We start from the raw sequence: 193087 nt of genomic DNA, 5'->3' as shown, positions 1-193087 counted from the left end.
CGACCGGCTCCTCCACCGCGTCGGCGGAGGAGCCGGTCGCCGGTGCCCGGCGGGCCGTCGTGAGGCCGCCGGCGAACCGCGACGTAGCGCCGAAACCGAGGATTGATCGGGATTTCGGTCCTGTCGCGAAAGCCGCCCGTCCGGGCCGGCCACGGTGGATAATCACTGATCAGCTCCACTCTGTGAGACTGATCCCCGGTTAATGAGCGGAATGCCGTTATCTATCGCTAAGCTGCGGTTCGTCTGTTATGGGTGGGGGCCCAGACAACTGAGGAGACCGTTATGTACGGCACGCCATCGGCCTGGCGAGTCCCCGGATACACCGAGATCCGCGAGTTGGGCGCCGGTGCGGCCGGGCGTGTGGTGATGGCTCGGCACGACGCCGACGACATCATGGTCGCGATCAAGTATCTGTCCGACGAGCTCAGGAGCGACGTCGGGTTCGTGGCGCGCTTCCGGCACGAGGCGAGGCTGCTCAACGCCCTGAGCAGCCCGCACTCCGTCCGGCTGTACGACTACGTGGAAACCGGCGACGGCGCGGCCATCGTCATGGAGCTGATCAACGGCGTCCCCCTGCGCGCGCTGCTGCGCTCCGAGGGGCCGACCGGTCCCGAGGCGGCGCTGCTCGTGCTCAAGGGCTCGCTCCTGGGGCTCGCCTCCGCGCACTCGGCGGGCGTGGTACATCGCGACTTCAAGCCGGAGAACGTGATGGTGGAGGCCGACGGGAGGAGCAAGCTCGTCGACTTCGGCATCGCGGTCCGTTCCGGCGACGGCGACCTCCCGGCGGGCACGCCGCCCTACATGGCCCCCGAGCAGTGGGTGGGCGGGCCCGCGGGACCCGCCACCGACGTCTACGCCGCCACCGTCGTGTTCTTCGAATGCCTGACCGGCACCCGGCCCTTCCGCGCCACGAACGTCGCCGCGCTGGCCCGCCAGCACCAGATCATGCCGCCGCCGGTCGAGGAGGTGCCCTCCGCCCTGCAGGGACTGGTCGAACGCGGCTTGGCCAAGCACCCCGCCGACCGGCCGCCGACCGCGAGCGCGTTCCTCACCGAACTCGAAGCGGTGGCCGCCGACGCCTACGGCCCCGACTGGCAGGACCGCGGCCGGCGTCGCCTGGCCGCGGTCGCCGGACTGCTCGCCGGGATGTTCCCGATGGAGGCGCCCGTTCCCGGGGCCGACACCTCGCTGGCCATGACCGAGCTCGACGGCGGCGACCTCGACGGGACGAGAACCTCTTCGGTCGGCAGGCTGGGCATCAAGATCCTCGTCGGTGTCGGCTGCATCGCGGTGATCGGCGGGCTGACCGCGGTGCTGGTCGGCTCCGGCGACCCCACGGAGATCCAGTCGCAGGGTGCCGTCACCTCGCACAGCCCCTCCCCCTCCGACCCGCTGGAGACGCTCGCCCCCGAGGACGACCCCGACGAGCTCGACGAGCCTGTGGAGGATTCTCCGTCCGCGGGCACCCCCACCCCGACGCCGACGCCGACGCCGAGCACCACGACCACCTCCGGTCCTCCGCCCGTGGCACCCACCGCGACGTCGGCGGCCGCGACGCCCACAGCGTCGGCGAGGCCCACCACGAGGCCCACCACCCGGCCGACGAGGACCCCGACGCGGCGGCCGTCCACGGAGCCCACCCCGGAGGAGAGCACCACCCTGGACGGCGGCCCCCGCGACCCGGACCGGCCCACCACCGCGCCGCCGTCGGCCACCCCGACCCGGCCGACGACCGCCCCCACCCAGCCCACGGCCCAGCCGACCCGGACATCCCCTACGCGAACGCCGTCGGGACCGCCCCCGGAGCCCACTCCCACCCGCACGGACCCCTCCTCACCGGGCACCGAGCCGCCTCCCACCCTCTCCAGCTCGCCTTTGCCGCCGGTCGAGACGGCCCCCGCGGCGTTCCTCGCACTGGGCCTGGTGACGAGCGGTGTCGTACCGTTCACACTGGCCGTCAAGCGCGGCATGGCAGGACGGCACCGGAGACGCCGGTAGACCGGTAGACAGGGGAACGATCGCGATCATGAATATCACCCCATGAGCACCGATCGCGGAGACATCGCCGGGTTCCGGCTGACCGGCCGTACCCGGGCGGACGACCTGGGAGTCTGGTCGTCGGCCGTCGCGCCCGACGGACGACCGGCCGGCGCGCTCAGATTCGACCCGCGGCTGGTCGCCGATCCCGCGGCGCGCGAGCGGCTGGTCGCGGCCGTGCTCGCCGATCGCGGGCTCGCGCGAGGCGGCGTGACCGGGCTGGTCCCGGTCGCCGACCTCATCACGGCGAGGGACGAGGTCTGGCTGATCACCTCGAAACCGGTCGATCCGACGGTGGGCGACCTGCTCTCTGCCGGGCCGGCCTTCTCGCCCGGATCGTCCCGGCCCGACGCGGGCAGCGCGGCCACCGTCCTGGTGGAGACCGCGCAGACGCTGCTGGCCGTGCACGCCGCCGGGCTCGCCCACGGACAGGTTCACCCGGGCACCGTGGTGATCGCCTCGGACGGGTCGGCGCTGCTCACCGGGCGAGGGCTGGCCGACGCCCTTCTCGGCCGCCCCTCCGCACCGGAACGTGACGTGGCGGCCTGGGCGTCGCTCGCCCGAGGGCTCGCCGCGACCTGGGCCTCGGCCGATCGCGGTGCCGCGGCCCTGCTGGAGAGGGCGGCGGCCACGGCCTCCACCAGGGGGCTCGCCCCCGCGCGGGACGCGCTGCTCGCCGGGCGCGACGTGCTGCCGTCCGGGTTCACCACCCGTGACAGGCTCGTGGAGACCCTGCACCTGTGGCCGGCGCACGAGGCACCCGCTCCGGGCGGTCCCGCGGCCCCCGTACGGCCGGCCCCGGACGAGGGGGAGATCGCGACCCTGCTGCACGTCCCGAGGGCCGATGAGCCGCGCGCCCGGGAGACCGGCGAGTGGGCCCCCGGGGGCGACCGGCGGGGGGCCGAGGAGGTGGTCATGAGGTTCGGTCCCGGGGTGCCCTCCGAGACCACGGCAGCCCAGCTCTGGCGGGCCGGAAGGGACCAGCAGCAGACCGAACCGCCCTCCGGCAGGCTCGACGCGGGTGCGGCCCCCCGTGCGCGTCGAAGACGCGGCCGTACGATCCTCGCCTCGGTGATCCTCGCGCTGATGGTCGTGGGCGCGCTGGCACTCTGGCTGTTCCGGGGTTCGGCGACGCCTTTGGAGGTGACGAAGGTGGACGTCAGCGCCCCGAAGAAGACGCAGGGGTGCGACACCACGGTAAAGATCACCGGCGTGCTGTCCACCAACGGCGCGGGCGGCGAGGTGCGCTACCAGTGGAAGCGGAGCGATCGTAAGAAGCCGATCGCGCAGACCGACCAGATCCCGTCCGGGACGACCTCGCACGAGGTGAGCCTGGAGTGGACGGTCAAGGGTGAGGGAAGTTTCAAGGGAACCGCCACCCTGGTGCTGCTCTCCCCGGTACCCGAGGGGAAGAAGATCCAGGACAAGGCTACCTTCGCCTACAAATGTTCATGATTGATCACCAAGGTCCACAATGCGACACAAAGCCGTTCTTACTACTCTGGCGGCCATGACCACGCAGACCCCCTCCGGCTGGTACCCCGATCCCTACGGCTCACCGTTGTTGCGGTGGTGGGACGGCAACCAGTGGACCGACGCCACCCACCAGGCGGACGCTCCCGCCGGACAGGGCACGGCGGAGGGGCCGCGGACCGGCCCCTCCCTCCAGCAGCACCCGGCGGGACCCGACTCCCGGCAGGCGGGCCCGCCTCCCGCGCGGGAAGGGGCGCACGGGGGTGGTCCCACCGGCCAGTGGACCCAGCAGGCCGGCCCCGGGGCGGCGGGCACGGGACAGCCACTGTGGGGCGGCGGGTCGCCGAACGGCGACACGGCGCAGATGCCCATGCCGCCGCACGGCGGCTACCCGTCCGGGCCTCCGCCGCGCAAGAGCAGCCCTCTCCCGTGGATCCTGGGAGGCGGAGGCGCGCTGATCCTCGTGATCGTGATCGTGGTCGCCGCGATGTACCTGATGAACCCCGACGGCACGAACACCGCGGGCAGGTCTCCCGCGCCCCGGACACCACCCCCCACGGCGAGCCTGGAGCCCACCGAGCCGACTCCCGAGGCGACGCCCGCGCCCTCGGGAAGCGCGCCGCCCCAGGCGGTGGACGGGCGCGTCACGGACCCGGTGACCGGCCTGTCGTTCGAGATGCCCGAGGGGCCCTGGGAGGTGCCTCCCACCGTCGGCGGCGGGCTCGGGTTCGTCTGGAACAGCGCGGCCATCGCCGTCGCCCAGGAGAACTTCGACGGCAGGGGCGGCGACTGGCTCGGCAACGTGCTCACCGGCGAGCTTCCCGACCAGTACGGCTACCAGGGCGTCGGCAGCCTGCGTTCGGCCGCCGCGACCCTGCTGCAGGTCGTGGAGCCCGCCTTCTACAGCCCTCCGCACAAGCGGAACATCGTCGAGGACAAGGCCGTCAAGGTGAGCGGCAAGGACGCCTGGCTGCTCGTCTTCGACCTGGACTTCTCCGAGCAGTCCGAGGTCAACGGCTGGAAGTGGAAGCGGGAGCGGGCCGCGTTCTTGATCGTTGACCGTGGCGAGAACACCCGTCCGGCGCTGGCCTACGTCTCCATACCGGACAATCTAGACATATCTGCAGTAGACAAGGTGATCAAGTCATTCAAGCTGCCCTGAAGTGAGTACTACCCTGAGGGCTATGAGTGACCTGCTGGTCTGGATCGACTGTGAGATGACCGGGCTCGACCTTGGCCGTGACGCGCTTGTCGAGGTGGCCTGCGTGGTCACCGACGGCGAGCTGAACCAGCTTGACGAGGGGGTGGACGTGGTCATCAAACCCCCGCCCGAGTCCCTTGAGCAGATGTCGGAGGTGGTGCGGGAGATGCACACCGCCTCCGGCCTGCTGGAGGCGCTGGAGGGCGGCGTCACGCTGGCCGAGGCCGAGTCCATGGTGCTCGAATACATCAGGGGCCACATCCGGGAGCCGAAGAAGGCCCCGCTGTGCGGCAACTCCATCTCCACGGACCGTTCCTTCCTCGCCCGCGACATGCCCGCCGTGGACGGGTTCCTGCACTACCGGATGATCGACGTCTCCTCGGTGAAGGAGCTGGCCCGCCGCTGGTACCCCCGGGTCTACTTCGCCTCGCCGGAGAAGCAGGGCGGCCACCGGGCGCTCGCCGACATCGTCGAGAGCATCCGGGAGCTGCGTTACTACCGCGCGGCGGTCTTCGTGTCCCAGCCTGGCCCCGATTCCGCCACCGCGAGGGAGTTGGCCGAGAGCGTGTCCACGCGTCGGCCTTGAACGTTTCACGAGAAACCCGGTACGAAACGACTCCCAAAGACCGCTACACTTTTCATGTGCTGCTGCGGCGGCGATGGTGGGCGTAGCTCAGTTGGCAGAGCGCTAGGTTGTGGTCCTAGATGTCGGGGGTTCAAGTCCCCTCGCTCACCCCACTGGAACGGCCGGTCCTTAAGGACCGGCCGTTCCGCATTTCCGGCACTATTACCCACCAAAAGTGGATATTGCAGGTTATGCTCGCTGCTATCGCAACGCCGTTAGGACCGGGGGTTTCGGCGACCTGACCGTGTTTCAGCCACGGAGGCCGGATGAGAGTCGACGATGCCCCGTTCGACGCGGAGCCCAGAGCCGTTACGGATCTGAGCAGGCGTGAGACCGAGGTCATGGAATTGATCGCGATGGGGCGCTCCAACGGGCAGATCGCCCAGCACCTGTTCCTGAGCGAGAAGACCGTGAAGAACCACGTGAACCGGATATACGCCAAGCTCGGCGTCGACTCGCGGGTCACCGCGATCGACCTGTGGCTGGAACGGGCCGCGCACGAGGAGCCGCAGCGCCACTAGCGCCCGCCGGCCCGGGACCGTCAGGTCCGTGCTAGGCGGTGAGCCGCAGGCAGCGGGACGCCTCCAGGGCCCGGGCGATGGCGGACGTGCCCTCCCCCAGCTCCGCCGAGGTGATCGAGAGCGCCGGACGCAACCGTACCGACCGCTCTCCGCAGGGCAGGACGAGCACGCCCTCCTCCTCCCGCAGGCGGGCCACCAGGAGATCGCGTTCCACGGCGTCCGGCAGGTCGAAGGCGCACATCAGGCCGCGTCCACGCGCGTTCTCCGCCAGGTCGGGGAAGCGCTCCTGGATCTCCAGCAACCCCGCGAGGAGCTCGGCGCCGAGCCTTCCCGCACGCGGGATCAGGCCGTCACGCTCCACGATCTCCAGTATCCGGCGGGAGCGGACCATGTCGACCAGCCCACCGCCCCAGGTGGAGTTGATCCTGCCGCTGACCTGGAACACGTTGCCCGGCACCGTGTCGACCCTGCGGCCCGCCATGATCCCGCCCACCTGGACCTTCTTGGCGAAGGCCACGACGTCGGGACGCAGGCCCAGCTGCTGGTACGCCCAGGGGGTCCCGGTGGTCCCCGCGCCGGTCTGCACCTCGTCCAGGACGAAGAGGGCGTCGTGCTCGTGGCAGAGCCGTTCCATGGCGAGCAGGAACTCCGCCCGCATGTGGTTGTCGCCGCCCTCTCCCTGGATGGGCTCGGCGATGAAGCAGGCGATGTCGTGGGGGTGGCGTTCGAAGGCCGCCCGCGCCGCGGCCAGGGACCGTTCCTCGGCCGCCTCGACGTCGCCGAGGTGGATCGCGGGCACCTCGATCCTGGGCCAGTCGAACTTCGGGAAGCGGTCGGTCTTGATCGGGTCGGTGTTCGTCAGCGAGAGGGTGTAGCCGCTGCGCCCGTGGAAGGCCCGGGTGAGGTGGAGGACCTTGGTGCCGAGTTCCGGCGAGTGTCCCCGCGAACTGTTGAGGCGGCTCTTCCAGTCGAAGGCGCACTTGAGCGCGTTCTCCACGGCGAGGGCGCCGCCTTCCACGAAGAACAGGTGCGGCAGTTCGGGATCACCGAGCACCCGGGCGAACGTCTCGGCGAAGTCGGCGAGGTGGGCGGTGTAGAGGTCGGAGTTGGCGGGCTTGTTCGCGGCGACCCTGCCGAGCAGAGCCAGAAACTCCGGATCGTCGTCGAACGGGTTCACCCCGAGCGGGGCCGAGGCGAAGAAGGAGTAGAAGTCGAGGTAGCTCCGGCCGGAGCCGGCGTCGACGAGCCGGGACCCCCGGCTCCGTTCCAGGTCCAGTACGAGCCGATAGCCGTCGACGAGCAGGTGACGGGCGAGACGGCCATGAACGTCCATGTCCCCTCCACGGTGATCCGAGAAGATGATCCCCCGCTGTTCGCACATCTACACGGAGACATTACGTGTCAAGGCCGGTTCTTGTGAAGATTTTCTTGCATACGCGTGGTCTGGGCGTGAATATCGGACCGCGCGGCCCGGCCTTCCCGCATGACCGTTCTCCTTCCCCGAGCCCGCCCCCGCCGAGACCATCAGCCGGTCAAATCGGCCTGTCGTGCGACAAGGCAGTGGGAAGGATCACGTCGCCGCGTAGACCACCAGCGAGACCGCCACGTACTGCGCCAGGTAGGCGGCGACGGTGAAGGCGTGGAAGACCTCGTGGAAGCCGAACCAGCCGGGAGAGGGGTCGGGCCTGCGCATGCCGTACACGATCCCGCCCGCCGTGTAGAGCACCCCGCCCAGAAAGAGCAGGGCCACCGCGACCGTCCCCGCACCCTCCACGAGCTGGGGCAGCACGAAGACGGCCGTCCAGCCGAGGCCGATGTAGAGCGCGGTCGAGAGCCACCGGGGAGCGCCGGTCCACAGCACCCGGAAGAGGACCCCGGCGATCGCGCCGGTCCAGATCACGCCGAGCACCACCGCGCCCGCCACACCGTCCAGGGCGAGCAGCGCGAACGGGGTGTAGGTGCCCGCGATGATCAGGTAGATGTTGGCGTGATCGAGGCGCCGCAGCACCTCCTCCAGGCCCGGGGAGAGCTTCCCCCGGTGATAGGTGGCCGAGATGCCGAAAAGCAGGCCGGAGGTGATCGCGTAGACGACGGCGGCGAGCCTCGCCTCCAGGGTGGGGCCCAGCGCGACGAGGACGAAGCCCGCGACGAGCGCCACGGGCAGCGTCCCGGCGTGCAACCAGCCGCGCAGGCGCGGCTTGACGGACTCTGTGAGCGTTTCCGTGAGGGACGTGGCCATGAACCTACGGTAGCGTAAGTTACGCGTTCGTAGGTTGTGATCCGTCCTACACGGCGTCGACTCGGCGAGAGCCTCGGCCAGAACAAGGCGCCGCACGCCGGACCGTGCAGACGGTGATCCGCCCCACCCGGACGCCGACCGGTCGCCACTGCGCATATGGTTTCCCCTCGGGTTCGCATCAGGAACCCACGGATTCGCATCAGGGAAAAGAGGACCGCACCGATGGGCAGGCGGGAAGCGCGGGAGCCGATGCCGGGACGGTATCCGGTGACCTTCGGCGAGGTCGATCTCCTGCAGGACCTCGACAGGCCCTCCGGCTGGGTGGTCTCCAAGGACGGTGTGCCGCAGTCGTACGTCGACCTCGACGACGCCACCTACCTCGACTTCGAGTACGTCCGGCTGATGGCCGACGTCGTCGACCTCCTCCGCGAGGGTCCGCTGGACGCCGTGCACGTGGGCGGCTGCGCCTGCACCCTGCCCCGCTACGTCGCGGCGACCCGCCCGGGGTCCCGGCAGATCGTCGCCGAGCCGGACGAAGGGCTCGTCCAGCTCGTCAGGGACCAGCTCCGGCTGAAGTCGGTGCCCCGGCTCAAGGTCAGGATCCTCGACGGCCGCACCGCCACCGCCGGACTCGGCGACGCCTCCGCCGACCTGCTCGTGCTGGACGCCTTCAGCGGCGCCACGATGCCGATCGAGCTCGCCACCTCCGAGTACATGGGCGACGTCGCCCGCGTCCTGCGCACGGACGGCACCGTGCTGATCAACGTCGCGGACGGCAAGGGACTCGCCTTCGTCCGCCGGGTGCTCGCCACCGTCCGCGGTACCTTCCCCCAGGTCGTACTGCTCGCCGAACCCGGCGTCATGCGGGGACGGCGCTTCGGCAACCTCATCGTCGCCGCCTCCCGCCTGCCCCTGCCCGTCTCGGGTCTCACCCGCAGGGCCGCGGGCGGCCTCACCCAGGCCCGCTGCGTGTACGGCGACGACATCGTCAACTTCATCGCCGGAGCCCGGCCCCTGCACGACGGCGACGCCGTGGTCATCCCCGTCCCCCCGCCCGCGGTCTTCGGCTGACCCGGCCTCCCGGCCTGTTCCGCCCCTCTCCCTCCGGCGCACCGGTCCGGCTGTCCGTCCGGCCTGCCACCCCAGCCCGACGCACGGGCCGAACGCGTCGCCCCTGCCCCCCGTTCCGCGCCTCAGTCCGGGACGGGAACCCAGGCGCTGACCAGGGTGCCCTCGCCGGGCGTCGAGGAGACGTCGAGGCCGCCGCCGAGCGCGGCCATCCGGTCGGCGAGCGCGCCCAGGCCCCCGTGGCCGGACCCGTCCCGCTCGAAACCCCTGCCGTCGTCGGAGACCGCGACCCGCAGGCGCCCGCCCGACCAGGCCAGCCGCGCCTCGATCCTGGAGGCGTCGGCGTGCTTGAGCGCGTTGGCGATGGCCTCGCTGGCCGTGAAGTACACGGCGCCCTCGATCTCGTCGGGAAAGCGCCGCGAGCGAAGCGCGGGATCGACCGTCACGGTCGTGGCCACCGGCAGCCGCGAACAGCGTTCCTCGACCGCCTCGGCCAGACCGCCCTGGCTGAGCACGGACGGGTGGATGCCCGCCGCCAGCTCCCTCAGGTCGGCGAGGGTCTGGCGAGCCTGCTCGCGCAGGAGCGTCAAGCTGTCGGGGCCGCCGCCGGTGGCGCGGGCCAGCTCCAGCCCCGCGATCAGCGCGACGAGCTGCTGCTGCGCCCCGTCGTGGATGTTGCGCTCGATCCGCCGCCGCTCGGCCTCCTGGGCGTTGACCAGGCGTGCCGCCAGGCCCGCGCTCTGGATCGCCAGCCCGATCGGCACCGCGAGCGAGCCGAGCAGCCTGCGGTCCTCGGCGTTGAGGCGCCCCACGACCTTGGGTCCGCAGGCGATCTGCCCCAGCCCCGCCGGGACGGTGAGCACGGCCTCACCGTCCTCCCTGCCCGCCACCACCCGCGTGCCGTCCGCGAGCGTCACGGCGGCCCAGCGCGTCTCCAGGCCCGCCCGTACGGCCTCCGCCAGCCTTCCCAGCTGCTCCACGGGCTCCACCTCCTCCAGGTCGGGCCCGAGCTCCGTCAGGAGCTCGTCCACCGTGGGCCTGAGATCGAAGATCAGGAAGACTCTGGAGCCCCTGATGCCCACCCGGATGTCGAGCAGGTTGTGGCGGAACACAGCCGTGGTGATCACTACGGGCAGGGCCGCCATCGCCGTCACGACGCCGAGCCAGCTCAGCGCGTGGCTTCCCTGCCCGACCCGCCCGACCTGCCCGAGGATCACCGTCAGCACGGAACCGCTCAGACCGGCCGCCACCCCCAGGGCCATCCAGCGGAGAAGGCGGCGCTCGGCGCGGGGTCCGCGCCGAGCGCGCAGGACGAGGGAGACCAGCACCGACAGTGACACGAGGAAGGCCGCGAGCTGCCCGAACCCGCCCACCAGCGCGGCGAGCAGCCCTGCCATGCCTTCGAGCCCCAGCGGGTTGCCGTACGCGAGGGGCGCGTAGACCTCGTCCGGGCTCAGCAGGATGCCCAGCCAGTGCAGGAAGATCGCCGCTGCGGCGATCCAGGCGACCGGGCGCCAGCGCGACGAGGGCAACCTGCCGTCGGGGAAGATCAGCGGGATGAAAACCCAGCTCAGACCGTAGAAGACGGGAAGCGCCGAGGTCAGCAGCACGGCGGCCACGGCGAGAGGGCCGCTCCCGTCCCCGTACGTCGTCAGGATGCCCACCCCGAGAAGGCCGAGGCCGAGGCAGCAGGCGGCGGCGAGCAGCAGCCAGCCGTAGGGGTTGTCGGGGCGCCTCAGCGCGATGAGCAGACCGACCGACGGCAGGGCCGCGCAGGCCACGAGGAACAACCACTCGGTGAACGGCACGGACATGCCGCCCGTCAGCAGGACGCCCGCGACGATCCCGGCCACCGACACCGCGGCCATCGACGTGGCGAGGACACGAGTCGGGGCGGTGGACGCCGACGGACCCGGCGACGACGCGGGTGCCGGGACGGTGTGGGAGGCCGTGGACGTCATGGCACGTAGGGTGACCTGCCACCGGCTCCGCCGTCCAGGGGGTTGTCCGCACATCCGGTGCGGTTCGCCGCACCCGCGAGACGGAGGACCACCGGGTGTCGTGAGCCGGGAGCGCTTTCTAGTTTCGGATGAGGGCCATCGGGGAGATGGCCGCAACGCCGGAGACCATCAGAAGGAGAACCTCATGCGGTTGCCGTTCCGATCGAAGCGCCTGCTCGCCGTCGCCGTCGCCGTCACGGCCGTTCCGGCGACGGCCCTGCCACTGGCCGTCCCCGCCTCAGCGGTCACGGAGGTGGTCACGGAGGTGGTCACCGGGGGAGCGGCCACCTCCGTGACCACCGCGGGGACGGTCGCGTCAGGAGCGGTCACGGCCGAGACGACCACGTCGGGAACGGTTACGGCCGGAGGCGTTCTCGCCGAGCCGGAGATCCCCGACAGCCCCGCCGGCCGGCAGTTGCGCTGGTTCCTCGGCGCGCCCGACCGGGCACCGCTCTCGGAGAGCGAGCTCGGGGTGCATCTCAACTCCGGCTACCTCTCGTCGCTCACGGTCAACGGCGTCAACGCCTTCCTGCAGGCGTCGAAGGGGTTCCGCCTGGAGAAGCTGACCAAGGAGACGCCGTCCGCGCTGGCCGGGACCGGGGCGATCGGCGAGCAGGCGTTCGTCCTGCAGCTCGGTGTGGACGGCGACGGGAAGATCAACCTGCTCGGGCTGACGCCTCCGGAGCCCTCCGTACCCGCCGCTCCCAAAAACTGGAAGCAGCTCGACGCCCGGCTCCGCGAGGTCGCACCGCGCGTGGGCTTCCTCTCCGCCGAGATCGACTCGCGGGGCAGGTGCGACGTCGCGCACGCCGTGGCGCCGGACACGGTCCGGCCGTTGGGCTCGATCTTCAAGCTGTACGTGCTGGGCGCCGTGGCCGAGAAGGTCCGCGACGGCAAGCTGAGCTGGAACACCAAGCTCACGATCAAGCCCGAGTGGAAGAGCCTGGGCGAGGACGGGCTGACGGGCCGTCCGGACGGCGGCACCACCACGGTGAAGGAGGCCGCCAAGCTGATGATCTCGATCAGCGACAACACCGCCACCGACATCCTGATCCACACGGTCGGCCGCAAGGCGGTGGAGGCGAAGGTACGGCAGTGGTCGAGCCACGCCACCCGGAACATCCCCCTCCTCACCACGCGCGAGGTCTTCCTACTCAAGGGCGTGAACCACCCGGCGCAGGCCCGCGCCTACCTGGCACTCGACACCGCGGGCAAGCGCGCCTACCTCAAGGACACGGTCGCCGGACAGTCGCTGTCGGACATCGTGCTCTGGCAGAAGCCCAGGGAGATCGACACTCTGGAGTGGTTCGGCTCGCCCCGCGACGTCTGCCGCGCCTACGCCGGGCTCCTCAAGCTGGGGGGCAAGCAGGTGAGCGCGGTGATGTCGGCCAACGACGTCGGGATCAAGCTCGACAGGAAGAAGTGGCCGGTGGTCTGGGCCAAGGGCGGTTCGGAGCCGGGGGTCCTCGACCTGTCGTACCTGGCACGCTCTGCCAACGGGAGGACCTATGTCGTGACCGCGCTGACCAGCGACCCCGCCGGCGCGCTGGACGAGCGGGTCGCGACCCCCGAACTGATCTCGCTGAGCCGGGGCGGCTTCGCGTTGGCCGACCCGGCAAGGAATAGTTGAAACATCAACCGAGTTGTCACCGGCGAACATCGCAGGAAGGAATCCGAGATGCCCGCCGTAACCGTTGAGAACCCGTTGACCCTGCCCCGCCTGCCGCAGCCGTTGAACGCGACCCGCGAGCGCCAGGTGCTGGCCGTCACCACCGCGCCGAGCGGATTCGAGGGAGAGGGATTCCCGGTCCGCAAGGCACTCGCGACGATCAAGTCCCAGTATCTCGACCCGTTCATCATGATGGACCAGATGGGCGAGGTCGACTACGCGCCGGGCGAGCCCAAGGGCACCCCCTGGCACCCGCACCGGGGCTTCGAGACCGTCACCTACATGATCGACGGCGTGATGGACCACGCCGACTCGCACGGCGGCGGCGGCACGATCTCCGACGGCGACACGCAGTGGATGACGGCCGGCGGTGGCATCCTGCACAAGGAGGCTCCCCCGGAGTGGCTGGTCGCCAAGGGCGGCCTGTTCCACGGGATCCAGCTCTGGGTCAACCTGCCGGGCAAGGAGAAGATGGTCGCGCCGAAGTATCAGGACATCGGCAGGACCAACGTCGTCCTTCTCAGCAGCCACGACGGCGGAGCACTGGTCCGCCTCATCGCGGGCGAGGTCGGCGAGTTCACCGGCCCCGGCTCCACCCGGACGCCGATCACCCTGCTGCACGCCTCCCTCAGCCCCGGTTCCCAGCTGACGCTCCCCTGGCGCAAGGATTTCAACGCGCTCGCGTACGTCCTGTCGGGACGCGGCACCGTCGGCGGCGACCGGCAGCCGATCGAGTCGGGTCAGCTGGCCGTCTTCGACGGCTTCGGCAACCTGCCCGGGCTGGGCACCGACGGCGAGTCCATCACGCTCTCGGCCGCCGGTACGCAGGAGAGCCGTAGCCCCAACCTGGAGGTCATCGTGCTCGGCGGCCGTCCGATCGGCGAGCCGGTGGCGCACTACGGGCCGTTCGTGATGAACACCCAGGCGGAGCTGGCCAAGGCGTTCGAGGACTACCAGGCGGGCCGCCTCGGCACCATCCCCGCCGGCCACGCCTGAGCGCGGTCCGGCACCGACCATCCGGTGCCGGGCTTAGCGCTCGACGAGGGTGACGCAGGCGACGCGAAGACCGGCCGCGCCGGCCTCAGGACCCGTGCTGCGGGTGGGCTCGGCGTGGATCACGAGCGACCTGGGGAGCCGCCCGGGGACGAGCGCCCAGTCCTGGGTGGCGGTGCCGGTGGCGACGCCCTGGGCGTCGGTGGTGAAGTCGAGCCAGACCTCGTTCTCGGCGCTCGCGTGGGTGTGGGAGTGCTGGTAGTGCGGCCCGGCGTCCTCCGGTTTGAAGCCGCACGGGTTGACGTGCAGGTGCGCCCCGTACGTGCGCCCGGGGAGCATGCCCTTCACGGTGACCGTGGCGGTGGCGAGCACCGCCCCGGACTCCACGTTGACCTGTGCCCAGGCTCCCGGCGGCACCAGCCGGGTGTCGTAGACGATGGCGGAGGCGCGCGGCGCCGGATCGGTGAACGTGCCGCCCCCGACGAGACGCATCTCGCGGGCGCCCGGGGTGGCCGACGCCACGGCCGGGCCGCGCCCGGCCGGATCGGCGGCCTGATCACCGCAGCCCGCGCAGAGCAGAGCCACGGCGGCGAGAACTCCCATGATGCGCATCCACGATCTCCTTGAGCGGCCGGAGAAGAGCAGAGCCCACCATATCGAGTAATCATATGATCACTCTTGGTATTGACCGCTCTCGGCCATGCCGCCGGGAAGCGCGAGACGTGATCGGCGCGGGAGCGGTTCAGGCGTTGGCCGAGGCGATCTCGTCGATGCGGGCGGCCAGGGTGAAGTCGAGTTCCGTCAGGCCGCCCGCGCTGTGTGTGCTGAGCGCCAGGTGGAGGGTGCGCCAGCGGATGTCGATGTCGGGGTGGTGGTCGAGCTTCTCGGCCTCCACCGCGATCTCGTCCACGATGCGGATCGCGGTCGGGAAGTCGGTGGCGTTGATCGTGCGGCGGATCTCGTCGCCCTCGCGCCGCCACTCGGGCAGGCCGGTCAGCCGAGCGTCCACCGTGGAGTCGTCAAGCAGGTTCATCCCCCCAGGAGATCATGTCTCCGGCGAGGACACCAAGCCTGGGCAGGCTTCCGGCGCGTCTGGCCATGGCCATGATGCCCTGGGCCATGGAGGTCGCGTGGCTGGCCTGGTCGAGGAGAGGCTCCAGCTCGGGCAGCAACTCGGGCAGCCCGGCGAGGCTCCACTCGTGCCAGCCCGACAGGCGGGTGCCCCCGCTGTCGGGGTCCTCGGCGCGGTAGGCGGCCAGGATCGGGCACTCGCGGTTGATGCGGAGCAGCCATCGCTCGATGTCGGCGTTGAACGCGGCGATCCGGGAGGGGGCGGCGTACAGCCAGCCGTCGTCGCCGATGCGGTCGGACTCGCCGTCGGCGACGGGGTAGGTGCGGACCACCGTGCCGTGCAGGAGCAGGCCGCTCGCCACCATGAGCTGACGGCCCTCGCACCAGTCGATCGCCCCGCGCAGGGGCGCCGGGACGGTGTCGACGATGACCGCGCGCTGGGAGCTGCTGGGCTGACGGGCGAAGCGTACGTGCACCTCGGCCCACATGTAGTAACTCGCCTCCCCCGCGCCGAAGAAGGGGAAGGGGAAATCCTGGTCGGGGTGGGCCATGTGTCGGGTTCTCCACGGGAGAAGGGGACAGGAGTCGTTCCGAATATGAACGACTCCCAACGACGCCTCCGGGATTACTCGCCGAGACCGTTTATTTGACCGGATCCGGTCATTTGACGGCGCCCGAGGTCAGACCCGACTGGATCTGGCGCTGGAAGATGATGTAAATGATCATGACGGGGATGATGGCCATGCTCAGCGCGGCGAACAGCCCCGGCCAGTCGGCCTCGTACCCGGCGCTGGTGGAGATGTTGGCGACGCCCTGGGTGATCAGCCACTTGTCCTCGACGTTGCCCGACAGCAGCACGATCGGCAGAAGATACTGGTTCCACTGGCCCAGGATGTTGAAGATCGTGATGCTGATCAGCCCCGGCCTCGCCATCGGCACCATGATCTGGAAGAACGTCCGGGTGTGCGAGCAGCCGTCCATCATCGCCGCCTCGGCCACCGAGGTGGGCAGCGTCTTGAAGAACGCCGACAGGAAGAAGACGGTGAACGGCAGCGAGTAGGCGATGTAGACGAGGATCAGCCCGAAGTGGGTGTCGATCAGGCCGAGGTTTCTCACCACGAAGAAGAGCGGGACCAGCGCGAGGAAGACCGGGAAGGTCATCCCCGAGACGAACAGGAAGTAGATGAACCTGTTGCCGGGGAAGGTGTAGCGCGCCAGCACGTACGCGGCCATCGAGCCGAGCAGCATGGTGCCCGCCGTGCTGCACGCCACCACGAAGACGGTGTTCAGCATGTACTGGCCGATGTGGGCCTTCTCCCAGGCCCGCCCCCAGGCGTCCCAGCCGAACGTGGCGGGGAGCGTGATCGCGTCCCCGAAGATCTCGGTGTTGGTCTTGAAGGAGGACAGGAACGTCCAGAGGATCGGGCCGACGATCAGGATCGCCCAGACCAGCAGCGCGACGTGGGAGAGCGCACCGAAGATCCCGAGTGGGTTTCTCACCCGGCGCCCGGCGCGCGCGGGGGCGGCGGGGCGGGTGGCGTCGGGCTTGCGAGCCGTGTCCGTGGGAGGCGCAGCCATCAGAACTCGATCCTCTCGCGCCGGGTCACGCGCAGGGTGAGGGCGGCGAACGTGATGGTCATGAAGAACAGCGCCACGCCCATCGCCGAGGCGTAGCCGAACTTGGAGAAGTTGAACGCCGTACGCCAGATCTCCAGCGGGAGCACCGTGGTGGAGTTGTCGGGCCCGCCGCGGTCGACCGAGAGGACCTGGACCAGGGCGAAGGCGTCGAACGCGGCGATGCCGAGATAGACCCAGGCGACCTGCATGGTGTCCCACAGCAGCGGGATCGTGATCCTGAAGAACAGGGTGAACCGGCCCGCGCCGTCGAGCGCGGCGGCCTCGAACACGTCCTTGGGGATGGAGGACATGCCGGCCGAGAACAGGACCACGTAGAAGCCGACGGCCTGCCAGACCATCACCGCGATGATCGACATCAGGGCGATGTCCGGGTCGATGAGCCAGCCGACCGGCTCGATGCCGACCTTGCCGAGCAGGCCGTTGATCACGCCGGTCCCGTCCGGGCGGTAGATCGCCTGGAAGAGCACGCCGACGATGGCGACGGCCAGGACCTGGGGCAGGAAGAAGATCACCCGATAGACCTTCGAACCCCAGATCCCGGTCATCCGCCCGTCCCGCTGCCCGCCGCTCAGGTTGAGCAGGAAGGCGAAGAACAGGGCGATCACGATCGTGACCAGCGGCATGACAAGCAGCAGAACACCGTGGTGCCGCACCGCGGCCCAGAAGACCTCGTCCTCGAAGAGCCTGGTGAAGTTCTCCAGGCCGATGAACTGAGGGTTCGCCGAGATGCCCTTCCAGTTGGTCATCGAGATCTGGAAAGCCTGGATGTACGGGCTGATCACGAAGACCACGTAGAGGAGGACCGGCGCGGCGAGAAAGCCGACGATGAACGGATACTTGCCCTGCCGCATCGGGAGCTACACCGTCCGTTCCTGCTTGGTGATGGACGAGTCGGCCTTGGTCTTGTCGGCGGCCTTCTGCACCTTCTCGCAGAACTCGTCGGCGGAGATGCGGCCGAACATCAGCGCGTTGGTCTGCTTGCGCAGCTCGGTCTCGAACTCCTTGTACCAGTTCTCGAAGCTGCTGAAGGTGACGATGTTCTGGCCGGCGGCGGTCTGCGCGGCGCTGAGGCTCGCGTTGCCCGGTGACAGTTCCAGGCCGTCGGCGGCCCCGGTCACGACGGTGATGTTGCCCGACTTCTCGGTGAAGCCGCGCGCACCCTCCTTGGAGAGCATGATGCGCAGATACTCCAGGCCGCCCTTGGGGTTCTTGCCCTTGGCGGGGACGATGTAGGCCTCGCCGGCCGCGGCGCGGATGGCCTCGAACGGCATCTTGTCGGCGGCGGTGACGCTGGGGGTGGGCGTCAGCGCGTACTTGAAGGTGTCGGGGGTCTGTTCCTTCTGCTCGTTCTCCAGCCAGGAGCCCGACGGGTACAGCGCGATCTTGCCCTGGTTCTGGCGGAGCTGCACCTCGGTGTGGATGAGGCCCTCGAAGGACTTGTCCATGTATTTGGCGATCTCGGCCCAGGCTGCGGCGGACTGCTTCATCGCGTCGCGCTGCCAGACACCGTCGGCGAGGTTGTCGACGTCGATGAGGATCTGGTTGCCCTCGATCTTCGCGGCGGAGATGAGGATCATCCAGTACATGTAGTAGGAGGCGTTCTTGCCCGCGTACGCGAAGGGGGTGATCCCCGCCGCCTTCGCCGTCTCGGCGAAGGTCTTGAACTCGTCGAAGGTCTTGGGCGGGGTCCAGCCGTTCTTCTCGAACAGCGCGGAGTCGTACCAGAGGCCGTACGCGGAGAAGACGTAGTTCATCAGGTAGGGCTTGCCGTCGATGAGGCCGGACTCGACGGTGCCCGGCGCGACCATGTCGCGCACCTTCTTGCTCGGGTCGTCGATGGAGGGGGCGTCCCACAGCTCGGTGAGCTCCAGGAGCTGGCCCTCCTGCTGCAGGGCGCCGTTGTCCATCAGGTCGGTGCCGGAGTTGGCGATCATGTCGGGGACGTCGCCGCCGGCGAACCTCGGCTGCAGGGTCTGGGCGATCTGCTGGGTGGCGACGTGCTTGATCTGGGCCTGCGGGAACGCCTTCTTGTACAGCGGCTCGTGGACCTCGGTGGCGTAGCTGTCGCCCAGGCCGCCCTTGAAGATGACGACCTCGAGCGGCGCGTCGGCGGCGACGCCGAACGGGTTCGCCGCGGAGACCGCGCCGCTCGCGGAGGGTGCCGCGGAGGCGGCGGGGGCCGGGCCGCCGCCGGTGGCGCAGGCGGTGAGCATCCCTGCGCCGGGGCCGGCGATCAGAGCGGTCATGCCGATCCGGCGGAGCATCTGCCGCCGGGTGATATCTCCGGGCGTACTGGCCGATGTGGACATGTAACCCTCCTGCACGGGGGATCAATTAGGAAAGTTTCCTAAACGTTTGCCCGAAGGTACGTATCCCTGGAGCCCACCGTCAAGGGCCCGCATCCGGTCTAGACCGAGCCGTGATGTCCTCGCGACCTATCCGGTAGCAACCAAACGCCAGGGAAGTGCTATCCGGCAACGAAACAGCACATAGCGGTCTAAATTCCTCTACCAACCGTTGACGCACGACCGCCGGAGAGGTAGAGGAACCCTGCTCGCCGACCGCCGACAGGCGGCAACCGGTCTAGACCAGATAATGAAGGTTTGCCGCCCGGTACCGCAACCCCCTACTTTTGACGACATGTTGCTGGCCGAGCAGCGCCGCCTGCTGTGTGAGTACGGCCATCGGGCCGCCACGACCGGACTGGTCGTCGGGACCGCGGGAAATCTCAGCGTCCGCGTGGGCGACCTGGTCGCCGTGACACCCGGCGGCGTCTCCCTCGACCGGCTGGAGCCCGAGGCCTGCCCGGTCGTCGACATCGAGGGACACCTCGTCGAGGGCGATCTGCGGCCGTCGTCGGAGACCCCCATGCACCTCGCGGTCTACGCGACCACCGGCGCCGGCGCCGTCGTGCACACCCACTCCGTCTTCGGCACCGTGGTCGCCACGACCATGAGCGAGCTGCCGCCGATCCACTACAACGTCCTGCTGCTCGGCGGGACCGTGCGGGTCGCCGAGTACGCCACCTACGGCACCCCCGAGCTCGCCGCCTCCGTCAGGGCCGCGCTCAAGGACAGGCGTGCCGCGTTGATGGCCAACCACGGCGGGGTCACGATCGGCGACGACCTGGACGGCGCCTTCGAGGCGACCAGGTTGCTGGAGTGGCTCTGCGAGGTCTACGTGCGGGCCAGGAGCGTCGGCGAGCCCCGCGTGCTCACCGAGGAGCAGCTCGCCTCGGTGGTCCGGCGCGCCCTCGACCCGCCCGCCTTTCCCCGCCGCGAGGACTGAGCGCGGCGCGACCACCTGCCCGTCCTGCACACCGCCGGACCACCCATCGCGAGGACTGACCCCATGCCCCTGCAGCTCACCGGCGCGCCGAGCGATCCGGACCTCATCCGCCTGCCCTGGGACGTCCCGCTGGAGCAGTGGCCCGAGCACCGCCTGGTCTCCCTGCCCCGGGGCATCTCCCGGCACGTGGTGCGCTTCGCCCGCCTGTCGGGCAAGGTGTACGCGATCAAGGAGATCAGCGAGTACTACGCCAAGCGCGAGTATCGCCTGCTGTGGGACCTGAGCCGGATGGACACCCCGTCCGTCGAGCCGGTCGCCGTGGTCACCGGGCGGACCGGCTCGGACGGCGAGCCGCTCGACTCCGCGCTCATCACCCAGCACCTGCAGTTCTCGCTGCCCTACCGCGCGGTCATGTCGGGGACGGTCCGCCCGGAGACGCTCAACCGGCTGCTCGACGCCCTCGCCGTGCTGCTCGTACGACTGCACCTCAGCGGCTTCTACTGGGGCGACTGCTCGCTGTCGAACGTCCTGTTCCGCCGGGACGCGGGCTCCTTCGCCGCCTATCTGGTCGACGCCGAGACGGGCGAGCTGCACCCCATGATCAGCGAGGGGCAGCGGCTGTACGACATCGAGGTGGCGCACACCAACATCTTCGGCGAGATGCTCGACCTGGAGGCGGGCGGGCTGCTGCACTCCTCCATCGACCCCGAGCAGGTCGCCGACTCGGTCTGCCGCCGCTACCACCGTCTGTGGGGCGAGCTCACCTCCGACGAGATCATCGAGGAGGTCGACTGGCACATGATCGACCAGCGGATCCGCCGGCTGAACTCCCTGGGGTTCGACGTCGCGGAGATGATGGTCCGCCGCAAGGCGGGCACCGGGCGGCTCATCGTCCGGCCCAAGGTCGTGGACGCCGGGCACCACCAGCGCAGGCTGTTGCGGCTCACCGGCCTGGACGTGGAGGAGAACCAGGCCAGACGCCTCCTCAACGACCTCGACTCCTTCCGCGTGTCACACGGCCTTCGCCACGAGGACGAGGCGATCGTGGCCCACCGCTGGCTCGCCGAGGTCTTCCAGCCCACGGTGCTGGCCGTCCCCCTCCAGATGCGGGGCAAGCTGGAGCCCGCGCAGTTCTTCCACGAGGTGCTCGACCACCGCTGGTACATGTCGGAGGAGGCCGGGACCGATGTCGGCCTGCCCGCCGCGGTGAATTCCTATGTGAAGAACATTCTCATTTTCAAGCCGGACGAAAAGGCACTCATCGCCGAGGACTAAAGGATTGATTTCCACCCGGGGTGCATAACTTCCCCTCGGGGTGGTGAATCCTCCCCCTTCTCCCATCAAAGCCCCAGCCGGAGAGAGTGGTTTCCGAGGCTTTTCCCTACGCTGACCGGGCGACGTTCGAAGTCGTCGGCAAGGGAGAGCACGTGCTCGGAATCGAAGACTGCCTCACCGAGGTAATGGCCATCCCCGGGGCCCTGGACGCGATTCTCATCGATCAGACCAGCGGAACCGCGGTGGCCGCCGGCGGTGCGAGCCGCCATGCCGACGTGGAGAGGTCGGCCGCGGGGCTGAGCGAGACCCTGCGCGCGACGCTCGACGGGCTCGCCGTCACCGTGCCCGGCGGCACGGTCCGGATCAACGACATGATCGTGACCACGGACGGCGGACACCATTTACTGAAACCGCTGGAAACGCCGTTCGACGGCCCGCTCGTCATTTACGTCAGGCTCGATCCGGAACGCTCGAACCTGGCACTGGCCCGCCACCGCCTCCAGGCCCTTTCCGGCCGTCTGATATCGACGTGAGCCCGTGCCCAGCGTCGAGAACATCCTCAGCGGACTCGCCGGCGACCACGCCACCGGATCCCTGCGACTCGGCAAGGCGGGGGTCATCTACCTCACCGACGGCCGGGTGACCTACGCCGAGAGCGCGTCCGCCCCTCGGCTGGAGGACCTGCTGGGTGCCCGCCGCGGCATATCCGCCCATGCCGTACGGCAGATCAGGCAGGCCACCACCCGCCGGCGACCGGACCCCGCGCTCCCTCCCGGGCCGCAGGAGTCGCGGGAGCCCCAGCCGACGGGGGGCGAGCGGCTGATCGCCCAGGGCCTGCTCACCAGGGGTGAGCTGGAGTTCTGCGTGCTCAGCACGGTGCTCGACGCCGCGTACTTCCTGCTGCGGGCCACCGGGCACCGGCCCAGGTTCCGGCGGGGGGAGCTGCACTGGCTCGGACCGCAGTGGTACTTCGACGCGACCGGCCTGCTCCGGGAGTGCGAGCGGAGGAAGGCGCAGTTGGAACAGATCTGGCCGTCCGCGGAGCTGGACACGCTCCCGGTCGTCCCGGTGGAGCGTATCGGCGCCCACCGGGTGGTGCTGAGCGCGCTCCAGTGGGAGGTGCTCGTCGGCGCCGACTCCGTCGCGACCCCGGCCGAGCTGGCGCGCAAACTGGGCCGTCCCGCGTACTCGGTGCTGCTCGCCGTACGACAGCTCGCCTCCTCCGGGCTGCTCCGCGTCCCGGAGCCCGGTCCGGCCGAGGCCCCCGCCGCCCCGGACCCGCTGCCCAGGCGGACGAAGGGCGCCACGGAGATCCCGGCGGCCGGGACGGGCTCCGTGGAGACGTCGGAGTGGATCCCCAGGGCGAACGGGGACCCGGCCGACGTCAACCTGCTCATCCGGCTCAGGAACGCATTGGAGGCAATGACTTGAGCCCGGTCACATGCCGATAAGGCTACGGACGCTGAAGTTGATCGGAAGGAGGATGCCGGTGGAACTGCGCGAGGAGATACGCCGTGAGATGGCGATGCTGCGAGAACGCGTACCCGACGTGGACGGGAGCATCGCGTGCAGTGTCGACGGCCTGACGATAGCCAGCGACCTGAGAAACGACGTCGAGCAGACGGGCGCGCTCTCCTCCGCGGTGCTCGCCCTGAGCCGCCGGATGACGGGCATCGCCGGCAAGGGCGCCTTCGAGGAGACGCTCATCTCCGGAACCAACGGCTACGCGGCGTTCTACGCCGCCGGACCCAAGATCGTTCTCACAGTCCTGGCACGCCCGGGGACCAATCTCGGGCTGCTCAGGCTGGAGGGCCGCAGAACGGCGGACCGACTCGCCGCCGTCAGCTCACGCACATCGATATCCCAGTGATCGGAGACAGTAATGGGCAACATGGACATCTCGCTCAAGGAGATGATGGCGATCGACGGTGCCATCGGCGCGGTCGTCGTCGACTACAACAGCGGGATGGCGCTCGGCGCGCTCGGCGGGTCCAAGGACCTCGACCTCCAGGTCGCGGCCGCGGGTAACACCGAGGTCGTCAGGGCGAAGATGCGGACCATGGAGTCGCTCGGTCTCAAGGACGGCATCGAGGACATCCTCATCACGCTCGGCACGCAGTATCACGTGATCCGCCCGATCTCGGGCCGGAGCGGTAAAGGGCTGTTCCTCTACCTGGCCCTCGACCGGAACCGGGCCAACCTCGCGCTCGCCCGGCACAGCCTGCGCGGCATCGAGGAGAAGCTCGAAGTCTGACCCTTTGGTTCGCGGTCCGCGCCCCGGCAGGCGCGGACCGCACCGGAACCCTCGGCGTTTCGAGGATGGTTCTTCCCGATGGCCGCGCCGCCGGGGACGGTGACGGCTCTTTTTGGCCGCCACACCGTCGGAGCCGGTGACGAGGACCGTCTCTGCCCGGTGGCCGCGCCGTCGGGGCCGGTGACGAGGACCGTCTCTGCCCGGCCGCCACACCGTCGGGGTCAGTTCTCCTCTGCGGCCACGCCGCCGGGGACGTACTCGGAGACATGCTCGACCATCACCTTGGGCTTGCCGAGCCAGGGTCGCGCCTCCGCGCTCACCAGCTGGGTCTGCAGGCCGATGCCCAGCTTCCTCGCCATCGCGAAGACGGTCGTCGGCGGCTGGGCCGGGTTGGTGTCCCTGCGGTTCCACGCGCCGGTGGAGAACGCGACCGGGTGGTTCTTGATCCCCGTGCCGCCGCCCCACTTGGTGACGACGTACTGGATGTCGATGTGGCCCATGCCACCGTTGCCGTCCACGCCGAGCGTGCCGGCGTTGAACGTGCCGCCGGTCAGGTCGGCGAAGGTCTTGGCGTCGATGTCGATCATGATGCCCTGGTTGGAGGGGTTACCCGGGCCGCGGTCGCCGACGAAGAACTTCGCCTTCTTGCCCTTGTAGAGGATGTATCCCTCGGTGAACAGGGGCCAGCTCGGGCTGGCGATCATGCCCTTCTGCATCGGCTTGCCGCTGGCGGGAAGTCCGGTGTCACCGGCCCGGCCCGAGGAGTCGTCCCAGAAGTAGGAGGCCGTGGTCGCGCCCTGGAGGAGAACGGCCTCGGTACCGGCGGGCGCGCCCGCCGCCGGGTCGTTCGCGAGGCGGGTGGAGGCGGGGGCCGCGGAGGCGGGGGCCGCGGAGGCAGGGAGCGCGAGGGCGACACCGCCGGAGACGAGGAGGCTCGCGGCGGTGAGGGCCGCGGCGAGGCCGCGCCCGAGGGAGGTGTTCCTGTACGGGGATCGCTCGCCCGGACAGGGCGTGTTCAGGTCGTTCTTGTGCATACCAAAGGAGGGGTGCATGGAGAAATGGCTCTTTCGCGAGGGAACGGGGCGGCCAGGTGCGAACACCGAAGGGGTGCACTGGCGGGGACGCGCTCATCGGAAAAGGTGGCGTAGCCGGATCAGCCGATCGCTACGCGGAGCACGGTCCTGAAGGTGCCACGATCAGGCGCGGCGGCGAGGTCGAGGGGACGGGGGGCGGCGTTGAAGTTCAGGTGGTCGGTGCCGACAGGGGGTCCACCGACGTGGTGACGCGGTGATCCATGAGGGGATCTCCTCTCCATCTCGTCTACCGGGTTAGCTGACGGGTTCGGGCGGTGGAGTTGCCCTACCGCCGCGCGTTCGCGGCGGATTCACCCCGGAAAATTGGTTCCCCGGCTCCGGAGCCCTGCGGGCCCTCGGGATTCGACGTCGGCCGGCCGCCTCCTCTTGTGAAGGGCAGGTCGCCAACCGATAACAGTGGACACTACCCACCAAACCGGACAAAGCAAAGCAAACACCATGAAAAACCCAGAAGATCTACCTACAAGCTTCAAGGAAGCCCCATCGATCGCCCCGCCAGGTCGGCACCCGCCCTACCAGCGAGAACGCCTTCCCCAACCCGGTATCCGCCGCGAGAACCCCCGCCCCGGACCCGTACGAGGGCCTTCCCGCCGGCGGCCGGCACCCCCGCCCGCGGGACGAAGCTCCTCCCCCGAGACCCACACAGGGCCTCCTCACCGGGGGTCGACAGCCCATCGCGGGACCCTCACCGAGACCCGCACGGGATCTCCCCCACCCAGCGGGTCATCCCCGTCCGGTCAGTCCCACCAGAACGACCAGGCGTTCCTGCCCTTGATCTGCTCGGCGTAGTCGACGAGGGTCCCCGCTCCCTGGATGATGCTGTCGGGGCAGAACGTCCAGTGTTCCGCCGCGACGTGCAGGGCGTGCTCGGAGGTCGTCGGCGGCGCGGCGACGCTGAGGTCGAGGGTGTTGAACCCCATTCCGACCACCCGCACCCCGAACCTCTCCTCCCAGCTCCGTACGACGGCCGCGAGCGGGACCATCCACTCGTTGTGGTTCAGGGCGCCCTGCCAGCCCATCACGGCCAGGGCGTCGGCCCCGCGCTCCACCGCGACGAGCCCGAGCGGGGTCCTGCGCTCGGCCACCAGCCCGGCGTACCAGTCGGCGACCACACCGGGATCGGCGGCGAGCCTTCCCGCCGGCGCCGGGCCCGGACACTCGGGACCGTAGGGATCGAGGAGTTCGAGCTGGTCCAGGGTCGCCCTCTCGATCCAGTCGGACCACACCTCGGCCATGAACGCGGCGGCGTTGTAGTTGTCGATCTGAGCGGCGGTGTCGGGGGCGATCTGACCCGCCGACCAGGGCTGGACGGAGTCCTCCAGCAGGACCGGCCACAGGCCCGACTGCTCGTGCTGAGCCCTCAACCGGGCCCAGTACTCACCGGAGACCGTCACCTCACTCAGCCAGAACGCCGGACGGCGACGGACCGCGAGCTGAGCGTAACCGGGGTCGGGCCACACCACGTCCCCCGGCGGCAACTCCACCGAGAGCCTCCTGCCCCCGCCTCCCCCGTCCCCCTCGCCTTCGTGGGCTCCTTCTCCCCCATCGGCGAACAACTGGCCCAGAACTGGCGGGAGTCTCTCACGCTCGCAATCGCTCATCTCTACCGATCCGATCCTGACCACGGATCAATTTTGGCCTGTCAACCACCCCGAGGGACAGTTCTGCCCTGGTCCAGGCAAAAATTATCGGTACAGAGAGGAACGAAGCCGAGCGGGTGCCACCCCTCCACGCCCGACGAATGCTCAACGAGGCCGTTCGGGGCCGCACGTCACGTCCGCGAGGGCGCCGTGAGTCTCGGGGGTAATGGACAGGCCCGCGAAGCCGGAGAGCTAGGGCTCGAAGAGCACCAGGGGATGGCGCCGCGTCATCTCCAGGACCACGCGGCACACCTCCCCCGCCCGTGGGAAGACCGCGTTCATCAGCACGAAGTCCTCCCCCACGGTGAGCGGCTCGGACCACGGTGAGGCGCCGTAGTTCTCGACGGTCAGGTCGGGGAAGAGCGCCGTCAACTCCTCGTAGAAGGCCGCCACCTCCGGGCGCGGCTCACCGGGCGCGGCTCCGCTCTCGCCCCAGGCGAGATATCGAAGAAGGGCCTCCCGCGCGGTGATCGGTCCGGCCGCGAACCAGACTCCGAGATCAAAGCTCACACCATGTCCTCGTCGTCCTCGTCGTCCTCGTCGTCCTCGTCGTCGCCTGCCCAGCCGTCGAATCCTACGTGCCCGGCGGACACCTGATATGCGCGAACCGTACGGAAAGATCGACGCCCGAGATGCGCGACCGGCGCGGAAGGATCGACGTCTGGAATGCGCGACCGGCGCGGAGGACGGACACCTTTATATACGCGGCCGACGAGGAGGGGGCGCGGTGGGCCAGGACAACGCGAAAAGGGGGCACGCGTGTCCATGAGCGAGGCTAAATGTCGGTGGCGGGCCGTACCCTGCCGGCGTGATCATTATCTCCGGCTGGATCCGTGTCGACCCCGATGCCCGTGACGACTACCTCAAGGGATGCGTGAGCGTGATCGAGCAGGCCCGCGCCGCGTCCGGCTGCCTCGACTTCACGCTCGGCGCCGACCTCGTCGACACCGGCCGGATCAACGTCTACGAGCGCTGGGAGTCGGAGGAGACCCTCGACGCCTTCCGGGGTTCCGGGCCGAGCGACGGCCAGGAGACGATGATCCGCGACGCCGAGGTGTCTCGCTACCAGATCTCCGGCGTCGGCCCCGCCTGAGCGGGAGGCGACAGATCTCCCCTCCACCGGGTAGGGGACGGCGACGCGGTTCAGGGTCCGGGGTCCGGCAGACTGGATATGACAGAAAGGGGTTCTCGTCATGACCGACAAGCCCATCCTGGAGCCCAGCCCCAGTCACCCGATCACGATCACGCCGAACCCGGCCCGGATCGTCGTCTCGGTGGCCGGCCGGGTGGTCGCCGACTCGCGGAGCGCGTTGACACTGCGGGAGGCGGCGTACCCGCCGGTGCAGTACATCCCGATCACCGACGTCGACCGCTCGCTGCTGGAGCGGACCGACACCGCCACCTACTGTCCTTTCAAGGGCGACGCGAGTTACTACACCGTCACGGTGGAGGGAAAGCAGGCGGTGGACGCGGTGTGGTTCTACGAGTCGCCGCATCCGGCCGTCGCCGAGATCAAGGACCATGTCGCCTTCTATCCCGACCGGGTCGACTCCATCGTCGAGGAACCGGCCGCCTGAGCGTCTCCCGGCGCGAGTGCGCCGGGAGACCCATCGATCAGAAGACTGCGTGCAGCCGAATCGCCTTCGAGATGCTCGCTCGACACCAGGCAGGACACAACCCAGATCGGGAACCAGACCTATTTGCGGTGAATGAGGAGGCGATGTGCCTCCTGCATTTCTTTCGGCAGATCGTATGGCGCGAACCATCTCGCCTCCAGGATCTCGAAGTCGTCGAGCTTGAGCGTGCCCCCGACGAACTCGGCCTCGTACGCCACCTCCAGGCGGAGCTTGTAGCCGCTCTTGAGCTGCACGAGCTCTCCGACGTTGACCTTCAGCCCGGTCTCCTCGCGCACCTCGCGGCGGACCGTGTCCTCGAAGGTCTCCGACCTGTTCGCGCACCCTGTGGGCAGCCCCCACTGCCTGCCCACCGGCCAGAAACGATGCTTCAGCAGGAGCACGTTGCCATCCGCGTCACGGACGATTCCGGTCACCCCGACCGTGAACTTGGCGTGCCGGAGCCAGAGGATGCGCCACTGGAGCGAACCGTTGACGAGCCTCCAGAGCCGGACGATCAGCTTCTTCACGGTAGTCCCATCTGCGGGTCGGCGCCTGTCTGAGGGCTGGACGCTATCGGGAAAAGACGACGCGGCGCCGTCGGTTGCCCCCGTCTCGTACGAGGCCGACGACGGTTCGATCGGGTTCGCCCCGCTGAACATCCGGCACCTGACCGGGAGGTCTCCGTCGTGGGCCGATAGTCCCCCGCCACGGACCGGGATCGCCGTTCGGCGAAACCGATCGACTCCCCAAGTTTGATCACGTTAGCGTGGCCGCATGCTCGAACCACGCACCGACCGTCTCCTGCTCCGCCAGTGGCGAGACTCCGACCTGGATCCCTGGGCCGCGATGAACGCCGACCCCGAGGTCAGGGAACACTTCCCGGACCTGCTGACACATGAGCAGAGTGCCGCCTTCCTCACCCGCATCCAGGAAGAAATCGGCAGGCGGGGCTACGGGTGGTGGGCGGTGGAGGTCGTGGCGACCGGTGAGTTCATCGGCTTCACCGGCCTGAATCCGGTCGAGGGCATGCCGTTCACCGGCGTGGAGATCGGCTGGCGGCTGGCGCGCTCGGCATGGGGCCACGGCTACGCCACCGAGGCCGCCCTGGCCTGCCTGACCTTCGGTTTCGAGACCCTCGAACTGCCGGAGATCGTCGCAATGGCGACCACCACCAACCTGCGGTCCCACGCGGTGATGCGCCGGATCGGCATGACCCGTGACCCCAACGCAGACTTCGATCACCCGAACGTGCCCGAGGGGCCGCTACGGCGGCATGCGCTGTACCGGATTCGCCGATGAGGCGCCGGAGATCGGCCGTCTGGCGAGGTTAACGCCGCTCACCGCGCGAGGTGCCGTGTTCGGCGCGCTCACCACCACGTCGGTGTGGGCCGACCCCGATACCTCACATGATTGCTCGGACTTCTTATCCCGGCTTGTCCCGAGACTGTTACTGGACGCACAGAACCCCCGACCGGTGACCGATCGGGGGTTGCGATGGCGACTCCTCGCCATTAAGGGATAACCAAGAACGGTTCAATCCCGGCTCAGATCAGACGGTCGAAGTCTCCCGCCTTGATGCCGTGCACGAAGGACCGCCACCCGGTAGAGGTGAAGAGCAGGTGAGGGCCGTGCGGGTCCTTGCTGTCGCGGACCGCGACCGCGCCAGGCAGGTTGGCGGCGACCTCGACACACTGACCGCCGTTGTCTCCGGAGAGCGACGACTTCCGCCATGCGGCGGAGCTCAGATCCATTTTCGCCTCACCTTCTTTAGAAGATGTCCGACCTTTCGGGGGTGATCAGGCCAGGCGGTCGAACTTCCCCGACTTGATACCGCCGACGAAGGACCGCCACTCACCGGGAGCGAAGAGCAGCTTGGCGCCGTCGGGGTCCTTACTATCGCGGACTGCGACCACACCAGGAAGGTTCGAGGCGACTTCGACGCACTGGCCACCATCGTCTGCGGAGAGCGACGACTTCCGCCATACCGCGACACTCAGGTCCATTCCTGCCTCGCTTCCTCGATCATTTTGAGGGACATGTGGTCAGGATAAGCCCATCCACGTATCGCTTCATAGCGATTCCATATCGAGGTTACGACGCTAGGGTCGGCCGAAACCTGTCCTTCCATTGCAGAGCCTGCATGAACCGCGTCCGGCTGATTGTCCGGAAGTTTCGCGATCATGAAAGGGCCCACCATTCCGGAGAGGCAGAGCCGATCGACGAGTTGGACGGAGACAGAGGGCTGCTGGGCGACCTCCAGCAAGTAGGTGAGCTGTTCCCGCATTACCTCCGGGCCGCCGACATTACGGCGCAGCACGCTTTCATCGATGAGAACGAGGAAAAGCGGCGGATTGTCCCCTTCGAGGATTTTCTTACGCCACATGCGTGCCTTGACCCGCTCCTCCAACTCCTCCGGGGTGATCCGAGGGGCATTCTTGAAGATCGCTCGGGCGTACGCCTCGGTCTGCAGGAGACCGGGGATGAGCAGCGGATCCCACGAGCGCAGGACGAGGGCGAACGGCTCGACCTCCTGAGCCCAGCTCATGAACCAGACCGGGCCGCCGTGATGGGCGACGATGTGTTCGCGCAGGTCCGTGAAGTACGTGCTGCCGTCTGAGCCGAAGAGGATGTCCAGGCGTTCGGCGTCGGACTTGGACGGGGTGCGGGCGGCGCTCTCCAGGCGGCTCACCTGAGTCTGGGTGCAGCCGAGACGTCTGCCCACGGCGGCCTGGGAGAGCTGGGCGGCCTCGCGCAGGCGGCGCATCTCGGCGCCGAAGCGCGCGCGGGGGGAGCCCGGGTCCGGGGGGATCTCGTCGCTCATCGCATTCCTCCTGAAATAGAGAAAAACGGATTTTTGGTTATAGCGGCGATTCCAGGCCCTGGCATGCGGAAACCCTCGCCAGACATTCCAGAGCATCCACCGGGGTGTCAATCCAGCCATGAATCCACCTGCCACGCGGGCAATCTAATCACACGTCCTCTCGATCCGACAGGACGAAAAAGAAAGCATCCTCATACTTTTAAATCAGGGACGAGAACGAGTTATGAATGATCAGAACGGCGACCTTTCGCGCCTCGGTCGTGTTCGCCGTACGCATCCGGAGGACAGAAGCGTCACGGCGATCGAGCGGCGTGCGCGATTCATTCATCTGACCCGGCTCAGCTGGGATCTGCACGGCCTCGGGGTGTGCACCTCTCTGGTCCTTCCGGTGGCCGGGCAGCCGATTCTGGAGATCCGGACGGGCACGGCACTGGTCAGGGTCACCGTCGTCCGGCGGCACTGCGGCTGGGCGTTCGTCTGGCGGCCCTGGTGGGCGCGGCTGTGGCAGCGCGGCGCATGGGTCTGGGCGGAGGCCGACAACGCGGCCGACATGATCATGTCGGCGGTGACCGCATGAGGTCCGAGCCGGAGGCGCCAGGGGAAGAGAGCGACCGTTCCGGGCATCGCGGTGAGGGGACCTCAACGATGTCATGCCGGGAAACGGGACGTCACGACGCGATGCCGTGGGCGGGTGGGCCGTACAGCGCGTGGCGACAGGTCTTTCCCGGCCGGGTGGCATCCGTGCCGGAGATTCGGGCCTGGGCGCGGGACCTGCTCGCCGGACGCGTCGCGGCCCCGGTGCTCGACGACGTGCTGCTCCTGCTGAGCGAGCTGGCGACGAACGCGGTGGCCCACTCCGACTCCGGGCGCACCACGGACGGCCGCCTCACCGTCTACCTGGCCCGTACCACCACGCTGGTCCACGTGGAGGTCACCGACGACGGCTCCGCCACGAGCGCGCCCGCCGTACGCGTGCCGGAGGCCGACGACGACGGCGGGCGAGGGCTGTGGCTCGTCGACCTGCTCGCCACCGAGTGGGGATCCCACCACGACGGCACGGGCAGGTCGGTCTGGTACCAGGTCACGGGGTAGTGCCCAGGGCGGCGCAGGTCAGGTCAGCACGTCGAACGGGTTGACGACGGACACCCACGTGCCGGATAAGTCGTTGTTTTCCGAATGGCCAGAGTTCAGCGGAAATCGACTGCCTGGGGAAAGTCCTGATTTCGCGGGAAGTCCACGTCGTCGTCCCAGTCGGGGGCCGCGAGAAGAAATCGCCTGAAGTCCGGAGCGTCCCCTTCGAGGTGGCGGCATTCGGCGATGTCGATGACGTCGACCACCTGCCCTCCGTGCCGAGTGCCCCTCTGAGGACCTTCGCTCACCGCACGACCTTTCTGAAGCGTTGTTTCGCCTCCTGAATCCGCCATCCGCTCACCTGCGTCTTCTGTCGAGCCTGTCCGGATACAGAGTAGTCACAGCATGGGATCACGTGGGCGGTCTTGGCAGCCCCGAGCTCGGTGTGGGTTATGAGGCTCCTACCTGCATGATCGGACGGGCGGCACGATCGGCAGCCTCTCTCATCTGATTCGGGAGGCCGCTCTCCAAGCCCTCCCGGACAGCACCGAGAAGATCAGTCGTCGATCTTGTCGGTGTTGCAACCCGCCGAATGATTTTGTGATAGTCGATCCATGGAATCGGCTGATGGCGGAAACCAGCAGGAGCTACTCGACGAGCAGATCATCTACTACCGGGCGATTGCCACAGAATACGAGCGTCATGCTCTCCCCTTTCCCGGAGCCTCTGAGCTGTCGGCGGCGCTTGATGCGTTCCGGCCGACCGGCAGCGTGCTCGAACTCGCCTGCGGCCCAGGCAGATGGACCGCCCAACTGCTCCAGCACGCCACCGATGTCACGGCCGTGGACGCGTCTCCGGAAATGCTCGCTCTCGCCTCGACGCGGGTGGGCGAGGACGAGCGGGTGCGCTTCGTGTCGGCCGACCTGTTCCGCTGGCAGCCGGACCGTCGTTACGACGTCGTCTTCTTCGGGTTCTGGCTGTCGCACGTTCCGCCAGAACGTTTCGCGTCCTTCTGGTCGCTGGTGGCCGACTGCCTAAAGCCGGAGGGGCGGGTGTTCTTCGTCGACGACGGCTACCGCACCGCCGACGAACTCATCGAGGGCGAGCAATCCGCGACCATACAACGCCGGCTCATGGACGGGACCGCTTACCGGATCGTCAAAGTCCCGCACCGCCCGTCGGACCTCGAACGGCAACTTGAGCAGATCGGATGGCGCATCAAGATTCACTCGACCTCTGGGCCGTTCTACTGGGGAGCAGGAAAGCGGTCCTGACCTCAAGAAACCGCCACCTTCGATGGGACGACCTCGGACCGCGTCTCATTCGATGACCATTGGCGAACCACAGGTCGGGATGTCGGCACTCGACTGGTCCAGAGGGAAGTCACACTCGGACGGGTAGCCGTCCGGCTCCAGGAGGTGGCTCACTGGAACCGGAGGGGGCGGTTCGAGCAGGTGGTCAGTTGGCCCAGGTGGCGTTTTTCAGGATGGTGGCGAGGCCGGGGGTGGCCCACTGGTCAATGACGAGGATCTTCGACTGGGGCAGATACCACTCGCGCTGCTTGAACGTCGACTTCTGCTCGCCGCCGCTGTAGGTCACGCACCGGCCCGGCCAGACCCGGTAGTGCGCCTTGTGAGCCACCCCGATGTTGCGGTAGCCGACCGCGATCGCCTTGCCGATGACCTGGCCGTACTTGGGGTTGGTCGCGCAGGGCACCACGTCGGAGGCCGGGTAGTACGGGCCCTGTGTGGGGTCGTATCGCCGGAAGCCTTCTCCCCCGGACTTGAGGGCCTTCGGTCCCATCACCCAGAAGCTGTCACATTTCGGCTGGAAGTAGCCGCCGTTGGGCCGCGCACAGGCACCGGTCACCACCCGGACCTGGTCCGCGGTCCCGTACACCCGCCAGGAGTTCGGGATCTCCAACGTCAAACCGCCGCGCAGCCGGAGCAGCGCGGTGGAGGAACTCGCGGACGCGGGGAGCTGGGCCGCCAGCACGGCGGCTCCGGCGACGGCGGCCAGCGTGATCGTTCTCTTCATCATGACGGCGATGCTATTGATCCCGACTTGCGGGGGATTTGCATATCTCTTGCGACGGGAATCTCGCGGCAGAGAGGCGGTGAGGCAGCAGCGTCTGCTCGCCACCGCCCCGCTCCCGGTCGGCGAGGACGACACCGCCGGGATCCTGCACCGTTCCCTCACCCTCGGCTGAGGGAACGGTGTGCGGGCGGCGGTCAAAAGGTGGGTACGCCGCAGGTTCGAACGCTCCGCGACCCGAGAGAACAGGTGCTCACGCGGGGTCCTTGCCGTCAGGCGGGGATGAGTAGGGTGCTCAGCAAGTCGTCCAGGCTGATCAGGCCGGCCAGGGCGCCGTCGGGGGTACGGACAAGCGCCAACTGTCTGTGGGCGACGCGCAGTGTGGTCACGGCCTCGGAAACCGAGACGGTGGAGGGCAGTTCGGGCAGGCGGTAGGCGAGATCGCCCGCGCGAGAGGTGGTCCCGCGACGGCGGGCCAGGTAGGCGTCGCGCACGTGTACGACGCCTACCGCCTCACCGGCGTCGTCCCGGACGATCAGGCGGGTGCGGCCGGTGCGGGCGCAGGTGTCGATCACCTCCTGGCAGGAGTCGTCGGCCGCGACCGCGATGATGCCGTCCGCGGGGGTGACCAGCGGGGCGATCTCGGCGACCGGAGCGCGCAGTGCCTGGGTGAGCACGGCGTGGTCGGTGGTCTCGATGAGACCCAGCCGTCGCGACTCCTCCACCAGACGTTGCAGCTGGGCAGGGGTGCGCGGGTTGGAGATCTCATCACGCGGCTCGACCCGGAACAGGCGCAGCAGGTGGTTGCTGACACCGTTGAGCGTGGTCAGGATCGGCCGTACCGCCACGGTGAAGCCGCGAAACGGCAGCGCCAGGATGGTGGCCGAGCGCTCGGGGTGGGCGATGGCCCACGACTTGGGAGCCATCTCGCCGATGACCATGTGCAGGAATGTCACGATCGCCAGCGCGATCACGAAGGCGACCGCGTGCGCGGCGGCCTCGGGCAGGCCCAGGTCGTGAAACAGCGGGGTCAGACTTCCCGCGATCAGCGGTTCGGAGACCACGCCGAGGCCCAGCGAGCACAACGTGATGCCCAGCTGCGCTCCGGCGAGCATCAGCGACAGCTCGCGGATGCCCTTGACCGCCGCGGCCGCGGCCTTGCTGCCGTGCGCGGCGGCTTTCTCCAGCCGGTGCCGTTTCGCGGCGACCAGTGCGAACTCGGAGGCGACGAAGAAGCCGTTGCCGATCAGCAGGGCGACGGTGAGGGCCAGGCCCAGGGGCAGGTTCACCTTTCCTCGCTCTCGTCGGACTGAAGCCGTCCGTGGGCCTGCTCACCTGCGGGGCCGAGGCGGCGCAGGGGGTGTAGCCGTACCCGTTCGGGAACGTGCCGGTCCAAGGTCAACACCTCGATCTCGACGTGGGTGGGCGCGTTATCGGCCGTGGAGGGCACCAACTCCACGGTGACCACGTCGCCGGGGACGGCGAAACGGCCCAGGCGATCCAGCACCAGACCGCCGACGGTGTCGTAGTCGTCCTCGTCGGGCAGCTCCAGCCCGGTCTTCAGGGCCACCTCGTCGATGCGCAGCTCCGCCTCGATCTCCCAGTCCTCGCCGGTGTGGAGCACGGCGGGGATGTCGAGGTCGTTTTCGTCGGCGATCTCCCCGACCAGCTCTTCCGCGACGTCCTCCCAGGTGACGAGCCCGCTCAGGCCGCCGTGCTCGTCCAGGACGCAGGCGACCTCCTGCCCGCGGGCGTGCATCTGCGCCACCAGGTCCGGCAGCGAGGTCGAGAACGGCACCACCAGCACGTCGCGGGCGATGTCGGCGACGTGCGTGCCCGCGGCCCGCTGCGGTGACAGCGCGGCCAGCTCGCGCAGGCTCACCATGCCGACCAGGTCGTCCACGCCGTCACCGCCGAGCACCGGGTAGTGGGTGTGTCCGTGGCGGGCGATGATCTCGTCCAGCTCAGGGACCAGCGCCGAGCCGCTGACGGCGATGACGTTCGCACGCGCGACCATGACCTCCTCGGCGGTGTGGTCGGAGAAGGCCAGCGCCCGCTCCAGTAGGTCGGCCTGCTCGCCGGGCAGGTGCCCGTGCGCCTCGGACTCGCCGATGATGTGCCCGAGCTCCTCCAGGGTGGCACCGTGGTGCAGTTCCTCGACCGGTTCGATGCCGACCGCCCGCAACAACCTGTTGGCGGTCGAGTCGAACAGTTTGATGATCGGCCCGGCGATCATCAGGTAGACGAGGGTGGAGGAGGCCAGCGCGCGGGCCAGCGGCTCGGGCCTGGCCAGCGCGAGGTTCTTGGGCGCGAGCTCACCCAGCACCATCTGGATGATCGTGGCGATGACGAAACCGATCACCAGGGCGACGGCGTCGACCGCGCCGCCCAGTCCTGCGGCCACCAGCGCGGGGGCGACCAGCTCGGCCAGCGCGGGTTTGGCGATGAAACCGACGACCAGCGCGGTGACGGTGATGCCGAGCTGGGCACCCGAGAGCATGAACGACAGCCGCTCCATGACCTTGATGGCCTTGGCCGCCTTCTTGTCGCCGGCGGCCGCCTGCTGGGACAGGGCCAGCCTGTCGGCGGTGACGTAGGCGAATTCCTGGGCGACGAAGTAACCGGTCGCCAGGGTCAGCACAAACACGGCCAGGAGGCCGAGGGCGATACTCACCGCGAACCCCTGTCCCGTGATCGACAATCTTCGTGGTGTCCCGCTCTATGGCATGAGTCCGACGACACGGACATCATCACCTGGCTCTCTCCTCGGTTCCAGTGAACCGTTTCGGCTGATCCGGACACCGTCGGCCCGGGTGGTCTCACCATGCTGTGGACCCCTGCGGGACAAAACGACGGCGACATGTTCGCCCAGGCCAACGTCTCACCTGCCGGCCGAGTGCCCGGTTGTGAGGCAGGTCATACCTCGATCGTCTCGCCGATCCCTGTTCGCACGTGTTTACGATCATCGTTGTCGTAGTCTCGCCCCCAGCAGGAGCTGACCACTTGCCAGACCGAGAACGGGTGCGTTCCTCCCTCGAAAACCCCCTCGTCGAACGTTTCGTCATCGCCGTCATCGTCTTCAACGCCATCACGATCGGCGCCGAGACCTCCCCCTTCCTCATCGAGCGGATCGGGGGTCTGCTGCACGTCGCCGACCGGATCGTGGTCGCGATCTTCGTCGTCGAACTCGCCGCCCGCCTGTACGCCTACCGTGGCGCGTTCTTCAAGGATCCCTGGAACTGGTTCGACACCGTCATTGTGGCCATCGCGCTGGTGCCCGCCTCCGGCCCGGCCTCGGTCCTGCGGGCGTTGCGCATCCTGCGCGCGCTGCGGCTGGTCGCGGCCGTTCCCAGCATGCGCAAGGTCGTCAACGCCCTGCTCGCCGCCACCCCCGGCATGGCCTCCATCGTCGGGCTGCTCGCCCTGGTGATGTACGTCTTCGCCGTCCTCGCCACCCAGTTGTTCGGCGAGGTGGCCCCCGACTACTTCGACGAACTGCCCACCTCGCTGTTCAGCCTGTTCCAGGTCATGACGGGCGAGGCCTGGCCCGACATCGCCGATCAGGTGATGGACGAAATCCCTTGGGCCTGGACTTTCTTCGTCATCTACATCCTGATGACGACCTTCGTGGTGCTCAACCTCTTCGTCGCCGTGGTGGTCAACGCGATGGACGACTACAACACCTCCGCCGAGGAGCAGCGGACCGAGGACAAGCTCAACACCGTGCTGAAGGAACTCTCCCGGCTGAACGCCACGGTCGAGGCGATGCGGGCCCCCGGCACAACCAACACTGCGGACGCGGCGGACACGGTGGACACAACGGACATGACACCCGCACCTCGGCAGGAATCGTGCACCTGTGACCTCCGCGCCAGGTGAGACACGTTTTTCTTACCTGCCGATTCGGCATGGGACATCGGGAACCCGGGCCACGGAGTGATCGTTTCCATCTCGACCGTCACACCAGACAGAGAGAGGAAACCGTGATCTTCAAACGGATGCTGGGGGCTTTCGGGGTCGGAGCTCCCTCGGTTGACACCGTGCTGGCCGCGCCGAGGGTGCGGCCCGGCGAGCTGCTGAGCGGCGAGGTGCGTGTCAAGGGCGGCGACTTCGACGCCGACATCGAGTACATCGCCCTCGGCCTGGTCACCAGGATGGAGTCTGAGCACGGCGAGGGTGAGCAGACGGGCCTGGTGGAGTTCTTCCGTACGCAGGTCAGCGGGCCGTTCCGGCTGCGCAGCGGCGAGGACAGGGTGGTGCCGTTCCAGCTGCCGGTGCCGTGGGAGGCTCCCGTCACCGAGGTGATGGGCCAGCGCCTGCACGGCATGGTCATGGGGGTGCGCACCGAGCTCGCGATCGCCGCGGCCGTCGACAAGGGCGACATGGACCCGGTCGAGATCGCACCGCTCGTCTCCCAGCAGGCCGTGCTCGACGCGTTCGTGCGGCTCGGCTTCCACTTCAAGAGCGCCGACATCGAGCACGGTCACCTCTACGGTGTCAGCCAGCAGCTGCCGTTCTACCAGGAGATCGAGTTCTACCCGCCGCCCGCGTACGCCGGGCAGATCAACGAGGTCGAGCTCACCTTCGTCGCCAGTCCCGTGGGCCTGGACGTCATCGTGGAGGCCGACAAGCGCTCCGGCGGCTACAGCTCCGGTGGGGACGCCTTCGGTCGCTGGCAGACCAGCCACGACGAGGCCCCGCACCGTGACTGGGCCGCCGAGATCAACGGCTGGCTCGCCGCTCTCGCCCAGAACGGGCACGGCGGCTTCCACGCCGGCGGCCACGACCCCTACGGCGGTCACGGCGGCGGACCCTACGGTGGTCACCACGACCCGTACGCCCACCAGGGCGGCGGCCACTACGGCGGTCACCATGGAGGCCATCACGGTGGCCACGGCAGCGGGCCTGGCTGGGGTGGCGTCGCCGCGGCCGGGGCGGCCGGTGTGGTCGGCGGCTTCGTCGCGGCCGAGATCGTCGACGAGATCTTCGAGGACGACGAGGGCGAGGACGAGTAGTGGGACCTCGGTGAGATCGACCCGTCGATCTCACCGAGGTCCCACCGGAGAGGCCACACCGCCGGGCCCGTCTCGCCAGCGCAGCGGGACGGGCCCGGCGCGGCTCCCCTCGGCTCAAGCGCCGACGATCGTGGCGGTGAGCGGGTCGGGCGAGGACGGACCCGCCGCGGTTCCTCTCGGTGCCTCTCGGCGCCCAGATGCCCAAGCGCTCGGGCGCTCAAGGGCTCGGGTACTCAAGGGCTCGGGTACTCAAGGGCTCGGGTCGAGTGCCCAAGCGCTCAGATGCTCGGGTGCTCAAGGGCCCAGGCGCTCAGATGTTCAGGCGTCCTGAGCACCGTGGACCGGCCTTCAACGACAGGCCGGTCCGGATCGTTCAGTGAGAGATCAGCGGATCTGGCGCTTGTCGTACGCCTTCACCGCGAGCACCACGCCACCGGCGGCGACCGCGATCTGGATGACCAGCTCGATCCAGTCGATCCCACGGGTGTCCGCCACTCCCAGCACCGTCGCGATCGCGGTGCCGATGAACGCGGAGATGATGCCGATCACGATGGTGAGCCAGATCGGGATGGACTGACGTCCCGGGACCACCAGCCTGCCAAGCGCTCCGATCACGACACCGATGATGAGAGCGGAGATGATGCCCGTCACTTCCATGCTGCACGCTCCTGGGAGGCGGTCGCCGACTCGCGTCGGTCGAAGGCTGTGAGTCGATCACTACGCCCAACGATCTCGCGCTCGTCGTGGTTCCCTCGGCCGCTCCCGCGTTCTTCATGGTTTCCCCGCTGCCTGTCGCAGGCATAGCGGCAGGCGTCGCCGGTCAGGGGGCCGTCACAGTGCCGATCAGGGTGCCGGTACGGGCTTTTTGAGCACCTCCGCCAGGAGTGAGAAGCTCTCGCCGCCCCGACCCGCGTCGATCGCCTGTCGGGCGACGGCGTGGGCGGCACTCATCACGCCGGTGTCGATGCCCCGGGCGCGGGCCGCGTGGACGACGTGTTCCATGGTGGCCGCGGCCGACACGATGGTGGACTCGTCGCCCGGGTGCTCACCGTTGTCGACCTGCTCGGCGAACTCGTCGATGATGTCGGGCAGCAGGGCGCCGATCCCCTTGGCGAGCGGGGCGAGGTCCCTGGCGGCGATGTTCTCCGCGGACGCCAGTGCGAAGGCGTGGACGAGACCGCTCATGGACGTCCAGAAGAGGTCGAGCAGGGCGAGGTCGTGCGCCGCCGCCCTTCCGGGATCCGCGCCCAGGTACGCGGAGGTTCCGCCCAGGCCTGCCAGCGTCCGCCGATGGGCGCGGTGGATCTCCTCAGGTCCGCTGTACAGGACGACGGCCGCCGGTCCGCCGATGGTCTGCGTCGGGGTCATGATGGCGCCGTCGAGATAGTCGACGCCGCGCTCGGCGGTCCACGTGGCCATCCGGCGCGCGTGCTCCGGGGTGTCGGCGGTGAGGTTGACCAGGGTGCGGCCCTTCAGCGCGTCGGCGGCCGGTTCGACGATCGCCCGTACGGCGTCGTAGTCGATCACACAGGCGATCGTGAGCGGGCTCGCCGCGACCGCGTCGGCGACCGTGTCGGCGTGGGTCGCGCCCCGGGCGACGAGGGCCTCGGCTTTCGCGGCCGTGCGGTTCCAGACGGTCGTGGGGTGGCCGTTGTCCAGGAAGGCTCCGGCCAGCGCCTGGCCCATCGGTCCCAGACCGAGGACCGTCACCGGTACGGGATGGTCGTGGGTCATCTTCTACTCCGATCCGAGGTCGTTCGATCCGGCGTCCGGGCCCCTCCTCGCGGGGTCCGTGCGGAGCAGGTCGATCAGGGCCGAGAGGTCGTCGCCGCCCCTGCCTGCGGCGACCCCCCGGTTGAGCAGCGCCCCCATGGGCTCCAGCAGTTCGGTGCCGACGCCCTGGTCCCTGCCGGTCTCCAGCAGGTTGACGAACCCCGTCGCCTGCATCTCCAGGTTCGAGGCGGTGGCGGAGTGGTCGTTCGTGTCGTACGCCTTCGCCATCTCGGGCAGGCCGGCGATCATGGCGTTGAGCCAGGAGACCACCATCGGCGTGAACTCCGTCGCCGGGACCTTCTCCGAGCCGGCCAGGGCGACGGCCTGGAGGAAGCCGCCGAACATCCCGTACATCGCGCTGAGCAGGGCGATGTCGTAGAGGGCCGCCCGGCCGGCGTCCTCGCCCAGGTAGCTGACGGTGCCCGTCGCCGACAGGGTCTCCTCGTGGGCGGCGAAGGCCCGGGGCGATCCGCTGCAGAGGACGAGCGATCCCGGACGCCCGATCATCGGGGGCACCGCCATGATGCCGCCGTCGAGGTAGTCGGTGCCTTGGGCGGAGGCCCAGCGGGCCAGTTCGCGCGCCTGGCGGGGGGTGCCGTTGGTGAGGTTCACCAGGGTCCGGCCCGCCAGGGCTTCGGACGCGGTGCCGGGGCCGGTGGAAGTGCCGGGGCCGCCGGTGGTTCCGGGGGTGTTCGCGAGGCCGGACGGGCCTGGGGCGTGTGGGATGTCCGCGCTGTCGGACGCGCCGGGCGCGGCCGGTGCGCCGAGGGTGGCGCGTACGGCGGCGTCGTCCAGCACGCAGACCACGACGAGCGGGCTCGCGGCGATCGCCTCGGCGGCGGTGGCCGCCTCGGTCGCGCCCCGCTCCACGAGCTCCCCGCCTTTTCCGGCCGTACGGTTCCAGACGGTCGTGGGATGGCCGTTGTCCAGGAAGGCTCCGGCGAGCGCCTTTCCCATCGCCCCCAGGCCGATGACTGTCACCGGCGGACGGCCGTCGATATTCATTTATCCCCCTGTTTCATACGGTGTCGGCATGCGAAGGTCCCAGGCCCGGATTTTCGTTGTGACCCCGGGGCTGGGACGTTTTGATGCTGTCGCGCCGCTGAAACTTCCTCAAGTACCTACTATTTTGTCAGGTACTAACCTTTTTGTAAGTATGGAGAGTGGGATGAAGAAACAGACCTATTCGTGCGGGCTCGACGCCGCCATCGACGTCGTGGGCGGCAAATGGAAGGCGCTGATCCTGTGGGCCCTCCACCACAACCCGCTCCGGTTCGGAGAGCTGAGGCGAAGCGTGTCGGGCATCAGCGAGAAGATGCTGATCCAGCAGCTGCGGGAGATGGAGTCGTACGGCCTGGTGCACCGGGAGGTATACCACCAGGTTCCGCCGAAGGTGGAGTACTCGCTCACCGAGTTCGGCCACTCGCTGAACACCGCGCTCATCCCGCTCGGCGACTGGGGCGAGTCGCACATGGAGACCATCGAGGCCCTCCCCCGCCCCTGACCGTTTCCGCCGTTCCGTCTCGCTGGCACGCTCGCCGGGAGAGCCCCGACCCGCACGGGACGGGAGCTCACCGGGAGAGCCCGTACGGGACAAGGATTCACCGCAGGAGCGGGACCCGCACGGGCGGGAACCCACCGGAAGACCCCGACGAAACGGGAGAGCCCGTACGGGACGAGGGCTCATCGCAGGAGCCGGGACCCGCACGGGCGAGAACTCACCGGGAGACTCCCGCCCCGGCCGGGACGGGACGCTCGGCGTGCGTGAGCAGGTCGCTGAGGACCTCGCCGAGGATCTCCACGCCGTTCCTGGTGAGCACCGACGCGGGGTGGAACTGCACCGAGACGAAGCCGGGGCCGCGCAACGCGTGGACCTCGTCGCTCGACGCCTCCCTGAACACCTCCACCGTGCCCTCGCGCTCCAGGCAGGGGAACCGGTCGGCGGAGCTGCGGGCCGCGAAGGTGTTGTAGAAGCCCACCAGCTCCGTCCGCCCCATGAACTCGATCTTCCGCTGCACCCCCTGGTTGGGGAACGGGTTCCGCCTGATCTCCAGCCCGAGCAGCGTGCTGAGCACCTGGTGGCCGAGGCAGACCGACATGAAGGGGATGCCCAGCTCAAGGAGGCGCAGCGTCGTCTCCCTGAGATGAGCGATCTTGGGATCGGCGTGGTCCCTGGGGTCCCCCGGACCGGGGCCGACGATGACCAGATCGTGCTCCTCCAGCCGGTAGTCCTCGTCGAACCGGCGCACGCTGACCTCGCACCCCAGCGCGGCGAGCTGGTGCCTCGCCATCGCGGTGAAGGTGTCCTCGGCGTCGATCACCAGCACCCTGCGGCCGACCAGTCTCGGCACCAGGTGCCTCCTGCTGTCCGGTCCCTCGAACCAGAACCCGGCGAGCGGCGCGTTCCGCTCGATCAGCGCCCGCCGCACCTTCGGGTGGACGCTCATGTCCACCACCGGGGCGGAGGCGCCGATGCCGCCGCCCGGCGCGTGGCGCAGCGCCTCCAGCAGCCCTGCCGCCTTCGTCCGGGTCTCCTCCGCCTCGGAGGCCGGGTCGGAGTCGCGGACCAGCGTGGCGCCGACGGAGATCCGCATCCGGCCCGACGCGTCGATGTCGGCGGTACGGATGACGATCGCGGAGTCCAGCGCCCGCGCGCCGGTCTCGTCCCGGCCGATCAGCGCGACCATGCCCGCGTAGTAGTCCCGGCCCTCCGGCTCGTAGCGGCTGATCACCCGGCAGGCGCTCTCCAGCGGGCCGCCCGTGACCGTGGGCGCGAACATGGTCTCGCGCAGGATGTCCCGCACGTCCAGCGAGCTGCGCCCCTCGATCAGATACTCGGTGTGCGCCAGGCGCGCCATCTGCTTGAGGTACGGACCCACCGTGCGGCCACCGAGGTCGCACACCCGGCCCATCATCTTCAGCTCCTCGTCGAGCACCATGTAGAGCTCGTTCGCCTCCTTGCTGTCGGACAGGAAGCCGAGCACCCCGCACACCTCGGGGCCGTCCGCGGGATACCGGTAGGTGCCGCTGATCGGATTCATCACCACGGTGCCCGCGTCGAGGGTGATGTGCCGCTCCGGCGAGGCGCCCACGAAGGTACGCCCGCCGGTGTGGATCACGAAGGTCCAGTGACAGCCGGGGTCCCTGCCGACCAGCCGCCGGAAGAACGCGAGCGCCGTGCGGGTCGACCAGTTGGTGATCTCGGCGGAGAACGACCGCTTGATGACGAAGTTCGCGCCGGTCCCCCGGCCGATCTCCTCCGACAGCACCCGGCGCACGGTGGCCGCGTACTCCTCGTCGTCGGAGTCGAAGTCTCCCTCGCCCAGCTCGATCGGCCCGTCGGGGAGCCGGTCGAGGATCTCGCTCATCGGCAGTACGGCCTGGTCGACGACGGTCATCGCGAGCAGCGGGGCCTCGTCGTCGGGGAACGCGTACCCGCGCTCGCCGATCTGCCGGTACGGCAGCATCGCGAGCACCTCGTGCCGGGCACCGGCGCCCCGGGCGTCGTCGTCGGCGTTCTCGGGGGGAAGCGGGATGTCCGCGATGCGGCTCACCTCGGTGGTCTCCCCGACGAGCAGGTCGAGCCGGTCCGCGCCGGTCGAGCCGGGACGGTGCAGCAGGGCGAACGGGGGTGCGTCCGGACCGAGGATCCGGTCGAGCAGGGTCGTCTCGTTCCTCGCGTCGGCTGTCGTTCCGGTCATCGCTCCGGCCTCCGTCCGGGTCGTCGGTGCGGCCCCTGTCCGGGAGGGCGGAACGGTCCCCGTCCCGGTCCCCGTGCCGGTCGTCGGCCCGGTCACCGTCCCGCTCCTTCCAGGGCCGCCTCGTGCAACGCCACCTCGTTCAACGCCACCTTGTCCGCGACCGCCTCGTCCAGCATCGCCAGCGCGGACCGGGTGGACAGCGTCACCGAGCACCGCGACGCCGCGTAGTCCAGCGCCTGCCGGTGGTACTCCCGCGAGAAGTCGGCCACCGCGTCCGCCACCACGAAGGTCTGGATGTCCTGGGAGAAGCCCTCGTGGGCGGTCATCAGGATTCCGACGTGGGCGTACACCCCGCAGATCACCAACTGGTCGCGACCCCGCTCGCGCAACAGGTCGAGCAGGCCGGTGCGGCAGAACGCGCTGGGCCGCCACTTGGTGAACACGACGTCGGGTCCGGCGGGGGCCACCCGGTCCAGGATCATCCGGTGCTCGGGGTCGGCGCTCATTCCCGAGCCCCAGAAGTCCTTGAGCAGGCCGCGCTGCTCGTCGGTCATCCCTCCCGGCTGCGCGGTGTAGACGACCGGCGCGCCGAGCGCGGCGAAGCGCGTCCGCAGGGCCACGACGTTCTCCACCAGGTCGGTCGTGGGGGCCTGGCCGCGCGGGAACGGGCTCAGGAAGTAGTTCTGCATGTCGTGGACGAGCAGCACCGCGCGATCGGGATCGACGGTCCAGCGCGCGATGTTCTCAGGCAGTTCGTCCTCGGTCGGCATGGGATAGGAGTCGATCGCCGGGATCGCCATGGTGTGCCTCCGTTCTTCGTGAAGTACCGGGTTCCGGCCTCGGTGGGCCGGGGTCGTGCTCATCGGGTTCGCCTCGGCGGACCGGGGCCGTACCGGCCGGGGTCGCCCGAGCGGGCCGGGGTCGTGCTCATCGGGTTCGCCTGGGCGGACCGAGGGCGTTCCCACCGGGTTCCGGCCTCGGTGGGCCGGGTCGTGCTCAGTTGCCGAGGGCGGCGCCGCCGTCGACCGTGAGGTCCTGCAGGGTGATGTGCGCGGCGCGGTCGGAGAGCAGGAAGAGCACCGCGTCGGCGACGTCGGCGGGCCGGGCCAGCCGTCCCATCGGGATGCCGACCCGGAAGGTCTCCGGCGCGCCCTCGATGGAGATCCGCAGCGCGTCGTCTCCGTTCCACAGCGAGGTCAGCATCGGTGTGTCGGTGGAGCCGGGGGCGACGACGTTGCACCGGATCCCGTGTTTGGCGAGTTCCAGCCCCAGGCACTTGGTGAAGCTGCTCGCCGCCGCCTTGGACGCCGCGTAGGCGGCCATGTTCCAGCGCGGGGTCCTCGCCGCGTTGGAGGCCAGCGTGACGATCGCCCCGGAGCCCCGGGGGATCATCCGGTTCGCCACCGCCCTGCTGACGTGGAACACACCGGTCGCGTTGACCGCGAACGTGGTGTCCCAGTCGTCGTCGCTGAGCGAGGCCCCCGCGCCGACGCGCAGCACCCCGGCGGCGTTGACCAGGTAGTCGATCGGTCCCAGGTCGCGTTCCGCCCGCTCCACCATGGCGTCCACCTCGGCGCTGGAGGCGACGTCCGCGACGAGGCCCAGGACGCGGTGCCCGGCCTCGGCGAGTTCCTTGACGAACGTGTTCAGTGCCTCGGCGTTCGCGTCCATCGCCGCGACGGCGACGCCCTCGGCGGCCAGCGCCCGCACCACCGCCTCGCCGATACCGCCTGCCGCCCCGGTGACCAGAGCTGTTTTATCGCGCATCGGTCGTGCCTCCTCATCTTCGTGCCGCACGGGTGAGCGTGGCGACCAGGTCGGGATCGACACCGAGACAGCGCACAGAGAAGGTTCCGAGTGCCTCAAGGTAGTCGGCTTCGAGTTCGTCCTCGTCGAGGCCGGTGGCCCTGCCGCCCTCCACCAGGGTCCGGCCCGCGACGATCACGGTGTCCACGTCCGCCGAGCCGCCGAGGGCGAGGAAGCTCTCCAGCGGGCGTGGATTGAGCAGGTAGCGCCAGTCGTCGGCGGGGACGAGCAGCAGGTCGGCCTGCTTGCCGGCCTCCACGCTGCCGATCTCCCCCGCCCAGTCCAGCCCTTGGGCCGCTATCCGGGTGGCCATCGCCAGCGCGTCGGTCGGAAGCACCTCGGTCGGGTCGGCGTACATCTCGTTGTAGATCTGCCAGGTGACCCGCATCGCCTCGGCCATGCCGCCGATCGGCAGCGCGGCGCCGTCGGTGGAGAGCGAGACGTCCAGCCCGGCGCGCCGGAACTCCGGGATCACCCGGGTCTCGGTGAGCGAGGACTCCCCGGCGGGGCCGTACTTCGCCGGCGAGTGGCTGATGTGCGCGTTCGCCGCGACGAGCATCTTGCGCTCGTCCTCGTCGGCGAACGCGCAGTGCACCGCCATGAACCGGTCGGAGAGCAGGCCGAGGTCGGCGAACCTGCGGACCGGGGTCGTGCCGTAGTAGCTCCGCATCACCTCTGCCTCGTTGCGCAGCGCGCCGACGTGCGTCGCGAACGGCACGTCGTACCTGGCGACGAGTTCGGCGAGACCGGCGCCGAGCTCGTCGGTCATGGTGACCCCGTAGACCGAGGTCGGCCTCGCCCGTACCAGCCCGCTCGTGTCCTGCTCGCAGGCGCGCAGCAGGTCCTCGATCCGCCGCAGCACCACGTCGGCGTCGCGGGTCCTGCGGAACCGCGACTCGCCGGGGGCGCACACCGCGTCGCTCGCCCAGGTGCTGACCGAGCATCGCATGCCGAGGTGGCGGGCGGCCGAGGCGAGTGCCTCCGGCCGGTTGAACGAGCCCACGTCCCCGAGGGTGGTCGCGCCGGAGCGCAGCTGGGTCCACATCGAGTAGCGGGCGATCGCCTCGGCCTCCTCGGGGGTGAGCCGGTCGATCTGGTCGTGGAAGGAGTCGAAGACCATCGAGATCTGCCGGAGGTCGCCGCCCAGCGCCATGAACACGGGCTTGTCGTCGCGGTCGGCGGCGGGTCGCAGCGCGCCCTTGAAGGGGAACCGCATCGCGAACAGGTCGTGCCAGTGCGCGTTGACGAAACCGGGCAGGATCATCTTCCCCCTGGCGTCGATCGTGCGCAGGTTCTCGCGGTGCCGGGGCTCCAGCGCGGCCTCGACCTCCTCGGTGCTCCCCGCGGCGACGATCCGCTCGCCCTCGACGAGCACGGAGCCGTCGGGGACGACGCTCGCCTCGGCGTCGGCCGGGTAGAGGCAGCCGCCCCTGATCAGCAGCGCGCTCATCGGGCGGCCTCTTTCGTCTTCACCTGCCCGGCCTCCCAGGCCGCGCGCAGGTGCCTCTGCCAGGCGTCGACGGTCGGCTCGGCGGCGAGCTCGCCGAACTCCACGGCGATGCCCTGCCGGCGCCACCGGGTGACGAGCCGCATCATCTCCAGGGATCCCAGTCCGAGGTAGACGAGATTGGCGTCGCCGGTGATCTCGCCGGGTTCGGTCCCGACGATCGTCGCGATGGCCCGCCGCAGGTCGTCGGTCGTGGGCGGTGCCGAGATGTCGCGTTGCATGGCTGGTTCACCTTTCCTGACGTGCGAGCGGGCGCACGAGGGTCTTCTCGTGGTCGGGGATGTCCCGGGGGTCGGGGGTGGACGGCGCGGGCGCCCAGTCGCGGGACAGGGCCGGGTCCTTCGCCGCGGCGGCGAGCACCTTCTTGTCGATCTTGCCGAGCGGGGTGAGCGGGAAGTCCTCGACGAACTCCACCCGGTCCGGCAGCTTGAACTCCGCCAGCCCGCGCTCGTGCAGCGCCCGCTTCAGCTCGGCCAGCGCCGGCTTCTCGCCCCGGTGGACGACGAACGCGTAGATCCGCTCGCCGAGGAACTCGTCGGGCACCGGTACGACCGCCGCCCTCGCGACCGAGGGGTGGGTGAGCAGATGACCCTCCACCTCTCCGGCCGAGATCTTGTCTCCGCCGCGGATCACGACGTCCTTCAGCCGCCCCTCGATGACGAGGTTCCCCTCGGGGGTGAGGCTGGCCAGGTCGCCGGTGCGGTAGAAGCCGTCCTCGGTGAAGGCCCGCCGGTTGTGCTCCTCGGCGCGGTAGTAGCCGCGCAGGGTGTACGGGCCGCGGGTGAGCAGCTCGCCGGTGACGCCCGGGGGCACCTCGGCGTCGTGCTCGTCGACGATCCGCACCTCGTCGGCCGGTGAGATCGGCCGCCCCTGGGTCTGTACGACGGACTCGGGGTCGTCGCCCTTCCTGGACATGGAGAGCAGTCCCTCGGCCATGCCGAACACCTGCTGGAGGCGGCAGCCCAGCTCGGGCTCGATCCGCGCGGCCAGTTCCGGCTGGAGCCTCGCCCCGCCGATCTGCAGCACGCGCAGGCTGGACAGGTCCGCCTCCCCCCACGCCGCCTCCTCCAGCCAGAGCTGCGCCACGGTGGGGACGACCGAGGTGACGGTGACCCGCTCCCGCTCGATCGCGCGGAAGCAGTCCTCGGCGACCGGGGTCTCGACGAGCACGACCGTGCCGCCCTGGCCGAGCGTGCCGACGACCCCCGGGCAGCCCCAGGTGAAGTTGAACTCCACCGGCAGCGCCGCCAGGTAGACGTCGTCCGCGCCGAGCTCGCAGACTTCGGCCACCGCTCCTGTCTGGTAGACGTAGTCGTCGTGCGTACGCGGGATCAGCTTGGGCAGCGCGGTCGTCCCGCCGGAGAGCAGGAAGAACGCCACGTCCGAGGGGTCGCTGTCGGGAAGCGGGACCGGGTCGGCGTCCACCCGCGCGAGCGGGATCACCGTCGCACCGGCCGTGCCGGTCTCGGCGCCGCTCCCCGCGTCGCTCTCCTCGCCGTTTTCCGCGTTCAGGACGAAGATCTGGCGCAGGCTCGCCACCTCGTCGGCCATCCGCAGGGCGAGCGCGGTGTGGTCGAACCCGCGATAGACGCCGGGGACGACGTATCCGGACGCGCCGGACAGCTCGCACAGGTGCCTGATCTCGTTCGCCCGGTGCGACGCGAGAGAGAAGACGGGTTTGGCGCCCGCCCTGAAGAGCGCGAAGGCCACGATGACGAACTCGGGCACGTTGGGCAGTTGCAGGACGATCCGGTCGCCGGGCTCGACCCCGAGGCGATGGAATCCCGCCGCCATCCGGTCGATCCGGTTCTCCAGGTCCCGGTAGGACAGGCGCAGATCTCCGGCGACCAGTGCCGTACGGTCTCCGAACGCGTGCGCCCAGGCCCTCGGGAGGTCGCCGAGGCGCTCTCCGCGCCAGAGGCCCTCACTCCGGTAAAGGGCGGCGAACTCCTCGGGCCACGGTGTGCATCCGTCAAGCATCTACCGGCCTCCGTTCTCCGGCTCGCGGTTCTCGGGCCCTTGGTCGCCGTCTCGCGGCTCGTGCCCCGGGCGTTTGTGGTCGTCGTGCTGGATCTCCTGGTCCTCGGGCTCGTGGTCGTCGTTCTGGAGCTCGTGGCTCTCGGCTCCGCGGCTCGCTGCCTCGTCGCTCTCAGACCCGTGGTCGCCGGGCTCGTACGGGGCGATGATCTCCAGGACCACGCATCCGGCCTCCATGCCGGGGGCGCTGCCGATGAGCAGCACGTGGTCTCCGGGGACGACCTGTCCGCTCGTCCACAGGTGCTCCAGGCCGATGAACGGGTCGGCGGCGCCGGCGTGCCCGATCCTCCGGGTGAAGTCCCACAGGCCCCGGTCCGCGTCGATCTCCAGGGGGTCGAGGAACATCGCCTCCAGGGAGTTCCGCGCGAAGGCGGTGTGGCAGACGCGGGTGACCTTCTCCATGGAGATCCCGGCCTCCTCCAGCGCCCGGTCGGCCGCCTCGGCGACGCACTCGCCGAAGTGCCCCATGGGGGGTGCGATGCCCGCCGCCCACTGCCTGCGCCAGTAGTCGCTGCGCTCCTCGAAGTTCAGCGAGCGGCCGATCGTGACGCCCGGCGGGAAGATGACCTCCCCGCCCCGGTGCAGTTCCTCCATCCCGGGGTTGGAGACCGTCCCGAAGGCGAGCACCCGGGCGAAGCCCCCGCGCCGCGAGACCACCGCGGCGGCGCCGCCGTCCGCGAGCAGGAACATCCTGGAGGCCCGCCACCGGTCCACCCCCGGGGCCGAGAAGTTGTCGCCCGCGGTCAGCAGCACCGCGTCCTTGCGGTCCCTGCCACGGTCGGCGATGAGCCGGTGCGCGGCCATCTCAAGGCTCGCGATCATGCCGAGGCAGCCCTGCCGGATCTCCAGGGCGGTGATCGGCCGGTCCAGCGTCCTGCGCAGCACGTAGTGCGGCGCCGACCAACCGTCCGGCCCTTGGTGGTAACTGTCGCTGTGCAGCAGCGCGCCGAAGTCGTCGGGGCCGTGGCCCGAGCGGCGCAGCGCGACCTGGGCCGCGCGGGCCGCCATCTCCGGTGCCGGCGTCTCGCCGGCCACCATCACGGCCTCCATCCCGGAGGCCTCGCGGTCGGCCCGGTCGTACCAGGACCTTCCGACCGCGTGCTCGGTGGTCACCACGGGGGGCAGGTACGTGCCCACCCCCGCGAGGTAGATGTCGTCGACCCTCATCGCGCGCTTCCCCCCACGGCGGAGAGCAGGTCGGCGGAGTCGTCAGCCAGGACGCCTCCCCCTGCGGCGGGGACCAGGCCCGCGTCCAGGCCGGCGTCGAGACCGGCGGAGGCGGCGAAGTCGGCCGCCAGGGCGCCTCTCCCGCCGGCGGGAACCAGGTAGCGCGCCACGCTGTCGAGCTTCTCGCAGGTCTCCTCGAACTCCCGCTCGGGAGTGGACTGCCCGACGATGCCGGCCCCGGCGCGCAGCCAGGTGCGGCCGTTCTGGCGGTAGGCGCTGCGCAGCACGAGCGCCGCGTCCATCTCGCCGTTGTGGTCGACGGTGAGCACGGCCCCGCTGTACAGACCCCGCGACTCGGGCTCGTGCCTGCGGATCGTGGTGTACGCGGCCTCCTTGGGCACGCCGGACGCGGTCACCGCGGGGAAGACCGCGCCGAAGGCGTCCCACGCCCGAAGGCCGGGGGCGAGCTTGCCGGACACCTGGGAGGCGAGGTGCTGGACGCTGCCGCGTTCGCGGATCGCCATGAACTCCGGCACCTCGACCGAGCCGGGCACGCAGACGTCGACGAGCTCGTCGGTGCCGACCTTCACCGAGATGGCGTGCTCGTAGATCTCCTTGGCGGAGGCGAGCAGGTCGGCGCGCAGGCTCTCGTTCTCCAGCAGGTCGGAGGTGAGCGCCCTCGTCCCGGCGAGCGGCTGGCTCACCACGCGGCCGTCCGCGGACACCTTGACCACGATCTCCGGGCTGAACCCCGTCGTCTCCACGCCACCGAGGTTGAGCAGGAACGACCGCGCGGGGTTGTTGCCCCGGCGTCCCGCGAGGTAGGTGGCGATCAGGTCGATGTCCTCGTCGACGTCGACGACCCGCGACAGGATGACCTTGTGCAGGTCGCCCCGGTTGATCTCCTCGACCGCGAGCCGCACCGCCGTCCGGTACGCGTCCTCGCCGCGTTCGCGCACGTCCAGCGGCTTCGGCTGCGCCTCGGAGGTGACCGCGGGGCCGGAGATCGTCTCCAGCAGCGCGGTCAGCGTCTCCTGGTCGGCGGCGCGCAGGTGGGCGTGGCCGTCCTCGATGCGGACCTCGGCCTTCGGCACCACGAGGTGCAGCAGCCGGTTGTCGCCGACGTGGTCGAGCCTGCCGTCCTTGGCGTAGGAGAGCTCGAAGGTCGCCCAGCCGTAGGCGCGCCAGGCGGGGACCTTCACGATGTCGAGCAGCCGGGCCACCTGGTGCAGCGGCCGGTCGCTCCAGGGCAGGACGACGTCGGGCTCGTTCTCCTGGGTCAGCCGGGCGCCGGTGCGGTCCAGCGTGACCTCGGCCCGCGCGCCTGCCGCGTAGGACCATTTGCCGCCGCTCTCGTACACGACGTACTCCGCGTACGGGCCGGAGGCGGCGAGCCTGGCCGCGACCCTCGGCGGCTCCTCTGAGAGGGGAACCTGCGTCTCGAAGTAGTGCAGCCACCTGTTGGAACTCATCTGCGGGCATCCTTTCCTGGCCGTGGGAAGCCGGCTCTTTTTGTTACCAGCAATTACGCTAAGCTGGTAACAAAATCAGGACAATGGGCCCGCGATAAGACATGCTTTTCAGGATGCGAAGACGGAATGGCGAGGAAGAAAACGGGAGAGACGAAACAGCGACCGGGAAAAGGGCGGGAGGACCGGAGAAACGCGAGGTCGCGGCCGGTTCAGACCCAGCCGGCCCTGATCGGTCAGAGGCCGGTCAGATCCAGCCGACGGACGGCGTCCACCCGGTTCCCCGCGTTCGGCTTGGTGACCGTCTTGCCGAGATGGTCGCGCACGGTCCCGACCCCGGCCGGTCGGAGGCCGGTCAGATCCAGCCGGCCTCGGTGGCGATACGGATGGCGTCCACCCGGTTCCTCGCGTTCAGCTTGGTGACCGTCTTGGTGAGATAGTTGCGCACGGTCCCGACGGACACGTGCATGATGGCCGCGATCTCCGGCGGCTCGGCGCCGCCCGCGGCCAGCCTCAGGACCTGGACCTCACGTCCGGACAGCGGGTTCTCCCCGACGTCCCACGCGGTCAGCGCGAGCTGCGGGTCGACGATGCGACGCCCCGCGGCCACCTCGCGGACCGCCTGGGCGAGGCGTTCCGAGGGCGTGTCCTTGAGCAGGAAGCCGGAGACCGAGACCGACAGGGCGCGGCGAAGGGTGCCGGGCCTTCCAAGGCCGGTCAGGATCAGCGTCCGGCAGGTGGGCAGCTTCGCGTGCAGCTCCTCCGCCGCGGAGAGACCGTCGAGCACGGGCAGGTCGACATCGATGATCGCGACATCGGGGCGCGTCTCGAGCGCGGTGGGCACGATCCTGTCCCCGCTGCCCACCTGGGCCACCACCGTGAGGTCGGGCTCGATGTCGAGGAGGGCCGCCAGCGCTCCGCGCACCATCGGTACGTCCTCGGCGAGGAGGATCTTCAGCACAGCGGCACTCCTGTCCGGACTTCGGCTTCAGGGCGAGAAACGACACCCGGACGCGACAGGGGCTCTCGATCTCGCGGGTGATCCCGCGATCGTCGTCACGGGGGGCTCGGTGACCAGTCTCTCGATCGACCTCGCGAGGCGACTCCCCTCCATGTACGCCTCACCACTGTTCGATCAAGCTTACTGGATCCACCGATCTTGATCCGAATAGTACCCAGTCAATTACGTTTGGCAATGCCAGCGGAATCTGACAGCTGCTTACTCTGACTTGTCAGTCAGAACGATCCGGCCGAATCACCCCCCGTCGCCGTCCGTTCCCTCCACATCCCTCGGCATGTCCCCGGACAGGGCATCGGACCCGTCCTCCCGCACGCCTCCGGGCATGTCCCTCGGCTTCTCCGCACGGAAGACGACGACCAGCCGGAACGTGCCGTCGACGACCTCGGCCGTCAGCCGCCCGCCGACGGCACGCAGCCGCTCCGTGAGGTCCCCCAGCCCGGAGCCGTCGCGGACGTCGGGAAGCGTCCCCGGCGGCACCCCGTCGTTGGTCACGCACAGCCGCGTCCCGGCCTCGTCCACGGCCATCTCGACCACGCAGTGCCGCGCCCTGCTGTGCCGCAGCACGTTCGTGGCCGCCTCCCGCAAAACGACCGCGAGCACCGCGTCCAGATTCCCCGGGGCCACGTCCTCGGGGATCCTCACCTCGACGTCGATTCCGGCGGCGGCGAGTGTGGAGACCAACAGGTCCGACTCCGCGCCGAACGACATGTGCCGGTATCCACCGGCCACCGCCCGGACATCCGCGACCGCCCGCCGCGCGATCTCCAGCACCTCTGCCACCTCGCACTTCGCCCGCTCCGCCGACCCCGGCAGCAGCCGGTACGCCAGCTCGCTCTTGGCGATCATCACCGAGAGGTCGTTACCCAGCAGGTCGTGCAGATCCCGCGCCACCCGCAGCCGCTCCTGGGTCACCGCCATCCACGCCAGTTCCCTTCGCGCCCGGTCCACCCGCGCCACCAGGTCCGACAGCGAGCCGATGCCGAAGACCACCAGGCCGGTCAGCAGCGTGGAGATCACCAGGTACGCGGTCCACTCCACCGTGTCGCCCTGCAGCACGGACAGCAGCAGCACGCCGGCGCCGATCGCCGCGTACAGCACCCACCGCCAGAAGCTCGCCACCATCAGCAGCACCGCCCCCGCGAGGAAGCCGCCCATCGAACCCCACGGCGCGCCGATCCACAGCAGCGGCAGGAGCGTGGCGACGGTCTGCACCACCAGGGTCGCCCTCCTGAGCCACGCCGGCCACGAACGCGGCTCCCCCAGGGAGTCGACGATCTGCACGCCGACCAGCACGGCGACACAGGCGGTGAATCCCGCCAGTTCGAGCGGGCTCGTCGGCCGCGCCAGCACGTTGACCACGATGAGCAGGCCGTACCCCGACAGCACCAGCACGGCGATGAAGCGGGCCACCCGCAGATGCCACGCCCGCGCCGGGCCCCTGCCCGGTGGCCCGTCATCCCGCGCGTCCGGTCGCGCGGACTCGCCCTGCGGCGTGCCGGACATCCCCGGCGCCTGGGAAACCGCGGCCCTCGCGGTGACCGGCGCCACGGGGGCCTCCGCGGTCAGCCGGAACCACTCGTCGTCGACCGTGACCGACAGTCGTCCGCCCGCCGCCTCCAGCCGGCCCTTGAGATTCCCCAGCCCCGTACCGGCCTCGAACGAACGTGCCCTCGGCTCGGTACCGTCCTCGAACGAACGCGCCCCCAGCTCCGGCTCGACCCCGTCGTTGCAGACCCGAAGCCGCGCCCGGCCCTTCTCCACAGACGCCTCGATCTCACAGTGCTGCGCCTTGCTGTGCCGCAGCACGTTGGTGACCGCCTCCCGCAGCACGATCGCCAGCACCGTGTCCAGCGCCTCCGGCAGGCCCTCCTGTGAAACGTTCACCCGGGCCCGCATCTCGGCGACCGAAAGCATCGCCTTCGCCGACTCCGCCTCCGCCGTCAGCGACATGGGCAGATACCCGCCCGCGACCACCCGTACCTCCGCCAGCGCGCGGCGGGCGACCACCAGGACGTCGCGGAGTTCGCTGCGCGCCCGCTCGGCCGCCCCCGGCAGCAGCCGGTAGGCCAGTTCGCTCTTCAGTGTCATCGCCGAGACGTTGTAGCCCAGCAGGTCGTGCAGATCCCGCGCCACCCGCAGCCGTTCCCGCGCCACCGCCATCCGCGCGAACTCCCCCTGCGCCGCGTGGACCGCCCGCACCAGGGACGCCAGCGAGCTGACCCCGTACACCATCAGCCCGGTGAGCAGGGTGAAGTACACGCTGTAGACGACGTCCACCACCATCAGGTGCTGTTCCCTGAGCGCGAGCAGCACGCCGACACCGGCCGCGACGGCGAAGAAGAGTCCCCAGCGCCACGGCCCCGCCACCACCAGCAGCATGGACCCGGCGAGAAATCCCGCGATGGATCCCGCCTGCGGGCCGACCCATGTGAAAGGCAGAAAAGTAACAATGGCCTGTACCGAAAGTGTGAGAACACGGAGCGGTACGGGCCAGCTCAGAGCCTCCTGTGTCGAATGTGAAAGTTGCAGGAAAAGCGCGGCCAGCAGACAGCCGGCGAAGCCCGACAGTTCGGTGCTCGGCAGGCCACTTCCCCATACGAACATCAGTGCGTTGAACACGTAGCCGTACAGAACGGCGACGATGATCGCGCGTGCCACCCTGGGGGCGGCGAGTCCGCCCTCCCTGTGCCGCTTTCTCCGGGTTCTCCGAGATGAACCGGGCAGCGACCTGGCGAGTCCGCGCCAGCCCTGCGGGGAGTCGGCGTCAACCGTCATCGATCGTCTCCTTCGAAGCCCGACCGGTTTCCCGTCCCCACTCATCCCGAGACCCTGAAGCAATCTATATCAGCTAAATAAGCTTAGATAGACCTATTTGCGTAGCTCTGGGTGAATCGACAGGGACTAGCAGTGGAAAACCATGCGTTGTCGCCGTACCGCATGATTCAAGCACGTCCGGCGAGAGGGCGGTGCTCACCGGACTCTCGCCGTGCGTGCCCTCATCCCCTCCGCGAAACGACGGGAAAGGCGAACTATCGGATTACGAGAGTGCCGCCCTCGCCTGAACAACCCATTCGGCATCATTCGCCGCGTATCGCCCGGAAAGCCGACTCGGCTCGGGAACGAGACGGTGGCCGACGACGAACCCGCCGACACTCGACTCGACGCGCCAGTCGAGGCCGAAGACGCGTCCCGTCACCTCGATGTCGCCGCTGTCCAGCCTGCACGCCGCCAGCCCCATCGCCGTGCAGACCAGGGAGAGCGTCTGCGTCAGCGCCCCGACGTTCTTGAGGACCAGCGAGTAACTCAGCCCGTTGTACTTCCTCGACAGCCTGCGGAACCGCGCGGTGATGGTGATCAGTACGGGCGGCGTCGCGTCCAGGTTCGCCGCCACCTTGCCCGTCTCCAGCAACTCGTCCACGTCCGCCGGGTCGAACCCGATCGGCTCCAGCCGGTGCCGCAGCGGATCGTAGTGGTAGATGCCCCGGGGCACGTCGGCACACCTGTCCACCGTGGCGTAGAGCTCAAGCTCATAAGAGCTCCCGCTGCTCGGGTAGGGGCGATCGCTCGTCGCGGTCGTCGAGGACTCGTCGGGCGAGCCGACCAGCGAGCGGACCCGGGCCGTCCTGTACAGCAACTCCCCCAGCTCACCGGCCGTCAGCTGCCGCTCGCCGTAGTGCCGGGTGTGCCTGCTCGCCTCGACGACCGCGGTGAGCGGCGGATCCGCCGCGAGCAGCTCACCCCACTTCGGCCGGGGCAGCGCGACGGGAGCCGGCTCCGCGCCGACGGGGACCTCCGGAGGCCCCGGCTTCACGACGGGCTCGACGCTCCACTGATCCCCCATCGGGTACGTCGCCCCGAAGTCGTGATCGTGCCTGCCGAGGGTGGAACGGGTGTGGAACATGAGATCGACGGGAGTCCAGGCGACGAGGGCGGGGTCGACGTCCTCCTCGAACACCATCGGCTGGAAGGGGTCCTCCTCCACGGCCTGCACCACCATCCCCGCCGCCATCAGGTAGGCGACCACGGGCCAGGACTCCGGCCCGATCGCCGAGGGGGCGACCGGGCGGATCAGCGACCCGACACCGGCCATCGCGTCGGGCCGGTGCAGGATGACGCGGTGCAGCGAGAGCGGCGACTCGACGTGGTAGTTGTTGCCGTCGGTTCTGATCAGCGCGAACCTCGACAGGCGGATCGGGTGGAGCAGAGGGACCGCCGGCAGCCGGAACCGCGCCCGCTGGGTGAGCGGGATCACCGACAGCGTCGGCTGCTCGGGATCGAAGCCGAAGGAGCGCACCACCATGTGCTGGAGACCGTCGAGGATCGCCTCCAGCTCCCGCCGTTCGTCCTCCTCGCGGATGACGTTGTCGAGCAGGATGGGCCCCAGGCTCATCCGGCGCATCGCCTCCAGCACGGCGGGTCCGGGGGACGGCAGGATCACGTCCTCCCAGCGGCTGTGCACCACCACGCTTCCGCTGTGCGGCTCCGGTTCGATGTAGACGTCCTCCCGGAACGACCACTGGGGAAATATCTGGAGCGAACCGGCATCATTGCCTTGGCCGCCGACCATCCTGTTGACTCCTGATCCGTGTTGGGACGGGAAAATGGCTACATGAACAGGGGAATCGGGTTGAGATCCTCGTACGCCGTCGCCCTGTCAAGACGTCCGAGCCGGACGGGGACGTCGTACAACCGCCCGGGGCCGAACCTCGCCCAGAAATGCCGTAGACCGGGGACGACCACCTTGACGACCGGCATCCCGATGTCGGGACGCGTCTGGTCGAGGACGAGAACCTCCAGGCCCGCCCGCCCGGCCAGTGTGACGATGTGCTCGACGTCCTCCCGCAGGTCATCTCGGGGAATGTAGGCGTAGTCACTCAGCGCCCGCGGCCCCCGATCCCCGCCCGGACGCAGATAGGGCTGGTTCTCCGTCGTCGCCCTGAGCCACCAGTCCTGGATGTGATGATCTGTCTCACCGTATCCCGTCCCGTCGGCGCGTGCCCCGGCGACGGCAGGAAGCAGTTGCCCGAGTTCGGTCAGCGCGCGCCGCGCGGCGATCCGGGGGTCGAAGTGGGCACCGAACCCGAGCATGATGTCCTCGGCCGGCTTGTCGACGCGCCGCGAGATCGCCGCCATCACGGGGATGCCCAGATCCGAGGTGACGTCGAGGACCCAGAACTCCCTGCCGATGCCCTCGTAGCGCGAGCGCAGGTCGGCGATCCACGGGTCGCCGAACGAGTCGAGGTCCACGGCGGGCTGACGCGTGCGGTTGTACCACCAGATGGCCACCGCGTCGCGCTCGACCAGTTCGAGGAACCCCTGGACGATCGCGTCCTCCACACTGGAGCCCGCGGCGTTCCCGTTGGAGGTCGCGCGCAGCGAAGGATGACCGCCCCTGGTGAAGTAGAGCAGGTCGGTGGGGAGCAGGCGCTGCCGCTTCTCGGTGAGCGACCACACCGGGGTCCAGTCGACGACCTCCTCGTCGTCGAACGGCTCGGGGATGTGCTGGAAAGCCGAACTCTCGGCGTTCCAGCGGTGCCGGTCCTCGAACTGGCGCCGGTGGAAGTGCTGGCACTCGTCGGGGCGCACGGCCCGCTCACCCAGGCCGCGGAGGCTGCCGCGCACCGTCGGCTCGTCCCCGTGCCGCGATCCGCAGTGTCTCTCCACCGCCTCGCAGAGCGCGCCCACCCTCGCCTCGAGGTCGGTGCTCCCCTTGCCCCCGCTCTGCCGGCGCAGGCCGGCCCTCATCGCGGAGAGACTGTCGTCGGTGAGGGCGAGGTTCGGCCCGGAAAGGTAGCAGTGCAGGAAGGAGGGGCTGCGCGGGTCGCGCTGGATCACGTCCGTGATCCCGGTGAGGGGGTCGGCCAGATGGCGGTAGCGTTCCCAGACCAGTTCGGTCTCCAGCGCGCGATGCCCGTTGCCGCCCACCGCCGCCTTACTCCTGGACGCGACGGCGACGGGCCTGCCGACGCGTTCCGCGACCAGCCCGGGGTCTCCGCAGGAAGAGCACTGCGGGCGCCTCTCCACGGGGTGCCGCACCCCCTGCAGTGAGAAGGTGTCCAGCGTCCACACCGTGTCCTGGTGCTCGTCGCGCGATCCGGCCAGCCACTTGACCGCCTCCAGCGCCGCGAACCGTGCCCCGAGGGCGCGGGTGAGGGGCAGCGACGCCTCGGGCGGCCTGACGGCCCCCGTCTCCGGCGTGCTCCGCAGCCGTGTCTCCCCGCGCCGGTGCGCACGCAACCGCGTGGTCAGGCAGGACAGGCAGGGTCCCTCCCTCGGCCGGAAGATCGGGCCGATCCACAGGTCGGCGCCGACCGGCTTGACGAGCAGCCAGGGCCGCCCGTCCGCGAGTCTCCGTTCGTTGAACCGTTCGAGCTCAGGGTCGAGATAGTCGTCGCAGAGCACGAGGAACAGGGTCGCGGACCCGTCACCGTCCTCCTCGACGGTGACGTCCATCGACCGCAGCGCCTCGGCCGTGGGCCTGGTGTCGACTCCCCCCAGGGAGACGAGGTGGGCGGACGACTCCGCCAGCCCCGACGCGGCCCGGTCCGCGTCCAGCCGCCCGAGGTCCCAGTACGCCTCGGCGGCGGCGTCGGCCCTCGGGGAGGGCTCCGGGCGGCGAGGCCCGACGAGATTCGCCTCCGCCAGCCGGCCGAGGAGCCGGCCGAGCTGCGCGGCCGGGATCCCGGGCGCCACCCGCCTGCGCACCTCGGCCAGGCTGTGATTACCGTCCAGTAGCGGCGCGAGCGCCTGAATCTGCTCACCGGACAGGGCGACCGTCCCCCGTGCCGAGGTGAGATAGACCGCCTCCCCCGGAACCGTCACCGCCCGCAGGTGGCGCTTGAATCCGATCAGCGGTGAGTTCGCCCCGTTCTCAGTGAAGTGGTTCATCCGCAGTAGGTCCAAGCGGCAACGACGGGAGCGGGGTGGTCGAGGTCCTCGATGACGAGGTCTTCCAGGAGCGCGCGCTCCACGATCCCCGTACGCGGCCCGGCCGTCTCCTCGCCGCCGAGGAGGACGCCGAACCCCGCGAACGCGGTGCCTCCGAGGTCACCGGCGTGCCCGCCGGCGTTCTCGGACCCGGTCCAGGTCCTCATGAGGAACTCGGTGAAGCTCAGGTCCTGCTCGTTCACCCGGTCGGCCAGGGAAGCGTTCATGGTCGCCATCGCGGTCTCCTCGATCTGCGTGAGTTCGAATAAGGGAATTGTGCGCTCGACCTGGAGAGGGGAACAGTTTTCACGTCACCAAACGAACGTGAAAGTCTCACATCGCACTCGTGGCGCCGTGTGTAGGACTTCCCGCTCCCGTCGGTCTACGCTGACCGCATCCGGACCAGGAGACTGGAGGAGATCATGGAGCAGAAGCAAATCCGCCGGCCGCAGAAAAAGCTCATCCGGGTCCCCCGGCAGAAAAAGAAGCGCGCGGCCGACTCTCGCCACACCATCGACACCCGCACTCCCAGCGGGGTCTACCTGCCCTACTAGGGCACGGCCGCGCATATCCGGAAAACGAGCGACCTCTTGCCTCAAGAGCCATGCCAACCAAATGGCTTGACACTTTCCTACTAGGTTAGCTTAAGAGGAAAAATGTACCACGACCTGCAAATAAATCGACTGAGAGCGCTGGTCACCGTAGTCGATGTCGGCGGTTTCCGAAGGGCCGCCGAGGCCCTGCACATAACGCAGCCCGCCATCAGCCAGCAAATTCGCCAGCTCAGCGGCCTCATCAAGGGCCCCATATTCACCTCGACCGGCAGGAAACTGATGCTCAGCCCGCAGGGCGAGGAGCTCCTCGGCTACGCCCGCCGTCTCGTCGCACTCAACGACGAGGCGGTGGGCCGTTTCATCCCCCCTCCGGGAAACCAGCGGCTGTCCATCGGGATCGTCAACCAGCTCGCGGAGGCGCTTCCCGAGATCCTGCGGCTGCTCACCAAGGGCATGCCGCACACCCAGGTCAGCGTCCAGACGGGATTGAGCGAATCCCTGGAGAGCCGGGTGAGCACCGGCCAGCTGGATCTCGCGCTGCTCCTGCAGACGAGACCGCACCGGAGCGGCGCCACCAGCCAGGAGCTCGGCCACATGCGGATGGACTGGTTCGGGCGCCCGGCCCACGGTGAGGGCGCCGCGCTCCCGCTCACGCTCTTCACCGAGCCGTGCACGCTGCGCGGCCGCATCGTGGAGGCGCTCGACGAGTCGGCCGTCCCGTGGCGTGTCGGCTACGAGGGCGCCGAACTCGTCGGACTGCGCGCGGCCGCCAAGGCCGGCCTGGGCGTGGCGTGCCTCGTCGCCAACGGCGACGAGCTCTGGGGCCTGCCCAAGGCTGCCAGGCTCACCCTTCCCTCCCCGCCCGGCCCCCTGCCGGTGACCATGGCCCTGTCCACCGCCGCCGCGTCCTCGGGGTACGTCCCGATCGCCCGCAAGGCCTTCCAGCAGTCACTGCGCGACTACCCCTTCGCCGGCTGAGGCGACCGAACCCCTGCCCCCACCGAACCGGCCGGGCCCGTCGGACCCGATGACACCACCGAACCGACCAGGCCGACCGAGCCCCTCGCACCCACCGGCACCACCGAGCGGCCCTGAACCGGCCGGCCCTGCCCCCGGTCGACCGAATCGGCTGTTCCCGTCCCTGGCCGACCGACCGGCCGGCCCCGTCCCCGAAGGTTCCCACCGGGTGACTCATCCTGAAGATGCCGGATGAATCACCCCGATGGCGCCGGGTGGCCCCACCCCGGCGGCGTCTCCTCGCTGACCTCCTCGTCTCCTCCACCCGGGGCGAGGACCTCACCGCTCAGGAAGCCTCGATGATCCCCGCCGCGCGGGTGGTCCCGTCCGCCGGGTCGATCAGCAGGCAGGAGCCCGTCGTACGGGAGTGCGCGTAGGGATCGACCGCGAGGGGCTCGGTGGTGCGCAGCACGACACTCGCGATCTCGTTCACGGCGAGGCTGTCCGCGCCCGGGGCGCAGGTGAGCTCCCCGAGCGCGGCGGAGGGCACGATGTCCTCGACGACCGCCTGGACCGTCCTGGTGGTGTGCTTGACCAGCACCCGTTCCCCGACGCGCAGGGCGCGCTCGTGCAGGTGGCAGGTGGTCACCCGAAGCTCCCAGGTGAGGGCGGGCGCCGCGTCCTCCGGCACGATGAGGGAACCCCTTGAGACGTCGATGTCGTCACGCAGGCGCACGGCGACCGACTGCGGCGCCCACGCCGTGTCGACCGGCTCGCCGAGCACGTCGATCGCCTCCACCGTGGACGTCTGCCCGCCGGGGAGCACCGTGACCCGCTCGCCGACCCGCAGGACGCCGTTGGAGATCTGGCCGGCGTAGGCACGGCGGCCGTTCGCCCGGATCACGTACTGGACGGGAAGCCGGGCGGGCGTCCCCGAGGGGTCGGTGCCCACCCGCACGGTCTCCAGGAGCTCCATGATCGTGGGCCCGGTGTGCCAGTCCATGTTCGGCGAGGGGGTGACGATGTTGTCGCCGGTGAGCGCGGAGATCGGGATCGCGGTCACCTCGCCGATCCCGAGGCCGGAGGCGTACCGGGTGAACTCCTCGGCGATCGCCGCGAACACCTCCTCGTCCCAGCCGACGAGATCCATCTTGTTCACGGCCAGCACGACGTGGGGCACCCGCAGGAGCCCGGCGACGGCGGCGTGCCGCCTGGTCTGCGAGGCGACGCCGTTGCGGGCGTCGACGACGATGAGCACCAGCTCCGCGGTCGAGGCGCCGGTGACCATGTTGCGGGTGTACTGCACGTGTCCCGGCGTGTCGGCGAGGATGAAGCGCCTGCGCGCGGTGGCGAAGTAGCGGTACGCGACGTCGATGGTGATTCCCTGCTCGCGCTCGGCGCGCAGGCCGTCCGTGAGCAGGGCGAGGTCGGCGGTCTCCCGCCCCTGCTTGCGCGAGGCGCTCTCCACCGCCTCCAACTGGTCGGCGAGGATCGACTTGGAGTCGTACAGCAGCCGGCCCACGAGGGTGGACTTCCCGTCGTCCACGGATCCGGCGGTGGCGAAGCGAAGCAGTGTGGTGGTCATCAGAAGTACCCCTCCCGTTTGCGGTCCTCCATGGCGGCCTCGCTCAGCTTGTCGTCGGCGCGGGTGGCCCCTCGCTCGGTCAGCCGTGAGGAGCGGATCTCCTCGATGACCTCCTCCAGGGTGGCGGCGCCGGAGTCGACGGCGCCCGTGCACGACATGTCGCCGACCGTGCGGTACCGCACGAGACGCCGCTCCAGGCGTTCGTCCCTCCTCGGGCCGCCCCACGCGCCGGGGGCGAGCCACATGCCCCGGCGTGAGAAGACCTCGCGCTCGTGCGCGAAGTAGATCGGCGGCAGCTCGATGCCCTCGGAGAGGATGTACTGCCACACGTCCAGCTCGGTCCAGTTCGACAGCGGGAAGACGCGGACGTGCTCGCCGGGCGAGTGGCGGCCGTTGTAGAGGTTCCACAGCTCGGGCCGCTGCCGTCGCGGGTCCCAGCCGCCGAAGTCGTCGCGCAGCGAGAACACCCGCTCCTTGGCGCGGGCCTTCTCCTCGTCCCGCCGCCCGCCGCCGAAGACCGCGTCGAAGCGGTTCTTCTCGATGGCTTCGAGCAGCGGCACCGTCTGCAGCGGGTTGCGTGAGCCGTCGGGCCGTTCGGCCAGCTCACCCCGGTCGATGTAGTCCTGGACCGAGGCGACCTTCAGCCGCAGCCCGTACTCGGCGACGACGCGGTCCCGGTAGGCGATGACCTCGGGGAAGTTGTGGCCGGTGTCGACGTGCAGCAGCGGGAACGGCACCGGCGCGGGGGCGAACGCCTTGCGCGCCAGGTGGAGCATGACGATGGAGTCCTTGCCCCCGGAGAAGAGGATGACCGGCCGGTCGAACTCCCCGGCCGTCTCCCTGAAGATGTGGGCGGCCTCCGACTCCAGCGCGGCCAGGTGGGACAGCTGGTAGGTGTGGCCGACGGTCTCGTCGACGGCGATCGTTGTCATCGTGATGTCCTCTCTCCTGCGGCGGCCGCGACGGTCACGAGGGCGGCGGCTTCGACGTCCTCGAAGGTGCCGGTTCCGTTCGCGGTCTCGGCGGCTTCGACGGGCCGGGCGCCGTTGACGCCCGCAGCGCTTCCCGGGCTTCCGGGGCTTCCCACGGTTCCGGTGCCCGCGGTTCCTTCGGCGGCGGACGGCGTGGCCCGCGGGCGGCCCTCCGCCACCCAGTTCGCGACCGCCCTGGCCAGCACGGTCCTGGAGCGCCGGAACTCCTCGGCGTCGAGGTGCTCGTCCGGTGTGTGGTCGAGCGCGGCGTCCCCCGCGCCGTAGGCGACCATGGGCACTCCCCGCCAGGTGGTGGCGAGGGTGTTCATGTCACTGCTCCCCTTCTTCGCGAGGAACCTCGGGGCCACGCCCTCCTCCCTGAAGGCGCGCGAGAACGCCTTCACGAGCGGGCTGGTACGGGAGGTGATCACTCCTGGTGTGGCGCGGAGCACCTGTACGGCGACCGGCCCCGCGACCCGGTGGACGAGGTCGACGAGGTGTTCCAGGTCCAGGGTCGGCGGGACCCGCACGTCGATGACGGCCTCGCCCACCTGGACGTCCCCGCCGTTCCTGGCGTGGATGCCGAGCACGGCCACCAGTGCCTGCGGGTCGGCCGCGCCGATCTCGTCGCGGAGCCGGCTCAGCACGTCCACCAGCCGGTCGGCGGCGGTGGTGACCCCCTGCCCGGCGGTGTGCCCGACGCTGTGGCCGACCCGCAGCCGCACCTTGCACAGGCCGTAGTAGCCGATGGTGAGGGCCTTCTCGCCGCTGGGCTCGCCCACGATCACCGCGTCCGCCGGGTAGTGGTCCCTGGCGTGGAAGGCCCCCGCCGAGGTGACCTCCTCCTCGACCGCGCCGATGACGCGCACCTGCGCCCAGCTCGGCACGTCCATCTCCGCGAGGGTCTCCAGGTAGGCGACGAGGCTCGCCTTGGCGTCGACGCAGCCCCTGCCGCTGATCGTGAGCCCGTCCCAGCGCACCGGCCACCGGTGCGGCACGGTGTCGAGGTGTCCGAGCATGAGCAGCCGCCGGTCGCCCGAGCCGCGGGTGGCCACGAGGTTGCCGGCCGCGTCGATCTCCGCGTGGACGCCACGCTCGGCGCACCACTCCACCAGGTATTCGGCGAGTTCCCGCTCGTCGGCCGACACCGAGGAGATCTCCACGGTTCGCGACAGCAGCGACAGGTCGGGCGCGGGTGGCCGGACGCGCCAGAAGCGCGTCCCCGACGCGGGGGACAGGGTGTGCGGCCCGGTTATCGCGACGTCGGCGCTCCCGTCGAGGGCGATCTCCGCCGCGCGTACCTTCTGCCGCATCCTGCCGCGCGCGAACCGTTCCCCCTCGCCGCGTACCACGTCGACGAGGCGGCTCGCCCGGTCCTCGGGATCGGTGAGCAGGCCGGGTGTGCCGGTGACGAGGCGCAGGTGGTCGGCGTCGAGGGCGTTGGCCAGCTCGGCGGCGAGGACGTCGGCGTCGACGTTGAGCGCGGAACCGCCCGCGCCGTCGGCGACGGGCGGCGAGAGGCACACCACGTCGAACGCGTCGAGCAGCGCCTGGACGCGGTCCGCGGCCACGTCGGTCACGGTGCCGGCCCGGTGGTCGCGGACCACCGTCGTCCTGCCGTCCACCACGGCCCGCAGCGGCCGGTTGGCCAGGGCGCTCACCAGTGCCCCGTCCCGCGCGACCGAGGTGAAGACGGTGAGTCCGCGCGCGGTGAGCGCGTCGCGCACGCGCGGCAGCGTCACCCGCTCGTACGCGTCCACGATGTGCGGCATCTCCTCGGGAGGGCAGTAGCGCACCGCGCTGTCGCCTCGCAGGCTCAGCGTCCTGACGGGACGGCCGATGTCGGCGTAGTGCCGCGCGATGCCGGCCGCGCCGCCCGCGACGAGGAGCACGCGGGCGCCACGGCGGCGCAGCAGGGCCACCTCGTCGAAGAGCGCGTCGTGGCCGAGACTCGCGCTCCCTATCTTGACTACGTAGAGTGCCGCCTTGCGCGTGCTGGCGACGTGTCCGAGTACGGACATCTTTCGCTCCTCCTCAGCTTTCCGGCCCTTCAGCCGATGTCTTCGACCGGTGCTTCCGTCCGATGCCTTCGGCCGACTCTTCGGTCGGCGCCTCCGGCCGACGTCTTCCGTCGACGTGTCCTGTCGGCGTCTTCCATCGGCGTGTCCTGTCGGCGTGCTCCGTCGGCGTCTTCCGTCGACGTGTTCCGTCGGTGTGCTCCGTCGGCGTTCGGCCGGCGCCTTCAGCCGATGCCGCGGGTGTTGCCTCCGTCGGCCACGAAAACCGTGCCCGTGACGTACGAGGCCTGGTCGCTGGCGAGCATGGCGGCCAGCGCGCCGAAATCCGCCACGTTCCCGATCCTGCCGAGGGGGATCCGCTCGGCGACGCGGGCGATCTCCGTCTCCACGTCCGCGCCGAACTGCTCGTCGAGGATGGGGGTGCGGTGGAAACCCGGGGCGAGGATGTTGACTGTGACCCCGTTCGCGCCGAGCGCGTGCACCAGGCCCTTCATGTAGCCGAGCAGGCCCAGCCGGGCCACCGACGACAACCCGCTCTCGGGGTGGGGCTGGCGCACGGACTCGGAGGCGATCATCAGCATGCGCCCCCAGCCGCCCTCCTTGACGAAGGGCAGCGCCGCGAGGGTGATGCTCACGTGCGGCAGGAGGTTCCCGTCGATCGCCGCGCGGTAGTCGGCGACCTGGAAGCTGTCGACGGGTCCGAACGGGACCCCGCCGGTGTTGGTCACCACGACGTCGAGGCCGCCGAACGTGTCCGCGGTCCGCCGCACCCATTCGGCGGCGGCCCGCTCGTCGCACAGGTCCACCGGGGTGCTGAGCACCTCGCCCGTTCCCATCGCGTTGACCTCGACGTGGGCGAGGGCGAGCCTCGCGGGGTCACGACCGCAGATCGAGACGTTCGCTCCCTCCGCAGCGAGGGCCTTGGCGACGGCCAGCCCGAGCCCGCTGCTCGAAGCCGCCACCAGTGCCACGCGCCCTTTAAGCCGAAGGTCCATGAGATGGCTCCCTAATTCTCGTGCCTACCTGGTCGGCAGGATCGGGTACCCGTAGCGGGTGAGCAGCGGCAAGGCGGGCGCGGTCGCGGCGGCGATCTCCCGCGCGGACAGCCTGGTGCGCCAGCGCTCGTCGGAACGGATCACCGTGTCGCCCTTGGACAGCCGGTCGGGGTTGCCGGTCACCGTGTGGTTCTCCCCGAGCGAGACCAGGCCGGTCTCGTCGACCGGCGGCTCTCCCGCCAGCCCGGCGAAGCTCATGACCCGCGCCAGGACCTCTCGCGGCCGGGCGCAGAGGTCCTCGTGCACGACCCTCAGGTAGCGGTCGGGGGCGGCCGCTCCGACGAGTTCGGAGGCGGTGTTGAACGCGCTCCAGTACCCGCTGCTGCGGGCGGGGCTCATCGGGTCGATGTAGTCCTTGGCGTTCTTGTAGGAGAAGGCCGTCGCGCGGGGGTCGCGCACCATGTGCAGCACCCGGACGTCCAGGTCCGCGCGTCCCAGCAGCGCGGCGGCCTCGGCGGGATACTTCGAGCCGTCCACGATCAGGCGCTCGCCGCCTCGCTCCGCCAGCGTCCGGTAGATGGAGGCGGTGCGTCCGAGCGCCTCCTCGACCCCGGGCGCCGTCCTCGCCTTCCCTCTCGCCTCGGCGAGGCGGTCGCGGGTGTGGCGGGTGCGCAGCAGGGAGCGCTGCAGGATCGTCATCCGGCGCGCGGCGCCGATCCCCGCCACATCGCCGTCCCCGAGGACCGGGGACCAGACGTCGCACGCGGTGAGGTCCCTGCCGCAGCCGCAGGTGGAGTTCGTCCCGGCGTTCAGCACGCCGTTCTGCCACAGGTAGTGCAGCTCGCCGGCGTGCAGGACGCCGGGAAGCTCGCCGAGGACGTTGCCGAGCAGGGTGCTGCCGCTGCGCATCCACCCGGTGATGTACAGGATCCGCGGGTCACCCACGGCGACCACCCCACGAGAGCGTGATCAGGTGCTGCGGCAGGTGCACGGCGAGGCCGACGCGGCTGCTCGCCTCGACGAGGTCGGCGCCGTCGCTCCCGGCGCCGCGGCGCAGCGTGATGGAGGAGACGCCAGGCAGCAACAGGGTGAACGCGGCGCGGAAGTCTCCCATGAGCAGGGTGTCCTTCGGGATCATGCGTGTCCTCGACACGGTGATCCCGGCGACGGCGAGGCGGGCGAGCATGCCCGTCCGCACCATCTCCCAGTAGACGGCGGGGTGGGCGACGATGCCGTCGCACGAGCCTCCGGTCTCCTCGACCTCGGCGGCGGTCTGGGTGACCGCCTCCTCAAGGGCGAGGTCGGTCTCACGGTGGCGGGTGCCCGGCAGCCGGAGCAGCCCGGTGATCGCGCCGTCGCCGGTGCCGTGCAGCAGCGCCTCGTTCTCCGCCACCGACAGCCGGACGAGCACGCGGTAGTCGACGTACGGGGCGAGCAGGGCGGGCTTGTCGAGGATTCCCTCGGGGAGCGGAACGGAGACGGTGAGGTCGGTGAGCCGCGCCTCCTCCAGCCTCGGCGCGAAGGCCGCCTCGGGGGTGGCGGCGTAGGAGACGCCCGACTCGCTCACCGCTCCCCGAGGGGGCTCGTAGACGTAGGGCGCCGGGTCGCCGGCCACGGGCGCGGTCTTCAGCAGGTGGCGTACCGGATAGCGGGGACGGGAGGCGAAGAGCGGGAACGACGCGGGCAGGTGCGTGCCGAAGGACACCACCAGGTCCTCGCGCTCGTCGGTGTCGGCACGGTCGCGGGACACGCCCACGGCCGCCGCGAACTCCTCGCCGGGGGTGCGCGCCACGGTTCCGAGGTCGAATTCAAGATCGGATGGAGCCGGGTGGGCACCGTTGCCGTTGACGGCAGGACTCTCTGCGATTCCTCGCATTACCCCTCCTTCTGGAGCTGTTCCGGAGACGCCCTGCGTCGGTGCTCCGGACGTTCGCCTGGTGTGCCGGCGATGAGGAAAAAGCCGGAAATAATCATCACTAGCGAGCTTAATCATTCGACATGGACATTTTCGGCCCCTAGCCAAGAAGCGATGCTTATGAGGTAATAGCCCGATAGTTATGAGATCGTCCTATAAGCGAGCACATTCATTCCGAACAAAAGCGCTTATTAGATGTTTTATGCGGAATCGGGTTACGGTTTATGCGAGAAATAACTCACATCAACCGACAGGGATGAGCCCATGCAGAAAGTTCTGAACGGTCCGGAGTGCCCCGAGTGCTCGGCCGAGGTGCCGATCGACGGGGACGCCCGGGTGAGCGAGATCGTCGAGTGCCTGGACTGCCGGAGCGAGCTGGAGATCGCCTCCGTCCAGCCGCCGACGCTCATGCTCGCACCGGACGTCGAAGAAGACTGGGGCGAGTGACGCAGGGAGCTGTGCCGTGGATTCCGTAGCACCCCACCTCGCCGTCCTCGCCTCGCGAGTGCGGTTCGAGGAGAAGAACATCATGGCCGCGCTCGAACGGCGCGGCGCCAGGTTCGAACATCTGGATCCCAGGTCGCTGTTCGTCGCGAACGGCTCCCCCTGGAGCGGACCGAACCTCGTCCTCAACCGCGAGGTCGGGCACTTCCGCGCCCTGTACGCGGCGAGTGCCCTGGAGTCGGCGGGGGTGACGGTGCTCAACAGCGCCGCCGCCACGCATCTCAGCGGCGACAAGTGGCACACGTCGGCGGCCCTGCTGAAAAGCGGGCTGCCGACGCCCAGGACCGCGCTGGCGATGACGTCGGAGGCGGCGCTGGAGGCCCTGGACACGATCGGCTACCCGGCCGTGATCAAGCCACTCGTCGGCTCCTGGGGCCGGCTGGTGACCAGGGTCACCGACCGCGCCGTGGCGACGGCCGTGCTCGAACACGTCGCCGCACTGCCCTCGCCGCAGTCGCACGTGATCTACCTGCAGGAACAGGTGCCCAAGGCCGACCGCGACATCCGCGTCCTCGTCGTGGGCGGCGAGGCGCTCGGCGCGACCTACCGCAAGGGAGAGGAGTGGCGTACCAACGTGGCGAGGGGCGCGGTGAGCGAGTACTGCCCGCTCGGCCCCGACCACGTCAAGCTCGCGGTCGCCGCCGCGGAGGCGGTCGGCGCCGACATCGCGGGCGTCGACCTCATCGAGGACATGGACGGGCACCTCACCGTGCTCGAAGTCAACGACCGGGTGGAGTTCCGGGGCTTCCAGCAGGCCCACGGCTCCAGGGTCGACGTGGCGGACGCCATCGCGGCCCATCTCATCGCGAGGGGGGAGACATGACACGCGTCGCGGTCGTCGGGGCCGCCGGCTACATCGGCGGCGAGCTCCTGCGCATCCTGACCACCCATCCGAAGGTCGAGCTGGCCGCCGCCACCTCGCGGCGCCTGCAAGGCCGCCAGATCGACGGCGTCCACCCGAACCTGAGGGGAAGGACCCGGCTCACCTTCTGCCCCGAGGACCGGCTCGACCACTACGACGTGCTGTTCCTCGCCACCCCGCATCGGGAGACGATGCGCCGGATGCCGGAGTTCCTCGACATGGCCGACACGGTCATCGACCTGTCCGGCGACTTCCGGCTGCGGTCCACCGACACCTACGAGAGCTACTACGGGCTCCCGCACGAGGCCACCGACCTGCTCGGCACCTTCGTGCCCGGCATACCGGAGTTCCACCGGGACCGCCTGCGGACGGCCGACCGGATCAGCGTGCCCGGCTGCATGGCGAACGCCGGGATCCTCGCGCTCACCCCGCTGGCCGAGGCCGGGCTGATCAGGGACGAGATAACGGTCGACGCCAGGACCGGTTCCAGCGGTGCCGGAGCGACCGCGGGCTCGGAGAACCTGCACGCCGAACGCAGTGGCGCGCTCAGGGTCTTCGCCCCGACGCGACACCGGCACGAGGCGGAGATCTCCCAGGCGACCGGGCTCCCGGTCCGGATGACCGCGACCGGAGTGGAGGCCGTACGAGGAGTGCAGCTGGTCTGCAGGGCACGCCTCGCCGACGGCGTCACCGAGCGCGACATCCGCTCCGCCTACCGGGGACGCTACGGCGACGAGCCGTTCGTCCGGGTGGTCGCCCAGCGGCGCGGCCTGCACCGGTTCCCCGACGCGAAGATCCTGTCCGGTTCCAACTTCTGCGACGTCGGCTTCGCCCTGGACCCGGGGGCGTCCGACGTGACGGTGATCGCGGCCCTGGACAACCTGGTCAAGGGCGGTTCCGGGAACGCGGTGCAGTGCATGAACATCCGGCTCGGCCTGCCCGAGCCCCTCGGGCTCGACTTCACCGGCCTGCATCCGAACTGACCGAGGCGAAAGGAGTAGACATGAGCGGCGTCTCCACCCTGCCGGGTGCGATCCGAGCCGGGCAGAAGGCCGATCCGGCCGCGATGACCGGCCGGATCAGGGAACACATCGTGAACATGTGCGCGAGTCCCGAGGGCGGGCACCTGGGGGGTTCCATGTCCCTCGTCGAGGTCCTCGCCACCCTGTACTTCCGGATCATGCGAATCGACCCCCGGGATCCGGGCTCGCCCGACCGCGACATGCTGCTGCTGAGCAAGGGGCACGCGGGCATCGCCCTGTACGCGACCCTCTGCGAGGCCGGCTTCTTCCCCTCGGAGCGGCTCACCGACTACGCGCGGCCGGGCAGCGCCTTCATGGCCCACCCCCACGCCGAGGTCCCCGGCGTGGAGATGCCGTCCGGCTCCCTCGGTCACGGCCTCGCGCTGGGGGTCGGGGTGGCGCTCGCGGCCAGGCTCGACGGCTCCGACCGCCGGTGCTTCGTGGTCATGGGCGACGGCGAGCTCCAGGAGGGATCGGTCTGGGAGGCGGCGAGCGTGGCCGCGAGCCACGGGCTGGAGAACCTCACCGCCGTGGTCGACCGCAACCGCCTCCAGATCACCGGCGCGACGGATTTCGTCAACAACCTGGAACCCCTCGCCGACCGGTGGCGGGCCTTCGGCTGGCACGTCAGGGAGGCGGACGGCCACGACGTCGCCGCGCTGACCGAGGCGCTCACCGCGCCGCCCGAGCCGGGACGTCCCACCCTGATCATCGCCCACACCGTCAAAGGCAAGGGCCTGCCCTTCATCGAGGGCCAGGCACGCAGCCACTACGCCAAGCTGGGCGACCGCCAGCACCGCCGCGCGCTCTCCGCCCTGCGTGCCACCCCGGAAGGAGAACGGCGATGACCGCCACCACCCTCAAGACGCGCTCGTCCCGCGAGGTCTACCGCGACGTGCTCGTGGAACTCATGCCGGACGACGAGCGGCTGGTCTGCCTGGACAGCGACACCGGCCTGTTCGGCGGGGTCGACTTCGGCGAGGCGTCCGACAGGTACCTCAACCTGGGCATCGCCGAGCACACCCTCATGGGCGCCGCCGCCGGGCTCGCCAAGGAGGGACGCGTGCCCGTCGTGAACACGATGGCGGCGTTCGCCTCCACCCGGGCGCTGGAGGCCGTCAAGGTCGACATCGCGCTCAACAACCTGCCCGTCCGCATCGCCGCGACCCACTCCGGAGTGTCGGGCGGCCATCTCGGCCCCACCCACCACTCGCTGGAGGACCTGGCCGTGATGCGGAACCTGCCGAACATGACCGTCGTCGTCCCCGCGGACGAGGCCACCACGGACGAGCTGTTCCGCCAGGCCCTCGCCCTGCCGGGACCCGTCTACTTCCGGCTCGGCCGCAACGCCACCCCCGACCTCCCGGAAGGGCCGCCCGTGCGAATCGGGCAGGCCCAGATCCTGCGGGAGGGCGGCGACGTCACGCTCGCCGCCTGCGGCCCGTACCCGGTGCTCGCCGCCCTCGACGCCGCGGACCTGCTGGAGCGGGACGGCATCGCGGCGTCGGTGATCCACGTGCACACGGTCAAGCCGCTGGACACGGCGACGCTCGCCGCCGCGGCGAGCACGACCGGCGTCGTGGTCACGGTCGAGGAGCACTGGCGCGCCGGCGGCTTCGGCGCCGCCGTCGCCGAGAACCTCTCGGAGATCCTGCCGGTCAGGGTGTGCCGGGTGGCGATGCCCGACGCGTTCGTCCCGGTCGCCGGGAGCCAGAAGTACCTCCTGGAGCGGGGCGGCATCACGCCCCAGGCCGTGGCCGCGCGGGCCAGGACCGCCCTGGGCAGAACGAGGAGGAGCCGATGAAGGGCTTCCAGGACTTCCAGGACTTCCGGCGCTCCGGCCAGTGGCGCGACGAGACCGTCCTCGACGACCTACGGCGTTCCGTCGCGAACCACCCCGACAAGCCGGCGCTGGTCTGCTACCGGGACGGCGCCGCGGAGACGGTGACCTACGCCGAGCTCGCCCGGCGCGTCGACCGCCTCGCGGCGAGCCTGGTGCGGCTGGGCGTGGGACGCGGTGACGTGGTGACCCTGCAGCTGCCCAACTCCTGGCAGCTCGTCGCGTCGATCCTCGCCTGCGCGCGGATCGGCGCCGTGGCGGGCCCGGTCGTCCCCATCATGCGCAGGCGCGAGGTCGAGTTCATGACCCGGCTCACCGAGAGCCCGGTGTACATCGCGGCGACGGAGTTCCGCGGCTTCTCGTACGCGGACATGAGCGCCGAGGTCGCCCGCGCCGTCCCGAGCCTGCGCCACCGGGTGCTGCTCGGCGGCGGTGACGGTGTCCACGGCGGCGGCGGTGACGGCATCGGTGACGGCATCGGTGACGGTGGCGCTGACAACGGCGGCGGCGAGGGCGACGGCGGTAGGGGTGGGGCGCTGGACTTCGACCGCGACCTCCTCGGCCCCGAGCCCACCGCCGAGGAGATCGCGGCCCTCGACGCCCTCGAAGCCGGCCCGGACGACCCCGCCCAGGTCGTGTTCACCTCGGGCACGACCGGTGAGCCGAAAGGCGTCGTGCACAGCCACAACACCCTGTACTCGATGAACAGGGCACAGGCCGACGTGCTTCACCTCACCGGCGACGAGGTGACGGCGATGGGGTCCCCCACGACCCACCAGGCCGGCTACACCTGGAACTTCCTCATGCCGCTCATCCTCGGCGCGACGGCCGTGCAGGTGGACGCGTGGGACCCGGCCGTGATGCTGCGGATCCTGGAGGAGCGGAGGGTCACGTTCTTCATGGGCGCGCCCACGTTCCTCTCCGACCTCATCGAGGCGCAGCGCACCGGTCCGAGGGACCTGTCGGCGCTGCTCACGTTCGCCACCGGCAGCGCGCCGATCGCGCCGCTCCTGGTGGAGGACGCGCGGGAGGTCCTCGGCTGCCGGGTGTACGCCCTGTGGGGCATGAGCGAGAACGGCTGCGTGACGATCACCCGTCCCGAGGACCCGCCGATGCGCGCGGCCGAGAGCGACGGCACCCCCGTACCGGGGATGGAGGTCCGGATCGTCGGCCGAGGGGGCGAGCCGGTGGCCGCGGGACAGCCCGGCCTGCTCCAGGTCCGCGGCGCCGCCCAGTGCCTCGGCTACTTCCGCCGCCCCGAGGTGTACGCCGAGTCGCTCACCGAGGACGGCTGGTTCGACACCGGGGACCTGGCCCGCGAGGACGGCTACGGAGGCATCCGGATCACCGGCCGGGTCAAGGACGTCATCATGCGCGGCGCGGAGAACATCCCCGTCGTGGAGGTGGAGGCGGCCCTGCTGCGGCACCCCTCCGTCAAGGACGTCGCGGTCGTCGGCTACCCGGATCGGCGGCTGGGCGAGCGCGCCTGCGCGATCCTCGTCACGGCGGACTCCCCGGCGGCCTCCCCGCTCACCCTCGACGACATGCGCGGCCACCTCTCCGGCCTCGGCATGGCCAAGCAGTACTGGCCCGAGCGGCTGGAGATCGTGCCGTCGCTGCCGAGAACCCCCTCCGGGAAGATCCAGAAATTCGCCTTGCGCGACCGGCTCCGGGCTTAGGACACCACATGGACTTCGAATTCACCAGTGATCAGCAGGCGCTCGCCAAGCGGGTGCGGGAGTTCGCGGCCGACAGGATCGCCCCGTACCGCCGGGAGAGCGACGTGCGGCGCGAATACCGTCCGGGGCTCCTCGCCGAGTTGGGCGAGGAGGGTCTGTTCGCGCTCCGGATGCCCGAGGAGTACGGGGGGCTCGGGCTCGACGCGACGAGCGCGGGCATCGCCCTTGAGGAACTGGCGGCGGCGGACCTGTCCGTCTGCTATCCCGTGCTCAACGCCGCCCTCATCGGCGGTGTCCTCGCGGCGAACTGCGCTCCGGAGCAGCTGGCGGGCTGGCTTCCGCCGATCTCCCGTGGCGAGTCGATCGTCGCGCTCTGCCTCACCGAGCCCGGCCACGGCACCGACGCCGCGGGCATCGAGATGCGCGCGGAGCCCGACGGCGACGGATGGGTGCTGAACGGCGAGAAGACCTCCATCATGATCGCCGCCTACGCCACGCACGGCCTCGTCTTCGCGCGTACGGGGGAGGCCGGAGCGCACGGCATCACCGCCTTCTACATCCGGCTCGACCAGGCCGGGGTGAGCCGCGAGACCCTCCCCGACCTCGGCTGCCGGTCCGGCGGGCGCGGCAGGTTCGTCTTCGACGGCGTCCGCGTCGGCCCCGAGGACGTGGTCGGGCAGCCGGGACTCGGCTTCGCGGCGGTCATGCGCGGGTTCGGCGTCTCGCGGGCGTACATCTCGCTGATGGCGCTCGGGGTCGCCAAGGCCGCGCTCGACGAGGCCATCGCCCACGCGGGCGCCAGGGAGGCGTTCGGCCGGCCCATCGGCACCTTCCAGGCGGTCGCCTTCCCCCTGGTCGAGCACGCGACCATGCTGCACGCGGCGCGGCTGGTGTCCTTCGAGGCGCTGTGGCGCGCCGACAACGGCATGGACCCGCGGATCCCCTCCAACATGGCCAAGTGGTGGGCGCCGAAGGCGGCGATGGAGGCCGTCCACCAGTCCCTGCTGACCATGGGCCACCTCGGCTGGGCCGAGGACGGGCCGATCGCGCAGCGGCTCAGGGACGTCATCGGCCTCCAGCTCGCGGACGGCACCGCGGCGGCCACCAAGCTCGTCGTCGCGAGGAAGCTCCTCGGCCGGGAGAACGCGCCGTGACTCCCGGACGACACGACCGGTGGGGGCGGCCGGACCGCCCCCACCGGCATGATCGCGGGCGTCGCGGCGGGCCGGTGTCGTCCCACGGCTCCCGAGACGTGTTCCCGCTCCCGGCCCACGCCCGAGGTGACGCCGCCTGACCCGGACATGCCTGACCCGCGCGCGAGGTGACACCGTCGGAGTCGGACGCGAGGTGACATCGGCGGACTCGGACATGCCTGACCTGCGCGCGAGGTGACACCGCCTGACCTGGGCGTATCGCCGTTCCCGGCCCACGCGCGAGGTGACGCGCCGGGCGTACCCGGCAGGGGACCACGTGGTCCGCGCGGCTCAGCCGCTCTCGCTGTGGACCCGCTTCGTCTCGCGGTAGGTGCGCATCTTGGACCGCGTCCCGCACACCGCCATCGAGCACCAGCGGCTGCCCTTGTTTCGCGACCGGTCGTAGAAGATCCACTCGCATCGGTGCTCGCCGCACGCCTTGAGACGCTGCCAGGAGCCGTCGGCGACGGCGCCGGCGACGGCCGCGAGCACCCTGGCCAGGGCTCCGCGCACATCGGTGAGCGCGGGCCGCAGGCCGAGCTCCCCCGTCTCCCCTTCGAACCCCACGACGAGCGGGCAGTCACGCGCGATGTGCTCGATCGTGCGGCGAGCCTGGAGGTCGGGGGGGCCGCCGTTGTTCTCCCGCAGGAGCGCGCGCAACGCCTCCCGCAGGGTCACGGCGTCGCGGCGGTCGAGCTCGCCCGGCTCCACCCTCGGGTCACCGAGGCCGTTGCGCTCCAGCCAGATGGTGAGACCCTCCACGGTGGCCAGATAGTCAGGCCCGAACTCCACGTTCACGCTGTTGACGAACGCCTGCACCAGTGCGAGCGGGCCCGGTGCCACGGCCCTGTCTCCCGGTTGTCGCTTCATCCTGGCAATTTTACTATTGAACTACCTTTGCCGGTAGTGCGCTACCGATGATTTAACGGCGATCCGACAGGACTCACGACGCAGGATCCCCTCCTTTCCTCAACATGCGACGTTCGCATCCCGAAAAGGAGCTCTTATCACACCCCCGTTGCCCTACTCCTGTTACCGCCTTAGCGTAATTGCTGGTAACCGAGAAACGGCCAACCGCGAGTTCCGGAGCGCGAAGGGAAACGACGTGACAACCGAGGTCCACCCCGCCCGCATCGGCGGCGGGCAGATCACCGGCGACACGCGTCCCCCTGGAACGTCCCGAGGCCTCGGCACGGAAAGGACTCTCAGCGATGCGGTTCGATGACATCTGGATCTCCGGCACGGGCGGCACGCTCGGCGACCGGGTGCCCATAACCCGGGCCGTCGAGGACGGCTCGTACTCGGCCGAGGTCGCCGAGAGCACCGGAATGATCTCCGTCGCCCAGTCCTCGCAGGCTCCCCCCGAGATGGCCGTGACCGCCGGCAGGCAGGCGCTCAAGGAGGCCGCCGCCCACGGGACGGAGATCGGCCCCGACACCCTCTACCTGCACAGTCACAGCCACTTCCAGGGCATCGACATGTGGCCCGCGGCCTGCTGGATCGGCGGGGAGCTGCTGGGCACCCGGATGGCCGGGATGCCGATGACCGTCTCCGCGGCGTCGAACGGCTCCCTCGCCTGCCTGGAGATCGCGGCGAGCATGCTGGCGGGACGCCCCGAGCTCCCCTCCGCCCTCATCACGGTCGCGGACCGCTTCGCCCCTCCCACCGACCGCTGGTACCTCTCCCCCGGCATGGTCTTCGGTGACGGCGCCGCCTCGGCGGTGGTCACCCGGGGCCGCGGCCGGCTGAGGCTGCTGTCCTGCGCCTCGCAGACCGACACCGCCCTCGAAGGACTCTCGCGCGGCGACGAGCCGTTCCGTACGGCTCCCGAACCGCACCCCGACATGAGGCGCAGGACCCGGGAGTTCCTGACGCGCGGCGAGCTGTCGCTGCGCGACGTCCGCGCGAGGTCGGCGGCCGGGACCGCCGGCGTCGTCTCCACGGCACTGGCCGACGCCGGCCTGTCCATGGACGAGATCGACTGGCTCGTCACACCGTTCGTCGGGCGGACCCTGTTCAGGGAGAGCTTCGTACGACCCCTGAAGAGCATTCCCGGCAACACCCTGGCCGAACTCGGGCTCACGATCGGGCACCTCGGTCCCGCCGACCAGCTCTACGGCCTGCACCACCTGTTGAACGAGGACCTGCTGGAGCCGGGAGCACGGGTGCTCCTCATCGGCACCGGAATGGGATTCACCTTCTCCGCGGCGGTTCTCGCGGCGGACAACGCCTGACCACTCCACCGGAAGGAACCCCGCAATGACCATCACCCACACCCCCGACGTGCTGCCCTCCCTCATCGACTCCCTCGACTCCCGCGTCACCCCGGTCGACCGGCTCTTCTCACCCTCGGCGCTGCGGGAGGAGATCCCGGTCTCCTCCACCGCCAGGGAGACCGTCCTCGGCGGCCGGTACGGGGTCACCCAGGTGCTGAACGGCGAGGACGACCGGCTCGTCGTGGTCGCCGGCCCGTGCTCCATCCACGACCCCTGCGCCGCCCTGACCTACGCCGAGCGGCTCTCCGAGCTCGCGCGGCAGGTGTCCGGCTCGCTCGTGGTCGTCATGCGGGTCTACATGGAGAAACCGCGGACCCGCCTCGGCTGGAAGGGTCTCATCAGCGACCCCCACCTCGACGGTTCGCACGACCTCAACAGCGGGCTGCGCCTGGCGCGAGGGCTGATGCTGGACATCCTGGAGACCGGCCTGCCGATCGGCTGCGAGTTCCTCGACCCGCTCACCCCCCGCTACTTCGCCGACGCCGTGTCCTGGGGCTCGATCGGTGCCCGCACCGTCCAGAGCCAGGTGCACCGGCAGCTCACCAGCGGGCTCAGCATGCCCGTCGGCATCAAGAACGCGACGAGCGGCCACGTGGAGGACGCGGTCGACGCCATCGTCGCCGCCTCGAAGGGACACGTGTTCCCGGGCATCGACGACGACGGCGTCGTCTCGATCGTCTCCACCAGCGGAAACCCCGACTGCCACGTCGTCCTGCGCGGCGGCAGCACGGCCCCCAACTACAGCCCCTCCGACGTGGCCGGCGCCCTCGCACTGCTGAAGAAGGCGGGCCTGCCCCAGCGCCTCTTCATCGACGCCAGCCACGGCAACAGCGGCAAGGACCACATGCGGCAGCCCCTCGTCGCCGCGGACATCGCGCACCGTATCGCCGGCGGGGAGACCGGCATCGCCGGGATCATGCTGGAGAGCTTCCTCGCCGCGGGCCGGCAGGACCTGATCCTGGGCCGGACGGACGCCCTCGCGTACGGGCAGAGCGTGACCGACGCCTGTGTGGACTGGGACCAGACCACCCGCATGATCCACGGACTCGCCGAGGCCGTCGAGGCCGGGCGTGCCCTGCGGCGGGCCGGTGCCGAGGGCATCTCCTCGCAGGTCGAGCTCGCCCTCCCCACCCCGCTGCCGGCTCTCGCCTGAGACCTCCGACCCGCTATTTCGAGAGGAACGATTCTCATGGAAACGACCAACTCGTCGCTTCCCCTAGCCCGTCCCGCCGGTGACGGCCCGCCCGGGGTTCCGCACCGGCACTCCATCCCGGTCCCGGAGAAGGCCCTGCCACACCGGGAGACGTTCGCGGTCGCGGCCCTGGCGGGCCTGCTCCACCGCTACACCGCCGAGACCGACCTGCTGATCGGGCGGGCGGGGCGGGGTCCCGCCGAGACCGTCCGGGTGCGGGTGTCCGGCGACACGACCGCCGCGGAGCTGCTGGCCGCGATCGCGGCCGGCACCGCGGAGCCCGCCACCGGCGAGCCCTGCCACGCCGTCGTCTCCACCGGCGACGCCCTCGCGAACGGCGCCCCCGCGGGTGACGTCTCCGCGAACGGCCTCTCCGCCGGTGCCGTCTCCGCGAACGGTGAGCAGCCGGGTCCGCGCGCCGCGCTGACCGTGTTCACCCGGGACGCCGACGGCCTCGACCTCGTGATGTCGCGGGCGGAGTTCGACGCGGACGCCGCCGCCCAGTACGCGCTGCACCTGGGACGGGTCCTCGACGCCCTCGCCGCCGACCCTGCCGTCACGCTGCGGGACATCCCCCTGCTCACCGAGGAGGAGTCCCGGCGCATCCTCGTCGACTGGAACCAGACCGACGAGCCCGTACCCGCCCTCTTCTTCCACGAGGTCGTCGCGGACATCGCGCGCCGGACGCCCGACACGGTCGCGGTGGCCTGGCCCGGTGGCCGGCTCACTTTCCGCGAGCTCGACGACCAGGCCAACCAGCTCGCCCACCGGCTCGCCGCACAGGGGGTCCGCCCCCGCGACCGGGTCGGGGTCTGCTTCCCACGCGGCGCCGAGAGCCTGATCGCGCAGCTCGCCTGCTTCAAGACGGCGGCGGCGGCGATCCTGCTGGACCCCGAGTTCCCCGACGACCGCGTCCGCTTCATGATCGAGGACGCCTCGGCCGTGGTGGTGCTCACCATGAGGGCCCACGAGTTCAAGGTGTCGGGCATCTGCCCGGTGCTCTCGCTCGACGGCACCGACTGGCGCGACGAGCCCACCACCCCCGTCAGCGAGCCGGTGAAGGCATCAGACCTCATCCACATCTGCTACACCTCCGGCTCCACGGGCGTGCCCAAGGCCGTGATGGTGCCGCACGGCGCGGCCCGCAACCTCATCTACAGCATGCGCGTGATCTGCGGTATCACCGAGGAGTCCCGAGGCACGTGGCTGGCCGCCCCCGGCTACGGCATGGTGGAGGTCGAGTGCTTCTCGGTCCTGGCCGCGGGCGCCACGGTCCACATCCCCGAGCCGTCGGTCGTGACCTCGCCCGAGTGGCTGCGCGACTGGCTCGTCTCCGAGCGGATCACCCACACCCTGCTCATGAAGGCGATGGCCGAACGGCTGTGGACGCTTCACTGGCCCGCCGAGACCGAGCTGGTCAACATCAGGATCTGCGGCGAGCGCGTGCAGTCGTGGCCCTCCGCCGACCTTCCCTTCCACGTGTTCAACCTGTACGGCTCCGCGGAGGCGACGGTGGTGGCCACGTGCGACATCACCCAGCTCGGCGTGGACCTCGGTGAGGAGGGACGCGCCCACCGCCTGCCCCCGATCGGGCGGCCGACGCCCAACGTCAAGGCGTACGTGCTCGGCGAGAACCTCGAGGTCCTCCCGCCGGGAGTCGTCGGTGAGATCTTCGTGGCCGGAGAGAGCCTGTCGGAGGGATATCTGGGCCGGCCGGAGGCCACCGCGGAGAAGTGGCTCGCCAACCCGATGGCCCCGGTCCGCCACCCGGTGCTGTACCGGACGGGCGACGTGGCGCGCTACTGGACCGACGGAAGCATCGAGATCGTCGGCCGTACCGACAACCAGATCAAGGTCCGCGGCAACCGGGTGCACCTCGGCGAGATCGAGGCCGTCCTGGCCGCACAGCCGGGTGTCGGCCAGGCGGCGGTGCTGGCCAGGAAGGACGGTCAGGGAGACGTCCAGCTGGTCGCCTACATCGAGCCGCGCCCCGGGCCCGTCCCCGAGGTGCGGGACCTTCGAGCGGCGCTGCGCCAGACGCTTCCCTCGTTCATGGTGCCGGCGGCGTACGTGGTCGGCGGCCTCCCGACGACGACGAACGGCAAGATCGACCGGACCGCGCTCCCCGAGCCGCCCCGGTCCCGCCCGGACGTCGGCAGCCCCTACCAGGAGCCGCGCAACGACATCGAGCGGACCCTGCAGCAGATCTGGGCGAAGACGCTGGAGCTCGAAGGCATCGGCATCCTCGACAACTTCTTCGAGCTGGGCGGTGACTCCCTGCGCGCGGCCCGCCTGACCGACCGGATCCGCGAGGCCTTCGACGTCGACGCCGACATCGACGACCTGTTCGACGAGGCGAGCATCGAGCGGATGGCCTGCACCATCGCGGCGGCGCAGAAGGGCTGACCCCTGATTTTCATGGAACGGCGCCGACGAAGCCGCCGACTTCCGTGAAACTGCACCGCTGAAAAAGGACCGGCCCCGGCATTTGCCGGGGCCGGTCCTCGTGTCCAGGCCCCCGGAGCCCGCACATTCGTTCCGCCAACCTTTTTCTGCGACCCCGCTTATCGTTCACATCCTGAAAAGAATGCCTTATCGCAGAGCCGTTGTCCCGCCCTTAACGGCGACCTACCGTAATAGACAACAGTCACAAGAATGGCCGTAAAACCGGAGTCGAAACCCGTTTCCTATGCGGGAAAAACGTCGTCGGCGACAACGGCATAAAGGCATTTGATTCCGGAGGTGTCAAGCGCATGCAGGCCGTCGTCGTCTGGTGGGACCTACGGGAGTCGGACCAGACCGTCGAATCGCTCCGCGCGTTCCTGCGCGACGAGGCGGTGGACCGCTTCGCCGGGATTCCCGGGCTGCGCCTGAAGTTCTGGATCTCCGACCGGAGCAGCGACCGCTGGGGCGCCGTGCTGCTCTGGGAGTCGGCGGAGGCCGCGGCGGTCCCGCTGCCGGCCAGGGCCGCCGAACTGATCGGATTCCCGCCCGTCCAGCGCTCCGTCTTCGATGTGGAGGCCACCACCGAGGGCATCTTCGACGTCGCCGAACTGGCGGGCCGTGGCCTGGCCCTGGAGGGATGACGAGGACATGGCGAGGATTCTCATTGCCGGTGGTGGCATCGGCGGTCTCGCGGCGGCGTTGAGCGTCGCCGATCGGGGACACCGGGTGATCGTGCTGGAACGCCGGCCCACGTTCGCCGAACTGGGCGCCGGCATCCAGCTGGCACCGAACGCCTTCCACGCGCTCCGCCACCTCGGTGTCGGCGAGGCCGTGCGCGAGCGGGCGGTCTTCATCGACGAGTTGCGCTTCATGGACGGCACCACGGGCGAGCGGGTGGCCAGCATGCCGCTGACCGACGGCTACCGGCGCCGGTTCGGCGACCCGTACGCGGTGGTCCACCGGGGTGACCTGTACCAGTCGCTGCTCGACGCCTGCCGCGCGTCCGGCGACATCGAACTGCTCGGCAGCCGATGGGTCACCCGCTACGAACAGGACCCGACCGGTGTCACCGCCGTCACGGACACCGGAGAGCGCTTCACCGGCGCCGCCCTCATCGGGGCCGACGGCATCCGCTCGGCCGTCCGCCGTCAGCTCGTCGGGGACGGCAGGCCCCGGATCTCCGGGCACACCATCTACCGTTCGGTCATCCCCATGGAGAAGGTCCCCGCGGAGTTGCGCTGGAACACCGTCACCCTCTGGGCGGGTCCGAAGTGGCACTTCGTCCACTACCCGATCGGCGGCGGAAGGTTCCTGAACCTCGCCGCCACCCGGGACGACGGCGCCCGCGAGGAGCTGGCGGGCGAGCCCGCGGACAGGTCCCACGTGCTGGGCGAGTTCCCCGGCCTGAGCGAGACGGCCCGCGCCCTGCTGGAGCTGGGCGAGGAGTGGCGGACCTGGGTCCTGTGCGACCGCGACCCGGTCGACCGCTGGACGGACGGGCGGGTCGCCCTGCTCGGCGACGCCGCGCACCCGATGCTGCAGTACGCCGCCCAGGGCGCGTGCATGGCGCTTGAGGACGCGGTGGTGATCGGCAGGCTGCTCGACTGCGACGAGGACGCCTTCACCCAGCGCCTGGAGAAGTACAACGCCGAGCGCCGCGAACGCACGGCCAGAACCCAGCTGGTGGCCCGCGCGATGGGGGAACGCCTCTATCACCCGGCGGGCGCCGAGGCACGGGCGCGGAACGCGATGCTGTCCTCCCTCACGGTGGACGACCTGCACGACAAGGTGGCCTGGCTGCACGGCGCCCGCCACTTCGGATCCGGCCTGGACTTCGGCTCGGGCTCCGATCTCGGCTCCGGCTCCAGGGACCTCGGTGTGTCCGGGGAACACCTGGTGGCCGACGACCTCCTCGAACTCAGCCTCAGTGAAGGAGTGGCCCGGTGAGCAGGTTGCGTTGGCTGACCGCGGGAGAATCGCACGGACCCGCCCTCGTCGCGACCCTGGAAGGGCTGCCCGCCGGTGTGCCGGTCACCACCGGCATGCTGGCCGACGCGCTCGCCAGGCGGCGGCTGGGTTACGGCCGGGGCGCGCGGATGCGGTTCGAGATGGACGAGGTGACCATCCTCGGCGGCGTACGGCACGGGCTGACCCTGGGCTCGCCGGTCTCGATCGTGGTGGGCAACACCGAGTGGGCCAAGTGGGAGCAGGTCATGGCGGCCGACCCCGTCACCCCTGAGGTGCTGGAAGGGCTGGCGCGCAACGCCCCGCTGACCAGGCCCAGGCCCGGCCACGCCGACCTGGCGGGCATGCAGAAGTACGGTTTCGGCGAGGCCCGTCCGATCCTGGAGCGGGCGAGCGCGCGGGAGACGGCCGCGCGGGTGGCGCTGGGCGCGGTGGCCCGCTCCTACCTGCGGGAGACGGCCGGGATCGAGCTCGTCTCGCACGTGGTGGAACTCGCCTCGGCCAAGGCCCCCGACGGGGTCCTTCCCGTCCCCGCGGACGCCGGGAGGCTGGACGCCGACCCGGTGCGCTGCCTGGACGCCGACGCGAGCAAGGCGATGGTCGCCGAGATCGACCGGGCCCACCGGGACGGTGACACGCTCGGCGGCGTGGTCGAGGTCCTCGCCTACGGGGTCCCCGTGGGGCTCGGCTCCCACGTGCACTGGGACAGGCGCCTCGACGCGCGGCTGGCGTGCGCTCTGATGGGCATCCAGGCGATCAAGGGCGTCGAGGTCGGGGACGGCTTCGCGCTGGCCCGTACGCCGGGGTCGAGAGCACACGACGAGATCGTGCCGACCCCCGAGGGCGTGAGGCGCACCTCGGGCCGCTCAGGCGGGACCGAGGGCGGACTGAGCACCGGCGAGGCGCTGCGGGTGCGCGCGGCGATGAAGCCGATCGCGACCGTGCCACGGGCCCTCGCCACCGTGGACGTCACCACCGGCGCCCCGGCGCGGGCCCACCACCAGCGGTCGGACGTGTGCGCGGTCCCGGCCGCGGGGATCGTCGCCGAGGCGATGGTCGCGCTGGTCCTGGCGGACGCGGTGGCGGAGAAGTTCGCCGGGGACTCGGTGGCCGAAACCCGCCGTAACGTCCGCGGCTACCTCGACCACCTGCCCATCGGCTGACGGGCAGGTGGTCGCCCACCCGCGTCAACGCCCCCTGGCTTCCAAACCCGCCACGATTCGACGGCAGCACGGCCAACGCTCTACGTGGGACAGCCCGGTGACGTCGCCGCCCTTCGGGCGTTCTCCGTACTCTAGGACGTCTGTTCCTCTAGGATCTCTATTCGCATTTCTCGACCGGGCTGACGGAGATCACCCGGCTCAACGTCACGCGCCGTAGCCCCCTCTCCTTGATGATCAGCTCGCCATCGGCGCTCCCGATCAGTTCCCCGCAGAGTCTTCCCGCCGGGCCGACGACCTCGACCATCGATTTGGCGGCCTTGGCATCGGGCCCGAACCAGGTAAACCCCAGCGCGGTCACCAGCATGGCCAGCGCCAGAACGGTCAAGGCCGCCGCACCACGTATCCGCTGGCCGACGGCTCGCACCTCGTGCCGCGTCCACTCCTGGAGATCCTCGCCCGTCAGCAGGATCTCCGAACCGGGTGTCCCTGAGGCGGCCCTGATCGCGAGCATGGTCGCCGCGACCAGCGCCGCGAACGCGGCGGTCAACAGGATGGCGACCGTTACCTTGGCCCAGTCTTCCAGGCCGGTCACCGTGTCGCGGCCTTTGACCAGCAGCACGGCGCTCAGCAACGCGGTCAACCCGCTAAGCCCGATCCGCCAGCCCTCGGCCTGCTTCCGAACAATCGTGAGCTGCTCGAACCGTAGTGCCTGGGCGCGCTGCGCCCAGCGCTTCCGCTCGATGCTCATCCGATGTCAACCGACCAGTACGCCCCGCACCCGGTGTCCGGTACCTCGGGCGGCCGTTCCGGATGCGGATAACCGCATTCGCAGTAAACGGTGACCTTCGTGGCTCGCACCGGCGGCTTCCGCCGGAGGCCCCCCTTGGTCCCCTGTGGCGTCCCATGCGAGAACGTCGTCGAGGTCCGCGCCCCGCATCCTGGGCAGTTCCCCGTGACGACCAGCCCTTTGTCGATCTCCGCGACGGTGAAGGTGATCTGCCCGTCGAACTCGGCCTCCGTGAACGGGACAGGACGATGCTTAGCCATCAACGGACTCCTCGGGCAGGGTGAGCGAGAACAACGGCGCGTAGATCCTCAATCTGTCGGACAGCCACCCGACCGACTCTCCGGTCTCCTCCGCGACCCGCCGCAGATGCTCCTGATCGACGCGACCGCTCACCGCGGGCGCCTGCCCGTCCAGGTAGACGGTCAGCAACAGCAGGTCGTACCACCACACGATTCCTTCGGGGACGGCCTCGGCTGCGTAGTCGAGCCGCAGGCCGAGGGGGACCATCTTGCTGAGCCGCTGATGCGCATCGGTCAAGGTCATCCCGAGCCGCCCCGCGATCTGCACCAGCCGCAGCGCGTCGATCTCTGCCAGGTAGCCGATGTCGTCGAAGTACACCGTTTCCACATCGAGGATCGTGAGCATGTCGACGTCATACGGATCGGGATGCCAGTCGGCCAGTTCGGCGGACGCCTCCGGCTCGAGGTCGGGTATCGGGGCACCGAACTGGCGGTAGGGGGCCAGGAGTGCCAGGAACTCCCCGACGGTGACGCCGAGATCCATCGCACCGTTGACGATGTGCCCCGCGCTCAGGCTCCAGTCCGGCCGGGCCCAGCTCCAGAGCGGAGTGATTAGGTAGGCCGAGAGCACCCAGGGTTGCAGGTCGTCACAACTGCGATCCGCCTCGGGAAGGGGCACATCGGGATAGGCCTCGGAGAAGGCACGCCGCGCATCGCCGATCGACCCATAGATCATCGTGGCGAGACAGATGATATCGACATGGGTGATCTCCGTCTCCGGGGCGGTGAAAGGAACGAGATCCTTGATCGGGCCGACCGGGCCTCGCCGCCAGTACCGGCCGGACAGCGCCCCGGCCACCGCCAGGCACGGCTCCCGGAGAACGAAATCCTGTCGCCGGGTCGAACCGCGAACCACCCGCATCGTCGAGTTGATGAACCCGATCACGTCGGCGTCGAGTGTCAGGTCCACCTCGGCAGGAATCTCCGGGAGCCGGAGGAGTCCTCGCTCCTCCAGCGAGGCGAGTGCCGACCTGGCCTCCTGGACGCTCATTCCGGCCACTCCCGCGACGTTCATAAGCTTGATCGGGGTCAACCGGTCTCCGACGTACTGGAGGTGCCGCAGCGCCTCCGCCTCCACCCGCTCGCAGGTCTCCGGATAGCGGTCGCGGCCCGCCACCGTGACGCCGAGCGGTCCGAGCCGGTCGCACATCTGAAGGATCTGCGAGATGTCGCGCCCGAGTTCGCCCGCCGCATGCGCGATGTGGTCGGGCGAGAGCTCCCCCTCGATCCACGGCGCTCTGCCGTTGAGACGCCGCGAGACGAGCTTAGTCTCCGCCGTCGTGCATATCTCGTCACCCAACCTCGCCAGATCCAGTTCGGGCGCGGACCAGCCGGGGGGTGCGATCTCGGCGGCTCTCCGCAGAACCTCCTTCAACGGCTGGTCCAGGTGAGCGGACGCCCTCACGAGCCACCCGGCGACGATCGGCGCGCGGGAAAGGCCCAGCAGGGTCCATGCCGCCAACGCGCCGGCGAGCGGCGTGTCCTCCTCCTTGAACGTTCGGGACACAGGCGGACAGCAGCGAAGATGACGTAGGTCCAGACCGGTGATCGCGAACCTGCGCATTCGCCGCAGCAGATCCGACATCCGCTGTTTCGGATGCGCGGTCGCGAGAATGATCTCCTCCACGGGAACCGGGGTGTCGTAGGTGCTCCAGTTCAGCCTGCTCAGAAGGGCACCGTCGATGGGGCCCGCGACTGGAAACCCCTCGACGGACAGGGCGCTCGGGATGCGCCTGAAAGTACGCTGGCCGCCGACAAGGCGCTTCCAGACACCGGACCGCCAGGTCATGAACCAGCCCGCGTAGAAGGAGTACCAGTTCTTCGGGTCGAACAGTTCCCTGTCCTCGGGCACACAACCGACTTGTGCCGCCGGGACCGTCGTGCCCTGCCCCCAGCCGCCACCGGCCTGGATCTCGGTCCCGCTCCTCACCAGGTGATCGAAGACCCGCTGGGCCACCTCCGGCGTCGATTTCGTGACATCCCACAACCAGGACAGCGACAGTCCCGGCCAGTCCATGAGCATCGGCAGTGACTTGTCAATCCTCTCGTTGACCCACTGCTCGTGCCAGGTGCGGAGCTTCTTACGATCGACGGTGAACTGCGGGCGGTGCTCGTCACGAAGGTTGACGACGAGTCCGTATATCTCCTCGTTGGTCCGCAGGCCGTCGGCCGCGAGCCCGCCTTCGCCGGACACCCACCACAGGTCACGGTCGTATTCGAGCGACTCGGCGGACTCGTCCTGGTAACGGAGCTTCCTGGGTGACCACTCCTCAGGGGCCGAGTCATGCTCCGAGGCCACCACCCGATACTCAGCGATCCACAGCAGCCGGCGCAGCGTCTGCAGGACGGAGACCTTTTCCTCTTCCTCGTCGCCGGTCAGGTAGAGCCGGATCCGGGTGCCGCCGCCCAGCATCTCCTCCGACGGGGTCACCTGCATGAGGCTGCCGCTGCTGGCGATCTGAACAGTGAATCCCTCGGGGGAGGGAATACCCTGTTGATCCACCGGCCGGGTGACCAGCAGGATCTCATCCGCGATCATGAAATAGCTAAAGACGCCGACGCCGAACTGGCTGTTGGACACCATCCGCAGCGGCGGGTCAAGTTCCTGCCAGAGCGCGTGCTCGGCGCGGTACTCCTGTAGGTGGACGAAGCGCTCCCCTGCGTGGGCGAAGACCTGCTCCAGAACCTCCCGGCCCATGCCGACACCGTTGTCCTCACACTCGACGTACTCGCGGCCGTCCTCGAAGCCCTGCCGGAAGGTCACCGCTCCCTCCCACACCGCCGGTCGCCTACCGCGTCTACGCAGCCCCTCGAGCCGGGTGTCGCGGTATCTGCAGGCGTCCAGGGCGTTCTGGTAGAGCTCGCGGATGGCCAGCGACGGGTCATCGTAGAGCTGGCGACCCATCAGCAATTCCCGGATCTTGTCCTCGGAGAGCCTGAACCGGGTGAGCGGCACCTGGTAGACGGGAGCGCCGTCAGCGCTAGGCCGATCGGCCCGCACCCCCTCATGGGTGATCCGTACCGGAAGCGCGTCCTCGACCGGCCCCAGATGGCTCAGACAGCGGAGGCGCCCGAGGATGTGCTGGGCCGCGACGGCCACCGCCTCGAACGCGGCGTGCTGGGCCGGGTGCTCGCAGATCAGGCTGAGGTCGAGAGCGCTCTTGCGCCGCTGGATGCGGAGAAGCTCGGCGGCGTTTTTGACCGAGGTTAGTGGCAACTCCAGCCCGGTGCCGATGTGATCGGCGATCACCGTCGGCATTCGCCGGGGGTCTGCGGCCAGCGTCCCCGCTAGCCAGAGCACTCCGACATGCCCGCGCCAGCTCTCCGGCAGCAGCCCGATCCTGTCTTCGAGCTTCGGGTCGACCGGCGCTGCGGCGACCGCACGCATGAGGGTTTCCATCAGCCGTCGGCACTCGCGCAGGCTGAGCTCCGAGACGGCACTGGACAGCAGGGACGCTCCCCGCTCGATGAACCGCTCTGACCGATCGCACTTCCACAGGCCGTCCACCTCTGTGAGCCAGCGGTGGACCAGCCACATGACGAGCGTCTCCGCGGCCTCTTGTTGACCACGGCGCGCGAGCCCTTCCGCGCGCCGGATCACCTGCGGATACATCTCATGAGTGAGTTCGAGGTCGGTGCGCTCGCCAGTCTCATAGCTGCGCTTGAAATCGCCGGGCCGAATGCGGGCCGCCAGCCACACTCCCTCGGCGAGCACCGTTTCCCGCAGAAAAGGGGCGGCGATCAACGCCGCTGCTTCTTCGGGCCTAACCGGCACGTGTTCCCCGAAGAGCTGCGCGGTGAAGTCGATGACCCGCTCCGGATAGTTCGGGTCGAACCAGTGGTCCACCATTCCGGTCTTCTCACGGAGGTGGTCGGCGACCTCGAGATGTTTTCTGGCGCAGTCCTCCGCGAGGGCCGCCACCTTCTCCCGCAACGACTCGGAGGCATCGGCGGCCAGGTTCCAGAGTTCGTTGCCGGCCGCGGCGCGACGCCACGCCGAGACCAGTTGATCGCCCTCACAGATCACCGTGTCGGCCGAATGGCGCGCCATAACCTTCGGATAGGCGTTCGGAAGCTGGACGCGGTCGTCGCCGAGGCCGGTCGTCCGGCTCATCTCCTTTCTCACCTCGGCCAGCACCGCGCTGAGCGTCCGGGCCGGATTGCGCCGGTCGAGCACCTTGGCGAGTGTCCGGGTGAAGACGCTGCCATCCTCGCCGTAGCGGCAGAACTGTCCGGGCTCGCACCCCGCGACCATCACCTGGGAACCACCGGCCGGATAGTGCAAGACGCCGCCCCAGGCCCCCTCGGACGGCCGCCCGGCCGGGTCGTCACGACAGGCGTCGACGAAAAAGACGACCAGCTTGGCACGGCACTTGCTGAGGTCGGGAATCACCGGCACGAGACTCTCCGGGACGAGCACGCCGTTCTCCCGGTACGCGTCGCTGGGAACCAGGTAGTCGACGCCGTTGATGCTGATGCCGTGGCCGGAGAAGTAAAGGAGCAGAACGCTCCGCTCCGGAGCCCCGGCGCACGCCTTCCTGATGGCGGCGCGAATGCGGCTTCCGCTCGGGTCCTGTCCGTCGTTACCGATCGAATCGATCGAGTAGGCAGAAGAAGCCAGCGCCGAGTGCATTTTCTGGATATCGTTCCGCACCACCTGGGAAATGGACGAGAAAGTCGTGTCATCGCATTCCGGGACACCGATGAGCAGCGCTCGACGTTCGGTCATCGAACCATCGTAATCAGCCGATCCGCGATATCGGCCTGCTTTCGCCGACAACCGGGGCCGCGGAGCGCGGGCGCGACGACCGCGCCCTCGGCACGACCTTTCCCCATATCCAGAGTCGTTCCCGCGATCGTTTTCCGCGTGGGCGTCGTTCGAACGAACGCCGAGCCGGGACGGGAACAACCGATTGCGCGCCCAAGGTGGACGGCACGCCGCTCCCGGTGAGTACGCAGACGTTCAGAAGCCTGCGGCCGAGCGATGCCGTGCTCGACGACTCGGCAGACCTCGCCAGAACGGAGCCGCGGCGAGCATTGCGCGGATGGACGCCGCGGTCGCGGAACGGGCCATGAGGTAGTACCAGCTGTACCAGGAGTGTCCAGCTCGCGGGATCGAAGCGATGATCTCCCCCGCGACATGCTTCAGGGGTCGGTAAGTGACCCTCGAACAAGGAGTTCCGGTGTACAAGCCCTCCTCTCCCCGCTCCCGCCTCCTCGCCTGCGGGCTCGCCACGCTGATCGCCGTCGGCGCCGTCGCCGCGCCGGTCGCCGCCTCGGCCTCGACAAAGGCGTCGGCGACCGCCGGTTTCGACGACGGCGTGCAGAAGTCACTTGACGGGCTGATCGGCAAGGAGTTTCCCGGCGCGCTCGCCTCGGTACGTGACCGCGAGGGTCGCGTCACCCGCTACACCGCGGGCGTCGGGAACCTGAAGACCCGGGAGGAGGTGCCGGCCGACGGCCGGGTGCGCATCGGTAGCAACACCAAGCCGTTCGTCGCCACCGTCGTGCTGCAGCTCGTCGGCGAGGGCAGGATCAAGCTGGACGGGCCGATCGAGAAGTACCTGCCCGGGATGATCCGCGGCAAGGCCGGCGACGGACGTAAGATCACCGTCCGCCAGCTTCTCCAGCACACCAGCGGCCTGCCCAACTACACCCGCTACATGCACGGGGACTTTTCCAAGATCCAGCATCGCTATGTCGAGGCCAGGGACATGATCGACGTGGCGCTGCGCCACAAGGCGTCGTTCAGGCCGGGCAAGAGCTGGGAGTACAGCAACACCGGCTACCTGCTGCTCGGCCTGATCGTGCAGAAGGTCACCGGCCGGCCGATCGCCGAAGAAGTCACCAAGCGGGTCATCGACCGTGCCGGGTTGCGTGACACCTACTGGCCAGGCGTCGGCGACCAGACCGTCAAGGGCCCGCACCCCCGCGGTTACACGGTGAGCGGGCCCAAGGGCGAGTTCGTCGACGTCACCACGATGGACCCGTCCTGGGGCGGCGCGGCCGGCCAGCTCATCGGCACCCCGGACGACCTCAACACCTTCTTCCTCGCCCTCCTGGACGGCAAACTGCTCAAGTCCGCGCAACTGGCGGAGATGAAGAAGACGGTGAAGGCCCCTGGGCTCCCCGAGGGCTGGCGGTACGGGCTCGGCGTGGTCAAGATGAAGCTGAGCTGCGGCGACACCGGATGGGGCCACGGCGGCGACATCGACGGCTACGAGACCCGCAACGCCGCCACCACCGACGGCCGGGCGTCCGCGCTCGCGGTCACCGCCCTGCCCAGCAGCGAGGCCGGCCCCCTGAAGGTCATCAAGGCTCTCGACACCACCCTGTGCGGGTAACGGGCGGCCGCCCTCTCGCCTCCGCGCCGCCCTGACGGCACGCGGAGGCGTCGCCGTTCCGGTGACACAGGACGCGGAGGCGCCGGTGACACGGGTGACACGCAGGCCACGGGCGCGCTCGTCTGGACGTCAGCCGCGCTCGTAAGGGATCTTCTCGCCTGCCTCGATCGCGACCGGCAGCCGGTTCTCCTCCGGCGGCAGCGGGCAGGTGGCGAGGTCGGTGTAGGCGCACGGCAGGTTCGTGGCCCGGTTGAAGTCCACGGTCACCTGGTTGTCGGCATCGGGCACCCCGAGCTGCAGGACGCGGTTGGCGGCGTAGGTGGTCACGCCGGAGGTCGCATCGGTGAACAGGGCGATCAAGCTGCCCGGCGCGTGACCGTTGAACACCGTCAGGCTCAGCGTCTGCCCGTCGAGTTCGAACTCGACCCGCCCTGGCGCGTCGTAGACGTGCCTCAGCCCTTCCACCGCCGCCCCGACGTCCGTCGGCCGGGGCTCGTCGAACGGCAGGTAGCGGCCGACGACCAACCATCGCGGGTCCGGAGGGAACACCGGAGTGCCGGCGAACGCGACACGCAGCGGGTGATCCGGGTGTCTGGGCCTGACGATGTCATGCCCGCCCCGCTTGGCCACCTCGATCACCGCTTCACCCCAGGCGGCATTGATCGAAGCGCGTTCGGGGATGTGGCCGAACACGTACCGGCCACGCACAGGCGTGCCGTCCACGACCAGTTCCTCCGCGTCGCCGAGGGTCACAACTACGCCCTCGCCGCCGGTCGACCACTCTCCTGGGGCATCCGGTAGGCGCTGCGGTTCAGGCGTCAGCCAGTGCAGGTTCGTGACGGCGAGGAACCCGTGGGGATCGGCCAGCGCTCTCTCGTGCCGGTGGTGCCAGTCCTGCCATTCCTGGACGTACGCGGCCACGTCGATCACTTTGGCTGCCACGGCTGCTCCTCAAGATGCGCGAGATTTTTCATACTATTCCTACCTTTTAGATTGGTTTATGTCCAGCATTGATATTCGGACGCCCAGAACACACTCAATCATCAGGTCCATCCCCTCACGAGGCAACCACTGAACACTCGGGCCTCCGCGCCGTCCCGACAGCACGCGGAGGCGTCACCGTTCCGGTAAGTGGTGGCCTGTGACCGAGGGAGATACCGCTGGGGATCAGAATCCCTCGGTGGTCACCATGGGGCCGCCTGTCAGATAGTTGATCAGCGCGGTGCGAGTGGTGGACACGAATGCCTGGGGTATCCGGTCTGCCGGGTGCCAGGCGACGCGTGCGTGTTTGCGAGGTTCGGCGTTGACCGGGGTGCCGCTCCAGGTGTCCGCGACGAAGACAACGGTGACGAAGCCGTTCGGTGCCTCGACACCCCAGGAGCAGTGGATGAGACCGGCTACTCGCAGGTCGGCGGGGTCTACGACCAGTCCGGTCTCCTCTTTCAGCTCGCGGACCGCGGTTTGGGTGATCACTTCGCCCTTGCTCGCCTTGCCGACGGGAAGGTCCCAGTGGTTGGGGGCGAACTTCGCTCCGGCCGCTCGCTGTATGAGGAGGACTCGTTGCCGCGTTTGGTCGTGGACGATGACGGCGGCGACGAGGAGGGTGTGTGCTTCGAGCGCGGGGGGCAGGGCGGTGCCGGGCGTGGGCATGGACACGATCCTTTCACGTGGCGGTGGCCGCGTGCCGGATGCGCTGTTCCAGCAGGGCTGCGCCGGGGACGCCTCTGCGCTTGTACACGGCGAGGGTCGGTCGGATGCTCGCCAGGGCGGTTCTGCTCCGGCCTGACGCCATTCCTTCGGCGAGATCGAGTGCCTGGTTCCAGGCTCCGATCGCCTCGTCGGCTCTTACCTGAGCGGCAAGGCAGTCCCCGAGATCCATGTGGGTGAGCAGGTGGACGCGGGGAAAAGCGATGGGGTCCCAGGATGTGAAGGCCGCCCGGTGTCGGGCCTCGGTGCCCACATGGTCGCCGATTTCGGTGAGCGTCCTGGCGGTATGGGAGTCGACGGTGCCGGAGGCGGGTCCCATGAGGAGCGAGTACGAAGGCTGTGGATCGCCTGGTCGGGAGAGGGCGTCCTCGGCCGCGAGAAGCGCTCTCGCTGCTCCGACCTTCTCACCGAGAGCGGCGTGGGAACGGGCGTGCGTGATGTGCAGAAGCGCTTCGGTGGCACCGTCACAGCGACCTTCAGCGCGTTTGAGGGCGGCTTCGATGAGGTCCCGGCTGTGCTGATGTTCCTTCAGACTGAGCGCTTGGTGGGCGATCGCGCGCATCATCCAGGCGGCGTGGGCACCCGGGTCGGCCTCGACGGCGAGTTGGAAGCCGGTGAGGTAGTACCGCTGGGCCGCGCCTTCATGCCCGAGGTCGTGATGCTTCCAGCCAAGCAGCCAGGCGAGCTCGGCAGTGGCACCGAACGCGTCGCGACGTGTCGCTTCGTCGGCGAAGCGGCCGGACAGCATGGGGGCGACGGTATCGGCCAGGTAGGCGGCAACGGTAGTGAGGCCGTGGCCCCCGCCGAGGCGCTCATCGGCCGCGCCGAACGCTTTGGTGATCTGCCGGACGACGGCCACTTCTCTGGCACCGACTCGCGCGCTGCCGGTCCGTGCGCGCAGGAGCCTGCTCACCGCCTCTGAGTCGTAGCCGAGAGGCAGACTCACCTGGTACGTGGTGTAGACGGCGGTGGCGAGGAAGCTTCTGTTCTCGATATCGACCCGGCTGAGCATGCTCGCGGTTTCGACGGGGTGCGCGCCTTCCAGCATCGGCGACTCGTCGGTCTGGAAACCGAGCTGCAGCTTCGTCACCGGACGTCCGGCGCGGCGCGAGAGTGCCTCGACGAGGTAGCCGACAGTTCGTTCATTCGGTTCAACGCCCGCAACCCAATGCGCGATGGCGGACTTGTTCGTCCGCAGAACTTCTCCGTTCTCCGCAGCGACGCGCACAACGGCGCGCGCCACGCCCTCGTAGCTCAAGCCCGAAGCCGCGATCATCTCCCGCAGCAGGTCGTTGGGGGAACGCTGGCCGGAGTACCTCGCCATCGGAACTCCCTACGGATAAACCGATTAAACGTTCTGCGACGCCATTGACCATAGCCGCCTCGAGCCCAGACGGCCACTCTTAGTGGGAACCCGAACGCGGAGCGTGAAAAAACCTCTTTCCTGAGGTCCAGCACGGGTGCCGCTGCCTGTCCTCTCGAACGGAGAACGAAATGTCCACTGCCACCCACGACAAGATCAGCGTCGAGCTGCCCGAGGTGTTCGATCCGCGCTGGAACCGTATCCCCGGCATCACCGTGGACGGCCACCGTGTCACCCTCGACCCTGAGGAGTATTTCTTCAAGTTCACCAACCACACCTGGCTCGTCATCCCCTGGCAGCAGGTGCGGCGCGACATGCTCGACGCTCACGAGACCCCGAACACCTCGTTGGAGCAGCTCGCGCTGGACTACATCCGCGCCAACGCCACGCCGACCAGCGACGCAGCGACCGTCCTGCAGATCGGGTGGGAGGTGTACCGGTACGTGTTCCGCGCCGAGCATCTGGCCGATCTCGGTATGCCGGAGATCACCGAGAAGCATCTGATGATGCTCCGGCAGGCAGGCACGTTCATGGCGCTCAACAAGGTCGAGCTGACCGGCGAGATCTCCAACATCGGACCTGCCTGGTTCTTCAACTCCACCACCCGCGCGGTGTTCGACCTCACCGACGCCGAGGGTGACCTGCTGGACGAGGTCTACCACGGCGGCTGGTTCAACGAGACCCGCCGTCTGGAGCTCGTGCGCGCCCACACCGCTCTCGGCGGCCGTCTCGTCCATGGATGCCAGTCCGTCCCAAACCAGACCGGCGGCGCGGTCGTCCCTTACGGCGCTCCGCTGGAGAAGTTCCGCAGCGAGCTGGCCACGATGAAGGACAGCTGGATCGCGGCCGTCGAAGCCTGCCGCATCCCGACCACCGATCGATAAGGAAGGCCAGGACATTGGACACCATCGCGGTGAACGCTCTGCTCGCCCGACTGCTGGACAACCTCGGGCAAGGGCCGGCCGAACGCGAGGAGATCCGCGTCTGGGCACGTTCGGGCGTGGAACGGCTTCACCTGGCTGACGGCACCTCGGTGGTGTTCAAGTACGCCGAAGGCCCCTTCGCCGCCGAAGACCACGCCTTGGCGGTTGCCGAGACGGGCAGGTTGCCGGTCCCGGCCCGCCTGGCGGTCGACCGAACACCTGGATTGCTCGGAATGCTACTGACCGACCTCGGCACGGCCGGTCGGCAGGCAACCGACGCCGAAGGTGCTGCTCTGGCTGTTCGCGTTCATGCCATCTGCGACACCAAAGACTTGCCGACCATGGACGGAGTGTGCCTGGCCGCGATGCCCGAGCAGATCCGTGCACGCCTCGCTCACCTCGACGGCCCCGGACGTGACCTCGGCGCACTCACCGAGAGCGCTCGCGGCCTGGCGAAGGTCGCCGATGCCCGCTCCGTCGGAGCCGATCTTCCGCCGTTCGGGCTGTGCCACTCCGAATGGCATCCGACCTCCGTGCATCTCACGGAGACCGAGACGCACCTTCTGGACTTCGCGCGGGCGTTCCACGGTCCCGGGCTGCTCGACCTGGCGTCCTGGCACGGCACGATCGATGCTCCCGACACCGGCAAGCTCAACGAGCTCATCACCTCCTACGTCGCCGCCGACGGTCCCGAGGAAGCGGCGGCCTCAAGAGGCGGGTTGAGTTCCGCCCGCTGGGCGCTCGGCTGGCACCGGGTCTGGGTGGCCGACTGGTTCACCCACCAGCTCACGATCGGGTGGGCCGAAGGAGCCGAAGACGCATGGATCTCCGCGATCTCCCGCCACCTCAGCGAAGCCGCACTTCTCCTGCGAGCCTGACCGTCAGCGACCGGTTCGAGTGGACCCGAGGCGCAGGAATCGGCCCTCCACCCACGGTCTTCGGCGATCTGATAGGCAGGCGGGTTGTCGAACTCGGCTGCGGCAGCGGACACAACCTCGCCCACCTCACCATCCATCACCACGCCGAGGGGGTCGGCATCGACCACGACCCTCTCAAAATCCAGCGTGCCCGGACCCTCTACGCAGGTCTTCCCCGTCTCGCCTTCATCCGGACAGACGCAGCCACCTACCTCCGATCCCGCCCTCCCGAGTCCATCGACCTCTGCCTCTCGATCTTCGGCGTCTTCTCGTTTGTCGAACGCGCCGACCTACGCCCGCTCCTGACCGCGACCGTCCGCGCCCTTCGCCACGGCGGACGACTCGCCCTCACCCTGCGCGCGACCGACACCACGGACCTGGTCCTCATCTACACCAGGAGCTGACCAATGCACCTTCTGTGCGACATCGACGGCGTCCACATCCCCTTTCCCGGCCCCGCTGGGGAGATTCCCAACGGCTTCCGCACCCACCACGTCACCCCCACCGGCTACAGCGAGCCCGTCGCGATCTGGCTCAACCCCGCCACCGGCCACCTCATCCTCGACCTGACCACCCGCTACGCCCTCACCCCCGTGTGGTGCACCAGTTGGCGTGCAGACGCACCCCTCGTCGGCAGCCTTCTTGGCCTGCCGACCTGGGACCACATCGACCTGCCTCGCCTCCCGCTCACCACCAGCCACCCCAACGGCTACCTCTGGAAACGCGACACCATCACCCAAGTATTCACCGATCAGCCACTCGTCTGGATCGACGACGACTTCACACCCGCCGATCAGACCTGGGCCGGCGACCGCACCGCGACCGGAGTCCTCACGATCCTGATCCAGCCGAACCCCTACCTCGGGCTGACAGCTGCTGACCTCGAAGCGACCGGTCTTAACGAGATCGCAGAATGGCGCTCGCACGCACGCGCCGGAAAGTGCGTTCGCTATGGGGAAGCTATGCCTGGTGGCCCAGCCGACGTAGAGCCGCTGACATGACACTCCTCCTTCCGTTCATGACCCGCTGGCACGCCTCCGGTCCTCCACAGGACCTGCGGACCGCATCACCGGTCAGCCGCTACCAGGCACTCGCCGGAGTGCGGCGTCCGTGTCGGAAGGCTGTGTGACATGCCCGAACGCCTCAAACACGTAGGGAGGTGGAGCCGTGTACTGAACTTGACCTTGATGGGCGAGTTGGTACCCGATACCGCCACGTACCGCACGTGTGATCACCGGCCGCCAACCGGCGGCCGGAACACCCATCCTGGAAGTAGATCAGCGATGCACCGAGGAAAGTGGGGCTATGCCAGCCCTGAGGAATGGCTCCGAGTGCCGGGGCCGATGGTGTGGCGACGCACCTTCCCCGGCACCCGTCAGCAGGTGTCCGAGGCCCGCCACTTTGTCGAAGGACTCTTCGCCGGAACCCCGCGTAGCGACGATGCGGGGACGATCGCGGCGGAGTTGTGCAACAACGCCGTACTCCACACCGTCTCCGGACATGACGACGGCTGGTTCGGCGTCGAAGTCGTCCTGGACGACCTCGCGTACCTGGCCATCACCGATCTCGGCGGAGCCGGACGACCCGTCCTCACCTCCTCGGCGGGCGGGAAGCTCGTGGAGGGCGGGTTCGGGATCCTTCTCGTAGAGGCACTCGCTCTGACCATCGGCGTCCATGGAAGCCCGCAGCTCGGCCACACCGTGTGGGCCGACATCGACCTCACCCTCAAAACCGAGACCGCGCAGGAGGACCGGGTGGTCGCTATCGCCTAGGGGAGGCCCAGCCTGTTCATACCAGGCTGGCCCTCCTTCACCGAAGGATAAGGCCGATGCTTCACCCACCGAACCCCGTCCGCCGCACTCCCGCTGTAACACAGGAGAACGGCGGGCGGGGCTTGTCATCTCTGCAGCTGTTCCTTCTGGTCAGAAGCAAAACGGCGGCGTGATCACCGCGTGCGGCGCTGACAGGGCCGGTGGCGGCATGTGACACCCCTGGAGGGAAGCTACCCATCGGTGTCACGGTTGCACGCTGGGACGGTTGCCGCTTCAGCGAAACATGTCCTCTAGGCGTTCGGCGAACTGGATAGCCTCATCCCAGCCCTGGCGGACAAACGTTTCAAGTAGCGTTCTCACCGCGGTCATACACTTTGGACTGCTGACAATCAACTCGCGGTGATCAGCGAAGTAGCGTTGTATAAGCTGAAGCACCGCACTAAGGGCCAATGGTTCTCGCGCATAGTTGGCGTCACCTCCGGCAGCTCGGACTGCCCCCAGGAGCGCCCGCTCGGGTGCATGAATGCTGATGTGATCTAGCGTTTGAATAATATGATGAGTAACTTTGGGGTGGCGCACGAGACTGTAGCCCTCCAATAGCGGAAAAGCATGTTCGGCGAATGCTTTCTTTATCGATGTGGCCCGTTCTCCCCCAGTTTTATCACTATTGGTTGCGCCACTCGCGAAATAGATGTTCTGAACGACGCCATCGGCGACCTTAACTGCATTCGTCGCTCGCTCTGCATCTGGTGTGACTGCCGCATTCTCGTCGGCCCACGCCTCTCCAACTGCTTGCAGGGGAAGTTTAAGCAAGGCAAAAGCCCGCTGTTGCGATACCGAGGAGTTCGTATCCTCTATATTTAGGAAGCGCCGTAGCCAACTCGGCACCCGCTCCGCTCGGCGAGGATTTTCCAACGGAGAGGATAGCCAAGCCTGCAGCGTACCGTGGGCGTAAGGGGTCCCATATTGAGTAGCCATAATAACGAGCAGATTTACGACCACCTCAGCGCAGCCTTCATCGCTGATTTTTGCGTCACCGGTCGAGTCTGTCGCGAGAATTTCCCATTGAGACTTGGTGGCGATACGTCGAAGAATCTCATCAACTTCGAGGGGGAAATCATGGCGATACCTGCTGAGCAGTGAAATCAAAATCGCCTGCACCTGCGGATCCATTTCGGAGCAGAGTCTCGCCTCGAGATCCTCAAGTGCCGCCCTCTCCTCAAAAAGGAATGGAATTGCCTCCGCACTGAGCATCCTGTAGAGCGCATTGGGCGAGTTAAGGAAGGGGGTTACAGCTTCCGATAACTCGTTCTGATGCTCAGCTAACCATTCGGGTCTCCCCGCGAGAGTGGTGATGCCCTCAACGGCCTCTGCGGTGATCGTGGCGCTCCAGACGCGCCACCCAGATTCGACTTCGTCATGTTGTGGAGGACTTGTCGCAGATGGCAGCGCTGCTTGGAGAACAGCCAGGACATCGCACCCCAAAGGCTGCCCGGGCCGAGCGAGCACACTATGCGCAAGTTGCCGGGCCCCTTGGACCAGTAGGAAACGGTCTTCTTCTGTGGCTGTCTGAGATGCGTCAGTCTGGAGCTGCCGTCGCAGAGCCGCCCAACTTCCGGCAAGCTTCTCGTATCCCATCCGACGGATATCGGGGTCATGGTCGCTCGCTCTCTGGAGCGCTTCAGCAACATCGGCAGAAGAACTCCCACTTACGCTACCGTCGTCAGCTTTGTCATCCTGCGGCTCCTCTGCCATCCAGAACAGGGAGTCGTCCACAGGGTCACTGTCCGCACGACCATGATGGAGCCGCTGGTCATCTCGGTCGCTGTTGGCGAGCTCCTCAAGGTGCTGGAGCGCTTCAGGCTCGCTGATCTTCCTACGATCGAGTGGGCCTAGAAGCGCATCGCGTTGGCGGCGCTGCCATTCCTGCCTGCGGGGGTCGTCAACCTCGCTGGCTTCTGGGCTCGTGGCGTTGAGGATCGCTGCCTCGATCCGGCGGTGAATCGCAATGTCAAGTTCTGGAGATAGGCGTGCGGCTACGAGCCCAGCTGCGCCCCGCGTCTGGTCTCGTTCGAAGATGCCGGCTTCCAGCGTCGGAATAAGTAGGTGCGCGAGAGCCGAGGACTCGGCGTTGGCCGCCTGCATCAGGAGACGCTGCCAGACTTCGCCGTGCGACAAGGTGGAGATCAAGAGCTGAACAATCTGGCGAAGCTCCTGCTGGTCGGCGCTTCCGTTTTGTTCAGCGTTCGTCAACCCTGAGCTCACACGCTCAGCCTTCGCCTGAATCTCAACGATGACGGCGTCGACAGCCTTCTCCAGCTCGGAGTGCCCTCCCGCGTAGCGCAGAGTATTGCCATAGCGAATGCGCGGCCTTCGGCCAGTGTCAGTGCTGCGGTCGTACTGGAACATCCGCGGCACTTCCGCAATCCGTATTAGCAGCCGAACGGCAGCCTCAAGATCGGTAGATGCAACCTTGGGAAGGTTCTCGCAAACACTCCAGCGGAGATGATTCAGATCTTGCTGAAGATTGCTGGTGAGTCCAAGAATCTGACTATCTGTAATGCTGGTAACCTGCTGGCGATCTTCCTCATACTCCCAGGGCGCTGCCGCGATCTCAACAGCAATTTCTGCATTGCTCTTGGCGATATCCGGCAGGCACTGGATAAGCACTCTGGCCATATCGAAGCCCCAGGCTCGCAGCACTTCATGCGAAAATACGACGTGTACGATCGACTCACAAGCAGTTCCATCGAGGAGGATCGCGCGAGCGAGAGGCCACGATAGCATTTTTCCAATTCGTGCTCGGGAAGGATCGTTGACATCCTCCAAGGCAACAGCCATGCAGTCAACGACAACCTGCACCCAATTATCTCTTGCTTCTATGTTAGGCAGAGACATTTCGGAGCCAGCCGCACGCCTGAGCAGCTGAGCCGCGTCCAGCGCAAGGGAGACGTCATCAGTAGCACGAGCCGCACGCGCAAGGTCTTCAACAAATGGCGAGAATGCCCCAAATAGACTGGGCTGCAAATCCGAGTTGGCTATCGCAGCCGCGATCAAGAAAGCCATGCGGCAAGCGTTGGAGCTCGAGTTTTCGCGGGCTCCAACGGCAGGGGTACGGCGCAAGCATGCCTCCGCAAGGGAAGCCAATTCATTAGATGAAAGAAGCTCGCGGCTACATACGGTGGCCGCTGCAGCGGCGGCTAGGTGATGCCCTGATGTCTCCGCATTGAGCCTGAGGGCGAGCCGCCAGAATTCATGCCTTGTCGGGTCATTTCGCCAAGCGATAGCCAGCCGGTATTCCATACTGGGCCGCAGGAGTAGGGCCAGGTTGGGCTCAGCGTCCAACTCCTCTGCAAGACTCTCTGCGTGGGAGGTCTCGCCGAGCGCCAACATGCTGGCCGCAAAGTCGAAAAGCACTGGATGGCTGAATGCGATCGGCGGCTGCGGCTGGCCGATTGCCCGCGGCAAGTCACGGAGAACGCCATCGCTCACCAAACCCTGCAAAGCAGCGGCGTCGACGTCAGGCAGATGAGCGACCTGCTGTCGGCGATCAGCGATCATCTGGGCAACGATCTGTGTGAGTGCCGAAGCCCGTTCCCACGGATTCGTACCACCTTCGACTACCCGAACCCGCCAGTACTGGTCGAGCAAGTCAAGCCGGTTGCGAATGCTGCCGTGCTCGCGGAGGGCGCCGTCAGCCAGTAGTTGCGAGGCGATGTCCAAGTTGAACGGGTTACTCAAGAGCTGCTGCAACCTGCTTCCGGCGGCTCGGAGGAGGTCGGCAAGCGCGGGGCTCTCTTGCAGAAGGCTCTCTAGCTCCCCTGGTAGCAGGTCCTCGACCAGAAAGTGGCGGACGCTCTGAAGTGAGGAATCAAAATGAGCAGAGACGACGGGCGCGCCGCGGAACATCGCACGCCATTTACGGCCGTTGCGCAGGTCAAAACGCCTGACAGTGGCAACGATCTCCCAGCGGCTGCCTGCAAGCTGCTGGGCCAGCGTTGGTAGCCACTGAGAGGCATTCTCCCCACGGGTCTGGTCCAGGCCATCCAGCATTAATCTGCCGGGACGACTGCCCGGCCAGCCCAGCAAGATGTCCTTGATGTCGTGCTCAAGGTTCAGCTCCAGACGGGTCTGGCCAGCGGACGCTCGCAGCTGCTCAGCGCTCAGGAGGACGACGTCGTTTCCCTGATCGACCAGATGAGTGGCCAACTGACATAGCAGTGCCGTCTTGCCTGTACCAGGCTCACCTGTCAGCGCGAAGCTGCCCTCCGCAGCGTGCAGGATCGGCCCAACTTCTCGCTCAAGCGTCAGGTCTCCTTCGGGAGCCGTGAGAGTGAGCGCACTCCCGAGCACTGCGATGTTGTTTCTAGTGGTCTGCCGTAGGTCAGCGATGTCTCTCCGCAACCGGGTTACTGGCCTGAGGCGGAAGCGTCGTTCTTCAAGCTCGGCCACTAGCGAGTCGCGGTCAATCCATCTTTGGCTTTCCCCGAGTTCGTGGCCGATGGCGACCAGCGCCTCCCAGAGGTCACGCGCCTGGTCCTGGTCGACCAGCATGTCGTTGAGCATCACCTGAACCGTTTGGTATTCGAGGCCATCGTCGCGCAGGTTCAAGGCTCGAACGACGAGAGGGCTGAGGAGCCGCCGTAGGGCGGTGTCATCGGCTGGCCCGCCTTTGCGTTCCTCCCACAGCCGCCGCAGATGGGTGAGAAGCACGCCGAGGGCATCGCGCTCGGGTTTGTTGGTAGCGGCTTCCTCCAAGGGAACCGCCTCAGGATGGGTACGCAGGCGATCTATCACCCTAGCTAGGTAATCCCTGACGGTTACCGGCGCCTGCTCGTCACCAAGCAGCAGTACCCGGTCGATATTCCAGTCAAGGGACCGCAGCAAGTGCTGGTTCGGAGGTGAGCTAGGAACCTCATCGATCACGGCGTCTACAAGTTGCCGAAGTGCTTCAGCCAGCGCGCCGTCTTCAGCACTGGCGAGCTGAAGCCTCTTCTTTGCCTGGACCATCAGCCAGCCGCCCGCATCTGTGACGGCGCCGACGTCGTCAACGGGCCGGGCGGTCTGGCTGCCAACACCGACTACGCGGTGGCCGGAGGCCCAGCCAGGCAGTCGGTCCTCAGTCAGTAGGTGCGCCGCGAACCAGGCCAAGCAACGATCCTCATGACCGACACCCCCCGAGGTTCCGGCCCCACCCGTCGATGACCGCTTCACTGCTTCATACCTCCCGCTCCATCTGCCCTATTTTTGCGAAATCAGGTCGGCGGCGGAGGCGAGACGCGCAAGTAGGGACGAAGATCGGCCACGGACTGTGGCCGTAGCCGCCATGAGCCCCCCCGGAGACAGGGTGTCTTATGTCGACCGTCCGAAGCTTCTGCTTGCCGAAAGTAAGGCCCATGGAGATGGGCGATCAGAGGTCGCTAAAGCCCGATGGTGATCATGGCTGTTGTGGCAAGGCAGGGTGATCGTTCTTGCCGGGACGGCGGCGTTCAAGCCAGCATGGAGCCAACATCGGGAGGCAAACCCTGACGAATAGGACGCTCAAAACCCGAACAGCGCGTCCCCTGTGATCAGGGGACGCGCTGTTCGGATGTATTGTGCGCCGCCAGGGACTCGAACCCCGGACCCGCTGATTAAGAGTCAGCTGCTCTAACCAACTGAGCTAGCGGCGCTTGAAGCCCTTGAACAATAGCGCACATCGGGCGTGGCGTTGAAATCGTGACGGCCGCCGGCCGAGGGCGGACGGCGGCCGACGATGATCACCGGTTAAGGTAGAACAACATTCGGTCCTGTCCTGGGAGCACACATGTGGTTCGCCTCACCGAGCGACGCCGGAGAGCGGCTCGACGCCGCCGACTACCTCCCCGACGACTCCATCTCGACCTCGGTCTTCCTGGCGGGCGCACTCGGCAAACCACTGCTCACCGAGGGGCCCGCGGGGGTGGGCAAGACCCAGCTGGCCAAGGCCGTGGCGACGACGACCGGCGCCCGGCTCGTCAGGCTGCAGTGCTACGAAGGGCTGGACGAGGCCAGAGCGCTGTACGAGTGGAACTACAAGAAGCAACTGCTACGCATCCAGGCCGGTCAGGGTGAGGACTGGGACGCCACGCATGACGACATCTTCACCGAGGAGTTCCTGCTGGAGCGGCCGCTGCTCGCGGCGATCCGCTCGGAGACGCCGACGGTCCTGCTGATCGACGAGATCGACAAGGCCGACGTCGAGGTGGAGGGACTGCTGCTGGAGATCCTGTCCGACTACCAGGTGACGATCCCCGAACTCGGCACGATCACCGCCGTACGGAAGCCGTACGTGGTGCTGACCTCGAACGCGACCCGCGAGCTCTCCGAGGCGCTGAAGCGGCGCTGTCTCTATCTGCACCTGGAGTATCCGACGCCGGAACGCGAGCGCGACATCGTGCTGGCCCAGGTGCCCGCGATCGAGGCGAGCCTCGCCGAGCAGCTCGCCCGCACGGTCGCCACCCTGCGCGCCCTGGAGCTGAAGAAGTCGCCCTCGATCGCCGAGACGATCGACTGGGCCAACACCCTGCTCGCGCTGGGCAGGACCGAGCTGGACGAGGAGGCGATCGGGGCGACCCTCGGCGTCGTCCTCAAGCACGCCTCCGACCAGACGCGCGCCCGCAAAGAGCTCGCCCTGTGAAGGGCGCCGGGAACCGCATGGGGAGGGGCCGAGGGTGAGCCTGCTCGACCGGCATGTGGGGTTCGTGCACGCGCTGCGCGAGGCCGGGTTGCCGGTGTCGCCGGCCGAGGGGCTGGACGCGGCCAGGGCGCTGGAGGTGATCGACCTGACCGAACGGGAGTCGCTGCGGGCCGCGTACGCCGCGACGCTGGTCAAGCGGCCCTCGCACCGGCCGGGCTTCGACACGCTGTTCGACCTGTGGTTCCCCGCCTCGACGACCGGCTTGCAGGCGCCGCGCGAGGCCGAGCCCGGCCTGCCGGCCCCGGAGAGCGCCGAGGTTCCCGAGCTGCGCGACCGGCTGGCGGAGCTGCTGCTGGGCGCCGAGGGCATGAACGAGTTCGTACGCGCGATGGTGGAGCGTTTCGGCCGCGTGCCCGCCGGTCCCGGCAGGCAGAACTGGTTCTCCTACCCGGTGATGCGGGCGCTCTCCCCCGAGACGCTCATGGCGCGGCTGCTCGCCGAGGTCCTCGCGGGCCGGGAGCGCGGCGGGCTCGCCGAGAAGGTGGCCCGGCAGCGGATCACCGAGAACACCGAGCGCTTCAAGGAGGCCGTCTCAGGGGAGGTGCGCCGCCGGATCGCCGAGGACTCCGGGATCGAGCGGATCGCCCGCGCCTCCGTACGCCCTCCGCTCGAGCGGCTCGACTTCCTGCGGATCACCAAGGCCGACCTGGCGAGGCTCCGCCGGGAGGTGCATCCGCTCGCCCGCCGCCTCGCCGCCCGGCTCACGGTCAAGCACCGGCTCGGCCACCGTGGCCGCCTCGACTTCCGCAGGACCGTACGGGCCTCGCTGTCCAGCGGCGGGGTGCCGCTGACCACCTTCAACAGGCCGCGCCGGCCGCACAAGCCCGAGCTGGTCGTCCTCTGCGACACCAGCGACTCGGTCGCCTCCTTCGCGCACTTCACCCTGCTGCTCACGTACGCGCTGCGCGAGCAGTTCACCAAGGTGCGCGCGTTCGGGTTCGTGGACACCGTGGACGAGATCACCCGGTTCTTCGTGCCGGGCGCGGATGTGGTGGAGGCGATGACCCGGCTCACGCGGGAGGCCGACATGGTGCGGTTCGGCCGGACCGACTACGGCCACGCGCTGGAGGTGTTCGCCGAGCGATACGGCGACGCCGTCGGGCCGAAGACGTCCCTGCTGATCCTGGGTGACGCCCGGTCCAACTACCGGCCGCCCGCGCTGGAGACGCTGCGCCGCCTGGCCGACGGCGCCCGGCACTCCTACTGGCTCAATCCGGAGCCGACCAACCAGTGGGACAGCGGCGACTCGCTGGCGACGGCGTACGGCGGGATCGTGCCGATGCACGAGTGCCGGAACGTCGAGCAGCTCGCGGCCTTCATCGAGGACCTCGTCTGACGAACGGGCCGGGCACGCTGAAGACCTTGTGCGAAGAACGAACCGGACGCGCTGAGGACCTTGCGCGAAGAACGGGCCGGGCACGCTGAGGCCCCTGTCCGAAGAGGCCGGACGCACTCAGGACCTCGTCCGGAGAACGAGCCGGGCGCGCTCAGCTCATCCGGCGCAGCACCCGGGCCGCGGTCCTGGCCAGGACCTCGACCTGGGCCTCGTCGAAATCGGCCCGGGGACCCTGCAGGATCCAGCGCGAGACGAGGCGGGGCTTGAGAAGGGTGATCCCCTCCGCGGTGACCGACCGCCTGATCTCCCCGCCGTGCACGGCGATGAGGGGTTCGATGGTGACGGGGATGCCCGACTCGCGGGAGAGCACCTCGGCCAGCGAATCGGCGACCTCCACAAGCGCCTTGGCCACCTTCGTGCCGTACTTCTCACCCAGGAACAACCGCTCGCCGTAGCGGGCGATCTCGGTGTCGGGGTCCCACGCCTCGTTGTCCACCACCCAGACGCCACCGGGGCCGATGACGAGGTGGTCGACCGAGGCCTTTCCGGGGATCGCCCGGCCTTCGAGGATCTGGTAGCCCGCCCTGCGCAGCTTGCGGCGGAGCAGCCTGGCGGTGATGGTCTCGCCTCTGCGCTTGCCGCGCCAGACGGCGGTGGCGTCGTACTGCCTCCAGGTCCAGTACGTGTCCGCGCCCGCGACGAGCAGGCCGCCCAGCAGACCGAGGATCACCGGGGACAGGCCGAACCGGTAGGCGAGCGCGACGCCCACCACCAGGCCCGCCGCGGCCTTGACCGCGCGTACCTTCCTGCGGTGGACGACTTCCTTGATCCAGAACTGCTCGTACATGACCTGCGGCGACAGGCCGTGGACCTGGTCAACCGGCGTCACGTAGATAGATCCGCCCGGCATAGCGAACCCCCATGGCTGAAACGGTCGGCAAGGAGAAGGGTGGGGGGACCTGCCACATTGAAGATCCTTAGACTATGAAATACCCAACCGGGGGCTCCAGCCATCCCTGGGCCGCGAAGGTGACGCAAGTAACACGTATTCGCCAGTCACCGGCGACGTAACCGACCAGTCGGTATGCTTTCCCACACCACACCATGGGGGACGCATGACTCAGGACCAGGAGCCGGTACGACAACGCCTGCTCAGCGAGGCCACCCGCCTGTTCGCCGAGCAGGGCTTCGAGAGCACGTCGGTGCAGGAGGTCGTCTCGGCGGCCGGCGTCACCAAGGGCGCCATGTACCACTATTTCGACTCAAAGGATGACCTGCTCCACGAGATCTACGGGCGGGTGCTGCGCCTGCAGATGGAGCGTCTGACGCACTTCGCCGACGGCCCGGGGCCGGTGTCCGAGCGCCTGTACTCCGCCGCCGCGGACGTCGTGACGACCACGGTCGACAACCTGGACGACTTCAAGATCTTTTTCCGCTCGATGCACCTGCTCGCACCCGACACCAGCAAGGTCGTACGCGCCGAGCGGCGCCGCTATCACGAGCGCTTCCGCGACCTGGTCACCGAGGGGCAGCGCGAGGGCACCTTCAGGAGCGACATCCCCGCCGACATCGTCGTCGACTTCTTCTTCGGCTCCGTCCACCACCTGGGCACCTGGTACAGCGCGGAGGGCGCGCTCTCCGGCCCCGAGCTGGGGGCGCACTTCGCCGACCTGCTGCTCACCTCGCTGCGCCCGGATCGGCAGGCGCTCCCCGCCTGACCTCCGGTCAGACCGGCGCGGGCAGGTCCGCGAGAGCCGCCAGGGCGTCCCGGTGGGCACCGGGAGTGCCGAGCGCGACCTCGGTGGACTTGGCGCGCTTGAGATAGAGGTGCAGGGGGTGCTCCCAGGTCATCCCGATCCCGCCGTGCAGCTGCACGCTCTCCTCCGCGACCCGCACCGCCACCTCCGAGCACCACGACGCGGCCACCGCCACCGCCGGCTCGCGATCCCGGACCGCCTCCTGCCCACCGGACAGTCCCGGGTCCGTGGCGAGCAGGACGGCCGCGTTCCTCGCGGCGGCGCGGGCGCGCACCACGTCCAGCCAGAGATCGGCCATCCGGTGCTTGATCGCCTGGAAGGACCCCACCGGGCGGGCGAACTGCCGGCGCTCCTTGATGTAGGCGAGCGTCGTGCTCAGGCACCATTCGGCGACCCCGAGCTGCTCCGACGCGAGCAGCCCCGCGCCGAAGCCCAGCACCCGCCGCACGTCGAGCCGGCCGATCGCCTCACCGGCGGGAGTGTCGGAGAACGTGACGGTGGCGACCGGACGCGTCAGGTCGAGCGACGGCACCACCTCGATCCGGACATCCGCCGCCTCCACCTGGTAGAGCGCCGTTCCGACGGGCACGAGCAGCACGTCCGCCACCTCCGCGCCCGCCACCGCCCTCACCTCGCCGTTCAGGATCCCCCCGTCCGCGGTGACGGTCTCCGGCAGCGGCCGGTACGGCGAAGCCGCCAGCGACACCGCGAGCGCCGCCGTCGTCTCCCCCGAGGCGAGCTTCTGGATCAGATCCTCCTCGCCGACCTGCAGCAGGGCCTTGGTCGCGAGCACAGAACCGGTGAGGAACGGCAGCGGCGCCACCGCCCGCCCCAGCTCCTCCAGCACCACCGCGACCTCCCGCGCCGACGCCCCCGCCCCGCCGTAGATCTCGGGCACGAGCAGGCCCGCGACCCCGATCTCCCGCGACAGCGTCTTCCACAGGTCCATGTCGTACGGCGTCCCGGACTCGACCCGCCTCAACACGGCGGCGGCCCCGCAGCGGTCCGCGAGAAGATCCCGCACGGAGGCGCGCAGCTCCTCCTCGACCTCGGTGTACAGCAGCGTCACAGCTCACCACTCCTCATTCGCCACGCGGACCACTCGTACCTCGCGACCCGTTCCGCTCACCGCGCCGGGTTCACTCCCGTCACAACCGCTCACCGCTCCTCATGCACCACGCGACCCGCTCCGCTCACCGCGCCGAGCCCGTTCCCGTCATCGCGGAAGATCCTTCCAGGGCACGTCCTTGTCGACACGGGGCTCCGAGGGGAGGCCGAGCACGCGCTCGGCGATGATGTTGCGCAGGATCTCCGAGGTGCCGCCCTCGATGGAGTTGCCCTTGGCGCGGAGGTAGCGGTATCCGGGCCCCCTGCCGAAGAAGTCGACGGTGTCGGAGCGCCGGAAGGTCCAGTCGTCGTAGACCAGGCCCTCCTCGCCGCGCAGTTCCACGTCCAGCCCTGAGAGGGCCTGGTTGAGGTCGGCGAAGGCGAGCTTCATGCCGGAGCCCTCGGGCCCCGGCTGCCCGGCGGAGAGCTGTTCGCGCAGGCGCGTCCCGGCCAGGCGCGTCACCTCCGCCTCCACCCACAGTCGCAGCAGCCGCTGGTGCAGGTCGTGGGTGCGCAGCTCGGGCCGGGAGCGCCAGGTCTCGGTGACCAGGCCGACCATGCCGCCGCCCCGCCGGACCGGCGCGCCGCCGATCGCGACCCGCTCGTTCATCAGCGTGGTCTGCGCGACCCGCCAGCCGTCGCCGACCTCCCCCAGCCGCAGATCGTCACCGAGCCGTACGCCGGTGAGGAAGACCTCGTTGAACTCGGCCTCGCCGGTGATCTGCCGCAACGGCCTCACCTCGACCCCGGGGGCGTGCATGTCGCACACGAAGTACGTGAGTCCCCGGTGCTTGGGCACGTCCACGTCGGTCCTGGCGACCAGGATCGCCCACCGGGCGTGGTGGGCGCCGGAGGTCCACACCTTCTGCCCGTCCACCACCCACTCGTCGCCGTCCCGCACCGCGCGGGTGCCGAGCGTGGCCAGGTCGGAACCGGCACCGGGCTCGCTGAAGAGCTGGCACCAGATCTCCTCGCCCGTCCACAGCGGACGCAGGAACCGCGCGCGCTGCTCGTCGGTGCCGAACGTCAGGATCGTGGGCGCCGCCATCCCCAGCCCGATCGTCTGCACCCCGAGATCGAGCTGCGGTGTCCCCTCCAGTTCGCGCTCCACCACGTTCTGCAGCTCACGTGCGGCTCCGAGCCCGCCGAGCCCTTCGGGGAAGTGCACCCAGGCGAGTCCGGCGTCGAACCTGGCTCTCAGGAACTCCAGCCGATCCCCGGCGGGGTCGTGCCCGGCCAGGAACGCGGCGGCGCGCTCCCTCACCGCCTTCTCGTCCAGCGCCACGAACGGCTCCCTTCGTCGATCTCCGTCGACCCGCGTCAATCTTGGCCGACCCACGTCGGTTCGCGCATCCCACACCCGGCCGTTCCCGCACCCCACGCCCGGCCTTGGAACGCCTCGCACCGCCCGCCGATCCGCGTCGGTTCGTGCTCTCCCCAGCTCGGAGACACCACCCACCGCCCCTGGCGTGCGGGACGGCCGACGGGCGGCGCCGGTCACATGTGCTTCTTGAGCTCCCGGTAGGCGAGGGAGCGCTTGTGGACCTCGTCCGGGCCGTCGGCCAGCCTCAGCGAGCGCGCTCCGGCCCAGAGCGCGGCCAGCGGGAAGTCCTGACTCACGCCTCCGGCGCCGTGGGCCTGGACGGCCTTGTCCAGGATCCACTCCACATCGCGCGGTGTGGCGATCTTGATGGCCTGGATCTCCGCGTGGGCGCCCCGGTTGCCCACGGTGTCCATCAGCCAGGCGGTCTTCAGCACGAGGAGGCGGAGCTGCTCGATCCTCACCCGTGACTCGGCGATCCAGTCCTGGACGACACCCTGCTGGGCGATCGGCTTGCCGAACGTGCTCCGCGACAGGGTCCGGAGGCACATCATCTCGACGGCCCGCTCGGCCATCCCGATGAGCCGCATGCAGTGGTGGATACGGCCGGGTCCGAGGCGTGCCTGGGCGATCGCGAAGCCGCCGCCCTCCTCGCCGATCAGGTTGTCGACCGGCACCCTGGCGTCCTCGAACACGATCTCGGCGTGCCCGCCGTGGTCGGAGTCGGAGTAGCCGAAGACGTGCATGCCGCGCTTGATGTGCATGCCGGGCGTGTCGCGCGGCATCAGGATCATCGACTGCTGCCGGTGCGAGGACGCCTCGGGGTCGGTCTTGCCCATCACGATGAAGATCGCGCACTTGGGGTTCATCGCGCCGGAGGCGAACCACTTGCGGCCGTTGACGACGTACTCCGAGCCGTCCCGCACGATCGACAGCGCGATGTTGGTGGCGTCGGAGGAGGCGGTGTCGGGCTCGGTCATCGCGAACGCCGACCGGATCTCGCCGCGCAGCAGCGGCTCCAGCCACTCCTTGCGCTGCCACTCGTTGCCGAACATGGAGAGGACCTCCATGTTGCCGGTGTCGGGGGCGGCGCAGTTGGTCGCGGTGGGAGCGATCTTCGGCGAGCGGCCCATGATCTCGGCCAGCGGCGCGTACTGCAGGTTGGTCAGGCCCGCGCCGTGCTCACCGGGCAGGAAGAGGTTCCACAGGCCCCGCCTGCGCGCCTCCTCCTTGAGATCCTCCATCAGCGGCGGGCTGGCCCACCCGCTCTCGGCGGCCTGGGCCTCGAACGCCTCCTCCGCCGGATACACACACTCGTCCATGAAACCGAGCAGCCGTCCCCGCAGCTCCTCGGTCTTGGCGTCGAACGCGAAATCCATGGACCCTCCTCACAGTCTCCCGCGAGAGTACCGACCGGACGGTATGCCTGTCGACACACCCCCTACCCTTGAACCCCATGGACCCCGTCTTCTTCGCCACCCCCGAGGAGTTCCGCGCCTGGCTGGAGGCACACCACGAGACCGAGGCGGAACTGCTGGTGGGATTCCCCAAGAAGGGCTCAGGCCGCCCGGGGCTCACCTGGCCCCAGTCCGTCGAGCAGGCCCTGTGCTTCGGCTGGATCGACGGCGTACGCAAAGGCATCGACGCCGAGAGCTACAGCATCCGCTTCACCCCGCGCAAGGCGCGCAGTACGTGGAGCGCGGTCAACATCGCCAAGGTCGCCGAGCTGACCGAGCGCGGTCTTATGCGTCCGGCGGGGCTGCTCGCCTTCGAGCGGCGCACCGAGGACAACTCGGTGATCTACTCCCACGAGCAGGCCGAGACCGCCACGCTGGACGAGGAGCAGGAGCGCCGCTTCCGTGCGGAGAGCGCGGCGTGGGAGTGGTTCCAGAGCCGGCCGCCCGGTTACCGCAAGACCGCGCTGCACTGGGTGACCACCGCGAAGCGGCCCGAGACGAGGGAGAGACGTCTCACGCTGCTCATCGAGGATTGCGCGGCGGGCCGCAGGCTCGCACACCTTGAGCGCGGAGTGGTCCCCGGAAACACCCCTTAAGTGGACCTTCGGACAGGTCCACTGCGGGTTCTAGGGTCGTCCCCATGACCGCGAAGATGCCCGCGCCCGTCACCCTCGAAGGCGAGAACGTACGGCTGGAGCCGCTGACCGGCGACCACGTGCCCGACCTGTTCCTGGCCGGTGGCGGTGACGACGAGGTGTGGCGCTGGATGCCCGCCCCGACCCCGCGCACCGAGGCCGCACTGGCGGAGATCGCCGTGCGGCTGGCCGGGACGCCGGACCACGTGCCGTTCGCGGTGATCCTGCGGGAGACCGGCCGCGCGGTCGGCTGGACCACCTACATCGACACCCCCGGGTACGCCGACAGCATCGAGATCGGCTGGACCTGGTACGGCAGGTCGGTGTGGCGCTCCGCGGTGAACACCGAGTGCAAGGTGCTGCTGATCGACCACGCCTTCGACAAGCTGGGCGTGAACCGGGTGCAGCTCAAGACCGACAACCTGAACGTCCGCTCGCAGAACGCGATCATGCGCATCGGCGGCGTCCCCGAGGGCGTCCTGCGCCGCCAGCGTCGTCGCACCGACGGCACCTGGCGCGACACCGCCTATTTCAGCATCCTCGACGACGAGTGGCCCGCCCACCGCGCCCGCCTCACCGGCCTGCCCGGCTGAACCGTACCTCCGCGCCCGCCTCACCGGCCTGCCCCGCTGAACCGCGCCCCCGCGCCTATGCGGCTCCCTCACCGAGCATGCCGCGCAGGAACTCCCGCACCCCCAGCCGGAGGTCGTCCAGGGCCGGTTCGGCTCCGGCGCCGATGAGCACGTCGAACATCACCCCCTCGCCGAAGGCGACGAACTGGCGCCCGTGCCGTACCGGGTCGGACGACCCCGCGGCGGAGAGGATCGCGACCGCGAGGTCGCGGAAGCGCTCACCGGCCCTGTCGTAGATCGTGCGCAGCTCCGGTCTGCGGTTGGCCTCGAAGGCCAGCTCGTAGCGGGCGATCGTCTGCCGGCGGCCGACCGTCAGCTGTGTCCAGAGCGCCTGGGCCGTCATCTCGGCGAGGGCTTCGACCATGTCCGCCCCGGGGGGCGCGGGGGCCGCCGCGAACGCGGTGGACTCCAGCTGGGTGAGGCGCGCGAGGGTCAGCTCCAGGAGCGCGGACCGGGTGCGGGCCAGGTTGGAGGTCGATCCCGGCGGCAGTCCCGCCGCCTCGTCCACGGCTCGATGGGTCAGACCGCGCATTCCACGGTCGGCGAGCAGGTCGATGGCGGTATCGGCGACGAGCTCGGCACGCTGGGACTTCACCCCTCGATACTACATTTGTAGTCCAACTACAGGCGTAGTAATATTCACTACATTCGTAGTAAAGGAGAGGGTCATGGCGCGTGCGGCGGTCATCGGAGCGGGCATCGGCGGACTGGCGGCGGCGGTGGCGTTGCAGCGGCGGGGCTGGGACGTGACGGTGTTCGAGCGGGCGGCGGCCCTGGAGTCGGTCGGCTCGGGACTGGCCGTCGCCGCCAACGCGCTCAAGGCGCTCGACACGGTCGGGGCCGGTGACGAGATCCGCGAGCTGTCGGTGGTCCAGGGCAGCGGCGGCATCCGGCGCTCCGACGGCAGATGGCTGGTGAAGACGAGCGCGGAGGCCGCCTCCGCGCGCCACGGCGGCGACTCCGTGGTGCTGCTGCGCCGCGCGGACCTGATCGCCATGCTCTTCTCCCGCCTCACCCCCGGCACGGTTCGGCTGAACGCCAGGGTCTCGGGGATCGACGCGGAGAGCGGTGTGGTGACTCTCCCCGGCGAGCAGGTGGAGGCGGACCTGGTGGTGGCGGCCGACGGCATCAACTCCGCCGTCAGGCCGGCGCTGTTTCCCGGCCACCCGGCCCCTCGCTACGCGGGCGTCACCAGCTGGCGGGTGCTCATCCCCGCCGCGGGCGCCCCCGGTGAGGCGTACGAGAGCTGGGGGCGCGGCAGGGTCTTCGGCGTGATGCCACTGGCCGGCGGCACGTCCTACTGCTACGCCACCGACACCGTCCCCGCGGGCGGCGGCGGTGGAGACCAGCTGGCCGAGCTGCGACGCCTGTTCGGCGACTGGCACTCCCCTATCCCCGAGCTGCTCGCCGCGGCCTCATCGGAGAAGGTCCTGAGAAACGACATCCGCTACCTCGCCACCCCCCTGCCCGCCATGCACCGGGGCAGGGTCGCCCTGCTGGGCGACGCCGCGCACGCCATGACTCCCAACCTGGGTCAGGGCGCCTGCCAGGCGATCGAGGACGCGGTGGTGCTGGCCCACGTGGTCGGCGACGGCGAGGGGTTCACCGGCGGCACCGGAGCGAACGCCGTACCGGTGGGTGAGAGCCGCGCGACGACGGGCGGGAACGCCAGGGCGACGGGTAGGAGCCGTGGAGCGCACGACGGAGACACGGGGAACGACGGAGCGGCCGGCGGAAACGGTGAGGGTGACCTCTTGGCCGGTTACACCGCCGCACGGCTGGAGCGTACGTCCAAGATCGTGGCCCGGTCCGCCGCGATCTGCCGCGTCACCCGGATGCGCGGCCCGCTGGCCGTGCGGCTGCGCGACACGATGACGGCGCTCAGCTGGCGGCTCGCCCCCTCAAGCGTGAACGGCCCGATGGACGAGGTGTTCGGCTGGACACCGCCCTCCGCGTGACCGTTTCTCCCGGGAAAATCACCGGAGAACCTCCGGGACCCGCACGAACGCGAGAGAACCGCCCGGCGGAAACCGTGCGAACGCGAGAAAGCCGCCTGGCGGAAACCCGTACGGACGACGCCCGCTAAACGACGCCCGCCTTCTCGCGCACCGCGGCGGGAACCCCCCGGTCGGGGGAGAGCCGCCCCAGGGTGATCGTCCCCCAGACGAGCAGCGCGGCGGCGAGAAGGGCGGGGATCACGTTCAGCCAGCCGCTGGGCACCGCCTCGTCGAGCAGGAGCGCCCCCGCGAGGATGGAGACGATCGGGTCGACGATCTGGACCGCGGCGTAGGACATGCCGAAGTAGCCCACCTCGTAGGTCTTCTGCAGCAGCACGACCGCGCAGACGAGCAGCACGGGGATGGCGAGCGTGAACCAGTTGAGCAGCGTGCGCAGGTCACCGTCGAAGCCGCCGCCCACCACCCGTACGAAGGTGGAGACGCTCGCCGTCACGGCCCCCGCCGCGACCGACAGCACGAGCGCGTGGGCCTGGCCGGTCATCCTCCGCCCCACCAGATGGGTCACGAGCACGACCAGCCCGACGCAGCCGAGGAAACCCAGCGCCTCCGAGTTCGTCATGTGCGGTTTCACCGGGTGCACGGGGACCAGCAGCAGCAGCCCGAGCAGTCCGACGGCCACCGCGCCCGAACCGACGAGCTCCGCCCTGTGCGGGCGCCTGCCGTGCAGCATCGCCGCCAGCGGTACCGCGAACACCAGCGTCAGCACACTGATCGGCTGCACCATGATGAGCGGCGCGAAGCTGAGGGCGACGGCGTGCAGGGACGCCCCGGTGAAACCGACGATGCCGCCGATCCACCAGCGGGGCCGCCTCATCAGTCTCAGCGAGGCGCCCTCGGAGACCGCCTCGAACTGCTGGAGCGCGGCCCCCAGGGCGTAGCCCAGCGCCCCGACCAGGGCGATGGATATCCCGACCCAGGTCATCGCCACCCCACACAACGGACAAGGCATCCAGAAAGAAGCGAATCACGGGTCACCCCGCAAGCTTAGAGCGCCCGGCGAACGGGTAGGGAATTTCGCCGACTTGCACGAGATCCTGTCTGTGGTGGTCACTGACCGCTCGGCGGGCAGACGCAGAACAGGTGCCCCTCGGGGTCGGCGAGCACGACCCACTTTCCCTCGCCCGGCTGGAAGTCGGGGCGGGTGGCTCCGAGCTCCAGGTAGTCCCTGACGGCCTCCTCCAGGTCGGAGACGCGGACGTCCAGGTGGAACTGCTTGTCGGGACCGGGCCACGTGGACGGCTTGCGGTCGAGATTCTGCTGGAAGTGGATGCTCATCGTGTCGTCGCCGATGCCGGCGTAGGTGTCCTCCGCGTACCGAACCTCGTAACCGAAAACGGCCGCGTAGAACTCGGCGAGCCGCCTGGGCTCGGCACAGTCGATGGTCACGGCGATGAATTGCGCTTTTGCGGTCATGGAGCGATCGTCTCGCCCATACCTGTCAACCGCTGTCACGTTTGCCAGGACATCTCCATCCGTGTGGTGACCGCCGTGAGGGCACCTGATCCGTAAGCGGGGAACGCTGCGAGGAGGATCCGGTCCACAGGTGATGCCCGCCGTGACAGGCGCCCGGCCCGTGAGCGGTCGCCGCCGCGAGGGGCGCCTGTCCCACGGGTGAGACCCTCGCAAAGGGCATCTGTCCCACAGGGGAGCCCCTCGTAAAGGGCATCTGTCCCATGAGCAGTGACCTGTGTGAAGGGCAGCGGCCCATAAGCGGTGGCCGCCGCGCAGGGCACCTGACTAGGGTTACCCCGTGCTTCCGATCATTTCCCCGCCCCCCGCCCTCTAGCGGGCGGCCTTTCTCTCCTGACGACCGGACCCGAGTGGTCCGGTGGGTGCTTGCCGTCCGCATACGTGCGACCTGACGACGACCACCTCATCTGGAGAGATCTCCATGACGCATGTCTCCGTACGGCGGGGCCTGCTGTACGTGTCCATCGCGGCGACCGCCTGGGGCACCGGCGGCGCGGCCGGCGCGCTGCTCCACCAGACGGGCGGGCTCGGCCCCGTCGCCGTCTCCTTCTGGCGGTTCGCCGCCGGAGCGGCCGTGCTCCTGCTGGCCAGGTCCCTGTTCGGCCTCGGCAGGGCCGGGACCGCCGAAACGTCCACCACCATCCGGCGAAACCGTCCCACCCGATGGAACCGGACCCCCGGAAAAACCCAACGCACCGAACCGCTCGCCACCACCCCCCGGACCCGTCCCACCGAACCGCTCATCACCGACCGGCGAGGCCGTCCCACCCGATGCAACCCGGCCGCCGAGGAAACCCGACAGCCCCGACCACTCACCACCACCACCTGGAACCAGGCCGCCCAAGAAACCCGACGTACCGGACCGTTCTCCGTCCTTCGGCGGGCCCGTCACGCCCGGCGGGGCTCGATGCTCCGGCGGATCCTGGTCACCGGCGTGGCGATGGCCGTCTACCAGACGGCCTACTTCGCGGCGATCGCCGAATCGGGCCTGGCCGTGGCGACCGTGGTCACGATAGGCGCCACCCCCGTCCTGGTGGCCGCGGGCGGGTTTCTGCTGCTGGGCGAACGTCTGAGCGCCACGGGACTGGGCGCGGCCGTGATCGCCCTGACCGGCCTGGCCATGCTCACGCTCGACGGCGGGTCGGCGACGTTCTCCGCGGCCGGTATCGGCTGGGCGCTGCTGTCGGCGGCCGGGTACGCGGGGGTGACCCTGCTCAACCGGGCCTCCACCGACGAGCCGTACGTCACCGCGATGGGTGGCTTCGTCGTCGGCGGGCTCTGTCTGCTTCCCGTCGCGCTCGCCCAGGGTCTGCTGCCCTCGGGTGACCCACTCGCCTCCTGGGCGGTCGTCGTCTATCTGGGTACGGTCCCGACGGCCCTGGCCTACGGGCTCTTCTTCACCGGTCTCGTCGCGGTACGCGCCACGACGGCCGCCGTGATCTCCCTCGTGGAGCCGGTGGGCGCGGCGATCCTGGGGATCCTGCTGCTCGGCGAGCGGCTCACTCCGGCGGCGGTGTGCGGGAGCGCCCTGCTGCTCGGCGCGGTCGCCCTGCTCGCCCTGAAGGAGAGGGGTGATCGCGTCGGTGTAGCCGCGTAAAGGTCGGTGAGGGTCCCCGTACGAGGAATTCGTACGGGGACCCTCGCGGCGCCCCGGGCCGTCCCGACAGATCCGTGGGAGACCTCGCGACGCCCCAGGTCATCCTGACGAATCCGCATGGGCCCCTCGCGGGCCCCGGCCACCCGGCTCCTGGGCCGTCCCGTGGCATCCCGGCCCCTGGGTCCTGGGCCCTGGGTCACCCGGAAGGCTCGCCTTTTATTGGGGCGTATTGGCTAAAATCGCGTCCGACTTATCATGCTAAAGCGTGACAAGTCGCCGGTGCCCCGAAAGTTTGGCGGACGCACCGCGATCCTGAACGGCCGATCTTTGCACCACAATGTGCGAAGAGACGGAACGCGAGCCCGGAACCGGGCGTTGGAGGGAACGTGGCCTCGATTACCCAGCTCTTCCGGCGTTTCCTGGAACGCCCCGGCACCATCGACCTCTCGAAGTTCGAGCGGGTCGTCGCCGAGGCGGGGACCCGTGAGGAGCGGATCCGCGCGCTCGACGAGCTGCCCGCGCCCTCGGTCGACGACCTCCCCGAGTTCTGCGCGATCGTGCGGGAGGCCGCGCGCCGTACGCTCGACCTGCGCCCCTACGACGTGCAGCTGGTCGGCATGCTGGCGATGCTGTCGGGAAACGTCGCGGAGATGGCGACCGGCGAGGGCAAGACCCTGTCCGGTGCGATGGCCGCCGCCGGATACGCCCTGCAGGGCAAGCGCGTCCACGTCATCTCGGTCAACGACTACCTCGCCCAGCGTGACGCCGAGTGGATGGGCCCGCTGTACGAGGCGCTCGGCGTCTCCAGCGGCTGGATCGGGCAGAACTCCACGCCCGCCGAGCGCCGGGCGGCCTACGCGGCGGACGTGACGTACGGCTCGGTGAGCGAGATCGGTTTCGACGTGCTGCGCGACCGGCTGAGCACCTCCGTGGACGACCTGATCGTGCCCGCGCCGGCCGTGGCGGTGATCGACGAGGCCGACTCCGTGCTCGTCGACGAGGCCCGGGTGCCGCTGGTGCTCGCCGGTGCCGCCGACCCCGGCGACGCGGTTCCGGAGATGGCCGTGCTGGTCAGGCAGCTGGTCAAGGGCTACCACTACGAGCTCGACGACCAGGCGCGCAACGTCCACCTCACGAGCAAGGGCATCGACACCGTCGAGCAGGCGCTCGGCCTCGATCTCTACGACACCCCGGCCACGCTGACCGAGGTGAACCTCGCCCTGCACGCGCACGCCCTGCTGACCAAGGACGTCGACTACATCGTCCGCGACGGCAAGGTGCACCTCATCAACCCCTCGCGGGGCCGGGTCGCGCTGCTGCAGCGCTGGCCCGACGGACTGCAGGCGGCGGTGGAGGCCAAAGAGGCGCTCTCGCCCTCGGAGACCGGTGAGATCCTCGACTCGATCACCGTCCAGGCGCTGATCACCCGCTATCCGGAGAAGTGCGGCATGACCGGCACCGCGGTCGCGGTCGGCGACCAGCTGCGGGAGTTCTACGACCTCAAGGTGGCCGTGATCCCCTCCAACCGGCCGTGCGTGCGCACCGACGAGCCCGACCGGCTCTTCGAGTACCGGATGGAGAAGGACCTCGCGCTGGTCGAGGAGATCGTCGAGGTGCACGCCACCGGACGGCCCATCCTGATCGGCACCATGGACGTGGCCGAGTCCGAGCGCCTCGCGCTCACCCTGAGCGGGCGCGGGCTGGAGTGCGTGGTCCTCAACGCCAAGAACGACGCCGAGGAGGCGGCCATCATCTCCCGCGCCGGGGAGCGCGGCGCGCTCACCGTCTCCACCCAGATGGCCGGACGCGGCACCGACATCCGCCTCGGCGAGGGCGTCGACGAGCTCGGCGGCCTGTACGTCATCGGCTCGGGCCGCCACACCAGCAGCCGCCTGGACGACCAGCTCCGCGGGCGCGCGGGCCGCCAGGGCGACCCCGGCGGCTCGGTCTTCTACGTCAGCGGCGAGGACGAGCTGATCGCCCACTACGTCGCCGACGAGTACGCCAAGGGCGTGCCCGAGCACTCCCTGGTGGGCCACGCCCAGCGGGTCGCCGAGGGCGTCAACATGGAGATCCACCGCAACACCTGGCGCTACACCCGCCTGCTGGAGCGCCAGCGCGGCCAGCTGCTGGAGCGCCGCGACCGGGTCCTGCGCGAGCGGGTGGCCGGTGACGCCCTCGCCGCCGCGGCCCCCGAGCGGTGGGCGGAGCTTCGCGAGAGCGTCGAGGAGGACGTGCTGCACGAGGCGGCCCGCCAGATCGTGCTCTTCCACCTCGACCGCGGCTGGGCCGAGCACCTGGCCTACCTGGGAGAGCTGCGAGAGGGCATCCACCTGCGGGTCCTCGGGCGGCTCAACCCGATCGACGAGTTCCACAAGGACGCCGTCCCCGCCTACCAGCGGCTGCTGGCCGAGATCGAGTCACGCTCGGTCGAGACCTTCGAGACCGCGACGGTGACCGCCGACGGCCTGGACCTGGAGGGCGCGGGCCTCAAGCGTCCCACCGCCACCTGGACCTACCTCGTCCAGGACAACCCCTTCGGCACCGAGTGGGACCGCATCCTCAACCGCCTCACCACCAAGGTCCGCCACCGCTGACGCCTCTTCAAGGGGCGGCCTTCACACCACTGAGGGCCGCCCTTCAGACGCTGATCAGGTCGGGGTCCATATGCCCAGGGGAACCCGGGACCAGGGCGACCACCGACCGAAATCACCTCTCAGCGGGATCGGTAGGCGTCCGATCGGTGCTGGATGGTGATCACTTGGACCACGATCGTGCCGTCGTCGATCAGATAACGTCAGCCTCGGCTTCAGGTCCTGGACATCATGATGTGCGTTACGCATGCGGTAATGGTTTCACCGCACTCTCCCGGTTATCGTGACCTTCATGACCACCACCAGCGCGTCCCGGCCGGTAGGTGAGCTCCTGCGCCAGTGGCGGGAGCGCCGGCGTATGAGCCAGCTGGACCTCTCGATCCAGGCGGACATCTCCACCCGGCATCTGAGCTTCGTGGAGACCGGAAGGTCCAAACCGAGCAGGGACATGATCCTGCGCCTCGCGGAGGAGCTGGAACTCCCCCTTCGCGAGCGCAACCACCTGCTGCTCTCCGGCGGCTTCGCGCCGCTCTACTCGGAGACGCCGCTCACCTCGCCGCACATGGCGTCCGTACGGGAGGCGCTGGGGCAGGTGCTGAGCGGGCACGAACCGTACCCCGCGGTCGTCGTCGACCAGCACTGGAACCTCATCGACCGCAACGCCGCGACCGGGCTGCTGCTGCGCGGGGTCGCGCCGGAGCTGCTCGTCCCCCCGGTCAACGTGATGCGGCTGAGCCTGCACCCCAAGGGCATGGCTCAGCGGATCATCAACCTGGGCGAGTGGCGGGCCCACCTCCTGCACCGGCTCCGCCGCCAGATGAGCCTCACCGCCGACCCCGACCTCGCGGCGCTCTGGAAGGAGCTCGACGACTATCCCTGCGACCAGCCGGAGCCGGAGATAGACCGCCCCGGCCCCGGTGACATCGTGATCCCCCTGCGGCTGCGCCGCGGCTACCGGGAGCTCGCCTTCTTCAGCACCATGGCCACGTTCGGCACCCCGCTCGACATCACCGTCGCCGAGCTCGCCATCGAGGCGTACTTCCCCGCCAACCCCGAGACCGCCGCCTACCTGCAGCACCAGCACCACCCCGACTGACCGGGGGCGGGGGTGCGGCGTGCGCCCCACGCCGCACCCCCGCCGGCCGAGCCGGTCCCGGCCGAGGCGTCCGCTCTCGGCCGGTCCGGGTCCTGGAAGGTCTTCGCCGTGTCCTCAGCCGGGGATTCCGGCTCCGGACTCACTGGACTCGCCGACTTCGGCCTTCCCCGCCCGCGACGCCGCGATCCTGCCCAGGACGACGTCGATCACGAGGAACGCGAGCAGCGAGATGCCGAGCAGCGGGAGGAACACGCCCACCGCGATCGCCACGGCCGCCAGGGGCAGGGCGACGGCGAGGGGCAGCCGCCGCAGGCCGCCGCGCGCGTAGGGTGCGCCGAAACCGCGGGTCGGGCGGCGCAGCCACCACATGCGGTAGCCCCACACGATGACCGAGATCAGCGAGATCGCGAGCACGGCGAGGACGATCTGGTTGACCAGGCCGAACAGCACCCCCATGTGCACGTCGATGCCCCAGCGGGTCAGCTTGGCCCCGATGGGGAAGTCGGCGAAGCGCAGCTCGGCGCTCACCTGGCCGGTGGCGGCGTCGACCGCCACCTGGTCGTTGCGCTGCGGCCAGAGGCGGTCCGCCTCCTTGACGACGTACGGCTTGCCGGACTCGGCGGGCCAGACGATCTCCAGGGGTCCCGACAGGCCCTTGCCCGCCGCCGCCTGGACGACCTGGTCGGCGTCGGCTACCGGCGCGGCGCCCGCCTCCTGCCCGGCGGCGTGGCCGCCGTGGTCGCCGTGGCCGCCGGAGACGGGCAGCGACGGGGTGGACCAGCCGATCGAGGTCTGCAGCACGTCGATGTTGGCTCCCGCGTACTTCGACCAGGTCAGACCGGTCGCCGAGAGGGCGAGCAGGCCGATCAGCGCCCACGTGCCGACCGAGCCGTGCCAGGAGAGGGTCTTGCGCAGGCCGCGGGCGCCGCGTTCTGGAGCGACGACGCGCCGCAGCCGCTGTCCGGCGCGGCGACGGCGGGTGAGCCACAGCACCAGGCCGCCCACCCCGACCAGCCACAGCCAGCTGGCGGCCATCTCGCTGTATATACGTCCCGGCTCGCCCAGGTGCAGGTGACGGTGGAGCTGGGAGATCCAGGTTCGCACGGGCAGGGCGCCCGAGCTGCCGTAGCTCTCCAGCGCGCCGCGGACCTCGCCGTTGTACGGGTCGACGAAGACCGCGAGGCGGGTGCTCTCCGGAAGGCCGGGCACGTCGAGCAGCACCTGGGTCGTCGCGTCCGGCTCGTCATAGGTCCGTACGAGCGCGAGGGTCCCCTCGGGATGCGCCGCGGTGGCGGCGGTGACCTGCTGGGCGAGGGGCAGTCGCTGCTGCCCGGCCGGTACTGAGGTCGTCAGCTCCTTGGAGTGGACGATGTTCTCCAGCTGGAAGGAGGCGGCGTACAGCAGGCCGGTCGTCGCCGCCACCAGCAGGAAGGGGGCGACGAGGATTCCGGCGTAGAAGTGCAGGCGGAGCAGGAGCGAGCGCAGCGTCGCCCAGGTGGAGGGCACCCTGGCTGCGGGGGCCGGGGACGGACCGGCCGGGTCGGCCGGGTCGGCCGCGGGCGGGATGTCGACGTCGGATGTCATGGGGAGGTTCTCCGTTCGCAGGGAACGCGCGCACCGTCAGGTACGCGCCACCGCGGTGTGAGGTTCGGTTCGGCGTAGCGCGGGGCAGGCGGAATTCCGGCTCTCACCAGCGGGAGGGCATGGTGGGAGCCGGGCTCGCGGGCCCGTACGGCATGGGGGAGACAGGAACCTGCGGGTGCCGTCAGGCGCCGACGGGGCGGCGCTCGGGCTCACCGGCCGGGAAGGACGCGACGGCGCGACGATCCACGGTCGGGGAAGGTACGGCGCTCGGAGACGCGGGCCCGGCAGGGCACGGCGGCGTCCGGGCGCGACGGCCCGATGTCAGACGGCGTGCGAGGGAGCGGGCGGCCCGCGGCGCGAGACGGCGGCGGCGAGCAGCCGGGCGACCGGTGAGACCCGGTCGTCGGGCGCGGCGGAGAGGAGGGTGAGGCGGCAGGCGACGGGCGCGTGCCACCGCAGCAGGGTGAGGAGCGAGGCGAAGAGCAGGTAGAGGAGCGTGGTCAGACCGCGCTCCCCCCGCTCCAGCCAGTGGGCCGACAGCAGCGCCATCACGGCGTGCACCAGCACCATGAACAGGCCGGTGGACAGGCCACCGGCGCCGTGCTCATGCCCGGTCGACGGCGGCAGCGCACCGGAGGTGAACCACAGGTGCATGCCGTACTGGGCGGCGAAGCTCGCCCCCAGCAGCATGCCGAAACCACGCCGCCGCCGGGCGAGCACGAACGCGCCCGCCGCGGTCGGCAGCACCGCCCAGACCAGCACACCCGGCCCCACCGGACTGCCTCCGGCCAGCACGTGCATGACCAGCGACGCCGTCACGCACACGACCGCGAACACCGCGGCGCGAACAAGACGGAAGGCGTGCATGGGGCAATGGTGGCAGAGAATGACGGATTCGCCACCCCCTTGTTCCATGATTAAAAGTGTGGATTAATACCCCTCGGGCTGTGTGTCACGATTGAGCGGTCTGTGCTGTTCAGGGGTCGAAGCGGGCGCGGCCACCTCGGGCGCGCGGTCGGCCACCTCGACCTTCAGCTGCGCCGTCGAGCTCAGCAGGGTGCCCTCGGGCGCTCCCGCCGCGCTCTCGTCCACCACGACGACGCGCTCGCCCAGGTACAGGTAGGTGACGGGGTCGAAGATGTACTCGTGCCGCACCCCGCCGAGCCGGTTGACCATGGCCACCGCGACCCCCCTGCGTCCGGCGGCGTCCTCGGCCTCGTCGACGGTCTCGACGCCGGGGATCGTCCCCGCCGCCCTGAACAGCGCGGCTCGCTGGGCGGACGGCAGGTACGCCTGAGTGATCATCGAGCCGACGCTCCCCCACGCCTTGTAGTCGGCGAGGGGATCGCGTCCCAGGCCCCGGTAGAGGTGTTCGCGCATCCCCTCGGGATCGGTGGGCAACCGGCTCAGCGAGACGTAGTCGGTGCGCTGGTGGTCGGGACGGATGTCGTAACCGGTGAGCTTCGACGGCGCCCCGGCGCCTCCCCTCCGCCGTTCGGCCTCGGCGGGCAGCGGTTCCCCGGGGAACGGCCTCGGCTCCAGGTGCTCGCTCGTCATGACCCCGCCGTCCAGGGGGGAACCCGCGACGGGCAGCCACACCCTGAACCGGCTGCGGTCGAGGTAGCGGACGTCCTTCCCGCCCTCCTTGAGCCTGACCGGGAACATGACCTGCAACTCGTAGGCGAGGAACTGCCCCGGCTTCGGGCGCAGCTCGTCCCGCAGGCTCACGGTGTCGGCGGCCCGCTGGAGGACCGCCGACATCGCCACGGGCGCCATCTGGACGGTCCTCTCCCGCAGGAGGTACGAGTCGGCGCCGACGAAGCCGAGTCCCACCACCACCGCGGCCCCGGCCCCCACCGCGAGACTCGTCCTGAGGCTCAGCCCGAGGTTCCCGGTGAGGCTCGCCGGGCGGAGTGCCCTGCGTGCGGGCGGTGCCGTCGGCGCCGCGCCGAGGGCCGCGATCTCCGACAGCAGCCGCGACTCCTCGGCGCGCAACTCCGCCGGGCCCGGCCGGGGCACCTCGCAACGCAACCGGTTCACCTGGGTCATCTCATCCATGGAAGGTCTCCTCGCTGACGGACGTGGGATCGATCCCGCCGAGCTCCTCGCGCACCCTGCCTCTCGCCCGGTTGACCCGCGAACGGACCGTGCCCACCGGGACGCCCATCGCCCGGGCGGCCTCCGGGTAGGTGAGACCGCCCCAGGTCACCAGCAGCAGCGCGTCCCGATGGCCCGCGGGCAGCCGCGCCAGGGCGGCCGCCAGCCTGCGCCGCACGGCGTCGGCGCTCAGCCGCTCGTCGCTGCGCTCGGTGAACGGAACGGTCACCGGATCGACGCCGGTCCGTTCGAGAACGCGCAGCCGCCGCACCTCGACACGCTTGTGCCGTCTGATCAGGTTGGTCGCGATGCCGTACAGCCACGGGCGCGCGCCGGGCTGCGAGAGGTCGTAGCCCTCCCTCCCCCGGAACGCCGCCAGGAAGGTGTCCGCCACGACGTCCTCGGCCGCGTCCGCTCCCAGCCGCCGGGTGACGTAGCGCTTGATGTCGGGCGCGTGCCGGTGGAAGAGCGCGGCGAACACCTCCGGCTCCCGCAGGGACCGCCCGATGAGGGAGGCGTCGTCGGCCTCCGCCTCGTCGGCGGGAAAGGCGCCGCCCGCCCCCGTCCGGGTTCGGCTCGTTTCGCTCATATCCGGCCTCTCGGCTCTCGGTCAGGACACCCGTTGTTGCCCTCCCGCGTGCCTGCGGTTCCCGAAAAGCGCCATGGCGGTTCCGCTCACCCGCCACTCGGACGGACGCGCGTGCCCGTCACACCGGGGTGAACTCCAGGTAGGAGACGGCGGGCATCCCCGCATCACGCCAGGGTGAACTCCAGGTAGGAGACGGCGGGCATCGGCAGGGTGAACTCCAGCCGCAGGGTCCCGTCCTCCGCGCGGACGGTACGGGCGGGCTCCAGCTCGTCCAGGCCGTTCGCGGCGCGGAGCCGGTCCCACTGCCCGCCCTCCGGCCAGTCGGCGCCCCCGCCGATCTCCGCCCATACCGCCCGGATGTTGGAGTGCCGCTCGTCGATCCGGTGGTGGCCGACCGTGTACTCCCCCTCGGCGAGTCCCTCGACCGTGAGGGTGACCTCGCGTGACAGGATCGCCGCGCCGCCGGCCCTGTCCTGGTCGAGGGTGCCGTTCCACACCAGCACCCCGACGGCGCCGGTGGCCGAACGCGCCGCCCACACCTCGACTCCCGCGACGTCACCGGTGGCCGAGCAGGCGAGCTCGTCCTCGCCGAGGCGGTCGGCGAGGGTGAGCGCGAGGTAGCGGGGCTTGCGCAGGTTGCCGACCGTGAGCAGGCCGAACCCGCCGTGGAAGAGCGCCGGTGGGCGGCCCAGCTCCTCGAAGTGGTCCGAGGCCACCCAGTGGGAGAGCGCGTCCACCCGCCCGGCCGCCGACCTCATCCCGTGCAGCAGGAACGTCGCCCCGAACGGCCCGTCGCCGATACCGTGGAAGTGCGTGGGGGTGGGGCCCCACTCCGTCCACCAGATCGGCGTGCCCTCGCGGCCGTGCCGTTCCAGGACGGGCCGCCAGTCGAGCGGGGCGTTGCCGTAGGTGTGGGTGGAGACGAAGTCGAGCGCCGCACCCGAGGCGTCCACGTGGTCGATCAGCTCCTGGACCCAGCCGTTCGCCGCCGAGGACGGGCCGCCGACGCGGATGTCGGGGTGGACGTCCTTGACCGCCGCCGCCGACACGTCGTACAGCCGGAAGAACTCCTGTGGCGTGCCACTCCAGAAGACCTCCAGGTTCGCCTCGTTCCACACCTCGAAGGCCCAGTTGTCGACCACCTCGCGCAGGCCGTACCGTTCGACGAGGTGGCGGGTGAGGTCGCGGACCAGGTCGCCCCACCGGTCGTAGTCCCTGGGCGGCGAGATGATCGCCCCGTAGCCGAAGACCGTCTTCGACGGGTCGGAGGCGAGGTCGCGGGGCATGAACGACAGCTCCACGATCGGCCGCATGCCGAGCGCGGTGATCGTGTCGTAGACCTCGTCCACCCGGGTGAAGTCGTGCACGGGCCTGCCGTCCACCTCCCGGTAGACGCCGAGGTCGTCGCAGAGGATCGCGTGGGCGCGCACGGTCTCGACGCCGAGTTCCTCCCGCGTCGTCCGCAGCGCCTCGACCAGTTCGGGGCCGATCGGGCGGCCGCCCACGGTGTCGGCGGAGAGCATGTACGACAGGTGCTCGGAGCCGATCATGTACTTCCACGGCCTGGGCAGGAGCCGCGTGCTGGTCGAGGCGTCGACCCGCAGGACCGTCGCGCCCGGCGCGGCGAGCGGCGCGGCGAACACCGCCTCGGTGAAGGGGCCGGCCCGTTCCATCGTGGTGACGGCGGCGACTCTGTACCAGGCGGGCTCCCCGTGCGTGTCGACGTAGCGCGGATCCGGCACGGCCGGTACGTCGACGTCGGGCTGCTTGGTGGAGGTGTACGGCCCCGCCTCGGCGGGCGCGCGGTGGACGAGGTAGCCGATGGCCCCGGCCACCCGTTCCCAGGTCAGCGTGACCTGTCCGCCTCCGCTGTCGGCGCGCAGTCCCCGGGGGGCGGTGACCTCGACCCGTCCGGCCGCGGTCACCTCCCCCGACGCCCGGTAGATGCGGGCCTGCCAGTCTCGGCGTGCGGCGTCGGCCGTGCTCATGGATACGTCTCCCCGATGGTCGGTGTGGGTGGGGTGGGTGTGCGGCTCACGCGCGAGGAACAACGCGCGTGAGCGGCACGATTCACTTGGCGGGCACGACGGTCATCTGGGAGGCACGACGGCCCATTCCTCCTGCCGCAGGACGGGCGCGAGCTTCGCCGTGACGTCGCGGGTCGCGAAGTGGCGGCGCAGGCTGTCGTCGGCGAGCGCGTTGCCGAGCGCGATCATGATCATTCCCTGGTCGAGGGCGAGATACTGCTTGGCGACCTTGCCGCTGCGCACGGCGACCGCGTCGTAGAAGCCGCCCGGCCCGTAGGCGTCGAAGTTCGTCCTGAGCCTGGCGAGGTTGTCGAGGGCCGCGCCGGGCGTGTGGCGCAGCGCGAGGAACGACGCGTGCGGGGTGACCACGCCGTCGCCGTAGGACTCCGGCTCCGGCTGCCCCTCGCGGCACCCCTCGAACCCGTAGTCGACGGAGGTGCGCTCCTGGTCGGAGGTGTAGCCGGGGGTGTCCATGCCGATCGCGTCCACGCCGTACTCGCGGTAGCCTCCGGCGGGGTCGTTGGACGGGGAGAAGCCCCAGTAGCCGTACTTCGCCTCGTTCATGCCGTGCTCGATCTGGGCGGCGATGTAGACGGGCTGGTTGCGGCCCCAGCTCCTGGCGCCCCAGACGTCCTCCGGTACGAGCTGGGTCACCATCAGCTCCTCGAACATGCTGCCGCCCCAGGTGGGCACCAGGCGCATGCCCCGGTAGCCGTACGTGCCCTCGAAGACGTTGACGCCCATGTAGGTGCGCCAGGTGCCGACCGGCTTCTGCTCGGCCCACGACCAGTCGCAGGTGTCGGGGAAGGTTCGCCACATGCCGTAGTAGTGCTGGGGCGGGAGCTGGCCGAGGGCGATGCCGACGTAGCTCGCGATCCTCGCCTCGGTGAGCGCGCCGTAGTGGTGGCAGGTCGAGTGGACCGTGGTCCCCGAGTCGTTGTAGTCGCTCTCGACCGAGCAGCCGGTGGGCTTCTCCGGCCAGAACCCGCCGCGCAGCAGCCCGGTGCCCGCGTCCGGCCGGGCCTGCGGGTCGTAGTAGGACTCGAAGTCCATGCCGCCCAGCAGCGCCCCGGCCTGCTTGGAGACCTCGGGCACGGCACTGCGGATCATCATGAGGGCGGCCGCGAGCCAGCCGTTGTCGACGCTGGACAGGAACGGCTGTACGACGGAGCCGTCCTCGGGCCAGGTGCGCACGACCTGCAGCGTGCGCGGGTCGTACCAGTTGTAGAACTGCCCGGTGGGGGCGTGACGCTCCAGTTTCGCCGTCGAGGCGAGCGTCGCGGCGACGCGGCGCCGGGCCTCGTCCTTGGAGATGAGGCGGACCTCGCGGGCGGCCACCGTACTCCACAGGTAGGTGGCGATGTTGGTCGGCGAGGTCACCTTGGCGCGGGTGCCGGGGGCGAGTGAGCCGTCGATCTTGTCGGAGGGCAGGCCGGTCGCCGGGTCGGTCATCGCGACCATGGACTTCCAGGTGTCGGCGGCGTAGCGGCGCAGCACCTCCCGCTGCCGCCCCGCCGTCGAAGCCGTCGCGGGTGTCGACGTTGTCAAGGGGACATCGGGGGATACCAGGGGAGACTCGGAAGGGGAGACAGCGGGGGCGGGGGAAGGGGCGGCCGAGGCGGGAGAGGGGACTGCCGCGATCAGGGCGAGACAGGCCGCCAGGGCGGCCGCGTGACGACGACGCACGAGGGCTCCTTACGTGGATTACTTGAGTCCGGTGGAGGCGATGCCCTGGGTGAAGAAGCGCTGCAGGAAGACGAAGAGGACGAGGACCGGCAGCACGACGACCACCGCCCCGGCGATGAGCAGCCCGTACTGGGTCCCCTGGTAGCCGTTGAAGATCGCCAGTGCGACGGGCAGCGTGTACTTGTCCTCGCTCTGGGCCACCACCGCGGGCCAGAGGAAGTTGTTCCACGAGCCGAGGAACGTGATCAGGCCGAGCGTGGCGAGGGCGGGCCTGCACAGTGGCATCACGATCCTGAAGAAGATCCGGAACTCCTTGGCGCCGTCGACCCGCGCGGCGTGGATCAGCTCGTCGGGGATGTCCGCGATGAACTGGCGCATCAGGAAGATGCCCAGCGGGGTGACGAGGCCGGGCAGGATGATCCCGAGGAAGGTGTTCACCAGGCCGAGCTTCGCGATGAGCACGAACTGCGGGATCATCACCACGATGGCGGGCAGCGCCATCTGCGTCAGGACCAGCGCGAACAGCACGTTCTTGCCGCGGAAGGCCATCTTGGCGAAGGCGTATCCGACCATCGAGCAGAACAGCAGGTTGCCCGCGACGGTGGCGAGGGCCACCACCGCGCTGTTGAGGAACACCTGCGTGATGTTCATCTTCTCCAGCAGCTCGCCGTAGTTGCCGAGCGTCCACTGCGTCGGCAGGAACTCCGGCGGATCCCGCCTGATCTCGGTCTCCGGCTTGAACGAGGTGAGCAGCGTCCAGACGAACGGGAGCACGATGAGCACGAGCCCGGCGCTGAGCAGCGCGTACGTGGAGAAGCGGCGTTTCACCAGGGCCCCGCGCCCCGGCCTCCCGGAAGCCTGGCCTCTCGCGGGGGCCTTACGACCCGAAGCGGTTGTCATCTGGACCTCCCGACCCGGAACTGCAGGACGGCCAGCGCCACGATCACGGTGAACAGGACGCTCGCCGCCGCGGCGGCGTAGCCGTAGTTGCCCGAGCCGAACTGGTTGTAGATCGCGAGCGAGGCCGAGGTGGTCGCTCCCGCCGGGCCTCCCCGCGTCATCACCAGCGGCTCCTCCATGAACTGGGCGAACCCGATCGAGCTGTAGACGGTGCAGAACAGCAGCGCCGGACGGAGCATCGGCAGCGTGACGGAGCGGAAACGCTCCCAGCGACCGGCCCCGTCGACCTCCGCCGCCTCGTACAGCTCCCTGGGGATGCCCTGCAGGGCGGCCAGCAGGACGACCATGTCGAAGCCGAAGCTCCGCCAGGCGGTCATGACGATGATCACGGGAAGCGCCAGGTTCTCGTCGGCGAGCCAGCGGGGGCCGTCCACGCCCACCGCCGCGAGCACCTGATTGACCAGACCCGCGTCGGGTTCGAGCAGGAACCTCCAGGCCACCGCGACGCCGATGATGCTGGTGACGTACGGCAGGTAGTAGCCGAGCCGGAAGAACGCGGCCGGCAGCCGGGCGATCCCCGAGTTCAGCGCAACGGCCGCGCCCAGGCCCAGGGCGATGGTGAGCGGGAGCGCGGTCACCACGAAGATCAGCGTGTTCAACGCCGCCTGACGCATGAGCTCGTCGTCGAAGAGCCGCAGGTAGTTGTCGAGCCCGACGAGGTTCACCGCAAAGGGGTCGCGCACGTCGGTACTGCGCATGTCGGTGAAGCTCATGCCCAGCTCGACGAGGAGCGGACCCGCCCAGAACACCGCGAACATCACGACGAAGGGCGTCACGAAGATCCAGGCCAGACCGGTGCGGCGGAATCCGCCCCGAGGGCTCCACTGCCTGGCGGGGGCCGGTGCGGTGGACTCACGCGAGTCCACCCGCTCGCTGACCACCATGGTCAGACCCCGGTCCCGATGGTCTCGGCCTGCTCCTGGACGCGCTTGGCCGTCTCCTCGGCGCTCTGCTTGCCCAGGGCCATCTTCTCGACCTCGGTCTCCATCACCTTGGCCACCTGCTCCCAGGTCGGGACGGCGGGCACGGCCTTCGCGTCCTTGAGCTGCTCACCGAAGACGGTGACCCGCTCGTCGGCGGTGAGCGCCGGGTCCTGCCAGGCGGCCTCGACGCTGGGCAGCGCGTTGACCTTGGTGTACCAGGTGGCCTGGACCTTGGGGTCGACGAGCCAGCTCAGGAACTTCCAGGCCGCGTCGCGGTTCTTCGCGTCCTTGAAGACCACCATGTCGCTGCCGCCGACCAGGCTGGGACCTCCCGCGCTGCCCTTCGGGTAGGGCGCGACGGCGAACTTGTCCCCGAAGCCGTCGCCGCCCTCCTTCTCCAGGCCCGCGATCATCCACGGCCCCGAGTAGAAGGCGCCGACCTTCCCCTTGACGAACGTCTGCGGGAAGGCGCCGGTCGGCTGGTCGGTGCTGGAGAGCCCGCTCTCGAAGAACGAGCCGTACTGCTTGAGCGCCTTGACCATCTCGGGCGTGTCCAGCGTCCACTTCCCGTCGGAGACGATCTCGCCGCCCGCCTGCCACACCAGCGGCAGCACCTCCTGCCAGGAGCCCTGCCGGAAGTTCTGCTCCACGCCGAGCGAGGCGCCGCCCTTCTCCTTGAGCGCCTTCACGAAGGCGGTGGTCTCCTCCCAGGTGACGGGCGGCTTCACCGACGCCCTCGAAGCGAGGTCCTTGCGGTAGTACAGGGCGCGGGTCTCGACGTACCAGGGCACGCCGTACGCGGTCCCCTCCACCTCGACCGTGCCCCACGCGCCGGGGAAGAACGCCGACCTGTCGATCAGGTCGGCCGGGGTGGGGTCGAGGGCGCCGGTCTTCGCCATCTCGCCCATCCAGGTGCTGCCCAGCATGGTGACGTCGGGGGTGGCGTTCCCCGCGATGGCCGCGGTGATCTTGTCGTGGGCGACGTCCCAGCCGAGCGGGGTCACCTTGATCGTGATGCCGGGGTTCGCCGTCTCGAAGTCCTTGGCGAAGGCGCCCAGCGCCTCCCCCTCCGCCCCGATCGCCCAGACCGTGACCTCCCCGGTGGCCTTGCCGGTGTCGACCTCCCTCGCCTGTTCCGCGGCCCCGTCCCCGCTCCGGCCGCACCCGGCGAGCACCAGTCCCAGCGCGAGGATCCCGACGGCGTACTTCTTCACTTTTCCTCCAGGGGGTGAGGACCGCAGCTGGATCGGACGATCAGCTGGGTGGGGAGAATCTCGGACTTCGGGACGTTGCGAGTGCCCCTGATGAGTTCGTCCAGCGCGCGGGCGGCACTGGCGCCGAGCAGGCGCATGGGCTGGCGCACCGTGGTGAGGGCGGGCCTGGCGTGGCGGGCGGCCATGATGTCGTCCCAGCCGGTGACCGCCACGTCGCCCGGCACGTCGAGGCCGAGTTCCTCGGCCGCCAGGATGACGCCGAGGGCCACCTGGTCGTCGGCGCAGATCACCGCCTGCGGCCGGCCCGCTCCACCGGCTCTTCCCGCCTTCCCTGCTTTCCCGGCGAGCAGGGTCCGCCCCGCCTCGTACCCGCCCTCCACGGTGAACTCGCAGGGCAGCGGCTCGGGGGGCCGGATCCCGTGGTCGGACAGGACCCGTCTCACCCCGGTCCAGCGCTGGGTGACGTCGCCCCCGTCGTCGTCCCCGGCCATCGCGAAGGTGGAGTAACCGTGGCCGAGCAGGTGGGCGGTGAGCGCCTCGGCCGAGGAGGTGTTCTCGCTGCAGACCGCGTCGGCCCGCTCGACGGGGTCGCGTGCGAGCAGGACCAGCGGCGTCCTGCTCCTGACGATCTCGTCCACCACGGCGTCCTCTACGGTCCTGCCGAAGATCACCATGCCGTCCACCCTGCCGACCAGGTCCCTGACCAGGTCCTGTACGGCGGCCCGCCCGCGCGTGGACAGGATGAGCACGGAACGGCCGAGCTCGGAGGCCACCTCCTCGTAGCCGAGGAGGACTTCGGCGAAGTAGGGGCCCGACAGGTCGGGGAAGACGATCCCGTTGGCCGCGTGGCGGCCCTGGGCGAGGGAGACACCGAGGCGGCTCGGGGTGAAGCTGAGCTCCTCGACCGCCCTCAGCACCTTCTCGCGTGTTCCCGCCGAGACGGGTCCGGTGTTGCGCAGAGCCCGGGAGACCGTGGCGATGGAGACACCCGCCCGCTGCGCGACCTCGTAGATGGTCGCACCCTGACCTTCGTCGCTGTTTGCCACCTGTCGTCCGATCTCCCTGCCGAGTGGAAGCGCTTACACTCAACGACGACTGAAGGTGGAAGCGCTTACAGTGGATGCTCGGAGTCAACCACCGAACGTAATCACCGGTAAAGGTCTGTTACATCACCGTTACCAAATGAGTGCAGCGCCACATCGGGACCCGTGAGGTCCGGCCGGGAGGTTCACAGGATCCCGACCCGGGGCCTCGCAAGACCCGAACGAGAGCCTCATGAGGCTCTGCCCAGGAGTTCCACACCGATCTCACCTCGTCACCCCGGCGGAGCCGGCGACCGCGAATCCCACGTCACGGAACAGTGATCACGATCTTGCCGAGGAGATGTCCCTGCTCACTGAGACGATGCGCGTCGGCGATCCTTTCCAGCGGGAAGGTCCTCTCGATCGGCACACGCAGCGCGCCGCGCTCCAGTAAGGGGAGGACCTCGACGAAGACCTCCTCCAGGGGACTCCCGCCGACACCGCTGGAGAAGCGCACACCATACTCGGCGGCCCGTCCGTCGGCGATGGTGACCACCCTGTCCGGACCACCGGCCAGTTCTATCGACATGGCGAGCACGTCGCGGCCGGAGGCGTCGAGGACCGCGTCGACACCTTCCGGGGCCGCGGCGCGTACCCGCCCGGCCATGCCCTCGCCGTCCCCGCCGCCCTCTCCGCCCTCGCCATCCCCGTACTCGACCGGCCGCACGCCCAGGTCGCGCAGGAAATCGTGACGGGCCCGGCTCGCCGTGCCGACCACCCGCACCCCCCTGGTCCTGGCGATTTGCGCGGCGACCAACCCGACACCACCGGCGACCGCGTGGATCAGCAGCGTGTGCCCCTCCGTCACGTCGAGCTCCCGCAGAGTACGCCAGGCGGTTTCCACGGCGACCGGCAGCGCGGCGGCCTGCTCGAAGGAGAGCCAGGCGGGCATGGCCAGCAGGTTCCCGATGTCGGCCGGGACATGGGTGGCCGCGGCACCGGAGAGGACTCTGCCGAAGACGGCCTGACCCACACTCCAACCCCCGACACCTTTACCCGAACCGGCACCGGCACCGGCACCGGCACCGGCACCAAGAGCCTCGATCGTTCCGGCGAATTCGACACCGACACCGGTGGGCCCGCCCGGCCGCCGGCCACGGTCCATGAACCCGCTGCGGAGTTTCCAGTCGATGCCGTTGACACCGGTGGCCCGTACCGCGACCCGTACCTGACCTGGACCGGGATCGGGGAGGGGAACATCGTCGAGAGTGAGCACCTCGGGACCGCCGTAGCGGACATAGCGGATGGCCTGGGACATGGTTTTCTCCCTCTGAGCGCTTGTACGCCCGGTTGACGGCATGAACCGCCGGGCCCACGACCCCGGTGCGCCACGACGAGGGCACGGAAAGAAGTGGGGAGAGCGCCCGGCCGGTGAACCTCTCAGACCAGCAGCAGGGTCTTCCCCACGGTGTCGCGCGCCTCGATCGCGGCGTGCGCCTCGGCGGCCCGATCGAGGGGGAAGGTCTGTCCGATGACCGGCCTGATCCGGCCCGCCGCCGCCTCGGACAGCGCCAGCCCGGCCAGCCGTCTGCCTTCCTCCGGGGCGAACTGCACCTGCTCCATCCCGTGCACCCTCACCCCACGCCGTTCGGCCTCCCCGGGATCGATCTCCGCGAAGCTCCCGCCGGGCACGCCGTAGGTGAAGAACCTGCCGCCGCGCGCGGTGACCCCGAACGCGTCCTGGCCGATCCGGCCCCCGGCACCGTCGAAGACCACGTCCACCCCGGCACCGCCGGCCGCCCCAGGCAGCCTCCCGCCACCGGCCGCCTCCCGGACCCGCTCAAGCCACCCCGGCTCGGAGTAGTCGACCACGATGTCGGCTCCCAGTTCCCGAGCCAGGTCGAGTTTGTGCCCGCCCCTGGCGGTCGCGATCACGAAAGCACCGACCGCGTGGGCAAGCTGCACCAGCAGGGTGCCGAGCCCTCCGGCCGCCGCGGTGACCAGCACTCGCTCCCCGGGCTTGACCTCGGCCGCGCCGGCCAGGCTCAGCGCGGCCGGACCGATCTGGAGAAGCGCCGTCGCCTCCCGCACACCCAGCTCGTCCGGTACTGGGACCAGGGCCTCCAGCGGGACCACGACCCGCTCGGCGTACCCTCCGTCGCCGGTCATGGCGATGACGTCGCGGCCGACCCAGCCGGGATCAACCCCCTCCCCGACGGAGACCACTCGCCCGCCCACCCCGCCCCCCGGCACGTACGGTGGCTTCTGGCCGAAGAATTCGGTGCCCCAACCGGTGCGAAGCTGCGTCTCAAGGGACAGGACATCCACGACGGACACTCCGACCACGACCTGCCCGGCTCCGGCGACCGGCTCCGCTGCCCGGTCCACCACCAGCACCTCTGGTCCCCCGAACGCGGTCACCTGAACAATGCGCATATCGACCACTTTCTCTCGATCTCTTCGCGCACAGTCTCAAACCTAAAGTTTGCTTGACGTCAAGCGGCACGCACCGCACCCGGCACCGACACCGCCGACGGGCGGAAACTCCTCAACGTCATCGGTACCCAGACCATGCGGCTGTCCCGACCTCCTCGACGAAGTCCTGATCGGTTGCCCCGCACGGCGAAGCCGACGGACGCCCGACCCACAGCCGGAAGGGGCGCGACCAACGAACCGGGTCGCCAGGCGTGGCAGGTTTCGCGGCGCGGGCTTTCGCCACCGTGGAACATGGCGGACACTGAACGCATGTCGAGACGCGCACTGACCTGGTCAGGGGTGGCCGTGGCGCTGGTGGCGCTGGCCGCGCTGGGATGGTATTTCGTCGCGGTCGGCCTGGATCGCGCCGACAAGCTCGCCAGCGTTCTCGGGGCCTTTGTCGGACTGCTGGGACTGGGTCTCGCGATCTACGGCACTGTTTCCTCGCGCCCGGAAGCGGCCCAACCCGAACCGGGTGGCGTCCACAACGAGATCAGCGGCACCGTGCACGGCAGCGCGGTGCAGGCGAGGGATATCGAAGGCGGCATCACCTTCGGCTCCCCGAAACCGCTCAGAGCACAGGACACGGCGAAGACGGACATCCCCGATGCTTGATCCCGACGCCCCTTTCCCCCTTCCCCCACAGGGCGAGAAACTCGTCAGGGAAGCCTACCGACGTGACTTCCGGCAACGGGACGCGCTGATTCGCAATCATGACTCCTGGAAGTTCGAGCGGCGACAGCACTTCGAGGAGCAGGGCAGTCCAAGTCGTGACGCCTTTCGCCGAGGCGACTGGGACGAGGCGCTGCGGCTTCTCGACGAAAGACGGGACGACCTGCTCGCGCTCAGCCGGGAGGACGAACGTCGCGGCTCCTTCTTTCACCGGGTACGCGTGGTCGAGACACCGCTCACACCGTATATGCGATGGGAGTTGCACTCTCTGCGGATCCGCGCCGAGTGCGGTGAGAGGATCCGTGTGATCGGCGCGGAAAGGGTGCAGGCCCTGGAGAAGACCGATCCACTGCCGGAAGTGGTCATCCTCGGCGGCCGGACCCTCTACCACGTCCTCTACACCGCGACCGGCGTCCCGGACGGCGCGGTCCGCTACACCGATCCCGGCTTCATCGCAGGTTGGGAAAAATACATCCAAAGCCTCTATGAGGCCGGTGAAGATGTTGTTTCCTACTTCGACCGCGAGTTGGCCCATCTTCACTCGCCCCAGCCGAAGACGGAGTAGACGTCAGAAAGACCGGAGAGGGAGAAGAGCACTCCGGCGGTTCGCGTTCCGAGCTGTCAGGGTCCTCTCGTAATGTCGTACAAGCCAGAGACGTCAGTGGCGGAGTTCACTTCCACGACCACGGCAAACAGGGCCGAGGCGACTCCGCTCACCTCACCCCGCGGCAACTCCCCGCCGATGTGCGCGGGTTCGTCAATCGCACCGACGAGTTCCAAGATGCGCCCGACTGCCGCCCGCCCTGCGCATCGCCGCCGAACGCGCCGTCAGCAACCCGCATATGCGGCTGGACGACCTGATCGCCGACCTGCGTGACAGGTCCGCCCTGTGGGACGCCCTGAGCACGGGAGACGACGAAGAGGCCGGAGCCGTCCGTACGGTGTTCGCGTGGTCCTACCGCGCCCTGCCGGAGCAGGCCGCCCGGTTGTTTCGCATGCTGGGCCTGCATCCAGGCCCCGAGTTCGGTCTCCACGCCGCCGCGGCCCTCGCCGCCCTGTCTCCCGGCCGGACCCGGCAACTCCTTGACTCCCTGGTCGGCGCCCACCTCCTGGAGCAGACGGCACCGGACCGCTACCAGTTCCACGACCTGTTGCGTGCCTACGCCGCCGACCAGGTACAGCAGGAAGAACCTTCCGAGGAACGGGAGAACGCGCTACGGCGGGTGCTGGAGTGGTACCTGCACACCGCCGACGCCGCCCAGAGCTGGATCAATCCCGCCGAGGCCCGGGTGGAACTCACACCGCCGGCGGACGGTGTGCAGCCGTTGACCTTCCCCGACTACAACGCCGCCGTGGACTGGTCCGAGCGTGACCACACGAACCTCCTGCAGGCGACCAGGATCGCCGCCTCGACCGGACAGGACCGGCTCACCTGGCAGTTGTCGGCCGTCCTGTCGAACGCGCTGTCTCCTTCGGCGCCGGTCGCCGGCTGGCTGGCCGTGGGCCACCCCGCCCGCGTCGAGCACCACGGCCGAGTCGTACGTACCGGCCAGGTCCGCGATGTCGTGGGTGGCCACGATGAGGTGGGCGCGCTCCCCCGCCCGTGAGACGATCTCCCGGAACCGCTCGCGCTGGACCGGGTCCAGGCCGTCGTCTTCGCCTTCGAGCAGGGGCTCGTCCGCTTCGGCTGACCCGCTCGCCCCCCCGACTGCGACCCGGGTTCCTCTGACCCGCTCGCGCCCGACTGCGACCCGGGTTCCTCCGGCACCGGGCGAAGGCACCGAACCTCCTCGTCGACGCGACGACCAGCGGTCGGCCGCCGCGCCGTCGTACGCGACAAACCCGGCGACTTCGACGATCATCCCCGGGATACTGGCTGCCCATGGATGAGGTCGAAGTAGTCGTCGCCCATTCCGAGCGCGCGACCCTGCGCGTCGGGGACGTCTTCCTGAAGGTGGACGCCGATCAGGCGCGCATCGACGTCGAGGTCGAGGCGATCGCCCTGGCGCCGGTCCCGACCCCGGAGGTCCTGTGGCACAAGCCGCCGGTGCTCGCGATCACCGCGGTCCCGGGAACGGCCCTCGGTCGCCTCGGCGAGCCGTCGACCGCGTCCCCGGCGGCGTGGGCCGCGGCGGGCGCCGCCATCCGGAAGCTGCACGACGCGCCGTTGCCGCCCCGGCTCGGCCAGGCCGGCCGGGGCGTCGAGGAGTTGGCGGCGGATCTCGACCGCGAGTGCGCGTGGCTCGTGACGAACGGCGTCCTGCCCGCCGACCTGGTCACCCGCAACCGCCAGGTCGCCGAGGCCGCGCTCCGGCCGTGGACTCCGGTGTTCACGCACGGCGACCTGCAGATCGCTCACGTGTTCGTCGACGGCGACGAGATCACGGGCATCATCGACTGGTCCGAGGCGGGCCGAGGTGACGCCCTGTTCGACCTCGCCACCTTCACGCTCGGACACGAGGAGCACCTCGGCGACGTCGTCACCGGCTACGGCACCGACGTCGATCTCGACGTGATCCGCGCCTGGTGGTCGTTGCGGAGTCTGCTGGTGGTTCGCTGGCTGGGCGAGCATGGCTTCGACCCGTTCGCGCCGGGCTGTGAGGTCGACGTGCTGAGGTCCCGGCTGTGAGGCCGCACGGGCCCGAATGCCGTTGGACCTGGGCTTTCACGAGGCGGCCCGCGCGACGGCGTTCGGGAAGGCGCTGCTCGCGCACCTTCCGGATACCGGGACCGCCTTTAATCAATGATCGGCCGATCCTGTGCCTAACCGTCCGAAAGACCTGAATCAGCTCACGTCGCCGCCGGTGAACACGTACGACCAAGCACCCGATCGCTTTTCGCGCGCTCCGCGTCCGGTTCCGCGCCGGCCGTTTAGCTGTAACATGCCTTGTTACAGACAGGAGGGCCGATGGCCGCGAACAGCCGGCTGACGATCGCCGTACACGCGCTGACCTGGATCGCGCTCGCCCAGCGGCGCGGGCAGGAGTGGCTCACCTCGGAGCAGGTCGCCGCCAGCGTCAACACCAATGCGGTGATCATCCGACGCAGCCTCGGCGATCTGCGCCGGGCGGGCCTGGTGGAGGTCCGCCACGGGGCCGGGGCCGGCTGGAGCATGGCCCGCGCGCCCGAGGACATCACCCTGCTTCAGGTGTACGACGCCGTGGAGCGAGAACCGCTCTTCGCCATGCACCGCACCGAACCCAACCTGGAATGCCCGATCGGCAGGGGTATCCGGCCCGTGCTGGACGTGGTCTACGACCGGGCCGACCAGAGCCTGCGCCGCGAACTCGCTCTCACCTCGATCACCGACGTGCTGCGGGACTGCCTGTAGGCGCACCGACGCCCACCTTCGGGCAACACGCGCCTTCAGTAGTAACAATGTTTGTTCCATCAAAACGGAAGGAGCCTCACCGGTGGAGGACAGTCGATACCCGATCGTCGAGCTCAGGCAGTACACCCTGCACGAGGGTGAACGCGACGTACTGATCGACCTCTTCGAGCGGGAGTTCGTCGAGCCGCAGGAGGCGACGGGAATGACCGTCATCGGCCAGTTCCGCGACCTCGACGCTCCGAACCGATTCGTCTGGCTCCGCGGATTCCCCGACATGGAGCACCGCGCCCAGGCGTTGCGTTCCTTCTACGGCGGTCCGGTCTGGAAGGCGAACCGCGATCGGGCCAACGCGACGATGATCGACTCCGATGACGTGCTGCTGTTGCGCACCCGAGAGGACTTCCCGGCAGCGGCACGGCCTCCACTCGGCGATGCCACTCCGACGTCGATCGTCGTCGCGACGCTCTGTCACCGCGACCGGCCGTTCGACGACGCGTTCGCGGACTTCTTCGACCGCTCCGTACGACCGGTGCTGACCGAGATCGGAGCACGGCCGCTCGCCTGCCTGCGGACCGAGTACGCAGAGAACACCTTCCCCGCCCTGCCGGTCCGCACCGGGGAGAACGTCTTCGTGTGGTTCTCCCGGTTCGCCGGTCCCGACGATCTCGCCGATCACCAGGAGCGGCTGGCCGGCTCACGCACATGGCGCGATCGGGTGCTCCCGGAACTGTCGGAAACCCTCACCGGCGCTCCGCGGCGGCTCCGGTTGGCGCCCACGGCCAGGTCGTCGTTGCGCTGAGGCGTGCGGCCCCATATCTCGGGATGGAGCACGACCTCGGGATGGAGCACGCGAAACCGAAGGCGGAGTCAGAGCGTCAGTGCCAGCACCGCCCACGCCACGCCCGCCCCGGTCACCGCACCCACGAGGGTCTGGGCGGGCGTGTGGTGGGAGACCTTCACCCGAGCCCACCCGATCACGCCGACGAGGACGGCACCCACCGCGAGCGTCACCGCGGTGGGCAGCACATGTGCCAGCACGACCACCGCCCCGGCGGACACCCCCGTGTGAAAGGAGACCTTCCACGTCAAGGTGATCGCCCCCATGACCAGGATCCAGCCGAGCATCACCCCTGCCGTGGCCGTCACGATGAGCGGCGCGTCCAGCAGGACCAGCACCACCAGACCGACGACCACCGCGATCAGCCCGGTGAGCATCGGCCCCCTGCGAGAATTCCGGTCGACCAGATGCATCGAGTCCAGGCGGCCCCGCCGCACGCCGACCGCGATCACCCCAACGGGCACACCGGCACACAGCGCCGACGCGAGCAGACCCCACAGCGCGCCCACCCATCCGTGGGCGAGCAGACCGGCCACCGGCGGCAACGCGACCGCGACGTACTGGGGCGCGGCCAGCTCGGTCACCACCCACGCGAGACCGCCGCGCTCCGCCCCGGCACCCGCGCCCCGCTCAGGCACTCCCACACCGTCCACTCATGCGCCTGACAACAGTGGCCGGAACGGCGGTGGCCATCACGTCGCGGCCTCGTCGAGCAGGATCCGCGCCAGCTCTCGCGGCCGGGAGAACATCGGCCAATGACCGGTGTCCATCTTGACCAGCCGCCAGTGCTCACCGCTCAGCAGCTTGGCGACGTCGTCGCTCGGCTCGTCGCCGTCGAGCAGGCATTTGACGTACGTCGCCGGTAGCTCGCCGAGCGGGCGTGCCAGCACCGCCGGCTCGGTCAACGTGGCGCCCGGATGCGGCGTCGCGCCGCTCACGATCCGGGCGATCTGCTCGCCGGTGAGACCCTGGCCGTCGTAACCGGCCGCCGCAGGCGGCGCCCAGAAGCCGCCGGTCTCGGCGATCGAGGCCTCCACCATCGCCCGGCCGTACGGCCAGCCGGACACGAAGGACTCTCCGTCGGCCGGAACGTCGGAGTCGACGAAGACCACGCGGGCCAACCGGTCACCGATCCGCTCGGCGGCCTGACCGACCGGGATTCCCGAGTAGCTGTGCCCGACCAGGACGACGTCGCGCAGATCGCGGTGTTCGACCTCGTCGACGATGTCCTGAACGTGGGTCCGCTGCCCGGCGGGCACGCCCCGCTTGTCCGCGAGACCGGACAGTGTCAGCGGATGGGCGCCGTGCCCGGCCGCGCGCAGCTCGGGCACCACCTCGTCCCACGCCCACGACCCGAGCCACGCACCTGCGACCAGTACGAAATCCGCCATGGCGGCAACGTAGCGGAACAGACCGACAATCCCGGTCGCGACCGCGAGACCGTCGGCCCGCCGACGCGCCTGGTAGCGTTCGCGGACGGGGGTGTCCGCATGTCGTTCACCCGGACCGATCGGGTGGAGCAGGACGAACGATGAGCGCCGAGCCGACGCCGCGCGAGGCGACCGCCGTCGCCGTCGCCGTCGCCGAGCACATGGTCGCGATCCCGGCGGGAAACGTCTTCCTGCGGGACGAGGGCACGAAGGCGATCTGGAAGGTCGAGATCGGGGCCTTCGAGCTGGCCTCCTATCCGGTGACCCGCGAACTGTACCGCGCCGTCCTGGGCGAGGCGCCCGCGAGCCCGGCGGGGCCGCGGACGCCGGTGACCGAGGTCTCCTGGATGGACGCCGTCCGGTTCTGCGACCTGCTCTCGCGGGCGGAAGGGCTCGCCCCCTGCTACTCGATCGGCGACGACCCCGACGGCGAGGACGTGGTCTTCGACCGGGAAGCCGACGGCTACCGCCTCCCGACCGAGGCCGAGTGGGAGTACGCCTGCCGGGCCGGGACCACCGGCGTCCGCTACGGGGAGCTGGACGAGATCGCCTGGCACCGCGGCAACTCCGGCGGCGAGGTCCACGACGTCGCGACCAGGGCGCCGAACCCATGGGGGCTGTACGACATGATCGGCAACGTGTGGGAGTGGTGCTGGGACGTCTACGACCCCGAGGTCTACGGCCCGTACCGGGTCTTCAGGGGCGGAGGTGTGTCCGATCACCCCCGGGGATGCCGGGCGTCGTGCCGCCGCAAGAGCCACCCGACCCTCCGCATCGACGACCTGGGATTCCGGCTCGCCCGATCGCGGTAAGAAGACCGCCTGCCCTCGATGAGCCACGCTCGACGTCGCACTCTTCAGTTGAGAGGCGATTGTCCTACCGGCTTCCGGCTCTCACGCTTCCGCCCAAGCAGTATGCCAAACCCCACTGTTTTAACTTTGCGTGACGATAGATTCACTCTGTGATTACGAACTTCTATGTTGACGGGTTCAACCTGTTCTACGGCTGCCTTAAGGGGACTCCTTACAAGTGGTTGGACCTCGACGCTCTTTCCCGGCGACTCGCACCCACCCATCAGATCCACCGCATCCGCTACTTCACCGCCAAGGTTTCAGCCCGCCCCGATGACCCCGATGGCCCAAACAAACAGGATTTTTACCTCAGAGCCCTGTCTACCATTCCTCACCTCACCATCCATCTGGGACGGTTCCAGCGGAAAAAGACAAGAATGCGACTCGCCTATCCACCGGTAGTAGGCCCCACGACGGTGGAGGTCATCAAGACCGAGGAGAAGGGTTCGGACGTCAATCTTGCGACCTATCTGCTCGCGGACGCCTTCCGAGAGGATCGCCAGGTCGCCATCGTGATCAGCAACGACGCCGATCTGGCCGAGCCCATCCGACTGGTCTGCCACGAAGTCGGCCTTCGCGTGGGCGTGGTCAACCCCCATCGCATACGCGGACGGAGTCTCGACCTACAAGCCGCCGCCCCAACCTTCTTCCGAGAGATCCGGGAGACCGTCCTGGCCACCTGCCAGTTTCCGGAAAAGCTGGAGGACTCGCGAGGAGAGATCCGGCGGCCGACGACCTGGTGAGAAAATACAAGGCCCCGTCCAACGGACGGAGCCTGTTCCCACCGGCGCGTGTCCCGTGGGGCGATGCTCCAAGTGAAGCAGTCCACCTCCGTGTCTGTCAAACCACTCGGAGTAACAGGCCTGTCCGTCCGGCCACCATGTCCTACACGGGGTGCGCGAACTCCTGAGCAAGGCCAAGGAGGCGGGCGACCTCCGCCCTCCACCTCCAACGCATCGCCTACCCGGTGCTGTTCATGTGAGATCCGGTTCTGTCGGGGGCGATCTCTACGGTGTGCGGCATGACGACACAATCCCCCGTGAGCGGGGCCTGGTCGAGCGTGCGCGCGGCCATCGCCGCCGGTGACCCGGCCCTGGTCGCAGACGCCGTGTTGGCTCTGGACGAGGCCGGGTGCCGGGAGGTGGCTCGCGAGCTGCCCGACCATATCGGCGTCGCCAGGACAGCGGTCGAGGAACGCGACCAGCGCCGGGGGGTATGGAGCGGCGGCGAGGAATGGATCGAGCCCATGCGGGTCGCTGGCGCGGGCGTGTTCGGCGGGGTGGCCGCCGTCGCGACCTGGCTGTATCGGCGCGACTTCACCCGTTGGCGGCCACCGCTGGACTCCGGGCCGCTGCTGCGTGTGATCGCCGCGCGACCGCAGCAGTGGCAGGCCGGTCTCGCGGTGCGGCTGGCCCTGCGGCTGCGCGGCAACCGGACCCAGGCCAGGGACGACAGCATGCCGTTGGCCCTGGAGCTGCTGCGCCGTAGCGGTGCCGTCCCGCCCGAGCACGACCCGCTCACCGTCGCCTGGGTGTCCCAGCCGCCGGATCTGGAGCACGACCCGTTGGCCGAGCACCTGGTGCCCCGGTTGTGCGAGGCCGAGGGCGTGGGCCGGGCGCTGCGCGGAGACAGCGTCGATCCGCCCTCGTGGGATCCCGGCCTCCGCACCTGGCTGGGGGCGCTGCGCGCCGCGGTCACGGCCGGCCGACTCGCCCCCGATCCGCTGGTCGACGGCTGCCTGCGCCGGTTCCTGCGCGGTGGCAACGCCGCCGACCTGCGTTTCTTCGTTCGCCTGCACGAGATGCTCGACCCGGCGCCGAGCGCCGAGCGCACTCGCGACTACCTGCGACTGCTGCCCGCCGCGCCGGGGCCGGTGGCCGAGCTGGCGCTACGGCAGCTGCGCGGTGCGGGCGGACTGAGCGGCGAGGAGATCGACGAGGCGGTGTCGGCGCTGCTGTTCCGCCCCGAGGGCAAGCTCGTGCGGGCCGGACTGACCCTGCTCGACCAGGCCGCCCGCGACGTGGACGGCGACCTCGACCAGCTGGCCCCGGCGCTCGCCTCGGCATTCCTGTGCGAGCCCTACGAGGTGCGCGAGCGCGCGGTGCGCCTGGCCGTCAAGCACGCCCGGCGCTTCACGCCCGCCGGAGCCGAGGCCGTCCGCGAGGCGGCGAGCGTCCTGCCCGCCGAGCTGGCGGCGCGGCTCTCCCAGGCGTACGGGGTGGTGGCAGCCGAGCCGGAGGTGATCGACGACTTCGAGCCGGGGACGCTGCCGCCGTTCCAGCCGGTCGCCCGCGAGCCGTTCCCACCGGCCTTGGAGGACCTGACCGCCGCCTACGGCCAGGTGGGCGACGTCATCATCTTCGAACGGTGGCTCGACGGTTTCGTCCGCGACCCGTCCAGGCGACCGCGCCCCGGCCGGGGCCGCATCTACCAGCGGCGCCAATGGTGCCGGCTGGAGGAGTGGACGGAGGCGCTGCTGCGCGAGGCCGCCGACCCCGGACAGGAGCCGCCGACCCCCGAGCCCGAACAGGCTCCCGAGTACGCCAGGCACATCATCGGCGTGCGCATCGCCGAAGGCGACGAGGAGCGCGACATCGAGGTGGACTTCGGCCGGTTGCCCGCCGAGATGCGAGAGAACATCGCCGCGGCCCTCACCGAGAACGGCACTCCGCTGGGCAATCTTGAGCACTTCACCCAGGGCCCGCCGCTCGAAGCGGAGATCCTGAACGTGTGGATCATGTCGTCGGGCAGCTGGAGAAGACTCGATGAGCAGGAGAAGCAGGAAAAGGCGCCGCACGACCGTCTGCCTGACCCGCGTCACCTCTCGGCGCCGCACTACGCCATGCTGCTGCGCTGCGCCGAGGTCCACTCCGCGCTGAAAGCCGGGACGCTGCCTCCGTACCTGCTGGCCACCCCGACCCTGACCTCCGGTCACCTCGATCCCGCCGAGCTGGTGGCCCGCCTGGAGGGATACGAGCGGGCCGGCGCCCAGGTCCTGCCCGCCGACCTGGGGCAGGCGCTGCTGCGACTGCCGCGCGAGGCGTCCGCCGAGGTGGTCGACCGTGCCGGGAAGCTGACCTCCCAGGCGGGCGCCACGCTGGCGCGCTGGCTGACCGATCGGCCGGAGCCGCAACTGCGGGTGGACTGGGCACACGCCGGCGGCGCCTACACGCACGACCGGCAGAAGGGCGAGCACTCCCCCCGACTGAACCCCCGCATCCGCCTCGAACCGACGGGGCTCGCGCTGATCGACACGCTACTGTCCGACCCGCGTTCCTGGACGGACGAAGACGACGGCAAGTACATGGAGTTCTGGCGGCTGACGCTGCCCTCGGATCGGGAGACGGTGGCCATGCACCTGCTGCCGCACCTGCTCGACACCTGGGAGCGGCCGGGTTACTTCCATCAGTACGTGACCGCGCTGTTCTCCCAGGACGGGCCGGTGGGTGAGGCGACGGCGCTGCTGATCGCCGTCCAGTTGGCCCAGCAGGGCATGTTCGCATGGCCCGAACGCGGTCTGCGGTTGCTGCTGGACGCGGCCGCCGCCGACTGCCTGCCCACCGTGGAATGCGGCCGTCAGCTCGGGCTCTCCCTGCGCAGGGAGGTGACCACGATGAGCCCCGTGCGCTCGGCGCTGGAGGAATGCGCGAAACAGGGTGCGCACCGGCAGGTGTGGGAGATCATGACCGGGTTGCTGCCGGTCTACCTGCCAGGACCCGACGAGCGACCGTATTCCGGGCACACTCAGGCGCTCTCCCTCGCGATCGACGCCGCCCGCTGGGCCGGAGCGCGCGGTCCCGTCCCCGCGGTCGCCGAGGCGGCGGCCCGCAAGGGGACGAGCAACTTCGTACGCACCGCCCGTGCTCTGCACGAACAACTCCTCGGCCGACAGGAGCAGGCCGCGACACGGACACCCGCCTGAACAGGCGGAACCTCCTCGACCGGATGTCCCCCCTCCCCCGCTCCCGATGGCGCGGTAAGGACAGCCGCGGTTGTCTCGGACCGTGCTTTCCGTGGCTTGTAGCGTGCTGCCATGACGGAGCTTGAGGAACTTGCCGACAGACTGCGGCGGTTCGCGCACGACAGGGACTGGGAGCAGTTCCACACCCCGAAGAACCTGGCCATGGCCCTGGCCGGGGAGACCGGTGAACTCCTCGCGGAGTTGCAGTGGCTCACTCCCGAGGAGTCCGCGCGGACCATGGAGGATCCGGAGGCCGCCGGGCGCCTGCGCTCCGAACTCGCCGACGTCATGATCTACCTGGTCCGGCTCGCCGATGTGCTGAACGTCGATCTCGTCGAGGCCGCCCACGCCAAGCTCGACCAGAGCGACAAACGCTATGCCGTGGAGACCTACCGGGGGTCGGCCAGGAAGGCCCCGCCGCTCGCCTGATTTTGTCGGATGATCGCTGTAATGTGCCTGACGTAGTGATGCGGCCCGACGGGCTTCCGCTCATCATCTGATCGCGGACACGCCCCCACACCGCACGAGTCTCTCGTGCTGCCTGGGGGTAGGTCCGTGACGGCATTTCGGCATTCCGCCGAAAGTCTGGCCATGCTGGCGACCGACGCTTCGGTTCCGGAGCGGCGGTTGAGCGAGGTTATCGCCGAGCACCTCAGAAGGACCTCGCGCATCAACCCCTCCCCCGCCGAGCGTAGGTCCTGGGATCGGAGCCTTCCCGTCCTCGCCCGCGACCTGGTCGACGCCGGGCTCGGGGGTGTCGAGATGCTGGTCGAATACCAGCTGCCGCTGACCAGCCAGCGCGCCGACGTGGTTCTCGCGGGCGTCGACCGCCGTACGGGCGGTGACGCCTACCTGGTGGTGGAGCTGAAACAGTGGAGCCAGGCCGAGCTGCTGGACGACGATCCCAAGCTCGTGCTCGTCGAAGGCGTTCCCGGCGGCCCCAAGCTGCACCCGGTGCTGCAGGTTCAGGGTTACTGCGAATACATCACCGACTTCGTCGCCGCCCTGGCGGGCCGGGACGACGTGCTCAGAGGCGTGGCCTACCTGCACAACGCGGCCGACCCGGACGTCCAGGACCTCTACGCCGGGGTGCTCGACGAGCGGACCCGCATGTTCACCAAGAGCCGCCGCGGAGCCCTCCTCGACTACCTGCGCGAGCTGTTCGCCCCCGAAGCGGGTGCGGAAGCGGCCGACCGGTTCCTCACCAGCGCCGTCCGCCCTTCCAAGCAGCTTCTCAAACTCGCCGCCCAGGAGATCAAGGACCGCGAGCAGTTCGTCCTCCTCGCCGAGCAGCGGCTGGCGTACGAGATCGTGCTGAACTCCGTCGGCAGGGCACGCGGGGCGGACTCGAAGGAGGTCGTCGTCATCACCGGCGGCCCCGGAAGCGGCAAGAGCGTCATCGCGCTGTCCCTGCTGGGCGAGCTGTCACGGCAGGGTCGTGCGGTCCTGCACGCCACCGGGTCCCGCTCGTTCACCGAGACGCTGCGCAAGGTGCCGGGCAAGGGCTCCTCGAAGGTGAAGAGCCTCTTCAAGTACTTCAACGGCTTCACGAAGGCCGAGCGCAACGGACTCGACGTCCTCATCTGCGACGAGGCGCATCGGATCCGGGAGACGTCGCAGAACCGCTACACCCCGGCCCACCTGCGCAGCGACCGCCGCCAGGTCGACGAGCTGATCGACGCCGCGAGGGTCCCCGTCTTCCTGCTGGACGAGCACCAGGTCGTACGGCCCGGCGAGATGGGCACCGTGGCCGAGATCAGGGACCACGCGGAGGCGCGCGGGTTCCGGGTTCACGAGGTCTCCCTCGACGAGCAGTTCCGCTGCGGTGGCAGCCGCGCGTACGAGGAGTGGGTGCTGCGGCTGCTCGGCCTGCGGGAGGGCGGCCCCGCGCCGTGGCCCGGCGACGACCACTTCTCGGTCTCGGCGGCCGGGTCGCCGCAGGAGCTCGAGGCCCTGCTGCGCTCGAAGCTGGACAAGGGTTACTCGGCCCGGATGACGGCCGGGTTCTGCTGGCCGTGGAGCGATCCCCACCCGGACGGCACCCTCGTCCCCGACGTCCGGCTCGACGGCTGGTCCCGCCCGTGGAACGTCAAGGGTGACCGCGCGGTGGGTGACGCGCCCGCGAGCGCGCTGTGGGCGACCCAGGACGGCGGCTTCGAACAGGTCGGCTGCGTCTACACCGCCCAGGGCTTCGAATACGACTGGAACGGCGTGATCATCGGCCCCGACCTGGTCTACCGCGACGGCAGGCTCGTCACCGTCCGGGCGGCCAGTAGAGACCCGGAGCTCAAAAAGCGAGGGGTGACCGACGAGCAGGCCGACCGGCTGATCCGCAACACCTACAAGGTCCTGCTCACCCGCGGCATGATCGGCACCTGCGTCTATTCCACGGACGCGCGGACGCAGGAGTTCATGCGAGAGCTGCTCGGGACCTGAGGACCCGAAGAGCGCGCAGAGCACACTCTTCTCTCCATATCGACCTCGCGGCCCGACGGGCTTCCGGCGACGAATACGCTCCCACACTGTTCGACTGGGCCGGAGTGGTCATCGGGCCTGACCTGCTGGCGCGCGGCGGCCGACTCGTCACCGAGCGCACGGGCAGCGAGGACAAGGACCTGACGAAGTCGCCGGTCACCCACGAGCAGTTCGACCGTCTGATCCGCAACACCTACAAGGTGCTGCTCACCAGGGGCCTGGCGGGGTGGTCCTGTACTCGACGGATCCCGAGACCCAGGAGTTCCTCTCCGGACTCGCCAACGGTTCCGGCAGCGGACACGACGGTTCTGGGCGCCGAGCTCCTCGGGGGTGAGCGGACCGCCCGGCCTTTGTCAAAAATTCTGAGCGGCAATGTGGTGCGGCACGCCCCCGAAAGGTAGCGCGTTCAGTCGTCGAGAGACCGTGGCCGGACACGGCCATACATCAAGCCGAAATATCTACTACCTCCCATACCTCCTAAATAACTCAAATCACCCAAAAAGATCTATGTGATGATATTTCACATAGATCTTTCTTCTCAGAGGTCACACAGGTAAACCAGAGCGCCACTTGCCACGTCTGTTGACCATGAGGTCATTTATTGCCAAAGCGGTCACGCGACCACAACAATCGATTGGTCCAACCGAACCGTTCAATGCCACTCGGCTCAGTCGATGAGCAGAGCAGCCGAAGAACGTTCTGGCGTGACCTCGCTGATACCAAACGTGCATCAATCCGATAGCCGCCTTAAGGGAATGATCACGCACCTCCCAATCACTGCGGATAGCTCCCATGCGCTCCTATAACTGGTGGCAGAGGCGCCTTACCCGAGAGTTCTTCGGCCCCGAACAAAATGGCTACCCACTACTGTTCTTCGTCGATGACGAGAAAGCCGTGCAGCTACACGGTGACGCCAAGGCCACCGATTCCATCGATGACTTGTGCACTGCCGTCGCACAGGAGGCCCTCGACTGGCGTAGCAACGCGTACGGGCCGATCCTCCAGGAGTACTTCACCTGGAAACGATCCATACAAGAAGACCCTCCACCGTGCCTGCCGTTACTCGCGGTGTGCGTTCTGGCCGCCACCCGGATGCGTGGTGAAGGCAGAAGGGGTGCTCTCCACTACTACGCTCGCCTGGCCGATTTACTCCCTCCGCCAAGTTGGTCACACCAGACCAATCACGGGAAATATCTCCAGCGTGATTACGGAACGGTGAGATCCCTCTGGACGTATCTCCACAAGTGGCTGGAGGAACGCGAAGGAACACGGGGAGTGAGCACGTTGCGCACTTCCAAGGGGCAGAATCTCATTGGATACGCCCGCTCACAAGCCCTCGTCTGCGCCGCCGATCGCCAACGACTGGCTCCTTTCTTCGAAGGGTGCACGGTACGTGACGAGACCGCCCTCCTACGGGGGCTGCGGATGTGGAAAAACCGGTCGCGTCTCTCCGCCCGTCTTCGAGAGGCCCTGGACAAAGGCGACCTCGATGATTTCCTCGGCCCGCTACTGGTCGCCCTCGCCACATCCGATGATCGTCCTCTTTCGCTTCCAACCGGATTGCGCCGACTACCGTTGCGGATCACCGCAGCCGACGACCCACGGGACGGCTGGACACTGCGATGGCGTGCAGAACGCCTCGGCGGCATCAGCGGGGACGTGCTGACACATCCCGGTGGCCATCTCACGGTAACCGCGGAGGGCGAAGGATCTCTGTACACGCTCTCAGGCGACCTACCGGAAATCGGCCAGAGTCTTACCTCCGGGCTTGTCGCGCGTGGCGAGCATCTGGAAATCAGCCTTCCTTCCCAAAAGGAGCCAATCATCCTCCAGGAGGACCCTCTCGGCGGATGGACAGAGGTCGAAAAGGCGGCTCCTCGCCTGCCTTCACTTCTTCTCTTCGACGCGCGGGGCGAGGAGAAGGCCAGAGACCTTCTGAAAGAGGCGGGTCTCACCTGGGAGGACCGTGAGGAGAGTTCCGTAGACGGCTGGTTCGTGGCAGCCGACATCGAGTTCACCGAAGGTGCCGGAGCGGTGGTACGACGGCCTCGGCTCATGGGCGGACTGCGACTCCAGCACAACGGCGAGCGGCGACACTACCTCGTAGGAGGCGAGCCGGACCTGGTAGTGCCCGTGGGGATCGGCGACGTGCGGCTTGACGGCAAGCGGATCCCCTGCGATGACGAGCGAACGGAACTCAGAGGTCGAGGGCTCACCGCCGGCCGCCATGTGATCGACAGCGAAAGTGGACAGCTCACCTTCCACCTGCACGCCCCTCGACAGCAGCGCGTTCCCAAAAACCTGACTTCCCCCAAGGTGGATTCGGAGCACTCCCCGCTGAAAAGAGCCACGGTGATCGACGCTGAAGGCCACCACACCGACCTGGCCGCAGCGGAACCACCTGCCTGGTGGCACGCACGGCATACCGGACTGTCCGGTAGCCCTGCTGCGATAGAGATCCCCGACTCCGCTGTCTGGCTCGTGATCGACTGCCCAGACGGCACTATCAAAGCCCAGATGCTCCGTCCGGAAGAACCACGGATCGCCCAGGTCACCCCGGAGATGTGGAAGTTCTGGACAGTCATGTGCGTGATCGAACATCGACCATCTGAGAAACTCTGGACGCGATATCTGGACGAAGTATGGAAACTCCATAAGAGATATCTGGCGATGAATGGTTACGGCCATGGCTGACCGCCTGATCGAATTCGATCCGGACCTGTGCGTCTCCTGGCTCGCCGAGGTCGGCTCGGGGCCGCTGGACCGGCTCCGGCGTGACATCGCCTGGGCTGCCTGGGCCACCCCCGGTGATGCCTCCCGATGGATCGAGTTGCTGGAGGCCATGGGTTTTCTCCGCCTCGACCGGACCGCTCGCACCTGGCAGGCCCTGCCGTCGACCCTGACGCCCCTCCCCGGTGAGACCCAGGTGACGCTGCTCATCGGCGCCCGTCCCACCCTGGAGAACTGGACCGATCTCCCGGAACTGGTCGTGTGCCGACACCGACATGAGGCCCCGATCCAGCCTCCGTCGACCGTGTGGTTCCAAGGGCATGCGGAGCAGGCACAGAGCGCGCTCGGCGTCCACCTCACACAATGCGCCGCGGAGCGGATCGCTGACGAGCTACCCCCTCTAAAACTCGGACAGCCTGGATCCGGGCCTGCCCGTAACACCGAGTTAGCCGTTTTCGACAAGTCCTCCGGCCAGTTCAGGAAGTCGCGACCGAACCCGACTCCGTCTCCGGGGTTGTACAGATATCTCCTGCACGGACAGATCCCCCAGTACGTTCTCCGCCGCGACCGCCACTGGTATCCCGTCGGCAGGGACGACGGAATACATCTGTCCCTGTCACCCACCATTCACCCCCTCCGTTGGCAGGCTGATCAGGCCGAGGGCACCCGGCAGAACACGGGTCGGCTCATCGTTGATCATCGAACTCCGCTTCCCCGCCATCACAGGCAGGCAGCGGTCCTGTGCACGGGTCTGCCACCACTACAGGTGTCGACGGGCCTGGCCTATGACGGGGTGCCGCAACGGATCGCGGAGAAGATCGCCACATCGCTGTACCGGAAACTGGAGATTCAATGAGCGGGCTCGACGTGACGCGGACCTTCGATGCGCTGCGCGAGGCGTACCTGCGGTACTACGACACGGCGTTCCGGCTTCGGGATCCGCGACTGCAGGCGGAGCGACGAACGTTGCTGGACGCTCCGGGCGGGATGTACACCGAGCCCTATGTAGAGGTTCGTCCGGAATACACGACCACCGGCCGCTCTCTCGCCGATTCCGCGACGCTGGCCGGTGCCTCCCCGGAACTCGCCGACTTCGCCCAGTTGGGATTGCTCAGCCCAGGCCAGGAGCTGTACACCCATCAGGAGGAAGCACTGATCCACGCCCTGACCCCCGATCGGAACGTGGTCGTAACGGCAGGAACCGGATCGGGGAAGACCGAGGCGTTCCTGTTGCCGATCATCGCGGACCTGCTCGCGGAGTCACGGTCCTGGGGTGGCACGCCGGGGACGGTGAGAAACTGGTGGGATCATTCCGGCGCGTCGTACGTGCCGCACCGAGAGGGAGAACAGGGACGTCCTCGGGCCGTACGGGCCATGATCCTGTACCCGACGAACGCCCTTGTCGACGATCAGCTCGTGCGGTTGCGTCGGGCGCTGGACGGCGAGGCGGCACGGGCATGGCTCGACGCGAACCGGAACGGACACCGTTTCTACTTCGGACGGTACACCGGGGCGACTCCGTTGCTGGGCCGACCGGACCAGTCGGGCGCGGTCAAGCAACTACGGGACTTCCTCCGGGAGGCGCAGGACCGGAGCCGTCAGGCGGCGAAGGCCGACGGTGACACCCGGTATTTCGCGCCCCGGCCCGGTGGCGCCGAAATGCTGTCGCGCTGGGACATGTACCACGCCCCGCCGGATCTGCTCATCACCAACCATTCGATGCTGAACATCATGCTGCTGAGGGATCGCGACGAAGGGTTCTTCACGGAGACCAAGCGGTGGCTCACCGAGACACCGGGTGCCCGATTCACCCTGGTCGTCGATGAGTTGCACATCCACCGGGGTACGGCCGGCACGGAGGTCGCCTACCTCCTCCGGAATCTCCGGCAACGGCTGGGCATCATGGACCGTCCGGAACGGCTGCGGATCATCACCACATCGGCGTCGCTGGATTCCGAGCGGGATCGTTCCTTCCCCGAGCAGTTCTTCGCCGTCAGCCAGAAGTCGTTTCAGTTCATCCCGGGGAAGCTGGCGGTGGGCGGCGGCCGCACGGTCCCTCTGCGGGACGCCGCGATCGCCTCCACCGAGAAGATCCGCGCGCACCTGTTCTTCCGCAACGTCTCGGGCATGTGGGCGTGCTCGGATCCGGCATGTCCTCAGATCCCCGGCGGCGCGTACGAGGGACGGGGCATCGGCCGTATGTACGCCCGTCCACGGACATTCTGCGGGTGCGGCGCCCGCGTGCTGGAACTGCTCTTCTGCCGATCCTGCGGGGACGTCTTCCTCGGCGGGTACGCCCCCTGGGAAGCGTTCGACCGTCCGGCATTCGACTCGCATCTTCTTCCGGATACTCCGGACCTGTCGAGGATCCCGGACCTGGCCAGACCGGATCGTACGGCTCACAACTATGTCGTGTACTGGCCTCGAACTCGCCGACAGCAGTCGGGCGACAACGACAGCTTCCAGCGAGGAAAAGGCGCGGTGACCATGTCCTTCCGCCGCTCCATCCTCAACCCGCGGGCCGGCACGCTCACCAACCAGGAGGAGGGCGCGACCGGCTGGAGCTTCCACATCGAATCCAGCAAGAACCCAGAGACCGGTGTGTCTCGGGTCGACCTCGACAAACTCTCCCCCTTCCCGACCCGCTGCCCCTCGTGCGCCGCCGACTGGGAGCGCACCAGGAACAGCACCATCGGTGTTCTCCCCCTGACCCATCCTGACCGGCAACTGTCTCCCATCAGCGCCATGCGTACCGGGTTCGAGAAAGTGAACCAGGTTCTCTCAACGGAGCTCGCGACCCAGTTCGACGATGCCGCCGACCGCAAACTCATCGTTTTCTCCGACAGTCGGCAGAACGCCGCGAAACTTTCCGCGGGCCTCGCCCTGCGCCACTACCAGGACCTGGTGCGAATCTTCGCACTGCAGGGAACCGAGGAACAGAGCATCAGCGGCGACGACATCGCCCGTGCCAGGGCCTCGGGCAACCGGGCCGACCTCGATCGGCTCGCCGCGAAGGATCCGGACGCGCTGAAGGACCTGCGGCTGGCCTGGTTTGACGAGGACGAGGAAGCGGCCGCGATCGCCGCGGCCAAGCTCACGGCTCCACTCCGCCTCGACCTGCTCGCGAAGACCGTCATCCATCGACGACTGATGGCGCTCGGCGTCAACCCGGCCGGTCCCCGGCCCTCCGTGCAGCAGCCCGGCGGAGCCGACTGGCACACCCTCTACGACTGGACGGTCACGCCACCCAGGCTCATTCCCGCGCTCTCCGACGCACTGCTCGGTACCGTACAGAGCGCCGAAGGCGATCTGCTGGAGAACACCGTGGAGGCGCTGTTCTCCGGCTCGAACCGCGACTTCGAATCACTGGGGATGGGCTGGATCGACGCCGCCGATCAGCGGACCGACACGAAACTCTCCGGGCTCGGCCAGGGCAGCCTGCGGGTCCTCGCCGAACTGCGGCGCTTCCACAACCTCCGCGACCCTTATGTCTCAGGGGTCCCCAAGCGGCTGAACAGCTACTGGAAGAAGGTCGCCGAGCTTCACGGCCTCGACCCCCACGACGTACGCGACCAGGCGGAGACCTACTGGCGGGGGATCGTCACCGATTTCCTCCTCGATCCGGCGAAGGTCGCGATCCGCCCTGTGGGGGACCGCGCCTGGCACTGCGGGATGTGCGGCCGACAGCATCTCGCCCCAAGCACCGGCGTGTGCACGGGCTGCCGGGGGCCGCTCTTGGGAAAACCGGAGCCGCTGAGAGCAGCCGAAGACGACTACTACGCGTGGAAGGCAGCGACCGCGTCCGGAGCGTTCCGGCTTAACTGCGCGGAACTGACCGGGCAGACCGGCCGGGTGGAGGCACAGCGACGGCAGGCCCGATTCCAGCGGGTCTTCCTCGACGAGGAGGAGCGGCCCCTTGTTCACGAACTGGACCTGCTCTCGGTGACGACCACGATGGAGGCGGGAATCGACATCGGGCCGCTGTCCGCCGTGGTGATGGCGAACATGCCGCCCACCAGGTTCAACTATCAACAGCGGGTCGGCCGCGCGGGTCGTCGGTCATCGCCGGTCGCGGTGGCCCTCACCGTCTGCCGGGGACGGAGCCACGACGAGCACTACTTCCGCAACCCGGGAGCGGTGACCAACGATCCCGTTCCCCCGCCCTACCTGGCGTTGGACCGCTTGGAGATCCTGGAGCGGACCGTCGCGAGCGACACCCTCCGGATGGCGTTCGCGGCCACCGGCCTCGCCGCCGACCGCACCGGCGGTGTTCACGGCCAGTTCGGCAACGCGGTGGAGTGGCCCGAGGTCGAACCCGTCATCCGTCGGTGGTGCCGCGAGAACCCGAGCCTGATCGTTTCGAGCGCCGCTGCCTTCACCGCCTTCACGGCATTCACTCCTGAACGATTCGATGGGGAATGGGCGGAACGGCTCCTCGACCGGATCGGAGAGCTCGCCGCTCGTCCCGGCGAAAGCGAGGACCTCGGCGAACGCCTCGCGCATCTGGGGATACTCCCCATGTTCGGATTCCCCACCCGAGTGCGGCAGCTCTACCTGAAGGAACCCAGCCGCTCGTATCCTTGGCCGCCGGACGCCACCGTCGACCGGGATCTCGCACTCGCGGTGTCGTCCTTCGCCCCCGGAAGCGAGATCGTGAAGGACGGCGAGGTCTTCACAGTGGTGGGTGTCACCGACTTCGTCCCCAACTCCTACGGCAAGCCCAGGCCGATTCCCGAACCGCTCATGAACCAGCGGATGATCGGGCTGTGTTCGGCATGCAACCATCTGGGACCGGGGAAGGAGGGGCCGTGCCCACTGTGCGGCTCCGAGCGGTTCCGTGTCGTGGACCTGCGGGAGCCCGCGGGATTCCGGGCCAGCCCGCCCCGAGACTTCGACGGGAGCTTCTCCTGGTCGGCCCGGATGGTGACCGCCCGTGCCACCACCGATCTGACGGCCCTGCGTCATACGCCATGGCGCTTCGCGGAACTCTACGCGGGACCGGGGAAGCGCTACATCGTCAACGACAACGACAACGAGGGGTTCGCGTTCCGAAGGGCCTCCGGCGGTTGGGGTGGTTACGTCGTCCCGCAGGACGCCGACCCGACGGCGAAGGGCTTCGGAGAACCGGTACGGGCCGCGCTCGGTGCCGTACTCCCCACGGATTTCCTGTTCGTCGGGCCGCAGACGACCACGGACCCCGAGCAGGGGCTGCAACTCGGCCTCGACCTTCCCAGACCCCGCTTCCGCGCCGATCTTCACCAGGGGCGGCGCGCCGCCTGGTACTCGCTGGCGTTCCTGCTGCGCACCGCCGCCGCAGAGTTCCTCGATGTCGACCCGCGAGAACTCATCGCGGGCGTGCACCCGGGACCGCACCGTGATGGAACGGCGCTGTACGCCTTCCTCGCAGACGCGCTGGAGAACGGCGCGGGGTTCAGCACCCATCTCGGCGAGGTCGCCGAGGAGTTCACCGGGCACGTCGCCCGCTTCCTCGCGGATCTCACCGATCCCGCGCACGCCGACGCCTGTGAGACGTCGTGCTACGGCTGCCTGCGCGATTACGACAACATGGTGTTTCACCCCTTGCTGGACTGGCGGCTCGGCGCTGATCTGTTCACGGTGCTTTCCGGCGCTCCGCTCGCCCTGAGCGCCTCGTCGGCGAAACGCGAGCGGGTGTCGTTGGGAGGGCTGCAGGCGCTGTACGACGGAACCTTCCTGCTGCCTGACATGGGCGTCATGGGAATGAAGGCACGGCGCGCACCGTACGCCATCGTGGTCCGCCATCCCCTGGAGACATGTGAGGAGGACTTGACAAGCCCTCGCCTCGAAACCGCGCTCGAAGCGGCACTCGCCCATGCGGGTGATCCCTCACGGGTCATCGTCACGGACTGGTTCACCGCCGAACGCAGTCCTCTCCTCGTCGTCCAGCAGGTGAACTCCCGCCCCAAGCGAATCCGTGGCTGAACAGTGTCCAGTGGCCACCCACTCCTTAGTCCCTCAGAACCGGCGCTTTTTGAGGCGTCTGCCAAGCAGGTGACCGTTGCGCACCTCCTGCCCGGCCAAGATGTGCACTGTCAGCTGTGAGTTCCCGACCAGCGGCGCAAGGTTGAGGCCTGGCGCCGCATTCATCAACTGCAGATCACGTAGTTCACTCAAATGGGCCAAGGGTGAGAGATCCTGCAATTGAAGGCAGTTATAGAGACCAAGAAAATGTAGCTGCTTGAGGGCAGCGAGGGGGCGAAGGTCGTGCACTTGAATTTCACCTAGTTGCAGCGAGGTGAGCGAGACGCATCCCGAAATAAAAGAGATGTCCTCAAGCTCGATGGCGCCTAACAGAGAGAGCCACTTGAGGCTGAGTTGAGAGAGTGCCTCCAGATTCGCCAACTGCTCGTAGTTTTGCAGACTCAAGGCTTGAAGCATAGGAGCACGCTCGACGATTTCATGTATGGACTTCATTATCGGCGCGCCAGAGAGACCAAACCGAAGAAGGCGGTCGAGTGACGGCAGCATGTCCCATCTTGTCAATCGGGCGGCACCCCCGAGGTCTAAATGCGTCAGATTGGAGAGGTTGCGCAATGGGGTGAAGTCCGTCACATGCCACATTTCATTCAGATGCGCTCTTACCAAACCAGGAAGATCAGATAGAAAACCAATATCGTCTACCGACGAGCTGGTGATGCTTATCAACTCACTGAGCTCACGAACAGTCTGCAGAGCCGTCTTGGTCACCTCACAGTTCAGGTCGAGAAAATTGAGCGATTCACGATGGAATAACAGCGGACTCAGATCTTCGACCATAGGGATGGTAACGTAGATTCCCCTTTGCGGAGGGAGATGATGAAGGGCTTTGAGTTGCCCAACCGTATGCACTGTGAGGCCCCTTCCTTCTGTATTCACAGATGAGAGCACCCGTTTCCCATACAGCTCAGGCTCGAAGTAGCGCCAGCCGGCGACCAACTCTTGTTCGACTTCTCGTCGACCATCGGAGGCGTAGCGAGCCAGCACGTCGAGTGCCCGTGGGCCGTTGATCAGCCACGCTGTTCTGACGCAGGCGCGAGCGGCGGCCGAGGAAAGTCCACTGAGGTCGTCAGGTAGTCGGTCGAGGACAATCTGTCCCGCCATCGCCAGCGACCGTGCCGAAGCCACGTCGCGCGGCGGAATGAGGTCGCTCAAGCATCCGTCCACCGCCTCCCGCAGTTGTTCGGGCACCGACGGCAATGTCTCCAGGCATGCGCAAACAAGAACCTTGAGCCGCCGCGCATATCTGGGCTCGCTCGTCATACGGGATAGCAGCCCCTTGAGCAGTTCCTCCCTAAGCGGTCCGTTAGCGTGCCCAGCAGCCATCACCACGACCTCGCGCCACTGATCGCGGTGAGCGCTCAGCACCAGTGGCTCGACATCTCCCCCTTCGGCCGCCGCCCGTGCCGTCAGATATTCCTGCACGGTCCGGTGCACGAAGTCGATGCGCCCTTCCACTGGCTCGCGGATTACTCCGCTACGGTCGAGCAGGTAATCAAGAACCTGCGCACCGGTGGCTTGGACACGGGGCATGGCCGCCACAACCTTCTCCGCCCGATTCAGTGCGGCGGGTTTGGCCAACTCCACCCTGTTGGTCGTGGAAAGCAGCCAGGCCAACTCCTGTAAAATTTGGATCTTCTGGGCGCGATCCAGGTGAACCTCGCCGTAACTGGGGATGCTCCGTTCCGCATCGCGCCGTTCCAGCAGCATCTCTAGCGCCGCCGCATACAAACCCATTCGGTCCGGCGGCAACTGCGACGCACGGTCGAGGTTGAGCGCGCACAGCATGGAGGCGAGCAACGGCGTGGCTGCCAGCGCGCGCAGGTGAGCCGCACCGTCGAGGTGCGCCAGAAGCCTGGCCTGGACGACAGGTAGGTGTTCGGCTGGGCAGGGCAGGTCCGCGCTGTGTCTGATCGCCTCGTGCCAGTGCTCAATCAGCGCACGGGTGTCCGAGGGAGTCATCCGCTCCAAGAACGCGGGCGTAAACCCCTCTTCGTCCAGCCACGCCGAGCCGGCGGCTGATGGGCGGCTGGTGATCACCACCCGGATTGCGGGAAACTCTGTCAACAGTCCGCGCAACCACGGCTTGATCGCTTTGCGCTGGTTTCCGGCGAGTTCATCCACCCCGTCAATCAGCAACAACGCATGCCCTGACGCCAACTGTCGATGTACCCAGCCCGTCGGCATGAGTCCCACCAGCGCTCCGGCGTTCAGATCGAGAAACTGCTCAGGCCTGGGCAGGTCGCGGTCGGCGTAGCTCCGGAGCTTCACCAAGTACGGCACGCAGCCGTTCCACTCGGCCAGTTCCCCTTCGAACCCGCCTCTGGCTACCATGATCGCTAGCCAGCGCAACAGCGTGCTCTTGCCGCCGCCGGCTTCGCCCCTGAGCAACATCCTGCGTCCCTGTCCGAGCGCGCTCTCCACACGCATGGTCGCGGGCTCATCCGGCGCCTCGTGCCAGGATTCGTGAGCGGCTCTACTCCGCAGGGCCGAGACGGACAAACTGATGTATGCCACGCTCAGCGAGGTGCGCGGCCGGAACCGTTCGACCCGTATTCCCAGCAGCTCCAGGTTGTCGAGCGTCTGTGAGATGTGTTCCAGATAACGGCGCCGGAACTCGGTGTCCCAGTCTGTGCCTTCCGGAGCCTCCAGCGTGCGCAGCGGCAGTCGCTCGAGCACAGCGGCTATCTGCTCTCCTACGCCGGAAAGGCGCGCGAGCATCTCGGCGGCGGCACGTGGCTGAAACTCGGGTAAGTGGCGAACGACCCTGACCAGGCAATCGCAACATTCGTCGAGTACAGCCTCATAGAGCCGGAACGCCGCCTCGCCGAGGCCCTTCGGAGCGGCCAAGCTCTCTCGTACGGCTCGCGCCAACCGTACAGGGTCGGCATCAGCAGCCAGCATGGCGTGATCGGAAAGGTCCGCTCGGCGGAGCGTGTTGGTTACCTCAGCAACCACAACCAGGCGATCGTCATCGCCAAGGCCGGGGAACTCGTGCGCGCAGACCTTCAGTATGCGTGCGGTCACCGCGTCCGCAATGTCTTCTATCTGACGTTCAGCCTTACGGCGCACCAGTTGGTCAGGGAAGCGAGCCCGCATCAGCTCAACGAGGTCTTTGCGTCGGCTCTCCTCGGTTGATCGAGAGGTGAGCCAAGTGCGCAAGGCACGCTCACCGACCGCCTTACCCAACCCCAGGGCAGCTGTTTCCAAGGCCATCGGAACATTATCGCTGGAATTTAACCGCATTCCTGGCATTCAGGGAAATGTCTTACCGATACTACAAAAACGATCATCTTAGCCATATCGGAACTTTGTCCTATTGCGGTGCATCCAGGGCGTCTACCTGCTCGGTAGTGATGTGAGGTGATCTCAGCGGTTTTCGTTTCAGGCAGCTGTGTTCGGAACGAGAGGACGAATGCGGCGTTGACGATGTCGCCGATTCCGCTGAGGCTGGCGTGATGTGCCGGAGAGTGCGCCGACATTGTGTGAGCAAGGCGAAGCCGCGTTCTCCCAGGCAGCGTAAGCACGCAGGAGGGCGTTGCGAACGTGGGCGTCAGGGGCCGAGGAGCCGCCCCTCAGAGGGATGCCGTCGGCCCACCGGGGGCCGATGCGACACCGCTGGGTAGCCGACAGACACCGACAATGTCGTGCTCTTGAGGGTACGGAAGTGGCGTCGGAGCCCGATGAAATCGGGAGCCCTGTGCTTGCGCCTTCTCCCGTCAGGTCTCCGATGCTTTCAGAAATGTTCCGAGCCCGAATGTCGTCCATGTCGCTCGTGTCTCTGCCAGGGCTCCGCTTTCCGGCACGCGATCTCTATCTGGCGGACTCGAAATCCAACCGGAGATCTCAGCGAAGGGCTCGGATGATGCGCTGTCTCAGGATGGGGTCGCCGATGCTGTCGGGCTCGTGCCAGGCAGCGGCGGTGACCTCTTCGGTCTGGAGCGGGCCGATCGCGCTGGTGGTGTGGAAAAGGAAGCGGAAGTCGATGTGCCGGTGGTCCGGCTCGCCCTTGGCCGGGTTGGCGGGAATGGAGTGGATGTCGATCTGGAGGGGACGCCCCCCGGCCGGGGTGACGGCGGCGACGGGGATGCCGGTCTCCTCTTCGAGTTCGCGCAGGGCCGCGTCCAGGAGGGTGGTGTCGGATGCCTCCAGGTGACCGCCGGGCAGCAGCCAGCTGTCCAGGACGAGGTGGCGGATGTGCAGGATCCGCCCGTCGGGGCCGGCGAGGATCGCGGCGGCGGTCGCGTGGCCACGGAATTCCCTGCGGGTCGTGAGGTCCGCGCCGTCGTCGAGCAGTTCCAGGGCCGGGGTGAGGCTCTGCTTGTCCTCGGGGTACGCGTCGAGGTAGTCGCCGATGACGGCGCGGATGTGGTCTGCCGTGATGGCCAAGTCGATCACCTGTTGACGTAGGAGAGCCGGATCGCCGCGACAGCGGCGCGGTCGGCCGCGGAGACCTCATGCATACCGGGTGCGAGGTCTCCACGGGCGGGCTTTCCGATCCAGGCGAGCATCTTGGCTTGGGCCAGGAAGACGAACGGCGAAGGCTGTTCTCTCATCGGTGCGGTTGGATCGTTCCTTCCTGCTCTTCGGGAGGTGGGGGTGCCAGGGTGCACCAGACGATTTTGCCGCCGGGGGTGGGGCGGTAGTAGCCCCACTCGGTGGCGAGGAGATCGACGAGGTGCAGGCCGCGGCCGTTCTCGTCGTCGGGGCCGGGATCGCGGACGACCGGGGTGAGCGGACTGGCGTCCCAGACGCGGAGGACGACGGTCTCGCCCATCCGGTAGACGTCCATCCAGATCTGGTCCGGGTCGGCGTGCGGGATCGCCTTGGCGGCCTCGGGGCACGCGGTGTGCGCGGTGATCGCGTTGGAGATCAGCTCGGAGACGAGGAGCTGGGCGGTCTCGATCAGGTCGTCCCGGTGCCAGCTCTCCAGTACGCGCCGGACGTGGACCCGGGCGTAGTAGGGCGAGGTGGGGAAGACGGAGAGTTTGAGGTACTGCGTGCTGCTGGCGACATCGGTCATTTTCCACCGCTCCTGGTTCGTACGTCGGACATAGGACCGGCACCGTTCGCGCGGCCGGGGACGCCGCGCTCCCCCACGGGGGACGAGGGGGCACGGTGCCGGTCCTACGGGAGTACGGCCGGGGAGCGTCGCAGATGTATCGCCGGTCGTACCTCTGAGGCCGGGCGGGCACCCGGTACGGGGTGGGCCGCACCGAGAGGGAAGATTGTCCGCCTGGCCGTCTGGGGAAATCCTTCGTTTTGCCTTCCAGCAAGAACCCAACCTGGAAGGGTTGACTCTGTGAGCATGCAGCATCACGTTAAGTGAACGCAAGGGCTTCATTTGTATCTCACACATGATCCTGAAATGCACCGAATGCGAGAGAGGCAGGGAATGGGCGAAAAGGCACCCTCACCATCCAGCAAACGTCAACCTCCCACGGTGCGTCTGCGACGCCTGGCATCCGAACTACGTCGTCTCCGTCAGGCCGCCGGACTCTCCCAGGATGACGTTGCGGAGAAAACCCACGTCAACATCGTCACGCTCTACCGAATCGAGACCGCCCAGACCAAACCGCAGCTCAGAACGCTCATAGCCTTGCTCGACGTCTATGGCATCACCGACGAAACCCGCGCCAACCTGATCGCCCTACAGAAGGAGGCCAAGCAGCGTGGCTGGCTGCACGGTTTCGAAGCGAACCTTCTCGGCCAATACAGCGCCTACATCGGCTTGGAAGCCGAGGCACAGCAGACCATCAACTACGAATCGCTGTTCATCCCCGGACTCCTTCAGACCGAGGACTACGCGCGAGCGGTGATCCGAGGTGTGCGACCGACTGCTCCTGATGACGAAAACGAGCATCGGGTTACCGCACGGATGCAGCGACAGACACTCCTGGAAGGAGACACACCGATCCGACTATGGGCGATCCTGGACCAAGCCGCTCTGTACCGGAAGGTCGGCAGCGAAGCGATCATGCGCGATCAGATCGCACATCTCGCCCAACAGGCCAAGCGTCCGCACATCACCGTTCAGATCATCCCGTTCTCAGCCGGAGCCCACCCAGGGATGCCCGGCAGCTTCATCGTCCTGAAGTTCGGCCCGGATGCCCCCGATGTGATCCACATCGACAGCATGGCCGGCGACTTATTTCTTGAGAAAGAAACGGAAATTCAGAGGTATAACCAGATATGTGAGCACCTTCGCGCGATAGCGCTCAGCCCCACCGACACGGCTGCGCTACTCGCATCTCTACACAGAGATCACTAGCGAAAGGAACCGAGATGCAACCAGATCTGTCCGGTGCACGCTGGCGCAAGAGCACCCTCAGCGGCGACGGCCCGAGCTGCGTCGAAATGGCCTTCGTCGGCAACGACGTCGCCGTCCGCGACACCAAAGACCGCGATGGCGGCACCCTCGTCTTCAGCCGCACCGAGTGGAACGCCTTCATCGGCGGCATCAAGAACGGCAACCTCGACGCCCTCCCCTAACCCCCACCCGCCGAGGACACAGGATGCGGAAACCTGACCTCTCCCAAGCACGCTGGCGCAAGAGCAGCCTCAGCGGCGACGGCCCGAGCTGCGTCGAAATGGCCTTCGTCGGCAACGACGTCGCCGTCCGCGACACCAAGAACCGCGACGGCGGAACCCTCATCCTCCGCCGCAACGACTGGACCGTATTCATCAACGGCATCAAAAACGGCCACTTCGACGGTTTCGCCTGACTCCCTGGAGAACGTCGAACCCGGCAGGACACTCTCCGAGCGTCCTGCCGGGAAGCTTGGCAGACGAGCGAAACCTCCCTTTTGAAAACCCCCATCCGCACCCGAACTTCGCGGCTTATGGGAGCGCGACGGATCGAGCTGCTGAGGTTGAGTGGCTCGCGAAATCGTCTCGTGATCTGGGGTTCGCTCCACTGATCGTCCATGGCGATACGTGAGCGGTGATTTGCCCTGACGGGATGACGCTGTCGGCAGTGCAGCGCATCCTCGGTGGAACGATCGCGACCTGATCCTCTAGAGCAAGGACAGAAGAACCGAAATGGCGAACTTCCTTGGGCATCGCGCTGATGCTCCCGCTTCTCGCCACTGCGGGCTACGCACACGGCAACGCCGCTGACACGGGGGCGCCTCTACAACCCGCCCAGGCCAGTTTCCTGATGGACGTAAAGCTCGACGACGCGGTCATCGGGGTCGGTAAGGACGTGCCGACCGGGTGACAGCGTGACGGCATCGGCCGGGACGGTGAAGCCGAGCCGCAGACTCCCGGTGGCGGGGCGGCGGCTGGTGGCGGGGTAGAGCTCGAACACGGTGCCGTCGAGGGTGGCGGCGTAGTGCTCGGGGCCGGCGCCGTGCTGCTCCTTGACGAAGGTGAGGCCGAGCCTGGAGTAGAAGCCGTGGCAGGCGTCGAGCTGATCGGTGTAGATGACGATCAGACTGGCGTGAATCACGGAGTTCTCCTTGATAACCGCAGATAGGGCGCTCGTCCCGGCTGTAGCGGGCTGCTGCCGATCACAGTGGCCCTGGTTAGATCAATCGATCAATGAAAGGAAGGAGAGGAGATCATCGCCTCTCCGGCATCTCAGCGGTGTTGCGGGGCGGGTGCTTCACACCGGTTTGGTCTCGTCGATGGGTACCTCGTAGTGCACGGTCCATGGCTTGTCGTCTCCGTGGGTGCAGTGCAATGCGAGCCGCAAAGGGGCGCGGTCGTAGCGTTGATGCCAGTCTGCGGGGATGGCCCAGTGAGGGCTCACTGTGCGGTCCAGGGCGAGTTGGCGGCCGTCACCGAGCAGCAGCGAGAACGGGGCGGCGTTGCGTCCGTCTTCGGAGCCGCCGTCCACGCCGTGGACGAACCCGCACGGGCCCCAGACCTGAGCCTTGATCTGCTCCTGCGTAGGTCCGCCGGTGAGGACGGACTTGCGGTCGGGCCAGTCGTCTCGCACTGCCACCTTGATAGTCAGCTCGTCGAGTCCCGGCGGGCCGGTGAAACGAATTCTCAAAAATGCCCGCTCGCCGAGCGTGTCGCCGAGCCATTCGCGAGCACAGGTGACGTTGAAGGTGGGCGTCATTTCGGCGTGCCAGCGGCGGGCCTCGATCGCGGTAAGTGCCGCCGCGGCTTGCTTGGCGTGGAACGCGGTACGCCACGCTCCGAACGATCCGAAGAGAGCGATACCGGCGAAGATCGCCGCCCATATTTCAGCACTCACCCGTCCTCCTTGGTGATGCCGTAATCCCGCCTGGTCAGGTCATCCATCAGCCCTTCACAGGCAACGGTTGCGGTGGTACTTCAGGGACGCCGACGACTTGGAGCGCGCGGGCCGGGTGCGGGCGGTCCGGTCGATGGCCCGGCACCAGGACTCCAGGGCGCCGATACGGCCGTTGATCTCATGAATACTCATCAGGCACCTTCTGTAGCGTGAACATCCCGGCGTGCATGCGGACGGCGGGCAGCGCGGAGCTGAGCGTGAAGGCGTACCACGGCACATCGATCTCGGGACGGCGCAGCCCGAACAGCTCGGTCGCCACGCCCTGCTCGAACGGGTTCGAGCCGTTGTCGACGATCACGGTCACCCGGTGGGGCCGATGCGCCGTTGCCTGCGAGGATCCATGCGACATATGCGATTCCTAGCACTCGCACCGTACGGGCGCCAACCACCACGATGGCCCCATGAACGATGAACCAGTCCTCCTGCGGACCGCGCTGGCCGGCTTCGACCAGCTGTGGAGCCCGCGGATCGTCACCCGGGTGAACGACTACGACGTCCGGATCGCGAAGGTGTCCGGGGAGCACATCTGGCACGTCCACGAGAACACCGACGAGTTCTTCATGGTGCTCAACGGGGAGTTGTCCATCGCCCTGCGCGACGGCGACGGCGACGGCGACGCGGGCACCGGTCGGGGCGAACGGGTCGTCACGCTGCAGCGGGGGGCGGTGTTCGTCGTACCTCGCGGTGTCGAGCACCGGCCGTCGTCGGTCGGGGGCGCCTCGATCCTGATGTTCGAACCGACGGGCACTCCGACGGTCGGCGACCGGCACGACCCGGTCCCCGACCACGTCAACGCCACCATCGGCCACCTTCTCGGCTGAACCGAAGCAACCGGTCGCGGCCGGTCACGGTCGATCGCGTCCGGCCATCGTCGGTCGCGGCCAGTCCCCATCGCCCCGTGACCGGCGCCGGGCTCCCAAAAGCAGTGTTCCTACCGGAGGGACCGCTACGGCGGTGTTAACGTTCGCGTTCACATCCGGGCAACAGCATGATCGCGAAGCTCGGCGGCATGAGAAGCAGAAAATCGTTCGTCATCGCGATCGCGCTCGCCGCTCTCATCGGTTCCGGGGCCACCGGCGCGAGCGCCGACCGTGGGTACGGCGGCCGATCACCGGCGTGCGTGTCCCTGTCAGGACCGTCGGGGCCGTCCGAGCCTCCGCCGTTGAAGCCGACCACCGTCACCACCCTCGAGCAGGCATACCACTGCGTCTTCGCCAACTACTACAGCGGCCCGGTCCTGGATCCCCGCGCGCTGCTGGTGCCCGCGTTCACCGCGCTCACCCAGGAGTTGCAGCGCCGCGGACTCGACCGGCCGAACGCGACGATGCCCGCGCTCACCGGCGACAGGAACGCCGACTGGGCCGCGTTCCGCGCCGTCTACCAGAAGGTCGTCGGCACGTTGCCCGCCGACCCCGAGGTGCGGCAGGCGGTCGCGGAGGCGACGATGCGGGGGATGGTGCGAAGCCTCGACGACAACCACGCGAACTGGGACCGCCCGACCCCCGGCGGGCTGTCCCTCGGCGCCCGCCTCTCCGGCATCCGTCCCCCGGGGGTGATCGATCCGGCGGCCACCCCGCCGCTCTTCGTCACCGACGTACGCCAGGAAGGTCCGGCCGCGAAGGCGGGGATCCGGCCGGGCGACGAACTCGTCTCGGTCGACGGGGTGCCGCTCTTCGTCAACGGGGTGCTCTCCCAGGGAGTCCTCGACGGGCTCATCAGGCCCCCGGCGGGCAAGGCGGTCCGGCTCACCCTGCGCCGTCCCTCCACCGGCGGCACCGTCGACGTCTCGGTGACCCCCGCCCCCTCCTCCGGCTCCGAGCCGAAGGTCGAGTCCAAGCTGCTCTCCGGCTCCGTCGCCTACGTCGCGCTGCCGGGCTTCTTCCCCGGCGCGGCGGACAAGGTCCTTGAGGCCATCGCCTCCCTGCGCGAGAAGGCGACCCTGCGCGGGGTCGTGCTGGACCTGCGCGGCAACGGCGGCGGCAGCCCGCAGGAGGTCTCCAGGCTGCTCGGTGCCTGGACGCACGGCAAGGTCACCAGCTACTGGTGCGACGTGCACGGCCGCTGCACCGCCAACCGGAGCGACGACACCGTGCCGCTGCTGGGTCTGCCCCTCGTCGCGCTCACCGACCGCAACTGCGCCTCGGCGTGCGACTCCTTCACCAGCACGGTCAAGGATCTCCGTCTCGGCACCCTGGTCGGCACCCGCACCGCCGGCGCGGTGTCCGGTCCCGGAGCCGGTTATCTGCTCGACGACGGCAGCGTCCTCATCCTGCCCAAGAAGCACGAGATCGGAGCGAACCGGGAGGTCGTGAACACCATCGGTGTCGCCCCCGACCACCAGGCCCCGATGACCTCGGCGGACCTGTCCGCCGGACGTGACCCGGGCGTCACGAAGGCCCTCACCCTGCTGAAGTAGCCCTTCCCCGCTCACGGAGCCCGGCGACCGCCGGGCTCCTTCCTCTGTGTCGCGGGCGAGGAGGCTCACGCTCCCTCGCCGCGTGCGGGGAAGCTCGTGGTCGGCTGCTACGTGAGAAGAGTCGCGCTCGACCGCTGTGGAGCTCACAGTCTGCCGTTGCGGAGCTCACGGTCGGCCGCTGCGGACGAGGAGACTCATGTCAGCCCCTAAGGACGGGGAAGATCACGGTCAGTTCGAGGCCACCGCCGAGGTTGGGCCGGGCGGTGACGGTGGCGTGGTGGGCCTGGGCGATCGAGGCCACGATGGACAGGCCGAGACCGGCGCCGTCGGCGCTTCCGGTCCGGGAGTGCAGCCTGCGGAACGGCTGGAACAGCTCGTCGACCCGTTCTGCGGGCACCTTGGGACCCGTGTTGCGTACGGTCAGCACGCCGGTCACGGTGAGGCCGACGTGCACGGTCCCGCCGGGACGGTTGTGGCGGACCGCGTTCTGCAGCAGGTTGGTCAGGAGCCTGCCGAGCAGGATCGGGTCACCCGCGACGACGACCGGCCGGATCTCCGAGGTGATGACGATGCCGTCGACGCCGTCGACGGCCGTCTCCTCGACCGCCTGGCGGACCAGCGCGTCGAGGGCCACCGGCTCCATGCCGTCCGGGCCGTGTTCCGCTTGGGCGAGCAGGAGCAACGAGTCGATCAGCCGCTCGGTCCTGCGGTTCGCGGTGAGCAGCTTCTCCCGTACCGGGACCAGCCGGTCCGGCAGCGGGTCGTCCAGCCCGATCTGGATCGCGGCCCGCTGGACGGAGAGCGGGGTCCGCAGTTCGTGGGCGGCGTTGGCGATGAACCGGCGCTGGCTGTCGACCGACCGTTCCAGCCGTTCCAGCATCGCGTCGAAGGTCTCGGCGAGGTCGGTGAGCTCGTCACGGGGACCGGCGAGCCCGATCCGTTCGTGCAGGTTGGACAGGGAGAGACGGCGCGCGGTGGCGGTGATGTGCCGCAGCGGGCTCAGCACCCGTCCGGCCAGCCACCAGCCGGCGGCCACCGAGACGACGGTGAGCAGGGCGATCACGATCGCGCTCACCGTCCACTGATAGCGCAGCACCGCGCCGGACAGGGTGTTCACGACGTCGACGACCTCGGGGCGCGCCGGGAGGTCGGGCAGGTCCGGTGCCCTCGGCGCGGGCACCCCCGGGGGGAATCGTTCAAAGGGCGGAAAGTCCTCCTTGATGGATCTGACCCGGCTCTCCAGCGCGTTGCTGAGCAGCAGGTTCACCACGGTGAGCAGGATCGTCGAGGTGACCAGGAACAGGCCGGTGTACAGCAGGGTCAGACGCATCCGTACCGTGCCGAAGACCTTCCGGGCCGCGCGCCCGCTCACAGCGGACCCCCGGCACCGCGCGTCTCCGGACCGCACGCCGGACGCACCGCCCTTCTCCGACGGTGTGCCGGGCATGCCGTGCCTTTCCGACCGTACGCCGGGCATGCCGCGCGCCCCCGGTCGTGTACCGGGAGCGCCGGGTTCCTCCGGGGCGTACGCCGGGTCACAGCAGGTATCCGGCGCCCGGCACGGTGTGGATGCACGGCGGGTCGCCCAGCTTGGCGCGCAACCGGCTGATGATGACGCGTACCACGGTGGTGAACGGGTCGGCGTGCTCGTCCCACGCCGACTCCAGCAGCGCCTCGGCGCTGACCACGGTCCCGTTCGCCCGCATCAGCACCTCAAGCACCGCGTACTCCTTCAACGACAGCCTCAGGAAGCGTCCGTCCCGGGAGACCTGCATCCGCTGCGGGTCCAGCACGATCCCGTGGCGTTCCAGCACCGGTGGCAGCGCTGCCTGGCTACGCCGCCCCAGGGCACGTACCCGCGCCACCAGCTCGGTGTAGTCGAAGGGTTTGGGCAGGTAGTCGTCGGCGCCCAACCCCAGGCCCGCGACCCGCTCGGGGATCGACGCGGCCGCGGTCAGCATCAGGATGCGGGTGCGTGCCCCGGCCCGCACCAGGTCCCGGCAGATCACGTCGCCGGATATCCTGGGCAGGTCCCGGTCCAGCACGAGCACGTCGTAGTCGTTGACGGTGAGCCGCTCCATCGCGGCCTCGCCGTCGTACGCGACGTCGACCGCCATCGCGTGCCGCCGCAACCCCATGGCCACCAGGTCTGCCAGGTCCCGTTCGTCCTCCGCCACCAGTATTCGCATGATCGAAGTCGTATCCGATGACCGGTATCAGCGGCGTTAACGCCCGTGCCACACCGTCGCCGCCGGGGTGACGCGCGGGGGCACGGCTGCGTCGTCACCCGTCACCCGTCCCTCGGTACCCGGCAACCAGGCAACCAGGCAACCAGGCAACCAGGCAACCAGGCAACCAGGCAGGCCCTACCTCTCTCGGTCCCGAACATGAACTCGCCTCCGACGGGTTCTCTTCCTGGAGCAGGATCTTCGCCGCCCCCACCCCGGCGTCGCAGGCTTCCAGCAGCGACCGGCCCACCTCCGGCGCACCTGTGCCGGTGTCTCAGCCTTCCTTGTCGCGTTCCTCGTTGTCGCCGCGCCGTCGGAGCACGCGCTCGGTGATCCCGCCGGAGAGCCTGCCGGTCACCGATCTGGCTCGGTCGAAGGTCTCGTTACCGAGGCGCCTGGCGGTATTGACGCCCTCCGCTCCCGTCTCCAGCACCCTGTCTCTCGCCTCCGCGGCCGCGTCCCCCCACCGTCTCGCGTCCAATGACTGCCGCCCCCGCTCGATCCCGAGCCGCCCGTGGAAGTCGACGACGGCGATCGCGACGTGGTTGCTCGAATGCACCACGGCTGGAGAGGCGGTCGGGTGCAGCAGCACCTTCGTGTTGGCCGCGTCGGCAGCCGCGACGACGCGGGCCATCAGACGCTCGGTGCTCCGCGAGATGAGTTCCATCCGGTTCTGCCGGGCGACCCGGAGTGCGAGGCGATGCCGGTCCAGCTCGTCCGGAGACGCGTCGAGCACGCGGTCGAGTTCGAGCACGGCGATCGCGTCGTGCAGTTGGAGGCAACGAGCCAGAACGGCGAGCCACTCCCGAACCGCGACCTCCGCGTCCTTGGACGCCTTGGCGAGATCACCGATCTTGGTCTTGTTCTCCATCTTCTCTGCGAGCGCGTCGAGTCGGCGCAGCGCGTAGGCCTGGGTTCGCGCGATCGTCATCGACGTGGCCTGCACCTTCGACCACGTGATCTCGGAGACCCGGCCCACCTGCTCCCGGACGGTCATGGCCTCCTCGATGACGAAGCCCGCTCCGATCATGTCCGCCAGCACCACGTCCTTCTGGGCGCGGAGCACATCGTCGACTTTCTCGTCGATCGCGGCGAGATAGTCGGTGATCTCGTTCATGGCCTGCTGCATCGCGAGCTGCGCCATGAGCACCCCGACATTGGCCAGAAGCGCCGGGTTGGTCGGACGCAGTCCTGGCGTTTTCACGAATTCGAGGAGTCCCTTGATCTTGCTGTTCTCCGTCAACACGGCACGGTTGACACCCGGACTCGAACCTTTCATCAGCTTGTACTTCTTGAGAGCCTGCGCGGACTCCTTGGTCAACTTCACCCAGCGGCCCGAGTTGGCGGCGATCTCGGAACCCGCCTGCGCGACTCCGGCCGCGGCGCCGAGGGTGGATCGGAGCCTTGGCAGTCCGAGATCCTTCGACGGCAGTCCTTCGGAGGCGAGGAAGCGTTCGACGGCCGCCGGACTTCCGATGACCGCCAGGCCGTCGCCGTCGCTGATCAGCTGAATGTCGTCATCCATCATCGGCTCCTGAAGTGTCTCTGCGCTGTCAAGGGCGTGGGCGGTGTGCGCGGTGGTGGCCGGGTAGGGGTCGAAGTCTTCCGATGATGAAAGTTCTCACGCTGCTCACCTGGAAGGTCCCGACGCGCCTGACGCCATCTTCGCCCGCCTGACCTCACTACGCGTGCGAAATGAGCCTTATCTCATCCTCAACCGGCTTGGAGCGTCCCGACCCAGCCGAGTCTCCTGGCACATTCACGGGCACGGTGGATGCGTACCGGCCGGGCGAAGTCCACACCAGGAGGTCGGCCGGTTGTAGATGATAGGTGATACGAAAATCAGCAGCCTGAGCCCAGCACCTCCGAGGAAGGCGGACACTTTCGTATCCGCCTAGAAGAAAAGAGGAAACATGGCGAATCGAGAAAACGTTTCACCAAATCCGGCAGGCCTTTCCAGGCCGTGGACATTCTCAGAAGAGATGATCACTGAAGCCGCCATCATGAGCAAAACCTGCGAAGACATCCCTCACGCCCAACATCTTCTGCACATATTTTCCTCCAGACCGGACCACCTCTACCCTTTGGAGTATCTTGCCGGAGAGATGGAGGCCACGGAGGCCAACGTTCTAAAAACCATCCGTCGCATCGACCAGTTCTGTGACGCTTACGGCCGCGCATCTCTCATCAAGAAGTCGGACGAAGGCTATAAAATGGACAGAGAAACGGCGAAAGTTCTACTGGCAGCCTGGGAGTCCTGGTCCTAGAGCGCCGGTCATGTAACCCGGGGCTGGTTTTCGGTCACTCTTCCTGACCACGTGTTGGTCGGGGACAAGGGAGGCTCGTGGTTCACGCGTCCCGGTATCCGGTGTCCCTCTTCCCGTCCGGCAGGCGGAAAGGGCTCCTGCCTTTTCCGTACGGCGAACGATGTCGACGTCGCCGGGGCGTCATCGACCTTTTCCGTACGACGAAGGACGCCGATGTCGCGGAGGCGTCATCGATCGTCGAGAGCTTCGAGGATCGCGCGGACCTTACCGGCTTCCGCGTGCTGCGGACCGTACTTCCGCTCCAGGTCGCCCAGCAGGTCGCCCAGCGTGCGCCTGGCCTGGGTCCGGTGACCCGAACCGAGTTCCACCAGCCCGATCTGACGCCGGAGTTCGAAGATCCGCTCCTCGTCGGCACCGAACCGCCTCTCGTCGGCGAGGAGCTCGCGAAACTGCGTCAGGGCGAGGCTCATCTCCCCCACCGCCGCGTGGCAGTTCGCCTCCATCAACCGGCATCGCAGTGCGAGGTTGTTGCCGGGTCCCTCCACCTGGGCCACGTCGATCGCCAGCCGGCGGAACTCGGGCGCCGCCCGGCGGTAGTCCCCGCCGAGGAAGAGCGCCTCGGCGAGCTCGATCCGCAGGTCCACCACCTCGGAGCTGGCCGAGCCGAACGAACCCTCGGCGGGGCGCATCACCTCCGCGAGCACATCCGCCGCCTGGGTGAAACGGGACTCCACCTTGAGCTTCCTCGCGTCCCTGCGAGCGCGTTCAAGATCGTCCCCTCCGATCTGCGCCGATTCCGCGGCGAGCCTGATCCGCGGCGGCCGTACCGGATCGGCGGGCCGACGGTTCCGGTTCGCTCCCATGGGGGCGACGCGTCCGACGACCGCGGCGTACATGCGCACCGGGTGCGGCGCGTCCAGGTTCACGTAGCCGGGAAAGGGCGGCAGTTCGCGGCAGAAGTCCAGCAACCGCTCGTAGACCACCCCCGCGTTGGCCGGCCGTTCCTCGGGTGACTTGGCGAGCAGCCACAGGACGAGCCGCTCCAGACCTTCGGGGATGCCCTGCCTTCTGGCGCGCAGCGGCCGGGGCGGGACGTCCGTGTGGTTGCGCATCGAGGCGAGCGCGGTGGGGGCGGCGAACTGGTTCTCGCCCGCGAGCATCTCGTCCAGGATCACGCCGAGGGAGTAGAGATCACTCTGCGGACCGGCGATTCCGGTCATCGCCTGTTCCGGTGCCATGTAGGCCGGCGTGCCGAGTATCTCTCCTGTTCTGGTGAGCCGGGTCGTCTCCGTACCGGCCAGCGCGGCGGCGATCCCGAAGTCGAGCACCTTCACCGTGCCGTCGGGGCAGAGCACCAGGTTGGCGGGTTTGAGGTCGCGGTGCACCAGGGAGTTGGCGTGGGCCACGGCCAGCACCGAGCAGACCTGCGCGGCGATCGCCACCGCCCAGGCGACGGGCACCTGTGTCTCGTCGAGAAGCGAGGAGACGGGGGCGCCGTTGACGAGTTGCATGACGAGGTAGAGGTCGTCGTCGTGCGATCCGCAGTCGTAGACCGTGGGGACCCCCGGGTGCTCAAGTCGGGCGGTGATCCGTGACTCGCGCACGAAGCGTCTTGCGAGTTCCTCGTCCTCGCGGCCGTCGGGCAGCTTGTCGATCCTGATGAACTTGATGGCGATCGGCCGGTCGAGGCGGTTGTCGTAGCCGAACCACACCTCGCCCATTCCTCCCGAGCGACGCGAGAGAGGGTCCAGCTCGTAACGGGCTCCGATGATCGTCCGCCTGCTCACAACCGCCCGCCATCTGGATCAGGGGCTTCCTGTTTGTTTTCGACCGGTCCGGCGGCGATTTCGGATGACAGATTAAGCCCTTGCCGTCTATCCCTTAAGTCCGGAAACAGGCCTTCCTGATCATTTACCACGCCCGCCGACACCTCTCGCGGAGTTCATGCCTCAGCCGTTCACTGAAACAAACTTAGCCCCGTTTTCGGCACGTCTCTCAATGTCTAAGCAGACATAAACGACATTGACGGATATATGAGGATATTTTTTATCCAGAACTCTCTACACCGCTGCCGCCAACCCGACATCGCGGCAGCCCGGCGCCCCGGTCACCTGCGAGCCGCCGGTTCAGCCAGAGCCCGAATCGGCCTCGGGCGCGGGCCGTTGTCCCGGACACGGCGCCCCGATACCGATCTGCACCCGGTGCAGCTCACCGTTCCCGACTCGAACATCTACCGGAAGACAGGCAGCACGCCGGACGGTGTAGCCACCCGCGAATGCCGTCCATTCCTTGTCCGAGTCGCAGCGATCGACAATCACGTGGTCGCCCAGCGGCTCCGGCCTGCCCCATTTCATCCAGAACCGGCCCCGAAAATTCTCCGGAACGATCAGCTCGACAAGCTCGCCCCGCCGTACGAGCAGCCCTTGTTTCGCGAACAATCCCGTCTTCCCGTCAGGCAGCTTCACCTCGCCGGCCTGCAGGGCATGTGATCGATCACGGCTCGTCGGCAGCGCAACCGCACCACCGATGATCTCGAACCCGGCAGGGGGGACCTGCTCTCCGCCGACCGTCGCCTCACACTCGACGGTTACCGAGGTGGCGGGCGAGGACGAGGCCGGCACGCCGGTTTCCTGCCTTGCCGGAGAGGCGTCGGGAGTGCAGGCGACCGCGCCCAACGCCAGAATGAGGACGATCTTTCTGATGTGCACCCCCGTAAGGCCTCGGCGTGGGTCAAGTGGCCGGAACGACGGTCTTGGTGAGCTGCTCCGAGATCCGCCAGACGCGCTCGGCGTCCTCCGTACCGCGTAGCGGAGAATACATCCGCTGCTCGGCCGGTGCGCCGCCCAGGTCGCCGAGGCCCTTGGGGCCGTAGAGGACGCCGGGCTTGGCGTCGGGGTCGGTCGCGGCCATGAGCGCGGGCAGCATCGCGGTCTCGACGGTGCCGACGAGGATGCCGCGCGCCGAGAGCGCGCGGATCAGGCGGACGCCACCGGTGTCCCTGTCGCGGTTGAGCTCGGGGCGGGCGGCGAGGAGGCTGGTGGGGGCCACTCCGGGGTGGGAGAGGTTGCTGGTGATGCCCCATCCGTGGGTCCTGCTGCGACGGTCCAGTTCGAGACCGAAGAGCCCGAACGCGATCTTGGACTGCCGGTAGGCGCGCATGGCGTCGTAGTCGCGTTCCCAGTTCAGATCGTCCCAGTTGATGCCGCCGCGTCTCACGGCGATGCTGACCTGCGACGTGACGCGGGCACGACCGGCGCGCAGCAGCGGGAGGAGGTGGGCGACGAGGGCGAAGTGGCCGAGGTGGTTGGTGCCGAATTGGAGTTCGAAGCCGTCCGCCGTGGTCTGCCGGCTCGGCGGGGTCATCACGCCCGCGTTGTTGATCAGGATGTGGATGGGCCGCCCCTCCTCGCGGAGAGTCTCTCCGAGGGCCTGGACCGACGTGAGCGACGACAGGTCGAGGCCGCGCAGCGAGAGCTTCGCGTTCGGGAGGTTCCGGCGGATCGCGGCGATCGCGTTCTCGCCCTTGCGGGGGTTGCGGACGGGCATGACGACCTCCGCGCCGGCCGCGGCGAGTCGCGCGGCCATGCCCAGCCCCATGCCGTCGCTGGCGCCGGTGACGAGCGCGCGCTTTCCTGACAGGTCCGGAATGGTGATGTCGATTGCTTGACGCGACATTGCTCTGCTCCCTGTGGTGTCGTCTCGGATCCACGGTCCCGGAGGCGGCGTGGATGTTCCAGGGACCATCGATCCGTGGATGCGGACTCCTGTCGCAGACGCCTCGGACGCCTTCGAGAGGGGGACCGACGGTCCGTGGTTGCCGTCACGCGAAGACGATAGAAACGAAGCAGCACCGCGAGCGGAGGGAATGCCATGATCGATCGCGCCGGGCTGGCGGAGTTCCTCAGAAGCCGCCGAGAAGTGCTGCAACCTGAGGACGTCGGCCTCCCGCGCGGTCCCCGTCGCAGGACGAACGGGCTACGGCGCGAGGAGGTCGCGTCGCTGTGCCACATGTCGACCGACTACTACTCCCGCCTTGAGCAAGAACGCGGACCGCGGCCGTCGAGCCAGATGCTCGCCTCGATCGCCCAGGGCCTGCACCTCTCGCTCGACGAACGAGACCATCTGTTCCGTCTCGCGGGGCAGAACCCACCCGCCCGCGGCGGGGTCGGCGAGCACATCAGCCCCGGCCTGCTGCGCATTTTCGACCGTCTGGACGACACTCCCGCGGAGATCGTCACCGAGCTCGGCGAGACCCTGCGGCAGACCTCGATGGGCGTCGCGCTCACCGGCGACACGACCCGCTACGCCGGGCCCGCCCGCAGCCTGGGATACCGGTGGTTCACCGATCCGGCCGCACGGGATCTCTACGCGCCGGAAGAACATCCGTTCCTCACCCGGATGTTCGCCTCGGGACTACGCGAGATCGCCACCCTCCGCGGCCCCGGATCCCGAGCCGCGCACCTCGCCGACCTGCTCCTCGCCCGCAGCGACGAGTTCCGGCGCGTGTGGGACGCCCACGAGATCGGGATACGCCCCCACGAGGTCAAGCACTTCATCCACCTCGAAGTCGGAGCCCTGGAGCTGACCTGCCAGAGACTGGTCGACCCCGACCAGGCCCACTCACTGCTCGTCTACACCGCCGTTCCCGGCAGCGAGAGCCACGACAAGCTGAACCTGCTCTCCGTCATCGGAGCCCAGACCCTCCACTGAAGGAGTCGCGCCCCGAGCCCGAAGGACGGTTCGCTATGTGACGATGCCGACATCCGCGAACGGCGCGGACACCGGCAGATCTCTTCGCCGGTACATGGATCAGGTCCATCCAAGGCGAGCCGTGTCCGGAGAATCGGAGAAGAGGAAAGACTGAGGGCTCGCCGACCCCGGCGATCGTCATCCGGGATTGTCAGGCGAACTAGGGCTGCGGGTCGGCGGCGCGGAGTAGCGACAGCAGGCCGTTGATGGCCGCGTACTGCTTGGGTGAGGGCGGGTCGGCGGAGAAGTGCATGAGGTCGTTACGTGCCTGTCGGACCCTCTCCAGGTAATCGAGGAGGATCTGCTGGTCGACGTTCCAGCCCAGCCTCTCCCATCGCTCCTGGTCCTTCAACAGATGGAAATAATTACCAAAGGTGAGATCTGTGGCCTGATGAACCTTGGACTTCTGGTGTGGCGGCACCGCCTGCTTGAGGTCATCCACGCTGAACGCCTCCGCCGCCCGGCGAAGCCTGTTCTCCGCTTCCTCGATCAGGATGAACGGCCGCGCGTGGTAACCGAACTGGCGGGTCAGATCAGCCGCCGTGATGATCCCGGTCACCTTCGATCGATCGGCACTCCGGACGAAGATGTATCCCTTGTCGTAGATGGTCTCTATCTGGTCGAGGAGAGGCGCATCGTGATCCACGACGACGGCGGACGTCAAAGCCTCCTTCAGCGCCGGATCGGCGGAGGCGACATGCGCGTGGCCGATCGACTCCCAGCTGACCGCACCGTGGAAGGTCCCGTCCTCGTCGATCACGGCCAGCTGAGAGAAGTTCTCCGTCAGCATGCGGGTTTTGACATATCTCAGCTCTGCCGATCGTGGCACCGATACGAGCTGCGCCGGGAGGCTGCCGATCCGGAGCGTCACGGGTTCGAGCTTGTCGACATCCGCGGTGTCTTCGGTGTCTTCGGCGGCGTCCACGACCGCATCGGGCTCCGCGACGATCCGCACCAGAGCGATCTCGGTGTCCACCGACCCCTCGGTGAACGGCGGCTGAGTGGTGAGGCCCTGGGCCGCGAGATCAGACTTGATCGTTTCGATGACCGCGCCGGTCCGGCGTGAGGTTCCCCAGTGTTCCAGGAGGCTGCGAATGGTCAGCTTCCTGGGATCCTGCGGACTTCGCGAAACGGCGTCCTCCAGGAGTTCGGCGGCCGTGGTGATCTCCTCCTGCCCCTCCACCCCGGGGTCGACGCCGTGTTCGGCAAGGTAGGCGATTCGTCGTGCCGCGTCATTGCGGCTCAAACCACAGACCGTGAGAAGGGAGGTGGTGCTCGCACGCAGGTCGGACTTGAAGACATCCCGGGGAAGGTCGGTGCGGATCCAGTCGACCCTGCGGACCTGCCGGAATCCCGACGCCTCGTCCGGGCGGTATTCGTAAGGGCCGATCACCCTCCCTATCGCGACCTTCTTGGGATCCCGCTTCCTGGGCATCACCACGAGGTCGCCTTCCTGGATCTCCTTGGAGAATCGCCAGAGTTGCCCGGCCCAGTTGGCGATGACACCCGGCGAACTCTTCGGATAGGCGCGCTGCACCTCTTCCTTCAGATCATCCCGGTGCACGTAATGCCCGATATCTCCGAGTTCGCGCCAACCAATGACCGCAAGCCCCTCGGCGAGCGCCTTGTCCTCTTTTCTATCCTCCAACTCCTCGTTACCCTCACCGTCCCGGCCACCACGGATCAGCCATGCCAGCGGCTCGTTCTCTCGCCGCAGCTTCTCCCCCATGATTGATCTCCCTTCGGTTGCCTCAAACGAGAGTTTCCAAAGGCTCTCCAAACCAAACCGATATGCCATCGGCTGGAACGAGGAGGACAACGAGCATTGAGGTCCGCCGGGCTATCGCGGACCGGATTGTGGCTCTTCGGTCGGTCCCGGCCCGCACCACTTCACGGGCACCGGCGTGGTTCGGATCGGTCGTTCGTTTCCGCCTCGCCACTCACTGCCGGTCGTGGCGGTTGTCGAGCAGGTGGGTGAGCAGGCCCATGGTGGCGGCGCCGGCGGCACCGCCACCGAGCAGGGCCGCGGGCCAGGTGGCGCCGGTGGCCAGGGTGAGCGCGCAGGCGATGGCCGCCACCAGCGCGGTAGTGGTCAGGGTGAGCAGGACAGGCACGGAAAACATCGTCACTCCGGGAAGGACGCCGGAATTCCGGCGGTGTGGTCATCGGCCCAGAACGCGATGAGCTCGGTGTCGGTGAGTTCATCGCTGGGACGGCAGGGCGGCGTGCGCCCGGTGATCAGAGCCCAGACCGTCACCAGCAGGGTCAGCAGCTGGTCGTCGTCGTGAGCCCACGGCGAGGGCGGGGAGCCCGGCCGGGTACCGGTGACACGGAGCGGAGAGGTCAGGGCACGCGAGACGGCGAGAGCGTGCGGCATGGACGTCTCCTTCGTGGTCGGCGGGATTGGGATCAACAATGAGGGCGCCGTTGACCTAGCCGCCACCGGTTCAAACACCTCCGGACAACACCGGAATAAATGGCCGCATATGGGCAAAAAGCGCCCCTTCTTTCTCCGCGGTTCTTCCGGCGCGGCCGATTTGATCATTGATACGGCCGGCCTTTCGTAGATCGACGACCGTCGGCGCGCACCCTGCTCCGGTTGTCTCCGAAGGGATCCGCTTCGGTCCGGATCGCTTCGAGGTCGTCCGGTCTCATCCGGACTCGTCCGGAGTCCGTAGACGCAGGTCAATTACCTGCCAATTCCGGACAAGGCAGAAAATGCGATCTCCACCAGCTTGACCGCCCGCTAGTGCCAATATGACTTCAGCTACTACCTGTAGATCACGGACCACTCATTTCGGCTAAGGCGATGGTGGAAGAACATCGTGACGCGGCGCTTCGCGCCTTCGTCGACCAGCTCAACGAACTGCGCGACCTGGCCGGCTCCCCGGCGCTGTCGCGCCTGCGTACGATCTCGAAGCTCATCTCCGAAGACAGCAAGGACCGGATTCTGGCCACCAGCACCACGCACGACATCTTGTCCGGTAAACGCAAGCACGCGCCGTCCTGGGAGTGGGTGTCGTGTTTCGTGGCCGCGTGCACGATGGCCGCCGACCGGACCGGCCTGGACGTGCGCCGCATGGGGGACCTGCAGGTGTGGCATCAGCGATGGCTTACGGCCCGCGACGCCCAACCCGATCCCCCCGCACCTCCCAGGCGGCCGATCACAGCTCAGGCCGCCCCACCCGAGCCCGTGCGCCCTCTCCGGCAACGACCCGCCTCCACGCCGGTCGTGTCCCCGCCGGCGCCCCCGGTGCGGGCAGACGTGCCCCGCCCCGCCACCCCGACCGGCTCCGCACCCCTGCCCGAGGAGCGGCAACGGCTACTGGAGATCTACGGCAGGATCGGTACCCGCCTGCTGGAGCACAGCCAGGACGGCAGCGTCGAAGACTGCATGCGCCTGGCGGTCATCGCGTTGCTGAGGGGCTGGCCTCCAGAAGCGCTTCATTGGCTGCGTCGAGCCAGCGATGCCGGGCAGACCGACGCGGCGGGCCTGTTCAACCACCCTCATCGCCTGCAGGTCGCCGCCGAACTCGCCTGCCGCTACGGCCGCCACTACCAGTGCTTCCCCAGCAAGCTCAGCGTCGCGACGTTCTTCTATCGCCTGGCCGCCAACCACGGTCACGCCGAGGCCGCCTACCGCCTCTCGATGATCCGCCAGACCAAGGAGGAAGAAAGAACGGCCAACAGCTCGATGGACCCGGTGGTCACCGACGAACCTTCGCCGACCACCGACACCCCGCCCACTCGGTTTCCCCACGATCTGGACAAGGTTCTGCGGCTGTGCCTGATCAACGAAGGCGACGAGCCCACCGCGGAGCCGTCCTCGCCGACTGTCGGCGTAGGACTTCAACTACAAAGGGGACAGGCTGATCACCGCGTCGAAAACGCTCCCGTAGGGAACCCGACATGACACGACGAAGCCCTGAACTGCCTTCGAGCGGGGTCGCGCTGCGACTGGGGCGAGTGAGATAACGGATATGCGTCATCGCGGTGGACTGTCGTCCTCGGGCGGCCGATCCATGAAGCCCTCATGACATGCTTCTCGTCTCATCCGGTGCCGGTGGCGGGAAGCAGGACAGATGCAGTTACAGCGGTGGTGGTTGACGGCCGCGTTGCTCGCGCTCCTCCCCTCGGTCATGGCCTGGTTCGGCAGCGACGCCATCGCGAGCACCGGTCTCTTCTACTACGACTTCCACGTCACCGACGGGATCGGGATCTTCCCTCTGGCGCAGGGCCTTGGCGTCGGCTATCTGGGCTCTGTCGGCGTGGACATCACGCAGGTGCTGTGGGATGTCGAAGTCGTCGTGCTGGCCTTCGCGCTCCCCGTCCCCATGGTGGCCGTGGCGGCCCTGCTCCGGCGAAGGTGGCAGGATCGAACCACCCTCGTCCTGGCGGTCTTTCTCGGAATTCTCGCGGTGGTCAACCTCGCCGCCAACATCGTCGGCCCCTGGTCGGACCTGACCCAATGCCCGCCGACCGATTACCTGTCTCTTCCCGACGAGTATTCCTGCTACAGGAACGGCACAGGGACGGGGATTCCGCCCTTCTTCTACAGTCCCGCTTACGCCTTCGCCGCCCACACCTTGATCGAGATCCGTCGCAACCTCACCGGCGTTCCTCACCGCTCTGAGGCGCGAAGCGGTGTCGACGCCGTTGACTGATGTTCGATCCGCGGACCACCTCTGCCTCGGTAGACAGTGACGCCGATGCTTCTGATCGCTGGTGGCGTGGCGCAAGAGTCGGTGAGTTCGGCCTGGCGCACCCAGATACGGATCGACTGGGCGAAGGACTCGAACCTCTTGGCGAGTTCCCCTGGCGCCCGTCCCATGCATCCAACTCCGCCATCTTCCGTGTCAACTTAAGCACTTCTTCCATTCTTCTGTCAGCTTATGTAGCTGACTATCCGGAATCTACTGGGCACCTTAGTTCGCGAATCCACATCTCCATTTGGTCGTAGCGTGACGCCACGAAAGCAGAGAGTTAGAACATAAGGAAATAATCGCCTGCTGTAACGCTCCGACAAGTGGGGCGTCCTTGGCAGGTCAGCTTTTCATCACAACGGCGGCGTATGTGGCATTGTGGATATCATGCGGCACACTTTTTCCTGGCGCTCCGGGCTCGCACTGTTCTTGCGGCGACCAGGTCGACAAGCGCCCATGGCCCCCCAGTCAGACACCATACGGATGGCGGGACCGCTGCCCACGACAGAGCCGACCCCGCCACGATGGGAATCCACACAGCTCGCTGCAGCCGAATACACCTCCTTGCGCTCAGAGATCGTCGGCCTCACATCGCTGCAATTTCAGACCACCGCTGTGGCGACAGTCTCCTTCGGTGCCGTGCTGTCGGCGGGCTTTCAAGTCCGCAATGCAGCCATCATCTTGATCTACCCACTGCTGTCGCTTGCCCTGGGGATCATCTGGCTCTTCAAAGCCCACCTGATTACCCGCATCGCGGCCTATCTCCGGACCGAAATCGAAGATCGCGTCGGCCGGGAGAATATGGGCTGGGAGCACTACGTCCAAGATCACCCACTACCGCGCGGACGGTTCGCCTACTGGGGTTTGCGTGCGATCTTCCCCGTGACCTCGATGATCGCGATCGGAGCAAGCTTTGCCTTGGCACCCCAGGGAGCAGCCATGACCATCCTCTATATCCTGTCCTTTACAGTCACCATCGTCACCATTGCGGTGTTCATCCTGTGGCGAGAGCCATCTCCAGAAATTGGACAAAAAAGCTCTTGCAGTGAATCCCCGCCATCCATATGACAGACGATTTGGAACTCTACGATCTCCTTGATGAATACGACCTCGACAGCGAGGATTTCGGCTTCCGTGCGGCTTGGTGCGAAGGCCTGACCTGCGAGGAGGCCGCACGTCGCCTTCGAGTAGACCTTGACAGCGCCTACGCCTCCACCGTCGACGAACTGATGCACGAAGAGGGAGACCACGACTTCGATGAAGGCGCGGTCCTCATCGGTCCGGCCGGAGCCTGGACAATGATCCTGCAGCTCAACGGACTGGACTGCACTCGGTATTCGACACTTGAGGCATTGTCCGCCGGAGCCGGGCGAGCGATTGGAATCGGCTGGAGCGTCAATGGTGACGAGCGGCTGATCTACGCAGAAGATGGACGTGTCCTGGTCTCAATGGACTTCACGTTTCCAGAGGACCGCAGCGAGCCTGATCGTCAGGCGCTCGACCCGTATATGGAAGGGCTTGTTCTCGGGTACGAGGAGGGAGCCGATGTCGAGGAGAGCATCGACGCCGCCTTGACCTTGATCGGCCGAACGACCGGACATCCCATCGATCGCGACTGGATCGAGGCCCGCCACACGTTCTACGTGATTCCCCGAGACGCCTGGGCCTTCCAGTCGTAGGAGCGGGACGTCACGGCCCGCAAAGCCGGGGGTGTCCTACGGCGCAGAATTCGACTCGGTAGAGAGAACGGCCGCCTCACCTGGCCAACCGCTCAACGTTGCCGTACCGCACCAGAACCCGGGGCCGCCGGGCCCTGGGCACCCGAGCGGTTCAGTAGGCGGTGAAGCCGTCCGTCGCGGTGCGGCAGAAATCGCGGAAGCGAGTCAGCCACACGACCGTCGCGGAATAGTTGCGCCCGAGGTCGTCACGGTGGAACTCGTAGGTGTCGGGTTCCGTGACGATCGATCCGTCCAGGAGGACGCGGCCTTCGGCGGGAGCGGTCGCCAGGTAGGTGTCCAAGAACATGGCGATCCGCCGGGCCTGCTCGCCGGTCAGTTCCACGGCGATGTTGTAACCCAGCATTTCGGCCGTGTCGGCGTCGAGGAGACCGGATCTCTCCAGTAGTTCCAGAGCCGGTCGCCAGTTCCACGCGTTGACGTCAAGCGACTCGCCACCCGGGGTTTCGAGCGTCCAGGACATCGGCCCATCCTATCCAGACGTCAGGTGAACGTACGGGATGGCGGATTCGCACGTCAGAGCTCTTCAGAGGGCAGGTGTCCACCAACTTCAGCACTCCCCTGCCCCTGCTGCGACGTCATGCTTCCGGCGCATTGACCGGCAAGCCGTGTGACCATTCCCGCCGCGGTCGCGTCTGCATGTGACGTGACAATCGAAACCGTTCGGGGGGCGACATCATCGAGGAGCTGTACCGCGAGCACTGGCCGCTCGTGTGCGGGTTCCTTCTGCGCAGGACCCGCGATCCGCATCTCGCCGAGGACCTGGCGCAGGAGACGTTCATCAAGGCGACCAGGGCACTGCTCGGCTGGCGGGGGGAGAACGCGGCGGCGTGGCTGCTCACGATCGCGCGTAACACCCTGGTGGATCACGCACGCAGGAGCCGCCGCGAGCTCGCCCTTCCGAACCCCGACGAGCTGGGCGTGCCGCCACTTCACGTGGAATCACTGGACGTTCGCGACGCGCTGGAGCGGCTGCCCGAGCAGCAGTGCCGGCTCCTCACGCTGGTCTACTTCGAAGGCTTCTCGATGGTGGAGGTGGCCGCGATGACCGGCAGGTCGCACAACTCGATCAAAACCGCGGTGTGGCGGGCGAGAGCCGCCTTCGCAGACCTCTACGGGAGAGCCGATGAACATGCCTGAGATGCCAGACCTGCCGGACTTCGACCCCAAGCGCACCCGGCGTGCGGTCCGGCGAGGACTGTTCAGGACGGTCGCCATCGTCCTGGCCGTCCTGGCGCTGCTCGCGGTGGCGGCGACCGAGGGCTCGTCCCTGCTGCAGACCCGCGGCGACCGGGAAGACCGCATGCAGGCCGTGCTCGGCACCGCCTTCAAGATCTACAACCCGGCCTATACGGTGACGATCGACCCCTGCTGCCAGACCTCGCCCCTGTCGATGTCGTTCGATGTGGTGGCACGTCCCATAGGACCTGTCGGAGCCTGGCCGGCCGGGGGCGAATCGCACACCATCGGTCAGGACTTCTTCGGCCGCGTACGACGCCTGCCGCTGGGCCATACCTCCAACACCAGGCTTTCCCAGTCCCTGTTCGACGTCGGCACCAGGCTGGCGCCCAAGGACGAGGTGCGCGCCGTGCTCGCCCGGCTGCCCGCCGACCTCAGCGCGCTCGCGGTGGTTGAGTTCGAGCAGCCACTCGGCGAGGCGGACCTGAAGGCGTTCACGAAGCGGCACGGCTCCTGCGCCGAACGGATCGTGTACGAGCGCAGGCCCGGCTCCCTCCCGATCACCTGGGGCTTCGACTACTGGACCGACCCGATGGAACTCGGCATGAGCGGCGACATGACCGAAGAGATGTGCGGTGGCGGCCTGCCGCAGTTCCGCGACTGGGTCGGCCGGCTGCGTGACCACGACGACGCGAACCTGCGCTCCTTCGACCTGTCCCTGACCCGGCTGCGCGAGGCGGCCAAAGCCGGACTCGCCTACGGCTATGTGGACCAGCTCAGCTCGGTCCGCGAATTGCGGGAGTTGCTCAAGGACCCGAGGGTGCGCACGATCCGTCTGGCCGACGTGGCGTTCAACCTGGACCGGCCTCGCCCCTAACACGCGTCCTCTCGGGCATACATTCGGATCGCGGCGAGACCCCCGTATGACACCTGTTCTGCCGGGCACCTCAACGCCGCCACCGGCCGCCTTCAAGTGGCAGCAAATCCAGCCGGAGGGGTTCGCGGTGAACCCCCGGCCAATCGTCAAGGCGGATCCCGACTCGGTGTAGGCGCGGTGCCTCACCGGTATCTTGGGGGTCGCCGATGGACTGTGAGGACGTCATGGACACGATGGAGCGGGCCGGAGATCTCAAGGGCGAGTTGTCGGAGTACGCGCGGTCACCCCGGTTCGACCGGGCCGTCAGGGACATGATCTTTGAGGCGTTCCCCGGCGGCGTCGTCGACGACGAGATGACCTTCTCGGCGGCTCTGGACTCCTTCATCTTCACCAAGCGGCTCGACGGTGGGCAGACCGTGGTCGAGATGTTCGCCGAGCGATTCACCGGCGAGGACCGGGCGCTCGTGCTGTCGTGGACGGACTACGTACAGGGCGTCTTCGAGATCAAGGAGCCGTACGGCGATGACGGTTTCGTGGCCGTCAACCACATCGACGAGCTGACCTACCGGATCCGCTCCAACATGGGTCCGGCGGGCGTCGAACGGCTCACCCCGGGCGTCGTCATGGTCGGCGGCATCGTTCCCGTGGGGGACGACTGGATGATCAGCGGAGCATCGGCGGCCTTCCCCGCCAAGGACGCCTCCGACGCCCTCGCAGGCGTACGAGAGCTGCAGCTGAGGAATCCGAAGCTGGTCTTCCGCAACCCCGAGAAACTCGCCCGGGCCCGCGAGATCCAGGCCGCCCAACGCGAATCCTTCGTCGACCTCTACGGAAGCGACATGATCGCCGTTCCGGGAGACGAGGTGAAAGAGAAGGTTCTCGCCTTCTACCGGCACGACTACGAGCGGGCCGGGAGCAAGAGCGGCCCGTGGACTCCGCCCGACCTGCCCGATCCCGGCTTCGCCCAGATGGGGACGGTCGCAATCCTCTTCGACGAGGAGGACGGTCTCGGCTTCCACCCGGACTTCGACCTGCTCCAGGAGGTCTTCGCCGACCCCGCGCTCATCGCCCGCGGCCGGTATCGCGAGGTGGTCGGCGGATACCTGCGCGGCGACGACGTCAGCCCCCGCATCCTGCAACGCCTCGCCGCGCAGGACCCCGGCAAAGCGAGCGAGGTCTTCCGCAAGCTGCTCAAGAAGCCGCGTTTCTCCTGGGAACGCGACGGCGAGGCGCTACTGCGCAAGCACAAGGCCGACTGGTACGACGCACCCCGCCTCCCCAGGGTCATCCCCGTATAGGACCCGGGCCGCGAGAACGACAGAGCGGGTCGTCGAGTGCGGGCCTGAGGGTCTCGGTGAAGTGCCCGGGTGACGTGCTGTCTCAGGACGGAGTCGCCGATACTGTCGGCTTCACGCCAGGCGGCGGCGGTGACCTCCTGTCGTGCTGGCCACGTCGATCACCTGTTGACGTAGGAGAGCCGGATCGCCGCGACAGCGGCACGGAAACGTATTCGGTTCCGGTCACTGCGCTAGACGAAGGCCGTGACGCCCTCGTATTCCGCTGTCGGGGCGGCACCGGCGGCCTCGTACTGGAGCAGTAGCAGGCCTTTCGCCGTCACCTCGTGGCGGACGAGTCGAAGGCCGACGGGTCGGCTCGGATGGTCGAACAACCGCCGTCCGGAACCGGTCACGGCCGGGGCGACGACGAGCCGGAGCGTGTCGACGAGGCCCGCCGCCAGCAGGGCGTTGCCGAGCCGGGCACTCCCGTGGATCTGGAGTTCCCTTCCTGGCCGCGCCTTGAGTTCCCCGACGGTCTGGATCGGGTCGCCGCGAAGCACGGTCGTCGGATGCCAACTCCCTTCGGTGAGGGTGTTGGTCACCACGTACTTCGGCAGTGCGTTCATCCGCGCGGTGTACGGGTCGTCCGGGTCGGTGATCTGGGGCCAGTCCCGGGCGAACGCCTCGTAGGTGCGCCGCCCGAGCAGCAGGCCGTCGGCGAGGTCCAGCCAGTCGGAGGTACGCCGGACGAAGAGTTCGTCCAGGTGGGGCACGAGCCAGCCGCCACGGGTGAAGGCGTCGCTCGTGTCCTCGGTCGGCGAGCCGGGCCCCTGGCTGACCCCGTCGAGGGTGACGAACTCGGTGAGAACGATCCTCACCGGACGACCTCGCTCTCCGCGACGACGGCGAGTTGTTTGACGACCGAGCCCACGCCGTCGAAGAAGCCGAGTTCCTCGTGGCGGGCGCGGGCGGCCGGATCACCGTGCCGGACGATCATTCGGTAGTCCGTGCCGTCCGGATGATCGCTCAGCGTGACCTCGGCTGTCATGAGCACCGGTGCGGGACTCGCGGGGCGCCAGGCGCTGTCGATCGCGTTCGTGTACACGATCCGCTCAAGCTCGTCGACGACGAGGAAGCTCGCGTCGAGGTGCGGGACGAAGCCGACCCCGTCCTCGCTCATTCGCGTCACGAGCGCGCCGCCGGGCCGGACGTCGAGGCGGTCAACGCGGCACACGGTCGGCGCCGGAACCCACCACTGCTCGAAGAGGGACGGATCGGTCCACGCGCTCCACACCGCGGCGCGGGGAGCGCGGATGACCCGCTGCAGGAGCAGGTCGAGATCGGGGTTCACGGGTGTTTCTCCTTCGGATCGGTGACGAGGCGTTCAAGCCGGTCGGTGCGCTCTTCCCAGACCTGGCGCTGCTCTTCGAGCCAGCCGTCGACAAGGGCGAGGCGGTCGCGGTTGAGCACGCAGGTGCGTACCCGGCCGAGCTTGACCGTACGGATCAGGCCGTTCGCCTCCAGCGTCCGCACGTGCTTCATGAAGGAGGGAAGGGTCATCGGGAACTCGCGGGCGAGATCGCCCACGCTCGTCGGACCGCGGCCGAGGCGTCGGATGACGCCGCGGCGCGTCGGGTCGGCGAGGGCGACGAACACACCGTCGAGCTCGGCCGAATACTGTGCCATGCGGCTAAGTATTGCCCGCCCCCAATACTTAGCGCAAGAGCAAAGTATTGCTAAAGGTCCGCTGCCGGACATCGAGGAAGCGGATCGCCTCGGCGAGTTCGCGCAGGGCCGCCTCCAGCAGGGTGGTCTCGGAGTCCTCCAGGTGACCGCCGGGCGGCAGTCGTCGATCCAGGGCGACGGCCTTGGCCATCGCCGTCTCGGTGCCTGCGCTTGGCCACCGGGCCGGTGGGGTTCCTTCTCCCGGCCCCACGCCCGGCCGTCTGCGTTCTGTCGCCGCCGTCCTCTACGCTCCGATCCCGTTGATCAATGGGCGGCGGCGGGAAGGCGGGTCCGATGGCGTGGCTGCTACGCGGTTGCGATGACGAGGTGTGGGTGCAGTTCGGGGAGCTGGGGGTCTTCTTCGAACGCAGCGACGGCGATCTCCTGCTGGAAAGTCCTGACGGCGAGAATCACCTCGCGGACATCCGGCTGGAGGCGTGGGATGGGCGGCCTTCTGATCCCGGGGCTCCGTGGTTCCTGGTCCAGGACACCACCATCGAGGGCGGTACCGGGTTCGTCACCGTGGGGTCGTTGGCCGAGGAGGCGAGCCGACAACTGATCATCGGCCCGCCGCACTTCCTGTACGGCGTCACCGCGCACACTCAAAAGGGCGGGGATCCCCCGGAGTTCATCTCTGAGGAACAGTTCGAACGGGAGTGGGAGGAGCGCACGCCCGAGCGGTGGCTGATCAGGTTCTGGCCGATTCGAGACGTCTTCGATCCCGCCCGGCACGCACGTCCCGACAGGGCGAACGGCCGGCAGGCGCACCCGGTCGAAGTGCCGGTCTCTACGGCCGAGCACTGGCCCGCGGCGCGGATCGGCCGTCGGCAGGCGGCCTTGAACAAGCACCTCGCCCGCCAGGGGATGACCATGGCCGACTTCCTGACGGCCCAGGGGCTGGCGCCGGACATGCCCTTCGACCGGTGGCAGGCGGCGATGGCGGAGCGGGAGGTGCCCGCCATCGCCGAACGCGAGGGATGGCCGCACTGGCTGACCGAGCTCGTCAGCAAATACCCGCAGATCGCCGGCCACTGGCACCACCTGCCGGAAACGGTCGAACAGTGGGCTCCCGAGCGGCGTGAGGAGCGGGCCCGAGACCTTGCCGCGCGCCTACACGCCGCCGAGGTCCTGAACCCGGACGACGTCACCTTCACCGCCGACGTCCAGGCGTACGAGCCGCAGCCGGGTGGAACCTACCGGGGCTGGCGCTGGGACTACGCCGATCGGCCTGCCCACGAAACCTTCGGTGTTGACCGGCGCGTCGCCTGCCACGACATCATGAGCGGAAAGGTGCTGGTCACCGGCGTCGTGACGGTCCTGGGGCACGACGGGCAGAACGGTTACGAGGTCCGCGACGCCACACCGGCCGAGGCAGCCCGCCTCCGCTGCGCGGAGGCGGCGTGGAGCGGGCCGGACGTCGGCGAAAGGCGCACAACACGGCTCGGGCCTTGAAGCGGCCAGGAACGGTCGGCTCACTGACGCTGAATCGCTCCGTTGTCGCTCAAGGCCTGATCCTGACGCTTGGGAACATCTGATACTTGATCGGGAGATGGGCATGATCTGGGAAACCGACGACTACGCACACGCGGGATGGGCCGCTGCCGAGTTTTCAGACGGCAGGGTCTCGGTGGGCTCGGAGGCCGGCGGTGCCGTAGGGCGTGTTTTAGAAGTCGGTGATGTGCCTGGTTGGCCGTCCGGGGAAGTGGCGGGCGGCCAACCAGACGGTGAGGTCGCGGGCGATGTCGTT

General features: G+C 68.7%; 177 protein-coding genes, 2 tRNA genes, 1 pseudogene and 1 riboswitch. Of the genes and pseudogenes, 86 read left to right on the top strand and 94 right to left on the bottom strand.

Annotated features, from left to right (window positions below):
* The first annotated feature begins 282 nt into the window (after positions 1 to 282).
* From AB0B90_RS32105 to AB0B90_RS32080, 6 genes are all read left to right on the top strand, one after another.
* Positions 283 to 1998, top strand: coding sequence for a serine/threonine-protein kinase (locus tag AB0B90_RS32105; protein ID WP_350945250.1), 1716 nt, complete (start codon positions 283 to 285; stop codon positions 1996 to 1998).
* 42 nt (positions 1999 to 2040) lie between these two features.
* Positions 2041 to 3492: a hypothetical protein gene (locus tag AB0B90_RS32100; RefSeq protein ID WP_362926173.1), complete on the top strand. Its 1452-nt coding sequence runs from the start codon at positions 2041 to 2043 to the stop codon at positions 3490 to 3492.
* Between the two features lie 55 nt (positions 3493 to 3547).
* Complete coding sequence (locus tag AB0B90_RS32095) at positions 3548 to 4672, top strand: DUF2510 domain-containing protein (protein WP_362926172.1); 1125 nt, start codon at positions 3548 to 3550, stop codon at positions 4670 to 4672.
* A gap of 22 nt (positions 4673 to 4694) precedes the next feature.
* Entirely contained in the window at positions 4695 to 5297 is a 603-nt protein-coding gene (gene orn / locus AB0B90_RS32090) for an oligoribonuclease (protein WP_350945247.1), read from the top strand.
* Positions 5298 to 5373: 76 nt separating this feature from the next.
* Positions 5374 to 5449 (top strand) — tRNA-His (locus tag AB0B90_RS32085).
* Positions 5450 to 5602: 153 nt separating this feature from the next.
* The gene (locus AB0B90_RS32080) at positions 5603 to 5857 is read left to right on the top strand and encodes a LuxR C-terminal-related transcriptional regulator (RefSeq protein ID WP_350945246.1); all 255 of its coding nucleotides are present in this window, start codon (positions 5603 to 5605) and stop codon (positions 5855 to 5857) included.
* A gap of 31 nt (positions 5858 to 5888) precedes the next feature.
* On the opposite strand, the gene lat is transcribed toward AB0B90_RS32080, so the two are convergent.
* Both lat and AB0B90_RS32070 read right to left on the bottom strand, forming a co-directional pair.
* Positions 5889 to 7190: an L-lysine 6-transaminase gene (gene lat, locus AB0B90_RS32075; protein ID WP_362926171.1), complete on the bottom strand. Its 1302-nt coding sequence runs from the start codon at positions 7188 to 7190 to the stop codon at positions 5889 to 5891.
* A 237-nt stretch (positions 7191 to 7427) separates the two neighbouring features.
* On the bottom strand, positions 7428 to 8096 hold the full coding sequence (locus AB0B90_RS32070; protein WP_350945244.1) for a hemolysin III family protein: 669 nt from the start codon (positions 8094 to 8096) through the stop codon (positions 7428 to 7430).
* 222 nt (positions 8097 to 8318) lie between these two features.
* Between AB0B90_RS32070 and AB0B90_RS32065 the strand changes: the two genes are divergently transcribed.
* Entirely contained in the window at positions 8319 to 9167 is an 849-nt protein-coding gene (locus tag AB0B90_RS32065; protein WP_350945243.1) for a fused MFS/spermidine synthase, read from the top strand.
* A 122-nt stretch (positions 9168 to 9289) separates the two neighbouring features.
* Here the strand turns inward: AB0B90_RS32065 and AB0B90_RS32060 are convergent, their stop codons facing one another.
* Complete coding sequence (locus tag AB0B90_RS32060) at positions 9290 to 11125, bottom strand: histidine kinase (RefSeq protein ID WP_362926170.1); 1836 nt, start codon at positions 11123 to 11125, stop codon at positions 9290 to 9292.
* 184 nt (positions 11126 to 11309) lie between these two features.
* Here AB0B90_RS32060 and AB0B90_RS32055 point away from each other — a divergent pair, with 184 nt between their 5' ends.
* A complete protein-coding gene (locus AB0B90_RS32055) occupies positions 11310 to 12794 on the top strand; it encodes a serine hydrolase (protein ID WP_362926169.1) in 1485 nt (494 codons plus the stop codon).
* 48 nt (positions 12795 to 12842) lie between these two features.
* On the top strand, positions 12843 to 13829 hold the full coding sequence (locus AB0B90_RS32050) for a pirin family protein (RefSeq protein WP_350945240.1): 987 nt from the start codon (positions 12843 to 12845) through the stop codon (positions 13827 to 13829).
* 33 nt (positions 13830 to 13862) lie between these two features.
* On the opposite strand, the gene AB0B90_RS32045 is transcribed toward AB0B90_RS32050, so the two are convergent.
* The 6 genes from AB0B90_RS32045 to ngcE all read right to left on the bottom strand — a co-directional run bounded on the left by AB0B90_RS32045 (position 13863) and on the right by ngcE (position 18844).
* Positions 13863 to 14438 carry a superoxide dismutase family protein gene (locus tag AB0B90_RS32045; RefSeq protein ID WP_350945239.1) on the bottom strand — a complete coding sequence of 192 codons (576 nt, stop codon included), beginning with the start codon at positions 14436 to 14438 and terminating at the stop codon, positions 13863 to 13865.
* Between the two features lie 130 nt (positions 14439 to 14568).
* Complete coding sequence (locus AB0B90_RS32040; RefSeq protein WP_350945238.1) at positions 14569 to 14859, bottom strand: 4a-hydroxytetrahydrobiopterin dehydratase; 291 nt, start codon at positions 14857 to 14859, stop codon at positions 14569 to 14571.
* Positions 14846 to 15448, bottom strand: a complete 603-nt coding sequence (locus AB0B90_RS32035) for a hypothetical protein (RefSeq protein WP_350945237.1) — start codon at positions 15446 to 15448, stop codon at positions 14846 to 14848. Before AB0B90_RS32035 ends, AB0B90_RS32040 begins: the two co-directional genes overlap by 14 nt.
* Positions 15449 to 15557: 109 nt before the next feature.
* The gene (locus AB0B90_RS32030) at positions 15558 to 16475 is read right to left on the bottom strand and encodes a carbohydrate ABC transporter permease (protein ID WP_350945236.1); all 918 of its coding nucleotides are present in this window, start codon (positions 16473 to 16475) and stop codon (positions 15558 to 15560) included.
* Positions 16475 to 17386, bottom strand: coding sequence for a sugar ABC transporter permease (locus AB0B90_RS32025; protein WP_350945235.1), 912 nt, complete (start codon positions 17384 to 17386; stop codon positions 16475 to 16477). Before AB0B90_RS32025 ends, AB0B90_RS32030 begins: the two co-directional genes overlap by 1 nt.
* A gap of 6 nt (positions 17387 to 17392) precedes the next feature.
* Complete coding sequence (gene ngcE / locus AB0B90_RS32020; RefSeq protein WP_350945234.1) at positions 17393 to 18844, bottom strand: N-acetylglucosamine/diacetylchitobiose ABC transporter substrate-binding protein; 1452 nt, start codon at positions 18842 to 18844, stop codon at positions 17393 to 17395.
* Positions 18845 to 19175: 331 nt separating this feature from the next.
* Here ngcE and AB0B90_RS32015 point away from each other — a divergent pair, with 331 nt between their 5' ends.
* The 6 genes from AB0B90_RS32015 to AB0B90_RS31990 all read left to right on the top strand — a co-directional run bounded on the left by AB0B90_RS32015 (position 19176) and on the right by AB0B90_RS31990 (position 23352).
* Positions 19176 to 19823 carry a class II aldolase/adducin family protein gene (locus AB0B90_RS32015; RefSeq protein ID WP_350945233.1) on the top strand — a complete coding sequence of 216 codons (648 nt, stop codon included), beginning with the start codon at positions 19176 to 19178 and terminating at the stop codon, positions 19821 to 19823.
* Between the two features lie 63 nt (positions 19824 to 19886).
* Positions 19887 to 21098, top strand: coding sequence for a DUF4032 domain-containing protein (locus AB0B90_RS32010; RefSeq protein ID WP_362926168.1), 1212 nt, complete (start codon positions 19887 to 19889; stop codon positions 21096 to 21098).
* A gap of 152 nt (positions 21099 to 21250) precedes the next feature.
* Positions 21251 to 21631, top strand: a complete 381-nt coding sequence (locus tag AB0B90_RS32005; protein WP_350945231.1) for a roadblock/LC7 domain-containing protein — start codon at positions 21251 to 21253, stop codon at positions 21629 to 21631.
* Between the two features lie 4 nt (positions 21632 to 21635).
* A complete protein-coding gene (locus AB0B90_RS32000) occupies positions 21636 to 22529 on the top strand; it encodes a hypothetical protein (protein WP_362926167.1) in 894 nt (297 codons plus the stop codon).
* Between the two features lie 58 nt (positions 22530 to 22587).
* A complete protein-coding gene (locus AB0B90_RS31995; protein WP_350945229.1) occupies positions 22588 to 22968 on the top strand; it encodes a roadblock/LC7 domain-containing protein in 381 nt (126 codons plus the stop codon).
* A gap of 12 nt (positions 22969 to 22980) precedes the next feature.
* On the top strand, positions 22981 to 23352 hold the full coding sequence (locus AB0B90_RS31990; RefSeq protein ID WP_350945228.1) for a hypothetical protein: 372 nt from the start codon (positions 22981 to 22983) through the stop codon (positions 23350 to 23352).
* Between the two features lie 221 nt (positions 23353 to 23573).
* Here the strand turns inward: AB0B90_RS31990 and AB0B90_RS31985 are convergent, their stop codons facing one another.
* From AB0B90_RS31985 to AB0B90_RS31975, 3 genes are all read right to left on the bottom strand, one after another.
* Complete coding sequence (locus AB0B90_RS31985; protein ID WP_362926166.1) at positions 23574 to 24404, bottom strand: hypothetical protein; 831 nt, start codon at positions 24402 to 24404, stop codon at positions 23574 to 23576.
* A gap of 250 nt (positions 24405 to 24654) precedes the next feature.
* Positions 24655 to 24804: riboswitch (cyclic di-AMP (ydaO/yuaA leader) on the bottom strand.
* Positions 24805 to 25183: 379 nt separating this feature from the next.
* Positions 25184 to 25930 (bottom strand): DUF4253 domain-containing protein, encoded by a 747-nt coding sequence (locus AB0B90_RS31980; RefSeq protein WP_350945226.1) that lies wholly within the window; start codon positions 25928 to 25930, stop codon positions 25184 to 25186.
* A gap of 348 nt (positions 25931 to 26278) precedes the next feature.
* Positions 26279 to 26596 carry a hypothetical protein gene (locus AB0B90_RS31975; RefSeq protein ID WP_362926165.1) on the bottom strand — a complete coding sequence of 106 codons (318 nt, stop codon included), beginning with the start codon at positions 26594 to 26596 and terminating at the stop codon, positions 26279 to 26281.
* 298 nt (positions 26597 to 26894) lie between these two features.
* Here AB0B90_RS31975 and AB0B90_RS31970 point away from each other — a divergent pair, with 298 nt between their 5' ends.
* Complete coding sequence (locus AB0B90_RS31970) at positions 26895 to 27179, top strand: antibiotic biosynthesis monooxygenase family protein (RefSeq protein WP_350945224.1); 285 nt, start codon at positions 26895 to 26897, stop codon at positions 27177 to 27179.
* A gap of 100 nt (positions 27180 to 27279) precedes the next feature.
* Complete coding sequence (locus tag AB0B90_RS31965) at positions 27280 to 27663, top strand: DUF427 domain-containing protein (RefSeq protein ID WP_362926164.1); 384 nt, start codon at positions 27280 to 27282, stop codon at positions 27661 to 27663.
* Positions 27664 to 27782: 119 nt separating this feature from the next.
* On the opposite strand, the gene AB0B90_RS31960 is transcribed toward AB0B90_RS31965, so the two are convergent.
* Entirely contained in the window at positions 27783 to 28229 is a 447-nt protein-coding gene (locus tag AB0B90_RS31960) for an NUDIX domain-containing protein (protein ID WP_362926163.1), read from the bottom strand.
* A gap of 247 nt (positions 28230 to 28476) precedes the next feature.
* Between AB0B90_RS31960 and AB0B90_RS31955 the strand changes: the two genes are divergently transcribed.
* Positions 28477 to 29001, top strand: coding sequence for a GNAT family N-acetyltransferase (locus AB0B90_RS31955; protein WP_362926162.1), 525 nt, complete (start codon positions 28477 to 28479; stop codon positions 28999 to 29001).
* A gap of 245 nt (positions 29002 to 29246) precedes the next feature.
* Here AB0B90_RS31955 and AB0B90_RS31950 read toward each other — a convergent pair whose 3' ends face one another.
* The 3 genes from AB0B90_RS31950 to AB0B90_RS31940 are packed head-to-tail and all read right to left on the bottom strand — an operon-like array spanning position 29247 to position 30523.
* Positions 29247 to 29453 (bottom strand): DUF397 domain-containing protein, encoded by a 207-nt coding sequence (locus AB0B90_RS31950; RefSeq protein ID WP_362926161.1) that lies wholly within the window; start codon positions 29451 to 29453, stop codon positions 29247 to 29249.
* Positions 29454 to 29498: 45 nt separating this feature from the next.
* Entirely contained in the window at positions 29499 to 29705 is a 207-nt protein-coding gene (locus tag AB0B90_RS31945) for a DUF397 domain-containing protein (protein WP_362926160.1), read from the bottom strand.
* Entirely contained in the window at positions 29696 to 30523 is an 828-nt protein-coding gene (locus tag AB0B90_RS31940) for a helix-turn-helix transcriptional regulator (protein WP_362926159.1), read from the bottom strand. The genes AB0B90_RS31945 and AB0B90_RS31940 overlap by 10 nt, the downstream gene beginning before the upstream one ends.
* 223 nt (positions 30524 to 30746) lie before the next feature.
* Here AB0B90_RS31940 and AB0B90_RS31935 point away from each other — a divergent pair, with 223 nt between their 5' ends.
* Positions 30747 to 31100 (top strand): hypothetical protein, encoded by a 354-nt coding sequence (locus AB0B90_RS31935; protein ID WP_362926158.1) that lies wholly within the window; start codon positions 30747 to 30749, stop codon positions 31098 to 31100.
* Positions 31040 to 31615 (top strand): ATP-binding protein, encoded by a 576-nt coding sequence (locus AB0B90_RS31930; RefSeq protein ID WP_362926157.1) that lies wholly within the window; start codon positions 31040 to 31042, stop codon positions 31613 to 31615. Before AB0B90_RS31935 ends, AB0B90_RS31930 begins: the two co-directional genes overlap by 61 nt.
* Before the next feature lie 95 nt (positions 31616 to 31710).
* Here the strand turns inward: AB0B90_RS31930 and AB0B90_RS31925 are convergent, their stop codons facing one another.
* Complete coding sequence (locus AB0B90_RS31925) at positions 31711 to 31860, bottom strand: hypothetical protein (protein WP_362926156.1); 150 nt, start codon at positions 31858 to 31860, stop codon at positions 31711 to 31713.
* Positions 31861 to 32208: 348 nt separating this feature from the next.
* Between AB0B90_RS31925 and AB0B90_RS31920 the strand changes: the two genes are divergently transcribed.
* Positions 32209 to 32868, top strand: coding sequence for a class I SAM-dependent methyltransferase (locus AB0B90_RS31920; protein WP_350945213.1), 660 nt, complete (start codon positions 32209 to 32211; stop codon positions 32866 to 32868).
* Positions 32869 to 33052: 184 nt separating this feature from the next.
* Here the strand turns inward: AB0B90_RS31920 and AB0B90_RS31915 are convergent, their stop codons facing one another.
* From AB0B90_RS31915 to AB0B90_RS31905, 3 genes are all read right to left on the bottom strand, one after another.
* Positions 33053 to 33634: a hypothetical protein gene (locus tag AB0B90_RS31915; RefSeq protein ID WP_362926155.1), complete on the bottom strand. Its 582-nt coding sequence runs from the start codon at positions 33632 to 33634 to the stop codon at positions 33053 to 33055.
* A gap of 266 nt (positions 33635 to 33900) precedes the next feature.
* On the bottom strand, positions 33901 to 34917 hold the full coding sequence (locus tag AB0B90_RS31910; protein WP_362926154.1) for a CNNM domain-containing protein: 1017 nt from the start codon (positions 34915 to 34917) through the stop codon (positions 33901 to 33903).
* Positions 34914 to 36302, bottom strand: a complete 1389-nt coding sequence (locus tag AB0B90_RS31905; RefSeq protein ID WP_362926153.1) for a hemolysin family protein — start codon at positions 36300 to 36302, stop codon at positions 34914 to 34916. Before AB0B90_RS31905 ends, AB0B90_RS31910 begins: the two co-directional genes overlap by 4 nt.
* A gap of 329 nt (positions 36303 to 36631) precedes the next feature.
* Between AB0B90_RS31905 and AB0B90_RS31900 the strand changes: the two genes are divergently transcribed.
* Positions 36632 to 37507 (top strand): ion transporter, encoded by an 876-nt coding sequence (locus AB0B90_RS31900; protein WP_362926152.1) that lies wholly within the window; start codon positions 36632 to 36634, stop codon positions 37505 to 37507.
* A gap of 104 nt (positions 37508 to 37611) precedes the next feature.
* Positions 37612 to 38643: a sporulation protein gene (locus AB0B90_RS31895; protein WP_350945208.1), complete on the top strand. Its 1032-nt coding sequence runs from the start codon at positions 37612 to 37614 to the stop codon at positions 38641 to 38643.
* Positions 38644 to 39027: 384 nt separating this feature from the next.
* Here the strand turns inward: AB0B90_RS31895 and AB0B90_RS31890 are convergent, their stop codons facing one another.
* From AB0B90_RS31890 to AB0B90_RS31880, 3 genes are all read right to left on the bottom strand, one after another.
* Entirely contained in the window at positions 39028 to 39300 is a 273-nt protein-coding gene (locus AB0B90_RS31890; protein WP_350945207.1) for a GlsB/YeaQ/YmgE family stress response membrane protein, read from the bottom strand.
* A gap of 186 nt (positions 39301 to 39486) precedes the next feature.
* Entirely contained in the window at positions 39487 to 40377 is an 891-nt protein-coding gene (locus AB0B90_RS31885; protein ID WP_362926151.1) for an NAD(P)-binding domain-containing protein, read from the bottom strand.
* Between the two features lie 3 nt (positions 40378 to 40380).
* Entirely contained in the window at positions 40381 to 41421 is a 1041-nt protein-coding gene (locus tag AB0B90_RS31880; protein ID WP_362926150.1) for an NAD(P)-binding domain-containing protein, read from the bottom strand.
* A 163-nt stretch (positions 41422 to 41584) separates the two neighbouring features.
* On the opposite strand from AB0B90_RS31880, the gene AB0B90_RS31875 reads away from it, so the two are divergent.
* Entirely contained in the window at positions 41585 to 41920 is a 336-nt protein-coding gene (locus AB0B90_RS31875; protein ID WP_362926149.1) for a helix-turn-helix domain-containing protein, read from the top strand.
* 214 nt (positions 41921 to 42134) lie between these two features.
* On the opposite strand, the gene AB0B90_RS31870 is transcribed toward AB0B90_RS31875, so the two are convergent.
* The 13 genes from AB0B90_RS31870 to AB0B90_RS31810 all read right to left on the bottom strand — a co-directional run bounded on the left by AB0B90_RS31870 (position 42135) and on the right by AB0B90_RS31810 (position 60287).
* The gene (locus AB0B90_RS31870; RefSeq protein ID WP_362926148.1) at positions 42135 to 44117 is read right to left on the bottom strand and encodes a chorismate-binding protein; all 1983 of its coding nucleotides are present in this window, start codon (positions 44115 to 44117) and stop codon (positions 42135 to 42137) included.
* 92 nt (positions 44118 to 44209) lie between these two features.
* Entirely contained in the window at positions 44210 to 44917 is a 708-nt protein-coding gene (locus AB0B90_RS31865; RefSeq protein ID WP_362926147.1) for an isochorismatase family protein, read from the bottom strand.
* Between the two features lie 196 nt (positions 44918 to 45113).
* On the bottom strand, positions 45114 to 45884 hold the full coding sequence (locus tag AB0B90_RS31860) for a 2,3-dihydro-2,3-dihydroxybenzoate dehydrogenase (RefSeq protein ID WP_362926146.1): 771 nt from the start codon (positions 45882 to 45884) through the stop codon (positions 45114 to 45116).
* Between the two features lie 13 nt (positions 45885 to 45897).
* Positions 45898 to 47373: an amidohydrolase family protein gene (locus AB0B90_RS31855; protein WP_350945201.1), complete on the bottom strand. Its 1476-nt coding sequence runs from the start codon at positions 47371 to 47373 to the stop codon at positions 45898 to 45900.
* Positions 47370 to 47651, bottom strand: coding sequence for a phosphopantetheine-binding protein (locus tag AB0B90_RS31850; RefSeq protein WP_350945200.1), 282 nt, complete (start codon positions 47649 to 47651; stop codon positions 47370 to 47372). Before AB0B90_RS31850 ends, AB0B90_RS31855 begins: the two co-directional genes overlap by 4 nt.
* Before the next feature lie 7 nt (positions 47652 to 47658).
* Positions 47659 to 49410, bottom strand: a complete 1752-nt coding sequence (locus AB0B90_RS31845) for an AMP-binding protein (RefSeq protein ID WP_362926145.1) — start codon at positions 49408 to 49410, stop codon at positions 47659 to 47661.
* Positions 49411 to 50634: a ketoacyl-ACP synthase III family protein gene (locus tag AB0B90_RS31840; protein WP_362926144.1), complete on the bottom strand. Its 1224-nt coding sequence runs from the start codon at positions 50632 to 50634 to the stop codon at positions 49411 to 49413. It abuts the gene before it with no gap.
* On the bottom strand, positions 50631 to 52106 hold the full coding sequence (locus tag AB0B90_RS31835; protein WP_350945197.1) for a salicylate synthase: 1476 nt from the start codon (positions 52104 to 52106) through the stop codon (positions 50631 to 50633). Before AB0B90_RS31835 ends, AB0B90_RS31840 begins: the two co-directional genes overlap by 4 nt.
* Positions 52107 to 52458: 352 nt before the next feature.
* The gene (locus AB0B90_RS31830; protein ID WP_350945196.1) at positions 52459 to 53064 is read right to left on the bottom strand and encodes a response regulator transcription factor; all 606 of its coding nucleotides are present in this window, start codon (positions 53062 to 53064) and stop codon (positions 52459 to 52461) included.
* Positions 53065 to 53358: 294 nt separating this feature from the next.
* A complete protein-coding gene (locus tag AB0B90_RS31825) occupies positions 53359 to 55899 on the bottom strand; it encodes a histidine kinase (RefSeq protein WP_362926143.1) in 2541 nt (846 codons plus the stop codon).
* Between the two features lie 262 nt (positions 55900 to 56161).
* On the bottom strand, positions 56162 to 57691 hold the full coding sequence (locus AB0B90_RS31820; RefSeq protein ID WP_350945194.1) for a SagB family peptide dehydrogenase: 1530 nt from the start codon (positions 57689 to 57691) through the stop codon (positions 56162 to 56164).
* A gap of 38 nt (positions 57692 to 57729) precedes the next feature.
* The gene (locus tag AB0B90_RS31815) at positions 57730 to 60012 is read right to left on the bottom strand and encodes a TOMM precursor leader peptide-binding protein (RefSeq protein WP_362926142.1); all 2283 of its coding nucleotides are present in this window, start codon (positions 60010 to 60012) and stop codon (positions 57730 to 57732) included.
* Entirely contained in the window at positions 60009 to 60287 is a 279-nt protein-coding gene (locus AB0B90_RS31810; protein WP_350945192.1) for a hypothetical protein, read from the bottom strand. Before AB0B90_RS31810 ends, AB0B90_RS31815 begins: the two co-directional genes overlap by 4 nt.
* A gap of 186 nt (positions 60288 to 60473) precedes the next feature.
* Here AB0B90_RS31810 and AB0B90_RS31805 point away from each other — a divergent pair, with 186 nt between their 5' ends.
* Together AB0B90_RS31805 and AB0B90_RS31800 are read left to right on the top strand one after the other, a co-directional pair.
* On the top strand, positions 60474 to 60605 hold the full coding sequence (locus tag AB0B90_RS31805; RefSeq protein WP_350945191.1) for a hypothetical protein: 132 nt from the start codon (positions 60474 to 60476) through the stop codon (positions 60603 to 60605).
* A gap of 102 nt (positions 60606 to 60707) precedes the next feature.
* Positions 60708 to 61583 carry a LysR substrate-binding domain-containing protein gene (locus AB0B90_RS31800; protein WP_350945190.1) on the top strand — a complete coding sequence of 292 codons (876 nt, stop codon included), beginning with the start codon at positions 60708 to 60710 and terminating at the stop codon, positions 61581 to 61583.
* A gap of 325 nt (positions 61584 to 61908) precedes the next feature.
* On the opposite strand, the gene AB0B90_RS31795 is transcribed toward AB0B90_RS31800, so the two are convergent.
* The 6 genes from AB0B90_RS31795 to AB0B90_RS31770 all read right to left on the bottom strand — a co-directional run bounded on the left by AB0B90_RS31795 (position 61909) and on the right by AB0B90_RS31770 (position 69007).
* The gene (locus tag AB0B90_RS31795; protein WP_350945189.1) at positions 61909 to 63147 is read right to left on the bottom strand and encodes a GTP-binding protein; all 1239 of its coding nucleotides are present in this window, start codon (positions 63145 to 63147) and stop codon (positions 61909 to 61911) included.
* A complete protein-coding gene (gene cysD / locus AB0B90_RS31790; protein ID WP_350945188.1) occupies positions 63147 to 64079 on the bottom strand; it encodes a sulfate adenylyltransferase subunit CysD in 933 nt (310 codons plus the stop codon). Before cysD ends, AB0B90_RS31795 begins: the two co-directional genes overlap by 1 nt.
* A complete protein-coding gene (locus AB0B90_RS31785; protein ID WP_362926141.1) occupies positions 64076 to 66139 on the bottom strand; it encodes a M20/M25/M40 family metallo-hydrolase in 2064 nt (687 codons plus the stop codon). Before AB0B90_RS31785 ends, cysD begins: the two co-directional genes overlap by 4 nt.
* Positions 66140 to 66360: 221 nt before the next feature.
* The gene (locus AB0B90_RS31780; RefSeq protein WP_350945186.1) at positions 66361 to 67131 is read right to left on the bottom strand and encodes an SDR family oxidoreductase; all 771 of its coding nucleotides are present in this window, start codon (positions 67129 to 67131) and stop codon (positions 66361 to 66363) included.
* Positions 67132 to 67155: 24 nt separating this feature from the next.
* Positions 67156 to 68076, bottom strand: a complete 921-nt coding sequence (locus tag AB0B90_RS31775) for a sulfotransferase (RefSeq protein WP_362901817.1) — start codon at positions 68074 to 68076, stop codon at positions 67156 to 67158.
* Entirely contained in the window at positions 68069 to 69007 is a 939-nt protein-coding gene (locus AB0B90_RS31770) for a family 3 encapsulin nanocompartment shell protein (protein ID WP_350945184.1), read from the bottom strand. The genes AB0B90_RS31775 and AB0B90_RS31770 overlap by 8 nt, the downstream gene beginning before the upstream one ends.
* Positions 69008 to 69310: 303 nt before the next feature.
* Between AB0B90_RS31770 and AB0B90_RS31765 the strand changes: the two genes are divergently transcribed.
* Genes AB0B90_RS31765 through AB0B90_RS31735 form a run of 7 tightly spaced genes read left to right on the top strand, consistent with a single transcriptional unit; the run spans position 69311 to position 76107 of the window.
* On the top strand, positions 69311 to 69493 hold the full coding sequence (locus tag AB0B90_RS31765) for a lysine biosynthesis protein LysW (protein WP_350945183.1): 183 nt from the start codon (positions 69311 to 69313) through the stop codon (positions 69491 to 69493).
* Between the two features lie 16 nt (positions 69494 to 69509).
* A complete protein-coding gene (locus AB0B90_RS31760; RefSeq protein WP_350945182.1) occupies positions 69510 to 70373 on the top strand; it encodes a RimK family alpha-L-glutamate ligase in 864 nt (287 codons plus the stop codon).
* Positions 70370 to 71395 carry an N-acetyl-gamma-glutamyl-phosphate reductase gene (gene argC, locus AB0B90_RS31755; RefSeq protein ID WP_350945181.1) on the top strand — a complete coding sequence of 342 codons (1026 nt, stop codon included), beginning with the start codon at positions 70370 to 70372 and terminating at the stop codon, positions 71393 to 71395. The genes AB0B90_RS31760 and argC overlap by 4 nt, the downstream gene beginning before the upstream one ends.
* Positions 71396 to 71415: 20 nt before the next feature.
* Positions 71416 to 72282 (top strand): transketolase, encoded by an 867-nt coding sequence (locus tag AB0B90_RS31750; RefSeq protein ID WP_350945180.1) that lies wholly within the window; start codon positions 71416 to 71418, stop codon positions 72280 to 72282.
* Positions 72279 to 73238, top strand: coding sequence for a transketolase C-terminal domain-containing protein (locus AB0B90_RS31745; RefSeq protein ID WP_350945179.1), 960 nt, complete (start codon positions 72279 to 72281; stop codon positions 73236 to 73238). The genes AB0B90_RS31750 and AB0B90_RS31745 overlap by 4 nt, the downstream gene beginning before the upstream one ends.
* Positions 73235 to 74953, top strand: a complete 1719-nt coding sequence (locus AB0B90_RS31740; RefSeq protein WP_362926140.1) for an AMP-binding protein — start codon at positions 73235 to 73237, stop codon at positions 74951 to 74953. Before AB0B90_RS31745 ends, AB0B90_RS31740 begins: the two co-directional genes overlap by 4 nt.
* A gap of 8 nt (positions 74954 to 74961) precedes the next feature.
* A complete protein-coding gene (locus AB0B90_RS31735) occupies positions 74962 to 76107 on the top strand; it encodes an acyl-CoA dehydrogenase family protein (RefSeq protein WP_350945177.1) in 1146 nt (381 codons plus the stop codon).
* A gap of 330 nt (positions 76108 to 76437) precedes the next feature.
* Here the strand turns inward: AB0B90_RS31735 and AB0B90_RS31730 are convergent, their stop codons facing one another.
* Complete coding sequence (locus AB0B90_RS31730; RefSeq protein WP_350945176.1) at positions 76438 to 77016, bottom strand: CGNR zinc finger domain-containing protein; 579 nt, start codon at positions 77014 to 77016, stop codon at positions 76438 to 76440.
* A 341-nt stretch (positions 77017 to 77357) separates the two neighbouring features.
* On the opposite strand from AB0B90_RS31730, the gene AB0B90_RS31725 reads away from it, so the two are divergent.
* The 6 genes from AB0B90_RS31725 (at position 77358) to aroC (ending at position 85187) form a co-directional block, all read left to right on the top strand.
* Positions 77358 to 78380, top strand: a complete 1023-nt coding sequence (locus AB0B90_RS31725; protein ID WP_362926139.1) for a ketoacyl-ACP synthase III family protein — start codon at positions 77358 to 77360, stop codon at positions 78378 to 78380.
* 25 nt (positions 78381 to 78405) lie between these two features.
* Entirely contained in the window at positions 78406 to 79575 is a 1170-nt protein-coding gene (locus AB0B90_RS31720) for a 3-deoxy-7-phosphoheptulonate synthase (protein ID WP_350945174.1), read from the top strand.
* A gap of 36 nt (positions 79576 to 79611) precedes the next feature.
* Positions 79612 to 82020, top strand: coding sequence for an amino acid adenylation domain-containing protein (locus tag AB0B90_RS31715; RefSeq protein ID WP_362926138.1), 2409 nt, complete (start codon positions 79612 to 79614; stop codon positions 82018 to 82020).
* A 347-nt stretch (positions 82021 to 82367) separates the two neighbouring features.
* Positions 82368 to 82700, top strand: coding sequence for a hypothetical protein (locus tag AB0B90_RS31710; RefSeq protein WP_350945172.1), 333 nt, complete (start codon positions 82368 to 82370; stop codon positions 82698 to 82700).
* Between the two features lie 7 nt (positions 82701 to 82707).
* Positions 82708 to 84006, top strand: a complete 1299-nt coding sequence (locus AB0B90_RS31705) for a 3-hydroxybenzoate 6-monooxygenase (RefSeq protein WP_362926137.1) — start codon at positions 82708 to 82710, stop codon at positions 84004 to 84006.
* A gap of 5 nt (positions 84007 to 84011) precedes the next feature.
* Positions 84012 to 85187: a chorismate synthase gene (gene aroC, locus AB0B90_RS31700; RefSeq protein ID WP_362926174.1), complete on the top strand. Its 1176-nt coding sequence runs from the start codon at positions 84012 to 84014 to the stop codon at positions 85185 to 85187.
* A 157-nt stretch (positions 85188 to 85344) separates the two neighbouring features.
* Here the strand turns inward: aroC and AB0B90_RS31695 are convergent, their stop codons facing one another.
* Genes AB0B90_RS31695 through AB0B90_RS31685 form a run of 3 tightly spaced genes read right to left on the bottom strand, consistent with a single transcriptional unit; the run spans position 85345 to position 91002 of the window.
* Entirely contained in the window at positions 85345 to 85935 is a 591-nt protein-coding gene (locus tag AB0B90_RS31695; RefSeq protein ID WP_362926136.1) for a hypothetical protein, read from the bottom strand.
* Positions 85932 to 86234, bottom strand: coding sequence for a hypothetical protein (locus tag AB0B90_RS31690; protein WP_362926135.1), 303 nt, complete (start codon positions 86232 to 86234; stop codon positions 85932 to 85934). Before AB0B90_RS31690 ends, AB0B90_RS31695 begins: the two co-directional genes overlap by 4 nt.
* The gene (locus AB0B90_RS31685; protein WP_362926134.1) at positions 86227 to 91002 is read right to left on the bottom strand and encodes a caspase family protein; all 4776 of its coding nucleotides are present in this window, start codon (positions 91000 to 91002) and stop codon (positions 86227 to 86229) included. Before AB0B90_RS31685 ends, AB0B90_RS31690 begins: the two co-directional genes overlap by 8 nt.
* 454 nt (positions 91003 to 91456) lie before the next feature.
* Here AB0B90_RS31685 and AB0B90_RS31680 point away from each other — a divergent pair, with 454 nt between their 5' ends.
* On the top strand, positions 91457 to 92617 hold the full coding sequence (locus AB0B90_RS31680; RefSeq protein WP_362926133.1) for a serine hydrolase domain-containing protein: 1161 nt from the start codon (positions 91457 to 91459) through the stop codon (positions 92615 to 92617).
* A gap of 129 nt (positions 92618 to 92746) precedes the next feature.
* Here AB0B90_RS31680 and AB0B90_RS31675 read toward each other — a convergent pair whose 3' ends face one another.
* The 3 genes from AB0B90_RS31675 to AB0B90_RS31665 form a co-directional block, all read right to left on the bottom strand.
* Complete coding sequence (locus AB0B90_RS31675) at positions 92747 to 93559, bottom strand: DUF1684 domain-containing protein (RefSeq protein WP_362926132.1); 813 nt, start codon at positions 93557 to 93559, stop codon at positions 92747 to 92749.
* Positions 93560 to 93784: 225 nt separating this feature from the next.
* The gene (locus tag AB0B90_RS31670) at positions 93785 to 94267 is read right to left on the bottom strand and encodes an NUDIX domain-containing protein (protein WP_362926131.1); all 483 of its coding nucleotides are present in this window, start codon (positions 94265 to 94267) and stop codon (positions 93785 to 93787) included.
* Between the two features lie 13 nt (positions 94268 to 94280).
* Positions 94281 to 95648 (bottom strand): tetratricopeptide repeat protein, encoded by a 1368-nt coding sequence (locus AB0B90_RS31665; protein ID WP_362926130.1) that lies wholly within the window; start codon positions 95646 to 95648, stop codon positions 94281 to 94283.
* 170 nt (positions 95649 to 95818) lie between these two features.
* Here AB0B90_RS31665 and AB0B90_RS31660 point away from each other — a divergent pair, with 170 nt between their 5' ends.
* From AB0B90_RS31660 to AB0B90_RS31640, 5 genes are all read left to right on the top strand, one after another.
* Complete coding sequence (locus tag AB0B90_RS31660; protein WP_362926129.1) at positions 95819 to 96571, top strand: hypothetical protein; 753 nt, start codon at positions 95819 to 95821, stop codon at positions 96569 to 96571.
* 14 nt (positions 96572 to 96585) lie between these two features.
* A complete protein-coding gene (locus AB0B90_RS31655) occupies positions 96586 to 97488 on the top strand; it encodes a hypothetical protein (RefSeq protein WP_362926128.1) in 903 nt (300 codons plus the stop codon).
* Positions 97431 to 97931, top strand: a complete 501-nt coding sequence (locus AB0B90_RS31650) for a class I SAM-dependent methyltransferase (RefSeq protein WP_362926127.1) — start codon at positions 97431 to 97433, stop codon at positions 97929 to 97931. Before AB0B90_RS31655 ends, AB0B90_RS31650 begins: the two co-directional genes overlap by 58 nt.
* A 3-nt stretch (positions 97932 to 97934) precedes the next feature.
* Entirely contained in the window at positions 97935 to 98528 is a 594-nt protein-coding gene (locus tag AB0B90_RS31645) for a hypothetical protein (protein WP_362926126.1), read from the top strand.
* A gap of 282 nt (positions 98529 to 98810) precedes the next feature.
* Entirely contained in the window at positions 98811 to 99299 is a 489-nt protein-coding gene (locus AB0B90_RS31640; RefSeq protein WP_362926125.1) for an ATP-binding protein, read from the top strand.
* Positions 99300 to 99572: 273 nt separating this feature from the next.
* Here AB0B90_RS31640 and AB0B90_RS31635 read toward each other — a convergent pair whose 3' ends face one another.
* Both AB0B90_RS31635 and AB0B90_RS31630 read right to left on the bottom strand, forming a co-directional pair.
* Complete coding sequence (locus AB0B90_RS31635; protein ID WP_362926124.1) at positions 99573 to 104309, bottom strand: ATP-binding protein; 4737 nt, start codon at positions 104307 to 104309, stop codon at positions 99573 to 99575.
* 588 nt (positions 104310 to 104897) lie between these two features.
* Positions 104898 to 104971, bottom strand: a tRNA-Lys gene (locus tag AB0B90_RS31630).
* Positions 104972 to 105105: 134 nt separating this feature from the next.
* On the opposite strand from AB0B90_RS31630, the gene AB0B90_RS31625 reads away from it, so the two are divergent.
* Together AB0B90_RS31625 and AB0B90_RS31620 are read left to right on the top strand one after the other, a co-directional pair.
* On the top strand, positions 105106 to 105957 hold the full coding sequence (locus AB0B90_RS31625; RefSeq protein ID WP_350945166.1) for a MoxR family ATPase: 852 nt from the start codon (positions 105106 to 105108) through the stop codon (positions 105955 to 105957).
* A gap of 34 nt (positions 105958 to 105991) precedes the next feature.
* On the top strand, positions 105992 to 107353 hold the full coding sequence (locus AB0B90_RS31620) for a VWA domain-containing protein (protein ID WP_362926123.1): 1362 nt from the start codon (positions 105992 to 105994) through the stop codon (positions 107351 to 107353).
* Positions 107354 to 107504: 151 nt separating this feature from the next.
* Here AB0B90_RS31620 and AB0B90_RS31615 read toward each other — a convergent pair whose 3' ends face one another.
* Positions 107505 to 108242 (bottom strand): NERD domain-containing protein, encoded by a 738-nt coding sequence (locus tag AB0B90_RS31615; RefSeq protein WP_350945162.1) that lies wholly within the window; start codon positions 108240 to 108242, stop codon positions 107505 to 107507.
* 226 nt (positions 108243 to 108468) lie between these two features.
* Between AB0B90_RS31615 and AB0B90_RS31610 the strand changes: the two genes are divergently transcribed.
* Positions 108469 to 109071, top strand: coding sequence for a TetR/AcrR family transcriptional regulator (locus AB0B90_RS31610; RefSeq protein ID WP_350945161.1), 603 nt, complete (start codon positions 108469 to 108471; stop codon positions 109069 to 109071).
* 7 nt (positions 109072 to 109078) lie between these two features.
* Here AB0B90_RS31610 and AB0B90_RS31605 read toward each other — a convergent pair whose 3' ends face one another.
* The 3 genes from AB0B90_RS31605 to AB0B90_RS31595 form a co-directional block, all read right to left on the bottom strand.
* Positions 109079 to 110179, bottom strand: a complete 1101-nt coding sequence (locus tag AB0B90_RS31605; protein ID WP_362926122.1) for an acyl-CoA dehydrogenase family protein — start codon at positions 110177 to 110179, stop codon at positions 109079 to 109081.
* A 147-nt stretch (positions 110180 to 110326) separates the two neighbouring features.
* Entirely contained in the window at positions 110327 to 111496 is a 1170-nt protein-coding gene (locus AB0B90_RS31600; protein WP_362901864.1) for an acyl-CoA dehydrogenase family protein, read from the bottom strand.
* Positions 111497 to 111714: 218 nt separating this feature from the next.
* Positions 111715 to 112917, bottom strand: coding sequence for an acyl-CoA dehydrogenase family protein (locus tag AB0B90_RS31595; RefSeq protein WP_350945156.1), 1203 nt, complete (start codon positions 112915 to 112917; stop codon positions 111715 to 111717).
* A gap of 77 nt (positions 112918 to 112994) precedes the next feature.
* Here AB0B90_RS31595 and AB0B90_RS31590 point away from each other — a divergent pair, with 77 nt between their 5' ends.
* Positions 112995 to 113591, top strand: a complete 597-nt coding sequence (locus AB0B90_RS31590) for a YdeI/OmpD-associated family protein (RefSeq protein WP_362926121.1) — start codon at positions 112995 to 112997, stop codon at positions 113589 to 113591.
* Between the two features lie 44 nt (positions 113592 to 113635).
* Positions 113636 to 114223, top strand: coding sequence for a GNAT family protein (locus AB0B90_RS31585; RefSeq protein WP_350945153.1), 588 nt, complete (start codon positions 113636 to 113638; stop codon positions 114221 to 114223).
* A gap of 55 nt (positions 114224 to 114278) precedes the next feature.
* Here the strand turns inward: AB0B90_RS31585 and AB0B90_RS31580 are convergent, their stop codons facing one another.
* Positions 114279 to 114857, bottom strand: coding sequence for a TetR/AcrR family transcriptional regulator (locus AB0B90_RS31580; RefSeq protein ID WP_350945152.1), 579 nt, complete (start codon positions 114855 to 114857; stop codon positions 114279 to 114281).
* Positions 114858 to 114930: 73 nt separating this feature from the next.
* Here AB0B90_RS31580 and AB0B90_RS31575 point away from each other — a divergent pair, with 73 nt between their 5' ends.
* Positions 114931 to 116220, top strand: coding sequence for an FAD-dependent monooxygenase (locus tag AB0B90_RS31575; RefSeq protein WP_362926120.1), 1290 nt, complete (start codon positions 114931 to 114933; stop codon positions 116218 to 116220).
* 124 nt (positions 116221 to 116344) lie between these two features.
* On the opposite strand, the gene AB0B90_RS31570 is transcribed toward AB0B90_RS31575, so the two are convergent.
* Together AB0B90_RS31570 and AB0B90_RS31565 are read right to left on the bottom strand one after the other, a co-directional pair.
* Positions 116345 to 117202, bottom strand: a complete 858-nt coding sequence (locus tag AB0B90_RS31570; protein WP_362926119.1) for a DMT family transporter — start codon at positions 117200 to 117202, stop codon at positions 116345 to 116347.
* Positions 117203 to 117327: 125 nt separating this feature from the next.
* Positions 117328 to 117693, bottom strand: a complete 366-nt coding sequence (locus AB0B90_RS31565; RefSeq protein ID WP_350945148.1) for a VOC family protein — start codon at positions 117691 to 117693, stop codon at positions 117328 to 117330.
* 478 nt (positions 117694 to 118171) lie between these two features.
* Between AB0B90_RS31565 and AB0B90_RS31560 the strand changes: the two genes are divergently transcribed.
* The 3 genes from AB0B90_RS31560 (at position 118172) to AB0B90_RS31550 (ending at position 123037) form a co-directional block, all read left to right on the top strand.
* Positions 118172 to 119347 carry an EamA family transporter gene (locus AB0B90_RS31560; RefSeq protein WP_362926118.1) on the top strand — a complete coding sequence of 392 codons (1176 nt, stop codon included), beginning with the start codon at positions 118172 to 118174 and terminating at the stop codon, positions 119345 to 119347.
* 395 nt (positions 119348 to 119742) lie between these two features.
* A complete protein-coding gene (gene secA2, locus AB0B90_RS31555; RefSeq protein ID WP_350945389.1) occupies positions 119743 to 121944 on the top strand; it encodes an accessory Sec system translocase SecA2 in 2202 nt (733 codons plus the stop codon).
* Positions 121945 to 122233: 289 nt separating this feature from the next.
* Positions 122234 to 123037: a helix-turn-helix transcriptional regulator gene (locus AB0B90_RS31550; RefSeq protein ID WP_350945146.1), complete on the top strand. Its 804-nt coding sequence runs from the start codon at positions 122234 to 122236 to the stop codon at positions 123035 to 123037.
* Between the two features lie 114 nt (positions 123038 to 123151).
* On the opposite strand, the gene AB0B90_RS31545 is transcribed toward AB0B90_RS31550, so the two are convergent.
* The 12 genes from AB0B90_RS31545 to AB0B90_RS31490 all read right to left on the bottom strand — a co-directional run bounded on the left by AB0B90_RS31545 (position 123152) and on the right by AB0B90_RS31490 (position 137575).
* Positions 123152 to 124621, bottom strand: a complete 1470-nt coding sequence (locus AB0B90_RS31545) for a PepSY-associated TM helix domain-containing protein (RefSeq protein WP_350945145.1) — start codon at positions 124619 to 124621, stop codon at positions 123152 to 123154.
* A 321-nt stretch (positions 124622 to 124942) separates the two neighbouring features.
* Entirely contained in the window at positions 124943 to 125488 is a 546-nt protein-coding gene (locus AB0B90_RS31540; RefSeq protein WP_362926117.1) for a hypothetical protein, read from the bottom strand.
* 63 nt (positions 125489 to 125551) lie between these two features.
* Positions 125552 to 126679: a CU044_5270 family protein gene (locus tag AB0B90_RS31535; RefSeq protein ID WP_362926116.1), complete on the bottom strand. Its 1128-nt coding sequence runs from the start codon at positions 126677 to 126679 to the stop codon at positions 125552 to 125554.
* Entirely contained in the window at positions 126672 to 127307 is a 636-nt protein-coding gene (locus AB0B90_RS31530) for an RNA polymerase sigma factor (RefSeq protein ID WP_350945141.1), read from the bottom strand. Before AB0B90_RS31530 ends, AB0B90_RS31535 begins: the two co-directional genes overlap by 8 nt.
* 164 nt (positions 127308 to 127471) lie before the next feature.
* Positions 127472 to 129295, bottom strand: a complete 1824-nt coding sequence (locus AB0B90_RS31525) for a hypothetical protein (protein ID WP_350945139.1) — start codon at positions 129293 to 129295, stop codon at positions 127472 to 127474.
* A gap of 102 nt (positions 129296 to 129397) precedes the next feature.
* On the bottom strand, positions 129398 to 130882 hold the full coding sequence (locus AB0B90_RS31520; RefSeq protein WP_362926115.1) for a glucoamylase family protein: 1485 nt from the start codon (positions 130880 to 130882) through the stop codon (positions 129398 to 129400).
* Positions 130883 to 131038: 156 nt separating this feature from the next.
* Positions 131039 to 131848 (bottom strand): carbohydrate ABC transporter permease, encoded by an 810-nt coding sequence (locus AB0B90_RS31515; RefSeq protein ID WP_362926114.1) that lies wholly within the window; start codon positions 131846 to 131848, stop codon positions 131039 to 131041.
* 68 nt (positions 131849 to 131916) lie between these two features.
* A complete protein-coding gene (locus tag AB0B90_RS31510; protein ID WP_362926113.1) occupies positions 131917 to 132864 on the bottom strand; it encodes a sugar ABC transporter permease in 948 nt (315 codons plus the stop codon).
* A gap of 2 nt (positions 132865 to 132866) precedes the next feature.
* Positions 132867 to 134117 (bottom strand): sugar ABC transporter substrate-binding protein, encoded by a 1251-nt coding sequence (locus tag AB0B90_RS31505; protein ID WP_362926112.1) that lies wholly within the window; start codon positions 134115 to 134117, stop codon positions 132867 to 132869.
* Positions 134114 to 135163 (bottom strand): LacI family DNA-binding transcriptional regulator, encoded by a 1050-nt coding sequence (locus AB0B90_RS31500; RefSeq protein ID WP_362901732.1) that lies wholly within the window; start codon positions 135161 to 135163, stop codon positions 134114 to 134116. Before AB0B90_RS31500 ends, AB0B90_RS31505 begins: the two co-directional genes overlap by 4 nt.
* A gap of 304 nt (positions 135164 to 135467) precedes the next feature.
* Positions 135468 to 136457, bottom strand: coding sequence for an NADP-dependent oxidoreductase (locus AB0B90_RS31495; protein ID WP_362926111.1), 990 nt, complete (start codon positions 136455 to 136457; stop codon positions 135468 to 135470).
* Between the two features lie 122 nt (positions 136458 to 136579).
* Positions 136580 to 137575: a zinc-binding dehydrogenase gene (locus tag AB0B90_RS31490; protein ID WP_362926110.1), complete on the bottom strand. Its 996-nt coding sequence runs from the start codon at positions 137573 to 137575 to the stop codon at positions 136580 to 136582.
* 309 nt (positions 137576 to 137884) lie between these two features.
* Here AB0B90_RS31490 and AB0B90_RS31485 point away from each other — a divergent pair, with 309 nt between their 5' ends.
* From AB0B90_RS31485 to AB0B90_RS31460, 6 genes are all read left to right on the top strand, one after another.
* Positions 137885 to 138229, top strand: a complete 345-nt coding sequence (locus AB0B90_RS31485) for a hypothetical protein (RefSeq protein ID WP_350945126.1) — start codon at positions 137885 to 137887, stop codon at positions 138227 to 138229.
* Complete coding sequence (locus AB0B90_RS31480; RefSeq protein ID WP_350945124.1) at positions 138222 to 138851, top strand: DUF6879 family protein; 630 nt, start codon at positions 138222 to 138224, stop codon at positions 138849 to 138851. The genes AB0B90_RS31485 and AB0B90_RS31480 overlap by 8 nt, the downstream gene beginning before the upstream one ends.
* 277 nt (positions 138852 to 139128) lie before the next feature.
* Positions 139129 to 139893 carry a hypothetical protein gene (locus AB0B90_RS31475; RefSeq protein ID WP_350945123.1) on the top strand — a complete coding sequence of 255 codons (765 nt, stop codon included), beginning with the start codon at positions 139129 to 139131 and terminating at the stop codon, positions 139891 to 139893.
* 275 nt (positions 139894 to 140168) lie between these two features.
* Entirely contained in the window at positions 140169 to 140915 is a 747-nt protein-coding gene (locus tag AB0B90_RS31470) for an aminoglycoside phosphotransferase family protein (protein WP_362926109.1), read from the top strand.
* A gap of 279 nt (positions 140916 to 141194) precedes the next feature.
* Positions 141195 to 141617, top strand: a complete 423-nt coding sequence (locus AB0B90_RS31465; protein ID WP_362926108.1) for an Rrf2 family transcriptional regulator — start codon at positions 141195 to 141197, stop codon at positions 141615 to 141617.
* Between the two features lie 82 nt (positions 141618 to 141699).
* The gene (locus AB0B90_RS31460; RefSeq protein ID WP_350945118.1) at positions 141700 to 142416 is read left to right on the top strand and encodes an NIPSNAP family protein; all 717 of its coding nucleotides are present in this window, start codon (positions 141700 to 141702) and stop codon (positions 142414 to 142416) included.
* A gap of 68 nt (positions 142417 to 142484) precedes the next feature.
* Here AB0B90_RS31460 and AB0B90_RS31455 read toward each other — a convergent pair whose 3' ends face one another.
* Together AB0B90_RS31455 and AB0B90_RS31450 are read right to left on the bottom strand one after the other, a co-directional pair.
* Entirely contained in the window at positions 142485 to 143093 is a 609-nt protein-coding gene (locus AB0B90_RS31455) for a hypothetical protein (protein WP_362926107.1), read from the bottom strand.
* 54 nt (positions 143094 to 143147) lie between these two features.
* Complete coding sequence (locus AB0B90_RS31450; protein ID WP_362926106.1) at positions 143148 to 143846, bottom strand: alpha/beta hydrolase; 699 nt, start codon at positions 143844 to 143846, stop codon at positions 143148 to 143150.
* Positions 143847 to 144046: 200 nt separating this feature from the next.
* On the opposite strand from AB0B90_RS31450, the gene AB0B90_RS31445 reads away from it, so the two are divergent.
* From AB0B90_RS31445 to AB0B90_RS31405, 9 genes are all read left to right on the top strand, one after another.
* The gene (locus AB0B90_RS31445) at positions 144047 to 144697 is read left to right on the top strand and encodes a formylglycine-generating enzyme family protein (protein ID WP_350945388.1); all 651 of its coding nucleotides are present in this window, start codon (positions 144047 to 144049) and stop codon (positions 144695 to 144697) included.
* 149 nt (positions 144698 to 144846) lie between these two features.
* Positions 144847 to 145479 carry an NYN domain-containing protein gene (locus AB0B90_RS31440; protein WP_362926105.1) on the top strand — a complete coding sequence of 211 codons (633 nt, stop codon included), beginning with the start codon at positions 144847 to 144849 and terminating at the stop codon, positions 145477 to 145479.
* Positions 145480 to 145757: 278 nt separating this feature from the next.
* The gene (locus AB0B90_RS31435) at positions 145758 to 148658 is read left to right on the top strand and encodes a DUF6493 family protein (RefSeq protein WP_362926104.1); all 2901 of its coding nucleotides are present in this window, start codon (positions 145758 to 145760) and stop codon (positions 148656 to 148658) included.
* Positions 148659 to 148769: 111 nt separating this feature from the next.
* The gene (locus AB0B90_RS31430) at positions 148770 to 149126 is read left to right on the top strand and encodes a nucleotide pyrophosphohydrolase (RefSeq protein ID WP_362926103.1); all 357 of its coding nucleotides are present in this window, start codon (positions 148770 to 148772) and stop codon (positions 149124 to 149126) included.
* A 162-nt stretch (positions 149127 to 149288) separates the two neighbouring features.
* The gene (locus tag AB0B90_RS31425; RefSeq protein WP_362926102.1) at positions 149289 to 151133 is read left to right on the top strand and encodes a DNA/RNA helicase domain-containing protein; all 1845 of its coding nucleotides are present in this window, start codon (positions 149289 to 149291) and stop codon (positions 151131 to 151133) included.
* Positions 151134 to 151237: 104 nt separating this feature from the next.
* Positions 151238 to 151573 (top strand): DNA/RNA helicase domain-containing protein, encoded by a 336-nt coding sequence (locus AB0B90_RS31420; RefSeq protein ID WP_362926101.1) that lies wholly within the window; start codon positions 151238 to 151240, stop codon positions 151571 to 151573.
* A 391-nt stretch (positions 151574 to 151964) separates the two neighbouring features.
* Positions 151965 to 153866, top strand: coding sequence for a hypothetical protein (locus tag AB0B90_RS31415; RefSeq protein WP_362926100.1), 1902 nt, complete (start codon positions 151965 to 151967; stop codon positions 153864 to 153866).
* Positions 153859 to 154758 carry a hypothetical protein gene (locus AB0B90_RS31410; RefSeq protein ID WP_362926099.1) on the top strand — a complete coding sequence of 300 codons (900 nt, stop codon included), beginning with the start codon at positions 153859 to 153861 and terminating at the stop codon, positions 154756 to 154758. The genes AB0B90_RS31415 and AB0B90_RS31410 overlap by 8 nt, the downstream gene beginning before the upstream one ends.
* Entirely contained in the window at positions 154755 to 159863 is a 5109-nt protein-coding gene (locus AB0B90_RS31405; RefSeq protein WP_362926098.1) for a DEAD/DEAH box helicase, read from the top strand. Before AB0B90_RS31410 ends, AB0B90_RS31405 begins: the two co-directional genes overlap by 4 nt.
* A gap of 33 nt (positions 159864 to 159896) precedes the next feature.
* On the opposite strand, the gene AB0B90_RS31400 is transcribed toward AB0B90_RS31405, so the two are convergent.
* The 4 genes from AB0B90_RS31400 to AB0B90_RS31385 form a co-directional block, all read right to left on the bottom strand.
* Entirely contained in the window at positions 159897 to 163133 is a 3237-nt protein-coding gene (locus AB0B90_RS31400; protein WP_362926097.1) for an NACHT domain-containing protein, read from the bottom strand.
* A gap of 630 nt (positions 163134 to 163763) precedes the next feature.
* Positions 163764 to 164306, bottom strand: coding sequence for an NUDIX domain-containing protein (locus tag AB0B90_RS31395; protein WP_362926096.1), 543 nt, complete (start codon positions 164304 to 164306; stop codon positions 163764 to 163766).
* A gap of 5 nt (positions 164307 to 164311) precedes the next feature.
* Positions 164312 to 164473 carry a hypothetical protein gene (locus AB0B90_RS31390; RefSeq protein WP_362926095.1) on the bottom strand — a complete coding sequence of 54 codons (162 nt, stop codon included), beginning with the start codon at positions 164471 to 164473 and terminating at the stop codon, positions 164312 to 164314.
* Positions 164470 to 164940, bottom strand: a complete 471-nt coding sequence (locus AB0B90_RS31385; RefSeq protein ID WP_362926094.1) for an ATP-binding protein — start codon at positions 164938 to 164940, stop codon at positions 164470 to 164472. Before AB0B90_RS31385 ends, AB0B90_RS31390 begins: the two co-directional genes overlap by 4 nt.
* A 420-nt stretch (positions 164941 to 165360) precedes the next feature.
* On the opposite strand from AB0B90_RS31385, the gene AB0B90_RS31380 reads away from it, so the two are divergent.
* The 3 genes from AB0B90_RS31380 to AB0B90_RS31370 are packed head-to-tail and all read left to right on the top strand — an operon-like array spanning position 165361 to position 166642.
* Positions 165361 to 166188 (top strand): helix-turn-helix transcriptional regulator, encoded by an 828-nt coding sequence (locus tag AB0B90_RS31380; RefSeq protein ID WP_362926093.1) that lies wholly within the window; start codon positions 165361 to 165363, stop codon positions 166186 to 166188.
* Between the two features lie 14 nt (positions 166189 to 166202).
* The gene (locus AB0B90_RS31375) at positions 166203 to 166409 is read left to right on the top strand and encodes a DUF397 domain-containing protein (RefSeq protein WP_362926092.1); all 207 of its coding nucleotides are present in this window, start codon (positions 166203 to 166205) and stop codon (positions 166407 to 166409) included.
* 23 nt (positions 166410 to 166432) lie between these two features.
* Entirely contained in the window at positions 166433 to 166642 is a 210-nt protein-coding gene (locus AB0B90_RS31370; RefSeq protein ID WP_362926091.1) for a DUF397 domain-containing protein, read from the top strand.
* Between the two features lie 407 nt (positions 166643 to 167049).
* On the opposite strand, the gene AB0B90_RS31365 is transcribed toward AB0B90_RS31370, so the two are convergent.
* From AB0B90_RS31365 to AB0B90_RS31350, 4 genes and pseudogenes are all read right to left on the bottom strand, one after another.
* Positions 167050 to 167367: a hypothetical protein gene (locus tag AB0B90_RS31365; RefSeq protein WP_362926090.1), complete on the bottom strand. Its 318-nt coding sequence runs from the start codon at positions 167365 to 167367 to the stop codon at positions 167050 to 167052.
* A 156-nt stretch (positions 167368 to 167523) separates the two neighbouring features.
* Complete coding sequence (locus AB0B90_RS31360) at positions 167524 to 168123, bottom strand: hypothetical protein (RefSeq protein ID WP_362926089.1); 600 nt, start codon at positions 168121 to 168123, stop codon at positions 167524 to 167526.
* A gap of 54 nt (positions 168124 to 168177) precedes the next feature.
* Positions 168178 to 168315 (bottom strand): hypothetical protein, encoded by a 138-nt coding sequence (locus tag AB0B90_RS31355; RefSeq protein ID WP_362926088.1) that lies wholly within the window; start codon positions 168313 to 168315, stop codon positions 168178 to 168180.
* A 13-nt stretch (positions 168316 to 168328) separates the two neighbouring features.
* Positions 168329 to 168487: pseudogene (locus AB0B90_RS31350) on the bottom strand (AraC family transcriptional regulator); the annotation flags it as partial.
* 97 nt (positions 168488 to 168584) lie between these two features.
* Between AB0B90_RS31350 and AB0B90_RS31345 the strand changes: the two are divergent.
* Positions 168585 to 169004 carry a cupin domain-containing protein gene (locus AB0B90_RS31345; RefSeq protein ID WP_362926087.1) on the top strand — a complete coding sequence of 140 codons (420 nt, stop codon included), beginning with the start codon at positions 168585 to 168587 and terminating at the stop codon, positions 169002 to 169004.
* A 188-nt stretch (positions 169005 to 169192) separates the two neighbouring features.
* Positions 169193 to 170599: a S41 family peptidase gene (locus tag AB0B90_RS31340; protein ID WP_362926086.1), complete on the top strand. Its 1407-nt coding sequence runs from the start codon at positions 169193 to 169195 to the stop codon at positions 170597 to 170599.
* Positions 170600 to 170798: 199 nt separating this feature from the next.
* On the opposite strand, the gene AB0B90_RS31335 is transcribed toward AB0B90_RS31340, so the two are convergent.
* From AB0B90_RS31335 to AB0B90_RS31325, 3 genes are all read right to left on the bottom strand, one after another.
* Positions 170799 to 171971: a HAMP domain-containing sensor histidine kinase gene (locus AB0B90_RS31335; protein ID WP_362926085.1), complete on the bottom strand. Its 1173-nt coding sequence runs from the start codon at positions 171969 to 171971 to the stop codon at positions 170799 to 170801.
* Between the two features lie 163 nt (positions 171972 to 172134).
* Positions 172135 to 172788, bottom strand: coding sequence for a response regulator transcription factor (locus AB0B90_RS31330; RefSeq protein ID WP_362926084.1), 654 nt, complete (start codon positions 172786 to 172788; stop codon positions 172135 to 172137).
* A 313-nt stretch (positions 172789 to 173101) separates the two neighbouring features.
* Entirely contained in the window at positions 173102 to 174352 is a 1251-nt protein-coding gene (locus AB0B90_RS31325; RefSeq protein WP_362926083.1) for a hypothetical protein, read from the bottom strand.
* 388 nt (positions 174353 to 174740) lie between these two features.
* Here AB0B90_RS31325 and AB0B90_RS31320 point away from each other — a divergent pair, with 388 nt between their 5' ends.
* Positions 174741 to 175094: a hypothetical protein gene (locus AB0B90_RS31320; protein ID WP_362926082.1), complete on the top strand. Its 354-nt coding sequence runs from the start codon at positions 174741 to 174743 to the stop codon at positions 175092 to 175094.
* Between the two features lie 227 nt (positions 175095 to 175321).
* Here AB0B90_RS31320 and AB0B90_RS31315 read toward each other — a convergent pair whose 3' ends face one another.
* The 3 genes from AB0B90_RS31315 to AB0B90_RS31305 all read right to left on the bottom strand — a co-directional run bounded on the left by AB0B90_RS31315 (position 175322) and on the right by AB0B90_RS31305 (position 178769).
* Positions 175322 to 176881, bottom strand: a complete 1560-nt coding sequence (locus tag AB0B90_RS31315; RefSeq protein ID WP_362926081.1) for a serine/threonine-protein kinase — start codon at positions 176879 to 176881, stop codon at positions 175322 to 175324.
* A gap of 339 nt (positions 176882 to 177220) precedes the next feature.
* Positions 177221 to 177802, bottom strand: a complete 582-nt coding sequence (locus AB0B90_RS31310) for a hypothetical protein (RefSeq protein ID WP_362926080.1) — start codon at positions 177800 to 177802, stop codon at positions 177221 to 177223.
* Between the two features lie 22 nt (positions 177803 to 177824).
* A complete protein-coding gene (locus tag AB0B90_RS31305; protein ID WP_362926079.1) occupies positions 177825 to 178769 on the bottom strand; it encodes an SDR family oxidoreductase in 945 nt (314 codons plus the stop codon).
* A 195-nt stretch (positions 178770 to 178964) separates the two neighbouring features.
* Between AB0B90_RS31305 and AB0B90_RS31300 the strand changes: the two genes are divergently transcribed.
* Positions 178965 to 179804, top strand: coding sequence for a helix-turn-helix transcriptional regulator (locus AB0B90_RS31300; RefSeq protein ID WP_362926078.1), 840 nt, complete (start codon positions 178965 to 178967; stop codon positions 179802 to 179804).
* Positions 179805 to 180003: 199 nt separating this feature from the next.
* Here AB0B90_RS31300 and AB0B90_RS31295 read toward each other — a convergent pair whose 3' ends face one another.
* The 3 genes from AB0B90_RS31295 to AB0B90_RS31285 form a co-directional block, all read right to left on the bottom strand.
* Entirely contained in the window at positions 180004 to 181572 is a 1569-nt protein-coding gene (locus tag AB0B90_RS31295) for a CBS domain-containing protein (RefSeq protein WP_362926077.1), read from the bottom strand.
* 211 nt (positions 181573 to 181783) lie between these two features.
* Entirely contained in the window at positions 181784 to 181957 is a 174-nt protein-coding gene (locus tag AB0B90_RS31290) for a hypothetical protein (RefSeq protein WP_362926076.1), read from the bottom strand.
* An 11-nt stretch (positions 181958 to 181968) separates the two neighbouring features.
* Positions 181969 to 182220, bottom strand: a complete 252-nt coding sequence (locus tag AB0B90_RS31285) for a hypothetical protein (RefSeq protein WP_362926075.1) — start codon at positions 182218 to 182220, stop codon at positions 181969 to 181971.
* On the opposite strand from AB0B90_RS31285, the gene AB0B90_RS31280 reads away from it, so the two are divergent.
* The 5 genes from AB0B90_RS31280 to AB0B90_RS31260 all read left to right on the top strand — a co-directional run bounded on the left by AB0B90_RS31280 (position 182219) and on the right by AB0B90_RS31260 (position 186225).
* Entirely contained in the window at positions 182219 to 182410 is a 192-nt protein-coding gene (locus AB0B90_RS31280) for a hypothetical protein (protein ID WP_362926074.1), read from the top strand. The two genes, AB0B90_RS31285 and AB0B90_RS31280, sit on opposite strands and share 2 nt — an antisense overlap.
* Before the next feature lie 242 nt (positions 182411 to 182652).
* Positions 182653 to 183756: a hypothetical protein gene (locus AB0B90_RS31275; protein WP_362926073.1), complete on the top strand. Its 1104-nt coding sequence runs from the start codon at positions 182653 to 182655 to the stop codon at positions 183754 to 183756.
* A 169-nt stretch (positions 183757 to 183925) separates the two neighbouring features.
* Positions 183926 to 184507 carry a hypothetical protein gene (locus AB0B90_RS31270; protein ID WP_362926072.1) on the top strand — a complete coding sequence of 194 codons (582 nt, stop codon included), beginning with the start codon at positions 183926 to 183928 and terminating at the stop codon, positions 184505 to 184507.
* Between the two features lie 522 nt (positions 184508 to 185029).
* The gene (locus AB0B90_RS31265; RefSeq protein ID WP_350945097.1) at positions 185030 to 185614 is read left to right on the top strand and encodes a hypothetical protein; all 585 of its coding nucleotides are present in this window, start codon (positions 185030 to 185032) and stop codon (positions 185612 to 185614) included.
* 8 nt (positions 185615 to 185622) lie between these two features.
* A complete protein-coding gene (locus AB0B90_RS31260) occupies positions 185623 to 186225 on the top strand; it encodes a DUF6461 domain-containing protein (protein ID WP_350945096.1) in 603 nt (200 codons plus the stop codon).
* 151 nt (positions 186226 to 186376) lie between these two features.
* Here AB0B90_RS31260 and AB0B90_RS31255 read toward each other — a convergent pair whose 3' ends face one another.
* On the bottom strand, positions 186377 to 186745 hold the full coding sequence (locus AB0B90_RS31255; RefSeq protein WP_350945095.1) for a hypothetical protein: 369 nt from the start codon (positions 186743 to 186745) through the stop codon (positions 186377 to 186379).
* Positions 186746 to 186957: 212 nt separating this feature from the next.
* Between AB0B90_RS31255 and AB0B90_RS31250 the strand changes: the two genes are divergently transcribed.
* From AB0B90_RS31250 to AB0B90_RS31240, 3 genes are all read left to right on the top strand, one after another.
* Positions 186958 to 187422 (top strand): sigma-70 family RNA polymerase sigma factor, encoded by a 465-nt coding sequence (locus AB0B90_RS31250; RefSeq protein WP_350945387.1) that lies wholly within the window; start codon positions 186958 to 186960, stop codon positions 187420 to 187422.
* A 1-nt stretch (position 187423) separates the two neighbouring features.
* Entirely contained in the window at positions 187424 to 188338 is a 915-nt protein-coding gene (locus AB0B90_RS31245) for a hypothetical protein (protein WP_350945093.1), read from the top strand.
* 206 nt (positions 188339 to 188544) lie between these two features.
* On the top strand, positions 188545 to 189636 hold the full coding sequence (locus AB0B90_RS31240) for a hypothetical protein (RefSeq protein WP_362926071.1): 1092 nt from the start codon (positions 188545 to 188547) through the stop codon (positions 189634 to 189636).
* A 230-nt stretch (positions 189637 to 189866) separates the two neighbouring features.
* Here AB0B90_RS31240 and AB0B90_RS31235 read toward each other — a convergent pair whose 3' ends face one another.
* From AB0B90_RS31235 to AB0B90_RS31220, 4 genes are read right to left on the bottom strand one after another with little or no spacing between them, the layout of a single operon-like run.
* Complete coding sequence (locus AB0B90_RS31235; protein ID WP_350945091.1) at positions 189867 to 190493, bottom strand: dihydrofolate reductase family protein; 627 nt, start codon at positions 190491 to 190493, stop codon at positions 189867 to 189869.
* On the bottom strand, positions 190490 to 190966 hold the full coding sequence (locus AB0B90_RS31230) for an SRPBCC domain-containing protein (protein ID WP_362926070.1): 477 nt from the start codon (positions 190964 to 190966) through the stop codon (positions 190490 to 190492). The genes AB0B90_RS31235 and AB0B90_RS31230 overlap by 4 nt, the downstream gene beginning before the upstream one ends.
* Entirely contained in the window at positions 190963 to 191301 is a 339-nt protein-coding gene (locus tag AB0B90_RS31225) for a metalloregulator ArsR/SmtB family transcription factor (protein ID WP_344746984.1), read from the bottom strand. The genes AB0B90_RS31230 and AB0B90_RS31225 overlap by 4 nt, the downstream gene beginning before the upstream one ends.
* Positions 191302 to 191329: 28 nt before the next feature.
* A complete protein-coding gene (locus AB0B90_RS31220) occupies positions 191330 to 191491 on the bottom strand; it encodes an NUDIX domain-containing protein (RefSeq protein ID WP_350945089.1) in 162 nt (53 codons plus the stop codon).
* A gap of 143 nt (positions 191492 to 191634) precedes the next feature.
* Between AB0B90_RS31220 and AB0B90_RS31215 the strand changes: the two genes are divergently transcribed.
* Positions 191635 to 192792: a hypothetical protein gene (locus AB0B90_RS31215; protein ID WP_362926069.1), complete on the top strand. Its 1158-nt coding sequence runs from the start codon at positions 191635 to 191637 to the stop codon at positions 192790 to 192792.
* A gap of 103 nt (positions 192793 to 192895) precedes the next feature.
* Positions 192896 to 193087 (top strand): hypothetical protein (locus tag AB0B90_RS31210; protein WP_362926068.1); only part of this gene is annotated, 192 nt, incomplete at its 3' end.

It is taken from the genome of Streptosporangium sp. NPDC049078 (assembly GCF_040648855.1).
GTDB lineage: Bacteria > Actinomycetota > Actinomycetes > Streptosporangiales > Streptosporangiaceae > Streptosporangium.
The sequence above is the reverse complement of the archived record's forward strand: the minus strand, read 5'-3'. Positions and strand labels throughout refer to the sequence as shown.

What these genes read in the sequence shown, in the direction of transcription:
- AB0B90_RS31400 (WP_362926097.1), bottom strand. Translation starts at nt 163,133, where the DNA reads ATGGCCTTGGAAACAGCTGCCCTGGGGTTGGGTAAGGCGGTCGGTGAG.
- AB0B90_RS31645 (WP_362926126.1), top strand. Translation starts at nt 97,935, where the DNA reads ATGCACCTTCTGTGCGACATCGACGGCGTCCACATCCCCTTTCCCGGC.
- AB0B90_RS31445 (WP_350945388.1), top strand. Translation starts at nt 144,047, where the DNA reads ATGGTCGCGATCCCGGCGGGAAACGTCTTCCTGCGGGACGAGGGCACG.
- AB0B90_RS31685 (WP_362926134.1), bottom strand. Translation starts at nt 91,002, where the DNA reads ATGACCGAACGTCGAGCGCTGCTCATCGGTGTCCCGGAATGCGATGAC.
- AB0B90_RS31510 (WP_362926113.1), bottom strand. Translation starts at nt 132,864, where the DNA reads ATGGTGGTCAGCGAGCGGGTGGACTCGCGTGAGTCCACCGCACCGGCC.
- AB0B90_RS31300 (WP_362926078.1), top strand. Translation starts at nt 178,965, where the DNA reads ATGATCGATCGCGCCGGGCTGGCGGAGTTCCTCAGAAGCCGCCGAGAA.
- AB0B90_RS31940 (WP_362926159.1), bottom strand. Translation starts at nt 30,523, where the DNA reads ATGAGCGACGAGATCCCCCCGGACCCGGGCTCCCCCCGCGCGCGCTTC.
- AB0B90_RS31915 (WP_362926155.1), bottom strand. Translation starts at nt 33,634, where the DNA reads ATGATGAAGAGAACGATCACGCTGGCCGCCGTCGCCGGAGCCGCCGTG.
- AB0B90_RS31935 (WP_362926158.1), top strand. Translation starts at nt 30,747, where the DNA reads ATGAATGATCAGAACGGCGACCTTTCGCGCCTCGGTCGTGTTCGCCGT.
- AB0B90_RS31795 (WP_350945189.1), bottom strand. Translation starts at nt 63,147, where the DNA reads ATGACCACCACACTGCTTCGCTTCGCCACCGCCGGATCCGTGGACGAC.
- AB0B90_RS31535 (WP_362926116.1), bottom strand. Translation starts at nt 126,679, where the DNA reads ATGGATGAGATGACCCAGGTGAACCGGTTGCGTTGCGAGGTGCCCCGG.
- AB0B90_RS31745 (WP_350945179.1), top strand. Translation starts at nt 72,279, where the DNA reads ATGACCGCCACCACCCTCAAGACGCGCTCGTCCCGCGAGGTCTACCGC.
- AB0B90_RS31865 (WP_362926147.1), bottom strand. Translation starts at nt 44,917, where the DNA reads ATGGCGATCCCGGCGATCGACTCCTATCCCATGCCGACCGAGGACGAA.
- AB0B90_RS31890 (WP_350945207.1), bottom strand. Translation starts at nt 39,300, where the DNA reads ATGGAAGTGACGGGCATCATCTCCGCTCTCATCATCGGTGTCGTGATC.
- AB0B90_RS31480 (WP_350945124.1), top strand. Translation starts at nt 138,222, where the DNA reads ATGCTTGATCCCGACGCCCCTTTCCCCCTTCCCCCACAGGGCGAGAAA.
- AB0B90_RS31770 (WP_350945184.1), bottom strand. Translation starts at nt 69,007, where the DNA reads ATGCGAGGAATCGCAGAGAGTCCTGCCGTCAACGGCAACGGTGCCCAC.
- AB0B90_RS31730 (WP_350945176.1), bottom strand. Translation starts at nt 77,016, where the DNA reads ATGAAGCGACAACCGGGAGACAGGGCCGTGGCACCGGGCCCGCTCGCA.
- AB0B90_RS31950 (WP_362926161.1), bottom strand. Translation starts at nt 29,453, where the DNA reads ATGGATCTGAGCTCCGCCGCATGGCGGAAGTCGTCGCTCTCCGGAGAC.
- AB0B90_RS31280 (WP_362926074.1), top strand. Translation starts at nt 182,219, where the DNA reads ATGGACGTCTCCTTCGTGGTCGGCGGGATTGGGATCAACAATGAGGGC.
- AB0B90_RS31225 (WP_344746984.1), bottom strand. Translation starts at nt 191,301, where the DNA reads ATGGCACAGTATTCGGCCGAGCTCGACGGTGTGTTCGTCGCCCTCGCC.
- AB0B90_RS31650 (WP_362926127.1), top strand. Translation starts at nt 97,431, where the DNA reads ATGGATCTCCGCGATCTCCCGCCACCTCAGCGAAGCCGCACTTCTCCT.
- AB0B90_RS31375 (WP_362926092.1), top strand. Translation starts at nt 166,203, where the DNA reads ATGCAACCAGATCTGTCCGGTGCACGCTGGCGCAAGAGCACCCTCAGC.
- AB0B90_RS31275 (WP_362926073.1), top strand. Translation starts at nt 182,653, where the DNA reads ATGGTGGAAGAACATCGTGACGCGGCGCTTCGCGCCTTCGTCGACCAG.
- AB0B90_RS32030 (WP_350945236.1), bottom strand. Translation starts at nt 16,475, where the DNA reads ATGGCTGCGCCTCCCACGGACACGGCTCGCAAGCCCGACGCCACCCGC.
- AB0B90_RS31490 (WP_362926110.1), bottom strand. Translation starts at nt 137,575, where the DNA reads ATGCGCATTGTTCAGGTGACCGCGTTCGGGGGACCAGAGGTGCTGGTG.
- AB0B90_RS31570 (WP_362926119.1), bottom strand. Translation starts at nt 117,202, where the DNA reads ATGACCTGGGTCGGGATATCCATCGCCCTGGTCGGGGCGCTGGGCTAC.
- AB0B90_RS31855 (WP_350945201.1), bottom strand. Translation starts at nt 47,373, where the DNA reads ATGAGCGCGCTGCTGATCAGGGGCGGCTGCCTCTACCCGGCCGACGCC.
- AB0B90_RS31220 (WP_350945089.1), bottom strand. Translation starts at nt 191,491, where the DNA reads ATGGCCAAGGCCGTCGCCCTGGATCGACGACTGCCGCCCGGCGGTCAC.
- AB0B90_RS31495 (WP_362926111.1), bottom strand. Translation starts at nt 136,457, where the DNA reads ATGTCCCAGGCCATCCGCTATGTCCGCTACGGCGGTCCCGAGGTGCTC.
- AB0B90_RS31640 (WP_362926125.1), top strand. Translation starts at nt 98,811, where the DNA reads ATGCACCGAGGAAAGTGGGGCTATGCCAGCCCTGAGGAATGGCTCCGA.
- AB0B90_RS32060 (WP_362926170.1), bottom strand. Translation starts at nt 11,125, where the DNA reads ATGACGTCCACGGCCTCCCACACCGTCCCGGCACCCGCGTCGTCGCCG.
- AB0B90_RS32010 (WP_362926168.1), top strand. Translation starts at nt 19,887, where the DNA reads ATGCCCCTGCAGCTCACCGGCGCGCCGAGCGATCCGGACCTCATCCGC.
- AB0B90_RS31740 (WP_362926140.1), top strand. Translation starts at nt 73,235, where the DNA reads ATGAAGGGCTTCCAGGACTTCCAGGACTTCCGGCGCTCCGGCCAGTGG.
- AB0B90_RS31625 (WP_350945166.1), top strand. Translation starts at nt 105,106, where the DNA reads ATGTGGTTCGCCTCACCGAGCGACGCCGGAGAGCGGCTCGACGCCGCC.
- AB0B90_RS31475 (WP_350945123.1), top strand. Translation starts at nt 139,129, where the DNA reads ATGCGGCTGGACGACCTGATCGCCGACCTGCGTGACAGGTCCGCCCTG.
- AB0B90_RS31720 (WP_350945174.1), top strand. Translation starts at nt 78,406, where the DNA reads ATGACCATCACCCACACCCCCGACGTGCTGCCCTCCCTCATCGACTCC.
- AB0B90_RS32015 (WP_350945233.1), top strand. Translation starts at nt 19,176, where the DNA reads ATGTTGCTGGCCGAGCAGCGCCGCCTGCTGTGTGAGTACGGCCATCGG.
- ngcE (WP_350945234.1), bottom strand. Translation starts at nt 18,844, where the DNA reads ATGTCCACATCGGCCAGTACGCCCGGAGATATCACCCGGCGGCAGATG.
- AB0B90_RS31870 (WP_362926148.1), bottom strand. Translation starts at nt 44,117, where the DNA reads ATGACCGGAACGACAGCCGACGCGAGGAACGAGACGACCCTGCTCGAC.
- AB0B90_RS32095 (WP_362926172.1), top strand. Translation starts at nt 3,548, where the DNA reads ATGACCACGCAGACCCCCTCCGGCTGGTACCCCGATCCCTACGGCTCA.
- AB0B90_RS32035 (WP_350945237.1), bottom strand. Translation starts at nt 15,448, where the DNA reads ATGGCCCACCCCGACCAGGATTTCCCCTTCCCCTTCTTCGGCGCGGGG.
- AB0B90_RS31945 (WP_362926160.1), bottom strand. Translation starts at nt 29,705, where the DNA reads ATGGACCTGAGTGTCGCGGTATGGCGGAAGTCGTCGCTCTCCGCAGAC.
- AB0B90_RS31735 (WP_350945177.1), top strand. Translation starts at nt 74,962, where the DNA reads ATGGACTTCGAATTCACCAGTGATCAGCAGGCGCTCGCCAAGCGGGTG.
- AB0B90_RS31660 (WP_362926129.1), top strand. Translation starts at nt 95,819, where the DNA reads ATGTCCACTGCCACCCACGACAAGATCAGCGTCGAGCTGCCCGAGGTG.
- AB0B90_RS31635 (WP_362926124.1), bottom strand. Translation starts at nt 104,309, where the DNA reads ATGGTCCAGGCAAAGAAGAGGCTTCAGCTCGCCAGTGCTGAAGACGGC.
- AB0B90_RS31320 (WP_362926082.1), top strand. Translation starts at nt 174,741, where the DNA reads ATGGCGAATCGAGAAAACGTTTCACCAAATCCGGCAGGCCTTTCCAGG.
- AB0B90_RS32050 (WP_350945240.1), top strand. Translation starts at nt 12,843, where the DNA reads ATGCCCGCCGTAACCGTTGAGAACCCGTTGACCCTGCCCCGCCTGCCG.
- AB0B90_RS32080 (WP_350945246.1), top strand. Translation starts at nt 5,603, where the DNA reads ATGAGAGTCGACGATGCCCCGTTCGACGCGGAGCCCAGAGCCGTTACG.
- AB0B90_RS31690 (WP_362926135.1), bottom strand. Translation starts at nt 86,234, where the DNA reads ATGGCTAAGCATCGTCCTGTCCCGTTCACGGAGGCCGAGTTCGACGGG.
- AB0B90_RS31435 (WP_362926104.1), top strand. Translation starts at nt 145,758, where the DNA reads ATGACGACACAATCCCCCGTGAGCGGGGCCTGGTCGAGCGTGCGCGCG.
- AB0B90_RS31955 (WP_362926162.1), top strand. Translation starts at nt 28,477, where the DNA reads ATGCTCGAACCACGCACCGACCGTCTCCTGCTCCGCCAGTGGCGAGAC.
- AB0B90_RS31415 (WP_362926100.1), top strand. Translation starts at nt 151,965, where the DNA reads ATGCGCTCCTATAACTGGTGGCAGAGGCGCCTTACCCGAGAGTTCTTC.
- AB0B90_RS31840 (WP_362926144.1), bottom strand. Translation starts at nt 50,634, where the DNA reads ATGAGGGTCGACGACATCTACCTCGCGGGGGTGGGCACGTACCTGCCC.
- AB0B90_RS31885 (WP_362926151.1), bottom strand. Translation starts at nt 40,377, where the DNA reads ATGACCCACGACCATCCCGTACCGGTGACGGTCCTCGGTCTGGGACCG.
- AB0B90_RS31810 (WP_350945192.1), bottom strand. Translation starts at nt 60,287, where the DNA reads ATGGCGACCATGAACGCTTCCCTGGCCGACCGGGTGAACGAGCAGGAC.
- AB0B90_RS31295 (WP_362926077.1), bottom strand. Translation starts at nt 181,572, where the DNA reads ATGGGGGAGAAGCTGCGGCGAGAGAACGAGCCGCTGGCATGGCTGATC.
- AB0B90_RS31370 (WP_362926091.1), top strand. Translation starts at nt 166,433, where the DNA reads ATGCGGAAACCTGACCTCTCCCAAGCACGCTGGCGCAAGAGCAGCCTC.
- AB0B90_RS31265 (WP_350945097.1), top strand. Translation starts at nt 185,030, where the DNA reads ATGGCGGGACCGCTGCCCACGACAGAGCCGACCCCGCCACGATGGGAA.
- AB0B90_RS31330 (WP_362926084.1), bottom strand. Translation starts at nt 172,788, where the DNA reads ATGCGAATACTGGTGGCGGAGGACGAACGGGACCTGGCAGACCTGGTG.
- AB0B90_RS31410 (WP_362926099.1), top strand. Translation starts at nt 153,859, where the DNA reads ATGGCTGACCGCCTGATCGAATTCGATCCGGACCTGTGCGTCTCCTGG.
- AB0B90_RS32065 (WP_350945243.1), top strand. Translation starts at nt 8,319, where the DNA reads ATGGGCAGGCGGGAAGCGCGGGAGCCGATGCCGGGACGGTATCCGGTG.
- AB0B90_RS31875 (WP_362926149.1), top strand. Translation starts at nt 41,585, where the DNA reads ATGAAGAAACAGACCTATTCGTGCGGGCTCGACGCCGCCATCGACGTC.
- AB0B90_RS32105 (WP_350945250.1), top strand. Translation starts at nt 283, where the DNA reads ATGTACGGCACGCCATCGGCCTGGCGAGTCCCCGGATACACCGAGATC.
- AB0B90_RS31465 (WP_362926108.1), top strand. Translation starts at nt 141,195, where the DNA reads ATGGCCGCGAACAGCCGGCTGACGATCGCCGTACACGCGCTGACCTGG.
- AB0B90_RS31835 (WP_350945197.1), bottom strand. Translation starts at nt 52,106, where the DNA reads ATGAGTTCCAACAGGTGGCTGCACTACTTCGAGACGCAGGTTCCCCTC.
- AB0B90_RS31240 (WP_362926071.1), top strand. Translation starts at nt 188,545, where the DNA reads ATGGACTGTGAGGACGTCATGGACACGATGGAGCGGGCCGGAGATCTC.
- AB0B90_RS31560 (WP_362926118.1), top strand. Translation starts at nt 118,172, where the DNA reads ATGACGCATGTCTCCGTACGGCGGGGCCTGCTGTACGTGTCCATCGCG.
- AB0B90_RS31305 (WP_362926079.1), bottom strand. Translation starts at nt 178,769, where the DNA reads ATGTCGCGTCAAGCAATCGACATCACCATTCCGGACCTGTCAGGAAAG.
- AB0B90_RS32045 (WP_350945239.1), bottom strand. Translation starts at nt 14,438, where the DNA reads ATGCGCATCATGGGAGTTCTCGCCGCCGTGGCTCTGCTCTGCGCGGGC.
- AB0B90_RS31820 (WP_350945194.1), bottom strand. Translation starts at nt 57,691, where the DNA reads ATGGTCGGCGGCCAAGGCAATGATGCCGGTTCGCTCCAGATATTTCCC.
- AB0B90_RS31825 (WP_362926143.1), bottom strand. Translation starts at nt 55,899, where the DNA reads ATGACGGTTGACGCCGACTCCCCGCAGGGCTGGCGCGGACTCGCCAGG.
- AB0B90_RS31750 (WP_350945180.1), top strand. Translation starts at nt 71,416, where the DNA reads ATGAGCGGCGTCTCCACCCTGCCGGGTGCGATCCGAGCCGGGCAGAAG.
- AB0B90_RS31725 (WP_362926139.1), top strand. Translation starts at nt 77,358, where the DNA reads ATGCGGTTCGATGACATCTGGATCTCCGGCACGGGCGGCACGCTCGGC.
- AB0B90_RS31285 (WP_362926075.1), bottom strand. Translation starts at nt 182,220, where the DNA reads ATGCCGCACGCTCTCGCCGTCTCGCGTGCCCTGACCTCTCCGCTCCGT.
- AB0B90_RS31860 (WP_362926146.1), bottom strand. Translation starts at nt 45,884, where the DNA reads ATGCGCGATAAAACAGCTCTGGTCACCGGGGCGGCAGGCGGTATCGGC.
- AB0B90_RS31785 (WP_362926141.1), bottom strand. Translation starts at nt 66,139, where the DNA reads ATGTCCGTACTCGGACACGTCGCCAGCACGCGCAAGGCGGCACTCTAC.
- AB0B90_RS31665 (WP_362926130.1), bottom strand. Translation starts at nt 95,648, where the DNA reads ATGGCGAGGTACTCCGGCCAGCGTTCCCCCAACGACCTGCTGCGGGAG.
- AB0B90_RS31345 (WP_362926087.1), top strand. Translation starts at nt 168,585, where the DNA reads ATGAACGATGAACCAGTCCTCCTGCGGACCGCGCTGGCCGGCTTCGAC.
- AB0B90_RS31325 (WP_362926083.1), bottom strand. Translation starts at nt 174,352, where the DNA reads ATGGATGACGACATTCAGCTGATCAGCGACGGCGACGGCCTGGCGGTC.
- AB0B90_RS31765 (WP_350945183.1), top strand. Translation starts at nt 69,311, where the DNA reads ATGCAGAAAGTTCTGAACGGTCCGGAGTGCCCCGAGTGCTCGGCCGAG.
- AB0B90_RS31270 (WP_362926072.1), top strand. Translation starts at nt 183,926, where the DNA reads ATGCAGTTACAGCGGTGGTGGTTGACGGCCGCGTTGCTCGCGCTCCTC.
- orn (WP_350945247.1), top strand. Translation starts at nt 4,695, where the DNA reads ATGAGTGACCTGCTGGTCTGGATCGACTGTGAGATGACCGGGCTCGAC.
- argC (WP_350945181.1), top strand. Translation starts at nt 70,370, where the DNA reads ATGACACGCGTCGCGGTCGTCGGGGCCGCCGGCTACATCGGCGGCGAG.
- AB0B90_RS31805 (WP_350945191.1), top strand. Translation starts at nt 60,474, where the DNA reads ATGGAGCAGAAGCAAATCCGCCGGCCGCAGAAAAAGCTCATCCGGGTC.
- AB0B90_RS31800 (WP_350945190.1), top strand. Translation starts at nt 60,708, where the DNA reads ATGTACCACGACCTGCAAATAAATCGACTGAGAGCGCTGGTCACCGTA.
- AB0B90_RS31985 (WP_362926166.1), bottom strand. Translation starts at nt 24,404, where the DNA reads ATGCACCCCTCCTTTGGTATGCACAAGAACGACCTGAACACGCCCTGT.
- AB0B90_RS31565 (WP_350945148.1), bottom strand. Translation starts at nt 117,693, where the DNA reads ATGACCGCAAAAGCGCAATTCATCGCCGTGACCATCGACTGTGCCGAG.
- AB0B90_RS31595 (WP_350945156.1), bottom strand. Translation starts at nt 112,917, where the DNA reads ATGGATTTCGCGTTCGACGCCAAGACCGAGGAGCTGCGGGGACGGCTG.
- AB0B90_RS31930 (WP_362926157.1), top strand. Translation starts at nt 31,040, where the DNA reads ATGGGTCTGGGCGGAGGCCGACAACGCGGCCGACATGATCATGTCGGC.
- AB0B90_RS31425 (WP_362926102.1), top strand. Translation starts at nt 149,289, where the DNA reads ATGCTGGCGACCGACGCTTCGGTTCCGGAGCGGCGGTTGAGCGAGGTT.
- AB0B90_RS31990 (WP_350945228.1), top strand. Translation starts at nt 22,981, where the DNA reads ATGGGCAACATGGACATCTCGCTCAAGGAGATGATGGCGATCGACGGT.
- lat (WP_362926171.1), bottom strand. Translation starts at nt 7,190, where the DNA reads ATGGACGTTCATGGCCGTCTCGCCCGTCACCTGCTCGTCGACGGCTAT.
- AB0B90_RS31710 (WP_350945172.1), top strand. Translation starts at nt 82,368, where the DNA reads ATGCAGGCCGTCGTCGTCTGGTGGGACCTACGGGAGTCGGACCAGACC.
- AB0B90_RS31545 (WP_350945145.1), bottom strand. Translation starts at nt 124,621, where the DNA reads ATGACATCCGACGTCGACATCCCGCCCGCGGCCGACCCGGCCGACCCG.
- AB0B90_RS31575 (WP_362926120.1), top strand. Translation starts at nt 114,931, where the DNA reads ATGGCGCGTGCGGCGGTCATCGGAGCGGGCATCGGCGGACTGGCGGCG.
- AB0B90_RS31550 (WP_350945146.1), top strand. Translation starts at nt 122,234, where the DNA reads ATGACCACCACCAGCGCGTCCCGGCCGGTAGGTGAGCTCCTGCGCCAG.
- AB0B90_RS32025 (WP_350945235.1), bottom strand. Translation starts at nt 17,386, where the DNA reads ATGCGGCAGGGCAAGTATCCGTTCATCGTCGGCTTTCTCGCCGCGCCG.
- AB0B90_RS31430 (WP_362926103.1), top strand. Translation starts at nt 148,770, where the DNA reads ATGACGGAGCTTGAGGAACTTGCCGACAGACTGCGGCGGTTCGCGCAC.
- AB0B90_RS31845 (WP_362926145.1), bottom strand. Translation starts at nt 49,410, where the DNA reads ATGCTTGACGGATGCACACCGTGGCCCGAGGAGTTCGCCGCCCTTTAC.
- AB0B90_RS31585 (WP_350945153.1), top strand. Translation starts at nt 113,636, where the DNA reads ATGACCGCGAAGATGCCCGCGCCCGTCACCCTCGAAGGCGAGAACGTA.
- AB0B90_RS31215 (WP_362926069.1), top strand. Translation starts at nt 191,635, where the DNA reads ATGGCGTGGCTGCTACGCGGTTGCGATGACGAGGTGTGGGTGCAGTTC.
- cysD (WP_350945188.1), bottom strand. Translation starts at nt 64,079, where the DNA reads ATGACAACGATCGCCGTCGACGAGACCGTCGGCCACACCTACCAGCTG.
- AB0B90_RS31920 (WP_350945213.1), top strand. Translation starts at nt 32,209, where the DNA reads ATGGAATCGGCTGATGGCGGAAACCAGCAGGAGCTACTCGACGAGCAG.
- AB0B90_RS31405 (WP_362926098.1), top strand. Translation starts at nt 154,755, where the DNA reads ATGAGCGGGCTCGACGTGACGCGGACCTTCGATGCGCTGCGCGAGGCG.
- AB0B90_RS31610 (WP_350945161.1), top strand. Translation starts at nt 108,469, where the DNA reads ATGACTCAGGACCAGGAGCCGGTACGACAACGCCTGCTCAGCGAGGCC.
- AB0B90_RS31340 (WP_362926086.1), top strand. Translation starts at nt 169,193, where the DNA reads ATGAGAAGCAGAAAATCGTTCGTCATCGCGATCGCGCTCGCCGCTCTC.
- AB0B90_RS31255 (WP_350945095.1), bottom strand. Translation starts at nt 186,745, where the DNA reads ATGTCCTGGACGCTCGAAACCCCGGGTGGCGAGTCGCTTGACGTCAAC.
- AB0B90_RS31355 (WP_362926088.1), bottom strand. Translation starts at nt 168,315, where the DNA reads ATGAGTATTCATGAGATCAACGGCCGTATCGGCGCCCTGGAGTCCTGG.
- AB0B90_RS31880 (WP_362926150.1), bottom strand. Translation starts at nt 41,421, where the DNA reads ATGAATATCGACGGCCGTCCGCCGGTGACAGTCATCGGCCTGGGGGCG.
- AB0B90_RS31540 (WP_362926117.1), bottom strand. Translation starts at nt 125,488, where the DNA reads ATGCACGCCTTCCGTCTTGTTCGCGCCGCGGTGTTCGCGGTCGTGTGC.
- AB0B90_RS31715 (WP_362926138.1), top strand. Translation starts at nt 79,612, where the DNA reads ATGGAAACGACCAACTCGTCGCTTCCCCTAGCCCGTCCCGCCGGTGAC.
- AB0B90_RS31390 (WP_362926095.1), bottom strand. Translation starts at nt 164,473, where the DNA reads ATGAGAGAACAGCCTTCGCCGTTCGTCTTCCTGGCCCAAGCCAAGATG.
- AB0B90_RS31590 (WP_362926121.1), top strand. Translation starts at nt 112,995, where the DNA reads ATGGACCCCGTCTTCTTCGCCACCCCCGAGGAGTTCCGCGCCTGGCTG.
- AB0B90_RS31485 (WP_350945126.1), top strand. Translation starts at nt 137,885, where the DNA reads ATGTCGAGACGCGCACTGACCTGGTCAGGGGTGGCCGTGGCGCTGGTG.
- AB0B90_RS31780 (WP_350945186.1), bottom strand. Translation starts at nt 67,131, where the DNA reads ATGGACCTTCGGCTTAAAGGGCGCGTGGCACTGGTGGCGGCTTCGAGC.
- AB0B90_RS32055 (WP_362926169.1), top strand. Translation starts at nt 11,310, where the DNA reads ATGCGGTTGCCGTTCCGATCGAAGCGCCTGCTCGCCGTCGCCGTCGCC.
- AB0B90_RS31385 (WP_362926094.1), bottom strand. Translation starts at nt 164,940, where the DNA reads ATGACCGATGTCGCCAGCAGCACGCAGTACCTCAAACTCTCCGTCTTC.
- AB0B90_RS31245 (WP_350945093.1), top strand. Translation starts at nt 187,424, where the DNA reads ATGCCAGACCTGCCGGACTTCGACCCCAAGCGCACCCGGCGTGCGGTC.
- AB0B90_RS31670 (WP_362926131.1), bottom strand. Translation starts at nt 94,267, where the DNA reads ATGCCCACGCCCGGCACCGCCCTGCCCCCCGCGCTCGAAGCACACACC.
- AB0B90_RS31705 (WP_362926137.1), top strand. Translation starts at nt 82,708, where the DNA reads ATGGCGAGGATTCTCATTGCCGGTGGTGGCATCGGCGGTCTCGCGGCG.
- AB0B90_RS31525 (WP_350945139.1), bottom strand. Translation starts at nt 129,295, where the DNA reads ATGAGCACGGCCGACGCCGCACGCCGAGACTGGCAGGCCCGCATCTAC.
- AB0B90_RS32070 (WP_350945244.1), bottom strand. Translation starts at nt 8,096, where the DNA reads ATGGCCACGTCCCTCACGGAAACGCTCACAGAGTCCGTCAAGCCGCGC.
- AB0B90_RS31450 (WP_362926106.1), bottom strand. Translation starts at nt 143,846, where the DNA reads ATGGCGGATTTCGTACTGGTCGCAGGTGCGTGGCTCGGGTCGTGGGCG.
- AB0B90_RS31850 (WP_350945200.1), bottom strand. Translation starts at nt 47,651, where the DNA reads ATGCAACGCGACATCTCGGCACCGCCCACGACCGACGACCTGCGGCGG.
- AB0B90_RS31815 (WP_362926142.1), bottom strand. Translation starts at nt 60,012, where the DNA reads ATGAACCACTTCACTGAGAACGGGGCGAACTCACCGCTGATCGGATTC.
- AB0B90_RS31695 (WP_362926136.1), bottom strand. Translation starts at nt 85,935, where the DNA reads ATGAGCATCGAGCGGAAGCGCTGGGCGCAGCGCGCCCAGGCACTACGG.
- AB0B90_RS31530 (WP_350945141.1), bottom strand. Translation starts at nt 127,307, where the DNA reads ATGAGCGAAACGAGCCGAACCCGGACGGGGGCGGGCGGCGCCTTTCCC.
- AB0B90_RS32100 (WP_362926173.1), top strand. Translation starts at nt 2,041, where the DNA reads ATGAGCACCGATCGCGGAGACATCGCCGGGTTCCGGCTGACCGGCCGT.
- AB0B90_RS31470 (WP_362926109.1), top strand. Translation starts at nt 140,169, where the DNA reads ATGGATGAGGTCGAAGTAGTCGTCGCCCATTCCGAGCGCGCGACCCTG.
- AB0B90_RS32040 (WP_350945238.1), bottom strand. Translation starts at nt 14,859, where the DNA reads ATGAACCTGCTTGACGACTCCACGGTGGACGCTCGGCTGACCGGCCTG.
- AB0B90_RS31965 (WP_362926164.1), top strand. Translation starts at nt 27,280, where the DNA reads ATGACCGACAAGCCCATCCTGGAGCCCAGCCCCAGTCACCCGATCACG.